Here is a 226984-nt window from a genome sequence, read left to right as displayed (position 1 = left end):
GGGGCCAGTTGTCCGGGGCCCGCGCAGGTGGTGTGCGTGTAGTTCAGGAAGTGCCCCATCTCGTGGTTGATGATCAGCGCCCGGTAGTCGTGGATCGGGCCGTCGAACGTCGGCGAGCCCTCGACCCAGCGCTTGAGGTTCACCACGACCCCGCCGGGGACCTCGCAGTTGTACTCGCCCTGGGTGTCCTGCTTGATGCCCGTCCAGCACAGGGCGTCCGCCGTGCCCGGCGTCGCGATCCGCACCGTGAGGTCGTGGGGTTGTCCCGCGCTCACCAGCTGGAACGCGAAGGCGGGGTTGTGGGTCCAGCCCCGGGGGGCGGCGAGGATGTCGGCTATCTCGTTGGCCGCCTGGTCCGGTGAGATGTCGAGGCCGGTCTCGACCTTCACCACGTAGCGGAGCGGACGGGGACCGCGACCGACCTTCTCGCCGCCGGCCTGCGCGGTGACGAAGGTGCCGCTGCCCGTCGCGGGGACGTCGATCTCGGTGGGGGTCGGCGTCGGCGTCGGGGTGGGGGTGGGGGTCGGTGTGGGCGTCGGAGTGGGCGTGGGGGTGACGTGCACCACGCTCCGCGGGCGTGGGGCGCCGCTCGACGCGTCACTTCGCCCGTCGTCCAGGAAGAACGCGACGGAGCCGAGCAGCCCTGCGACCACCAGCGTGGCGACCAGATAGCCCCGGCCCCGGCGGCGCGGACGGCGCCTGCGACGGGAGGACCGGTGGCGTCCGGCTCGGTGGGATGAATGCATGGCAGCTCAAACTGGTCATTTCAGATGATCGCCATGAGCTCACGCCATCACGAAACGATAACGCGCGGCCTCCCGGTGACCCACCGGCCGGCCTCACACCCCACGTATGACCCTTCTGTAACAGCTCCCGGGCGGGCCCCTTCCGCCGCCCGGCCACCGATCGCGATCTGCTTACACTGTCGGCGTGCCACGAGTCCTTATCGTCGAAGACGACCCGGATGTCCGGAAGGCCGTCCAGCTGGGGCTGCGCCACCAGGGACACGAGGTCTTCGCCGCCGGAACGGGTGAAGAGGGATTGGAACAGCTCCGCCCCTTCCACCCGGACGTCGTCGTGCTCGACCTCATGCTGCCCGGGATGTCCGGTCTCGACGTGTGCCGCCGCATACGCGACCGCGACCAGGTGCCGATCATCATGGTCACCGCCAAGGGCGACGACATCGACGTGGTCGTGGGGCTCGAGGCCGGCGCGGACGACTACGTCGTCAAGCCCGTGCAGGCCCGGGTGCTCGACGCGCGCATACGGGCCGTGCTGCGCCGGCACGACGCGTCGGTCTCCGACGCCGTCCGCCCCAGGGCGGAGTCCCACGGCGAGCTGGCCATCGACCGGGCCGGACTCGTGGTGACGCACCGAGGTGAACCCGTCGCGCTCGCCCCCTCGGAGCTCCGGCTGCTGCTGACCCTGTCGGCCTCGCCCGGGCAGGTCTTCAGCCGCCAGCAACTGCTGGAAGCGGTCTGGGAGCACAGCTACTACGGCGACATACGCCTCGTGGACGCCTGCGTGAAACGACTGCGCGGCAAGCTCGGCGAGCTCGGCGGCGCTCCCCGGTACATCCAGACCGTACGCGGCTTCGGTTACCGCTTCGGTACCGCGTGAGCCGCCGGGGATCGGCACGGCCGCGCAAGGCCGTGCGGCAGCGCGAAGCCGCGGCGACCGGCCAGGGCCCCCGATGGACGCGCTTCCACCGCGCGGCACTGGCGAAGCTCCCGCTCCCGCTGCGGGGCCTGCGCTCCCGGCTCGTCGTGGCCTTCGTCCTGGTGACCATGGCCGGAGCGCTGAGCACCGGAGCCGTCACCTTCCGGGAGGCGCGCACCGGCGTGCTGCAGCAGAGCCAGGACGCCGTCATCCAGCAGTTCCGGGCCAGCGTCGACGCCGTGGCCGAATACACCCCCACGAACCCGGACCAGTCGGACCTGCAGACGGCGGTGAACCAGGTGTTCCGCGCCAACCAGTCCCAGGGCTGGCGGGTCATGGCCACGTACGGCGACCTCCGCGCCTGGGTGGTGGGCGCCGAGTTCGACATGCTCAGCCCGGAACTGCGCCGGAGCGTGGCGACCAAACGCGCCGCGGTGTTCCAGCGGGTGACCACCGACGGGCGTCCCTGGCTCGTCGTCGGGTTGCCGGTCACGTACACCAGCGGCGAGGACAAGGAGCCCCAACTGTCGGGGTTCGTGATGTACCTGGTGGTGCCGCAGGACACCGAGCAGGCCTACGTCAGCGCGATGGTCAGCGCCATCGAGCACGCCTCCCTGGTCGCGCTGGGCCTCGCCGTCGTCCTGGCGCTGCTGGCCGCGCGAGGTGTCCTCCGTCCGGTACGGGCGTTGCGCGGGGCGACGCGCCGGATGGCCGAAGGCCACCTCGACGTCCGCCTGGCCGTCAACGGCTCCGACGAACTGGCCGACCTCTCGGAGTCCTTCAACCACACGGCGGCCGAACTGGAGCGTTCGGTGGCGGAGTTGCGCCGCCTGGAGGCCCAGGCGCGCCGCTTCGTCGCGGACGTCTCCCACGAACTGCGGACGCCGCTGGCGGCGATGACGGCGGTCACCGACGTGCTCGACGAGAACGCCCTGCGGCTGGACCTGGAGACCGGCGAGGCACTGCGGCTGATCAGCGAGGGGACCAGCCGGCTGAGCGGGCTGGTGAACGACCTGATGGAGATCTCCCGCTTCGACGCGGGCGCGGCCGAACTCAACGTGGACGAGATCGATCTGGCCGACTTCGTGCACCACTCCCTCGCCGCCCGCGGCTGGCAGGGCCAGGTGGAGACCCATCTGCCCCCGCCCGGTGTGCTCCGGACCCGCGTGGATCCGCGCCGGCTCGACGTGGTGCTGGCCAACCTGGTCGGCAACGCGCTGCGGCACGGGGCGCCGCCGGTACGGGTGACCATGAGCGTGCGGGAGGAACGGCCGGACGTGGCGTGGGCCGTCATCGAGGTGACCGACAACGGGAAGGGCATCGCCGAGGACGCCATGCCGCACATCTTCGAACGCTTCTACAAGGCGAACAGCACACGGACCAGGAGCGAGAGCAGCGGTCTGGGCCTCGCCATCACGGCGGAGAACGTGCACCTGCACGGAGGGCGCATCACCGCGGCCAACCTGCCCTGGGGGGGCGCGGCGTTCACCGTCGAACTCCCCCTGCACCGCGACTCGGCGGGCGACGGCGACGGCACCGACGACGTGATCGAGGGTGCCCGGTGAAGGGCGCGCGCGTCGCGGCGCTGACGGCTGGACTCGCCGCCGTGCTCACGCTGGCGGGCTGCGGAGTCCCGCCGTCCGATGTCATCGAGGCCGGCGCGCCGGCGAGCGGCATGTTCTCCGTCGCCCCCGAGCCCGCGGCGGCGGCCCCCGTGTCCCTGTATTTCCTGCTCAACGGCGATCCGACGCCCGTCGGCCGCAAGCTCGCCGACCCTTCGGACGTGGCGGCCGCCGTGCGCCTGCTGTTCGCCGGACCGGCCGGGAGCGAGGCCGCCAAGGTCACCACGGAGCTGCCGCACCTCGCGGACGCACCGGAGGTGACGGTCGGCAAGACCGGCCTCGTCTCCGTCCGGCTCCCCGAGGGCATCCCTCCCCTCAGCCACCCGGCCATGCTGCAGCTGGCGTGCACCGTGTCCCACGTGGATGGGTCCTCCGCCGCGCTGTCCTCGGTCTCGGGCGGAGGCGGCGGCACTGCGCCTCCTTCCGTCGCCGTGCGGGACTCCCCGTCGTACAAGGGCGTCGATGTGCGCGGGGACGGATGGACGATGACGCAGTCGGCCGACGCCTGCCCCGACGCCGGCCGCTCGTAGGCAAGGCCTGCGCTCCCCCGTCCGGGTCAGACCTGGACGGTGCCGCCGTCGACGAACAGCTCCGTACCCGTGACGAAGCGGCTCTGGTCGGACGCGAGGAAGAGGACCACGTCGGCGACGTCGTCCGGAACGCCGATGCGGCCGAGCGGGATCCGGGAGACCAGGAACTCCTTCATGCGTCGCCCCTCCTCCGTGCCCGCCCCGAGCGCCTGGTCGAGCTGGGGCGTGTCGATCGTGCCCGGGCTGATGGCGTTGACGCGGATGGCCCGGTCCTTGAGCTCGTTGGCCCAGGTGCGCGCGAAGGACCGGATCGCCGCCTTCGTGGCCGAGTAGACGCCGAAGCCCTCGGGGCCCTCGACCGTCCAGATCGAGGCCGTGAGGATGACGGACGCACCGTCGTTCAGCAGCGGCAGGACCTTCTGCACGGTGAAGACCGTGCCCTTCACGTTCACACCGAGGAGGAGGTCGAGGTGCTCCTCGGTGACCTCCGCGAGCGGAGCCCGCTCCCCCACCCCGGCGTTCGCGTGCAGCACGTCGACCCGGCGGCCGTCCGCGGCGATGCGCTCGCAGAGGCGGTCGAGGTCGGCGGGGACGGCGACGTCGCCACGGACGCCGGTCGCCGCGGGCCCGATGCGCGCCACGGCGTCGTCCAGCTCCACCTGCCGCCGGCCCATGACGTAGACGTGGGCCCCCTCCTCGGCGAAGCGACGGGCGCTTGCGAGGCCGATCCCCGTCGAGGCGCCGGTCACCACGGCCGTCTTCCCCTCGAGTCGTCCCATCAGGTCCTCCTCAGCCGGCCCGAGGTGTCACCGCTCCTCGCGGCCCGCGTTCAGACGCCGTAGATCCGTTCGGGCCGCACCAGCACGGCCGCCCGGCCTTCGGCGGCCATGACCTCGTCGTAGGCGTCCCAGTCGTCATGGGTGCCGCCCGCTGCGGTGAAGATCTCCCGCAGCAGCAGGCGCCTGCCGTCCGCGTCGACCGCCGGATGCGGGTCGTCGGGACCGATGATCTCGGCGTCGCCTTCCACCGTCAGCCAGTGCCATCCGGAGCGCACGCACGCGGCGAGCCGGGGACGCCCCCTGAGGTTGGCGAGCTTGACCTTGCCGTAGGTCACGAACGCCACCGCCTCCAGGCCGGACACCGGATGCCTCATGACCCCGAGGTTGACCACGGAGGACTGGATGCTCCGGTCGGCGCGCAGCGTCGACACCACACCGAGGCCCTGCTCGGCGCGGGCCAGCTCCGCGAAGTCGTTCAACGTCGCCACTGTCGTCCCCTGCCTGTTGCGGTGCGCTCCGGAACAACGATGACACGCGATCGCGACGCGGACCTGCCGGCCTCCATGCCGCCCCGGGCCGGGCCCGACCCTGAGTTGCGGAGCAACAGAGCGCCACATAGCGTCTCGTTTCATCGCACTACCCTCATATCGGATACCGGCCCGGCCCTCCTGCCCCGCACCCCGTGGCGATCGCGCATTCCGTGCGGCATCTCCCGCCGTATCCGACGAGGTACGTGCACGCCCACGACGCTTCCCTCGGGGGGAACGGACGACCGGAGACCTGCCATGCCCGACATTGCCCGTCTGCTTTCCCGGCGAAAGCTCCTGCTCACCTCCGCCGGCGCGATGGCCGCGGCGACCACGGGGGCCGTCGGCATGGCCTCACGGACGCCGGACGCGGTGCACGAGCGGGCGGCGGAGGGGACGGGCATCCGGCCCTTCCACGTCGACATCCCGGAGGCGGCTCTCGCCGAGCTCCGCCGACGGGTGAACGGGACGCGGTGGCCCGACCGCGAGACCGTCCCCGACCAGTCGCAGGGCGTCCAGTTGGCGACGATGCGCGACCTCACGCACTACTGGGGAAGCGACTACGACTGGCGGAAGATCGAGGCGAAGCTCAATTCCCTGCCGCAGTTCAAGACCAGGATCGACGGGCTCGACATCCACTTCATCCACGTCCGGTCCCGCCACCAGGACGCGCTCCCGATGATCCTGACCCACGGCTGGCCGGGCTCGGTCCTGGAGTTCCTCAAGGTCATCGACCCCCTGACCAACCCCACCGCCCACGGCGGCCGCGCGCAGGACGCGTTCCACGTCGTCATCCCCTCGATGCCCGGGTACGGCTTCTCCGAGCGGCCCACCACCACCGGCTGGAACCCCAGCCGCATCGCCCGCGCCTGGGCCGTGCTGATGCAGCGTCTGGGGTACACGCGCTACGTCTCCCAGGGCGGCGACTGGGGCGCGGTGGTGTCGGACAAGATGGCGGCGCAGAAGCCCCCCGGGCTGATCGGCATCCACGTCAACATGCCGGCCACCGTGCCGCCGGCCATCGCGAAGAAGCTCGCCTGCGGCGACCCGGCCCCGTCCGGCCTGTCCGCCGACGAGAAGGCCGCCTACGACAAGCTCAACGCCTTCTACAAGACCGGCTCGGGCTACTCCGCGATGATGGTCACCCGCCCGCAGACCGAGGGGTACGGACTGACGGACTCCCCCGCCGGACTGGCCGCCTGGATGTACGACAAGATCGCCGCCTGGACCGACAGCGACGGCGACCCGCAGCGGGTGCTCACCAAGGACGAGATCCTCAACGACATCAGCCTGTACTGGCTCACCAACACCGCGGTCTCCTCCTCCCGCCTCTACTGGGAGAACAACGCCAACAACTTCAACGCCGTGTCGATCTCGATCCCCGCCGCCATCACCGTGTTCCCCGGCGAGATCTACCAGGCACCGCTCAGCTGGGCGGAAGACGCGTACCACGACCTCATCTACTACAACAAGGCTCCGCGGGGCGGCCACTTCGCGGCCTGGGAGGTCCCGGACATCTTCACCAGCGAACTCCGCGCCGCGTTCTCGGCACTGCGCAACCCCGGAACGCCGGGCAAGTAGCCGTCACGGCCTCGCGGTGGCTCATCACCGCGAGGCCGCATCCCCATGTTCCGAGCAAGGGGGTCCCCACCCGCAATGCTTGCTCGGTCAAATAATTGAACAGCACGGCATAAATACGTTCAAGTAGCTTGACCCGCCATCAACTCGCGCGGCTCACGCCGGCGGCTCTGCCTCCAGGAAGGCGCGCAGCCCGTCACCCCTCCCAACCATGACCGCAGGCTACGGGCATCCGGTCCAGTGACGCCGTGGGGGGCGTCGGCTGCCCCGACCGAACGGCGCGGCAAGCCGGCGGGTCAGCGGTGCCGCACCCACACGTTCGGCTCCACCAGCGTGCCTCGATCAGCGCCGTGATCGATCACCAGTGGCGCGAGGGCCCCGGGGACGACATAGCTGCCGGACGCGGGGAGGGGGAATCCCACCCACTCCTCCCACTGTGCGACGGAGCCCTCCATCGTCATGGAATGCTCCGCGGCAGCCAGCACCCGCGCGCCCGAACGATGGTGCGTCCTCAGCCACGGGTCCAAGGGAGCACCGTCCGCCCGCGCCCAGGTCATGAACTCACCCATCGGGGTGAGCGGATAGCGCGCCTTCAGCGGCGGCCGCACCGGGGCGATCACGCGCGCCAGACCGGCGCGCTCCGCCGCCGACGCGAGTCGCGCCAGCACCTCCGCTGCCAGACCACGCCCCTGCAGATGCCGGCGGACCTGTGCGGCCGCGATCACCAGCGTGTCAGCCCTGCCACCCGTCTCGTACAGCGCGACGGCCCGCACCAGCGAGCCGTCGTAGCCGGTGGGCAGGTCGTCGCGCGACCCGTCCCACCGCACCGGCACGCCCCACCCGCCTGCCACGATCCGGTCGTCGCCGTCGACGAGGAGGAGGTTCAGTTCGCCGAACCACCGCCGCACCCGGTCCATGTGCTGATCCGCGACCGGGTCGTGGAAGATGAACTCCGGCCACTCCTCGCCGAAGATCCCCTCCGCCTGCCCGTGCAGATCGGGACGGTCATCGAAGAGATACGTCTGCAGATCCACAGCGCTGGAGCGTACGCCGCACCGAACGCCGGGTGCCGGGATTTTCGGCGTCGCCCTGTGGCGCCGGTGGTGGCCGGTACCGCACGAGGGGTGTGCGGAGCGCGGGGCGGTTAGCATCGCGAAGACCACTTCCGGACGAACGGAGTTCACCCGTGGGCCACCTGCGCATCGGGGTTGCCGTCCTCACCATGGGCGACCGGCCCGCCGAACTCGATGCGTTGCTGGCCTCGGTCCGCGCGCAGGATCTGCCGCCGGCGCGGGTCGTCGTGGTGGGCAACGGGTCCCCGCTGCCGGCGCTGCCGGACGGGGTGACCGGGGTGGTCCTCCCGGAGAACCTGGGGGTGGCGGGTGGTCGCAACGTGGCCCTGCAACGGCTGCGGCAGTTCGGGGATGTCGACGTGGTGGTCGACCTGGACGACGACGGGCTGCTGATCACGGCCGATGTCTTCCGCCGTTTGGCGGAGCTGTACCGCCGGGACGCACGGCTGGGCATCGTGTCGTTCCGGATCGCGGACGAACTCGGCCGCACCCAACGGCGGCACGTGCCGCGGCTACGGGCGTCGGACCCCATGCGCGGTGGCCTGGTGACGACGTTCCTCGGCGGAGGGCACGCGTTGTCGATGCGGATGCTGGAGGAGGTCGGCGGCTGGCCGGACGCGTTCTTCTACGCCCATGAGGAGACGGACCTGGCGTGGCGGGCGCTGGATGCGGGCTGGCGGATCCGGTACGCGCCGGAGCTGGTGCTGCAGCACCCATGGACGTCACCGACACGGCATGCCGTGTTCTACCGGATGGTGGCCCGGAACCGGGTGTGGCTGGCCAGGCGGCGTCTCCCGACCCCCTTGGTGCCGGCGTACCTGGGGGTGTGGGCGGTGCTCACGGTGCTCAAGCGGCCGTCACCGGAGGGGCTTCGGGCCTGGTGGGGCGGCTTCATGGAGGGTGTTCGCACGCCGTGCGGGGCGCGGAGGCCCATGCGGTGGCGCACCGTCGCGCGGATGACCGCCCTGGGCCGCCCCCCGGTGGTGTGATGTGATCACCCAGGGCCCGGCGACGGGCTCCGGTGACAAGCACGACAGGAAAGGTGCCGCCATGAACGACCAGGTCAGCCCCGCCCGCCGCCCCGGCGCGGTGAGCGTCCTCGGAGGGCCCACCACGGTGATCGACATCGGCGGGCTCCGCCTGGTGTCGGACCCCACCTTCGACGACCCGGGCGACCACGGGTACCTCACCAAGACGGCGGGGCCCGCCGTCGGCGAGGACGCCCTGGGGCCGGTGGACGCGGTCCTCGTCAGCCACGACCTCCACCCCGACAACCTGGACACCCGCGGCCGGGCCTTCGCCCTGGGCGCGCCGCTGGTGCTGACCGGGCCCGCCGCCGCGCGGCGGCTGGGCGCCCCGGCCCAGGGGCTGTCGGCCTGGGACCGCGTGGAGCTCCCCCGCCCGTCCGGAGGCACCGTCACCGTGCACGCCGTCCCCGCCCAGCACGGTCCCGACGACGGCGAACGCGACGAGCAGGGTCATGTGAACTGCGAGGTCACCGGCTTCGTCCTGACGGGTGACGAGCTGCCCACCGTCTACGTCAGCGGCGACAACGCCTCGCTCGCGGTGGTGGCCGAGATCGCCCGCCGCATGCCGCCCGTCGACGTGGCCGTCCTCTTCGTGGGTGCGGCGCGCGTCCCGTCGAAGATGCGCGGCCGGCCTCTGACGCTGACCGCGCAGCGGGCCGGCGCCGCCGCCTCCGTACTGGGGTCCCCGATCGTCGTCGCCGCCCACTGCGACGGATGGGCGCACTTCAGTGAGACCCGCGCCGACATCGAGCGGGCCTTCGACGACGCCGGGCTCGTCGCGCGGCTGCGCACCGCGGGCAACGGCGAGTGGATCGACCTGGGTCAGGCGGTCGCCCAGCGCTGACCGGTCGGCACTCGCACCGCCCATGACGACCTGGCTTTAATTTGTGCATTTAGCCGTGGTAGCTTCTGGTACGGCAGGGGGACGGGTCGACCGATTGAGACGACCGGTCACTTTCATCCTGGGTGACCGTGTTTTCAGCCGCTACGGGCAACGCGGCGGTCGGCGGCCCGTTCCGCTGTCGACGGGCCCCGGAGAAATCTCGGGCGGTGATGTCGAGAACCCGTGGCCGGCTCCGTCCCCGGGGTGAAGGCGGCCACAATGGGTCGCACCGGCACCAGGGAGAACCACGATGGCCAAGTACCTGCTCCTCAAGCACTACCGCGGCGCACCGGCCGCGGTGAACGACGCGTGCATGGACCAGTGGACGCCCCAGGAGATCTCCGACCACGTCCAGTACATGCAGGACTTCGCCGCCCGCCTGGAGAAGACCGGCGAGTTCGTCGACGGCCAGGCCCTCGCCCCCGAAGGCACCTGGGTCCGCTACGACGGCGAAGGCCGCCCGCCCGTCACCGACGGCCCCTTCGCCGAGACCAAGGACCTCATCGCCGGCTGGATGATCATCGACGTCGACACCTACGACCGCGCCGTCGAACTCGCCGGAGAACTCTCCGCCGCACCCGGCGCCGGCGGCAGGCCCATCCACGAATGGCTCGAACTCCGCCCCTTCCACGCCGCCCCGCCGGCCCCCTAGGCCCGGTCGTCACATGCCCTCCCCCAACCTTCGGCCGGGGGTGCCCCACGCCGCGTTGTCGAATCGTCCGAGTAGCCCACTACCAGGACGGCTCTCCGCCTTGCGATGCACCGCACCAGGGGGCACCCCCAGCGAAGCTGGGGGAGCTCATGTGACGACACGACCCAGCCCGACGACCCACGCCAGGGCAGGCCCGCCGAGGGGATCCGCTTCACACGCCGGGCACGTGCCGCACGTCGAACTGCGCGTCCGCGACGATCCACAGGAGCGCACCGGCATCGAAGGCGATGAGGAACGAACCGTCGGCGACCACCTCGACGTCCGTGACGGACTGACCGAACAGGTCGAGCACCGGGGCGAGGGCGGAGCCCGTTCCGGGGTGCATGTCGTGGTACTGGCCGTCGTCGTCCCGCAGGCGGAACCCCGTTTCCAGGACCAGCTCCGTGGTGACGCCTGACGTCTCACCTCCGTCCGCAGGGGCGAGACGCAGGCGCACCCGGTCGTCGCACGACGTGTCCTGCACCCAACTGCCGACCAGCGCTTTGAGGCTCTTCACCGCATGACTTCCACATCGCTCTGATGGCCCGGCAGGTGCTCCTGTCGAGCAGGGCACCCCCGCGGTATGCCGCTCGGACAGGCCGCCGGGCTCGGGGAACCGCCACAGATCCGGGGCTGGTGCCGCCACCCAGGGCTGACAACGTTGTCCACCCTACCTCGAACCCTCAGCCGGCTCGTAGATGATAACGATCATCCAGCCGTCCTCTCAAGCTCACGCTCCGTGGCCGTCCGGCCGCACCACCGGACGCCCCTCGAGGATGGCGCGTCAGTGGTGGTGGCCGTGCCGGCCGAGGGTCTCCACGGGGGTCGCGCCCGGGCGGGTCCACTGCGGCACGGGGCGGCTGGTCGGGCCCCAGGTGGCGTTCCCGTCCGCGTCCGAACGCCAGGACCAGCAGGCGTCGCCGCCCTTCGGCCAACCCTCGGGCTTGTCCTCCCATGCCTCGCCGCGACCGTAGGGCGTCATGTCGAGCAGGCCCATGGACCCGTTGACCGCTTCGTTGCCGCGCCCCGTCGTGGAGTAGGTGAGGAACACCCGGTCGCCGTCGCGCAGGAAGCAGGTGAGGTACCCCATGCTGCCGCCGGCCGGCCCGTCCACGTCGCGCACCGAGTACCAGGGCTGGGTGTAGCCCATGAACTCGACGTACGGGGCCACCTCCTCCCACCTGCCCGTGGTCAGGACGGCGAACGAGACGCCGCGGGCGTTGAGGTAGACGGCGTCCCTCAGGTGCCAGGCCGTGGTCGTGCAGCCCTCGCACTGCCCCTGGTGCGGCGCGCCGTCGTGCCACATGTGCTTGTAGACCACGAGCTCGTCGCGGCCATGGAACAGGTCCAGGAACGGGACCGGGCCGTCGGGTCCGACGACCTCGACCGTCCCGTCGAACTCCACCATCGGCAGCCGGCGGCGCGCCGCGGCGAGGGCGTCGCCCTCGCGGGTGTGCGCCTTCTCGCGGAGCAGGAGCTCGTCACGGGCGGCCTGCCAGGTGGCCAGGTCCACGACCGGCGGGCGGCCGGGCAGCGCGGTGGTCGGGTCGTCCGGTGCGGTCGTCATGGTGTCCTCCGTGGTGTCTGGTGCCGGGCAGCGTCGTACGGCCGTCGAACGGCGTCCTGCGACGGTCACCGGAACAGACTCCCGCCGCGGCCGGAACTCATCGCGCCGGGCGCGAACACGGCGGCTCCCGGCATCCGCGTGATCCAGCCCACGACGATTCGGGACACGCGGCAGGCACTTCGGGCCGCCGGGCTCCCGAGCGCCTGTTCGTGCGGATCGGAACCGTAACTTCGATATCAGCAGTCGCGCGCTCCCGAGCTGGGGGCGTTTCCGTGGACAGGACCGCGGACCTCCGGCTGCAGTCAGGGTCCGTGAGGTGGACGACAGGAACCTCACCGCCCGCCACCGTCACCTTTGGAGGAGTTCCGCCGATGAAGACCGTCACCCACTGGATCGGTGGCAAGCCCTACGGGGACGCCGCAGGCGCCTCCGGCACCTGGGGACCCGTGACCGACCCCGCGACCGGAGCGGTCACCACCCAGGTCGCGATGGCCGGCGCCGACGAGGTCGACGCCGCGGTCGCGGCGGCGAAGGAGGCCTACGCCACCTGGCGCACGTCCCCGCTCGCGCGGCGGATCGCGATCCTCTTCCGCTACCGCGAACTGCTGGACGCGCGCCGCGACGACCTGGCCGCGCTGATCACCGCCGAGCAGGGCAAGGTCCACGCGGACGCGCTGGGCGAGGTGGCCCGGGGCCTGGAGATCGTCGAGCTGGCCTGCGGGCTGGGCACGGCGCTCAAGGGCGACACGTCCACCGAGGTGTCGGGCGACGTCGACGTGGCGTCGATACGGCAGCCGCTCGGCGTGGTCGCGGGCATCTCGCCGTTCAACTTCCCCGCGATGATCGGCATGTGGATGTTCCCCATGGCGATCGCCTGCGGGAACACCTTCGTCCACAAGCCCAGCAGCAGGGCCCCGTCCGCGTCCATGCTCCTCGCGGAGCTCGCGGCCGAGGCAGGCGTGCCCGACGGGGTGCTCAACATCGTGCACGGCGACGAGGTCGCGGTGAACGCGCTGCTCGACCACCCGGACGTGGCGGCCGTGTCGTTCGTGGGCTCCACGCCCGTCGCCCGCCACGTCTACCGCAGGGCCTCCGCGAGCGGCAAGCGCGTCCAGGCCCTCGGCGGCGCGAAGAACCACATGCTGGTCCTGCCGGACGCCGACCTCGACGCGGCCGCCGACGCAGCCGTGAACGCCGCCTACGGCTCCGCGGGCCAGCGCTGCATGGCGGTCTCCGTGGTGGTCGCGGTCGGCTCGGCGGGCGACGCGCTGGTGCCGCGGATCGCCGAGCGTGCCACGAAGGTCAAGATCGGCCCGGGCGACGACCCGACGTCCGAGATGGGCCCGCTCGTCACCAAGGCGCACCGTGACGAGGTCGCGGCGTACGTCGCGGGCGCGGCCGCCCAGGGCGCCGATGTGGTGCTCGACGGCAGGGACTTCACCGTCGAGAGCCGCGAGAACGGGCACTGGATGGGCATCTCGCTCCTCGACGACGTCAGCACCGACTCGGACGTCTACCGGAACGAGATCTTCGGCCCCGTCCTGTGCGTGCTCCGCGCGGAGACCTACGAGGAGGCCATGCACATCATCAACGGCTCCCCGTTCGGCAACGCCAGCTCGGTCTTCACCCGCGACGGCGGTGCGGCCCGCCGGTTCCAGTTGGAGGTCGAGACCGGCATGGTCGGCGTGAACGTCCCGATGCCGGTCCCGGTGGGTTACCACTCCTTCGGTGGCTGGAAGGACTCGGCCTTCGGCGACCACCGCATGTACGGCAGCGAGGCCGTGCACTTCTACACGCGCGGCAAGGTCATCACGAGCCGCTGGCCGGACCCCGCCGAGCTGACGGCCGGCTGACGCCCTGAGCTTCCCCTCGTCCCGCTGACCGCCCCCCATACGCGGCCGCACCGGCTCCCCTTCCGTGCCGGTGCGGCCGCCGGCCCTTCCCCGCGGTGACCCGACCGACAAGCCGCCCGGGCACGGCCCGCGTTCGCTCATGCCGCGACACGGACCCGCGGTTCCACCGCGAGTGCGGAACCCGGCAGCGCGCAGCGCCGCACCAGGTCCTCCAGGAGGCTGGTCCCGGCCGCCCACCGCACGATCGCGTACCCCAAGACGCAGCCGAGGGTGTTGACGAGCACGTCGTTGACGTCGGCGCCCCGGTAGTTGTTGAACACGACGCACCCGAGGACCTGCGACACCTCGATCGTGAAGCTGAAGACGGCGCCCGCGACGGCGGCCCGCCGCCACGAGGTGACGCGTCCCGACAGCAGGGGCAGCAGCATGCCCAAAGGGATCGTCATGACCACGTTGGGTACGGCGCTCGGGTCGAGCGAGATCAGGAGCAGCCAGTTGATCTGGTCGTACCAGACGATCTCGTCCGCGTACCTGCCGTACATGATCTGGAACGGGAAGAAGGTCAATCCGAGGACGCCCGCGAGGTACACCGCCGTGACGACCCGGATCGGCACGTACCGCCAGCCCCACCCGGCCCCGCCCTTCCCGCGCAGCGCCCGTACGGCGAGGAGGACGCAGAAGGCGGCGACCAGGGGCACGAAGACCGGCAGCGCCTCGAACCGGAGGTTGACATCACCCATGAACTTTTCTCTCCAGGTACGTGTGAACGGCGGCCGATCCGCCGGGCAGTCGGGGTACCGACGTGGACGACTCTGCGGGAGCCGCACGGGTCGGCGGATCCGGCGAAAGGCAGATCTTGCGCCGTCGGCTCTGTCTTTCGGCCGACTGACGCGATGAGGCGGCGCGCCCGCGACGGCGATCCGGTCCGGCCCCACGAACCACAGGTCAGCGGGGTGCCGGACGTGACGGACCCGACGTGGATCGCCGGACCCGTGGCATGCTCCTGCTGTGATGGACCGCGAAACCCTGCCAAGCGCCGCGCCTGCCCGCGGCGATTCCACCCGCCCCTCCCCGTGGACCTTCGTGCGGCGTGCTCTGTCCTGGGCGGCATGGCTGGTGTGGACGGCGGTCCTCTGTGAGGCGCTGTGGTTCGACTGGGGAGCCGGTCTGTCCGGGACGCGGGGCGTCGAGCTCACCAAGCTGCTCGTCGCGCTGTTCGCCGTGACCGCGGTCGTCCTCTCACCGTGGCTCGGGGCGCGGACGCTCCCCGTGGTCGCCGGTCTGACGGGTGCGGCATCCCTGACGGTGTCGGCGGCCCTGCACGCCGGGGCCGGCGGTACGGCCGATGCGGACGTGGCACTCGGCTTCGCCGAGCCGGCGGCGCTGTTGTGGCTGCTCCTGCTCGTCCCCGTGCGCGCACGGCGGTGGTGGGTGTCATGGGCCGTCCCGCCGTTCCTGTGGGCCGCGATCGTGCTGCGGCCGGTCTCGGTCGATCCGGGGGACACCACCGTCACCGTCGCCCTGTTCTTCGCCGTGGGTGCCACGGCGGTGGCAGGCGCCGGCGCCGCCTGGCGCCTGGTCCGGGCGGACCGGCGAGGCCGCGCGGAGACGCTCCGGGTGGAACAGCGCACCGAGTTCGCCCGCGACCTGCACGACTTCGTCGCCCACCACGTGACCGGCATCGTCGTCCAGGCGCAGGGGGCACTGGCGATAGCCGAGCGGCGACCCGAGCTCGTACGGCCCTCGCTCGAACGGATAGAGCAGGCCGGGGCGGAAGCGCTGGCCTCCATGCGGCACATGGTGGGCATGCTCCGCGACCCCAGCGGGGACGAGCGGGACCCGGCCCTGGCGCCGCTGGCGGGCATCGCGGAACTGCCCGCGCTCGTCGAGGGGTTCGCGGCGGTGGGCGGCGCGCGGGCCCGGCTCGCGATGGAGGGCACGTTCGACGACCTGCCCGTGGAGGTCGGCACCACCGCGCACCGCGTGGTGATGGAGGCACTGACCAACGTGCGCAAGCACGCCCACCGGTGCACCGAGGTGCGCGTCGAGGCGGTACGGACGGCGGACAGCGGCGTCGCCGTCCGGGTCGTCGACGACGGAAGGGTACGCGGCGGCCGCCACCACGCCGGCGGCGGCTTCGGGCTGAAGGGCCTGACCGAACGGGTCACCCTGATCGGCGGACGGGTCCACGCGGGCCCGGCCCCCGGGGGCGGCTGGAGCGTCGAGGCCACCCTGCCGCCGGTCCCTGTCACGGCGGGAGCTGCCCGATGACGATCCGTGTGCTGATCGCCGACGACCAGGTCATGGTGCGGGCGGGGTTCGCGATGCTGCTGTCCGCCGAGGACGACATCGAGGTCGTCGCCGAGGCCTCGGACGGACTGGAGGCGCTGGAACTCGCCGCGCGGCACCGCCCCGACGTCGTGCTGATGGACATCCGCATGCCGCGCCTCGACGGGCTCGAGGCGCTGGCTCGCCTGACCCGCCCCGGCGTGGTCGATCCACCGAAGGTCGTCGTCGCCACGACGTTCGACGACGACGAGTACGTCCATCGCGCCCTGCACGGCGGCGCCTGCGGGTTCCTCCTCAAGGACTCCGGACCTGCCCTGCTGGTGGAGGCGATCCGTGCGGCGGCCTCGGGCGAGGCACTGGTCAGCCCCTCCGTCACCGTACGTCTGCTGGAGAAGCTGAGGAACACCGCGACCACCCGGCGCACCGCGCAGAGCGCGCTGTCCGGCCGCGAAGGGGAACTCGTCCGCCTGGTCGCCCGGGGACTGACCAACGCCGAGATCGCCGCGGCGCTGTCCATCTCGGTCGGCACGGTGAAGACGCACCTCGCCAACGTGCAGACCAAGCTGGCCGCCCGCAATCGCGTGGAGATCGCCGCCTGGGCGTGGGAGTCCGGTCTCCTCGAACGGCGTTGACGAGCCGGGACCGGGACGGCCTGGTCAGGCGGTCAGTTCCGGCTGGGCCGCCGTTGCGGTGAAGGGGGCGTGGCGGATGTACCACTCGGTGGCGAGCAGTCGCTCCCGGGCATGTGGTGGAAGGCCTGCGATCACCCCCGGCACGGCTCCGCGTTCGACCTCGGAGCGGTGCGCCAGCACCGCCGCGACCTTCTGCGTCATCCAGGGACGGACATCGACGGTCGCGGTGACCTGTTCGTCCGGGACGCTGTACATCGCCTTGCGCGCACCGAACAGATCGTGCAGCGCCGGTACAGCCGAGCGCGGGTGGGTGGCCAGGTACAGGGCACGCGGCTGCCAGGGGGCACCGGCATCCGGGTAGAGCTGCCCGAGCCCGGCCGGGACAACGCCGTGGCGGAGATCGATGACGGGACGGCTCTTGGCCCGTCACAGGCTTCCGGGCTCACGCGTCAGCCCCTCGATGAAGGACCGGAAGTCAGGGGCAAGGTGCAACTCCGCTTGGAGTTCCGCGTCGAACCAGGTCACGGAAGGCTCTTCGTGGCGGCCGCAGGCCCGGTAGTCCAGCCCGATCCAGCAGGGGCCGTCGCCCGAGACCAGCACCACCGCGGTGGGGAGCCCCCATTCCCGGACCAGGTAAGGGCTGTCGAGCATGGAGAGTGCCGCCGAGCGGTGCCCGATGCCCATGAGGACGTCGACCGGGACGTGATCGGCACTCCACGAGGTCGGCTCGCTCGTGGGGAAGGCGTTCCGGTCGGCCGTCACCGCGCCTCCGTTCTGCCGGCGCAGCAGATCGAGCAGGGACCCGGGGAGCGTGACGCCCAGCGAACGCTCGGCCTCCACGATCAACGGGTCGGTCAGGGGCTCCTGAATTCCGTACTGGCCCTCGGTGTCCCACAGGGAGCGGCGAAGGTCCTCGAAGCGTGCCATGGCCGGCATCGTAGGAGCTCTGATCCTGATGCGGTGTTTCGTCGCATGGCGGCCCGGGACGGGCGGCCCGGTCGCCGTGGGAACACGGGCTCCGAGCACCCAATAGAATCCTGGCATGCTGCTTTTCCACTTCACGCGGCCGGAGCTGTGGCCGCTGATCCTGGCAGACGCAGAGATCAAAGCGACCTGGCCGGCGGCTCAGGAGGACGGGCAGGAGCTGGCGGGGACCGTGCACCTCACGTCCGATCCCAGCCCCGCCTCGCTCCCCGGCCCCTTCCGGGACTGCACGGTGCGGTTCACCGTGGAAGTGCCGGCCCCGGAGGCACAACGGTGGCACGCGTGGGCGGGCACCCGGCTGCCGGCCCAGACTGTCCACGTGCTGACGGCGACGCACTTCGGGGAGCGCCCCGACGAGTGGTTCGTCGTGGAGCGGGCCATCCCGTCGGCGGAGTGGGTGTCGGTCGTGGACCTGCAGGTGCAGAAACCCCTGTGGCCCCGGCCGTAGACGTCCACAGCCCGAACAGGGCGGGGCGGGACTCGGTCTCGCCCCGCCCTGTTCAGGTGTTCCCGGCCGTGCCCGTCAGCGCAGCGTGTACGCGGTGGGGATGGTCTGCCTGACGGTGTTGCCCTTGCTGTCGGTCGCGCTGATCCGCAGTCCGACGCCCTTGGCGGCCCGGTCCCGCCGAGGGTTCTTGATCGTCGTGGTGAAGGTGTTCTTTCCGGTGGCCCGGGCGGCCGCCGGGTGCCAGGTCTTGCCCCCGTCGAAGGTGGTCTCCGCCTTCAGGGACGTCACCTTGGGCAGGGTGGTGAGGCTTTCCTGGTAGTAGCCGACGACGGTGATCTCGTGGTTCTCCCCGGCCTTGACGGTGTTGTCCAGGGCCAGGTCGAAGTCGTAGCGCAGGAAGATCAGCGGCTCCGGGCGGCAGGCCGCCTGGTTGCTGCCGACCACCTCGCCGATGCACGGGCTGAGCTTCGGGGCGTCGTCCTTGGTCGCCTTGGCGGAGGTGTACTGCCACACCGTCTTGACGTCGTTGGTCTCCGCCTCGAACGTGTACCGGGCCGACTTCGCCGGAAGGTCGTAGGAGACGAGGTCACCGCCCTTGCAGCCGGAGAGCGCCAGCATCGCCGCGGCTGCGAGCACCATGAGGGCTGCCCCTCTGCGACGCCGTGCCGATGGCACAGGGGTGTTCATCGTGTCGGTCTCCTTAGCGGTGTCGAGTGCCATCACAGGGTCGCCCAGGTCTCGTCCGGGAGGTGCTGCGTGTGACGCTCGATCTCGTCACCGGACGCGTTCAGCAGCTTGAAGTCGCAGGTGGAGTCGAGGTTCGGAACGGTGGGCGAGGGAACCGTCCCGCAGGAGGGGATCTCGAGGAACTCGTGCTGGAGCAGCTCGTCGCCGACGATGCCGATCAGGGCCTGGCGGCCGCCGCCGCTGCCCGTCAGGTAGACGGTGGGGTAGAAGGTGTCGCCCTGCCGGCAGCCCGAGCACGGTCCGGCCTCGACCGAGAAGCCGGACTCGGTCCGCACCTGCGGCACGGCTCCCGGTACGGCAGGCCCCGCGTTCCAGTGGATCTCGTCCCTGCCGGTGAGGACCACGTCGTTCATCTCGGTGCGGTTGCGCGCCAGGAAGGAGTCCGCTCCGACCTCGGCCCATGAGGCGGTGAACCGGCTGATGGCGTTGTCCTCCCGCTTGACGAAGGTGGTCATGGTCTGCCGCGTGGACGGGTGCGGCAGGGACACCTGCGACGTGACGGGGGTGGCCTGCAGGGACTGCTTCCAGCTCAGCTGGTGCACCTCACCGGGCCGTGACGCGTGGAAGGAGAGGTCGACCCGGTCCAGATCGCCCTTCCCGACCTTGTAGGCGTTCGACCGGATCTGTCCCTCGTCGTGGTACCTGGCGGCGTACGCCCTCGGCACGACGCTGCCGCCGAGGCTGATCTCGACGTGCTTCCGGTCGGCCTTGATCCGCTTGATCAGGCCTTCGGCCTCGGCGTAGGGCACGCTCACGATGGGCAGTGCGGCGTACGGCTGGATCGCCGGGCAGCTCTGCGGCCCGTCCACGCACTGGTCCAACTCCGAGGGACGGCCCAGCGAGGTGAGGCCCGGTGCGGCGACCAGCACGCCGACGGCGCCGGCTTCGGCGGCGGCCGCCACCCGCTCGTCCCGGAGCTTCGCGTAGTCGCAGGTGCCCTGACAGATGTCGGTCGGTGTCAGCAGTACGAGCTTGCCCCGGGCGTCGACGTCCGCGAGTTCGGCGGCGGTCCCGCTGCCGGCGTGGACCACCGGCAGGTGTCCCTTGACCGGCAGGCGGGGAACGTGGATCGCGGCTTCGCGGGTGCTCGGGTCCCCGTTGTCGCGCAGCCACGCCTGCGTCTCGGTCAGCCCGCCGTCCGGGGTCACGTAGCGTGCGGACAGGCCGGCGGGGGCACCGCCGCCTGTGGCACGCAGGGTGACAACGGGAGTCGTCCGCGAGCTGTAGAAGTCGTGGGTGAAGGTACCCTCGCTCACCTTGCCGGTGGGCAGCACCCACCAGTTCGGCTCCCCGGCCTTGTAGTCGTACGTGAGCGCCGTGCCCGTCGTCCATGCCCCGGTCGCCGAGACCCGGTTGACGATGTCGGTCGCGTTGTAGGTCTCGGTGGACTCCGGGTACTGCACGCTCAGCGGCTTGGCCTTGCGCAGGTCCAGCGTGACCGTGCTCGCCTTGGTGAGGCTCACCTCCGGTGCGATCGGCTGGGCCTGCTGCCACTCGCCGGTCGCGTCCCGCCAGGTGACCGGCATCTGCACCGCGTAGGTGCCGCGGAAGAGCTGCTCGGTCACGGTGTCCGCGCCGACTTCGAAGACCTGGCCCGCGTGCAGGTGGACCTGGTCGTCGACCGGCATGAAGGTGGCGGTGCCGTAGCGGACGTCGGTGGCACCCGCCGGGGGCACGACGTTCAGGGTCAGCGGGAACTTCTGGGCTTCGACGAAGGTGTGGATGCCCGAGCTCAGCCGTATCGCGCCGGAGTCGTCACGGGCGCTCAGCACTCCGTTGTAGCCGCCGTGGGCCCCGGCGGTGCCCAGCACGCTGCCGTCGAGCGTCACCGACACCTCGGCGGACCCGCCTGCGGGAACGACCACCGTGTCCGAGCCGAGGGTGAACAGGCCTGCCGCGGCCGGCTTGCCGTCGGCGAAGGAGACCGGCATCGTCAGATGCAGCGTGGTCGCCTTGTCGCCGCGGTTGGTGTACGTGATCTTCTTCGTCACCGCCGACTGCGGGTAGGCCAGGCGGCCGAAGTTCAGGTTCCCCTTCGGGACGATCTGCGGGTTGGTCGCGGTCGCCAGGTCCACCAGGCCCCTGCCCTGGGCGTACATGTCGTGCCCCAGGTCGCTTGCGGTGTCCATCAGCAGCGCCTTGATCTGCTGACCGGTCAGCTCCGGGTGCTGCTGGGCGACGATGGCCGCGGCGCCGGCCACGTGCGGTGTGGCCATCGAGGTCCCGTCGGCCGATGTGTAGTACTCGTCCACCACGGTGCCCATGGCCGTGCCGGCGGCGCGTGCCGCGACGATGTCGACGCCCGGAGCCGCGATGTCCGGCTTGGCGGCGCCGTCCCCGATCCGCGGTCCGCGGTTGGAGAAGGTGGCCATCTCGCCGCTCTTGTCGACGGCCGCCACGGTCAGGGCGTCGTCGGCGGAGCCCGGGGCGACGACCTTCTGGGCGACGAAGCCGGAGTTTCCGGCCGCGACCACGAACAGGGTCCCGGTGGCGCGGCTGAGTTCGTTGAGCGCCTGGCTCATCGGGTCGGTGCCGTCGGTGGGTTCACCGCCGAGGCTCATGTTGACGACCTTGGCCCCCGAGTGGGCGGCCCAGTCCATGGCCGCGATGATCCCGTCGTCGGGGCACTGCCCGTTGTCGTCGCATACCTTGCCGACCAGCAGCTTGGCGCCGGGGGCGACGCCCTTGCGCAGCCCCTTGGACGCGGCGCCGCTGCCGAGGACCGTGGACGCCACGTGGGTGCCGTGTCCGTGCCCGTCCTTGGTGCCCGTGGGACTGCCGGTGAAGTCGACCTGCCCGGCGATGCTCCCGGACACGTCCGGGTGGGTGGCGTCGATGCCGGTGTCCAGTACCGCCACGGTCACGCCGGTGCCGTCGTAGCCGCGTTCCCAGGCGACGGGCGCGCCGATCTGCGGCACCGACTGCTCGAGGTCGACATGCGACATGCCGTTGAGCCAGACCTTCTTGACCCCGGCCAGGGAACCGGCGGACCGGGCGGCGGCGGACGTGGAGGCGGTCTTGCCCCCTACCCCCTGCCACCACCTTCCGCCGTCGGCGATCTTCATCGACCGGCCGTTGATGCTCGGGAGCGCCCTGCCGCCCGACGCCCCGGCGACCTTCCGGGTCTTGTCGGCGCCGGCCGTTCCGGTGTAGGTGACGAGCACCGGCACCGCGTCGCCCTTGCCCGCCGCGACGAGCGTCACCAGCTGGGACAGGTCGAAGAGCCCCCAGTCGAGCAGTCCCTTGCCGACCAGCGCGAGGGCGTCGTCCGGCACGACGTACACCTTGCCCTGGCGGGTGATCGTGTGGAACACGACCGGGGGTCCATCGGGCCGATCCGCGCTGTCGATGTCGCGGACGACGGGCTTGCCGTCGTCGTCGACGCCGACGTGCACCTTGTCGCCGGTGATCAGCGTCACCGGGACGGACCCGCCGGACGCGGAGACGATCCGCGCCAGGTCGTCGTTCGCGATCATCGTCGGGCTGTTCGTCCGTACGACCCCGGGAAGCGGCGACTTCCGGGTCGGCTCGGCAGCCTGGGTCGCCGTGGTCGACACGACCATGCCGAAGACGGTCAGACCGACGGTCACCGCGCCCAGGCGTCTGCCGAGACGCTTCCTTGAGCTTCGCCTCATCTATGGGTCTCCTGTGAGATGAATGACGGGGGATATCGGGGGAGGTTCGGCGTGGGGACGTGCGGGGCGTCGGCGATCGGACTCCCGGTGCGCGAGGACCCGCACCCCACCAGGTGGACTGGCTCGGGTGACGCCTCGCGCCACGGGCGATCACGGTCCGCCCCTGGGCCTCCGCGCTAGAGCGGTTCGTACTCGCCGGCAACGGCGGCATCACCCGCGTCCTCGGTGGTCGGGGCGTCTGCCGGGTCGGCCTGCGGTCCTGCCGGTACCGGTCCGTCCTTCGCACGGCGTGCCGAAACGGCCGGGTCATCTGCCGGTTCGGGTGTCAGCGGTTCTGCGGGCAACATGGGGACGAGTGTGCAACCGGGCCCGACTCCGCCTCGATTGGTCAGATGCGGGATTTAACTCGTCGTTCGCCCGCAGGCCCTTTTTTTCGTCCCGGGCGACGACGGTGAATTCACTCGTCGCCCGGCGGTGTTTGCCCCTGCTCGCCCACGAGTCCCAACTCCACGACCCTGAGGGCGAGTCCGGTCCGCGACGTTACCTGCAGTTTGCGCATGGCCGACTTCACCTGGCTGGCCACGGTCTGCGTCGACACCACCAGCACGTCGGCGATCTGCCGGTTCGTCCGGCCGTCGAGCAGCAGGCGGGCGACTTCCAGCTCGCGCGGGGAGAGGTGGTTGCCGTAGCTGGGCCGTCCCCGGCCGCGCGTCTCTCGGGTGTCCCCACCCCGCTCGTTCAGGGTCCGTGCCACCCGGTCGGCGTCGTGGTGGGCGCCGAGCTCCGACAATGCCCGCCGGACGTCGGCCAGCACCGGCAGAGCGGCCTCGTCCCGGCCGTCGGCGAGCAGGCAGCGGGCGTGGCGCTCCCGTGCGAGCAGGGCGTCGTAGGGGCGCGGCAATGCCTGCCAGGCGTCGGCCGCCCGGGCGAACAGCGAGGCGGCGTCGGTGAGCCGGCCCTCGGCTTCGGCCAGGATGGCGCGGCACAGCACCACGGACGCCCGCGGCGCCGGGGCGTCCCTGTCCCCCAGGGCCCCCTCGAAGGTGTCGGCCAGGTCGGCGGCGCGGCCGACCTGACCGGCGGCCACCAGGGCCGCGACCCGTGCCGGGGCGAACTCGACGGCCCGGGACCAGATGCCCCCGCTGACGGCGATCTCGGCCGGCTGGTCGGTGAGGCGGAGCGCCTCCTCGACCTCGCCGTCGCGCAGGCACAGCTGCGCCAGCGCGGCCGCGGCCTCGATGCGTTGCTGGTCGTCACGTCCGGCGAAGCGCAGGCGTGCCTCCGCGGCCTGCCGGTCCCCGGCGGCGGCCTCGATCAGGCCCGCCACGAGCGCGGCCTCGCAGCGGTCCTTCAGCCGTACGCCGCCGTCGTCGTCGACCAGCCGCGCCGTCCGCTCGGCGAGTCCCGGCCAGGCGCCGGTGAACCAGTCCAGGTGGGCCCGGGAGGAGGCGATGCTGTCGAGGTAGTCCAGGAGCTGGTGGCGCTCGGCAAGTGCCTGGGCCGTGGCCAGCCGTGCCCTGGCCTCGTCGTACCGGCCCCACCGCGTCGCCTCCTCGCCGACGTTCGTGTGGCCTATCGCGACGATGGCCGCCGCCCGGGGATCGGAGACGTCGTCCGGGATCTGCCGGGCCGCGTCCCAGCCGGCCTCCTCGCCGAGCATGAGCAGCGCGAAGGCGCGTTCCACGAACAGGCGCAGCCGGTCGTGGGAGGCCATCGCCTGGGCCAGCGGAGGTGCTTCCTGCAGCCACCGCAGGTGCTCCGCGACCGGGCGTGCGTTCCCCAGGGGCAGGGCGAGCAGGATGCGGGCGCGCGGCGCCTCCGGCGAGTCCGGCGCGAGATGGGGCACCGCTCGCAGGATCTCGAGGCGGCCCGCCTCGATCTCTCCCGCCACCATGAGGACCCGGCCGACCTGGAAGCGGACCAGAGCCTGCTGCCGCGGCGTCAGGACCTGGCTGCCGAGGGCGGCTCGCAGCGCGTCGATGGTCTTCGAGTACGGGTCGGAGCCGGGCAGCGCCTGGAACTGGATCTTCGTCACCAGCCGTACCAGCGGTTCCGCCGGGAGGGCCACGGTGGTCACCAGGCTGTGCAGCAGCAGCGCCGAGGTGGCCACGTCTCCGGACTGGACGCAGAGGTCGGCCGCCTGCTCGGTGTACCGGCACGCGGCGTCGACCTCGCCGGCCAGCCGGAAGTGCCGGGCCAACTGCGCCACCGGCGGCATCGGCCATCGCTCCAGTGCCCGGCCCGCGCGCAGGTGCATGGCGCGCCGCTCCTCGGCCGGGATGGCGTCGTACACGGCGTGGCACGCCAGCGAGTGGCGGAACGACCACTGTCCGGGCCTGTCCTCACGCAGCAGGCCGCAGCCGAGCGCTTCGGCCGCTTGCGCGGCGAACCGGTCCTCGGGCAGGCCGGTCACCGCCCTCAGGGTCGCGTGGTCGGCCGGGCCGGAGAGCACCGACACCGCGTACAGGACGGTCCGGTCACCGGGCCGGAGCCGCTGGACGCGTTCGAGCATGGCGTCGCGGATCGTGGGCGGCACGTCGATGCGGTCCAGCCGGCGCCGTGCCCACCCGCCGTCCTGGCTGATCAGGTCGGCCCGGTCGTGCATCAGCCGCACCGACTCCTCCACCGCCAGCGGCACACCCTCCGTGCGTGCGTGCAGGAAGGTCGCGAACTCGGTCGAGACGTGGCCGTCGGCCAGCATCGACGAGACGAACGACGCGGTCTCGGGGATGTCCAGCGGCTGCAGTGTCAGCCTGACCAGGTGCGCGTCGGCGGGCGGCCGGGAGGACAGCCGCAACAGCAGCGAGTCGGCGGGCACTTCCTCGCGCCGGTAGGTCAGCACCACGCTCAGCGTCTGCGGTCGGCGGGAGACCAGGAACAGCAGGAACTCCAGCGTCGCCTCGTCCGCCCAGTGCACGTCCTCGATCGCCAGCACCGCGACGTCGAGCCGTCCGAGGACCTCGACGAACGCGCGGAACAGCCGGTGCCGGGCGGCGCTCGCGTCCTCCAGTGGCTCCGGCGCGGGAGGCAGGTCGTCGGCCCACTCGGGGAACAGGGGCCGCAGCGCACCGCCCAGCCCGCTCAACCCCAGGGTGACAACGTTGTCAACGCCGTCGCGCACCGCGTCGACGACCGCCCCGAGCGTGTACGGCACCCGCAGCTCCGGGCAGGCCCCGACGAGGGCACGACGTCCCTGCTCGGCCTGCGACCCCAGGAACTCGCGCAACAGCCGGGTCTTGCCGATGCCCGCCTCACCGTCGAGCAGGACGACCGCGGGGGTCGGCCCGAGCGCCCCGCCCAGGGCGGCGAGCTCCCGCTCCCGGCCCACGAACCGCGGCCCGGAGAGCGCCGGATGCCGACCGGCTTCGGTCTGGGTCCGTCCAGCCACCGTCCGCTCCCTTGATCGATCAGCGCCACGCCGGTGCTGACTTTATCCGGGAGAGATCATTTGGGTGGCGGTATCGGCTCGGACAGCTGAACGACGGGCGATCCCGCGGGCTCCTCGCACGGGGTCACCATCGCCGTCGGGCATGTTCCCGGCGCCGACGCGGTGCCTGCCGGTCGCCGGGCACGCCGACACGCGCAGGAGGGCCTCCTCACGTCACCCGGATGGGCTAATCGCACGGCGCCCGCGGACGTCTCGTGCTGGCCTGGAGGGGGGTGTACGAGCGAGGCGACACCATGTGCGACCTGCGGCAACAGTACGTCGGCCCCACCCCATCGCCGACCGGCGCAGCATCCGAAATCGCCGCGTGTCGCCCGCACAGACCACAACCACGGGAGTAACCCATGGCTGACCCCACGAAGAGCAGCGGCGGCGGCATGATGGACGAGCTGCAGGCACTGCTCGAGGGTGCGACGAAGCTCCTGAGCGACAGCGGCCTGAAGGGCGTCGTCGACTCATGGCTCGGCAACGGTCCCAACGAACCGGTCACGACGAGGCAGATCGAGGACGCGTTCGGCGCCGACAAGGTGGCCGAGGCCAGCAAGCAGGCCGGCGTGAAGCCCGACGCCCTCGCCGCCGAACTGCCCGAGGTCATCGACAAGGCATCTCCCGACGGCAAGATCGACATACGCAGTAGCAGCATCGAGCCGTCCTCCATCGACGCCCGCAAGGAGTCGGTCATCGACGTGCTGGGCCACACGATCGAGCGCCGCGGGTGACCACCCGCGACGACCGTCGCAGGGCCGGCGCTCACCCGTAGCGCCGGCCCTGTCCGTTCCGGATCACGGAGCCGGAGCAGCCCTTTCCGCACCCGCGGCAACTCGTACGCGTTGAAGGCGGTAGAAGAGGTGGTCGTCGTGGAGTGAGGGGGCGGGAAGACGTGGACGTGTACGAAGCCGTGGACAGTCGCCGGGCGGTGCGGGCGTTCAGCGACGCGCCGGTGTCCAAGGAGACGCTGGAGAGAGTGCTGGCCGCGGCGACGCGGGCTCCGTCGAGCGGCAACCTCCAGCCCTGGCATGTGTATGTCGTGACCGGCGAGCCCTTGGCCGAGCTGAAGCGGCGCGCGACGGCCAGGGCACTGGCGGGAGACCCGGGTGACGATCGGGAGTACCCCATGTACCCGGCCGAACTGACCTTTCCCTATCTGGACCGCTTCTCCGCCGCGGCCGCCCAGCGGTACGAAGCACTGGGGATCGAGCGCGACGACCCCGACAGGCCCAGGAAGATCGCGGCCTTGAACTCGGAGGCGTTCGGGGCGCCGGTCGTCCTGTTCTGCTACCTCGACCGGACGATGGGGCTCGGACAGTGGGCCGACGCGGGGATGTACCTGCAGACGGTCATGCTGTTGCTGAGGGCGGAAGGCCTGCACAGTTGCCCCCAGGTGATGTGGACCATGTACCGCAGGACCGTCAGCCAGGCCGTCGGGGCGGGCGACGGCCTCGTGCTGTTCTGCGGCGTCGCGGTGGGCTTCGAGAGGGTGGGCGTGCCTCGACTGCGCACGGGCCGTGCGGACATCACGGAGACGGTGAGCTTCGTCGGGGCGCCGTCCAACGGTCCTCGCCCGTGAGTCCGAGCAACCGTATGCGGCGCTGCAGCCCGACCGACGCGCCCGACTCACGGAGCCGGGCTGCACCGTGACCGAGGAGCCAGGCGACGTCGAGTCGGCGACGTGCGGGATGGTCGGCGAGATGCATGATGTGCCCGGCCTTCGAGGGACTCCGCGCGGCTTCCGCTGGGCGAAGATCACTACGTTGGTCGATCGGGCTCCTTGCACACGAACGGGGCGGCGTACTCCGACAGCTGTCGGTGTACGCCGCCCTGGGGTGTGGCACGTTGCGGGAGACGGCCCGCGTCGCCATGGCGGTTGCTTCGCGTCCTGGTTGGAAGTGACTACAGGCTGCGGGCGGTGATGTCGCCGTACGAGGTGGTCGCCTGGATGTCCAGGTCGGCGGCGTCACCGTCGGTGTTCTTGAGGGCGTTGTGGATCCGGCCGTAGGCGGTGCCGGCGTCCAGGGAGGCGGAGGCTCCGCGTGCGGCGCCCACCGAGATCCCGCCGTGCTCGGTCCGCAGTGTGACGGTGCCGCGTACGGCTTCGGCGATGAGGAGGTCGCCCTTCTGGGTGCTGATCTCGGCGGGGCCGCCCAGGCGTCCGACGGCGATGTCGCCGGCGAGGACGGAGATGCGGGCGCTCTCGGCCTCGTCGAGCTTGACCGTGGCCTGCTGGCCCTCGAAGACGACGTCGCCGAGCCGTCCCACGCCGCGGAGTTCGGCAGCGGCCGCCTTCGCCTCGATGCGGGAGCCGGTGGGCAGTTGGACCGTCACGTCGACGGAGCCGGATGCGCCGAGGACCCGGTTCTTCGCCGCCGGGAGCTCGATCCGCAGCACGCCGTCGCGGTAGGCGACCTCGGCCTGCTCCGCCGCCTTCACGTCGCGGCTCTTCGAGGCGTCCGCGGGCAGGACCTCGACGGTGGCGTCGGCCCGGTCGGCGGCGATGAACCGGATGCGACCGGCGGGGACGTCGAGGACGGCCAGGATCGGGGCGGGGGTGTCGAACTTGTGCATCGTGCTCTCCTTCGTCTCCATCGGGCGCCGATGCGTCCCGGTGTTTCTGACAACGGAAACGCTACGTTGCGTTCGCTGATGCGGCAACAGACTTGTTGCACAACTAGCGCATCATCGCAGGTCATTGGGGAGAATTCATTGCAATGGTTGTGGACGCAATGCAACGCCTTACCCTCAGGGCATTGCAATGGATGAAGGGTGAACGCTACAGAGAAGACCCTGCGGGCCGCGAAGTAGGCCGCGATGGCCGGGAGGCCGACCCGCCACCCGGGAGCCGGCCGCGCCGCGGAGCAGGCCTACGACAGCTGCTACGCGGCGCAGCCCGCGACACTTTCGGGCGGCACCTGAGAGCCAGGCCCACATCCCCGATGAACGGCGGGCCTCGATCGGCACACGGCCCACCGGTCGCTACGACCTCAGCCCGTCGCGGCCCGGCGCCAGGCGGAGGCGAGGGCGATGCGCTGGAGTTGCCGCGTGGTCAGGACGGGTTCGGCCCGGGACGCGGGCAGTTGGTAGGCGGGCGGGTTGACCGCGGTGATCACCACGCGCAGGCCGTCGGTGCGCAGCGTGTCGACGGTCCATTCGACGGCGCCTGCTCCACCGTGTGACGACGGAACCGTGTGGATGCCGACGCGAGTGCCGTCCGGGAGCGTGCGGGCGGAGCGGAACAGCTCGCCGAGGGCGGGGCTCCCGGGCTTCCACTGCTGGACGTTGACGGCGATGAGGCTCTTGCCCCGGCCGTCGTCGGCTGTGAGGTGGCCGAAGCCGAGGGACCCGTCCTGCTGTGCGATGCGCAGCGCCGGGGGCAGCAGGTCGGCAATGGTGTCGGTGATCTGACGGCCGGTCATCCTGGGGACGAGCGACGTTCCGGGTGGAGCGGTCCATGGGACGGGCGTGGCGGACAGGACGGGCTTCCAGGCGGGGGAACCGGCGATGGCCGCGAGGTCCTTCGCCGTCAGGGGAGGCGGGGACTCCCCGGTCGTCGGGCTCCCGGTGGCACCAGGGGCCTGTGAGACGAACACCTGGGTGCCGTCCTTGTGGGTGAGCAGCGTGGTCAGCACTGCCGCCCCCGATGGTCGCTTCTCGTCCGCCGGGGACCGGTCCTGCGCGAGCAGGGCTCCGTCGGACAGCCGGGCCTGCGTGCAGTGGCTGTACGGGTGGTAGGCCGAGTCGGGGCACGTCGAGAACTGCTCGGGTACCGGAAGCGAGTACCGGTTCACGGTGACCGTCAGCCGTGCCGCCCGTCCGCCCCTGGTGAAGACCACCTGGGCGGAGGGCGGCCGGCCGGTCTTGCCGTCCGGTTCCTGACCGTGCTGCTCCGAGAGGGTGCCCTCGGGCAGCACGGTCCTCAGGATGTTCAGCATCTGCCGAGCCGACCCCTGGGTGGGCGCGGAAGCGTCGGGCTGCTTTCCCGTGTGCGGGGAGCCGCATCCGGCGAGCGCGAGGACTGCCAGGCCGGCTGCGAGGAGCGTCCTCGCGGCCGGCCCGCGCGTTCCCCTTGCCGGGGTGCCGGCCGCCGGCGGCAGGTCGTGCCTGCGGGGCGGCGGCCCTTGACCGTCCGAGTCGCCCTTTCGTGACGGGGAGCCGGACGGTCGCACGGTGGGACGTTCGCGCTTCATGGGGTCGGTCGACATCGCTTCAGGTCAGATTCCGGGGTGGGAGATCGAGCTGATGGCGTCGCTGTACGGGTAGCTCAGGTTGCTCCACTTCGAGTTGGGGGCCCAGTAGCCGTAGGTGCCCTGGAAGTTGTAGTCGTTCCAGGTCTCCATGGCCTGCGTGCCCGTCCGCAGCGACTGGATGTTGTCGTTGAGGTCGATGCTGATGGTGGTGATCTTGGCCAGGCGGGGTACGTCCTTGTAGCCCCGGCTCGCGCCGTTGGTGCAGTTCGCGAAGCCGGGATCCCTGCACAGGCTCCAGTTGCCTTCTCCGGCGGCCGGTGCGGCGGCGGCGGAGCCGGCGGCGGCACCGAGGACGCCGACGGTCAGTGCGAGTCCGGCAGTGGCCCCGAGCAGGCCCTTCATGAGGCTTTGCATGAAACGTTCCTTGTCAACGGTCATCGCGTGGGCTCGCTACAGGGCGGCCCACGTCGTGAATTACTTGCAGCGACAAGCATATGGGGAGTTGTTGCTGCGTCAAGTTCTTTGTGCGGGCGGCCACTTCGGGGGCAGCTCGTCGGTGCCGCGCATCGGGGGCGGGGCCTGGCGATGTCGCCCCGCGTCGGCGCGTCCGGCTCAGATCTTTCCCGTGAGCACGCGGATGCGGTGACCCATCACCCGTCCGAAGGCTGCCGTGAAGCGAGGGTGGAGGGGCGGCCGGTCGTCGAACCGGAAGCCCAGGTGGGCGAAGGCGAAGTAGCGTCGCCGACCTCGAGGGGTCCATCGCGTTCTACTCCACACTGCTGAACGTCGCCGCTCCGCGGGCTTTTGCCCGTGTCGTGGCGCCATGTACGCGACCCGCGACGGCCGTACGGGGGCAGGCGTTTGACCATACGATTGTCCTGGTGATCCTCATCGCGAACGGCGGGTGGACGGAAGAGGGATGTGATGGCGTCACCCGGATTCCCAAGGCTGCGGGAACGCGTCAGGGAGTTGTCGGACGAGCAGCGGTACGCGGACGCGTACCGCCTCGTCACCGACGAGGGGCCGCAGTTCACCGAGAACGAATCGGACGTCTACTACCTGCGGTCGTGCGCGGCCGCACGGATGGGTGATGCCGAGCTCGCCGTGGCGCTCTTGCGAGAGGCCCTGGCGCGGGGCCACTGGTACGGCGAAGTGCTACTGCGTCAGTCGCCGTCCTGGGAGTTCTTGCAGGGCACGGCCCACTTCGAGGAGGCTGCGCGTGAAAGCACGGCTCGCCAGCGAGCCGCCTCCGGCCCGTCGCGCTCCCTCGCCATGGGCCACGAGGCCGGGGCGGAGCCGTACCGCGCTGTCGTCGCCCTGCATGGCAACGGCGGGAACGCCCACGAATCGATGAGCGGCTGGCGAGGGGTGGTGGGCGAAGGCCGACTGCTCGTGGCCTTCCAGTCCTCGCAGTGGATCGCACGCAATCGCGCTGTCTGGGACGACGAGGCCGTGGCCCTGCGGGACGTCCGCGAACAGTACGCGGCGCTGACGGCGGATCGCCGGTTGGACCCGGATCACCTGGTCGTCGCGGGCTTCTCCATGGGCGCCGAGACCGCCTTGCGCACGGCGCTCGAAGGGAGTGTCCCGGCGCGTGGCTTCGTCCTGCTGGGGATGGCCGGGCCGCGTACTGCCCACCCTGCGTCCTGGATGCCGTTCATCGAGAGGCGGCACCGGAGCGGCCTTCCGTTGCGCGGCTTCTTCTTGGTGGGCGCGGACGACGACGGCGGCGTGCGGTACGAGAAGCTGTCCGCACTCGCCGGTTTTCTCACCTCGCAGGGAGTCCCCTGCGATGTGGAGGTGCTGCCGGGACTCGGGCACGAGTATCCGGGCGACCTTCTCCCCCACATCAGGCGGGCACTCGCCTTCATCGACCCGGACGACCGGGGACACGCCGTCGCCGACGGTCCTTCGTCTGCTTCGTAGGGCGCAGCGGGACGCCCAGGGGTGCCAGGCGTCACGGCCGGCCGGGCGCTGTTCCCCCACGCGGCGCGCCCGGCCTGCCCTTGCGGGGCGTGCGCCCGCACTCAGCCTTCCGTGACCCGGATGATCGACTTGCCGGGGGTACGGCGCCCCTTGTGGGTGAAGGCTGCGGGTGCCTCGGACAGGGGCAGCACATCCCCGACGATCGGCTTGAGCCGGCCGTCCCGGACCCGCTGGACGAGGTCCGCGAGACGTGCCCGGTCTGCCTCGACGACGAAGAAGACGGCCCGCCCGTCGTCGGGCTGGACGGTTGGTGGCTCCGCGATGGTGACGAGCGTGCCGCCGGCGCGGACCAGCGCCGTCGAGCGTTCGAGGATGTCACCGCCGAACACATCGAGTACCAGGTCGACCTTGCCGACGTCTTCGAGCCGGTCGTTCTGCAGGTCCACGAACGCGTCCGCGCCGAGATCGAGCGCGGTGCTCCTGCCCGCGGCCCGGCCGGTGCCGATCACCCTGGCGCCCGCCTCGCGTGCCAGCTGCACGGCGATCGACCCGACCCCGCCCGTGGCACCGTGGATCAAGACGGTCCGGCCCGTGGTGAGGTGCCCGTGGTCGAAGAGGCCCTGCCATGCGGTCAGCCCGGAGATCGGCAGCGCGGCGGCCACCGTGTGGTCGACGTCCGCCGGGAGCGGAGCGAGATTGCGGGCCTCCACCGCGACGTACTCGGCCAGTGAGCCGTTCCGGGTCCAGTCGGCCAGTCCGAACACCCGCTGGCCCACGGTCAGGCCCGTGGTTCCGTAGCCCAGTTCGGTCACGACGCCCGACAGTTCGTGCCCGGGTACGCTCGGCGTCCGGTCACGGCCGGCCCGGTCGGACCAGGTTCCCGGCCACTCGAGCTCCCCCGGCGTGAAGCCCGCGGCGTGCACCCGTACGATGACGTCGTTCTCGGCGGCGTGCGGGTGGGGCATGTCGGTGAGCGAGAGCCCATCGGCTCCGGCGTTCCGGTCCCGAGCGGTGACGGCTTGCATGACAAGTCCTCTCTTAAGCAAATTTACCCATCAGAATTTCGCCGACGCGGAAAGACCATTCACTGTTCGGCGCGCACGAGAATCCATGACCACACCAAGATATCCGCACCATCGCAGAGAATCGTTCTGCGCTTTGTCATGAATTCCCTCTGCCATCAACAAGCGCTCGGTGAGCGATCCCTTCGCTATGAGGTCGGCTCCGACCCTCGGTCGGCGAGTCCGCGCGCATCCTGCCCCCGAGAGGCCCGTGAGCACGTGACCGGCCGGCGTGGAGGGCGGCACCCATGGAGAGCACCCCGACGAACCCGACGTACAGGTAGCCCGTGGTCTCCAGTCCCCAGACGGGAGCCGCGAACCCCGCCGCGAGGGCGGGGAGGCTCAGCGCCGCGTAGCTGATCGCGTAGACGGCGGAGAAGACCTCCGACCGCGACTTCGCGCTCGTGACCTCACTGATCACGCGGAGGCTGCCGTTGAAGGTCAGGCCGACCCCCAGCCCCGCGACGACCGCTCCGCCCGCAGAGACGAGCGGTGACGCGAGAGCCATGGCGACCGCCAGTCCGGCCGCGCCCACGGCCAGGAGCGCCGCTCCCAGCAGGGTGGCGAGTCGAGCCGTGTGCCGCACGGACCACACGCCGCCCACGCTGTTGGCCAGGAACAGCACTGCGATGCCGAGTCCGCCCGCGGCGCCGGACCGCACGTGCAGGACGTCTCTCACCAGCGATGGGGTGAGCGCGAGGAACAGCCCCGTGACGGACCACCCCGCGACGAGGGCGGGGACGGACGCGAGAAACGCCGGCCGGGCATCCCGGGGGACCCGGACCCTGGGGCGCAGCAACGCCAGTCCACCGGCGCGTGGGGCGCGCGTCTCGGGCATCGCGAGGACGACCGCGGCCAGAACCACGAACGTGCAGGTGAGGACGGCAAAGACGTACGCGTCGGGACGCGGGGTGAACAGGACCAGCAACCCCACGGTCCCTGCGCCGGCGGCCATGCCGAAACTCGTGCCCACCGCCGTCATCGTCGGCCCCAGATGCGGACGCCCATCGGGCGAGAGCTCGACCAGACCGGCGCCGAGACCGCCCGTGGCCGCCCCGGTGGCGATGCCCTGCACCACCCGCGCGACCAGGAGGGACACGACTCCCTCGGCCGTCCAGAAGATCGCCGTGCTGGCCGCCGCCACGAGGAGGGAGGCGGCCAGCACCGGGCGGCGACCCACGTGGTCGCTCAGCGATCCGACCGTGAGCAGGGCACCGAGCAGACCCACGACGTACACCGCGAAGACCACCGTCAGCATCGTGACCGACAATCCCCAACGCGCCCGGTACAAGGGGTAGATCGGTGAGGGTGCGCTCGCCGTGGCCATCATCACCACGTTCGCGGAGACGAGCACGGTGAAGGCGGCGCCTCGTCCGAGACGAACGCCGGCGCGACGCCGGTTCACGTGTTTCATCACGTCGTCCACTACGGCTGTCCGATCAGCTCGGCCAGGGCGCGCCCATGATGCGCTCGACCGTGGTCGTACGACGGAACCCGGGGATGAAGTGCTCCAGCACGTCCGCGTTCACGGTCCCGTTCGTGGTCTCCGGGCGGTGCTGGAGTCCGTCGACGAAGGCCTGCAGGAACTCGTTCTTGAAGTCGCCCCGCGGATGGAGGGCGATCACCTCTTCCACCTGGGCACGATCCAGCTCGTCCAGGCCCAGGCCGAGCACGTCGGTCAGGACGCCGAGATTCGTGATGGCGATCTCCGGGCCCATCCGGTCGGGAATTCCCGGTGTCGTGTGCAGCGCGATGGCCGTCCAGACGACGTCGGCGGCCGTGGCCGGGAAACCGCGCTCCAGCATGAACTTGCGCGCGTGGTCGGCTCCGTCGACCTCGAACCGCTGCTCCACGTCGGAAAAGGGTGTCATGAGGCCGGTGTCGTGGAACATGGAGGCCAGATAGAGCAGCTCCGGGTCGGGGTCGAGGCCGAGCCTGCGGGCATGAATGGCGCCGAAGACGAAAACGCGCCGGGAGTGATGGTAGATGAGGGGGCTGGTCGTCTCCTGAATGAGTCGGGTGGCTTCGGCGACCGCGGCTGTTTCGGGAATCTCTACACCGGCGATGATCTCGGTCATGACCTCTGCGCTTTCTTATTTCGGTGTGTTATGAAGGAACGGTGCCTCCGACTTCCACACTGCCGACCACCGGGCGCTCGGCGCCACCGCAGTCCCGCCACGAGTCACCCGAATCCGGACGGGCGGAGAATGGCGGTGTGAACCCTGCTGCGCATCAGGTCGTGATCCTCGTCTACGACGGGGTCACGCTGCTGGACGTCGCCGGCCCCGCGGAGGTGTTCGCGGAAGCGAACCGGTTCGGGGCCGACTACCAGGTCGTGCTGGTCTCACCGACCGGGGACGACGTCGCCTCGTCCATCGGGGTCCGGATCGCCGTCTCCGGCGCCGCCACGGAGCTCGCCCCCCGTACGTTCCTGGTGGCCGGCTCGGACCTGTACCCGCGCAACGCCGTCGCCCGTGACCTGCTCGAAGCGGCGCAGACGCTGGCCGTCAAGGCCGACCGGGTCGCGTCGATCTGCACCGGGGCATTCGTCCTCGGCGCCGCCGGTCTCCTGGACGGCAAGCGCGCGACCACGCACTGGAAGGTCACGGACCAACTCGCGGCACGGCATCGGGCCAGCCGCGTCGAGCCCGACGCGATCTACGTCCGTGACGGCACCACGTACACCTCGGCGGGCGTGACCGCCGGCATCGACCTCGCGCTGGCACTCGTCGAGGAGGACTACGGCCCTGATCTGACCCGCGACGTCGCCCGTTCCCTGGTGGTGTATCTGCAGCGTTCGGGCGGCCAGTCGCAGTTCTCCGCCCCGCTGCAGGGACCACCGCCCCGCTCCCCGGCCATCCGCAGGATCACCGACCTGGTGACGGCCGATCCCGCGGGCAACTACTCGGTCGGCGAGCTCGCCAGGCACCTCAATTTGAGCCCCCGGCACCTCACCCGGCTCTTCCGCGACGAACTTTCCACCACGCCGGCCCGGTACGTGGAGTCGGTCCGGTTCGACATGGCGAAAGCCCTGCTCGACCAAGGGCACACCGCGACCCAGGTGGCGTCCCTCGCCGGATTCCCGAGTTACGAGAGCATGCGGAGGGTTTTCGTGAGGAGAATGGCGATAAGCCCCGCCGCGTATCAGCGCCGCTTCAGGACCGCGCACCGTGCCGGAACAGGGCAGCAGTGAGCATGCATCGCATTCGCTGAACTTAATATGTCGGACCGCGCACAAGGGGCACGGCATGAACGTCCAGGTCATCGCCGACGCGTCCGGCACCCGCGGCATCATCGAAGCGCCGACCGAAGCGGCAAACTCCGTTGCAGCACCACCCGCATCGCCGACATCATCAAGGCCGTTCTGGCCTTGCACCTCGCCCCGTCAGCCTGAGGACGGTGCGGCCTGGGGCCTCGGCTGGGCCAGCGCCGCCAGCGAACGACAGCAAGGGAGCCCGCTCACCGTGGCAGACGTCAGAGTGACCTACGACAAAACCGCGAACGCAGCGTACGTGTACCTCACCGAACCGCAGGCCCGCGTGAAGTCCGCGCGCGTGTATCCCTGCAATCCGGTGGACGTTGACGGCATGATCAACCTCGACTTCGACGAGCAGGGCCGCCTCATCGGCATCGAGGTGCTGGCGGCCAGTTCAAAACTGCCCGCGTACCTGCTCCAGTCCGCGGAGCGGCTGGACACCGAAGGCTCCTGAACCGGAGGCCTCACCCATGGCCCGCCGATGCCAACGGTCCCGTCGACCGTTCTGCCCGATCCCCCGAGCTGGTGCGGCTCGGAATCACAGGGCCTGCGGAGGTCGATGTCGTCGCGTCAACCCTCACCGCCTGCACCGCGATGAGCGACGACGAAGCGACCTTGCCGCTCCATGGATGAGCACGGTCCCAGCAATTGCCGTACAGCAGCGACCCACGGGGCGGAGCAGGGGGCGATCGGCCGCCTCGCATTCGCCGGTCCCGTCCGGGTCATGGGGGCGGGGATCATCGAGGGGCCCGACGAGCTCGGCCATGACGTCCGGTACGAAGTCGCGGGGCGCGGCCCACAGCAGCCGCCCTCGATCAGTGGTGCTCCCACGAAACCGTGGAGCGGCCGGCATGGGGAAGTGTCGGTTCTGAAGGCAGGCGTTCGTCGTAGGGTGAGGGGCGGCCGAAGGAGGCCAACGGCCAAGGGAGCCATGGATGACGCGGTACCTGATCTCGTTCGATGACGGCGCGATGACCTTCCCCGAGGAGGAGTTGCCCGAGGTGGCCGAGGCCTCGCACGAGGTGGTGCGCAAAGCTCAGGACGCCGGTGTGTGGGTCTTCGGCGGTGGACTGGAAAGGCAGCAGGCGAGCGTCGTGGCCACCGACGGGTCCGTCACCGATGGCCCGTACCCGGAGACCAAGGCGGTGCTCGGCGGGTTCTCGATCATCGATGTGCCCTCACGTGAGGACGCGCTGGAGTGGGCTGCCAAGATCGCTGCCGCATGCCGCTGTGCGCAGGAGGTCCGGGAGATCATGCCCGACTCGACCGTCTGATCGAAGACGACCCGCGGCGGCTGGGGCCTGGTTCGGAAGTGCCTTGTGACCTGTGGGCGCGATCGGCATGCCAGCCCTGCAGAACGCTCTGTGCAACGACCGGACAGTACCGGCGTTGCCGTGCCGTCGGTCAGGTAGTCGGCGGCCCGGAAGCGTCGCTGCGCCGGCCGCCGGCGCCACGCGGGGTCTCGTCGGCTTCGGCCACTGCCTTTTGCCATGGCCACCGCCCGGTGATCTCGAGCTCGAGAGAAAAGCTGAGGAAGGTCCGGATCCCCACGATCACGGCCAGCACTCCGACGCTTGCGTACGTCGGTGCGACGGCGACCGTGCGGATGATGTCGCCGGCTACGAGGAACTCCAGCCCCAGCAGGATCGACCGCCCGACGCGACGGCGGTAGTCGCGGTACACGCCTGCCTGTCGGCGACCGAGCCGCACGGCCGCGAGGACGGTCGCCAAGAGCGTCCCCACGACGATGACGGCTACGCCCGCGGCGTCAACGGCTCGACCGGCAAGCTCCACGACGTGTTGGAGCTCCACAGAATCCCCTCTCGCACCGACCCGGGTCCGCTCGTCCATGGTCCGCAAGCTCTGTATCGGGCGGACGCGAGCGCCATTCCCCCGCTGCGAGCTCCTCAGCGCATTCCGTCGAGTACTTCGTCAGTCGACAGCAAGGCATGGGCGAAGAAGCGGTAGTTGATGATCGCCGCCTGATAGCCGTCGCCCCATTCCGGGTGCCGGGGTCCGGCTGTCGCATCCCTGACCACGGCTACCTCGAATCCCTCCTCGATGAGGTGACGCATGTGGGACTCGACGCACATGTTCGCCAGCATCCCGCCGAGAACAATCCTTTGCATTCCCCGCTTGCGCAGTTGCAGCACCAAGTCGTTGGATTCCGGACCGAATACCTTGTGCGGGCTGGCGACCACCGTTCTGCCGTCTTCGATATAGGGCTTGAAGCGGTCCAGCCAGTCTGCCCCGGAGTTTCGGAACCCGGTCAGATCGAGCTGTCCCGCCCGTGCGAACGTGTGGGTCTCCAGCTCGCTCGTCTCGAGCGGCCCGTTCATTCGCCATCCGTTGTCGGTCGGGTAGAAGTAATGGGGCGAGATGAAGACCTCATATCCGCCCGCCTTGGCCGCCTCGAAGATTCTCTCCATGTTCTCGACGGTTCTGTTCTCCGTCACGCTCGCCCCCACCGCGTCCCAGTTCGCTCCGCTCTCGCTCAGCACGTCGTTCTGTGGGTCAATGAACACGACCGCCGTGTCGGTATTCCTGATTTCCACCTGGTGCTCCTCACGCGACAACGAACCACTGGCGTGATAATTATCGGTACAGCGGATGTCCTTCCGAAGCACATTCCGATCCGGAGACGCGAGGCCCCTTCCTGCGGAGGCGCAGTCCCGGTCATTCGGCCCTCCGTTCCACTTTGCCCCATCGCGGGGCGTTCTGCATCGGTGTATTGCTGCACCTCGGTCGTCGTCCCTGCCCTCCCCGGCCAAGCGCGGGCGGCCGTGGATCCCGACATCACTTGATCAGCGGCTGGTCACATGTGGCGACCGCCGGTCACCTCGATGACCGTCCCCGTGAGGTACGACGCGAGGTCCGACGCGAGGAAGAGCGCCACCGAGGCCACCTCCGGCGCCTCGCCGGCGCGTCGCATCGGGATCTCGGCGAGTTTCGCGTCCCAGATGTGGGCCGGCATCGCCTCGGTCATCGGCGAGCGGATCAGACCCGGGGCGATGGCGTTCACCCGCACGCCGTGGTGGGCCGTCTCCTTGGCCGCGGCCTTGGTGAGCCCGACGATGCCGGCCTTGGCCGCCGAGTAGTTGGTCTGGCCGACGAACCCGACCTTGCCGGAGATGGAGGAGAGGTTCACGATCGCGCCGGAGCGCTGTTCGCGCATGACGGCGGCGGCCAGTCGGGTGCCGTTCCAGCAGCCCTTGAGGTGTACGGCGACGACCTGCTCGAACTGCTCCTCGGTCATCGTCCGCATGGTCGCGTCACGGGTGATGCCCGCGTTGTTGACCATCACATCAGCCTGCCGAACGTCGAGACGCACAGGTCCACGGCGCTCCGGACGTCCGCCGCGGCGGTGACGTCGCACGCCGCCGTCACGACCCGGTCGCCCGCGTCGAGGCGTTCCGCGGCACTGCGGGCGACGTCGGCGTCGCGGTCGGCGATGACGACCCGCGCGCCTTCGCGCAGGAACGTCTCGACCGTCGCGAGCCCGCGATCGGCGTGCGCCCGTACGTGGCCGGGTCGAGCCGGCCGAGCGCGTCGGAAAGGTGGGAGTCGGAGTGGTTGACGAGTGGTGCGACGAGCAGCAGATGGGCGAGGTGGTCGACGTCGAACCGCAGTGACGCGAGGTCGGGTTCGGTCAGTTCGTGGGCGCCGGAGCGGCGGTGGGCCGCTCGCGATCTGGCGCCGTACGACGGTTGCAGGGCCTGCCCCGGGGCGGCCGTGAGCAAGGTGGTGCCGCGGCACTCCGCGTCGGCGACGAACGCCCTGTCGCGGGTGCGGGCGTATGCGAGGGCACGCCCGAGGACGGCCGGTTCGAGGAAGGGAAGGTCTGCGGGGAGTGAGGCCACGGTGCATCGGGGGTGGATCGCCCGGGCCGTCTGCTCGCCCTGCCGGAGGGCCTCGTTGAGGCCGGGGCCGTCGGTCAGGTCGGGGCGCACGTCGAGGTCGTCGACGGCGTCGAAGTCCTGGAGGCGGTCGAGTACGACGATGACCTCGCCGACCCCGGGTGCCGCCCGTGCGGCCGTCACGGTGTCGCGGAGCAGGGCGCGGGCGACGCTCCGACGGTCCCGCGGGCCCAGTTCGAGGCGGCTCTTGGCCAGTCGCAGGTCCTTCTGCGGGATGACGATCACCCAGTCCGACCGTCTCATCGCAGGAACCCGACGCTCAGCGGCAGGGCGCGGTGCACCTCGGTGTCGAACCCGAGCGCGGCCCGCGCGCGCTCGGCGGTGACGTCGTCGTAGGTGGTGGTGCGCTGCCGGGTGGTCCTGCCCACCGCGGTCGCCAGGTCCTTGATACCGGCGATCGTCCGCATCGACCCGTTGGTCGATGCGGCCATGCGGCTGATGGTCTCCTCCATCAGCGTGCCGCCGAGGTCGCTGGCTCCGCCGCGCAGCATGTCGACGCAACTCTCCGGATCGAGCTTCACCCAGGAGCAGGCGATGTTGTCGATGTGGCCGTGCATGAGGAGCCGTGCCAGTGCGTGGACGGCACGGTTGTCGCGGCGCGACGGGCCCGGACGGGCGATGCCGGCCAGGTAGATGGGCGAGCTCTGGTGCACGAAGGGCAGCGGCACGAACTCGGTGAATCCGCCGGTCTCCTGCTGCAGCCGGACCAACGTCCGCATGTGGTCGACCCAGTGGCGCGGCTCGTCGACATGGCCGTAACCCGGCGGGTACGTCGGCTCGTCGTTCCCGCCCGACGACGAACCCCCGCCCTTCCGGCTGGGAAGGACGGGGGTTCGTCGTCGGGAGGTCACGTGCGCGGGTCGCGCGTGCTCCACGTGCCGCGTCACGGGCCGGTGGTGCCAGGCGTTCTCACGCCCGGCCCGGGGCACTTCATGCGCCCGCGGCGTCCTCGGCCTCCCAGCGCAGCAGGTCGCCCGGCTGGCACTCCAGCACCTCGCAGAGCGCCGCGAGCGTCGCGAAGCGCACCGCCTTGGCCCGGCCGTTCTTGAGCACGGCGAGGTTGGCGGGCGTGATCCCCACGCGGTCCGCGAGCTCGCCCACGGACATCTTCCGCCTGGCCAGCATCACGTCGATGTCGACGGAGATCGGCATCAGATCACCTCGTCCAACTCGGCCCGCATCTGCGTCGCCTCGACGTCGCGCGCGACGGCCTGGGCGAGCAGCATCCGCAGCACGAGCACCATCAGCGCGACCCCCAGGATGGCCACGCCGACCCCGCCCATGATGACGGTGACGCCCGGGTCCTCCCGCTGGCCCGGCGCATTGATGGCCGTGACCGCGAACCACACGAGGGCGGCCGCCACGATCGCGCCGATCATGACGTCCACGTACCGGAAGGCGGCGTGGGAGAACACGGTTCCGCGTTGCACCATCCCCACAAGCCGCCAGACGCAGACCAGGGCGACCTGGGCCGACAGCATCCCCAGGATCGTGATCAGGCGCAGCGGGGTCAGCGGGAGCGACCCGTCCTCCGGGTCGTTGCCCGACACCAACGCCCACACCATCCCCGCCTGCACGAACACGGTGCCGGCAAACACCACCACCAGCACGGCGCGCAGCGCACGCACGGTCAGCTTTCCCATGACCCACCCTTCCATCGAGTTACGATGGAAACCTATCGAATCTCGATAGGTGAAGCAAGGGCGGGGACGGAGGGTGGGCGGGGCCTTCGCACCGTGGCGGAGCGCTGGCGGCGGTTCCCCGAACCCCCGGAAGAACCGGCCGAGTGCCTACGCATGTGTGTCACGCCGGTAGGTGTAGAGGATGAAGCCCTCGTGGAACCTGCCCACCTTGTCGTACAGCGCGCGAGCCGGGGCGTCTTCCAGGGTGTTCCAGTAGAGGCCCGGGGCGCCGTGTTCCTCCGCGTCGCGTGCGACCCATTCGATCAGCGCGGTCGCGACACCCTGCCGCCGGACCTCCGCGTCCACGAACAGGTCCGCCAGGTAGCACTTCCCTGCGTACCAGACGCTGGCGTGGAACAGGTAGTGCGCGATGCCGACCATCCTGCCGTCCAGCCGGGCGGCGATCCCGCGTATCCGCTCGTCGTCGAGCAGGCGTCGCCAGGTCCGTTCGTAACTGTCGTCGTGGCGTTCGACGTCGAAGTACGTGTCCTTGCCGCGGGCCAGCACTTCCCAGCAGGCGCGGTCGGACTCGGTCAGGAAGCTGATCTCCACCATGGTGCCCATCCTGCCGCGCCGCCGGATCGGCGGTGGGCGTCCGGCGGCAAGCCGGCGTCCGGCCGTCACCGGGGCGGGACGTGCCCCGGGGGGTGACGCCGGGTGCGGCGTCGGCTGATCGCTTGCCGCTGTCCGGGGACGGTGAGAGCATCTGGCGCGCACGCCGAAAGCGGGGTGCTGTGATGGGGGGACGACGTCAATGGCCTGCACGGCGACGGTCCGGGTCCGGACCGCCGGGTATCTGCTCCTGTGCGCCGCCCTGCTCACCGCAGGCGATGCCGTCCCCATGAGGGCGGCTGAAGGCCGGGTTTCCCCCAACGCCGCGTCAAACGGCATGTCCCCGCAGGCCCGGGCCTATGTCGATCACGCGCTGGGCCTGTTGGAGGAGTACTCCATCGCCCGCGAGCACACCGACTGGGCCGATCTGCGGCAATGGACCTATTCCCTCGCCCGGGGCGCGCAGACCACCGGCGAGACCCATCGTGCCATCGACGACGCGGCGCGGTACCTCAACAAACACAGCAAGCTGGATCCTCCGGAGACGGTGAGCGCGAAACAGGCGGTCCCGCCCGCCGAGATACCCGTTCCAACCGGCCGCGTCGTATCGCGCCGGCTGGGACTGCTCACCCTGCCCGAGAGGTTTCTCGGAACGTCCACGGCGGACCGGCGGTACGTCGAGGCCGGTCGGGCCGCGGTGCGCAGGCTGGACCGCACCGGCGTGTGCGGGTGGATCGTCGACCTGCGCGGAAACAACGGCGGCAGCATGGACCCCATGATCGCCGCCCTGGCACCGCTGTTCGGTGACGGGCGGCTGGGTCAATTCCGGCCCGAACGGCGACGTCCGCACCTCCTGGGGCATCCGCGGCGGGCAGTATCGCGACGAGTTGCCCGAGGGCGGCCGAACGGAGACCTTCGGTACCTCGCCGTACCGACTGGACCGCGCGGACCCACCCGTGGCCGTAGTCACCGACGACGGGACGGCGAGCGCGGCGGAGGCCACCGCGATCTCCTTCCGCGGACGCCCGCACACCCGGTCCTTCGGCTCCCCCACCGCCGGAGTGCCCTCGGGCAACATCACGTTCCCGCTGAGCGACGGCGCCCAACTGGTGATCACCAGCGTCGCCGAGGCCGACCGCACCGGTCACCGCTACAACCCCGACTCCCCGCTGGCACCGGACCAACCGACCCGGCCCGGCCGGGCCGAAGCCGCGGCAAGAACATGGCTTCAACAGCAGCCCGGGTGTGTACCGGAGGGCTGAGCCAGGGCCGCCGGAGGCCTTGAGCCCCCCGTCGCATCCACCCCCCGCCGGCGTCGGGAAAACAACGCGACAGCCTCCGGCCGGAGTCCGTACCGTCGCCCCCATGAACGCAGAATCCACCACCCTGACGTGGCGACCGCTCACCACAGGCGACGCGAAGACGTCGGCCGACCTCCTCAACGCCATGGAGGCCGAGGACAAGATCGGCGAGAACTACGAGGAGGCGGACACCCTCCAGGAACTGGTGGATCCTTACGCGGACTTGGAGCGCGCGAGCCTCGCCGCCTTCGACGGCGACGTGATGGTCGGCTACATGAAGGCCACCTACAAGCCGACCGCCGAGGACGTGCACCGGATCATGGTCGACGGCGGCGTGCACCCGCACTACCGTCGCCAGGGTGTGGGCACCGTGCTGCTGAAGGCCGGGATAGCGGGCGCGAAGGCGTTGCACGCACTGCACCAGCCGACACTGAGGCTCGAGGTCCAGGTCCAGAACTGCGAGCGCATCGCCGGTGCGGCCGAGCTCTTCCGCTCCCAGGGTTTCGCACCCGCCCGCTACTACCACTTCATGGAGCATCCCCTCGGTGACGCGATCCCGGACGCGGCGATCCCCGACGGGCTGCGGATCGAGCCGTGGTCGGAGCAGAACGACGAGGAGTTCCGGATGATCCGGAACAAGGCGTTCAAGGACCACTGGGGTACCGTGCCGGTGCCCGTGGACGCCTGGAAGAACAAGATCACCAATCACACCTTCCGGCCCGAGGTCAGCTTCCTGCTCCGGGACGCCGCGAACGGGGCCCCGGCGGGCATGCTGGTGACCATGTCGTGGGAGGCCGACACGGTGGCCACCGGCGTGCGCGAGGCACACTTCATGCTCATCGGGACGCTCCGCGACTACCGCAAGCGCGGCGTCGCCGGCGGCCTGATCCGGCACGCGCTGCGCAGCGCCGCCGACCAGGGCTACGGGAAGGCCAGCCTGAGCGTGGACTCGACCAATCCCAGCGGGGCGTTCGGGATCTACGAGAAGGCCGGGTTCGCGCCCAAGGAGCGGTACGTCCGCTGGGCGCTCGATGTCTGACGGTTTCGGTCCCCGGGGACTCGGTTCGGGTGAGTGCCTTGAGCCGGCAGGGCGTCGACCACTCCGAAAACCGATGGACACGCTCCAGGGCGCTCCGCGATCATCCAGCGCTGTGACAGATGAACCCGCCCGCCCTTCCCCGGCCCCGAGCGTCCTGAGGTCAGTGAGATTCGTCGATCTCACGAGCACGGCCATGACCGCCTTGCTGGACGACGACCTCGCCCGGGCCAGTGCCGAAGCAGGGGTCGAGTTCACGGACTACTTCCTCACCGACCAGGCGAAGTGGGTTTGGCGGTACCGGGTCAACCAGCTGGCCTCGGACGCGGGCAGCGCGGGGTGGCTCACCCGAGCCGTGGTGGCCGAGCCCGAAGGCGTCGTCGTGGGGTACGCCGGGTTCCACGGACCGCCCGACGGGACGGGCATGGTGGAGATCGGCTATTCGGTGGCCCCCGGCCACCGTCGCCAGGGGTACGCCAGGACGATGTTGACCGAGTTGCTGCGTCGCGCCGCCGCCGAATCCGGAGTCAAGACCGCGCGGGTGACGATCAGTCCCGAGAACACCGCATCCCTGGCCACGATTTCCGGCTTCGGCTTCGTGGAGGTTGGAGAGCAGTGGGACGAGGTGGACGGCATCGAGCTCGTCTTCGAAGTCCCGGTCTGAACAGGCTCATGCCAGAAGGCGGCTCTCCGTCCCGAAGAGCCCTACGCGCCAACCCGGTTGGCGTCTCCGGTCACCACACCGGTGTGCTCTCCTCAGCGTCGAGCTGGTGGTCCGCCCAGACGTAGCTTTCGGGAAGCAGGCCGGTGACGGGCACCGTCCGGAGACCGTCGTTCGTCCCGACGATCACCTTGAGCGCCGGGAAGTAGTCAAGAAGGACCTGGCGGCAACGGCCGCATGGGGGCACGACGCCTCGGTCGCGGTCACCCACGGCAACGATGGTCTCCAGGTCGTAAGCGCCCTGGGCGGCAGCAGCGCCGATGAGCACCAGCTCCGCGCAGGGGCCTCCGGTGAAGTGATAGGCGTTCACCGCGGTGACGATCCGGCCGTCCCGGTCGCGGGCCGCAGCCGCCATGGTGTGGTTGTCGCCCCGGCAGCGTGTGGCCGCGACGTACGCCGCCGCCCGGATCAGTTCGTGGTCGACACCGTCGGTCTGTGGGGTCATCTTCTATGCCTTCTCGCATGGTCAGGCGACGTTGACTGGTCGACGACGGCACGCAGGCGCCGGTCGTCGGCATGGCGGTTTCGCCAGATGATGTAGCGACGGAACATGCTGCCGTCCTCGTGGCCGGCGTGGGCGGTGCCATCGAGGGTGAAGCACTCGTCACACTGACCGGTGTTGGGCCCGGGTCTGCAGACTACCGAGCCTGGCACCCCGTTCATCGGGAGCATGACCTGCACGCTGGCGTTCCAGCAGGGTGACCGTGACGCCGGGCGCGACATGGCGCTCACCGACAGGTGTGAATCCGCGCCGACGGTAGAGCGCGAGCGCAGGCAGGTTGGCGGTCGCCGTGGAGACGACGGTCAGCTCCGCGGGCTCGACCGAATCCAGTGCGCCGAGTAGTGCCGTTGCGACGCCGAGGCGATGCGCGTCGGGGTGGACCACGAGGCGGCAGATGTCCAGAGCACCGTTCGGCAAGCGGGTCCAGGCGACCGCTCCGACGAGCCTCGACCCGTCGCGGACCCCGAGGAAGGACTCGTCGCACGTGCGCAGTCGGTCAAGGGACTCGTGCAGGGGCGGGATGCCGTCGAACCCGATGAGACGGGCTTCCACGGTGTAGGAGATCCGCTGAAGGTCCCACAGCTGACGCAGGGTGCCGGGATCGGCGAGGTCGAGCCGGACCGGTGCCGCGAATGCCCGGTGGAATGCGGTGGCGGGGTGGGGGTTGCCGGTCATGCTGCGATCCTCTCAGAATGCCCGGTCCGGGACTCCGCTCTCGCACCGCGTGGAGGCCCCAAAGAGGCACCGCCGAATTGGTCCGCCGACACATCCGCGAAATGGATCCGGCTCCGGTACCACTCACCGCCTAGCGTTGCAGGTACGACCAGGGACCGTCCGCCCCGATGGGACGGTTCCGCCTGATCACAGGAGAGTGGACCATGCATGTCTTCGTTGCCGGTGCCACCGGCGCTGTCGGCCGTCAGCTCGTTCCGCTGCTGCTGGCCGAGGGCCACCACGTCACGGGAATCTCGCGTGGCTCGGCGGGTGTCGAGCGCATTCGGCAGCAGGGGGCGACAGCCGTCCAGGCGGACGTCTTCGACCGGGAGGCGCTGCACCGGGTCCTGGCGAGCGCCGCGCCGGACGCGGTGATCCATCAGCTCACCGACCTGTCGGACGCGGACGGGGAGGCGACCAACCGGCTGCGGCGCGAGGGGACGGGCAACCTGGTGGACGCGGCGGTGTCCGCCGGCGTGACCAGGATCGTCGCCCAGTCGATCTCCTGGGCGTACGCGCCCGGGGAGGGGCCGGCCGACGAGAGCACACCGCTGGACGTCGGGGCGGCACCGCCGCGCGGGGGGATGGTGGAGGGCGTCCGGGCGCTGGAGGAGAAGGCCGCCGAAGTGGAGACGGCGGTGCAGCTGCGGTACGGCATCCTGTACGGCCCGGGCACCTGGTACGCACCCGGAGGGCCCGTCGCCGCGGCGCTGGCCGGGGATCCGTCCGCCCGGTTCCTCGGGAGCACCGAGGCGGACCTTTCGGTGATGTCGTTCCTCCACGTCGCCGACGCCGCCCGGGCCGCCGTCGCCGCGCTCGCCTGGCCCTCGGGTCCCGTCAACATCGTCGACGACGAACCCGCGCAGGCCCGCGAGTGGCTGCCGGCGCTGGCCCGCGCCTTGGGCGTTCCGGCCCCCGGGCCCGTACCCGGTCGCCTGGACTGGGCGCGGGGTGCGTCCAACGGGCTGGCCCGGTCGCGCGGGTGGCGACCCGGGCATCCCTCGTGGCGCTCCGGCTTCGCGGCGCAGATGGCCTGACGCGGGCCGGCGGGCCGCCACAGGTCGCGGCCCGCCACGGGTCGCGGGCCGCCACGGGTCGCGGGCCGCGGAATTGGTCCGGTGTTCCGCGCGGGCAATGGTCCGCGTGTGAGGGTGCAGGCCCCCGTACGTTCGGGCCATGACCGCTGCAGCGCCCGCGCCCATGAAGATCTGTGTCTTCCTCTCCGCCGCCGACCTCGATGAGCGCTACACGCGGCCGGCCCGCGCATTCGGGGAGCTCGTCGGCGCAGGGGGCCACACCCTGGTGTGGGGCGGGTCGGACACCGGGCTGATGAAGGTCGTCGCCGACGCCGTACGGGAGTCGGGCGGGCGGCTCGCCGGGGTCTCGGTCGGCTTCCTACGGGAGTGGGCCAGGCAGGACGCCGACGCGATGGTCTTCGCCGAGGACCTCGCCTCGCGGAAGGCCCAGCTGCTCGCCACGTCCGACGCGGTCGTGGTGATGGCCGGCGGCTTGGGAACCCTGGACGAGGCGACCGAGGTCCTGGAACTGAGGAAGCACGGTCTGCACGCCAAGCCCGTCGTGCTGCTGAACACGGCGGGCTTCTACGACGGGTTGGTCCTCCAGCTCCGGCGCATGGACGAGGAGGGGTTCCTGCCGGTGCCCCTGGCGGAACTGCTCCTCGTCGCCGACACCGGTGCCGCCGCGTTCGCGGAGCTGGAGGCCTCCCTCGGGGCCGCCCGGCAGGTCCCCCTCGCGGAGCGCCCCCTCAACTGAGGACCTGGGGCAGCACGCCGCACAGGGTGTCGAGTGCGCCCTTCCACGCGCTGTCCGAGGGGGCCGCGTAGTTGACCACCAGGGCGTCACGCTCGGGCAGCTGCCAGCAGGAGTCCTGCGCTTCGTGGCCGAATTCCCGGAGCCCGCTCACCGCGAGACCCTCCCGGGCCGCCGCCTGGACGACCGAGTTCTCCGTCCCCGCGGGGAGTTCGAGGACGACCTGAAGCCCCGCCTCCATGCCGGCCGCCCGGACGCCGGGCGCCCGCTCCGCCAGGGCTGCGACCAGTTGGTCACGTCGGCGCCGGTAGCGCTGTCGCATCGACCGCACATGCCGGTCGTAGGCGCCCGAGGTGATGAACTCGGCCAGCGTGAGCTGCTCCAGGGTGCTGGACATGTAGTCGCCGTACCCCTTGGCCTCCACGACCTCGGGGACCAGCTCGTCCGGGAGCACCATCCAGCCGAGCCGTACCCCCGGGGCGAGTGACTTGCTCGCCGAGCCGAAGTACACCACGCGCTGGGGGTCGAGGCCCTGCAGGGCGCCCACGGGCTGGCGGTCGTACCGGAACTCCCCGTCGTAGTCGTCCTCCAGGATCAGGCCGCCCGTGTCCCGCGCCCAGGCGACGGCCGCGGTGCGCCGCTCCGGGCACAGGGCGACTCCCGTCGGGTACTGGTGCGCCGGGGTCATCAGTACCGCTCCCACTCCCCGCAGGCGGGCCAGGTCGTCGGTGCGTGCGCCGTGCTCATCGACGTACAGGGGCGGGGTCCGCAGGCCGGCGTTGGTCAGCAGGTCGCGGTAGAGGTCCAGGCCGTACGCCTCGACGGCGACCGCTCGCGCCTTGCGGACCCTGAGGACCTGGGCCATCAGTGCCAGTCCGTGGTGGAAGCCGGAGCAGACGACGATCCGCTCCGGCTCGGCGTACACCCCGCGGGCCCGTGCCAGGTAGTCCGCGAGCGCGGCGCGCAGCTCCGGACGGCCGCGGGGGTCGCCGTAGCCCAGGGCGTCGTTCGGCGCGGCGGTCAGGGCGCGGCGTGCCGCGGCGAGCCACTGGGTGCGGGGGAACCTCGCGAGGTCCGGCGAACCCGGCTGCATGGCGTACCTGGGGCGGGTCCGGACGGGCCTGGTGCGGGGCGCTCCGGTCGGAGGGCTGTGCGGCTCGGCCCTGGGGGCCACCCGGGTCCCGGAGCCCTGCTGGGCGGTGAGCCAGCCCTCGGCGACCAGCTCCGCGTACGCCTCGACGACGGTGTTGCGGGAGACGCCCAGGTCCGCGGCGAGCGAGCGGGACGGCGGCAGCCGGGTACCGGGCGCGAGGCGCCCCGTGCGCACGGCTTCCCGCAGCGCGTCGGTGAGCCCGGTGCGCAGCTTGGTCCCGCGCAGTTCCAGATGCAGGTCGGCGCCGATCGCGGACGCAGGCGGTTCGACGGCGGAATTGGTCCGGGAATCCTTCATGTAATTGGACCATACTCCAGTACCACCCGATCCGTAGCGTTGCCGGTATGACGATGAACGAAGCACATGAGCACACCATCCGACTTCCGGAGCACGCGGCACGCATGGACTGGGCGAAGCTCGCCCCCGAGGCCTTCAAGGCGCTGGTCCGACTGGACTCGGCCGCGGGCCGCGGTGTCGACGCCGGCCTGCTGCACCTGGTGAAGGTCCGCGCGTCGCAGATCAACCACTGCGCCTTCTGCCTGGACATGCACAGCAAGGACGCCATGGCCGCCGGCGAGTCCGCGGAGCGCGTGATCCAGCTCGGCGCCTGGACGGAGGCGAGGCACTTCTACACGGCACGGGAGATCGCGGCCATCGAGCTCACCGAGGCGATCACCGTCGTGACGGACGGATTCGTCCCGGACGAGGTGTACGCCAGAGCCGCCGCGCAGTTCGACGAGACCGAACTGGCCCACCTCATCGCCGCGATCGTGGCGATCAACGCCTTCAACCGCATCGGCGTCTCGACCCGCATGGTCCCCGGCCACTACACACCGAACGCCTGACACGCCCGTCCGGCCGGGTCCCCGCCCGGCCGGGCAGGCCCGGCGGCCGACGCGTCCCCCGCTCGCGTCCCACCGGCCGCTTCCCCCGCTCGTGGCTCCTCCCCCGGCAGCAGACGTCAGGGGTGCCCCGCCCGGCGACCACCCCGACCAGGAGATCCACGTGGGTACCGCTTCCCCTCCGCCACGCCGGCCGGCCCTGGCCCGTGCGGCCGACGAGTTCGTCCTCACGACCGTCCTGCTGTTCCTCGCGGTGACGGTCGTGCGATGGCTGCGTGACCCGCAATCGTCCCTCTACATCGCCGACCTGCGCATCGCCCTCGTCGTGATCGGCGCCGTCAGCGGGGCCATCCTCACGGGCCTGATCCTCAGCCCTCCCGGACGGCGCAGCGGCGGCCACACCAACCCCGCCGTCACCGTGGGCCTGTGGCTGATGGGCGCCTTCCCCGGACGGCACGTCCTGCCGTACGTGCTGGCCCAGCTCGCCGGTTCCGCCGCCGGTACGGGCCTGGCACGCCTCGCCTGGGGTCCGGCGGTGGCGCTCCCGTCGGTCTCGCACGCCGCGATCCGGCCCGCCCCGACCTGGCAGCCCGTGCCGGTTCTCCTCGGGGAGGTCGGGGGAATGCTGGCACTGACCCTCGTCGTCGCGTTCTTCGTCGCCCGCCCCCGGTTCATCCGCGGTCTGGCGCCCGTCATCGGGCTGTCCGTGGGGGTGGTGATCGCCACCCTCGGCCCGCTCAGCGGGGGCTCGGTCAACCCGGCCCGCCAGTTCGGTCCTGCGGTCTTCTCCGAGCAGACCACCGACCTCGCGATCTACCTGGTCGGGCCCATCATCGGGGCGGCACTCGGTGCCGGGCTCTACCGGTTGCGGGTCCGGGCGCGCCGCACCCGCGTCACCGCGGCGGACACCGCCGCACCCGCCGCGCCCGGCCCGCGGCGTGTCCAACTGCTGGTCGGCGGCGCGTTGTTCGTGTCGGCGTTCAGCCTCAGGCCCGCGATCACCAGCCTCGGCCCCCTGCTGGAGGAGGTCCGTGCCTCCCTCGGCATGAGCGGCACGGTGGCGGGCCTGCTCATCTCCCTGCCGGCCCTGTCGTTCGCCGTGTTCGGCGCCACGGCGCCCCGGCTGTCCCGCCGGTACGGTCCGGCGGCCGTGATCTGCGCGGGCATGGCACTGGTCGCGACCGGCCTTTTCCTGCGCCCCTTCACCGGGCACACCGTGCCGTTCCTCGCCGCCGGCGCGCTCGCCCTGAGCGGCATAGCCGTCGGCAACGTCCTGATGCCCGTCGTCGTCAAACGCTGGTTCCCGCGCCGCGTCGGCACCATGACCGGCCTGTACGCGATGGCCCTCTCCTGCGGTACGGCCCTGGCCGCCGCGCTCAGCGTCCCGGTGACCGGCGCCCTGGGCGGCGACTGGAGGCTCGGCCTGGCCGCCTGGGGCGCGGTCGGCGCCGTCGCCGTGCTGCCCTGGCTGCCCCTGGTACGGGACCGGTCCCGGCACGCCGCGGCCGCCGCCGGTGCGTTCGCCGGGACTCCGGCCACGTCGACGGGCCGCATCACGGGCAGTCCGACGGCCTGGGCGCTCACCGTCTACTTCGGCCTCCAGTCGGCCGCCGCCTTCGTCGCCATGGGCTGGCTGCCGCAGATCCTCCGCGACGCGGGTGTGCCGGCCTCCGCCGCCGGCCTGATGCTCGGGGTGTCGATGGCGGTGGGCGTACCCATGTCCTTCGTCCTGCCCGCGATCGGCGGACGGCTGCCCGGTCAGGGACCTCTCGTCGTCGTCCTGGGCCTGTTCGGGGTCGTCGGCTACACGGGGCTGTGGGCGGCGCCCGGTGCCGCGCCGTGGGTGTGGACCGTGCTCATCGGGGTCTCCAACTGCGCCTTCTCACTGGCCCTCACCATGATCAGGATGCGCGCACGCACCGGCCCCGGCGTCGTACGGCTCTCCGCCTTCGTGCAGTGCACCGGTTACCTGCTCTCCGTCCCCGCGCCGATCCTCATCGGAGCCCTCTACCAGCACACCGGCGGGTGGGACCTGCCCGTCGCCGCGATGCTCCTGCTGCTCGTGCCGCAGATCGCCGCGGGCGTGCTGGCCGGCCGGGACCGGACGGTGGAGGACGAACTCCGGCACGGCGCGAAGGCCCCCACCCCTGCGCAACCGGTGCGCGGTCCCCAAGGCGCCCGGCTCAGGGCCCGCGACGAGTAGCCGCGCCCCCAGAGCGACGAACCGAGGGGCTGACCATGCGCCGTCTGCCCGTCGAGGTCTCGCTCGGCCCGGGACCCGGCAGGGGCCGGACCGTCGTCGACCGCCGCCTGCGCGTCGGCGAGTCCGAGATTCACGAGGGGCCCCGCGAGCGTCCGCTGGTGGACGTGGCGCTCGGGGCCGACGTCGCCCGGTTCGTGGAGCTGTACCTGGAGGCCATGGAGCGTGAGGGGCGGGGCCCGTCCGGTCATGCGCCGCAAGGACCGGTGAGGGAAATAGTGGGATAGTTTCCCATACCGTGAAAAATCGACCGATTCCCCTGAACTTCTTCGGCATGCCCTTCGGTCTCGTCGGCCTGGCGGACGCCTGGCTGACCGCCGCCGGGGCCGGTCGCGTGCCACGGGGCGTCGGGGACGCGTTGCTGGTCCTGGCGGCCGCCGTGTGGTTGCTGGTGACGGCCGTCTATCTCCACCACGCGGTGCGGGCACGGTCCCTGGCGCGGGACCTGACCGACGCCGCGGCCGGACCCTTCGCATCGCTGTGCGTCATCGTCCCCATGGTGATCGCCGCGAACGGCCTCTACGGCCGGGCGCCCACGGCCGGGCGGGTGCTGGTGGACGTGTTCCTCGTCCTCACCGTGCTGCTCGGCGCCTGGTTCACCGGTCAGTGGATCTACGGGCGGATCGACGTCGACCGCTTTCATCCCGGCTACTTCCTGCCCACGGTCGCCGGTGGTCTGCTGGCCGCGGCGTCGGCCGGGGCAGTTGGGCAGCAGCGGCTGGGGCAGGTGATGTTCGGTCTCGGCGTGGTCTGCTGGATGATCCTCGGCTCGGTGATCATGGGACGGTTGTTCTTCCGCCCCCTGCCGCCCCCGCCGCTGCTGCCGACCCTGGCGATCGAGGTCGCCCCCGCGGCCGTGGCCAGCACCGCCTACTTCGCGCTGTTCACCGAGTCCATCGACGGGGTCGCGGCCTTCCTCGGCGGTTACGGACTGCTGATGGTGCTGGCCCAGCTGCGGTTGCTCCCCGCCTACCTGAAGCTCCCCTTCATGCCCAGCACATGGGCGTTCACCTTCAGCTGGGCCGCGGTCGCCGCCGTCGCGATCCACTGGGTGGAGCGCCAGCGTCCGCCCGGGGCCGGGACGTACACCCACGTGTTCCTCGCCGCCATCACCGTTTTCATCGGCGGCATCGCCCTGCGGACCCTGGTCGCACTGGCGCGTCGCGAACTGCTGCCCCGCGCACCGGCTCCGCAGCCGGCCGAGCAGCAGAGCGGCGGCGCCTGAGGTGCCGTGGGCACCGTCACGGTTGCCGCGAGGACCGCCGTTCACGGCGGAACCTACTTCTGCAGGAAGGACTGCAGCAGGTTCGTCACTTCCTGGGGCTTCTCCTCGGTCACCCAGTGACCCGACCCCTTGATGACCCGGCCCTCGACGTTCACGGCGTAGTCACGCCACTGGTCGGCGATCTTGCCGCCGAACGACGCCTGGCCGCCGATCGCCAGGACCGGCATCCGCAGCTTGCCTTCCGCCAGGAACTTCTTGTTCTGGTCCACGTCCCCGCGGAGCTCGCGGTACATCTTCATCCAGGCCACCGTGCGGCCCGGCTCCTTCAGGTAATGGGCGTAGAAGTCGTAGTCGTCCCTCGAGAACGCCGATTTGTCGGCCAGGAGCTCCTCGATGAAGCCCTGGACGAAGACGCGCTCGTGACCGGAGATGAGCTGCTCGGCGAGCGGCAGCTGGAACAGGCCGAAGTGCCACATCGAGGGGGTCTTCGGGTTGGCCTCCAGCGCCGGGAAGCGGTACAGGCTGTCGTCCGGGATGGGAGCCTCCATGACGGCCAGGCGGCGCACCTCCTTCGGCCACTGGGCCGCGTAGGCGTAGCTGACCCACAGACCGACGTCGTGCCCGACCACCTGCACACCGTTGTTCAGCTTCAACTGCTTCAGCAGCTCATGCACGTCCTTGGCCATCTGCGCCTTCGCGTAACCGCCCCTGGTGACCTCGGAGTTGCCGGCGCCGCGAAGGTCGACCGCGATCACGGTGTGGTTCTTGGACAGCGGGCCCATCTGGTCCCGCCACTCGGCCCACGACTGGGGGAAGCCGTGGATCAGCACGACCGGTGAACCCTTGCCGCCTCGCAGGTAGTGCATGCGGAAGCCGTTCACTTCCGCGTACTTGGACGTGAAACCGGGGGGAGGTTTCGCCTGCGGGAAGGACGACGGGGAGGGAGACTCTCCCACCGCCGTGTCCTGCCCGCGGCTGTCGCCCCACGCTCCGGCGCTCGCGCTCGGGCAGACCAGCAGGACGGCAGCGAGCACTGCGATGAGCGCGATGAACCTGCCGGTTTTCCTGGTTGGTGTATCCACGATTCACCCACCTGAAGTGATTCGTACGAGGGAAGTCGAGGTGTTGCCGCAGGCCACCCGTGCGCGTGACCAGGGCGAGACGACAGCAGTGGACGCTGTCGCACCGGCGACGCCGCGCACGACCCAGGGGCCGTGGGTTCTCCCGCAGCGGTGAGCGTGCGGGCAAAGGGCAGATGGCCTGCCCTCCAGGCTGTACACGCCGGCGGGGGCAGAGCTGAACGTCGGGCCCTACGCGACCATCATGAGCACAGCACGCGGGGATACGCCATTGGGGGGACGGCCGCCCACCACTGACAGCCCGGTCGCCGACGTCACGCGGGGCGCTGCCCTCCGGCGGAGGTCAGCGCACCCGGATGCCGGCGCGGAAGACGGCCCGCACGTCGAGGAGCGCTGCGGGGTCCTTGACGGGATCGCCGTCGACGGCCAGCAGGTCGGCGTCGGCACCGGCGGTGATCCGTCCCTTGCGGCCCTCCACACGGCACAGCCGGGCGGCCAGGCTGGTCACGGAGATCAGGGCGTCGGCGGGGGCCACGCCCAGGCGGACGAGGGCGCCGACGCCGTGCGGGAGGACGTCGTGGGGCTTGTCGGGCCCGATGCCCGCGTCCGAGCCGATGACCACGTCGGCGCCCGCGGCGTGCAGGTTGCCGAAGGTGTTCAGGATGGTCCGGACGTGCGCGGCCAGGGCCGGGGGCGGGTTGAACGCCGCGCCGGGGGCCATGCCCAGGGTGAGGCTGGCGAACGTGCCGCTGTCCACGATGGCCGCGGCGAGGTCGGGGTCGTACGTGGCGCCGTCGGCGCCGAGGAAGGTGACGTGCTCCAGGCTGTCGACGCCCGCGTCGAGGGCGTCCCTGATGGCCTGGACGCCGTGTGCGTGGGCGGCCACCGGCAGGCCGAGACGGTGTGCCTCGTCCACGACCGCGCGCAGGTCCTCCGGGCCGTACTGGGAGACGTGCGGGGGCACGGAACCGGGCGTCATGTTGCCGCCACTGGCCATGATCTTGATGACGGCGCAGCCGCGGGCGTGGCGCTCGCGCACCGCGGCGCGCAGTGCCTCGGTGCCCTCGGTCTCGCCGCCGAAGAAGTGGCAGTGCCCGCCGGGCGTGGTGAGCGGGGGGCCCGCGGCGAGGATCTCCGGCCCGTGCTCCGGGGCCCGGGCGAACTCCTCGACGAGGGTCAGCGAGAGGTAGTCGCGGTCACCGAGGTCGCGGACGGTGGTGATGCCGGCCCGGAGCGCCGCCTGGGCCGCGGCCCGCATCTGCGCCAGCAGGTCCGGGTCGCCGTTCGCGGTCAGGGAGGTCACCGGGTCGGGGCTCGCGTCGAACGCGAGGTGGGTGTGGGTGTCGATGAGGCCGGGCAGCAGGCATGTCCGCGGGCCGAGGTCGACGACCGGGGTGCCGTCGGTCGGCAGCGCGCCGGTGCGGTCCACGCGGAGGATGCGGTCACCTCTGACATGGACCGTGGCAGGTCCTGAGCGGGTGAACCCGTCGAACATCGAACCGGCGTGTATGGCAGTGGTGTTGAGCAAGGTGGTTCCCCTTGAAGAGCAGTGCCGGCCCGCGGGACGGCATGCGTCGTCACGGAGACGGCGAGGATCGGGCGGCGGCCCGGGGCCGGCCGGGATCAGGCCAGCGTGCCCATCCGGCGGACGGCTTCGGTGAGGATCTCCGGCGACGTGGCGAAGTTGAGGCGTACGTGCCCCGCGCCGCCCGAGCCGAACTCCAGGCCCGGGGAGAGGGCGACCCGGCCGCGTTCCAGGAAGGCGGCCGCGGGATCGTCGCCGAGGCCGAGGGCGCGGCAGTCCAGCCACGCCAGGTACGTCCCCTCGGGCCGGTGGTACCGGACGCCGGGAAGGTGCCGCTCGAGCAGTTCGCCGAGGAGGCGGCGGTTGTCGTCGAGGCCGGCGAGCAGCGCGTCCAGCCAGCCACCGCCGAGCCGCAGGGCGGCGGTCTGGGCGATGACGCCGATGCCGCTCAGCTCATGGGCGACGCTCAGGGGGATGCGTCGCAGGACGTCGTCCGCCTCCTGCGCCCAGGCGAGCATTCCGGCGCGGAAGCCCGACAGGTGCCACCCCTTGGAGGCGGAGTAGACGGCGACGGCGTCCTCGGTGCCGGGGACCGAGAGGTACGGCACATGGTGCGCGCCGGACGGGACGAGCGGCGCGTGGATCTCGTTGGAGACGACCCGCACCCCGGACTGCCGCGCCAGTCCCGCCACCGCGGCCAGTTCCTGCGCCGTATGGACCGTCCCGGTCGGGTTGTGGGGGCTGCACAGCAGGAAGACCGTGGGGCGGCCGCCGTCGGCCGTCCGGCCGAACGCGGCCCGCAGCGCCTCGAGGTCGATGCGGTGGTCGGGTCCCAGCGGGGCCTCCACGACGCGGCGGCCCAGTCCCTCCGCGATGTGCCGGTGGAGCCCGTACCCCGGGGAGTTGACGACGACCACGTCCCCGGGCTCCGTCGTCACCTTGAGCGTCTCGGCGATGCCCGTCAGGGCGGAGGGGACGACCATCGTCCGCTCCGTCGCCATGCGCCATCCCCAGCGCTTGGCGGCGAATTGGTCCCAGGCCTCCGCCATCGTCGCGTCGAAGGGCGGGTAGCCGGTGTCCCCGCGTTCGAAGGCCAGGGACACCGCGTCCACGACCGCGGGGGCCGGGGTCGCGTCCATGTCGGCGATCCACAGCGGCAGGACGTCCGCCGGATGGTGACGCCACTTGATGCCCTTGCGGCGCCGCAGTTCGTCGATCGTGAGCCGGCGCAGCGGATTGCCCGCCCGCCGTGCCGTGTCGTCGGCCGTCTCGAATCCTGCGGGTGCCATGACCTTCCTCCGGTGGACGTACGACGCGGTCACGCGCCGGGTCCGCCGGGACGGACCATCGCCGGAGAGCGTGAGCGCGCCTTCCGGACTGCCGTCCTCACCCTAACAGAGTGCTTGACGCGTCAAGCACGCGGCGGTCGCACCATGCCTGGCCGTACGGCACCCCGGAACGCCGCTCCCCGGCCCGGTGCGGCCTGCCACCGTCGCGGTCGCGGCGGAAGAGTCGCTTCCACCGGCCGCCACCCGCGAGCGACGGCCCCGCGTGGCGGGGGCACGGCGACCTGCCCGGACGTTCCCGAACACGAAAGATGCGATGATCGGCCTTCTCACCCCCCAGCGGCGCTCGCCGGGGACCGTGGCGGCGTCCGGCTTCTCCACCGGTGACGCGCCGGAGAACATCACCGTCGACCCGGACGGGTCGCTGACCCTCTCGATGCGGGGAAGCTTCGCCGGCAAGCCCCCCGGAACTGGTGCGCCTCGGCGCCTCCGGCAGGCACCGGACGGTGCTGGTGACCGGCGTCCTGGGCGACACCTTCACCGGCAACACCCGCGGCGCCCACGGGACGGTCCACCACACCCTCTGGTCGAGCGACCCCGCGCGCGCCGGCGTCCGGAAGCTCGCCCCGGGCAGCCGCACCGTCCGCCGCATCGCCGCACTGCCGGCCGACGGCCTGCCCAACGCACTGGCCGTCGACCCCGGCGCGCGCACCCTCTACGTCGCGGACAGCCGCAAGGGCACCATCCGGGCCGTACCCACGGCAGGCGGGAAGGCGCTCCACCGGCTCACCGACCAGGCCCTCGCGCCGCTCCCGGCACCCTCCACCAGGTGGCCGGGGGCACGGCCGGCATGGACGACTTCAGCTTCCTCGGCGACCGGTCCGACCGGTCCGACGTGGTGCTGTCCGCGGTCAACGCCGCGAACCGCGTCGACGTGATCTACCCGGACGGCACCCGGGCGACGGTGCTCACGGCGGCGGACGGGCTCGCCTCGCCCACGGCCACCGCGGTGCGCGGCACCGTCCTCCACGTCACCGAGGCCGGCGTGCAGGAACCCCATCACGCGCAGGTGCAGCGTGCGAGGATCCACCCCCGCGCCCCGCGTCCCACCACGGGCTGAGGCGACCCACGGAGGTGTTCACGTCCGGGCTTCCCTGCGGACGCCCCGCGGGGCGACGTGGCCGGCGGCGTGGTGCAGCGAGCGCCAGGCCACCACCGCCCAGGCCGCCACGAGCAGGACGTAGAGCACGACGGCGGTCCACACGAAGGGCTGTGATCCGGTGCGGGTGGCGAGGGCACCCGTGCCGGTGACGCAGGCACCGAGCGGGAAGATGAAGGACCACCAGCTGGGCGCGAAGGGGAGTCCCGCGCGCAGCTGCCGTACGGTTAGCGCCGCGGCGAGCACCAGCCACAGCATCGCGAAGCCCCACAGCCCGATTCCGCCCAGCAGCGCGAACGCCGCCGCGGCCCGGGCGTACGGAGCGGGCAGCGCGGTGGGCGCCGCCGTGGCCAGCGAGCCCATCGCCGTGACCGCCTGGTCGACGGCGCCCAGGCCGATCCACACCGTGGGCACCACCGCTCCCGTGGGTGCGTCGTGGTGGACCAGCCGGCTGAAGACCATCGCCAGTACCAGCAGGACCGCCACCAGGCCGAGCCCGAGCATCGCGTAGCAGCCGAGCAGCAGGGCCAGCCGCGGCTGCCCTGCCGGTGTGTGCGGGACCAGCAGGGCGCCCGTCGCCGCGGAGACCAGCGGCGGCACCACCGGCATCAGCCAGCCGCCGAACGCCGCGTCCGGAGCGAAGCGGTGCCGGGTGACCATCACGTACGGCACCGCGCAGGCCGCCGCCAGGCCGAGTACGGTGCCCAGTGACCACAGCGCCCAGTCCACGTTCAGGGCCGTACGCGCTCCGAGCACCTGCCGGCCGAGCAGTTGCGCGCCCGCCCCCACCGTGAGCAGTGCCATCGGAGGGGCCCCGAGGAACGGCGCCAGCATCGGATCGCCGGCGTGCACCCGCAGCGTCCGCTGCCTGAGGTAGCCGGCCGCGAGGACGACCAGGAGCAGTGCGGCGCCCGCCCAGACCACCGTGGCCGCGTCGCGCAGCCAGGCGGAGCTCCGCGGCAGGGTGACCGCCGCGTTGGCGACGATGCCGGTGCCCATGACCGCCGCGAACCAGCTGGGGCCCAGGTGCGGACGTCGCGTCCCGGTCAAGGCCGGCAGCCGGGGACGTGCATGGGTGGCGTGCCGGGGCCCCGCGTCGCTCCGGGGCGGGAGGGACCGGGTATCGCTGGGGTCGGATGTCACGGCGGAGAACGCTTCTTTCCTCGCATCGGGAATCGCCGTCGGCAATCGGCACACCGGCCCCCAGGCCCAACAGCTCACGGGCCGGGGCCGCAGCCGTCGGCTCGTTGGCCCTACGACGTTACGGTGACGTTCGGCTCCCTCCGTATCACTGCGCGTGCCATGACACCCTCACATGAGGACGTCCGGCCCGCGGAACCCAGCGGGCGCCGGACGCACCGGCCCGGCACGGCGCGGGGGAACGTCCTGATGTGACGCCTCCCCGGCACCTTCGGCCCTCGGCGTCGGCCCGGCACCGTCCTAAGGTCGGTGGTGCCACACGGTCAGCGATGCGCGCACCCCGCCGGCACGGGACGGGGCCGCTCCCCCACCGGGAGCCATGCGCGGTTGACGGGGCCCTTGCGATTGCGCCCGCCATCGGCTGTCCCGAATGAGGAAAGAAGGCGATCCACCCAGTGGCGTCGACATCCAGCGCCGAAGAACCGGCACTCCACGGACCGGAATTCGGCCTCAACGAATGGCTCGTGGACGAACTGTACGAGCGCTACCTGCGCGATCCCGGATCGGTCGACGAGCAGTGGAGGGACTTCTTCGTCTCCCCCGCCGCCACCGCCGGACGTCAGGAGCGTGCCGGCACGCCGTCCGCGCACGAGGACGCGCGAGAAGCGGCGGCCAAGGCCGTGCGCGTCGCCGCGCTCATCCACGCCTACCGCGTACGCGGACACCTGGTGGCCGACGCCAATCCCCTGGCGGCCGGTCGGGTGACCACGCACCCGGAGCTCGACATCGCGGCCTTCGGGCTGCGCGACGAGGACCTGGAGGCGGAGTTCGTCGTCGACGGCTTCGCCGGGCGCGACACCATGACGTTGCGCGGCGTGCTGGACGTCCTGCGCAGGTCCTACTGCGGGACGGTGGGCGCCGAGTACATGCACATCCAGGCCTTCGAGGAGCGCCGCTGGGTGCAGGAGCGGATCGAGGCGCCTTCGCCCCGGCCGGACCGTGCCGACCAGTTGCAGGTCCTCTACCGGCTCGGTGCCGCGGAGGCCTTCGAGACCTTCCTGCAGACCAAGTACGTCGGCCAGAAGCGGTACTCGCTCGAAGGCGGCGAGTCGGCGATCGTGCTGCTCGACGCCCTGCTGCTCCGCAGCATCCGGCACGGGATGCGGGAGGCGGTCATCGGGATGGCCCACCGGGGCCGGCTCAACGTCCTGGCCAACATCATCGGCAAGTCGTACGGGAACATCTTCCACGAGTTCGAGGACGCGGTGGACATCCTGTCGGCCCAGGGGACCGGCGACGTGAAGTACCACCTCGGCGCGGAAGGGACCTACCACGCCCTGGACGGGGGCGCGATCGCCGTCTCCGTCGTGGCGAACCCCTCCCACCTGGAGATCGTCGGGCCGGTGGCCGAGGGGGTCGTGCGCGCCAAGCAGGACCTGGCCGACGGCGACGGCGCGGCGTTCCCCGTCCTGCCGGTCGTCGTCCACGGCGATGCCGCGTTCGCCGGGCAGGGCGTGGTCTCCGAGACGCTGAACATGTCGCAGCTGCCCGGCTACCGCACCGGCGGGACGGTGCACGTCGTCATCAACAACCAGCTCGGTTTCACGACCTCGCCCGCCAGCGGCCGCTCCAGCACCTACGCCACCGCCGTCGCGCGCACGGTCGAGGCCCCGATCTTCCACGTCAACGCGGACGACCCCGAGGCCGTCGTGCGGATCGCACGCCTGGCCTTCGACTACCGCCAGGCGTTCCACAAGGACGTCGTGATCGACCTGATCTGCTACCGGCGCCACGGGCACAGCGAGGTCGACGACCCGTCCATCACCCAGCCGGCCATGTACGACCGCATCGACGCCACGCCTTCGGTGCGCAAGCTGTACGCCCAGGCCCTGGTCGACCGGGGGGCCATCGACGAGCGGCAGGCCGAAGGCGCCCTGCGGGACTACCGGGAGCGCCTGGAGCAGGCCTTCGCCGAGACGCGGGCCCTGACGGCGGCCGGTTCCCCGAAGCCCGCCACCCCCGCGGACCACCGGGACGACACCGCGGTGCCGGTGCCGACCGCGATCACGGAGGCGGCCGCCCGGCATGTGATCGCCTCCCAGACCGGGCAGCCCGCCGACTTCACCGTGCACCCGCGCGTCCTGCCGCAGCTCCACCGGCGCGCCACGATGCTGGACGCCGGCACGATCGACTGGGCCACCGCCGAGACCCTGGCGATCGGCTCCCTGCTCATGGAGGGGGTGCCGGTGCGGCTGTCAGGACAGGACTCCCGCCGCGGCACGTTCGGCCAGCGTCACGCGGTGCTCACCGACCGGCGCACCGGCGCGGAGCACACCCCGCTGAACGGCCTCGGCGCGGACAGCGCGGGCTTCTCCCCCTACGACTCGATGCTGTCCGAGATGGCGGCCCTGGCCTTCGAATACGGCTACTCGCTGGAGCGACCCGACGCGCTGGTGCTGTGGGAAGCCCAGTTCGGCGACTTCGCCAACGGCGCGCAGAGCGTCGTCGACGAGTACATAGCGTCGTCGGAACAGAAGTGGGGCGAACGCTCCGGGGTGACGCTGCTGCTGCCCCATGGACTGGAGGGACAGGGTCCTGACCACTCCTCCGGCAGGATCGAGCGGTTCCTCCAGCTGTGCGCGCAGGGGAACATGACCGTCGCCGTCCCGACGCTGCCCGCGAACTACTTCCACCTGCTCAGGCAGCAGGCGCTCGGTGAGCGCAGGAGGCCCCTGGTGGTGTTCACCCCCAAGTCGATGCTGCGGCTGAAGGAGGCCACCTCGGGGCTGGCGGACTTCACCACGGGCTCCTTCCGACCGGTCGTACCGGACCGGGACGTCGACGGCGCACAGGCCCGGCGCGTGCTGCTGTGCTCGGGGAAGGTCTTCTACGACCTGGACGCGTACCGGCGGAACGCCGGCCTGCGGGACACCGCGATCATCCGGCTGGAGCGTCCCTACCCCTTCCCGGACGAGGAACTCGGCGCGGAGCTCGCCCGCTTGCCCCGTGACGCCGAGGTGCGGTGGGTGCAGGAGGAGCCGGAGAACCAAGGGGCCTGGTCCTTCGTCAGGCCGCACGTGGAACGGCTGGCGGGCCGCCCCCTCGGATGCGTCAGCCGGCCGTCCGCCTCGGCCCCCGCGGTGGGCTCCGCCCGGCGGCATGCCGCGCAGCAGAAGGAGCTCGTGGAGTCGGCCTTCCGCTGACCACTCCCGCGACGGCGTACGACACCCCTGGGACCGTCCTCCCGGGGGTGTCCGTCGTAGGGGGCCGCTGCGACGGCGTGCCGGCCGCGGGCCGTACGATCCGGCGCATGATCCGGATCTCCTGGGCTCTGGTGGCCCAGCACGTGGACGAGTGGTCGGGAACCGACCTGGACGAGGGCGCCGCGGTCCTCGAGGACAGGGTGCGCGCGGCGGTCGCCACGATCGGCCTGAAGCCCGAGGCCGTAGAGCATTGGTGGGCGGACTTCCTCACGCCCGTGGTCGATTCACTCCGTACGGAGGGCACTGCCGCTCTCGCCCGGGGCGAGTCGTGGAGCAAGGCGGCCGGACCGTTCCTCGCCTGCGCCTCCCGGGTCGGCTGACCGGACGGAGCCGCGGCGCGAAGGTCTCTAAGCGGCGAACAGGTCCGCCCAGTGCGTGAATCCGGCGTAGTCGGAACGGACGCCGTGCCGGGCCGACAGGGCCCTGACGATGCCGAGGCCCCGGCCGTGCTCGTCCGGGTCGGTGGCGCCCGCCGCCGCGCGGAGCCCTTCCGACGGACCCGAGTCGGTGACCTCGACGCGCAGCGCGCTGCGCCCGTCGACCTCGGTCCACGACAGACGCAGGCCCGCGGGGCCGTCGGTGTGCACGATGGCGTTGGTGGCCAGCTCCGATATGACCAGCAGCACGTCCTCGGCGACCGGCGGGGCCATCTCCCACTCGGCCAGGATCTTCCGCACCCTTCGCCGCATGAGGGACAGGGCGCTGTGGAAGTGCGGCAGCGTGCAGGCGTGTTCATCGTCGTTCAGGGGTGTCGGCTCCGGATGCACCGCCTCGGTGTCCTCCACCGCGCTCCGTGCCCGCGGCACCTCTGCTTCGGGGCAGGCCGGCGCACGTCGCCCGCGCCGACCGGGTTCGGGAGTCGGACCGATGGAAGTCATGGTGATCGCCTTCTGCTCGCTCCGGGCCGCCGACGTCCGCCTGCGACTCCTACCCGAGAAGGAGGCTTCACAACGGCCGAGGGCCGCTGTTTCCCAAGCGTTCAACTCCCGGAAGCCTGTTGCCCGTGGCCTCGCTCACGGCCGGCCATGACGCACATCGCCGTGTGCTACGCGCCCGCCCTCGGGCTCAGGTCCCCGGCGCCCAGGCCGGTCGTCCGGAAACTGGCCCGGAACGCCGCCGGCGTCACGCCCAAGTGTCGTACGAACGCCCGGCGCAGGGACTCGGGCGAGCCGAATCCCGTGCGCCGCGCCACGACGGCCATGGGGTCGTCACCGGTCTCCAGCATCGCCTGGGCGGCCTCCAGCCTGACCTGCTCCACGTACCGTCCCGGACTGGTGCCCACCTCGTCGTAGAACAGCCGCGTGACGTGCCGGACGCTGACGCCGGCCCTGCGGGCCATGGCCGTCAGGGAGTGGTTGTCCCCGGGGTTCTCCGCTACCGAGTCCAGGACCTCGCGGAGCATCTCCTGGCGCGGGTGCGGCAGCCGGGAGCGCGCGCTGAACTGGGACTGGCCGCCCGGTCGCTGCATGAAGACGACCATGTCCTTGGCGACCGCCCGGGCGACCTCCGCCCCGTAGTGCTCCTCGACGAGAGCCAAGGACAGGTCGATGCCGGCGCTGACGCCGGCCGAGGTCATCATCTTCCCGTCGCGGACGAAGATGGCGTCCGGCTCGACCTCCACGGACGGGTAGCGCAGCCCCAGTTCCCGGGTCTGCCTCCAGTGCGTCGCCGCCCGCCGGCCGTCCAGCAGCCCGGCCGCGGCCAGCAGGAAGGCCCCGGTGCACACCGATGCCGTGCAGCGAGCCTTCCCGCTCAGTCCCCGTACGGCGTCCAGCAGGGCGTCGTCCTTGATCACGGTTTCCCATTCCGGGCCGCCCGGGACCACCAGGACGTCGCACGTCTCGTGCACGTCGGCGACGGACAGGTCGGCACTGAGACGCGTCCCGGCGGCGGTGACCACCTCCGCCCCGTCCTCGGACACGACCTGCACCCGGTACGGTCCGCCCCATTCGTTCGCCGAGGCGAAGACTTCGATGGGGCCCGTCACGTCGAGCAGCCGCACCCCCGGGAAGACGAACACCAGCACCGTGAGCGGACCCGCTCCAGGCTGCTTGTGAAACATGGGACACCTCCCGGTCATGCGCCGCGCGGACCGCGGTCGCCGCGGTTCCCCGAGGACCCCAGGACGACGACGGCGGAACCGCCGTTCCCCGGCTTTCCACCTGCCATCGTGCGCGCGCGACCCGCGCCGACGCCACGACCTGTTTGCTCCCTCCTGAGAGGCACAACCTCCCAGGCCGCACACCGGCACCACGCCGTCTCATGCGGCGGGCGCCCGAGGGCTGCGGGCACCCAGCAGCGCAAGGCAGTTGACCCACAGCGGGCCGAGCTGCGCCGTGCTGTTGTAGAGCTTGGCGAACAGGACCCGGCCCTCGAGCTGTGCCACCACGGAACGGGCGGCCGCCCGCGTGTCCGGGACCGTCACCTCGCCCCGCCGCAAGGCCTCGACGACGACCGACTCCACCATGCCGACCTGCGCTTCGAAGATCTCCCGCAGGCGTTCGCGGACGACTTCCGTCAGTTCGCCCGACTCGACCGCGAAGTTGGCGAACATGCAGCCCGCGACGATGCCGCAGTCCCGTTGTCCCGCACCTTGCTGGGCGCTGGTGGCCTCGAAGAGCGTCCGCAACCGCGACAGGGGTTCCGCGTCGGGATCGAGGAGGCGGAGCCAGGCGCGTCGTTGCGCGTTCCAGTGCTCGTCGATGACGCTGAGCGCGAGTGCCTCCTTGGAGGCGAAGAAGTAGTGGAAACTGCCCCTGGGCACTCCGGCCGCCCTGCAGATCTCCGCCAGCCCCAGCGCCGCGTAGCCGCGTTGGTCGAACAGCGTGTGAGCGGCGCTCAGAATCTTCACTCTGGAGCCACTGGTGCTTCCCATACGAGAACTATACGACCGGTCACCTATTGGACCCGCCCCGCTCCGCGGTACGTCCGGATGTGAGGGCCCGATGGCATGTCCTTCCGCTACGGCCCTCTCCCCCCGCCGTGTTGCACCTCGTGGCACGGGACGAGGACGGACCGCGCGAGAGCTCGCGTCCGTCGCGTCCGAGCGCAGACGGACCCGGAAGGAACCTGCATGACTCCGACGCAGTACACCGACGGCTTCCGACCGGAGCTGGTCGTCATCCCTTGCGGCTCCCGCAAGTTGGACCACCGGGCCAGGGCGGCCGACATGTACATCGGCAGCTACCACCGCGCGTGCCGGAAGGCCGCCGAGGCGCTCCAACCGGACCGGCTCGTGATCCTCTCCGCCCGGTACGGCCTGCTGGACCTCGACGACGAGATCGACCCGTACGACACCCCGCACGGGCACGCCGACGCGGTCACCGACGCAGTTCTCCGCGCCCAGGCGGAAGACCTCCGGATCGCCACCGTCGACCCCGTCGTCATCCTCGGCGGCGCCCGTCACGTCGCGCTCGCCAAGGCCGTGTGGCCGCACGGCCTCACCCCGCTGAGCGGAACCAGGGGCATGGGTGAGCAATTCGCGCGCCTCGCTGCGATGGCACGCGCAGAAGCCACGCGACCCCCCGCCACGGCGAAGACACGCGATGCCCGGCGGACCGTGGCACTGCGCCGCCTCAACAGCTGATCGGGCGACCACGCCGGCGGGCCGGCCCGGGCTCCCGGCGCTCCGGCCCCCGCGGGCCGTCAGCCGTCAGCCGGAGACCGTGCGACGGCCCACGCTCATGTACGTGAAGCCCAGCCCTGCCATGCCGGCCGGGTCCAGCACGTTCCTGCCGTCGAACACCAGCGGCCGGCGCATGACGTCCCTGGCCTGCTCCCAGGGCACTTCGGCCAGTTGGGGCCACTCGGTGACGATCAGCGCCGCGTCGGCCCCGGTCATCGCCTCCAGAGGGGTGGCGTGGCGGGTCGTCGACGACCACGGTTCGACGTCGCCGGGCTGCGCGAGGGGGTCCCAGGTCCGGACCGTGGCGCCCTCGGCCAGCAGCCGGGACGCGATGACCGTACTGGGCGCCTCGCGCATGTCGTCCGTACCGGCCTTGAAGGCCATGCCGAGCAGGGCGACCGTCGTGCCGCCCAGGCCGCCCAGCTCCGCCTTCAGCCGCTGGATCGCCCGCCGCGGCTGCAGGTCGTGGACCTCGATGACGGCGGTCAGCAGCTGGAAGGCGTAGCCGGCGTTGCTGGCCATCGCCCGCAGCGCCCTGGAGTCCTTGGGGAAGCAACTGCCGCCGTAGCCGAGGCCCGCCTGCATGAAGTACGGGCCCAGCCGGTGGTCCAGGCCGATCGCGCGGGTCACGTGCTCGATGTCGGCTCCGGTCGCCTCGCACATCGTCGCGATCTCGTTCGTGAACGTGATCTTCGTGGCGAGCAGGGCGTTCGCGGCGAGCTTGACCATCTCGGCGGACGCGGTGTCCATCACCTCCACGGGGCCGTCGATGCCGTGGTGCAGGCTCCTGACCAGGTCGGCGGTGGCCGGGTCGTCCACGCCGATGACGATCCGGTCCGGGTGCAGGAAGTCGCCGACCGCCTTGCCCTCGGCGGTGAACTCCGGGTTCGAGGCGTAGCCGACGTGCGTCAGGCCGGCAGCGTCCAGGGCGGCGCGCACCCGCACCGCGGTGCCCACCGGCACCGTGCTCTTGACCACGACCGCCGCCAGGTGCGACGCGGTCTTCAGCGCGTCGATCACCGACCACACCCGGGACAGGTCCGCGTCCCCCGACGCCGTGGGCGGGGTGTCCACGCAGACGTAGGCGACCTCGGCGTCCCTGACGGCTACCTCTGCGTCCAGGGTGAACGTCAGCCGTTCCTTGTTGCGGGCGATCAGGTCTCCGAGGCCGGGCTCGTAGATCGGCACGTCACCCGCCTCGAGGAGACGGATCCTCTCCGGCTGGACGTCACGGACCACGACGTCGTGACCCAGTTCGGCGAAGCAGGCCCCGGTCACCAGGCCGATGTAGCCGGCGCCGAAGATGGCGATACGACGTTGGGACGGCTGAGGCATGCGCGGTGTTCCGTTCGTTCTCGAGGCGAGCCCCGCGCCCGGGTGGGGCACTCGCTCCCGCTGGGACCGTGGCCGGGGCCGGGGCCGGCGCCCTGGATCCCGTCCGCTCTCTGGCTGGTGCGGGGCAGCATAGCCCCTTTCGGACGCCTGCCTGACGGGCCGTGAGACCGGGCATGAGCGTGGGGCGACCCGCTCGGGCCGCCCCACGGACATGAGCTCGGTGCCGGTCGTCAGTGCCGGCCGATGTCCTTGATCTTCTCCTTGGCCTGGCGCGCGTCGCCCTTGGCCTGCTCCATGCGGCCCTCGGCGGTCAGCCGCTCGTTGCCCACGGCCTCTCCAGCGGCCTCCTTGGCCTTGCCGACGGCCTGCTCGGTCTTCGCCTTGGCCTTCTCATTGGCGGCCATGCTGCTCACCTTCCCAGGTATCGAGGTCATGTTCTGTGGTTCGCCTGACCGCTGGGCGGCGTCGCAAACACCACTCACTCGTGACTCACTCGTGCGCGGGAACCCGTGGACTGCCGGGCTTGGGCGGGGGTAGGCGGGTGACGCACCGAGGGTGCAGGCTGGAACATACCGACGAGGAGGGTTGCCGAGATGCAGATCGCAGTGGCCGGTGGCAGTGTCGCGGCGACGCAGGAGCACGGCGCTGCGGACGCGCTTCCCGAGGTGCCGGGCAATATGACGCCGCCCGAGATCCGGCAGGTCTCCAAGGTGATGTTCGCCCGGCTGCAGGCCTTGGAGGAGGGCACAGCCGAGTACCAGTACGTGCGCAACACGCTCATCGAGATGAACACCTCGCTGGTGCACTTCGCGGCCCGCCGGTTCTCCCAGCGCGCCGATCAGATGGAGGACATCGTGCAGGTGGGCACGATCGGCCTCATCAAGGCGGTCGACCGGTTCGATCCCGCCTACGGCGTGGAGTTCGTGACCTTCGCGGTGCCGACCATCGTGGGCGAGATGAAGCGGTTCTTCCGCGACACCAGCTGGTCGGTCCACGTGCCCCGGCGCCTGCAGGAACTCCGCATCGAGGTGGCCAAGGCCACCGACGCCCTGGAAGCCGAACTGGACCGGGCCCCGACGACGGCCGAACTGGCGTCCCGCCTGGAGATCACCGAGGAGCAGGTGCTGGAGGCCCTGACCGCCGCCAACGCCTACTCGGCCGCCTCGCTCGACGCGCCGGCGACCGAGGACGACGACGGCAGCACTGCCTGGGCGGAGCGCCTGGGCTACGACGACGCCGCCTACGGCAAGGTCGACGACATCGAGGCGGTCAAGCCCCTCATCCGGCAGCTGTCCGAGCGGGATCGGCTGATCCTCTCCCTCCACTTCGGGCACGACATGACCCAGGCCGAGATCGGCGCCCACCTGGGCGTCTCGCAGATGCAGGTCTCCCGGCTCCTGTCGCGGATCCTCACCCGCCTGCGCGCCCAGGCTCTGACTCGTTGAGCCGACGGAACCCGGCTTCCCCCGGCCGCCCCGGACCCCGTGGTGTCAGAGGGGCTGGAGCCTGCGGCGCAGGAGGCAGAATTCGTTGCCTTCCGGGTCGGCCAGCACGTGCCAGCTCTCGGTGCCGGTCTGGCCGACGTCGGCGGGCCTCGCGCCCAGCGCGAGCAAGCGCTCCAGCTCGGCGTCCTGGTCGCGGTCGACCGGGTTGACGTCGATGTGCAGCGGGAGCCTCCCGGTCCGTGGATTGCTGCTCGGGCTGAGGATGAGGGTGGGCTGCGGGCCGCCGAAGCCGACGCCGGGCGGCCCGATCTCGATGCTTCCGTCGTCCTCCCGGCCGAGTTCGACGTAGCCGAGGACCTCGCTCCAGAACGCGGCGAGCCTCTCGGCGTCGGCGGCGTGGATGACCAGCTCGCTGATGCGGCATGACATGCCCGGGAGTGTAGGCAGTCACGGCGCACCGCGCGATCGCCTTCTGCTCGGCGGCCGCCGTGGATGCGAGCCGCATCACGGCGAAAAAGCGTTCGCTTACTTCTCGAAGCAAGTAATCTTGAGTCATGTCTGACGTCATGCCGCAGCAGGAAGCGGCCCCGGAGGGAATCACGCCCCTCAGCCCTGATGAAGAGGCGGTCATCCGGTCGCTGCACCGCGTCATCTACGCCCTGCCCCGCGCCATGGACGCCGATCTGGTCCGCGAGCAGCGGCTTCCACTGACCGAGTACATGGCCCTGATGCACCTGTCCGAGGCACCGGAGCGGCAGATGCGGATGACCGATCTCGCCGTCGCCTGCGAGCGGTCGCTCAGCGGGATGACGCGGGCCGTGTACCGGCTGCAGAGCGACGGGCTCGTCCAGCGCGTCAAGGACACCCAGGACGCCCGCGGCTGGAACGCGGTCCTCACCGACGCCGGCCTCGCCCGGCTGCGGGAGGCGTGGCCGACCAATCTGGCCTCCGTACGGCGTCGCTTCCTCGACCACCTCGACGGCCTGGACCTCAAGGCGCTCGCCGCGGCCCTGGCGAGGATCGCCTCCTGACGCGACCGCCCCGGCTGTCAGGCCCGCCCGGACCGGCCGGTGACGGGCCCGTGGTCCGAGGGCGGAAGCAGTCCGTGCAGGACAAGCGCGGAGAGCGCGTCGGCCATGGTGTTCCTGTCGCGCTCCACCGTCGGGAGTTCGTCGGGGTTGAGCCGGTCGGCGATCGGGTCTTGCGCCAGGGCCAGCGCGGGGCCCGTGACGGCGAAGTACAGGACGTGCGGGGGGACGCGCGGCATGCGGCCCGCCGTCATGAGGCCGTCGACCGTCGGCTCGATGCTGTCCCAGAACGGCTTGATGAACCGCTGGTGGAGATAGTCCAGGCGACCGGAGTCCCGGGTCGACTCGTCGGTGAGCAACCGGTTCATGGCGGAGTCGTTCGCGGCGAGGCGGTACAGGTGGACGACGACGGCCCGTAGGCGTTCGCCGTCGTCGTGGCACTCGGCCAGGAGCCGGTCGAGCGCGGGCTGGGCGTCCCGCAGCGCGAAGTCCACCACCGCGCGCCAGAAGTCGCCCTTCGACCCGTACCGTTCGTGGACGAAGTTGTGGCTCACGCCGAGCCGTCGGGCCAACTCCCGCATGGTGGTGGCGGCGTAGCCGAGCTCGGCGAAGGTGTCCAGGCCCCGCCGGAGGATCTCGCTCTCGCGCAGCCGGACGGGGGCGTACTTCCCGCGCGCCGTCGCCGCCGGCGCCTGATCCGGTGTTCCGTCGGTCACTCTGGCATCGCTCCGTTCGGCGTCGGCCGGCTGACGTCGATCGCACTCCCCCTCGGTCACCGCGCCGGTGATGCCCCCGGTACTGGCGCATCGCGCCTGGTGGGCGGCGCGCGCGTCCGAAATCCCCGGCGGGATGGCGAGGCGATCGCCGGTGATCCAAGTCTTCCATGCCGGTCACCGGCCGGGTGACCGCGGGAGGGCCCCCACCGGAAATCGCTTGACGCTTGTCAAGCTCGAGAGGGATGCTTGACGCGTCAATCACTTCGGTGCTCTCGGGCACCGATGATCAGCTGAGGAGTGCCCCGTGATCTTCCACAAGACCCGTGAGGCCGCATCCGCCCCCGTCACTCCCACGTCCATGGGACGCAAGAAGGTGCCGGCCGCCATGACCGGCCTCGCCGTCGCCGCCGCCCTGACCGCCGTGGCCGTGCCGGCCGCGGCCCAGAGCCCGGCACCGAACGCCGCCTCGTCCGGCCACGCGGCCCACCACCACTACCTCTCGCCGCTGCAGGTCACCTCGGCGTACTACGCCAGCTACAACGGCGACCTGGCCGCCGGATTCGACCGCTACATCTCCAAGGACCTGGTGCTCCACGGCTTCAACGGCCCCGAGAACCGGGACGACTGGATCACGGGCGACCTCAACATCAAGGCCGGGCTCACCGGCTTCAAGATGACCGTCCTGGACCAGATCGTGGAGGGCGACAAGGTCGTCACCCGCTGGAGCTTCGCGGGGCGTCACACCGGCACGGTCTTCGGCATCCCCGCCTCCGGCCGCGACGTCCAGCTCAGCGGCATCTCCATCGACCGCGTCATCCACGGCCAGTCCGTCGAGCACTGGTCGGAGGGCAACTTCGGGGTGTTCCTGGACGAGCTCCGCGGTGGGACGCCTCCCGGCACCGTTCCCCCCACCACGAAGTAGCGCTCGCACGGCCCGCCTCACCAGGCCGTGGCACGCACCCCGGGCGCCCGCCCGCAGCGAGCGCCCGGGGGGGGCCACGGCATCGCACACCCGCACGCGCACACCCGCACACCCGCACAGACCAGGAGCACTCCCATGACACCTCTTCTTGACGGCAAGATCGTGCTGATCACCGGCACCGGCGGAGGCATGGGCCGCGTCGCGGCCCAGGTGTTCGCCGGAGAAGGCGCCAAGGTCGTCGGAGCCGACATCAACCCCGACGCCAACGAGGAGACGACCGAACTCGTCCGCCGCGCGGGCGGCGAGATGACCGGCATCGCTCCGGTCGACCTCACCGACCCCGAGCAAGTGCGGCGCCTCGTCGAAGGTGCCGCGGCCGCCTACGGCGGGCTCGACGTCGTCTACAACAACGCCGCCTCGTTGCGTTTCGGCCCGCTGCCCGACTTCTCCGTCGAGGACTGGCACGCCACCATCACCGGCGAACTCGACATCCCCTTCTTCGTCTCGGAATTCGCCTGGCCCCACCTGGTGCGCCGCGGGGGCGGCGTCATCATCAACGTCGCCTCCATGGCCGGCATGATCGCCGGGGAGAACCCCCCGATGGTCGGGCACACCGCTGCCAACGCCGGCGTCATCGGCATGACCCGGCAACTCGCGCTCGAAGGCGCCCCGCACGGGATCCGCGCGGTGGCCATCAGCCCCGGCCCCGTCCTGACCCCTGCCAGCGACCGCGACCTCGGCGACAACCAGACCGCCCGCGACGCGATCACCGGCAAGACCCTCCTCAAGCGCTTCGCCCGACCCGAGGAGATCGTCGACCTCGCCGCCTTCCTCGCCTCCGACCGAGCCTCCTACATCACCGGGGCGAACTACGCCGTCGACGGCGGCGCCAGCGCCTGGTGACGCGGCACGCCCGGCCCCACCCCTGAAGCTCCGGGGTGGGGCGGAACACGCACATGCCCGGCCCGCGGCCCCAGTGGGCGCTCCGCGGACGGCCCGTACGGACTCAGGCGGTGTGCCAGCGGACCCCGGTCAGCTGCTGCGAGCGCTCCCACAGCCGGCGTCCGAGCTCCGGGTCCTGGGCCGCCGCCGACAGTTGCACGGGGACGGGATGCCCGGATCGTCCGCCCTTGCCGTCAGGTCCGATGTAGGAGCCCGCGGCGAGATCGGGCTCGGTCGCCGCGTAGAGCTGGGGCAGGGCTCCCCTCTCCGGACTCTGCGCGAAGAGCCTGCCGGACACGCGCATGGCGATCCCCACGGGCCCGGTGCCCTTGCTCTGCATCGGCGTGTTGCTGTAGCCGGGGTGCGCGAGAACGCTGGTGATCGGCGACGAAGACGACCGCTCGCGCCGGGCGAGCTCCACGCCGAAGACCGCGTTGGCCAGCTTCGATGCCGAGTAGGCGGCGAGGGGCGTGTACTTCCGCGACCACGCGGCGTCGTCCAGGTCGAGTTCGCCCTTCTCGTGCATGTACGACGTCACGGTGACCACCCGCGGCGCCGGCGACCGGCGCAGCACCGGTTCCAGCAGCGCCGTGAGGGCGAAGTGGCCGAGGTGGTTCGCGGCGAGGTGGCGCTCGGCGCCCTGCGCGGTCACGGAGTGCCCGACCATGGAGATGCCCGCGTTGTTGACCAGTACGTCGACGGACTCCTCCTCGCCGATCTCCTCCGCCGCCCGGCGGATCGAGTCCACGTCCAGCAGATCGACCCGGCGCACCGCGACCTCGGCGCCGGGATACGCCCCGCGCAGCGAGGACGCGACCGCTTCCCCCCGTGCGGTGTCACGGACGGCGAGCAGTACCCGGCCGCCGTGCGCGGCGAGCTCGCGCGCCGTCACCAGACCGAGACCGCTGGTCGCGCCCGTCACGACGAAGGTGCGGCCCTCCTGTGGGGCCATTCGGTCAGCGGTCCATCCCTTGCTGGAGCCTGTCGGCATCGTTGATCTCGCAATCTTCTCGGCACGGTCCCGGTCACCCCGCGCCGGCAGCTCCGGGGCCGTGCAAGAAGCTAAACCTTTCCATTAGTGTGAAGGTCAAGCGGCGACGCCGGTCGCCCGCGGTGCGGCGGCGAGGCGCACCGTCCGTACGGATGCCCAGCCAAGGAGGGCGATGTGAAGATCGGGGACCTGGCCGAGAAGACGGGTGTCGCGCCGCGGCTGCTCCGCTACTACGAGGAGGTCGGCATCCTCCACCCCTTCCGGAGCGCCAACGGGTACCGCAGCTACGGCGAGCCCGCCATCGACCGCGTCCTGCAGATCCGCGAACTCCTCGAAGCCGGCCTGACGACGGAGATGATCCGCGAGGTCCTGCCCTGCCTCGATGCCGCGAAGGAGGGGACGGAGGTCCGGTCCTGCCCGGCGGCGAAGGACCTTGACGGACTGCGACGTCAGCTCAGCAGCATCGAGCGACGCATCGAGGTGCTGCAGCGCAACCGGCACGCGATCAAGGCGTACCTGCGCGCCTGGGAGGACGCCGGTGCCGCGACGCCCGCCGCCTCCGACGAGGTTCCGGGCGCGGTCGCGGGGTGACCGGCGGCGACATGCCGCGAACCGCCGCCGACGATGTCTCCAGGGCCTCCGTGTCAGTGGGCGCGCCTAGGGTGCCGGACATGATCACCGGCAGAGCGCCGGGCTGTTCGGATCCTCGTGGGGGCTGGGATGTTCTGGCGGAACAAGAAGCCCGAAGAGCGTGCGCAGTGGGAGCTCGATCCGCTGGTGGGTGTGGGTCCGCTGCGGTTCGGGATGAGTCCCGACCAGGTCAAGGCAGCGCTGGACGGGGCGGACGTCCACGTGTCACGAAGCAGGGAATGCACCTTGTCCTGGCAGCGGTACGGGGACCTGGGGGTGACCGCGATCTACGGGCCGGGGACGCGGCTGGCCGCTGTCGCGATCCTGGCGCACGACGGTCCGCGGGTGCGGCTGCGGGACGTGGAACTGATCGCCCGGCCCCCGTCCGAGGTGCGCGCGGGCATCCACGATCTCGCCCGTGGCGAGGGGGTGGAGGTCCGGGTGAACTGGAGCGGTGATCCCGAGGTCGCCGCGTGGGGCGTCTCCATGGGCACCGCACTGGAGTGGGGGGAGGATCCGCAGGGGTACGCGGTGCGGAGGGACGCGGTGATCACCAGCGCCCTGTTCGTCGGCCCGGAGCTGGCCGGGGACCCGTACGGGGCCGATCCGGTCATCCAATGGCGGGACGTCCGCGAACGGGAGACGAACCCGGGGGCATGGCCGGTGAGGGCCGGGCAGGACAGACCGCACTGGGGCTTCACTCCGCTGGAGAGCATCGGTCCGCTCCGCTTCGGGATGCTCCCGCAGCAGGTCGTGGCCGCCTTGGGCGGCGAGGTACCGGCCGAACGGCAGGGCCACTATCCGTGGCCGGTCCACGGGAAGGCCGGGCATTGGTACCTGGACGAGGACCGGTTTCACGACGCCGGGGTGACCGCCCACTACTGGCACCTAGAGGGGTTCCCCACCTTGGCGGCCGTGACCGTGCACGGACGGACCGGCCCCCAGGTCACCTTCGCCGGAATGGAGTTGATCGGCAGGACGCTGTCCGCAGTCGACACGGACCTGACCCGGTACATCGAGAAGCAGCGGATCGACCTGCTCATCGGCTGCGGCGGCGACCTGGGACCGGACGGGGCCCATATGTACGTGCGGGCCGCCAGAGCCGGGGACACCGTGGTCAGCGAAGCCCGGTTCTTCGTGGAGGACTGGGACGACCACTGATGCCGCACGAGCCGCCCTCGGCCGTGGGACGCCATGACGCGACGAGTCGGATGTGACGGCGGTGCTGTTGCGGCATCAAGCGGTCGAAGACGATTCCGTCCCGCGCGGCGGCGAAGGAGCCGGACGGGGATCCGCACCGCTTGCCGGGGAGGCACTTCGTCGCTGCGTCGGCGGTTCGAACCGCCGACGCCGTGACGGAATGCCGACCGGGCGCATGCACCGCCGGCGTCAGTCGCCGCGCCCGACGCCGCGATCGGGTGCGCTCATGTCCCCCGTGCCGGGCGTGCCGTCGGCGAGCCCGTAGCGCAGGTACACGGTGCCCGTCGGGCTGGCGGCGGGCGGTTCGAGGAGCCTGACGTTCGTGGGGACCGCGCCGCCGTCGAACACCTTCTTCCCCACGCCGAGCACGATCGGGTGCATCCAGAGGTCGAGACGGTCGAAGAGCTTCTCACGCAGGAGGGTCTGCACCAGGTTCAGGCTCCCGACGACCTTCACGTGCTCGTGCCGGTCTCGGATCTCGCGCACCGCGCCGGCCAGGTCCGGGCCGAGCTGAGTGGACCCCGCCCACGAGAGGTCGGGCCTGCCGCGGGAGGCCACGTACTTCGGGACGCTGTTGAAGAGCGTGGCGATCTCGCCGTCCTCGCCGCCCTTCTGGTGCGGCCAGTAGGCGGCGAAGATGTCGTACGTCCGCCGGCCGAGAAGCAGGGCGTCCGTGCCCTCGTACGCGGCACCGACCTGCGCCCCGGAGACCTCGTCCAGCAGGGGCGCCTGCCAGCCGCCGAACGGGAACCCCTCCGGGTCCTCGTCGGGGCCGCCGGGCGCCTGCCCGACGAGGTCGAGGGTCGCGAACATTTCGATGTGGATCAGGCCCATGTCTGACTTCCGATGCGTTGGTCGTCTCGGTCGGGAGGTAGACCGGTGGGCGCCTGGGAACTCATCGCTGCGACGGCATCCGGCTTCGTACGCCTGCGGGCGGCAGCCAGGCGTGGTCCGGCCAGGCGTCGGCACGGGCACGACGAGGCCCCCAGGTCGGGCTGCGCCCGACCCGGGGCTCGGGAAGCCGGAGTGCTCGTACAGGCACACCGCTCCCCAGGAGCAGCTGCGGTCGACCGCGTTCGCCGGAGCGGCCCGGGACCCCTCGGACCGCGTTGGAACGGGATGCACGACCTGCTGCCGGTCAGGTGCGCGGCCGGTCGCCCCGAGCTCGCCTCTTCCGCCCGCGTCACACCGTCTCGGCGTACCGCTCCCCCGCGTACGCGCGCAGCACCGGGACGACCGCCTCCGCGCCTCCGGGCAGGCGGTCCAGCCGGTCCAGCACGTAGGCCCGGTGGCCGTCGGAGAGGTGGCTGGGGTGTTCGCCCGCGTGCGTGCCTGGCAGCGGCCACACGGTGAGGCACGGCCGGGGGTCGGGGCCGTACGCCCGCCGCCCGATCGTGACGGTGGCCATCTGCGGCCACCGGAAGTACCCCTCCTCGCCGGACACTTCGCGCATACCGATGCCGTCGGCCCCGATCCGCAGCCGCAGCGGCCCGCGCCAGCGGACGTAGGGGAAGCACGCCTGGATCCAGAGGACGAGCGCCGCGAGCGCCGACAGTGGGACGGGATGCCGGTTCCGGCTTCCCGCCCTGTCGCGCCGCGGTGGGCACGTCCGCCGGGTCCCCTCGCGCCGGTGCACGTCCGCCGGGTCCCCTCGCGCCGGTCGGCGCGGACGGATGCGACACGCGACGGCCGCCGTCGTTCACGCCTCCCCGGCGCCCTCGCCGATGAGGTCCGCCGGCGAGGCGGCGATCTCGTGCCAGAAGCCGATCATCAGGCGCTCGAACCGCAACCCCACCTCCACCGTCGCCCGCTGGGGCGAGCCCGCGCGCAGCAGTCCGGAGGTGACGAGCTGCCGGTACTCCGCGAGTTGGCCCTCGTGGGCCTGGATCTGCTCCGCGGCGAGCCGGCTGATCGCGTCCACCGTGTCCGCGTCGCCGGGACCGCCGGCGTCACAGGCCTGCGGCTGGAAGTACAGCCGCAGCAGCCCCTCGTCGTGGATCTCGGTGATCGCCCGGGTCGGGGCGGCGAGCCACCGGCACAGCTCGCGTCGCCCCTCGTCGGTGAGTGACAGGGTGCGGCGATGGCGGCCGCCCTCTTCCTGGTGCTCGACGACCAGTCCGCGCCGCACCAGCCGTCCGGCCTCCGCGTACAACTGCGAGCGGGGGAAGACCCAGAAGTACCCGATGCTCTGGCGGATCCTCTGGTCGAGTTGGTAGGGGGTCGCGCCGTCCTGCTTGCTCAGCAGGCCGAGCACGACGTAGGCACTGATCGGCAGCACGGTCGGCATCGCTGTCCCCGATTCGGACCATCTGGATCTCGATATTCCGGACATAACCGTCCATACCCTACCGTGGAATGTGACGGTTGAGAGGGACCGACACGACCGGCGCAAGCCAGCAAGCCGCACCGGCGGACGCCTCACCGGGCGCGATGACGTCCGGGTGTTCGCCCGGTACCCACTCCCCCATCCAGTAGGAGGCAGTTGCGTGAGCACCACCTTGTTCGAGCCCATGACCCTCCGGTCACTGACCGTTCCGAACCGGATCTGGATGGCCGCCACGTGCCAGTCCACCGCCCCACCGGACGGCGAGCAGGCGGGCGTGCCGAACGACGGGCACTTCGCCCACCTGGCGGCGCGCGTCACCGGCGGCACCGGGCTCATCCTCAACGAACCCACCGCGGTCAGCCCCGAGGGTCGGACCGGTCCGTACGACCTCGGCATCTGGAACGACACCCAGGTCGAGGCCTTCCGCCGGATCACCACATTCCTCAAGTCCCAGGGCACCGTGCCCGGCATCCAGCTCGCCGCCGGGCATCGGGACGCCACCGAGGGGACCTGGGTCGACCGAAGGTTCCCCGGCGCCCCTGGCAGGCAGTACGGCTGGGCGCCCGGCGGTCCCACCGCCGTCCCGTTCGGCACCGGCTCCACCACGCCGGAACAGCTCAGCACCGAGCAGATCGGCCGGATCGTGGCGGACTTCGCCGACGCCGCCCGGCGCGCCCTGGACGCCGGTTTCCAGGTCGCCGAGATCCACGGCGTCCACGGATACCTCATCAACCAGTTCCTCTCCCCGCACACCAACCGCCGCACCGACGGCTACGGCGGAGACTTCGCCGGCCGCACCCGCTTCGCCCTGGAGGTCGTCGACGCCGTCCGCGCCGTGTGGCCGCAGGACCTGCCGGTCTTCTTCCGCACGTCCGACCACGACTGGCCGGAGGAGATCACCGACGACACCCTGCGCCTCGCCAAGGAGTTGCAGGCCCGGGGCGTGGACCTGATGGACGTCCCCACCGACGGCGACCTCCTCCGCCACCAGACCGGCATGCCCGTCGCCGCCGTCGGCCCCCTCACCGGGCCGGCCCAGGCGCAGGCCGTCGTCCGCTCCGGCCAGGCCGACGCCGTCCTCCTCGGCCAGGAGTTGCGCCGCGACCCGTACTGGGCACTCCGCGCGGCCACGTCGCTGGGCGGGAGGGTCAACACCCGCCGGTACCAGGCGGCGTAAGTCACGGCTCGGCGGCCGGGAGGCAGATCCGACGCCCGCGCCGTCCGGCGACCGCCACGTACCCGGCGTCACACCTCCGGGCCCCACAACCGCCTGGCCTGCACCTTCACCGCTCCTCAGCCCCATCCCCATTTCCCGGAGAGCAAACCATGCACGACAGCCCCCTGTTCGCCCCCGTCCGGCTCGGCGCCCTGTCCCTGTCCAACCGCTTCGTCATGCCGCCGATGACGCGAAGCCGCTCCTTGCCGGACGGCAGCCCCGGCCCCTCCGCGGCGCTCTACTACACCCAGCGCGCCTCGGCCGGACTGATCATCACGGAGGGCACCGTCGTCTCCGCCGAAGGTGTCGGCGGCCCCGGCATCCCGGGCCTGTGGAGCGACCCCCAGGTCCAGGGGTGGAAGCACGTCACCGACGCGGTGCACGCCGCGGGGAGCACCATCGTCACGCAGCTGTGGCACACCGGCCGCGCCTCGCACCCCGTCTTCCAGCCCGACGGCAAGACCCCGGTCGGCCCCTCCCCCATCGCGATCGACGGCCTGGTCTTCACCGACGAGGGCCGCGTGCCCTTCGTGACGCCGCGACCGCTGGAGATCGACGAGATCCAGGCCGTCGTCGCCCAGTTCGCCCAGGCCGGCACGAACGCGCTGGCGGCCGGCTTCGACGGCGTGGAGGTCCACGCGGCCAACGGCTACCTGATCGACCAGTTCCTCCAGGACAGCGCCAACCGGCGCACGGACCGCTACGGCGGGAGCGTCGAGAACCGCGCGCGGCTGCTGCTGGAGGTGGTCGACGCCTTGATCGAGACGGTGGGGGCGGACCGCATCGGCGTCCGCATATCCCCGAGCAGCGTCTTCCAGAACATGGCCGACTCCGACCCGGAGGCCCTGTTCGGCTACGTCGTGGACGCGCTCGCCGCTCGCGACCTGGCGTACCTGCACCTGGTGGAGCCGGGCATCGTCGGCAACGACGACTCCACGGCCGAGCGCCGGCCGGCCGACTCCATCGACAGTGCCTGGGCCCGCGAGCGCTACCCGGGCCGTCTGATCGCGACCGGCGGCTACGCACGCGAGGAGGCCCTGCGCGCCGTGGAGAACGGCACCGTCGACGCCGTCGGCTTCGGGCGCGACTTCATCGCCAACCCCGACCTGCCCGAGCGCCTGGCCCGCAACGCGGAGCTGCGCGAGGCGCTGCGGGCCACCTTCTTCGGTGGTGACGACCGCGGCTACCTCGACTACCCCTCCCTCGATGCCGAGCGCCTCCTGGCCGAACTGCGCGGGGGACGTCTCGAGCCGGTGCCCGGCCTGGAGCTGAACTCCGGGACGCCGCTGGACACATGGCACCTGGCCTGGGCCCAGCAGCAGCTCAGCGCCGCCCCAAACTGACCCGGACGGATACCGCACCCGGGCGCCGGCACCGGGTCCGTCAGCCCGACGACGCCTGGCTCAGCTTCTTGAGCTGGGCGTCGATGACCCGCCGGGGGACCTCGGTGGGTTTGCCGTTCACGCCGAAGAGGTTCGAGGCGAACGTCGTGACGGTCGTTCCGCTCCGGACCACCACGTAGGTGAAGACGACGGAGTGCGCGGGGCCCATGTCGTCCGCGGGCATGTCGAGCGTCATGCGGTAGGAGAGCGCGTCGTCCCCCAGCGAAGGAACCGGCAGCTTGCGGATCTGCGAGTACGTCCAGCCGGTGACCGAGGACCCGGGTGGCGCGAACTTCGTGCAGGTGTCCACCGCACCGCGCAGTTCCGTCATCACCTTGACCGATTCCTGCTGCCGGTAGGAGTTGAGCGCCACCGTCGTGGACGACGTGTCGCCCTCATCGGACGTGCGACTGACGATCTTGGCGACCTGCCACACGGGCTGGTACCTGCCGACGAACGCGGTCATGTCGTTGAGCGGCTTGCACCGCGCGGGGGCGGGAGCGACCGGGCCCACCACCGGCTGACCGGCCCCCACGTCGCCCACCACGGGGCCGACGCTGAATCCGTCGACGTCCCCCGACCCGAGAGCGGTCCGCTCCAGTTCCCGGTGACCGAGGACTTTCGCGGGTGCCGCGGCCTGCCTCCCGGGGTGCGAGGCCCCCGCACCGTCCAGACCCCCGTCCCCGCCCCCGCGCTCGCATCCGCATCCGACAACGGCCACGGTCAGCACGCACACCGCCGCGGCTGCCCGCGCCACCCCTCTGCCCACGTTCCCCACCCGGTTCCGACGACGCACCGGCACGGAGCGGCAGTCCCGCGGTACCGGCGATGAACAGCGCATGCTCCCACGCGAGTGGCGCCACAGCAACGAGATCCACACCCGGAAGTAGAAAGACCGTTCTATGCTGTAGCCATGTCGAACGTTACGCACGCATCCGCGCCGGTCCGCCCCTCCGAGGCCCGCGAACGGTTGCTGGGCACGGCGAGCCGGCTCTTCTACGGCGAGGGCATCCGGGCCGTGGGGGTGGACCGCGTCATGGCGGAGGCCGACGTCGCCCGCGGCACCTTCTACCGGCATTTCGCCGGCAAGGACGACCTGGTGCGTGCCTACCTCGAGGCGACGGATCAGGAGATCCGGGACCGGATCACCGCGGCGCAGACAGGCATCGGTTCGCCTTCCGACTTCCTCGCCGCCGTGGCGCACGGCATAGGTGAGGAAGTGTGCGGCGCCGGGTTCCGGGGCTGTCCGTTCATCAATGCCACGGCTGAGTACCCGGACCCCGAAAGCCCCGCCCACCAGGCGGTGCTGCGACACCGCGCCTGGTTCCTCCAGGTGCTGCAGGACGCCTTCCAGCGGCTCGGTGCAGCCGATCCCGCACGTTCGGCCGACGCCATGATGGCCATGCGGGACGGTGCGATGGTGGCCGGCTACCTCGGCGACGCCCGGGCCGCGGGCGCCGTCCTGGAGCACGGGGTCGCCGTGCTCATGGCCGCGGCCTGAGTCCGGCTCCTGCGCACGGGCCCCCGGCCCCCTCCCGTAGGTGCCGGGAGGAGGCCGGGGGCGGGGGTGGGTCAGCGCGCGGTCGCGGCCTTCTCGACGAGACGCGTCACGGCCTTGGGATCGGTCAGGTGGATCGCGTGCGGGCCGTCGACCTCGATGGTGCGGGCGTGCGCGCGCGACGCCATGAAGCGCTCGGCGGCGGGGGGTATCGTCCGGTCGCCGCGGGCGACGAGGTACCAGGAGGGGATGGTCCTCCAGGCCGGAGTCACGGCCGAGGGCTCGCCGACGGCCTGCGCGGTGACGGGGCGCTGCGTCGCGGCGAGCGCGGCGGCCTTGCTCTTGCTGACGCGGTTGCTGAGGAAGACGTCGCGGAACTTGTCGGGTTTGATGTAGAGGTCGACGCCGGTGCCGCCGTCGGCCTGGGTGAAGGGGACCGCGTTCAGCGCCGTGGGCAGGGGGGCGTCGGGGTCGTCGCTGAGGTGGCTTCCGGGGAACCTGCCCACCAGGTCCGTGATGCTCTCACCCTTGTCGGGGGCGAAGGCGGCGACGTAGACGAGTGCCTTGACGTTGGGGTTGCCGGTGGCGGCATCGGTGATGACCGCGCCGCCGTAGGAGTGGCCCACCAGGACGACCGGGCCGTTGATCGTCTTGAGGTAGTCCGCCAGATAGGCGGCGTCGCTGCCCAGACCGCGCAGCGGCGTGGCGGGGGCGGTGACCGGGTAGCCGTCGGCCTGCAGGCGCTTGGCGACGCCGCTCCAGCCGGCGGAGTCCGCCCAGGCACCGTGGACGAGGACGACGGTCGGCTTGGGCTTCGGCTTGCCTGCCGGCTCGGCGTGATGGTCCGAGGTCGCCGAGGCGGTCGTGGCCAGTCCGGCGGCCAGGGCGAGACCGACCGCGCCGACGACGGCGAGACGGACGGGGCGAACGGGGCGACGGTGGGACATCGCTACTCCTTCGGTGGTGCGGGCGACGGACGCAAGTAGATAGAACGTTCTATCCACACAATCTAATGTGCGACTTCCGCCGCGGGCAATCAGGAGACGAGAGTGGTGGGTCACATCACGGAGCGTGCGCGGGCCGCTCGAGAGGCCGAGAACGCCGCGACTGCCGAACCGACCCTGAACACGGAGCAGTTCGCCACCCTCGATGCCCTCACCGTCACAGGGGAACGGGAGGCGGCCTCCGGGATGGCCGCGACCAACTGGTTCGGCGTCAAGCCGCCGGCGCGGCACTGACCCTCCCGGCATCACAGGGCTACTCGACGTCGACGCGTCCGTCATGCCCCTCATAGCTCGGACCAGGAACCGAACTGTTGCGGGCCGACGTCCCCCGCACCATGACTTCTGACGAGCAGCAAGGGCACGCGAGCCACGACGGGCGCACCTCGCCGTCGGCCGTGACGGTGGATCCGCCGAAGGTCAACGACTACACCAGCTTCGCCGAGGCGTACACGAGTGAGAACGAGACCAACCTGATCAATGCCTACTACGAGCGTCCCGCGATGCTGGCCCTCGCCGGGCAGGTGGCCGGCCGGCGGATCCTCGACGCCGGTTGCGGCGCCGGGGCCCTGTCCGCGGCGCTGCGTGACCGTGGCGCCCTCGTGAGCGGCTTCGATGCGAGTTCCGGGATGCTGGAGCTGGCCCGGCGCCGGCTCGGCGAGGCGGCGGATCTGCAGGTGGCCGACCTTGGCAGCCCCCTTCCCTACGCCGACGACACGTTCGACGATGTCGTCGCGTCCCTGGTGCTGCACTACCTGGAGGACTGGGGGCCGGCGCTGGCCGAACTGCGCCGCGTACTCAAGCCCGGCGGCCGGCTGATCGCGTCCGTCGACCATCCCTTCGCCATCGCCACCATGCACCGCGAGGCCGGCCGCGCAGCCGAGCACGGCTATTTCGACACCACCGCCTGGACCGACGAGTGGACCTTGGGCGGCCGGACCGCCCTGATGAGGCTTTGGCACAGGCCGCTGCATGCGATGACCGATGCGTTCACCGCGGCAGGCTTCCGGATCGCGGCCATCAGCGAGCCGGATCCCGACCCCGCCGCCCGTGAACTGTTCCCCGAGGCCATCGCGGCCCAACCGCGCTTCCTCTGCTTCCTGTTCTTCGTCCTGCAAGCGGACTAGGCGTTTCCCTCGGATTGTCTGATCGTTGGTGGATGTCTGTCGTTGACTGATGCCAGTTGGGGCAGATCGAGCCGCTGCCGCCGGACCGGACATCGAGGCGGGAGGGTGGTGACGTGATCACTGGCAGGTGATCGACGCGATCGCGTCCAAGCACCACCGGACATGATCCTGGCCGACAAGGCGTATTCGTCTCGGGCGACCCGCAGTCACCACCGACGGTGTGGGATGCGGTCGCTGATCCCGCGGCCGGCCGACCAGGCCGCGAACCGCAAGCGGCGCGCGGCAAGGGAGATGGTGGCGGTCTTGTCGTAGCGGGTGGCCAGGTCCCGAAGATTCACGGCCCGACGTCACAGGGCGGCCGGCTGTCCGGTCTCACCGTATGCAGGCCGACCCGGGGCCGGAAGTCCGTGCCGGCGCCCGGGCCGCCTGCACCCCACCACGGGGAACCCGCGCTCCGGGCTCCGCGCGAGGCAGAGGCCACGAGCCCGGCAGAACGGCCGGACGCCCGCCCCACGGCGGTGGGGCGGGCGTCCGGTCCTGGGGTCCGCGCGGGGGACCGTCGACCACCGGCGCACGCTCGGTCGGCCCGGTCGGTCGAATCCTGACGCCGGATCTTCGCACGTCAGCGCCACGCCGTCACTTCTCCGCACACTGGTGGCCGGACCGAACGGCACGGGACCCCGGGGAACGCCCCCGGGGTCCCGCTGCGTACGGCGGCCCGTCAGAGATCAGGCAGGCGTGAGGCCCGGGTTGCCGGCCTCGGTGACGAAGGAGGCGGCCGTGGTGATGGGGGCGCCGGGCGTGGTCACCGCGGACACGGTCTTGAAGTCGGCGCGCGCCGCGTCCTTGCCGAGGGTGACCACGGCGTAGCCGCGGCGGCCGTTGTAGAACTTCAGGTGCGGGTTGGCCTGCAGGTAGGTGGCCCAGTTGGACGGCTTGTCGGAGCCGTCCTTGCCGCTGGTGATCGAGCTGGTGACGATCTCGGTGCCGAGGGTCTTCGAGGCCGGGTCGTCGAAGTCCTTCTTGATGTCGAAGCCGTAGTGGACGTGGACGTCACCGGTGAGGACGACGAGGTTGTCCCGGCCGGCGGACTCCCAGCCGTCGAGGAGGCGCTGCCGGGAGGCGGGGTAGCCGTCCCAGGAGTCCATGGAGACCTTGAAGTCCGGTGTCGTGCGGTCCTTGCGCTGGGCGAAGGTGACCTGCTGGGGGACGACGTTCCAGGTCGCCTTCGAGGTGCGCCAGCCGTCGACGAGCCAGCGCTCCTGGGTGGTGCCGGTCATCGTGCGGGCCGGGTCCTGCGACTCCGGTCCCGGGACCTGCCAGCCGTCGCCGTACGCCTGGTCGGAGCGGTACTGGCGGGTGTCGAGGATGTCGAACTGGGCGAGCCGCCCGAACTGCAGGCGCCGGTAGAGCTGGGCGTCGGGGCCGTGCGGGAGCTGCCGGCGCCGCAGCGGCTGGTTCTCCCAGTACGCGCGGTAGGCGGAGGCCCGCCGCAGCAGGAACTCCTCCGGGGGCACGTCGTTCTCGGGGGTGCCGTCCGCGTAGTTGTTCTCGGTCTCGTGGTCGTCCCAGGTGACGACGAAGGCGTGGGCCGCGTGGGCCGCCATCAGGTCGGGGTCGGACTTGTAGAGGGCGTACCGGAGCCGGTAGTCGTCCAGCGTGAGGGTCTCGCGGTTGAAGACCTCGGGCAGGACGCGGTCGGAGTAGGCACGGGCGCCCCCGGTCGCGGTGACCGCGTACTCGTAGAGGTAGTCGCCGAGGTGGAAGACCGCGTCGAGGTCCTCGTCGGCCAGGTGGCGGTAGGCGGTGAAGTAGCCGTCGTGGTACGCCTGGCAGGACACCGCAGCGAGGCGCAGCTCGGTGAGCCGGGCGCCCTTCGACGGGGCGGTGCGGGTTCGGCCCACCGGGCTGACCCACTGGCCCACGCGGAACCGGTAGTAGAGGACGCGGTCGGCGTCCAGGCCGCCCACCTCGACGTGCACGGCGTGGTTGTACTCCGGGTGCGCGTCGACGGTGCCGCGCTTGGTGACGCGGGTGAAGCGCTCGTCGTGGGCGAGTTCCCAGCGGACCTTGAAGCGCTTCTGGGGCAGGCCGCTGCCGGTCTCGTAGGGGCGGGGGGCGAGCCGGGTCCACAGCAGCACCGAATCGGGCATCGGGTCGCCCGAGGCCACGCCCAGCGTGAAGGGGTTCTCGGTGATCTGCACGGCGCTCGCCTCGGCTGCCGCGGCGGTGCCGCCGAGCGGGATGTTCGCGGCGAAGGCCAGCGTCGCCGCCGCTCCGGTGACGGTCAGGAAGCGGCGTCTGTCCAAGCGGCGTACGGCGTCACGCAGTTCGGCGGAGTGTCCGGACGGAGAAGGTGATGCGGAAGGCTGCATGTGGGTGCGCAATCCCTGGCGTGCGGAGTTCGGCCGTGAGGCCCGGTTGGTGGTGCCAGGGCATTGCAGTTGTGCAGGACGGCGTGCAGTTGCCGGATGGTTGGCGCGTACATGGCCGGAGGGTGACCGTTGGTCCTCCCCATCACCCCGGAGCCCGCCCTTCACGGTTCCCGCACGGAACGGCCATTCCCGGAGGGTTGCCCGACGCGGCGCACCCCCGGACCCCCGGGGTCGGGGCGGCGTCGGAGCCCTCAGGGGTGGCCGCGTTCAACGGGAGCCTTCGTCCACCGGGAACGTCACAACGGCGGGACGCGGGGGGGGCGCGGGCCAGCCACTTGGCGGGGGAAATCCCGACACCCGCCGGATGGCGTGCGACCGGTGGCCTCACAAGTCTGGGGCGCATGACCCACCCAGCACTCGTCGCGGCCGAGGACTCGCCGCCGCTCGACAAGAAGGTCCCGGCGGCCCCCTCCCCGTTCCGCCCCGCGGGGGCCGGGCGGTTGATCGGCGTCGACCTCGCGCGAGGTCTGGCCATCCTGGGGATGTTCGCCGCGCACGTGGGTCCGGACCCCTCGGTGGGCGGCCCGCTCGGCTGGGCGATGGAGCTGGCCCGGGGCCGGTCCTCGGCGCTGTTCGCCCTCCTCGCCGGGTTCGCCCTGGTCCTGCTCACGGGCCGGCCGGAGCCGCGTACCGGCCGCGCGGGACGGCAGGCCATCGGCCGCGTGCTGATCCGGGCCGGCCTGCTGATCGTCCTCGGGTACCTGCTGACGGACCTGGGCACGTCCATCGACGTGATCGTGTCCTACTACGGGCTCGCCTTCCTCCTCGTGCTGCCCCTGTACCGGTTGCGGGCCCGCACGCTGGCGCTGATCGCGGCGGCCACCGCGCTCGTACTGCCACAGGTCCTGTACGTACTGCGGGTCGCCATCGACAACGGCGGCTGGAGCGACACGGTGATCGCACACGATCCGCTGGCCCGGCTGACCGGCTCGGACGGATTCCTGGAACTGCTGGTCACCGGCGACTACCCGGTGCTGACGTGGGTGTCCTTCCTCATCGCCGGGATGGCCGTGGCCCGGCTCGACCTGCGGCGGCCCGGCGTGCACGCGAAGGTCGCCGTGTGCGGGGCGGCACTGGCCGTGCTCGGCTACGGCGGCTCCTGGCTGGCCCTGCACCTGGCTCCGGGCGCGCGGGCCGCGATCGGCGCGGCCACGGACGGCGCTCCCACGGCCTCGGCCTGGTGGTCGGACGCGCTGTCCCAGGCGTACGGGGACCAGGTCGTCGACACGCCGTCCTGGTTGCTGGTGGCCGCGCCGCACAGCCAGACGACGTTCTCGATCCTCGGCAACACCGGGGTCGCGCTCCTGGTGCTGGCCACCTGCCTGGCGGTGGTCGAACGGTCGGCACGCGTGCGGTGGGCGGCCACGCCCGTGATCGCCGTGGGTTCGATCTCGCTGACCGCGTACGTCGGCCACATCGTCGCCATCAAGGCCCTGGGCGTCGACGACCTGCCGGACTCCGCCGCCCTACCGGTCCTGCTCTCCTTCGCCGCGGCCGCGATGGTCCTGGCCCTGGCCTGGACCCGGATCTTCCGGCGAGGGCCTCTGGAGGTCCTCGTGCACGCGGCCACCACCCCGGCCCGGCTGATCACCTGAGCGTCAGCGAGGCCACGACGGGTGTGCGGGGACGGTCCGGCGCCGTCCCCGCACACCGCCGCCGGGGTCAGGGGGTGCCGAGCGTCTGCCGCGGGCGGGCGACCTCGCCACGCTGAGCGGCGACGGCGGCGAGCGTGTCCCGGTTGCCCGGCCCCGCCTCAGGGCCGCCTGACGGCGGGGTGCGCCGGGCACCCGGCAGCTGGTGGACGGCGGTGGCCTTCCGGGCGGGGTTACCGCCCCACTCCTCACGGGAGGGGACTTCCTCGCCCTTCATGAGGAAGGAGTCGGCGGCCAGCACGGCCCCGTCGCCCACGGTGGTGCCGTAGTGGACGAATGCCCCGACCCCGAGGGTCACACCGGCGCCCAGCCTGGCGTGGTCGGACTTGAAGGCGCCGTCCTCCTGGGAGTGGCACTGGATGACCGTGCCGGTGTTGAGGGTGCAGTCGTCGCCGATGGTGACCAGGCCCCGTTCGATCAGGGAGCAGCCGTCGTCGAAGACCCTCCGGCCGATCCTGACGCCGAGGAGCCGCCAGACGAGGTTCTTGAACGGGGTGCCGTTGAAGAGCTGCATGTACCGGTGGGTGGTCAGCTTCCAGAAGCGCTCGTGGCGCCAGAAGGACGGCTCGTAGATCGAGCAGTACAGGGGCTTCAGCGGCCGTACGCGGGTGACGACCCGCTCGACCAGCGCGTAGTAGGCGACGGTGAACATCACGGTGATCAGGCCGGCCAGGGCGACCGGCGCCACGCCGTGGACGTGGTACAGGTCGACGGCGGTCATCGCCACCAGGGCGACGACGTGGAAGTGGAACCACTGCATCAGCACGTACAGGAGCGCGGTGAGGGCATTGTGCCTGTTCTTGCCTGCCAGGCGGCGCCGCCGCTCCTCACCGGTGGCGAGGTGGTCGAGCCGCTGGTCACGTTGCACGGTGCGCGGGATCTCGAAGCTCGGCGAGCCGAGCAGGCCGACGCCTTCCCGCGTGGGGCCGTCGATGGGGACCATGACCTTCGTGGCGAGCAGGCAGTTGTCACCGGCGCGCCCGTGCGCGGGGTAGACGATGTTGTTGCCGAGGAAGCTGCCCGCGCCGATCGCCGCCGGGGAGAGGCGGAAGGACGTGCTGGAGAAGTCGGCGTTGATGACGGACAGGCCGTCCGCGACCATCGTGCCGTTGCCCACCTCGCACAGGTAGGGCGTGTCGTGCTTGACCAGCGAGCCGAAGTTCGAACCCGTCTGCTCGACCCGGCGCAGGCCGTACCCGAGGCAGCGCAGGTAGTGGACGATGGCGGAGCTGTCACCGAAGAGCAGCACGAAGAACCTGATGTTGGTCGTCCGCGCGAGGGCCCGCTGGACACCGTGGTGGAAGCCGTACAGGGGGTAGGTCCTGCCCGGTTCGATCGTCCGGTGGAGCAGGCGAGGCAGGGCGTTCACCGCCACCAGGGAAGCCAGGAGACCGCCGAAGAAGGCCACGAGCGAGGCGGTCAGTGCGTCGATGTGGAACGCGGGACTGGAGAAGGCGTGCTCAGGGGCCGACACCACGTCCAGCTGCGGCAGGGCGGCGAACAGCGGGGCGAGACCGCCCACCGCCACCGGCAGGTACACCCCGAGCAACAGCGCCAATTGTGCGGCTGTGTAGAGGGCCTTGCGCAGAGTGCCGCACGCGAGCGGCTGGACGACCCGGAAATCGGTGCCGCTCGGCTGGGCGGGGGAACCGTGCCAGGAAGCGCCGGTCGGAACGGCCTGGCCGCTGTGGAGCGCGGAGGCGTGGGCGAGCCGGGCACCGTCGCCCATCGAGGTGTCGATGTCCAGGACGGCCTGCTCGCCGACCGTCACGTTCCGGCCGAGCGTCACCGGACCGGTCTCGATCATTCCGGCACGGGCGCGGTAGCAGGAGAAGAGCGCGTCCTTGCGGATGACGGTCCCCTGCCCGACGGTGAGCAGGTCCGTGCACACCGGCACATGGTGCGAGAGGACCACGCTGTCGCGTCCGACACGCGCTCCCAGCGCCCTCAGGTAGAGCACGTACAGCGGGGTGCCGGCGAACAGGCGCACGGGGCTGGTGCGGATCAGGGCCTTCACGCACCAGAACCGCAGGTAGGTGAGGCTCCACACCGGGAAGCGCCGTGGCCGGAAGCGCCCCATCAGGATCCACTTGGCGGCGACGGGCAGGGCGCAGAGACCGGCGAACCCCGCGCCGGCGGACAGCGCGGACCGCAGGTACACACCGGCGAATCCCGAGCCGTCCCGGATCCACTCGTACCCGCGGGTGACCGCGAGGGCGGCCACGAAGGACATGCCGAGGAACACGAGCAGCTGGAGCGCCCCGCAGAGCACGTACCGCGCGGTGCCCGTCGCGGCGGGTGCTGCCGCCGCACCGGGTACGCCGGCGCCTGGTCCGGCCGGAGGCTCTTCGGGCCTTTCCACCCGCGGCTCCAGGGCGGCGGCGAGGCCGCGGATGGTGGGATTCCGGTAGACGTCCTTCATCGAGACGGTGGGTAGGTCGTCGCGCTTGCGTACGCGGGCGCAGAAATGAGCCATCAGCAAAGAATCCGCACCCAGGTCGGTGAAGAAATGACCGTCTGCCGGTACCTGCCCGGTTCGCAGGACACCCGCGAGAACTTCGGCAAGAAGTGTCTCGACGCGATTCTCCGCCCCGGATCCCGAAGCGCCGGCCACGCCCTGCGAGCCGGCCGAAGCCGCAGTGGACTGCTCAAAGCCGTTGCAGGTCACGGTCGTTCCTCCTGCCCGTCGGGACAAGAGGAGCTCGCGGATCGTGGCTCGTCATTCCAGTGCATGGTCGTTCACCCACAGTCGGTGCCGCGATATCGGGTCGATGGCAGAGGCGGTGGCGGAAGTCACCCCTTTTGCCTTCCGGAACGCCTCGCATTCCATTCGGCCCTACCGTTCGGATTCCGTCACGTCACTCCAGTTCGGGGCTTGACATGAAAAGAGGAACTGGATATGCAAACGCACCGGTCGGCGGAGCGCCGCGAGCGCCACACCCGTCGTCGCGGAGACGGCCCGGTCAGTTCGCCTGGTCGATGACGTCGCGGAGGTACTGCACGGCGAGCTTCTCGGCGTGAGGGTGACGTTCGATCGCCACTCCGGCCTCCTCGAGCCACCGTGCGTAGAGCGTGACGCCGGCGAGGAGGGCCCGGCCGGCGTCGTGCCGGTCGTAACCGCACAGAGTCGCCCGGAGGTCACGCGCCTCGTCCGGCGCGATGGATTCGAGGTGGCGCACACCGCGGGGGGCTGCACCCACCCGGAGGGCCGCCAGGGGGCCCAGTACGGCCTCGCGCAGGTAGCCGAGGAGGCCGATGACCTCGAACAGTTCACCGCGGCCGAGTTTCGTCGCGCCGTAGTGCACCCAGGTCCAGAACCGGTCCTCGATCCACTGGAGGTCGAACGACGGGGTGGCCGGCGGATGCTCCGCGAGTGAGGTGGCAAGGCGGCCGTCGCGGTCCCACAGGATGTCCGGGTCCTCGGTCCGGTCGGCGAAGTCGGAGCCCCGCACGAACTTGAAGTCGACGTGGAGGAGGGGCGGCCCGACGAGCGTGATGATCAGGCGGGGTTCGCCGACGTGCTCCCCGGTGAATCCGGCCACGAGGGCGGCCCAGCAACCGATCAGCGTGAGACGCTCCGCCATGACCGAGTCGAACGCCTCGTCGTCGATGACCACGATCAGGTCGACATCGGAGTAGATGTCGGGGTGTCGACCGGCGATCGACCCCGCGATGGCAACACCACTGACGCGGTCGTCCTGTTGGATCCGCGGAAGCACGTCGTCGAGGAACCGGCCGTGCAGGGAGGGGACGTCCATGACAGTCCTTCCGATCGGGGCAAAGTCTTGCAACGTAGCAGGCTGTTGGACCGGATCTCCACGGGAATAACGGCACGGACACCCCGGTGGCGGATCTCCACTCGCCCACGCGGCACGAACACGCGGACACACTGTCACCACTGTTTCCGCCATCGCCCTCCCCCGCGGCAGGCGAGGGGTACGGCGCGCGTTCACCCCGGCTGCCACCTGCATCATCCCTGGCCCGGAGGCCACTTCCCCCGAATAAGGTGCAGACGGATACGCTGAGCACCTACCGCGCGGAACGCATCGTTGCCCCGAGTTTCACAAGGTGGAGGCACCACTCTTCACAGTGAATTCATACGTGCATATGATCACGTCGCCCAGGTGACGCCAACCCGCTGCGGTGTGACGCCCCTGGACGGCTGGGGGCGATCGTCCCCTGCCCGGACCCCAACCAGGGAAACCCTTGAAGCGACACCACAGACGCTGGAGCGTGCCGGTCATCGCCGGCGCTTCGGTACTCGCCCTCACGAGCCCGATCACGGCTCAGGCAGCCGCCCCTTCCGACGCTCCCACTCCATCACCCGCGTCCGCATCCGCATCCGCCGCGGACCATGTGCCCGCGGGCGACCACACCGTCACACTGATCACCGGCGACGTCGTGACCACCGGTCAGGCCGCCCGGGGCGGCGGTCAGTCCGGGGGCACCGTCACCGTCCGCGGGGCCGACGGACTGCCGGCGCGGACCCGCATCATGACGTCGGGCGACGACCTCTACGTCTACCCCGAGTCCGCCCTGCCCTTCCTGGCCCAGGGCACCCTGGACCGGCAGCTGTTCAACGTCACGGACCTGATCGCGGACGGATACGACGACGCGCACCGCGCCCGGCTGCCGCTGATCGTCTCCTACACGCAGCCCGGCGCCGCACGCCGCTCGTCCGCCGTCCCCGAGGGCGCGGCCCGGGTGCGGAACCTGGACAGCATCCAGGGCGCCGCGCTGACCGCGGACCGCTCCCGCGCGGACGACTTCTGGAAGTCCGTGGCCGGGGCGGCGGCGAACGACGGCGCCCGGGCCCAGAACGCCCAGCCGTCCTTCGGCGGCGGCATCTCGCACATCTGGCTCGACGCCCCCATCCACGCCGACCTCGCCGACAGCACCACGCAGATCGGCGCCCCGCAGGTCTGGCAGGGCGGTGACACCGGGCAGGGCGTGGACGTCGCCGTCCTCGACACCGGCGTCGACGCCGGCCACCCGGACCTGGCGGACCGCATCGCGACCCGCCAGAGCTTCGTACCGGACGAGAACACCGACGACCACGCCGGACACGGCACCCACGTCGCGTCCATCATCGCCGGAACCGGTGCGGCCTCCGGCGGCAAGGAGAAGGGCGTCGCCCCGGGCGCCCGCCTGAGCATCGGCAAGGTGCTGGACAACCACGGCAGCGGACAGATCTCCTACGCCCTGGCCGGCATGGAGTGGGCGGCCGTCGACCGGCATGCCAAGATCATCAACATGAGCCTCGGCACCAGCCAGGTGTCCGACGGAACCGACCCGATGAGCCAGGCCATCGACCGGCTCAGCGCCCAGACCGGCGCGCTGTTCGTGGTCGCCGCGGGCAACTTCGGTGAGGATCCGAACACCATCGTCGCACCGGGGGCGGCCACCTCGGCGCTGACCGTGGGCGCGGTCGACTCCACCGACTCGCTCGCCTCGTTCTCCAGCAGAGGCCCCCGTGTCGACGGCGCGCTGAAGCCGGAGATCACCGCCCCCGGCGTCGACATCCTGGCGGCCAACTCCCAGTTCGACGGGAACGACCAGGGCTCCTACCAGTCCATGAGCGGCACGTCGATGGCCACACCGCACGTCGCGGGCGCCGCCGCCCTGCTGGCCGCGGCCCATCCGGACCTCACCGGGAGCCAGTTGAAGGACCTGCTGGCCAGCAGTTCCCGGCAGACCCCGGCGTACGACGCCTTCGAGGCCGGCAGCGGCCGGCTGGACGTCGCCGCGGCGGCGCGGGCCGGGGTCTTCGCCTCGGCGACCGCCTTCGCGGCCCAGTACAAGGGCGGCGCCCTCCAGCGCCCGGTGACGTACACCAACGTCACCGACGCGCCGGTCGCGCTCTCGCTGTCCGTCGACGCGGCGCACGCCCCGTCCGGGATGTTCCGCCTGTCGGCCTCCCAGGTGGTCGTCCCCGCGCACGGCTCCACCCAGGTCACGGTGACGATCGACGGCTCGGCGGGCACCGCCAAGGAGCACTACTCGGGCCAGGTGCTCGCGACGGACACCGCCGGCAGGGCCGTGGCGCACACCGCCGTCTCCCTCGGCTTCGCGACGATGCACAAGCTGACGCTGACGTTCAAGGACTCCGAGGGCAATCCCACGTCCGGCGACGTCATGCTGATCAAGGCAGGGAGCAAGGACCCCGTCCCGGTGGGTGTCGGCCCCTCGGGCACCGTGGAGATCTTCGTGCCCGACGACGTGTACTCGGCCCTGTCCTACCAGGAGGTCCAGGGCGTCCACGGTCCCCACTCCAGGGGCCTGGCGCTGCTCGGCGACCCCGACGTGCTGGTGGACCGGGACACCACCGTCACCTTCGACGCCTCCAAGGTCAAGCGCATCGACATGACCACCCCGCAGCGCAGCGACGTGACGTTCCAGAAGCTGGGCTACAACCGCGTCATGAACGGCGTGAGGTCGGGTCTGTCGGCCGAGAGCGTCTACTACGACAGCATCTGGGCGCAGCCGACCACCCACCAGGTCACCCACGGGGACTTCCAGCTGACCGCCCGTTGGCGCGCCGAGAAGCCGGCGCTGGCGGTCTCCACCCGCACGACCGAGTTCATGGGCATCCTGCGCCAGGAGGGCATCACGCCGCTGGCCAGGGGCACGTACAAGCTGCCGCTGGTCTTCGCCGGCCAGGGATCGAGCGAGGACTACGCCCACCTCGACGCGCGCGGCAAGGCCGTGGTGGTCCGCCACAGCGACGACGTCAGCGACCTCGACCAGGCGGCCAACGCGATCGCCGCGGGCGCCGAGCTCATGCTGGTCGTGGAGAACGGCTACGGCCGCCCGGTGCGCTCCTACGCACCGCTCGGTCAGCGGCCCGTAGCCCTCGACGTCGGCCTGCTCGGCACCGAGGAGGGCGAGAAGCTCATCTGGCAGGCCAAGGACGGCGGGGCCAGGATCACCGTCGACTCCGAGACCGCGAGCCCGTACGTCTACGACCTCGCGCACGCCTGGCAGAACGAGATCCCGTCGAAGATGACGGTCAAGGGCGACACGAAGAACCTCGCCCGGATCGACGTCACCTTCGCGAGCCCGAAGCCGGAGGTTCCCGGCGCCGAGTTCCGCTTCGAGTGGCTGGACGGCGTCGACTGGTCCTCCGGCCCCATCATGCCGGAGCCCGCGAACGGCCAGCGGACCGACTGGGTGTCCACCGACGGTGTCCGCTGGCACCAGGAGGCGTTCGCCGAGTCCATCGGGTTCGAGGAGGGAGCGAAGACCGCCTACCGGGCCGGCAGCAGGCAGTCCGAGGAGTGGTTCAAGCCGATCCAGCGCCCCTTCCTGAACGACGCCTTCTTCAACAACCTGCCGCCCACCCGCAACGGCAGCCTCCTGTACATCGACATCCCGGCCTGGGGCAGCGGCAACCACGTCGGGTGGAGCCAGGACCCGGCCGTGACCCAGCAGCAGACGCTATACCAGGGCAACACCCAGCTGGGCCAGGGGAACTTCACGAACGTCTGGGGAGACGCCCCCAGCCGCGGCAAGCTGCCGTACAAGCTGGTCGTCACCGGTGAGCGGGACGTGACCTACACCCCGTACTCCTCCCGTACGCGCACCGAGTGGGACTTCACGTCGGCGCAGCCGACCGATGCCGCCACCGTGGTGCTGCCGCTGGTGCAGCTCGACTACCGGATCGGCACCGACGCGGCAGGCCGCGCCGGGCGGCACGGCACCCTGTCCGTCACCGCCGCCCACCTGCCGGGCGCCAGCCTCGCCGGCAAGCTCGGCGCGGTCGGCGTGGAGCTGTCCTACGACGACGGCCGGACCTGGCACAAGGCCGCCTGCGGCAGCGACGGGCGGTTCTGCCTGGACGCCCCGAACAAGGCGTCCTTCGTGTCGCTGCGGGCGAGCGCGAAGGACTCGGCGGGCAACTCGGTGCATCAGACGGTGATCCGGGCCTTCGGCCTGCGCTGAGGCGCGGCCGTTCACCGCACCCGCCACGGGTGCGGCCGGTCCGTCCGCGGTGGTTCGACCACCGCGGACGGACCGCGCACACGCTCGCGGACGACACGACCTAGCGGACCGCCGCGGGTGGCTCGCCCGACAGCAGGGCCGTGCCGAGCGGGGTGAGGCTGTGGAGGACGGCGATGCCGATCCGGGTCGTGCGCACCAGCCCTGCGTCGCGCAGGACGCCGGCGTGCTGGCTGGCAGTCGCGAGCGAGACCCCGAGCCGCTCGGCGAGCGCGGTGGTCGTCGCCGGATCGCGCAGGGCCTGGAGAACGGCTGCCCGGGTCCGCCCCAGCAGCGGTCCGAGGGCGGCCCCGGGCGGGGCGCCCGGGTCGGTGGGGGGCTCCTGCAGGTGCATCGGGTAGGCCAGCACGGTCGGTTCGCCGGGCTGGTACCTGATCATGGGGCCGGTCGCGAACCAGGACGGCATGAGCAACAGGCCCCGGCCGCAGAGCGGGATGTCATACGTGTTCCGGGACGGCAGGTGGAGCACCGGCGGTTGCCAGCGCCAGGTGGGGCCGAGCGTGGTCAGCAGGGCGTCGACGCCGCCGCGTAGCAGCATCTCGGCCCGCAGGGCGCGGTCCGCCGCGCCGTCGGTGCGGACCCGCGGCCACAGCGGGGCGATCGAGGAGGCGAAGTAGCTCCGCAGGTCCGCCGTGAGGACGCGCCGTGCGGCGGCCGATCCGGCGGCGAGTTCGAGCGACCAGCGGCTGGGCGGCTCCTGCGCGCCGCCCCGGCCGCCAGGGTCCCGTGGGAGCCGCAGGTCCTCGGCGATGCGGGCGGCGGGGGTGCGCCCGGCCAGGTCGACGGCCGTGGCGAGGTCCCCCGCGGCGGGCTGGAGCAAGAAGTCGGGCACGTGGCCGTCACGGGGCACCAGGTCGAGCAGGACCCCGGCGCGGTCGGCGAAGCTGCCGTTCACCTGGCGGCGCCACCGCCCGGCGGCAGGGTGCGCCCGGCCCGCTCCGGCGGTCGCGGTGCGCAGGCCGCGCACGCTGAGGACCGCCTCCCACAGGGCGTTGGGCGCCGGGGCGAGCGTGATCCGGCACAGGTCGGCGGCGTCGAAGTGTAAGCGGATCACGCCGACCGATTATCGGCCAGTCGGAGCCTTTCGCCTAGACGTGAAAGGCGATGCGGCCGCCGTACTGCCCCGGGCAGGCTCTCGGACGTCCCCGCGTCGCGGGGGCGTCCACCACGCACCCGGAGGTAGCCACGATGCCCGGCTCCACCCGACTTCCGCGGCTCGGCGCCGCGGCCTTGCTGGCCGGCCTTGCGGCCCTGCCCGCCGCCCCTGCCACCGCGCACGAACTGCCGCGCACCTACGTCGTCTCCGAGGCTCGCGGGGTGCTGCCGGAGGGGATCGCGATCGACCGCGACGGCACGATGTACGTGTCCTCCGACGGCACCGGCGCGCTGTACCGGGGCGACGTACGCGCCGCGCACCTGCGGTCATTCCGCGCTGACGGCCTGGCGAACCGCCCGAGCACGCTGGGGGTGCACACCGACGGCCGGGGGCGGGTGTACTCCGTCGGAGGAGGCGAACTGACCGTCCACGACCGTCGGGGCCGACTGCTCGCCACGCGCACCGCGCAGGGCGGTCCGCTCGGCGCGCCGGACCTGAACGACCTGGTGATCACCGACAACGCCGTCTACGTCACGGACTGGGCCAACCCCGTGGTGTACCGGGCCGCCCTCCGCCATGGCAGGCTCGGGCCCTTGGAACCGTGGCTGGACATCCGCTCCGCCTTCCCGCAGTTCCCCGCGCGGTACTGGCTGCTCAACGGCATCGTCGCGGACCGGTCGGGCAGCACACTGCTGGTGGCGTCCAACGGGACCGAGGCGGTGTGGCGGGTGGACGTCGCCACCGGTGAGGTCGTCCAGCTCGATCTGGGCGGCGTGTCCTTCGGGGCCGATGGGATGCTCCTACGGGGGCGGACGCTCTACGCCGTGCTCAATTACGGCGCCCCGAACGGCGTCTACATCGCCGAACTCGACCAGGGCCTGCACGCAGGCACGGTGACGCACCGCATCACCGGCGAGCCTTTCGACCTGCCCACCACCCTGGCCCGCCACGGCTGCCGGCTCTACGTCGTCAACAGCCAGAACGACGACCCGCCGGGACAGCCCCCGTACACCGTGAGCGCGGTCGACGACCCGGTGTGCGCGGAGGCTGCCCCGTAGCCGCGCCTCGCGGGACGGTGCGGGCCGGGTGCGGTCCTCCCTCAGCGGCGGAGGCTGCCAGTCCACCAAGGGATGGGCCGTCGATCAGATCTGCCGGACGCGTAGAAGAAGGAGTTCACCAGCAGGCCACGGCCTGCGGCGTCTCATGACAAGCCTGTCAGCCCCTGAACTCATCCAGTTGATCACTCGCTGCGGCACAGCCTGATGAGCGGCAGCCTCCCTATACGGAGCGAGCGCTGCGCTCGGCATGAGTCAGGGCCGTGCCGGACGCCCGGCGGTGCGATCGGCGCTGCACTGGGGCAGGCTGAATGCATGCGGTCACCGTCCTGCTCGTCTCCCGGGCCGGGAGCGGGCGGCCACAGCAGGCTCCTCCTGGCACTCACGCAGGCTGTGCCCTTCGTGATAGCGCTGGGCGTGCTGGGGATCGAACTGTCACCTGCGCATTTCCTGATGACCGGCCCCCTCCTCACCGCCGTGCCGGCGCTGGCAGCACTGACGATGGGCCCGAAGGGCACCCTGTCGGCGGCGGCTGCCGCCTTGGTCGTCAACCTGACCACGGCCACCTACAACCATGCGTGGGGGACCCATCTGGTCTTCGGCAACCTCGTAGGTCTGCTGGTGGTGTCGGTGGCCAGTGTGATGCTGAGCAAGGCGGTGCGTGCGCGTCGGCGCAGCGAGCTCGACCAGGTTCGCCGTATCGCCGTGGCGGCACAGGACGTCATCCTGCGGCCTGTGCCGGCGCGGCTGGGTCCGGTACGGACGGCCAGCTTGAGCCTCGCGGCGGGGACGGGCGCGCAGGTCGGCGGTGATCTGTACGAGGCGGTGCTGACACGCTACGGCGTCCGTCTGATCGTGGGCGACGTCCGCGGCAAGGGGCTGGACGCCATGCGGGCGGTCGCGGTGGCGCTGGGTGCCTTCCGGGAGGCCGTGCACTACGAGGACGACCTGGTGAAGGTCATGAACCACTGTGGGGCCGCCCTGCTGAGGGAGGCGGACGTGCCGGGGGCGTTCGGGCAGGAAGTCGCGCTGGAGGGATTCACCACCGCCCTGTTGGCCCAGGTGCCGGACATCCCGGGTGAACATGTGGTGGAGCTGATCAACCGTGGCCACCCGCCCGCGCTGCTGCTGCACCAGGGCAAGGTGCAGGCCCTGACGCCCTCCTGTCCCCTGCCGCCCTTCGGTCTGGAAGACCTCTACACCGGACCTCCACCCAAGGCGGAGAGCCATCCGTTCCTCCCCGGCGACCGGATGCTGCTCTACACCGACGGCGTCATCGAAGCCCGCAACCGCGACGACGAATTCTTCGACCTGCCCGAGGCCATGGAAGCGCTACACACCACCGCCCCGGAGGAGTTCCTGGCACGACTGCACCAGCGGCTGCTCCACCACACCGAGGGCCACTTGAGCGACGACGTGGCAGTGATCCTTGTCGACCTCCCCGGCGGCGACTCCGACGATCCGACCCGCCGGGAAGGAACGAGCTGACCACTGAGGTCCGCCGCGTAAGGTGCCGGCGTTGGACGGCTCGCCGTGCTGCGGGCGATCTCAGGCCGGCCGACTACGCGCTCGGCTTGATGTAGTCGAGCTCGAACGCCGAGCGGTGTTCGGTGACGAACTCCTCGACCGTCGTGAGCGGCTGCCCGTTGATGCGCGGGGCCGTATCAGTGATGCCCGCCAGGCGGCCCTCCTGCTGGTCGAGGGTCACAGCCTCGAAGTGCTTGAGCTTCGCCATGTCCTGCCCGATACCGAGCATCTCCAGGAAGGTGGCCACGGTGACCTGCTCGAACGGAAGGTCCTTGCCCAGCACCCGGCCGACCTCGGCCGCGAGCTCTTCGTGGCTGTATTCCACGGGGCCGGTCAGGGCGTAGACCCGCCCACCGTGCTCTTCGGGCGAGGCGAAGATGTTGGCAGCGGTCAGCGCGATGTCGCGGCCCGCGATCGGGGCGAAGCGGCTCTCCTTGTCGAACGGCATCGCGTAGCGGCCGTAGCGGATCAGCCCGGAGATGTAGAGCAGCCACTGCATGAAGAACGTGACCCTCAGGTGAGTGGTGGGGACTCCCGACCAGTCGAAGATCTGCTCGGAGAGCCAGTGGTTCTGCGTGGCCTTGCTGCGCGCCTGGGGCCGGGACTGGAAGTGCGACATGTTCACGATGAGCTCGAGGTCCTCCTCCTTGGCGGCCTGAGCGAACATCACCGCGGCCTCCACCAATCCTTCACCGAGCGGGTAGTTGAAGTAGGCGCGCTGGACGCCTTCCATGGCCTTACGGACGTCGCGGAGGTCGAGCAGGTCTCCGAATACGACCTCGGCGCCCTTGTCGCGCAGCCGCTGTGCCCGCTCGTCGTCCGTGCGGACCATGGCGCGCACATGGAAGCCCTCCGTGAGCAGGTAGTCGACCATCGGTCGGCCGGTCTCCCCGTTGGCCGTCGTGATCAAAATCGTGGTCATCGATTCTTCACCTCTTCTTCGCCGGTGTTGCCGGTGCGGGCCCGGGATCCCCGCCGGCACGCGGGCAAGGCCGGTGTCCGGAGATCCGTCACATACCGAGGAGGAAACCCCCACGCTGGACAGCACTGCCTGCGGCCGGACCTACAACAATAGATTACATATGGCATCTAAAAGGGGCAAGGCGGCGAGCCGCTCCGCGAAATCACGCACCCCGCCGTCGGGCCGTGACGCCCTCTACTGCCGGTCGTTGAATCCTGGGAACGAGACACACCCCCAGCACGGGACCCCGGCCGCCATCTGCCGGGGTCCCGTGCCGTGCCGGAACGCGCCGGCGCTACGGAACCGTCACCGCGCGTGTCGTGTCTTCCCTCGAGGCCGTAGGCCGTCCGAGGGTTTCTTCCGCCCCTTGGGATGCCCGTTAACATGACCATCCAGTGGGGCCAGGCCGTGCCGCACACGAGCGGGCAGCCGCCCTTGCACATGAGGTGACCCGATGACGTCAGTGCCGGTCTACGCGATGTACGTAATCGTCGCGGCGTTGTACGTCCATGCCCTGGTCGACTGCATCAGGACCCCTGCCGCACGGATTCGAACCCTGCCCAAGGTGGGCTGGCTGGTCATCATGGTCCTGTTCCCCATCGTGGGCGCCATTGCCTGGCGAAACCTGGGCAAGCGGCCCGCTCCTGTCGAGGTCCGGCCCTCCACCGCCTGAGTCGACTGCTCGCGCTGATCACAGCCGTTCGCTGCCGGGGGGGGGATCAGCCTTCGAACTCGGAGGCGTCCAAGAGGTGCGGCCCGTTGTTCCGGACGCTGTTGACCTTCAGTGACACGGGCCTGACCGACAGGTGGCCATCGGCGGGCGCGGTCAGCAGGGCGCGGAGCTCGTCGGGGTCCTGGTGCTCGGGGTCGAGCCAGGCGTCGTAGTCGGCGGCCGCGATGGTCAACGGCATCCGAGGGTGGACCCGGCCGGCGGCGTCGGTCGCCTCCGTGGTGATGATCGTGCACGTTGCCAGCCACGCGCCCGGGTCGTCGTCACCGACGACCGCCTTGTTCCGCCACCACTCGTAAAGGCCCGCGAAGGCCATGCCCTGGTCACTGCCCTCCGGGCTGACGAAGTAGGGCTGCTTGTGCGCCTTCTTGTCCTCGGTGGACGGGACGGGCACCCACTCGTAGTAGCCGTCGGCCGGCAGCAGGCAGCGGCGCTTGGTGAAGGCACGACGGTAGGCGGGCTTCTCGTGGACCGTCTCCATCCGCGCGTTGATCATCTTGGAACCGATCGCCGGGTCCTTCGCCCAGGACGGGACCAGACCCCACCGCAGCGGCCGCAGCTGCCGCTCCAACGCCCCGGTCTCCCGGTCGACGCCCTCGAAGACGCTCCACACCTGGTTGGTCGGGGCGACGTTCCAGTTGGGCGCCACGAGGGCTTCGGGGTTCCATTCGGTGACCCGGAACTGCTTCACCAGGTCCTCGGGGCGTCGGGTGGAGACATAGCGGCCGCACATGCCGACCAGCCTGCCACGTTTCCCTGGGATACCTGCGCGAACCCTGGATGTCGGGGCCCGGTTCAGGGGTGGCGGCTCCTGCACTGCCCGCCGCTTGGTCCGGTTGCGACGCCGGGACGGCGCGTGGAGGTCAGGAGACCTACGGGTGCGGGCTGTCCGTCGGCCTGTCGGGTGCCGTGCCGGCGGAATCGGTGCGTGAGAGTGCGGCAAGCAGCTGCAGTTTCTCGTCGCTGTCGCCGCCCTTGTCGGGGTAGTAGACGACGAGGATGACATCGCCGATCGCGAGTTTGTCGCGGTGGAGGCGTAGTTCACCGACGACGGGGTGGTTCACCGTGGTCGTGCCACCGTCCAGAGTGCGGACGTCGTGCCGGGCCCAGAGGGTGCGGAAGCGCTGGCTGGACAGTGCGAGCTCGCCGACGAGCTCGACGAACCGGGGGTCGTCGGTGTCGTCCCCGATGGTGGTGCGAAGGGCGGCGACGAAATCGGCGGTGGCTTTCGTCCAGTCCTGCTGGAAGGCTCGCTCCTCGGGATCGAGGAGAAGCGAACGAAGCCGGTTCTGGCCGGGCTGCAGGCGGGGGGAGAGCGCGACGGCCATGGGGTTGGAGGCCAGGACATCGAACGCGCGTCCTTCGACGAACGCGGGGATCTGCAGGTGGGCGAGCAGCTCGTGCACCCGCTCCGGCACGTGCTCGGGCCGGCTGCGGCGCGGCGCCCTGGGGCGTGCCGCCGCGAGGCCGAGCAGATACGTCCGCTCGATGTCGTCGAGCTGCAGGACGCGTGCCAGTGATGCGAGGACCTGCGGCGAAGGGTTCCTGTCGCGGCCCCGTTCCAGGCGCAGGTAGTAGTCCGGGCTGATTCCGGCGAGCAGGGCGACTTCCTCACGGCGCAGGCCCGGGACGCGGCGGTTGCCGCCGGGCGGGAGCCCCGCTTGTGCCGGGGAGACCAGCTCGCGCCGGGCACGAAGGTAGCTGCCGAGCCGGTTGCCGGATTCCTCGTCCTTCATATCGACACCGTAATGCGGTGGGCGTGCCTCAGAGGGGGCCCTGGCAGGACCAGGGAAGAAGGGGGCCCTGCCTCACCCAGCGGATGCCGTCGAGACTTCGGTTGCGCTGCTTCGAAAGAGACAGCGGACATCACTGTCTGCGCCGCGGCCTTGAGCGCCGTTGGAGCCCTGCACCGAAGGGAAGATCCCGTGGATCTCTCCAATCGCACCGTTCTCGTCGTCGGCGGGACCTCGGGAATCGGCCGAGAGCTGGCCCGCCGGTTTGCGGCGGCGGGCAGCACGGTGGCCGTCGGCGGGCGCAGCCCGCAGGCGCTCTCCGACCTCGCCGCCCAAGGCTTCGCCACGTTCGACATCGACGTCACCGACAGTTTCTCCGTAACGGCTGCCCGTGACGCCGTGCTGGCCCGGTACCCCGAGCTGGACACCGTGGTGACGATGTCGGGCGTCATGCTCCTGGAGGATCTGCGCGACCCCGCGCACTTCGAGGCGACGGAGACGACGATCGACACCAACCTGCTCGGCACCATCCGAGTCATCGACGCCTTCACCCCGCACCTGGTCCGGCGGGGCGCCGGCACCTTCATCACGGTCACGTCCGGCATCGCCTTCCTGCCGTTCCCGCCCATGCCCAGCTACGCCGCGTCGAAGGCCGCGGTGCACGCCTACTCCGAGGCACTGCGCGCGCAGCTCGCCGGCACAGGTGTCGGCGTCGTGGAGCTCGTTCCCCCGGCCGTCGCCACCGCGGGCCAGGAGAGGGTGAACCCGCACGCGCTGCCGCTCGACGACTTCGCCACCGAGGTCATGCAGCTGCTCTCCGAGGACCCCACCCCCCACGAAGTCCTCGTGAAGGGCGTCCTCATGCACCGCTGGGCCGAGCGCGACGGCACCTACGACGGCCTCGTCGCACAGCGCTCCAAGGCCCTGACCATGCTCCCCGGCCGCGAAGACTGACGCCCGCCCTTCCTGTGAGCAGGCCCAGATCGTTCATGGGTGGCCGTTGCGGGCCGGCGATCACCTCTGCATGCGGATGCGCGGTCGCGGCGGGAGCCGAGGATGACGGCCCGGGGCCGGAGGGCGATCGGAGCGGGGCTCCGAAAGCATCGGGGTTCCCGGAACGCGTGCCCTCAGCGCTCGGGACGGCGCTCCTAGCCGCCGAGGGTCTTGACCAAGGCGTCCAGGCCGTCACGGTAGATGCCCGTGAAGAGGTCGACGACCTCCTCGTCCGTGGCTCCGCTCGGAACGAAGCGGCCGGACCACTGGACTTCGGCGGCGTTCTCGTTGCCGCTGATCCCGTAGACCCGCAGGGTCGACAGGTAGTCGACGACGGGGAAGGGCGCCTGCAGGATGTGGTAGCTGTAGAACCGGTGCTCCTCGTCGAACGCCATCAGCCGCTCCACGATGGGGTCACCCTCGGGGTTCTTCAGGTGCCGCACTCGACCACCTTCCGAGAAGGTGCTTTCGGGGATGTACGGCAGCCAGTCGGGCAGCGATCCGAACCCGCCGATCACTTCCCAAACGCGTGCGGGAGAGGCCGGGACGACCCTGCTCACCGATGTGGATGCCATGTCGCTCCTCCAGGACTCGTTGGACGGCTGTTGACGGCGATGCGACCTACGCCCCGCCCGGCAGGGGCGCCATGGGGCTGACCAGGCCGGAGGCACGCAGATCGGTCCAGAACGCGGCGGGCACCTTCTCGTTGAGCGCGACATGGTCTTCAACGGTGTGGGCGGGATGGGTCGCGCCCGGGATCACTGCGTCGGCGACCGGGTGCGCCAGCGAGAAGTGCAGGGCGGCGGCCTTGATGGTCACGCCGTGCCTGTTGGTGAGTTCCTTCAGCCGCTCGACCTTTGCCACGATCTCGGGCGGGGCAGTGACGTACTCGAAGTGGGTGCCGCCGGCGAGGATGCCGGAGCTATAGGGACCTCCTACGACCATGCCGACGCCTTGCTCCTCTGCCATGGGCAGCAGTCGCTGCAAGGCGTGCGCATGGTCGAGCAGGGAGTAGCGACCGGCCAGCAGGAACCCATCCGGTTGTGGCTCTTCGAGCGCGAGAGTGATTTCGATGGGCTCGGTGCGGTTGACCCCGAGTCCCCAAGCCTTGATGACACCCTCGTCGCGCAATTTGGTGAGAACGCGGAAGGCGCCCGTGCGGGCCTCTTCGATTTTCTGCAGCCATACGTCGCCATGGAAATCCTGGGCGATGTCGTGCACCCATACGATGTCCAGGCGGTCGGTTTGCAGGCGCTTGAGGCTGTCTTCGATCGAGCGCTTCGTGGCGTCGGCCGTCCACACGTGAAGCATCTTGTTCGGACGCCCGTAGGCAAAGAGGTTGCCCTTCTCGCCAAGATCACGCGCGGAAGGGTCTTCCTCCTCGTCCAGGATGACACGGCCGACCTTTGTGCTGAGCACATAATTGTCACGTGGGCGACCGAAAAGTGCTTTCCCAAGACGTATCTCCGACAGTCCGGAACCATAGAAGGGCGCGGTGTCGAAGTATCGTGTTCCCTGTTCCCAGGCAGCGTCGACAGTTGCCATGGCCTCTTCCTCGGGAACGGATCGGAACATGTTTCCGAGCGGCGCACTACCAAACCCTATGTGCGCCGGGAGGATCTGGTCGAGTTTCACAGCATATCCTTCCTGGAGGAAGCCTGAATGTGCCCCTGGTATGCGATCGGCGCGCCAAGGAGAATCTGAGGACGGGAGGATTTTCTTCCCATCCCGTCGTAGCGCATGCCCCCTGTCGAAACCCACACCATTAGACCTGTCCCAATTCAGCCGGGAAGGTCAGGGGAAGATCGTGGGCGCGAAACCGCCGCCCACGCTTGGCGCCGCACCAGCTGTAGCCGAAGCCTGATCGGACACGACGTGCGCGACAAGGCCCACTGTCCCCGCGGGGCGTATCAGGCGTTTGAGTAGGAAGGTTGAGGCCCGCCCGACGGATGAGCTGCTCATTCCGATCCGGACTGCCTTCGCGCCAGCGATCCAAGAGCTCCCGACTATCCGCCGCACACTGCGCTTGACTTATCGATCGTAGGTAGGGATGCACCAGAAGTGCATCTTGGCTGGACTTGTTGGGCCCCACCTTCTGTGTCCGACCGGGAGCCGGCAGCAGACGGCGGCCGTCCAGGGTGCGAAGGCGCCTTGTCCCTTCCACGGCTACCTCCGGCACCGCGTCGAACATGCCGCAACCCTCGGCACCGACGTGCGGACCGTCCGCCGCGACCACGGCTTCTTGGCTGCACCGCTCCATCCGACCGTGGTTCTCCGCGCGAAAGTGGCGGGTGCTCCGCCGGCGCACGCACCACCCCCGCGGGAAGCACGGCTTCCTCGGCGGACTTCGTCCCGGATCATCGTGAAAGCCCGGCTTTCGTATTGCTGCAGGACCTTGTTCATGACAGAGCTCGGGAACGCTTGTTCCGCTTCCCGGCGGGGGCTCAAGGTCGCTCCGTGGCACCGCCCCGCGTACCGCTTCCGGTTCAGCACGCGCCCCCCGTAAGACACCCGCCGGGCACACCACGACCTCCGCCGGATCCCGGCGCACACGCGCCCCGCGCTCGCAAACCCGAGCGCGGGGCGCACCCGCACTCCAGCCCGGCGGGAACCCCCGCGGCCAGGCGCGGCGTCAGACGTTGGCGTAGCCGGGGATGCCGGCTTTGATGCGTTCGAGTTCGCGTACGTCGGAGATGCCCTGGAGGTCGTGGCGGGGGGTGTAGGGGGCTTCCAGGCGGCGGGCTTCCTCGTCGGTGATGTCGAGGTCGAGGGACGCGACGGCGTCGTCGATCTGCCGGATGGTGCGGGCGCCGACGACGGGGGCCGCGACGACGGGGTTGCGGCGCAGCCAGGCGAGGGCGATCTGTGCGCGGGTGCGGCCTCGGGCGGCGGCGATGGCGCCGACCTCGTCGATGATCTGCCGGTCGCTTTCGGTGTTGCCGTAGAGCGCGTCGGCGTAGGCGCCGTCGGTCGCGGCGCGCTCGCCGGTGGTGGCCTGGTCGAAGGGGCGGGCGAGGCGGCCGCGGGCCAGGGGGCTCCAGATCATGGTGGCGACGCCCTCGTCGGCACAGAGCGGGAGCATTTCGCGTTCCTCCTCGCGGGCGAGCAGGTTGTAGTGGTCCTGCAGGGTGACGAACCGGGCCCAGCCGTGACGTTCCTGGAGGTGGAGTGCCTTGGCGAACTGCCAGGCGTGCATGGAGGACGCGCCGAGGTAGCGGGCCTTGCCGGACTTCACGACGTCGTGCAGCGCTTCCAGCGTCTCCTCCAGCGGCGTGTCGCTGTCGAGGCGGTGGATCATGAAGACGTCGACGTGGTCGGTGCCCAGGCGACGGAGGCTGTGCTCGACCTCGCTCATGATCGCCTTGCGGGACAGCCCGCCGCCGTTGGGGCTGCCGGGGCGCATGACGTGGCGGACCTTGGTGGTGATGACGACGTCGTCGCGGTTCGCGTAGTCCTTCAGCGCGCGGCCGAGGATCTCCTCGCTGGAGCCGTAGGAGTACAGGTTGGCGGTGTCGAAGAAGTTGACGCCCGCTTCCAGGGCGTGCTTGATCAGGGGCCGGCTGGCCTCTTCGTCCAGGGACCAGACGGGGTGGCCGCGGTCGGGTTCGCCGTAGGTCATGGCGCCGATGGCCACCGGGGAGACGTCCAGGCCGGTGCGGCCGAGTTTGATGTAGCGCACGAGGGGGCTCCTACAATGGAGGACGACATTAAGCGGAGATCTCTCCGCTTGACCTCGGCCACGTTAGCGGAGAGCTCTCCGTTTCGCAACGGACGGCCGTCCGCACGCCTGGAGGACCCATGCCCGACGCCGCACGGCAGCGCTCCGACGCGCTGAAGAACCGGGAAGCCATCCTCCAGGTCGCCCACGACGCGCTCGCCGAATCCCCGGACGCCTCGCTCAACTCGATCGCCAAACGCGCGGGCGTCGGCCCCGGCACGCTCTACCGGCACTTCCCCACCCGGGAGGCGCTGATCCTGGAGGTCTACCGTCGCGACGTCGACCGCCTGGTGGACTCGGTGCCGGGCATTCTCGCCGCCCACGCCCCACTGGACGCGCTGAAGCGCTGGTTCACCACCCTCGCCGCCTACGTACGCATCAAGCACGGCCTCGGAGAAGCACTGCACTCCGCCGCCGCGCAAGAGGTCGTCAGCGCCTCGTGGCCCCCGGTCACCGCGGCCGTGGGCCGACTCCTCGACGCATGCGAACGCGCAGGCGAGGTACGCCCCGGCATCGACCCCGTCGACGTCATCATGCTCATGAGCTGCCTGTGGCGTACCCCCGACAACCCCGAAGGCGCCGCCCAGGCCACCCGCCTGCTGGAACTGGCGATCGACGGCTTCCGGCCGTAGAGCGGTTCCGTTCACCAAGGGACTCGGTGGCGGGCGGGAGGCAAGGCGACCCCCGGAACCGCCCGCGACCGGTCCTTCAGGCGTGTCCCGGCTTCATGCCTGCATGCCGCCGTCGACCGGGAGCACGGTCCCGGTGATGTAGGAGGCACGGTCGCTCAGGAGCCAGGCGGCGGCCTGGGCGATCTCGTCGGGGTCGGCCGCACGGCGCAGCGGGGTGCGCGCGTTCAGCTGGTCGACGACGCCGGGTGCGCGGTCGTTCCACTCACGGATCATCTCGGTCAGTGTGGTGCCGGGGGCGATGGCGTTGACGCGGATGCCCTCCGGGCCGTAGGTGACGGCTGCCGACTCGGTGAGGCTGTTGACCGCGCGCTTCATCGCACCGTAGGCAGGCAGTGTGGGGTTGCCCCTCAGGCTGCCGACGGACGAGTTGTTGACGATCGCCCCCGTGCCGGCGGTGGCCCGGATGGCGGCGACCTCGGCGGACATGGCCAGCCACGGACCCTTGAGGTTCACGGCGTAGACGTGGTCGAGATCCGCCTCGGGCACGTGGTCCAGCGGGGCCGGCGGCACGCTGGTCGCCGCGTTGTTGAAGGCGACGTCGAGCCGGCCGTACAGGCCCACGGCGCGGTCGACGGCGGCACGGACACTGGCCCCGTCGGCCAGGTCGCACACCGCGTACCCGGCGGTGCCGCCCGCCGCCCGGATTTCCTCGGTCACCGTCTTGAGCTGGTCCTCCGTGCGGGCCGCGAGCAGCACCCGGGCGCCCTCCCGGGCGAACAGCCGCGCTGCGGCGGCGCCGATACCGCGACCGGCACCGGTGATGAAGGCGACTTTGCCGGCCAGCAGGCCCATGGCGGCGGGGGCGGAGGTGTCGGTGGTCTGTGCGTTGTCCATGGCATCGAGCCTGCGTCCGGCCGCGCAGCCCATCCAGGCACCGGCGGTACCTGGATCGGCTGTGGGGCACCGCGCACACTGGACGGCGTGGACAGACGGGAACTCGCAGGCTTCCTGCGCAGCAGGCGTGAGGGCATCACCCCCGCCGACGTGGGTCTGCCCGCCGGGCCGCGCCGCCGCACCCCGGGGCTGCGCCGCGAGGAGGTGGCGCAACTGGCGTTCATCTCGACCGAGTACTACACCCGGCTGGAGCAGGCCCGCGGCCCGCGCCCGTCGCGCGAGGTGCTCGCCGGTCTGGCCCGGGCCCTGCGCCTGTCGGACGCCGAACGCGACCACCTGCACCACCTCGCCGGAGCACCGCCCGGCCCGCCCGCCGGGCCCCCGCGTGAAGTGCGGCAGAGCATCCTCGACCTGCTGCGGCGGCTGCCGCACGCCGCGGCGATCGTGCTGTCCGCGACATACGAGGTGATCGCCTGGAACGACCTGGCGGCAGCCCTGTTGGAGGACTTCTCGGCTCTGTCCCGGCCCGAGCGCAACCTCGTCCGCCGTGCCTTTCTCGCACCGCGATCGCGGGAGCGGCTGGTGCACGACCCGTCCGAGGCGGCGGCGTTCGCCCACGCCGCGGCCCGGCACCTGCGTGCCTCCGCCGCCCGCTACCCCGACGACCCCGAGGTGGCCGCCCTGGTGGAGGACCTCCTCGCCGGCAGCGCGGAGTTCGCCCGGCTGTGGGCCGCCCACGACGTGCACGCCGAGCCCACCCTGCGCAAGACCGTCCACCACCCACTGATCGGCCGCATCACCGTGAACTGCGACGTCCTCGACATCACCGACCGCGACCAGCAGGTCGTGATCTACACCGCGGACCCCGGCTCGCCCGCGGAGGAGGCGCTGCGGCTCCTGTCGGTGATCGGCACGCAGCGCATGGACGTGTCCGGCTGAGCCGGACCACGGTGACAGTCCGGTCACGGGCGGCACTCGCCATCACGACGCGTCCGATCCCACCGACCCGGCCGTCCTCCTCCCCCTTCGCAACAGCGGCTCGTGGTAGAGATCCGCCACCCCGGCGCACTCTGGGGCCAAGGTCCCGGCCGCCACCTCACGGGCTGTCTCGGCCATCCAGGCACGCGAGTTGTCAGAAGGTCTGCTCGCCATGAGCCAGGCGGTACGCCCGGACACTGACAGTCCTCGTCCGCACGCCTTCCAAGTCTGTTGGTTTTGGTCGGCGGCCCGAACGTGGCCGTCCATCTGCGTCCAAGCGTGTTCGGCGGCGCTGCCTGTCAGCCCCGCTGCCAACGCTGAAACTCGGCAGCCGGTCGGGCTTCGTTCACGAGAGCGGGCTTCCACGTCGACGACCGCGACTCCTACGTGGCAGCGCGAGCGCTGGTCAGATATTCGAGCTTGGGGTCCGGCGCGCCGCAGCGCAGGATCCTGTCCACCGCCTGCCACCTGTCGACGGGTACGGGGTAGCAAAAGATCATCCAGGGGTCGTCCGGATCCGGGTCGATCACTGGGCGAAGTCGGATCACCTGCTCGCGGCTGATGGGGGGATTCGCTGACGAAAGAACGGGTCTGCTCGGCCCATCGGTGGCGCACCGTACCATGCGGGCGTTGGTGCGATCTCGGGCCGGTGGCCTGCCTGGGCCGGGGTCGGGCATGGCCAGGGGGCGGATGCCGGCCGTGAACCGGGCCGGCACCTGCCTGCCCGCACCACAGGGGCCGACCCTGTTGACCCTCTTGATGCGAACCATGGGCGCGGGGCACGGCGCACCGCAAAGAGGGGAACGACCTTGGCGATGATCTGGTCAGCCGTCCGGCGGCCCGTGCGCGCAACCGGGTGCCCTGCAACGCGACCCGGTCGTCGAACAGTCCTAGCTGAGGGCGATACCACCGTTGACCTTGATGCGTTCACCCGTGATGAAGCCGGCGTCCGGTGTTGCGAGGAAGGCCACGGCGGCGGCGACGTCTTCCGGTCGGCCCATGCGTCCCAGTGGCACTTCGGCGGCATATGCGGCCAGGGAGTCGGGATCCGCTCCCGCGTGCCGTTCGACCGGGATCCAGCCTGGGGCGACGGTGTTCACGGTGATCCCGAACGGGCCGAGTGCTTGGGCCCAGGACTTGGTCAGGCTGTGCTGGGCGGCCTTGGCGGCGACGTAGGCCGACATCTCGGGCACCGCGCGCTCCAGCACGTCCGAGCCGATCTGGATGATCCGGCCGCCACCGTGCTCGCGCATGGTCGGCAGTACCGCCTGCATCAGCAGTGTGGGGCTCTTGACGAAGAACACGAGCTGGGCGAGATGGTCTTGCCAGGTCACCGTTGCCGGATCCACGTCGGGCTGCGGGCCGGTTGCGTTGACGACGAGAGTGGCAACCGGGCCGAGGCGGGCCGTCACGTCCGCCACGAGGCTGGTGACGGCGGCCTCGTCGGTCACGTCTGCGGCGAAGGCCTCGGCGGTGCCGCCCGCGGCGCGTACCTCCGTCACCACCCGGCGAGCGGCTTCGGCCGCCGACCGGTACACAACGGCGACCGGGTGCCCGTCGGCCGCGAGACGTCGGGCGATCACTGCGCCGAGGCCACGCGAGGCCCCGGTGACCAGCGCGGTACCGGTGATGGCCGCACCTTCAGACATGAATGCAGCGTACATGGAGACATGAACGTGACTGGCTCGCGCGGGCACGATGTGACGCGGCAGGCAGTAAGCATCACAACAGTGTCATCAAGGCGCCACTCAAGAGAGCAGCCCTCCCCCGAGATAACGCCAACAGCACGCCCAGATAGTCGTCTACCTGGCGCTTCGCCTACCCTTCCGCACGCAAACACGCCGTCCACCTTGATGATCAGACAGTGTGATACGTTCATCCAGCATTGAGTTCAGGGGGCGGTCCGACCTGGATCCCGCGGCAAGCAGGACCACACCCCTCAGCGCGCGTCCCACTGGGCCTGCCACGAGCCGTGGTGATGCGAAATTGGAGGCCACCCATGCGTGCGGGTGATGACGCAGACTCCCTTGAGCAGGCGACGAGGAACTTCATGGCGGCGCGTCCCCGGCTCTTCGGTATCACCTACCGCGTGCTGGGCAGTGCCGCGGAGGCCGAGGACATCGTCCAGGAGACGTGGCTGCGGTGGCAGACCGTCGACCGTGGCGACGTCCAGGATCCGGCGGCGTTCCTTGCGACGATCACCAGCCGTCTCGCGATCAATTGCGCCAAGTCGGCCAGGATGCGGCGCGAGTCGTACGTCGGGCCCTGGCTTCCGGAGCCGGTGTACACCGGCGTGGATCCGCACTTGGGAGCGGAACGGGCCGAGGCACTCGACATGGCGGTTCTCTTCCTGCTGGAGAAGCTGAACCCAGTGGAGCGGGCCGCCTACGTGCTGAGGGAGGCTTTCGACTATCCGTACAAGCAGGTCGCGGACATCCTGGAGACGAGCGAGGCCAATACGCGCCAGTTGGTGAGCCGTGCCCGGAAGCATCTGGCGGCGGAACGCAGGGAGCCGGTCAGTTCCACCGCGCACCGGCGCCTGCTGAAGGCGTTCGTCGCGGCGGCGCGAACCGGCGATCTGGCGGCACTTGAGGAACTTCTCGCCGCCGACGTCGTCAGTTACGCCGACAGCGCGGGCACGCGCGGAGCGTCCAGGATCCCGATCGTCGGCCGGGCAGACGTCTCCAGGACTCTTGTCGCCTACTCCCCGCGCTTCTGGCCCGAGACGGAGATCCGCTGGGTGGAGGCCAACGGCCGGCCGGCTGCCCTCGTCTCGACCCGTGGTGACGCGGTGGCGCTCGTGACTGCCGATGTGTCGGAGCGGGGCATCGAGCGCATCATGTGGGTGGTGAGCCCCGCCAAACTGGCCCCCTACGTGGCATCACTGGCCCCCGGCCACCCGTAGCGGGCATGGTGTTCACCGTCTCCATGCCGCACTGCGCGAACGCGGGAGGGGCGTTCCGGTTCCGCAGCAGGCCGCGCGGTTCTGCCTGGATTGGCCCCTCCGCACCTTCGTGTCCCTCTTCCCGGCCGGCCGCGTCCGGCCGGGAAGAGGGCCGGCGCGACGCGGGAGGACGCGCTCGGGATCAGCCCATCATCTTGCGGATCTCCGTCATGAGCGCGACCAGCGCGGCCCGTTCGGGCAGCGTGGTGTCCGGGTGCCAGAGGTCCACGAGGAGACACGTCCGGGTCCGCGTTCCGTGGTTCCACGCCTCGATGGCCAGGTGCAGGTTGATGCTGAAGTTCCACAGGTCGCAGTGGGGTGCGATGGAGGCGCCGGCGAGCAGCGTCGAGAAGTGCGACTCCAGAAGTGGGCAGTGCGCTCGCCCTCGACGCTTTCTGCCGCGCCGCGGTGGTCCGGTACAGCCTCGACGACCGCGATCGTGTGCTGCAGTTCGCCTCCCTGAGCTTCGACGCCAGCATCGAGGAGATCTTCCCCGCGCTCGTCAGCGGCGCCGCGATCGTGCTGCGCGACGAGGACATGATCAGCCGACCGGACCTGTTCCTGAGCCGCTGTGCGGACCTCGCGGTCACGGTCCTCGACCTGCCGACCGCCCACCGCTGATGTCCTTCGGAACACCCTTTCCATCCCCGGGAGTTGGTTCAGCCCCTGGTTCACCAACGGCAACAACCTGCACATCGAGCACCACGCGGCGACGAGCGTCCCGATCAACCAGCTACCCACCCGCCACGCGGAAACCGTCCGGTATGCCGTGCACGTGGAACGGACCTACCCCGACTTCTACCGCGCCCTGTGGCAGACGGTGCGGCGCTGAACCGGAGGCAGCCACCGCGTTCAGTGCGGTGGCGGTTCCGGGTCCAGGGCGTTGCCGACGGTGCAGCCGCCCTCTCCGGGCATCCGCTGGATCCGGGGCGGCACCCACACCTCGGTGGCCCCGGGGCCCACGCGGGCAAGAAGGCAGTCCTGCGCGTCGAAGCCGTTGCCCTTCACCGACAGGAGAACGCCGACCAGGCCGCCGTCCGCCTTCACTTCGGTACGGATCGCCGGATCCAGGTCCAGGGCGGCGAGCGTACGGCGCACCTCGGCCTCGTCCACCCGGCCGCCCTCCGGCACCCGGGGGAGTTCCGCGCGGAGCTCCTCGTACGGCAACCAGGGCGGTTCGGGTGGTGGGGCGAAGGTCAGCGGAGGCCCATCCGGGCACTCCACGTCACGCGGCTCCTCACGCCACTCCGACCTGGGCGACACCCGCACCGCAAAACAGCGCCGCACGACGACCTCCTCGGCGTCGAGCCATCCGTCGTACGCCGAACCGGACGTGCGGACGACCACATTGACACCGTCCCCGTCGTGTGTCGAGGTACCCGTCACCCGCAGTACCTCCACGCCGTCGATGCCGGAAGCGGCGCGCCCGACCTCCTCCGCCGTGCGCGGACGCTGGCCGTAGAGCCGCTCACCCGCGTTCCTGGCCACCTCCCGCGCGGCGTCCGTCGCCTCGTCCTCGGAGGACTGCACCACCCCGCAGCCGACGGTGAACAGCAGCAGTGGGGTGAGCAGCAGCAGTAGTCGGCGCATGCGTCCACCCTTCCGGCGCCGCAGGCGGCGGGTAACCGTTCGCGTACTCAGACCGGCGTGGGTGATCGTACTCAGCCGGTGCGGCGATCAGAGACGGGCGCACCCCGTGAGGTTCCGGCGGCGGGCGTGAGGATGCTCAGTCGATACAGAATTCGTTGCCCTCGATGTCCAGCATGGGGATGCACGACTCGTTTTCCTCATCGGCGTACAGCGTTTGCACATGGGTGGCGCCGAGCGCGACGAGTCGTGCGCACTCGGCTTCGAGCGTGGCGAGGCGCTCGTCCCCCACGAGCCCGGTGCCGACCCGGACGTCGAGATGCACGCGGTTCTTGACGCTCTTGCCTTCGGGGACGCGCTGGAAGTACAGGCGCGGGCCCACGCCTGAGGGATCACTGCACGCGAACCATGAACCCCGCTCCGCAGGAGGCAGGGTGCCGTTGAAGTCCTCCCAGGTGGCGAACCCCTCCGGGGGCGGCGGTACGACGTACCCCAACACCTCGCACCAGAAACGAGCGAGGCGCTCAGGTTCTGCGCAGTCAAAGGTGACTTGGAACTTCTTGATCGCTGACATCGGCGCACCATAGCAGGCGGACCAGGGTGGGATGCCCGCACCCGGACCGCCGATCGGCGGCCACAGCCCGTACTTGCTCCGGGATCGATGCAACCGCGGTGCAACCGCGCTGCAAGTGACGCGGTGGAGAGTCCCTCTGCGGATGTACCTGCCGCGGGCCCCTGCGTTGGGGGCGGAACGTGAGCGTGCCGGTCCGGCAGGAAAGTCGGGCCGGCTTCTACAAGGAGGACTCGTGAGACGGAGCATCACCAGCCTTGTCGTAGCGCTGCTGGCCCTCGGCGGCGCGGCCGTGAGCACCACCCCCGCGGCGGCGGCCCCACCCACGTGCAACGCGGTCAAGGCGGTGCCGGGATACAACGGGATCTACTTGAAGGCGCTCGTGTACTCGGGGACGGGATCCACCACGTGTGCCCTTCAGCAGGGCAACTCGGGCGCGGCGGTCAAGGAGCTGCAGATCGCCCTCAACAAGTGCTTCTACCTGGCATACGACAGAACCGCGCCGTACTGGCCGCTGCAGGAGGACGGCGCCTTCGGCCCCAACACCAAGAAGGCGCTGACCGAGGCGCAGGACTACTTCACGAATGTGCCTGCCGACATCGACGGGGTGTACGGGCCGATCACCCGGGACCTGCTGCTGTGGAGGCTGAACAGCGGCAACGGCTGCTGGTTCTTCTAGATGACGGCTGCCGAGGGTTGGCGATCGTAGCCGTTCAGAAGGGGTAGGACGGTGCGGCGGGCGGGGCCGGCGGTGCGTGGACCGGCCCGCGGCCGTGCGCGGCAGGGGCAGGTGCGGGTCGGTCCGTGGCGCCGGGGTCGGCATCACCGAGGGCCGGCGCCCAACGGCAGGCGGCCTGCCCGAGCAAGGCCCCGCCCGCTCCACCCGGCGCACCGGACTGCCCGGTTCGCACGGTTGTCCGCAGGCCGCTTCCCGTCCCCCTTCTCGTGGGTCCACGCCGTCACAGAAGGCGGAACGCGGCGCGTGGTGAGCCGTGGGGCAGAGTAGGGGCATGTCTACGTACGAGACGATGTCGTTCCACCTTGAGACCGAGCGGCTGATACTGCGGCCGTGGGCCGAGTCGGACGCCGCTGAATTCAGCGCCCTCCTCTCCGAACGCGGCAACGGCACGCCCACGGTCGAGCGCATCCGGACGGCCATCGCGGAACTGCTCGCCGCAACGGAGAGCACGGGGATCGCCCTGCTGCCCATCCAGCGTCGGGATGAAGGTGACTTCATCGGCTATTGCGGGTTGATCATCGGCCGCTCCACCCTGGACGAACCCGAAATCGCGTATGAGTTGTTCCAGCGCGCGCATGGGCATGGTTACGCCACCGAGGCGGCCCGTGCGGTGCTCGACGCCGCAATTGCGACCGGGCGGAAACGGCTCTGGTCGACCGTCGGCACGTGGAACACACCGTCGCTCCGTGTCCTGGAGAAGCTCGGGTTCGAGCGGGATCACGTTTCCACGGAGGACAACGGCGAAGTGGTCTGGCTGACGCGCTCGTTGCCGTAACCCGAGGTGGTAGTGGCCGGCCCCGAGGCGCCACCCAGGTCCGCGCCGGCCTTCACCGGCAAGATCATGATCTGCAGCCGACACACTAGGGCGGGCATCGAAAGTTGATCTTCGGCGTGAACGGAGTCCGTTGCGGGGGTGGCGCCCGGCGGCCGCCTTGCCAACACTGGTGACGTACAGGCGACGGGGGGCACGGACATGGGGACGCGCACAGAACCGGCGCAGGCACCGCTACCGGAGCGGCGGCCGGAGCTGGACGCGATCCGGATGCTGGTCGTGATCGGGCTGGTCTTCTTCCACTCGGCGCTCGTGTTCGCTGCCGACGACGACTTCTACGTCAAGAACTCCGAGACCACCGAAGCCATCATGATCATCGCCGGGTTCGGGGTCGTCTGGGCCATGCCGCTGCTGTTCCTCATCTCCGGCCTGGGTGCCTGGCACTCGCTTCAGCGCCGCGGCGCGGGAGGCTTCGCCGGCGAGCGGCTGCTGCGGCTCGGCGTTCCGCTGGTCTTCGCGACCCTCGTGCTGAACCCGCTGCCGCAGTGGCTGCGGCTGCGCTCGGCCGACGCCGACTACCACGAGTCGTACCTCGGCTTCCTGCCCCGCTTCTTCGACGTGCACCTGGAGCCCGGGGAGTTCCCCTTCCTCGTCCAGGGCGAGCACTTCGAGACCGGCCATCTTTGGTTCGTCGTGCTCCTCCTGGCGTTCTCCCTCATGCTGGTGCCGTTCCACCGGTGGTTGCCGCACGAGCACGTCCGCCGCATCGGCGACCGGGTGGCGGAGGCGACCCTGCGCCGGCGGGGCGTCGTGTTCCTGCCGGCCCTCGCCTTCGCGGCGATCTGTGCCTTCGCACGGCTGGAGGAGGACTACGCGGGCTGGCACCGCTGGTCGTACCTGCTGTTCTTCGTCGCCGGCTTCGCGCTCGCCACCGACGACCGCTTCCGCACCGTGATGCGGCGCGACGCCGGGACCGCAGCCTGGCTAGGCGCCCTGCTGTTCGCGGCAGCCGGCCCCGGCTTTGCCCTGGCCGACGAGCCCTTCACGGAGATGACCGCCCTGGCCACCGTCTCACGGGCGCTGTTCGGTGCGGCCGGATGGTGCCTGGTGGTGGCCATCCCGGGCCTCCTCGACCGTCGGCGGCCGGAGCAACCGCGTGCGGCGCCGAACCCGACCCCGACGACGCGTCGGCGCCTCTACGGCTATCTCGCCGCAGCCGTGCTGCCGCTGTACGTCCTGCACCAGCCGATCGTGGTCGCCGTCGCATACTTCGTGGTCGGCTGGTCCGCGCCGATCCTGGTTGAGTACGCCGTGCTCGTGGTGATCGCCCTCACCCTCACTCTCACCGCCTACGAGCTGCTGGTCCGCCGCACACGGGCGACCCGCTTCCTGTTCGGGATGCGACCCTAGGGGCGTCTCGAATGTGCTGGCCGCAGCCACTCGTTGACAGCCCCTACGAGGACGGTCGCCTCGTGGCGGACCATGAGTTCCCTGTAGTCCTCCGGGTCGAACTTCGACGGACGGCCGCCGTGGGAGCCGCGTTTCCTTCGGTTGCGGGCCTGGTCGGCCTTGTCCGGGATGGTGCAGCGAATGCCACGTCTGCGCAGGTAAGCGGGGTGCTTGCGGGAGGCGTACGCCTTGGCGGCGCGCACCCGCCGCGGCCGGGTGGCAGCCCCTTCGGGGGAGTTCTCGGTCCACCACGCACCCGAGGGGTGCTGACGCACGGGGGCGGAAGCAAATCCTTCATCGATCAGGGTCTGCCCGGCGTCCCCGACCAGGCGGCCACCCCGGTCGTGCACTCGAAGGATGGGTGTGAACCTGGAATCGGGTACGGCTGCCGCGCAGTGGCACGGGCGGCGGATGGTGATCCACGGAGGTGCAGCACCATGTCGGACGAGACATCAGTGGACAAGACCGATGAGCAGCCCCGCTCGGAGCTGTGGAAGTCGCAGCTGAAGACGCTGCAAGAAGTCAAGCCGCCTTTCGTCCCGGAAGGCGCCACGTCGATGACCATCATCGTCTGGCGGGAACCCGGCGACCCCGGCGCTCCTCCGCACCGGCACTCGGGGCCGGCCTTCGGCTACGTCACCGAGGGCGCGGTGCGTTTTGAGCTCGAGGGCGAGCCGGAGCGCGTGATCAAGGCCGGTGAGACGTTCTGGGAGCCGGGCGGGGACGTGATCCACTACCAGGACGGCAACGCCCTGGATGACCAGCGAACCGAATTCGTCGTGACCATGCTCTGCGCACCGGGCCAGCCGATGCTCACCGTGGTCGAAGAGGATGAGCTGGCCCAGCGCGCCCATCTGCGTGCTCCGCGCCCCGCCACGGGCTGACACGCGTCGCCCGGGGTGATCCCTCCGTGGCGCCGCCTGAACATCCGGCGGGTAGGGCCGGGCCGTCACCGTGTGGACCACCATGCCGACCGGCGAGCCCGGCGCTCAGCCATGGGTCACATGGGGGCTCCACGTCTCTGCCCATCACCGCTTGCCAGCATTTCTGCAGGTCAGAGCTGTATCGGAACTGAGCCTTCGCCCTCCTTGCGTCCGGCTTGTCACAAAATGGTGACTTGGTTGGTCTTTCAACTACACGCGGGAAATCTCCAACCACTCCCCCACGCCACACACAAGGACGGCAGTGCGATGACCACGAAGAGCTTTGACCGCCTGGCACTCGGTAACCAGCCGAGCAGGCTCGACATACCCGACGCGGCCATCGCCATGCTGGACGAGCAGGGGGCCGTCGCCGCATGGACACAGGCCGCCGAACGCCTGGTCGGGTACGCAGCCTCGGACGTGGTGGGCCGGTCGGCCGCTCTGGTGCTGCCGCTCTTCGGCGAGGGGCAGACCACGCCGGACTTCGTCAAGCACTGCCAGGCCCGGAACGGCTGGTCGGGCACCACAGCCGTACGCCATCGAGACGGACGGGTGATCGAGGTGTGCCTGCGGATCACGATGGTGCGCGGGCGGGCCGGAGCGGCGCAGTGGCTCGTCTCGGTGACCGAGACCGGCACGTGGACCGGGAAAGCCATGAGTGGTCTGCTGCGGGGATCGCTCCTGGCTCGCACGCCCATCGGGGTCGCGGTGCGTGACCCGCAGCTACACTGCGCGTTCGTCAACGACGTGATCGCGGAGCACGACGGGATTCCCTGTGACGAGCGGCTCGGACGCAGGCTCACGGAGGTGTTGCCCGGTCCCAAGGCCGAAGCGCTCGAGGAATTGACCCGGCAGATCCTGCACAGCCGCAGCACCAAGCTGCACGAGTACCGGACGTGGCTGACGATACGCAGGGGCGGGGAGCACCCGTTCGCGGCGTCGTTCCACTGCCTCCAGGGCGCCGACGGCGAGCCGCTGGGGGTGTGCGTCATCAGCGCCGACGTCGCCGAGAGCCGGCAGGTCCACGAACGTCTGGCCGTCGTCGGTGAGGCCGGCGCACGCCTGGGCGGAAGCCTGGACGTGATGGAGGCCAGTCAGGAACTGGCCGATCTCGCGGTGCCGCTGCTGGCCGACGTCGTCGCCGTGGATCTGGAGCAGTCGACGCTGTCCGGTGAGGGCTGGCCGATCCGTGTGGGTTCGGTCGGCGAGCGCCGCCCCACGCTGCGCCGTACGGGCCTGGCCTCGATCCATGAAGGGGCACCGGAATCGCCATGGGCACGTGGCAGGTCGGTGGCCGTACCGCCGGCCTCGCCGCTCGGTAGCGTCCTGAGCACGGGCAGGTCCCATCTGGAGCCGATCCTGGACAGCGCACCGGGGGTGTGGATCGACCAGGTTCCGACGCTCCGGGAGCGGATCCGCACGAACGGGATGCACTCGCTGATGGTCGTCCCCATCCGTGCGCGGCGTGCTCTGCTGGGTACGGTGCTGTTCGTCCGCAGTCAGGACCCCACGCCGTTCCAGGAAGCCGACCTGCTGCTGGCCGAGGAGGTCGTCTCGCGCGCCGCGCAGGCGCTGGACAACGCGCGCCGGTTCGCCCGTGAGCAGACCGCGGCCCTGACGCTGCAGCGCAACCTGCTCCCGCACCGGCTGCGGGGCGGAACCGCGGTCGAGGCGGCTTCGCGCTATCTGCCGGCCGACCTGGACCACGGGGTCGGTGGCGACTGGTTCGACGTGATCCCGCTGTCCGGTGCCCGGGTGGCCCTCGTCGTCGGTGACGTCGTCGGGCACGGCCTGAACGCCGCGGCGACCATGGGCACGCTGCGCGCGGCCGTCCGCACGCTGGCCGACATGGAACTGCCGCCGGCCGAACTGCTGGCCCGTCTGGACGACACGCTCCAGCGCCTGGGCGAGGAGGACGCCGACGCCGTGGGCGGCACGGCAGCCGTGATGGTGGCCACGTGTCTGTACGCCGTGTACGACCCGGCCACACGCGTGTGCACGATGGCCCGGGCCGGGCATCCCCCGCCCGCGATCATCGACCCGCACGGCCGGGTCAGCTTCCCCGACCTCCCCACCGGATCCCCGCTCGGCGTCGGTCTCGGGGATCCCTTCGAGGCGGTGGAGCTGGAACTTCCCGAGGGAAGCCTGGTGGCCCTGTACACCGACGGCCTTGTCGAGTCCCGGGACCATGACATCGAGGAGGGGATGAAGCACCTGGGCACCGCCCTCGCCGAGCCGGACCGGGCTCTGGAAGACCTCTGTGACCGCGCGACGGAGTCCTTCATGGGTCAGGCGTCGTGCGACGACGTCACCCTGCTCCTGGTCAGGACCTACTCACTCGACACGAGCCGGTCGGCTTCCTGGACACTGCCCGCCCACGAAGGCGCCTCCCGCCGCGCACGGCAGTTGGTGGGCAGTCAGCTGGCCGCGTGGGGCCTCGACGAGCTCGCGGACTCCACGAAGCTGATCGTCAGCGAACTGGTCACCAACGCCGTCCGCTACGGCTCCGGCCCGATCAGCCTGCGCCTGAAACGACACCAGGGCCTCACCACCGAGGTTTCCGACGCCGAGGTTTGTGCTCCGCACGTACGCAGTGCACGAACCACGGACGAGAACGGCCGCGGCCTCTTCCTCGTCACCCAGCTCTCCCGCCGCTGGGGCGCCCGCCCGGCACCGCACGGCAAGGTCGTCTGGGCGGAACAGGACCTGCCCGGCGCAGCCGGCGCCGGAGCACGTCCCCTGCAAGTCGGCTAGAGCCTCCTTTCCGATCTTGGTAGGGGCGTGACACCCCGCACCAGCCACTACGAGCGAAGCGGTCACCCACCACCCGGACACCGCCACCCGTCACAGCGACGACCGTTGCCGTACTCAGTCGGCACTCTCCCCCCGGATCGGGCAGCAGGGACCGCGCCAGGCTCAGACCACGATCTTGCGCGGGTTGAAGTTGCCGCCCGGGTCCACGGCGTCGAAGAGGCCCGACATGACCGCGACGCCCTGGGCCGAGATGTCCTCCTCCAGCCACGGCGCGTGCTCCAGGCCCACCCCGTGGTGGTGCGAGATCGTGCCGCCCGCGTCGACGAACGCCTGCTGGATCGCGCGCTTGACCGTGTCGTACTCGCCGAGCGGGTCGTCACCGAACACGAAGGCGAAGGTGAAGTAGAGGCAGGCGCCGGAGTGGTACGAGTGCGACATGTGGCACATCGTCCAGCCCTTACGGCCGATCTTCTCGTAGGCGCTGTCGGCCGCCTCGTAGACCGCCGCGTGGATGCCACGGAGCTTCGACCACGGCCCGGCGGTCTCGCTCACATCGCCTGCGGCACCGTGGTCGAGCAGGAAGTCGCGGATGTAGGGCGTGTCGAACTTCTTCTGGTCGTAGAGCGCACCGGGTCCCTTGCCGACGCCGATGCCGTGGTGCTTGCGCACGATCCGGTCGACGATCGACTTCTGACGCTTCGCGTGCGCCGTGCCCCCTTCGAAGCCGATGAACGAGAGGCAGATCTCGTCGAGGTCCCAGCCACGCCGCTTGAGGTACGCCATGAGGCCGGCCTGCGCCTTCTTGGCGACACCCTTCGACTCCTTGGTCGTCGCGAGCGAGAAGCCCGTCTCGTGCGCGTCCGAGATACGGGTGACCGAGGGCGAGGCGTCGCTCCCGGCGATCTCCTGCATCGCGGCGAGGCCGTGGTCGAAGTTCTTGAAGAAGTAGGCGTAGATGCCACGCCTCTCGGGGAGCCGGTGCACCTGCACCGTGACCTCGGTGATGACGCCGAGCCGCCCCTCCGAGCCCACCACCATCTCCCGCACGCTCGGCCCGGTCGACGCGCTCGGAACGGCACGGATCACGAGGACCCCGCCGGCCCGCACGACACGCAGTCCCTTGACGATGTCCGCGATGTCGCCGTACTTGTCCGACTGCATGCCCGACGATCGCGTGGCGACCCACCCGCCGAGCGAGGAGTGGGTGAACGAGTCGGGGAAGTGCCCCATCGTCCAGCCGCGCCGGTTGAGTTGCGCCTCGAGGTCAGGACCCAGCGCGCCGGCCTGGATGCGTGCCAGGCCGGAGTCGGTGTCGATCTCCAGCACGCGGCCCAGGCGACCGAGGTCGAGCGAGACGACCACCCGCGACTCGTCCGCGTGCGGCTCGAGGCTGCCCGCGATGTTGCTGCCGCCCCCGAAGGGGATGATCACGGCGTCCGCCTCGACGACCGCGTCGACGACGCTCCGCACCTCCGCCTCGTCGGCCGGGTAGACGACCACGTCGGGAGTGCGCGCGATCTCGCCGGCTCGGAGTCGGACCAGGTCACGCAGGCTCTTGCCGTACGTGTGGACGACCCGGGACAGGTCGTCGACGACGGCGTTCCCGGGCCCGACGATGCCGCTCAGGACCCTGCCGAACTCCTCCGGCACCGTCGAGGCCGGCACCTTCAACTGTGAGAAGTCGGGCTGTCCGGTGCGCTCGCCCGCGCGGAGGTCGAGACCCACGGCCTTGTGCACGAACGGGGCGAAACCAGGCTTGTCCTCGTGGTGGAAGCCGACGCCTTCCACGCCCCAGCCCCACCACTTCATGTGTTTCACCTGACCGGTGCGCATTGCGTCGGTGCGGGAGGTGGGTTCGGTCACGGACGGTCTCCTTCAGATAGGACGACGTGAGGTGGCGTGGGCGCCGAGGATCCGGTCGGAGTTCTTCTCGGCCAGGCTGACGATCGCGGAGCGGATGCGTTCGCTGAACTCGTCCACCGACTCTCCGGGAAGGGCAGTGAGCGGTTCACCGAAGACCACCCCGACCGGCAGGCGGCCCGGTTTGGGCCAATTCGATCCGCGGGGATGCGCCGCGTACGCCCCGATGACCGCGACGGGGAGCACCGGCACCTCGGCCGACGAGGCGAGCGCCGCCGCCCCGGGCTTGAACGCCCCGAGCGATCCGTCGCGCGAGCGGGTGCCCTCGGGGAAGATCAGGAGCGGCACTCCCCGGTTCAGCAGGGCCCTGGCGCTCACTCTGCGCGCGCTCGCTCCGGTGCGGTCGACCGGGAAGGCGTTGAAGAAGAGGGCCGTGAGGCCGCGCCGCCGCCACACGTCGAAGAAGTAGTCGGCGGCGGCTCCCACCGCGAGGTATCGCGCCAAGCGGCGGGGCAGCGCACCCATGATGAGCGGCGTGTCGAGGTGGGACGTGTGGTTGGCGACGACCACATACGCGTCCTCGACCTTTTCCAGGCACTCGCGCCCGAGTACCGTGACGCTGGTCACACTCCACACGACGGGCTTCAGCAGCCCCCGTTGCGCGACGAATCGCGCCGCAGCGTGAGAGCGTGAGGTGAAACGGTCGCGCATCGTCGCGGGCATCCGCTTCCTTCCCGTGCGGGCTCGCCCGCACCATTTCTTTCAGTGCGTGCGAGAGTCGTTGCGGCTGGACGAGATCCGTCGCGAGATCCACCGCACCGTGTGGCGCGGAAGATGACGCGTGAACCAGATGAGCAGCCGGTACCGGAGGCTCGGCATGGAGATCACCCGACCGCGCCGCACGTCGCGAAGGCTCGTCTCCACGAGTCGATCGGCGTCGAGCCAGAGGAAGTTCGGAATGCTCGACGACCGGATTCCGGCCCGGGTATGGAATTCCGTGCGGACCCAACCGGGACACAGCGCGGTCACGGTGACGCCCGTTCCGTGCAGTTCGTTCGCCAGTCCCTCGGTGAGCGAGGTCACGAAGGCCTTGACGGCCGAATAGCTCCCCATCGTGACGAAGCCGGCCGTGCTCGACACGTTGACGATCGCACCCTGTCCGCGTCCGCGCATGGCCCGCCCGGCGGCACCGGCGAGCACCAGCACCGCGCGTCCCATGACCTCGATCGCCCGGTCGTGGGAAGCGGTGTCGGCCGAGGTGATCGATGCGTGCACGCCGAAACCGGCGTTGTTCACGAGCATGTCCACCGGACGGGCGGGGTCCTCCAGTCGCGCGACGACACCTTCGACGTCGGCGCGATCGGACAGGTCGGCGGGCAGTACCTCGACGGCACGGCCCCGGGAACCGAGCTCGACCGCCATGCGGCCGAGCCGCTCCCTGTCGCGCGCCACCAGGACGAGGTCCCAGCCGCGGTCCGCCAGGGCGCGCGCGAACGCTGCTCCGATACCCGACGTCGCACCGGTGACAAGTGCGACTCCCGTACGGCTCAGCATAGTTTCATATGCCATCTGCTCGGCATCCGGACTCCCCGCTCGTAGCGTTCACATGGGGTGGCGAGCGGGTCCATGCCATCGGGCGCGGCAGCAGCCGATGGCTGACTCCTCGCGCCTGACGCACCCTTCGTTTCCCGGCTCATCACGTACGACCGGGCACGCATCAACCCTGTGACACGAACTTCTGCACGTGCTCATGCGGACGAGACGCAGGGTGAAAGGCCTCGACACCGGCAGAACGCCATCCGTCACGATCGAGCGGGTTTGCCCTCAATCATCCCCTGGCTCGCACCGTCCGCCACGTAGCGGAACCCGGCCGGCTGTCACACATGCGCGGGTTTCCCGGTCGGACGTCATAGCCCCCGACAGCCTTTCGCGCGTTCCGGGGCCGCTCCAGAGTTGCCCCTCCTCCGGCCCCAGAAAGCCCGCGCATGAACTCAAACGACGAGGCGACGACCGCGCCACCCGGGACAGCGGGCTTCGACGTGCGTGAATTCGCCCGCACGGCACACGGCAGCCACCGCGGAAGGCTCGACCTCGGGTCGCTCGCCGAAGAGCCGCTCGACGCCGAATCCGTCCGGCTCGTTCGCGCGCTGCGCGACATGGAACGCGCGACGCTGCACCGCGTACGCGACCTCCTCGTGACGGCGACGCACAAGGACGCCCGGGTCACCGCGTTCCTCACCACGTGGATGTTCGAGCGATTCTGGATCGCCGACGCCCTCGACGCCGTCCTGGATGCCTCCCCGGCCGCCCGCGGCCTGCCTTCGACCGCCGGGCCGGCCCGGCGGCTACTGGCGGAACGGCGCGAGCGCCGTGGCCCGATCCGTCGCTCCCTCATCGCCAACATCACCGGTACGCAGATCGTCGCCGAACACGTGACGACGAGCCTCGTGGACGAATGGATCACACAGGCGGCCTACCGGCGTCTGGCCGACGTGTCCCCCGCCATGGCGTCGATCACCGACCCCATCACGGAGATCAAGCAGCGTCACATCCACTTCCTCGCCGAGGAGGCGGAGCTGCGGCTCCGGCGCTCGGTCCGCGCCCAGCGCATCACCCGTCGCGCCCTCCGGCACTCCGCCTGGCCCCTCGGCTCGGTCGATCGCTCCCGGCACGAGCGCACCTTCTTCGAACGCCATGTCTTCGGCGACCAGAGCGGAAGGGCCGAGGCGGGCCGGATCCGCGCGATGGTCGCCGCGCTCCCCGGCATCGGTCCCGGTGTCGCATCCACCGTGGAATCGAGGCTCCTTCCGTGACGCCGCACACCGCGAAGACCGAACTCGGCAACGCGCACGTCCTGCTCACCGGCGCGACCGGCTTCGTCGGGCAAGCCGTCCTCGAGCGGCTGCTCACCGATCACCCCGCCACCCACATCTCGCTCCTCGTGCGCGGGAAGGGCACACGGACCGGGCAGGACCGGCTCCGGCGACTGCTGCGCAAACCCGTGTTCGGACGCTGGCGGGACGCCGTGGGGGCCGAAGAGGCCGAGCGCGTCGTCCGTGAGCGGATCACCGTGCTCGACGGCAGCATGACCAGCATTCCCGAGCTGCCTTCCGACCTCGACGTCGTGATCCACTCGGCGTCGACCGTCTCGTTCGACCCGCCCATCCACGAGGCGTTCGACACGAACGTCCACGGTGCCGTGAGCCTCTACCAGGCCCTGCTCGCCTCCGGATCGGACCCGCACGTCGTCCACGTGTCGACCTGCTACGTCGGGGGACTCCGCCGCGGTGTGGTGCCCGAGGCCAGGCTCGAGCACGACGTCGACTGGCGCGCCGAGTGGCGCTCCGCGACACAGGCCCACGAGCGCACCGAGCTCACCTCGCGGGAACCGGCGCGGCTCGAACGGTTCATGTCCCGCGCCCGCGGCGACCACGGCAAGGAGGGCCCGATCGCGGCGGCCCGCGCGAGCGAGGACGCGCGGCGTGAGTGGGTGCGTTCCCACCTCGTCGACGCCGGCCGGCGGCGCGCCCAGAGCCTGGGGTGGACCGACGTCTACACACTGACGAAGGCACTCGCGGAACGTGCCGCGGAAGACCTGTGGGGCGAGGCCGGACACCGGCTTTCGGTGGTCCGGCCCGCGATCATCGAGAGCGCCCTGGAGCATCCGTTCCCCGGCTGGATCGACGGCTTCAAGGTCGCCGATCCGCTGATCTTCGCCTACGGCCGCGGCCAGCTGCCGGACTTCCCGGGGCTGCCCGACTCGATCCTCGACGTCATCCCCGTCGACTTCGTCGTCAACGCCATCCTCGCCGCGGCGGCCAACCCGACCCCCGTCGACCAGCCGACGTACTTCCACATCGCCTCGGGCGCATCGAATCCGCTGCCCTTCCACCGCATGTACGAGAACGTACGCGACTACTACATGCAGCACCCGCTGCCCAAGGACGACGGTTTCGTCAAGGTGCCGACCTGGAAGTTCGCGGGCGAGCGGAGGTTCAACCGACGTCTTCTGCTGGCGAAGAAGAAGGCCGACCTCTGGGACGCCGCTCTGCGGCTGATGCCGAACGACGAGCGCAAGCGCGCCCTGGCGGCCGAGAACGCCAAGCTGCGCGCCGGCATCGCCACCCTCGGCAACTTCACCGACCTCTACCGCGCCTATGTACAGACCGAGATCATCTTCGACGACCGCAACGCCCGCGCGCTGAACAACGCCCTTCCGGCCGAGGTGCGCGAGGACCGTGGCTTCGATGTGGAGCGGATCGACTGGGAGGAGTACCTGCAGAAGGTGCACCTCCCCTCCCTGAGCGAGCTGACAGCGGCCCACCGCCGCCGGAAGGCCGCGGGCGCCCGGCCGGCGAACGCCCGCCCGAAACCCGCGCTGCCGGAGCGTACCGACGTGCTCGCCGTCTTCGACCTCGAACGGACCGTCGTCGACTCCAACATCGTCGAGCAGTACCTCTGGGTGCGTACCTCGGGCTTCCGCAAGGCGGCCTGGCCGAAGGAGGCCGCGGACCTGCTCGCCTCGCTGCCCGGCTACCTCCGCGCCGAGAAGCGCGACCGCGGCGAGTTCATCCGGGCGTTCCTGCGCCGCTACCGCGGCCTGCCCGTCGCCCGTCTCGAGGAGGTCGTGCGGCGCGGGTACGCCGACACGATGCTGCGGCACACGAGTGCGGACGCCCTGGCGCGCATCCGCGAGCACCGTGCGGCGGGTCACCGCACCGTCCTGGTCACCGGCTCCATCGGCCTGCTCGCCGCTCCGCTCGCCGGCCTGTTCGACGAGGTCGTCGGCAGCTCCATGCACGCGAAGGACGGTGTGCTCACCGGCTACCTCGCGAAGCCGCCGCTCGTCGACGAGGCGAGGGCCGCGTGGCTCCTGCGGTACGCCGAGGAGGGCGGCTACGACCTCGCGGCGTCCTACGGCTACGGCGACAGCCACTGCGACCTGGCGTGGCTGTCCTTGCTGGGCAAGCCTTCGGCGATCAACCCCGACGCCGAACTGGCGCGCGAGTCGCACAAGAGGAACTGGGACATCCACCGCTGGAAGAGGGGCGGTTCGGGTGCGCGCAGCGAGGTCATCGCTGCACGGGTGACGGATACGGCGCGGACCGAAGAGGAGAGTGCCTGATGGCTTTCGACATAGACAAGTACGCCAAGAACTCCACCGGGGTGCAGTGGTCCGACCTCGACTTCGACGAGTTCGAGCGCAACCCGTTGCCCGAGGGGACGCTGCGCACGCTGCGCTACATGTGCGACATCGAGTACCACACGGTCTGCTACATGCGTGATCTGCTGACGACCCCGTCCCACAACGAGCCCGCGGTGGGCACGTTCATGACGATGTGGAACCGCGAGGAGTTCTGGCACGGCGAAGCGCTCGCGGCCGTGCTCGAGCGCCACGGCGTCCGCCTCGACTTCGACGAGCTCAAGGCGACCCGTCTGAAGCTCGGCTGGAAGGACCGCTTGGGGACGGTGAAGCAGACGGCGATGAGCCGCCTCATCGGACATGACTTCGTCGCGGTGCACATGGCGTGGGGTGCGGCGAACGAGTGGTCGGCGCACGCTGCGTACCACCGGCTCGCGGCGCTGGAGAGCCACCCGGTTCTGGTGCCGCTGCTGAAGCGGATCGCGCAGCAGGAGACGAAGCACGTCGCGTTCTACGCGTCGCAGGCCCGTGACCGGCTCGCGGCGAGCAAGAAGGCCCGTGTGGTCGCCCGGTTCGCGCTCGAGAAGGCCTGGGGCCCGGTCGGCTCCGGCGTCATGCCCGAGAGCGAGGTCACGCACGTCATGACCCACCTCTTCGCAGGCGCCGAGGGCCGCAGGCTCGTCCGCGACGTCGACTCGCACATCGCGAAGCTGCCGGGCTTGGAAGGGCTGCGCATCGTCGAGGACTCCATGGACAAGCGCGGCGTCGCCGCCTGAGTCGGCGGACGCCACGCCCCAGGCGAAGAGCAGGCCCGAATGCAGTGGCCTTGGGGTGGCCGGGTGGGTACACGATGCGCTGCATTAAGACGGCCCGTCCGGGTTCTGACCTGCGGCCGGTCGCGCCACGGACTGCGCAATCTGTACGGGGTTGCCGTCGGGGTCAGCCGTCCAGGCGATCAGCAGCCGATCCAGCCAGGCATGCGGGGGCGCCAGGGCGGGTGCTCCGTCCGCGACAAGAGCGTCGTAGGCCGCGGTCGTATCGTCCGTCCAGAGGACGACGGCCGCGCGCTGGCCGTGGACAAGCGGGTCAAGGCCGTGGTCATCGCGGGTGGAGGCGGCGGAGGCGATGCCGATCTTGTATCCGTCCAGGCTGAGATCGACGTGAATCGGCTCGCCCTCCATGGGCACACGGAACGTCTCGGTGAATCCCAGCCGGACGTAGAAGGCAACGGCCCGCGGGAGATCATCACTGAACAGAATCACTTGAGGCGTCCGGAAGGCCGACATGGGGCCACCGTACCGGCGGCGCCCCGCGGACGCACCAAGGGACGTCGGCGATGCCAGGACGCTCCGTGCGGTTCCATGGGCCCGGCCCGACATCGGCCCAGCCCATGGAACCCGACCGGGGCGCGTCCCGCCCCCGGTCCACGGACGCTCTACGGCGTGATGCGCAGGGCGTCCACCATCCCCACCGAGGTGCTGCGGTTGACGATGCGGATGGTGTGCGTTCCCCGGGTCAGGCCGCTGCGTTGCCAGACGGTCTGCTGCACCTGCCGCGCGCCGGAGACCCGCAGGTCCACGGTCGCCTGGAAGGCGCCGTCGAGGTAGACGTCGACCGGTCCCATGTCGCCGTTGCGTTCGGAGAGGTAGGCGACTCCCGTACCGGTGAAGGTGTACTGGGCCACGGCGTTCACCGTCGTGCTGTGGTGGGTGTCGTCGTTGTAGTCGCCGTAGCCCCGCCCGCTGGTCGCGTACCAGTTGCTGTCGTAGGTCAACTGGGTGTTGTTCACCATGGGGTTGGGGGTCTGGGACATGCCCAGCGTGGAGGTGGTGCCGCTCAGGGCCTTCTCCCCCTGGTTCGCGGATCCGGTGAGCCGTACGGGGGTGTAGGAGGACAGCGGCTTGGCGGTGCGCTCCACCACGTACACCCTTCCGGCGACCGTGGGGAGGTCGAACTCGGCCGCGCTCGTGGTGAGCGCGGTCGTGCCGCCGGAGACGTCACGTACCCTGACCTGCTGGCTCCCCCACGGGTTCACGATGCGCGTGGTGTTGCCGTACAGGCTCTTGATGCCGATGTACTTCACCTCGCCGGCCTCGCGCTCCGAACTGACCGTGAAACCGCCCTTGGCCAGCAGGGTGAAACGCCCCGCGAACGAGGAGTCGCTCGGCACCGCGGGGAAGACCCGGATCTTGTCGTTGTAGGACTGGAGCAGCGACTCGTTGAGGGCGGCGAGGTGCACCCCGAGGTACTCGAAGACGCCGTTGGTGTTGTCGGTCATGCCGTTGGGGTAGGTCTGGTACTTGCGGAGCATCGTCTTCATGCCCTGGTACGCCTGGTCCCCCAGTCCCAGCCGGGCCGCCTGCACGGCGTCGTTGGCCCAGACGTTGCCGTACGGGAAGGGACGTGCGTTGAAGGTGCTCACGGCCTTCTGCTGGTCCGGGAAGCCGATGCCGGTCCGGTCGTAGGGCCAGATGATCTCGGCCGCGACGTTCTCCCCGTTGCGGGTCTGCGCGAGCGGCGGGGTGTGCGGCAGGTAGACGTCCGTGGTGGACGGGTAGGCGATCAGGTTGTCCACGATCCGCTGCCACTGCGGGCGCAGGTCGGCGTCCAGGCCCAGGGACTGGGACGCGCGGATCGCGAGGGGGAACAGGGTGCGCACCGCCGCGAGGTCGGTGATCGCGTTCGGTACGTTCCAGTACGTCTCGTGCGCGTGCGAACTCGCCACGTGGTACTTGCCGGACGTGGAGTCGTAGGAGAGCTTCGCGGCGTAGAACTTCACCACGTCCCGCATGAAGGGGTACGCGGTGTCCCGCAGGTAGGCGGTGTCGTTGGTGTACGCGTACTGGAGGTACATGTTGTACGCGGCCTCGGTGCCCGTCGACCAGATGTTCTTCGTGAAGTCGCTGTTGACGGTGCCCCGGGCGTTGCCGTCCCAGCCCATGGTCTCCGGCACCCACAGCCCGTCGACGTTGTAGCGGGTCCGGGTGTACGCCTTCAGCGCCGCCGAGTTGCGGCTGTAGAGGCGGTTGAAGCCGGCCAGCAGGTCGACGTGGTTGGAGGCGAGGAAGGAGTTGTAGACGTCGCGCTGGTTCCAGAACCAGTAGGCGTTGCTCCACTTGGTCTGGTCACCGGTGGCGCGGAACACGCCGTTGATGAAGTGGAACGGATTGGTGCCGTATCCACCGGCGGCGATCATGTACGTGCTCAGGTAGTAGACGTTCTCCAGGTAGTCCGCGTCCCCGGACAGCCCCGAGTACTGCACGAACGACTTGCCCCAGAAGTCGTACCACCAGGCCTTGAAGTCGCCGAGCGTCGCGCTGTAACCGCGGCTCTTGGCCGATGCCAGCGCGCGCTTCGCCTCGGCCACCGAGTCGTGGGAGGGCGCGTTGAGCCGGGTGCTGGCGGTGAACCAGATGGTGTAGCTGCGCGAGGGGGTGATCGACAGGCGGACGGTCCGTCCGTCGACGACGCGTGTGCTGTAGGCCGCTCCCTCCACCGTGGCCGCGAGGGTGTAGCCGAAGTTCTGCGGGTCGGACTGGCCGCGGCTGATTCCGGCGCCCGTGGAGTCGGCGTACGTCGAGACCGTCTTCCAGGTGTTGAGGTCGGGCACGTCCCCGCTGTTGCCCAGTTGTGAGACGTCCCACAGGCCCAGGTCGAGGTTGATCGCGGAGACCCCGGAACGCGAGTCCTCGACGTGCACGCCCATGACCTCGGAGTTCGGCACGCCCATCACCGTCACCGTGCGATTGGCGTCGTACGTGGTGGTCAGGGTGCCGTCGTAGAGCGACAGGCGTTGCCGGTAGGTGCTGTAGCCGCTCTCGAGCGCCGGGGTCGTGGACAGGTTGAGCAGGCCGGCGCCGAACGCCGTCTGCTGCGAGGTGTCCACACCGGACACCTGCATGGTCAGCCCGTTGTTCTGCCAGGCCATCGCACCCGTACGGCCGTTGCCGACGGTGAGTCCGTGCAGCGGGTTGGTGGTGGGCCGGTTGTAGACGAGGTCGTGCTTGGACAGGTAGGCGGCGCGATCCACGTTCAGGGCTCCGGTGGCGGAGTCGAACGCGGCGTCGGTCGGTGCCGCCGCGGCCGGGGCCGAGAGGCCGACGGCGGTCGCGGTCATGATGCAGACGGCTGCGAGCGCGGCTCGCACGAGTCTGCGCAGTCTCATCGAATGCCCTCCCTGCTGGTCGTGGGGGTGACGGCCGGTGCCGGACAGCGCGGGGCTGGAGCGTGACCGGTCGACATCGAGCTTGATTGATCGGATGACTTGGCCGGACTGCTTCTTCGACGCACTCGCTTCCCCGTGCCGTACGAGGGCATGGAGAAGCGGTGCGCCGATCGGGACATGTAACCGAATGACCAAAGCAAGGCGCACGAGGGCTGTTCGCCCTCGAAGCGCCCACAACAAACGGAGGTACGGCGTGCGGGTACACCACGACATCGGCATGGCCGCGTCAAAGGAAGTGAACATCGGATGTCTTGACCGGTCAACACTCGGCGCAAAACGTCCGGCCGACCAGGTCGGCCGCCCCACGCAGCGCGTCAGGCCGGCCGGTGGCCCAGAGGAGACCGCTGAGGGGCCGGCGACGGCAAGCGGTGCGGATGACCGTCGGGGGCGAGCAGTTGTGTGAGGTCTTCGAGGTCACCGGTGACAGCCGCGGTCTGGAAGGCGGCGACGAGGCGACGGTGCGAGTCGGTGGGGACCGGCCGCTTGCGATCACTCTGCAGGCGGGCCTGCGCGCGGTGGACCAGTTGCCGTGCGTTCGGGGCGTTGGTCCGAAGCACCCCCGCAAGCTCGGCATAGGTGTAGTCGAAGCCCTTGCGCAGCACGTAGGCGGCCAGTGCGTCCGGCGTCAGCTTCGCCATGAGCAGGGCCAAGGCCTCTTTGATCGCCGCGGCTTGCTCGGCACGCAGCAGGGGATCCTGGGCGGCCCGGTCGACGCGGTCGACCAACTGCCACTCGGTCGGGGTTTCGTGTCGGTGTCGCGCGGACTGGATGACGTTGATCGCCAGTCGGGTCGTGGCGGCGGTCAGGAACGCGGCCGGATTCTCGATCTTCGTGCGGTGGGTGCGCTGCCAGCGCACCCATATCTCCTGGACCACGTCCTCGGCTCCGGAGACGTCGCCGAGAACGTGGTAGGCGATGCGGAACAGTCGCGTCCGCTGGGCCAGGAAGATGTCGAGTGCGACGTCCAGGTCGTCCAGGTCGTCCAGGGCCGACCGGGCGACCGGGGGTTCGGTCGGCGTGGTCGTCTCCAGGCCGGGCGCGGACATTGAGGGCTCCTCTTCGTGGACAGCGCCCATCGAGGGCGATGCCTCCACCCTCGGTTCGCGGCACCGCTCACCGCGCCCTGGAAGTCCGTGGTCGAGTCCGTAGGGACCCCGTGGGTCCCGCACCGGATCTCAGCCGGATCGCACCGTGCCCGCGCCCTTGGTGTCCGTGGCGGGGGCCTTCGTGAGGGCACCCGGCAGCGCGCGGCGTGAGTTGATCCCGAGCTTCGTGTACACCTTCCGCAGGTGCCACTCCACGGTGTGCGGGCTGATGAACAGCTCCGCACCGATCTTCGGGTTCGTCATTCCGGCGGCGGCGAGGGTCGCGATCTGCGACTCCTGTGGGGTCAGGGCGCTCTCCGGCTGGGATTCCCGCACCCGGACGTGCTCGCCGGTGGCGAGCAGCTCGCGGCGGGCCCGCTCGGCGAACGCCTTCGCCCCCATTCCGCCGAACATCTCGTGGGCCGTGCGAAGGTGCTCCCGGGCCAGTGAACGGCGGCGGCTCCGGCGCAGCCACTCGCCGTACAGCAGGTGGGTGCGTGCCACCTCCACGGCCACGACCACGCGGTCGCGGCCGAGCTCCTCTATCGCGCTCCGGTACAGCCCATCGGCCTCGTCGCCGTCGGTGAGGAGAGCTCGGCTGCGCGCGGTGACGCCACGGGCCCAGCCGGAATCGGCGGCGCGGGTGAGCTCGACCAGCCGGGCGAGCGAGGCCCGGGCCTGGTCGAGCTCGCCGCACCGGGTCGCGGCCTCGACGTGTTCGACCAGCGACAGGCCGGTGAAGTTGAACCCGTCGTGCTCGATGCCCGAACGAGCCGCCACCAGGGCCTGGTCGTAGCGTGCCAGGCCGTTGAAGAGCACGCCTTGGATGTAGCCCGCGACGCCCAGGAGGGACACCTCGCCACGTTGCGTGGCCCTCTCCTTGGCCTCATCGATGAAGGAGGCCGCAACGCCCTCGTCGCCTCGCCACGCGGCCAGGACGAGCGTCGCGTATTTGTGCGGGGCGTGGCCGGTCGCGGCGGCGATCGCGTCGGCTTCGTCGATCATCCGTTCCGCCTCGGCGAATTCGCCGGTGTGGATGTGCACCCCGCCGGCGTAGATCAGTGCCGGGGGCAGCGCGCCGAGCGCGCCGATGTCGCGTGCCAGGCGCACCGCACGAGTGGAGAGCGTGTCCCACGCACCCAGGTCCCAGGCGTAGTGGATGAACGCCTCCAGCGCGACCGGGGCCAGGAGGAGCCAACGCATCGTCGCCTCGCGGGTGCTGACGTCCTCCTGCGCGAGAGGCTCCAGCGCGCGGCGCAGCGCCCGGCCACCGGCCTGGTGGTCGTCCGCGAGGAGCGTGGCCACACCGTCCAGGAGCAGGTCGGCGGCGCTGGACCCCGAGGGGGGCGCCCCGGACCCGCGGGCCGCGATCGCCGCGGCCTGGGCACCGGCCGGACCGTGGACCCTTCCTGCGAAGATGGTCGCGCTGATCGCCTCGAGGTAGGTCTCCCCCGCCAGAGGCGATCCGGCAGCGGTGAACTGTGCGGCGGCGTCGAGGAGCAGCGGTGCCGCTTCGTCGCTGCGGCTGCGGGCGAAGAGGATCCTGGCACGCAGGCGCGCCAAGCGGGCGCGGTCCAAGGGGCTGAGCGGACTCAATTCGGCCAGCGTCGCCTGCTCGGTGGCGCGGTCAGGGGAAGCGGCCGAGAAGTGCGCCTCGGCGGCCGCGAGAGCACGGCGTCCCCGGGACCAAGGGTCCGGCGTCACCTCGGCCGCGCGCTCCAGCAGCACCGCCTCGGCCGCCATGCCGCCCCGCTGCCGCGCTCGGCCCGCTGCCTGCTCAAGACCTGCGGCGACCTCCTCGTCCGGCCCGTCGACAGCCTGCGCGGCATGCCAGGCGCGCCGGTCGGGATCCAGGACCGGGTCCGTGGCCTCAGCCAGCGCCCGGTGCACCGCGCGGCGTTCTTCGGGGTCGGCCTGGTGGTAGACCGCCGAACGGACCAGCGGGTGCCGGAACCGGACGGACTCGCCGAACGCGATCAGGCCGGCCGCCTTGGCCGGTGCCGCATCGGGAGTGATCTTCAAGGAGGCGGCTGCGCGAACCAGCAGGCGCGCGTCACCGACCGGTTCCGCCGCGGCGATCAGCAGCAGCGTCCGGGTCGGCGCCGGCAGCGAACCGAGCCGGCTGGCGAAGTCCCGTTCGATCCGGCTCGACACCGCACCTGGGACACCCGGGGAACTCGAGTCCAGCCCGTATGCCAGATCGGCGGCGCTACGGCCGCGGGAGAACTCGAGCAGCGCGAGTGGGTTGCCGTGCATCTCGGCCACGAACCGGTCCCGGACCCGCTTCTCCAGCCGCCCACCGACGGCGGCCTCGAGGAGCTCTCCCGCCGCGGCGGCGTCGAGACCGCCGATCCGCATCTCCGGCAGGCCGACCAGTGCGGCCCGCCCCTCGGGGTCCCGTACCGCGAACGTCATCGCGACTGCCTCGGCGAGGAGCCGCCGGGCCACGAACTCCAGTGTCTGCAGGGAGACCTGGTCCAGCCAGTGGGCGTCGTCGACCACGACGAGCACCGGTCGGGTCTCCGAGGCGCGGGTGAGGAGGGTCAGCACGGCGAGGCCGACCAGGAAGCGGTCGGGCGGGTCTCCGGCCGCCATCCCGAATGCCACGCGGAGGGCATCGCGCTGGGGTCCCGGCAACGCTTCGACCTCGGTCAGGAACGGCGCACACAGTTGGTGCAGGCTCGCGTAGGGCAGCTCCATGTCGGCTTCGATGCCTCGCGCGCGGGTCACCGTCACCCGCGACGCCTGGGTGGCCGCGTACTCCAGGAGCACCGACTTTCCGATGCCTGCTTCGCCACGGATCACCCATACTCGGGACTCACCTTTGCGCAGGCCGGCCAGCAGGTCGTCGATTGCCACACACTCGCGATGCCTGCCAACCAGGACGGGAAGCGGGCTGGCGGTCATGCGATGCGACTCCTAGAGGTTCCTGGGACGGCTCCCACGACGGTTGTCGGGACGACCGTCGAAACCATACCTGCGGCGACCGCCATTCTCACACTTTCCGTGTCACACTATTGTGAAGCGTGGGAGACTGGATTGAACGCTCGCGACCAGTAGCAGTACCTGCAGGGGGCGCGCCCGGGGCCGCCGCATCGCATCACGGCGCCGTCATGCCGGGCAAGGGATGGCAAAGCGTGTGACTTACTCCACAGCGAAAAGATTCCCGGGGCTGTCACGGACGGCTCCCCTATCGGGTCAGGCACTGCCTATCGCCCGTCCGCTGTCCCAGGAGGTTCCATGTCATCGCCCGGACACCAGCTCGCGACGTCCGTTCTCGTGGTGGGAACCGGTGGGTCAGGCCTTCGAGCGGCCATCGAGGTCGCCGAGGCCGGTGTCGCGGTCATCGCGGTGGGCAAGCGCGCGGCCGACGACGCCCACACCGTCCTGGCATCCGGTGGCATCAACGCGGCGCTGGCCCCCTCCGGCCCCGCCGGCACGTGGGAGCAGCATGCGGCTGACACGTTGCGGGAGAGCCACTTGCTGGCCGACCCACGCACCGTGCTGCTCGTGACCCGCCACGCCGCGCGGGGGATCCACGACTTGGAGCGCTACGGCATGCGTTTCGACCGCCATGGCGACGGCCGGATCGCTCAGCGCCACGTCGGCGCCCCCGCGTACCGACGCACCTCGCTCGCCGGCCACTCCCCCGGCTCGGAGGTGCAGCGGGTGCTCCGCGAACACGCGAACCGGCTCGCCATCCCCATCCTGTCGAACCTGTACGTCACCCGACTGCTGGTCGACGACGAGACGGTGTTCGGTGCCTACGGATTCGACCTCGTCGACGGCTCGCGCTATGTCGTGCACGCCGACGCCGTGATTCTGGCAACCGGAGGGCACACACGCATCTGGCGGCGTGCGTCGTCGCGTCGCGACGAGAACACCGGTGACTCCCTCCGCCTGGCCGTCGAGGCCGGTGCCCGGCTGCGTGACGCCGAACTGGTGCAGTTCCACCCCTCAGGGCTGATCAATCCGGAGAACGCGGCCGGCACCCTCGTCAGCGATGCTGCGCGCGGCGAGGGCGGCGTCCTGCTCAACAACCTCGGTGAGCGGTTCATGACGCGCTACGACCCCGAGCGGATGGAGCTCTCCAGCAGGGACCGGGTCGCGCTGGCGTCCTACACCGAGATCAAGGAGGGTCGCGGAACCCAGGCCGGCGGTGTGTGGCTCGACCTGTCCCACCTGCCGCGCGAGACGGTCCTGACCCGGCTGCCGCGGGTGCACCGGACCCTGCTGGACCTGCAGATGGACGTCACCCGCGATCCGATCGAGGTCGCACCGACCGCCCACTACTCGATGGGCGGCGTCTGGGTCCGGCCTGAGGACCACGGCACCGATGTCAACGGGCTCTTCGTGATCGGGGAGGCCGCCAGTGGACTGCACGGCGCGAACCGGTTGGAGGGAAACCCGCTGATCGAACTGCTCGTCTACGGCCGGATCGCCGGCCGGGCCGCGGCAGCGTACTCGGCCGGGCTCACCGGCCAGCAACGGTCGCTGGGGGCGATCCGTGCCGCGGAGGCGGAGGTGAACCGGCTTCTGGCCGCTGACGGCGACCAGAACGTCCGCGGGCTGCAACGCTCGGTGCGGCACCTGATGACGAAGCACGCCGGTGTCGTACGGGACGAGGCCGGGCTCGCCGCCGGGCTCGCCGGTCTCGACGAGATCGAAGCGCGGATGGCGGACGTGGGTGTGCACGTCGACATCAGCGGCTTCCAGGACCTCGCGTTCGCCTTCAACCTCCGGTCCACCGTGCTCGCCGCTCGCGCGACACTGGAGTGCGCTTTGGAGCGGCGGGAGACGCGGGGCTGCCACAACCGGTCCGATTACCCCGATCCCGACCCGGACCTGACGGTCAACCTGGTGTGGTCGCCGGTGACCGGGGTGCGCCGGGAAGCCGTCCCGCCCGTCCCCACCGACATCGCAGAGTTGATGCAGGACGTGTCCGCCGACGGCAAGGTGCTCGAGTAGGGGCCCAACCCTGCGGGCGTCACCCGTGCCTGCCGCTTGAGCGGGGTGGTGATCCCCTGTTTTGCGTCGTGTGATCGTCGTGAAGCGGATGCCGTACCTGCTCGGTCCCGACCACCAGAGCATCGGCATCCCCTTGGCCAAGGGACTGCTCAAGGCAGTACCGGGGCTGGAACTACTGCCTTCGATGACGGTGTCCCTCGTCTTCGTACTTGGTCTCGCCGCGCTCGTCCACGCACAAGTGGAGCGACGGGTGGGACTGGACGTCGACCTGCCCGGCCGGACGGCAAGGGCAGCGATCCCGGCCGAGCGGTGACACGACAGAGACCGGCCGGTGCCGGCGATGTCCTGGGGGTGTGGAGTCCCCTGCGACCTACGGAGGGGGGTCGTCGGGCGATGGCCATTGATCAAACTCCGCTGTACCGTGTGCTTCCGAATCAGCGGGGGGTGTTCCTGAATGCTCATCTGCGCAGCCGTGTGGATGTACCCGCACGAGGACGAGATGGACGAAGATCGTCCCGGACCGGTGACGACGAGATCGGTCGATGCGACTGGGCCAAGGGGGCTGTGATGCAGTGGGGTTCGCGTGCCGCTGTCGTAGCGGCGGATGAGGCTGCCTCCCGTCGTAGCGCCGGACGGCAGGTGTATCCGGCCGTCGATACACCACTCCAGCGGACGTGACCGGCGCGACGGCCAGTGGATGGCTCGGTTCGATCACCCTCCGCTTCAGCAGCGACGGCAGGAGATGCCGGGCCTACTGGCTGCTTGACGGGTCTGACGTATGGCTACTGGCGCAGGAGGAGTCGGACGTCGGCTCCTTGAGTGAACGCTGCGGAGCCTCGCGAACCGGCGTGAGCCAGCACTTGGCGAAACTGCGCCTGGCGGGCCTGGTGGAGACGCGCCGCGAGGGCCAGCACGTGTACTACAGCCTCCGCGACGGGCACCTGCGGCGCCTGGTGATGGAAGGCCTCAGCTACGCCGACCACCGGGTGACCGGCAAAGCCGCGCACGACTGACCCGGCAGACGGCAGGGTCCGATCGCGATCCCCCAGGCACGGATCAACCTTCACTGTCCACGAGGGCGGTGTAGGCAGCTTCAGCTCGCCGCCCGTCCGGAGCGCCCTCTGGAGCCTGCTTCAGGAAGCTCTCAGTGGTGCCGGAATGGACGATCGTCCCTTTCGTCAGGACCGTGACGTGACCGGCGTCTTCCGCAAGATCCATAATGTCGTGAGTTGAGATCATGACGGCTACCTCGCCGGTCAATGCCCTGATTTGGTTGTAGAAGACACGCCGTTGCCGCGGGTCCATGCCGGCGGTGGGTTCGTCGAGGAGAAGTACCCGCGCCTCGTGCACGATTGCGGCTGCAACTCCCACGCGACGAAGTTGTCCGCCCGACAGTCGTGTCGTCTTGACCGACGCCCGATCGCTCAACTCGACCTTCTTCAGGGCGGTTGCGGCGCGAAGCCAGGCATCGGAGCGGTTCATTCCCTTGAGCCAACCGCAGTAGGCCACATATTCGCGAGCGGTGAGAGAGGGCATGGCTGTGATGGTTTGCGGCATCCATGCCACATGCCGCCGATAGTCACGCACCGTCGAAGAGATGTCGCCGTACGAGACCTTTCCTGAATCGGGGCGGGTGACGGATGCTGCGAGCCTCAGAAGCGTTGACTTACCTGCGCCATTCGGGCCGAGCAAGATCGTCAGCCCATCGGGGAGGCGATAGTCGAGCCGATCCAAAACGGGTCGCTGCCACCGACGGTAAGCGTATGTGCACGAAGACATGACGAGGCTCAACGATACTCCCGGGGAAACAAAAGGACACTGGTACCCGACACGAACATGGCGGCAGCGGCTGCAGCGGCGTGGGGTGCAGCAGCCTCTTCCGGAAGGATGGACCACAGAGAAGGATTGGGAGGCGGACGGCTGATAAATACGACAAGCATGATCCACGCGACAGGTGCCATTACCGCCAACTGCCCAAAGGGCCTGGCAACCAGCAACAGCCCGACCAGGAAGGCGGTGTTGCGGCCCACTGCTGCAATCGTTTCGGAAGATGCGAGCAGCCCGACTCCGAGAATACCCAAGACGGTTGCAAAAATAAGAGTTCCGTCCAAGAATCTCACTTCGCGAATACCGCTGGCCTCTGCGGAGGCAATACGCGAATCGAGGGACATTGCCAGGGCGGAGACGACAGGAATTGGGGCAAACATGCTAAGAATCGCAGGATAGCCGACGCTGACGAGTGAGGGAAGCTCGACGACAGTTCCACCGAGGGTTAGACCCATCGTCAGTGTCACCAAGAATCCCGCGAATAGAATACTGTGTGCGCGGCGCGCCTTGATCCACCACCACATAGAAGTCACCCCTGGCAAGCACTGAGGACTGTGCGGTTGAACCAGGAAGCTTGCGTCTGACGGGGCAGCTTGTAGATACGCTGCATCTGATGCTCGGTGGGGCCCTTAATGCGAAGTCGCAGTTTTTCCCAGTCGTCCGTCGTCCCCGTGACGTGGGCAGCCCAGGCCATGCTCAAGCGACGAAGGTCCGGGTCTGGCCTGGAGCAAGTAAAGCCGATTGCCCTGAGGGTGATTTCAAAACGCAGATTACCCTGCTCCGCGGCTTCAGTGAGGGGCACGCGCCACGCTTTATCCGTGGAGGGAATACTGAAGCGTCCATCGGCGAGAGTGTCTGTTACGAAGTCGGGATGCCGAGGAACTCCGGCAGCATCAAAATCTTGCAGCACCTTAAGCGTCTCACTTCGGGCGTTGGGCAGCGCGGCCGAGGTAACTGACGGCATACACACCGACAGAGCACTGCCAGAACCGCCGGAGATGCAACGCGTTGAAACTTGTTGCGTATTCAGTTTCGGATTGAAGTCCCAATCCTTGACTGCTGCCCATGCGCTGATGGTCCCGAGCAGCGCGACCGCAGCCGCAACGACAAGAGCAACGGCCCGCCTGCGCATCCACAGCACACAAGCAGCCAGTGCAAGGCTCCCAGTGAAGGCCACGTGGGGCCACAAGGCTGCGAAGGAAAAGGTCTCGCCGAACATCAGTGGTTCCGTCTGCTGCCCGGACAAGTGTCGTGGCCACGGAACATCAACGGCCCGGGAGAACGCCACCAGGATCCACACCGTCACAGCCAACAGCGGAGCGCAAATCGTCCGAGGCACCTTCATTCCGACGCAGAACCCGATTACCGCGTGACCGATGGAGACCATCAGGCCAACTGCCAGCGGGCCCAGGCTTACCGGGCTGGGCCACACGCCTGCATCAATCAGTGCAAGGCCGGCCGGTGTGAGCATCATCAGCCACGCAAGGCCGACAACCGGAGCCAGGGACTCCGCCGCGATTGCAGTACGCGATCTGAAGGGCGCCAGCTCCCAGATGCCGCCCTGTCTGAGTGAGCCGGCCTCCCACGCGCCGAGTGCGGACGCGACTGCGTACGCAAACGAGTAGCAAAACGCCAGCGCATAAGACAGCACCGTGGGAGCATAACCGTATGCATTAAACGGCGGATTTCCTGATCCATCAACGTAGTAGAAAAGTGGAAGGGCGAGCGCAAACGGGGCGACTCGCAAAGCGGATGACGTTCGGAGCCTTGTCGCCAGTCTCACGCTTGCCAATCCTTGCTAACGGGATGCGCGGCCTGGCGAGCACAGCTGGCCGCCAGGCCGTCACACTGCCCTACGTGTTATTAGTCGGCTTCTGTGTTGTCGACCAGCACCGTCTCGACGTCCAACCAGTTGCTGCCGCCGATAGCGCTGACTTCGAACTGATATGTCGCGGACGGAAGATCGTACCACTCGCCGTCGCTGTGGTGCATGTATCCGCCGAAGCAGGCGGTGTAACGCTTGGCGCCCCGACTCTCGTCCGGCCAGTTATTGATACCGCGGAACAGTTCGACATCTGTATACGTCTTCGCAGAGGAGCTGCAGTTGACGTACATGATCTCAGTGAACTTTGAGTCGTCCCACCACCGAGATCGCATGCCGACCGAAGCGTCGTACCAGCGACTCGTCCAGAGGTAGTCGTACGTCCCGTGAGCCTGAGCCACAGTCGTCCCCCCGACCAGAGCCGCAACGGCGACAGTAAGGGTGAGTAGCACCTTGCGCTTTATTCCTATGGAGCGCATCGGTCCATCCTTCCTGTAGGAATACCCCGTGCGCTGTCGCGAGAGTCGAGCGCAACCGGGCCTGGCAACGCGATTGTCAATCAGGCGCGGTGTGGTACCCACAGGGCTTCGCAATGAATGTTGAATTCTGTTGCGAACGGCTCGCTGCTCCTCATGGAACGCAGCACAAAGCTCCCCCCTAGCGCGGGCGAGCGAACCCAGCGCCTCTTTGACGACCCGGATCCTGTCAGACCGGAGAAGTGTTGGTCAATGGTTAACCTTTAGTTCTTCTTGGTTTACCCTTGACCTTGACTAAAGCAGCCCGTTCTAGTGATAGATGTCCGGAATGGCAGTGCCTAGGGTGCCGGCGTCCGAATGGCCGCCGTGAAACCTCGTGTACCGGAATGAGGTTGGCGGACCTGATGGACATATGAGGCGAAAGGGTGACCATCCATGGCGTATGGGTGGGACGCTTGAGTTCCCCGATCTGGTTGGGTTTGCTCGGCTGGGTTGACTCCATGGCGCGGTGGATGACCCCCGATACTTACTGAAACAGGTCAAACACCCGATTCTTCGCAACGGATCTGGCCTGCGAGACCCGCGGGAGTGTGTTCGGGTAGGGAGACGAAGCGTTCTCGCACTCACCCGCTCCTCTGCATCATGTGAAGCAGGCCCCCACTTCACTTGGCACATGGTGGGGGCCTGCATCACGGCGCGAGGGCTGTACGAACAATGGCGAGCCCTGCTGCACACATAAGCCACCGTGCGCTCGCCGCTATGGCGGCGCATTCCGGGTGGCCCGGGCGGGTGGAGGCGGCGTGGTTCAGACGGGTCGGCAGTCGGGCTCGGACGGACCCTAAGAGCTCGTAACACGATCATGTGGGATGGCGCAGGTCAGCCGTAACCGGTTCGACGATTGAGCCGTTCGTGAGGGCGTGAGCGTCAAGCCGTGGGTCGTAGACGACGAGTTGTGGGCAATGGTCGGGCCGATCCTGCCACCCTGGCCCGAACATTCGCGCGTGCGTGGACACCTCCCATGTACGCGCGAAAAAGGGGGTCCCGCGACGGGCCCGTCGCCCGTCGATCGCCGCAAAACGGGAAGCAAGCACCACCTGATCAGCGACGGCGGCGGCATCCCGCTCAAGGTCATCACCACCGCGGCCAACGTCAACGACGTCACACAGAACCTCGCCCTCGTCGACGGCGTCCCGCCGGTCGCTGGCCGCATGGGTCACCCCCGCAAGCGCCCCGATCCACTACTCGGCGACAAGGGCTACGACAGCAATCCGAACCGCACGGAGCTGCGCCAACGCGGGATCTTGCCGGTCGTCTCCCGCAAAGGCCAACCCGACATCCAAGGCCTGGGCAAGCTCCGCTACGTCGTGGAGCAGACCTTCGCCCTGCTGCACCAGTTCACGCGCCTCGCCGTCCGGTGGGAACGTCGCCCACGGTCCGCGAGCACACCTGGATGCCCATGCCCAGGGTGAGCTCGGCGTGGACGCGGCGGTAGCCGTAGGTGCCGCGCGAGGCGACGTGGACCTCCCGGATCAGCCCGGTCAGCCACTCCCGTCGCAGCTGCCGCGTGTGGTCGGGGTGCGCTTGTGTTTGTAGTAGTTCTGCCGGGCGACCCCCAGGATCCGGCAGCATCGGTCGACTGGTGCCCCGGCATCGACGAGACGGTCGATCACCGGGTAGACCCTTTTGGTACCGGCTTGTCCTCGCCGAGGAACCTGGCGGCCTTGCGGACGATCTCGAGCTCGGTTTCCAGCTCGCGGATTCGTCGCCGCGCTGCTCGCAGCTCTGCAGACTCCTCCGAGACCCTGCCAGGGCGCCGGCCGCTATCGATGTCGTCCTGGCGCAACCACTTCGACAACGTGACCGGATGGATGCCGAGGTCAACGGCGGTCTGCTTCTGTTCTTTTCCTGCCCGCACCAACGCGACGGCGCGGGCGCGGAACTCAGCGGGATAGGCGCGGGGCATGTCCGGCAGCCTTTCGTGAAGGCCGTCAGTTAGCCAGCAGAACTGGAACCTGAGAGGTGGGGCAGGTCAAACCTGTCACCCAAACCTGCAGCAGACCCATAGGAGCGAACACTACAAATTCCTGTTCCGTGGTGGTGAGACCTGCGCACATGCTGCGCCACCGTCAGGGCTCAGGCTTTGACCAAAGCCCTGACGGTGGGTGGTCTCGCCGACGGCTCACCCGTTGGTCACCACGTCGCCTTGATGGTCTAGGCGTTCGGCGGCCTCCCACGGGGCCGCCGGCACCGTACCTCTACCAGCTGTGACACCGCCGCTGCGGTCAGCCTCGAACGTCGTCGACGAGGTCGAACCGGACCCGGAGTGCTCCGGCCTACGCGACCCGGCGCTGCGGCGTCGATGGCACGTACGCCCTCGCGGACCGGGTCGAGCGGGATCAGGTGCCGATGGAGCTCGCGGACACGGACGTCGAGGTCGAGATGGATCCGTGTCCGGCGGGCGAAGCGGATTTCGGCGATCGTGCGCGGATGCAGCGTCAGACGCTGGGCGAGCAACGTGGCGGGCCACCCGGCGCGTTCCAGATCGGCCAGCAAGCGTCAGCGGTCGCACCTCTCCCACCCGTGCGACAGCGTTCCCGTCAGTCGCGCCACTCTTCCTTGACCACCGCGCTGAGCACTTCTTCCAAGCCGCTCAGACGAACGCGGTCTGCCCGTGCTCACCGGTGAAACCCCCGTCGGCGGTATCACCACCGAGATCGAGTCGTTCAGCCGCTAGAGGTTCTGTCTCGTCGGGGCAGGACTCCGTTGAGGATGAGGTCGACGGTTCCGATCATCTCCGCGGTGAGGTCGAAGGGCGCCGGCTCTTCGGCGGCCCATGCGGTGAGGATGACGTAGTACGACGAGGACAGGAGCAGGCCCACCCGGTCCGCGTTGACGGCCGGGTCGATCTCGCCTTTCTGCTGTGCCCCGCTGATGATGCCGGCGAACTCGACGGCGAGCGGCGAGCGCTGCCAGATGTTCGTCGAGTGCACCGACCCGAGGATCACGGCCACGCTCTCCGGCCGGGACGCGTCGCTGAGCTGGCCCATCTCGGTGAAGTACCGCACCAGGATCTCCCGGGCGGACGAGTCCGGGCCCGCGGCGTAGGCGGCTTTGATGGCCTTCTCGCGGCGGCGGACGGCCCATTCCTGCAGGAAGGCGACCTTGCGGGGGAAGTGGTTGAAGACCGTGGTCCGGGCGACGTCTGCCCGCTCGGCGATGTCCTCCATCGTCGTTCCCTCATACGTCTTCTCGACGAACAGTGCTAGGGCGACGTCGTACAACTCGGCGCGGCGCCGCTCCCGCTGACGTGCGCGGCGATCCTGCGGCGGTGACTCGGGGGCTGCTGAAGTTCCGTTCTTCATGATCGAGATCTACTCTCTTCCGACTTGACAAGTGTACTCCAGTCCGTAAGTGTACCCGAGTGCAGACTTGAACCCGGAAGCAATTTTGGACCGGGAGACAATCTTGTATCCGGATTCATCTCAACGCGCCAGGAGACGACCATGATCATGCCCCTCAACCAGCAGACCCACTACCTGACCGTCGACGGCGGTCGCATCGCGTACGAGGTGGCCGGTGACGGTCCGCTGGTGGTGCTCGCCCACGGCATGGGGCAGAGCCGCGCGGCCTACCGGTTCGTCGCGCCGCAGCTGGTCGCGGCCGGATACCGGGTCGCCGCGGCCGACCTGCGCGGCTGCGGCGAGTCGGCCGCGGCGTGGCCGTCGTACTCCCGCACTGACATCGCTAGCGACCTGCTCGCCCTGATCCGTCACCTCGGCGGCCCGGCCGTGCTGATCGGTCACTCCATCGCCGGGGGCGCCGCCACCATAGCTGCCGCTCGGGAGCCCGGCCTGATCACCGGAGTCGTCGAGATCGCGCCGTTCACCCGTGCCCAGGCGATGAAGCTCGGCGACCTCGGCAACAGGTCGTACCGCCGGGGCGCCTACCGGATGGCCGGCGCGATGCTGGGTAGCGTGACGCAGTGGCTCGGCTACCTCGACCACGCCTACCCGGGCCGCAAGCCCGCCGACTGGACCGAGCGGCAGGCCCGCATCGCGGCCGAACTGCGAGAGCCCGGCCGGATGAAGGCGCTCCAGTCGATGCTCAAGACCTCACCGGCCGACGCCGGGGCGAAGCTCGCCGATGTGCGCTGCCCGGTGCTGATCGTCGAAGGCTCCCTCGACCCCGACTGGACCGACCCGCGGGCCGAGGGCGAGGCCATTGTCGCGGCGCTGCCCGCCGGGATCGGCCGGCTCGCGATGGTCGACGGCGCCGGTCACTACCCGCACGACCAGTTTCCCGAGCAGACCGTGGCTCTGATCGCCTCGTTCCTGCAGGAGAACACCCGTGCCTGAGCTCACTGACGTCCCGGCCGCAACCACCGTGGACAACCCGCACGGGCCGCACGCCGATGACCGGGACTTCCAAGGCGTGGTCACCGGCCGGCCCGCGGTCTGGCTGCGCGTCGAAGGTCTTGCCGTGGCCATCGCCGCACTGGTGCTCTTCGCCACGACCGACGAACCATGGTGGCTGGTTCCCGCGCTGTTCCTCGTCCCGGACCTCTCCTGGTTCGCCTACCTCGCCGGCCCGAAAGTCGGCGCCTGGGTCTACAACCTCATGCACACCGCACCGCTGCCTCTCGCCCTGATCGTCGCGGGCAGCACTTGGGAACACAACTCACTGATCGTGGCCGGCGTCATCGGCCTGTTTCATCTCGGCTTCGACCGCGTCCTCAAGTACGGGGTCAAGTACGACCACAGTTTCATCGTCACCCACCTCGGCATCCACGGCCCCGACAAGCACCGGTAGACCAGGGCCGACCGCGCACCGGCGGCTGACTGATGTCAACGGAGATCCAGAACCGACCCCCCGTGGAACCGCAGGGGGTCAGTTCTGGATCTCCACTCGCGCAGCTCCTCCAGCTCCGCCAGTAGCGCCGGCATCCCTCCCTGCTCGAACCGCTCTCGGACCACCAGGGCAACTTGCTCGAGCGCCTCACAGCAGCCGAAATCATCGGACTCGGGCTCCTCTGACCGCGCGTACCGCAGAGCTTCCGTGTACCTCTCGCCCGTACCGGCCTGGCGACGACGGGCCATCTGCGCATCGGTGGACTGCCTCTTAAGAGCGGGGTGATCTCCAGCCCGTCCGGGGCGAACACGAGCCGCGCCGCGACCACGTCCACCCGGTGGTCGAGCAGCGCGTCCCGCGGCTCGCTCCAGCTCAGGTGCACGGCGCGGACACGGCCTCCGGATCCCGGTGGCGCAGCTCGCGCACGGCCGGGGTGACGATGAGATTCGTGGTGTAGCCCACGGTGAACGGACCGTGGCCCGCGGCGGGCCGGGCGCTCGCCGCGGCCCGCGCGGCGGTCCGCAGCAGTTCCCTGGCCTGCGGCCACTACGTAGGTAGTCATGTCGGCAAGGTGGCTGCACCTCACCGCCCCGCCCGCCTGGTCCCCGGCCCGTGTCGCCGGCTCCCCGCCCGGCCAAGCAGTACCCGGCAACAACGGAGCCATCCGCTCCCACGGCGGCCGGGTGCGGAAGCGGAGGTGCTGCTCCGCTCAGTTAGGCTGGGGTCAGTCGAGGGAGGTCGGACGTGGGCGAGCCGGAAGAGCCCGGACAGTCGGTGCGGCCCCGGCGCAAGGACGCCGCGCGCAACCGGGAGGCACTGATTGCCGCCGGGCGGGAGTTGTTCGACGCGGATGGCCTCAGCCCGACCCTTGACAATGTCGCGCTGCGGGCCGGGGTCGGTGTGGGCACCGCCTACCGGCACTTCGCCAACAAGTACGAACTGGCTGACGCCGTTCTTGCAGAGTCATTCGATGCCATGTTGGCGGAGGCCGAGCGGGCGGCGGCGCATAGGGACGGCCTGGCCGGGCTGGCGGCGTTCTTCGAGGCGGTCTTGCGGCCGCAGGCCGCCAAGCGCGCGCTCCTGGACTTCCTGCGCAGCGCCCCCGAGGGCCCGCTGCTGCCGGATGTCCGTACCCGGGTCGAGGCGTGCATCGAGCAGTTGCTGGAGCGCGGACAGGCCCAGGGCACGATCCGTGCCGAGATCACGTCGACGGACATCGGCGTGCTGATGTCCCTGCTGACAACGCTCATCGATACCTACGGCAGGGCGTCCCCCGACCTCTGGCGCCGGTTCGTCCCCCTCCTGCTCGACGGCCTGCGTTCCGACGCTCCCACTCCCCTGCCCGTCCCGCCCCTGGGTCGCGGAGAGTTCCTCGCCCTGGTCAAGGGCGAAGGGGACTGACCCGTGGGAGCGCACTGCCGACGGGGGGTGTGCAGGCCGTGCAGGGGGCCGCTCACTGGAAGGCCGGTGCCGCGGGCTGGGGCCCGGACGGCTCGGCGGCTACGGTCAGAGATGTCTTCGGCCTGATCAGCGCGGTGCAGAGTACGGCGGTGAACGCGAAGGTAGCGGCGCCCCACCAGAAGCCCGTCGCGTACCCGTGGACGGCAGCGCGGGCGAGCAGCGGCGGGCCGGCCGGACCGTGGGAGTGCAGGTAGCTGCTGTTCGCCGACGCGACAAACGTGCTGATGACAGCTACTCCGAGCGCCGTGCCGATCTGCTGGCCGACATTGTTCATGCTGCCGGCGGTCCCTGCGTCGCGCGGGTCGTCCGGGACGCTGCCGATGGTCACGGCGATGACGAAGTAGACGCCGATACCGACGCCGACCAGCACGAGTCCGGGGAGAACGCGGGACGCGTATGCGGCCTGGACGTCCACCCTTGTGAGCAGTGCGGCCCCGAACGCCGACAGGACCAGTCCTGCGGCAACGATGGTCCGGGCGGTGAGGCGCGGGAGCAGGGCACTTTGGGCGATGGTGGCGCCGACCGCGATCCCGACGGGCAGGGGAAGGAAGGCGAGGCCGGTTCTGATGGGGGTGTAGCCGAGGATTCCCTGGAAGTAGTAGGTCAGGAAGAGGAACAGCGCGAACAGCGCGGCGCTGCCCAGCAGCAGGCTCAGATAGGCCGCGCCGCGGTTCCGGTCGAGCACCACCCGCAGGGGGACGAGCGGATTGACCGCGCGGCGTTCGACGGTGACGAACCCGGCGAGGAGAACGGCGCCGCCGACGAGGGAGCCGATCGTGAGTGCGGAGCCCCAGCCGTCCTTCTCGGCCTGGGCGCTGCCGAACACGAGCAGGAACAGACCGCCCGACGCCAGCAGCACACCGGGAAGATCCAGGCGCGGCCGGTCCGGGTCGGCGGAGTTCGTCATCAAGGTGAGCGCGCCGACAAGGGCGACAGCGGCGAAGGCGATGTTGACGAACATCGTCCACCGCCAGTCCAGGTAGCTGGTGAGCAGCCCTCCCAGCAGCAGGCCGAGGGCACCGGAGCCGCCGCCGACGGCGCCGAACACAGCAAACGCCTTGTTGCGTTCGGCGTGGTCGGTGAAGGTGACGGTGATCAGGGAGACCGCGGTGGGCGCCAGTGCGGCGGCGAACACTCCCTGCAGAGTGCGCGCGATCAGTAGTACGGCCGTGTCAGGGGCGGCGCCGGCGAGTGCGGAAAACACGCCGAAGCCCACGAGGCCCACGATGAAGACCCGTTTGCGTCCTACCAGGTCGGCCAGCCGTCCTCCGAGCGGGAGCAGGCTGCCGAAGGCGAGGACGTAGGCCGTCACCACCCACTGCCGGGCCGCGTCGGAGAAGTGCAGCCCCGCCTGGGCCGAGGGGAGCGCGACGTTGATGACGGTGGCGTCGATCAGGATCATCACCTGGGAGATCAGGACTACCAGCAGGATCAGCCAGCGGTGTGCGTAGTGCGGATCGGCGGTTGCTGCCGGAGTTCCCGCCGGTTCTTCGGATCGGTTCATGTCTGCACCATAGAGATGTGTGCGCTCGCACACAAGTGCACACGCATGTTTGTTAGCATGGTCGTCATGAGACCGCCCTCCACCAGGCACGCGATCATCTCCCAGTCACAGGAGGACGCCTGGTTCGCTCTCCTCTACACGCACGCGGCGCTGACCGCGCGGATCGAGACCGTGCTGATGGAGCGGCACAAGATCTCGTTCAGCGCCTTCGAGATCCTGTGCCGTCTGCAGGATCTGGAACCACAGCCCGTGCGGGCGCTGGCCGGCGAACTCGTCAGCGTGAGCCCCACCCGTGCGTCCCGGCTGGTGCAGGAACTGATCGACAGAGGCCACCTGCGCCGCAGCGCCGACCAGGACGACGGCCGGATCTCCCTGATCGGCTTCACCGACGAGGGCCGCAGGTATGCCGATACGGTGGCCGAGACCTTCGAAGCGGCCGTACAGCAGCACTTCGTGGCGCCGCTCGGCGAGCAGGACATCGCTGCCCTCATCCGCATCTGGCGGAAACTCGAGGCCGCCGAGGGCTGAACCGGCGCGAATCGCCGACCCGGCCGGCTGGGCGACACCCGCCCACCGAAGTAGCGATGGCAAGGACGCCGAGGCATGGCCGACGATTTTGGTCATAGCCCAGGACGACACTGGCTCCTCGTACGCCGCCGCCCTGACTCCACAGGGGGACATCCGCACGACGATCCACGACCCGGCCGCCGCCCCTGCCCACCACGCCGACGACGTCACGGCGGCTAAGACCGTGTCCTATGTGGTGAGGCGGACGAGCCGTTTGTAGCAGCACAGGGCAGCGGCGAGGCCGAGAAAGGCCAGGTAGTTGCGGGGATCGCGTTCGTATCGGTGGTTGAGTCGGCGGTAGCCGGTGAGCCAGGACATGGTGCGTGCGATGACCCATCGTCGGCGGCCGAGTCGTTCGCTGGACTCGATTCCTTTGCGGGCGATCCGCACGCCGATCCGTTGTCCACGTAACCATTTCCGCAGGTGGGGGACGTCGTAGGCTTTGTCGGCGTGCAGGCGCTGGGGCTTGAAGTGACGGCCGCGTTCGGGGTCGTGTCTCGTTTGGTGACCGTTGATCATCGGCTTCAGTGCTTCGCTGTCGTGGGTGCTGGCCGCGGAGACGCCGACGACGAGGGGCAGTCCGTTCGCGTCCGACAGGACGTGCATTTTGGAGTCCGGCTTACCTCGGTCCACGGGGCTTGGGCCTGTAAGTTCGCCCCCTTTTTCGCCCGGACGTGCGCGGAGTCCAGGACGACACGCACGTCGACCAGGCCCGCGTCGTCGAGCCGGTGCAGGACCGCCTCGTGCAGCCGGCCCCACACGCCGGCTCGGGATCAGATCAGGAACCGGCGGTGAGCCGTCGACTTCGATATCCCAAAGCGCGGCGGCAGAGCACGCCACGCGCACCCGCTGACCAGCACGTAGATGATCGCGGCAAACAGCGTCTCATCAGGCGTGTCCTGCGTGCCCCCGCCCTGCGGCCGCACCCTCGACGGCGGGATCAGCGGCTCCGCAAGCTCCCACAGACCGTCCGGAACAATCCAACTCCACGTACCCCGCCCCATGAACAAACCAACGACCGCCTCACCACATAGGACACGGTCTAAGGCGGACGGTCCATCGCGGCATGCCCTCGGTAAAGCCGGAGAAAGCCGGAAGGGGCGGGCCTGGGTTCGTCCGGCCCTGGCTGGCGGCGCGCGGGCTCTGGGTCATCCACCCGGGCATCTATGTGGAGATGCATCTCCGATTCGGAGTACAGTGAAACGGAGACGCATCTCCGATTGTTCTTCCGTCGACCGCGCCGCCTGCCCGGCGTTGTCCCCGTACTGCGCAAAGGAACGACTCGATGGCTACCTCATCACCCCCTGTCTGGCTCGTCACCGGAGCCTCCCGAGGCCTGGGCTTCCACTGGGCCAGGGCCGCCCTTTCCCGCGGCGACCGCGTTGCGGCCACCGCCCGGAACTCCTCGTCACTGGAGCCGCTGGTCCGCGAGTTCGGTGATCAGGTGCTGCCGCTGGCGTTCGACGTGGCGGACTCCGCTGCCGTCCGGCAGGCCGTGGGAGAGACCGAACACCGCTTCGGCGGCATCGACATCCTGGTGAACAACGCCGGCCACGCGCTGCGGGGAGCCGTCGAAGAGGTCTCCGAGGAGCAGGCACGGGCACAGTTCGACGTGAACTTCTTCGGCGCCCTGTGGACCACTCGGGCCGTGCTCCCGGGCATGCGGGCCCGCGGACACGGCAGGATCATCCAAGTCTCGTCCTACGGCGGCCTCGTCGCGTACCCGACGATGGGCCTCTACCACTCCTCCAAGTGGGCGCTGGAGAGCATGAGTCAGGCCCTGGCTGCCGAGGTCGCCCACCAGGGGATCCTGGTCACCCTCGTCGAGCCCCTCACCTTCGCTACCGGCCTCGGCGCCACCGCTCCAGCAGTCGACCCGATGCCGGAGTACGAGCCCGTCCGCGAAGCGCTCATGGCCGGGATGAAGGACGCGCCGTTCGTCACCGGTGACGCAGCGACGACGGCGGACGCGCTGCTCGCGATAGTCGATGCCCCCAACCCGCCGCTGCGCGTGCTCTTCGGCACGGGCGGCATCGAGCCGCTGCAGGAGGAGTACGACCGCAGGATCTCGGAGTTCCGGGCGTGGGACCACATCGCCCGCCTCGCGCAGGGCGTGTCGGCGTGACCCAGCAGCCTGCCTGATCGGGTTCCTGGAGTCCGCCATCTGAGTGACACGCATCACATACAGGACAGCGCCACGCAACGAAACCCCCTCGCCGGCCACTGGCGGCCAGCGAGGGGGCTTTCGACGTGTGGGGGACGCAACGAGCGGCCGGACCGATCGACAGATCCCTTGAGCAACGCGAGAAACGGGCCCCAGCAGCGACTTTCGTCACTCCTGGAGGCCCGTTTCGTCGGTACCTCGTCGCGGGTGTCCGGGCCGATGCCGTAGCGTTCCCGGCCGCCCTTGGCGAAGGCGGGCAGGCTTCGGAACGGTGGCGGCTGCGGTGTGTCCAGGACGTGCTGCTGCCAACCCTGCAGCACTTCGAAGTTGAGTGGGGCGCCGCGCGCCGCGTCGTCCCGCAATTGTTCCAGTGCGGCGAGCAGGCCATCCGCCCTCGCTGCGTCCACAGCGCCGTCGAAGGCGCGGATGTCCTCCGCCGCGCCGTCGCGGGTGGGAACGACCGGGCCGTCGGTGACGCCGTCCGGGGCCTTCTGCCACGCCACCGTCTCGCGCACCTCGAGCCAGCGCTGCAGGTGGTCCGGCGCGGGCCCGGCGGGGCCCACGCCGTCGTTCGGCCGCAGGGACAGCGCAATCCGTTCCGCGATGTCCTCGACGAGCACCATGTCAGGGCCGGTCCAGCTCTTGAACCGACCGCCGATGGCCTGGTCGACCAGCTCCTGCGCGACATCGGGTGCGACTCCCCAGCGGCTGAGGAACCAGATGAGCACTTGCTCACAGTGCCCGTGCCAACCGCTGCCGCACCCGGTGCGGTCGGTCACCTGGAGGATCAGGTTGCGCGCGGCGCGCTCCCACAGGATCCGCTGGTCCTCGACGGCGGCCAGGTCCAACGGGTACGCCTCGAACCACCCTGCGAGGCTCTCCAGCCATCCGCGCCACTCGCACAGCGCCGCGACAACACGGGCGAGCGTCTCGTCCGGAGTGGTGATCGAGTGACGGGGGCAGCACCAGTTCCCGACCGGCCCGCCGTCGAAGTCGCCCTCGTCGTGCGCCCAGCGCCAGCCCACGGCCGAGCGGCCTTAGCGCTCCACGAGGACATGCGACATGGCGTCGGCCCAGAGTTTGCCCTCGCCGCGGCTCCAGGCACTCATTGCCGGGTTGGTCGAAGCAACGTCAGGGCGGCGGGGCACACGCCCGGCCGGCCCGAGCGAACGCACCACCTGCGCTGCCGACGCGCTGTCGAAGGGATGACGGGTGGGGTCCACCTCGTCCCAGCTCAGAAAGCCAGGGGCCAGCACGGGAATCACCGCGCAAGCCTGCACGTCTACTGGCGCCCGTTCAAGGGGATTACCGCACGGCGCTGCCCATCGGCGCCCCTCTCCCCGACGCACTGGCTTGGCAGGGACGCAGATGCCCACCAGCCTGCCACCGCCGGCCTCCAGGAGGGGGAAGGCCGGATGAGCCGGGACGGCAGCCGCTACCCCGGACGTTCAGGGCGGGCCGGACACCACGGAGCGGCGCGATCGGCGTCGGCAGACCCACTTCTCGGTGAATCCGCGCGGGCCCGCGCTACACCCGGGTTCGGGTGACCTCGACCACGACGACCGTCGGCCGGTCGGGGATCACCGCACCCTCACTCGGGTCGTGCGCGGTGTAGACGCCGTCCTGGGACTCGCCGTACTGCAGAACGTCGGTCTGCACATCGAGCACCGCGTTGTATCCCCACGGTCCGGTCAGCCGGACGACGGCACGGATCCTGGCCGGTGCGGAGTGTGTGTTGACGACCCTCACGTCGACCCGGAAGGCGTCGCCTGTCTCCTTCAGCACGGGCTTACGCACCATGACACCGTCCTTGAAGGCGGCGGTCCCCGCGTCGCCTGTTCGGCCGCCCCGCGGCTCGGCTTCGGACCGCGACGGGCTCGGGTGAGCCGTCACCACGACGAGCGGGGCCGGTGACGTCGTGCGAGCCGCGGACGGCTTCTCCTCCGACGGGCCGCATCCGGCCGCGAGAGCGGTCGCGGCCATGACCGCCAGCGCCTGGCCGATGCAACGGCCGGCAGGGCGCAACACTGCAGCGTCGAAGTCCAATATGGTCCCCTCGGTCACGGAAGCCGCCTTCGGCCTCTGGTCACCGGCCGGGTATGCGCGCAGAAGCCGCCCCAGCCGGTGCCATGACGGGGGTGTTGCCCTCGGGTGACGGGAGGCCTGACCCCCTTGATCATGCAGAAAGGGAGGTTACGGGAACGCGTGTTCGTACCGGAAGGGTGTGACTGCATCGACACGGGCATCGGCCGGTTCTCGCTGATCGGTGACCGAAAGGCGGCACACGTGCCTCCGTCCCCTCAGCACCTGGCCGCACAACCCACCGGGACGATGACCCGCTCACCGCAGGTCAACGCCCAAGGTCCCGAAGTCGATTGTCTGGCACCCCGGGTACGTGGGGCGTTCAAATCTGTGCGTGACTCGTCATGTTCGCCGGAACCCCTGTCAGCCGACGCTCGCCGTTGGGTGTGACATTGGCCCGTGTGACCGGCCCCGAACTGGCTACCCTCACCTGCCACGAGAGCCGGTACGATCGGGCACCGGCGAAACTCGGGGGAGGCCGCGTGTCGGGACAAGTCGCTGCACGCCGCAACACGTTGCTGGTGGCCGCCGCGACCGGTGTGGTCGCCGGACTGGGCCTCACCGGCGACATCATCTTCGACGTGTTCAAAGGCCATACCGCGTGGGCTGTCTGCGGCGGCGCGGCCGTGGTCGCGGCCGGCCTGGGCGCGTACGGGACACTCAGAGCCCAGCATGCCGAGGAACCGGTGCCTGCCCAGGAGTCGGCGCCCCAGGCGCTGCCTCCCCGCGAACTTCCCACCAGGGAAACGCTGGCGGGCGACACCACTGCCCTGGACGGATTACTCGCCCACCTGCGAGACGTGCCCGCGCCCGGCAACCGCACGCTCCCCTCAAGCGGCCTCCAGAGCCAGTCGAAGCTCATCGTCGTCCATGGTCAGCCCGGCGTGGGCAAGACGACCCTGGCGCTCAATGCCGCGCACGAGGTGAAGGACGCCTACCCGGACGGCCAGATCTACCTCGACCTCCACGGTGACAGGGCGACTCCGAGGAGCACCGCGGACGCCCTCGCCCACATGCTCCGCAGCCTGCACGTGGCGCGGGAGGACATGCCGGACTCCGCTGACGAGCGAGCGGCGATGTTCCGGACGCTCACCGCCGACCAGAGGCTGCTCGTCCTCCTGGACAACGCGCACGGTACGGATCAGATCGAGCCTCTGCTGCCCACGGGCGCCGGGTGCTCGGTCCTGATCACCTCCAGGCGGGTGCTCTCCCTCAACAGCGCCACCCAGCGGGAGCCCGTCGCGGTACATCTGCCGGACGACCAGAACGCACTTGCCGTGCTCTCCCACTACGCGGGGCAGGAACGCATCGCCGCCGAACTGGCGGCGGCGATGGACATCGTCCGCTTCTGCGGCAACCTCCCTCTGGCCCTGCGGCTGGTCGGCTGCAAGCTGAAGCAGCGTTCCGGCTCCAGTCTCGCCCGCATGCGCATGCTCCTGGAGGACGAGAGGAGCCGCCTGGACCACCTGAAGTTCGAGAACCGCAGCCTGACCGCTTGCCTCATCTTCAGCTTCCAGGGCCTCACGCCGACCACTCGTGCCTCATTCGCCATGCTCGCCTCCCTGCCTGCAGGCCGCTTGACGGACTGGCACTTCGCCCGGATCGAGGCGACCCGCGGGGCCGGCGTCACGGCGGGCGACGAACTGGTCGAGGTCGCGATGATGGAGACACGGGACGGGGAAGGCGGCGGCTCCGAATGCAGCTACCGCATCCACGACCTGATCCGTGTCTTCGCTGCACGCCAGTACGAGGAACTGCCGCCGGAGGAACGGAACGCTTCGGAGGAACGCCTGGTCCGGGCCTACCGGGACGCCGTCGTCCACTGGGCGGCTCAGCGCGCCCCGGAATTGCGTTCCGAGATCGACCCCGATCGCGTGACGGACCTCCGTGACTCTCCGACGACGGCCGCCGAGTGGGTCGCCGGAGAGCAGGACCGTCTGTTCTGGGCGATCGAGCGTGCGCGGAACCTCGGGCTGAACACGGTGGCGGCGGAGATCGGGGAGGGGCTGTCCTACTTCCTCGACGACATCACTTTGGCCCCGAACTCCGCCGACTGGCTCTTCAATGCTCCTGGAGAAACCCGGTCGCGGGTGCTGGCCGGTCTCCGCAGGGCACGCGCAAGGGCCGCCCTGGCCGAGGGCAACCCGGACAGGGTGCTTTCGCTCCTGGGCCCGAACGGCGACGATGCAGCGGAGAGCTCAGCGGACGGGGTCTCAGAGGCACGGGACGCGATACTCGTTGCCCGGGCTCACTCCATGAAGGACGACTACCGCATCGCCCTCGACGGCATGACGATCGCGGTGGACCGGCTCCGCACGGCCGGCGACTCCTGGCACACGCTCGGTTCCCTCGAGTTGCTGGGCGAGCTCCAGCGCTGGCGTGGCAAACCGGAGCTTGCCGAGCAGAGCCAGCGGGAGGCTTTGCGCATCGCGGAAGAGGCGGGCGACCTAAGGGCTCAGGCACGTCTGCGGCGTACCTTGGCCGAGACACTGGGCTATCTGCGCCGCCCGGCGGAGGCCGCCCCGCTGCTCGATTCCGCCAGGGACGACTTCAGGCTCCTCGGTGACCGCCGCTGGGAGGGAGCCACCGAGTACGCCCTCGGCAAGATCTACCGGCTCCTCGGAGAGCGCCAGAAGGCGAGCGACTGCTACAGCAGGGCGGAGGGCATCTTCGGCCCGATGGGCGAGCGGCTGTGGGTGGGCCGGGTGAACAACGCCCGTATCCGCGTCCTCGCCGGCATGGGACAGCCCGATGAGGCCGCCGCCACCGCCCGCGAGGCGATCGCGTTGTTCGAGCAGCTCGGCAACGAGATGTGGGTGGCGCACACCCAACGGGACGTCGGCTGGCTGCACCTGCGTGCCGGACGTCCCCAGGACGCCGAGGCGCCGCTCACTCACGCCGTGGACGCCTGCGCTGCAGCCGGCGATGCCTACGCGGGTGCCATGGCACGTCACCTCCGGGGGGTGGCCTACCGTGAACTCGGCCGGTACCCGGAAGCCCATGGCGACTTCGACGCCGCGCTGGAGGTCTACAGGTCCGGCTCGTACGAGTGGAACGAGGCCGCTGTCGCCCACGACGTGATCCGCACCCTTCGAGCCGAAGGCCGCACTCAGGAAGCCGACATGATGGAGCGGAACTCGTCAGCCGCCAACCCGGTCTTCGACCGGATGCACGGCCGGGACGGGGCGGTCGCGGTGCCGGACGAGGACTGAACCAGCCAGAGATGGACGTGCAGGGCACGCGACGCTTCGCTGCGCGGCAAGTATCAGCCAGCCTCGGAGGTCGACGTCAGCGAGATCATCGTCCGGCCGACTGCCAGCGCTGCCTGAACAGCGCCGCTGGGCGGCCTGCCGCACAAGCAGTGGGTAGTTCGCTGGGCTCACGCCCCAGAGGTCGCGTGGTTCACATCCCGTCCCCGCTACCAACGTCCGTCCCCTGCCTGACTTCTTGTCGGGCAGGGGACGGAGCAGTTTGTACGGCCCGCCGGCCCCTCGACCGGCCGGCGAACAACAGCAACGCGAGCGCCGTCCTGATCTCCACGGCGCTGCCTGACCGGCCGCATCTGCTGCTGCCGGTCCTCGCCTACGGCCTCTTGCAGAAGGCCGCCGCCAACCAGGTCATGCGCAAGGCCGGACAGCGGTAGAGGCGCTGGCCGTCGCTGAACGTGGTGGTCTTGACGGTGTTCTGCTTGCGTTCGCCGGAGACGGAGGCCCGGCGTCCATGACGGGCCTGCGGGCCTGGAACAGCCCGACCGGGACGCTTGCAGCGCCCGCCACGGCCGTACGTACGGCTACTCGGCCTGGATCGCGTCAGCGGGAACCTCGAAGACGAGCTCGCGCCCGTCGCGCTCGTTCCCCCGCTCGCCGACGCACGTGAAACCGAAGCCCGCGATGGTGGCCAGGGAGGCGTGGTTGTCGGATCTGATGGTGGCCCGCACGGTCCTGACACCGGGTTCGGCGGCGGCCCTGACGAGCAGCGCTGCCAGCATGGCGCGGGCATAGCCCTGGCGGCGGTACCCGGGCACGACGGTGTAGCCGACCTCGACCGTCCCGGCCTCGTCCGGCGGCCCGTGGAACCCGGCGTCGCCGACGACGGCCCCGTCGGGCTCGGACACCGCGGCCCGTACGATCCAGGGCGCGGCAGACGGGTCCGCGGCAAGCTGGCCGGCGCGATAGCCGAAGATCCCGCGGGCCCGGTCGGAGACGAAGTACTCGTCGAGGGCGACCCCGGCCTCGGCGCTGCCGCCTGCGAGGTCACCCTCGGCCAGCGCCCGTAGCGCCTTTGCGCTGAGCTCGACGAAGCGGACGCGTTTGGGGGCGGAGTGAGGTTCACTGGTCATCGCGGAGATGCTCGCCCAGCGCCGCAAGGCTGTCCACCGCTTTACGGCTTCAGCCGTCACGTTGACCGTCCGCGACACCGCTCGACCGCGCACAAGCCGCCCGCCCGGCACACCCAAAGCCCCATTTCCCCCGCAGTCGTTGGGCCTGCCGCTCGTCCCCCAGACTCTTGGGCTCATCTCGTTCGAGCCGCAGGGTCGGCTCACCGGGAGCAGGTGATCTCTAAGGCCGGCCTAAGGTCCCCCGAGAGTTTCCTTGAGTTCCTGATGGTCTTCTCGGCCGTGGGCGCCGGCAGCCGCCGGACCACCGCCCTGGGAGTTCGAAGGAGACCAGGTATGAGCAGTAAGGCGCGTTGGATCACCGCGGCGGGTGCGGTCGCCGCGGTGGCCTGCATGACGGCGTCCGCGGTTGCGGCTCCGTCGCCCGGCCCGGCCAAGTCCGAGGCAATCGTGGCCGCGACGGCGAAGGGCAAGCCGGACAAGGGCGGGAAGCCGGGGAAGCCGACGGAGGACCGGGCACGGACCGCGGAGGCCCTGGCGAAGGGCGTCGCCGCTCGGCTGGGGGTGAGCCTGGCGTCCGCGCAGGAGGCGGTCAAGGAACTGTTCGCGCTGTCCGACCGATCCGGCGGCGTCGACCCGGACGGCGCGCAGTTCGCAGCGATCGCGAAGAAGCTCGGGGTCAGTCCTGACCGCCTGGAGAGGGCCCTTGCTGAGACCAAGCGGGCCCTCGGCAAGCAGGTCGTGAACGACAAGCACGCGGGTAAGGGCAAGCCGGGCGACGGCAAGGTCGTCATCAAGCACCGGGGACCGGCCGACGACGCCGATGTGAAGCTCTTCGCGAAGGGCGTCGCTGACCGGCTGGGCGTCGGCACCGTCGCGGCGGAGCGAGCGGTCGGGGAGCTGTTCGCGCTGGCCGACCAGCCGGGCGGCCTCGACCCGCACGGCCCGCAGTTCGCGGCGATCGCGAAGAAGCTCGGGGTCAGCGCCGACCGGTTCGAGGAGGCGCTGTCGGGCACCAAGCAGGACCTGGCGGCCGGTGAGCAGTCCAAGAAGGGCTGAGCCGGCTAGGCCGGGCGGCCGGTCTGGGGCAGTCCGGGCCGGCCGTCCTTATCCGTTGTTGACCTACCGGACAGGACGATGCGGTCATGCGTGTGCTGGTGGTGGACGATGACGACGCGGTGCGCCTCGCGCTGGCCCGGGCTCTGGCCCGGGACGGCCACGAGGTCGCCGAGGCGGCCGACGGAATGGCGGCTTTGGAGGCGCTCGGCGGTAGCCGGCCTGATGCCGTCATCCTCGATGTGCTGATGCCGGAGCCCAACGGCCTGGAGGTGTGCCGCCGGATCCGGGCCCGGGGCGATCGCGTGCCGATCCTGATGCTGACCGCGCGGGACCTGGTGGAGGACCGGGTGGCCGGGCTGGACGCGGGCGCCGACGACTATCTGGTCAAGCCGTTCGCCCTGGACGAGCTCAGGGCCCGGATCCGGGCCCTGCTGCGGCGCAGCGGCGCCGCGCAGGAGGAGGTGATCCGCTTCGCCGATCTGGAGCTGGATGCCGCTGCCTGCCGGGCACGCCGCGGTGGGCGGACGCTGGAACTCACCCGTACCGAGTACGCCCTGCTGGAGCTGTTCTTGCGTAACCCGCGACGAGTGCTGAGCCGTTCGCTGATCTTCGAGGCGGTGTGGGGGTACGACTTCGGTCCCTCGTCCAATGCGCTGTGGGTCTACATCAGTTATCTGCGCGGCAAGTTGGAGGCCGGTGGTGAGCCGCGGCTGCTGCAGACGGTGCGGGGACTGGGTTATGTGCTGCGGGAGGAGCCGTGACCCTGCGCAACCGGGTCGCGCTGGCCGGTGGTGCCGTGGTCTGCGCGGCCCTGGTGCTGGCCTCGCTGATCATCTATCCCTCGCTGAGCGCCGGACTGCACCGGCAGAGTGACGACGTGCTGGTGTCCGCCGCCGACCGGGACGCCTCGCAGTTGCTGAAGGAATTCAAGTTCAAGGTCCAGCAGATGGAACGGGAAGGCACACGTCTGACGGTGCCGACCTCACCGGTCACCGTCGGCTCCACGCAGTTGCAGTTCATGGTCCCGCCGGTCGCCCCCGGCCCGGGTGGCGGCTTCATTCCCGTCACCAAGCACGACGTCCAGGTCGCCCTGGGCAAGGCGCCGGCGTACTTCCAGGACGCGGAGTTCGAGGGGGTGAGCTACCGGGTGTACACCGCGCCGCTCACCGACTGGGACGGCGCGCTGGTCCGGGCCGCCATCCGTCAGTCGGTCGTCGGCTCCACCCTGGACCGGCTCACCGCCCTGCTCGCCGTGATCACCGCCGGCGGGATCCTACTGGCCGCCTTCGGCGCCCGGCTGCTGGCCGGCCGGGTACTGCGCCCGGTACGGCGGCTCACCGAGACGGTCGAGCACGTCACGGCCACGCAGGATCTGACGGCACGCATCGACGTGCGGGGCCGCGACGAGATCGCCCGGCTCGCACGCTCCTTCACCGCGATGATGGCGGCAGTGGAGGAATCGGTGAGGGCCCAGCGACGGCTCGTCGCCGACGCGTCGCACGAACTGCGCACTCCTCTCACGAGCATCACCACCAATCTGGAACTGCTCAGCGAGAGCCCCGGCCTGGCCGACCCGCAGGCCCCCGCCCTGGTCGAACAGGCCCGCACGCAGGTCCAGGAACTCCGGGACCTGCTCAACGACCTGGTGGAGCTCGCCCGTTACGGGCAGCAGGACGCCCACACCGAGGACACCCGCCTCGATCTCCTCACCGAGCGGGTCGTGGCCCGTACGGCCCGGCGCAGCCCCCGGGCGTCGCTGCGCACGGAGCTGACCGAGTGCCTGGTGCATGCCGACCCCGAAGCGTTGGAACGCGCCGTCGGCAACCTCGTCGACAACGCCGTCAAGTGGAGCCCGGACGGCGGCGACGTGCTGATTGAGGTGTCCCGCGACGGCACCGTCACGGTCACCGACCAGGGACCTGGCATCCCGGCGGACGACCTGCCCTTCGTGTTCGACCGGTTCTACCGCTCGCCAACCGCCCGCTCCCTCCCCGGGTCCGGACTCGGGCTCGCCATCGTCAAGCAGGTCGCCGAGACCCACGGCGGCACCATCACCGCCGAGCCACTGGACCACGGCCTCCGCATGCGGCTGTCCCTCCCGCCCCTGGCCTGATCGACCGGGTGGGCATGCAGCCCGATGGCCTGACGCCCATCAGAGGCTCGGGAGCGCTGGAGTGTCACCCCTGAGCGCGGTAAATGGAGATGCCGTCCCCTGACCTGCACATGCAGGATCGCTCCATGTCGACCGATGTCAGCGGAATGATCGAATGCCGGCCCGGGGCCCGTCTGTGGGGCCCCGACGACGAAGACTCCGTGTGGGAGGTCGCCATCGATCTCTTCCTCCTCAACAGGGGCAACGCCTACGACGGGCTGGCTTGCCTCTTTGGAGTCCGGAACTCCTTCGGCTTCCGTCCCCTGGCGGAAGGGCGCGGCTTTCCGGATGACGCCTCGGATGGGCTGCGAGGTGGGTTCGCAGGCTACGGCGGGCCCCGCGACGTGCACGGGACCACGTGGCTGACCTGGGCCGAGCTCAGCACCGTGGACTGGCAGGAGACCGACGCCTCAGGGACCCGAACGCGCGCCTCAGCCGCAGGGAACGACACCGACTGGGGCCGGGTCTGGAGCGTCATGCGCATCCTCAGCGAGGTCCACGGAGCCGAGAACGTACGCCTTGTCGTCTGGTTCCACTGACCCACAGCTGAGCACCTGGTGGGCACTGCCCGGCAGGTCGAACGCTCAGCTCGACGCACCCTCTGGAGAGGTGGCCTCGGTAGTACGGCGGGAGCGGTCAGGTTCGTACGTCGCGGTATTCGATCCATGGGGACGATACGCCAAAAGAGTTTGTCATGAGGTCGGATGTCGACGACGATCACCTCGTGACGACCAGAAAGGGCCATGCCGTCTAGGCGCCCTGCTCCGCTCTCCACCGCTCGCGCGCCGCCGACCGCTGCTCACCGCAGCACCCGATGGCCGTGACCGCCCACCCCACCCAGGAGAGCCCGCCCGTGCAGAAGACCGCCCTCATTCCGTACGCCCACCTCCCCCAAGAGCACCATGACCGCCATGTCCTGACCAGTACCGTCGACGTCTTCGGCGCCGCCCACTGGCTGCTGGCCGAACGCGCTCCGCAGCCCGGCGGCGACGTCCTTCCCTTCGACGCGCTGGTCGTTTCTGTCGATCCCGGCGGCAACGTCGAACTCACCGAGCTGAGCGCCGTGCGAGCCCGCTGGCCGCACCTGGACCGCCGGCCCGAGGGCGGGTTCGTCGTCGCCGCGTCCCGCGCCCGCCGGTACGAGGACGCGAACCAGGTCCAGGTCTTCGACGCGCTCGGCCGCGAGACCTCGTCCTTCTCCGTCGGGGACGCCATCGAGCACCTGCTCGTGGACGAGGCCGACCATATCTGGGTCGGGCACTTCGACGAGAACCCCGCCGGAATCCGCCGCTGGAGCGCCACGGGCCGACCCTCCTGGACGTCAGACGGCGCCCTCATCCCCGGTCTCTTCGACTGCTACGCCCTGAACGTGTCGGGCACCGTCGCCTGGGCGTGCCCATACACGGACTTCCCACTCGTCGAGATCCGCCCCAATCGCACCGACCGACCCGTGAGGGTGTGGGCGAACCGCGTACGGGGCGCCCATGCAGTGGCCGTCCACGGTGGGCGGGTCGCCTTCTACGGCGGCTACGGCGAGGACCGGGACCGACTCGCCCACGGAGAACTCACCGAAACCTCCGTCGAGCCAACGGACGTCGGCCTGCTCACCCTGCCCAGTGGCCTTGCCCCAGGCCGCCGGCGGGTCGTCGGCCGGGGAAGCAGGATCTACGTCCAGGCGGAGCCGTTCACCACGTGGGGCGTGTTCGACCTCAGCAGCTGATATGCAGCACTGGGAAGGCCGTTTCCACCCAGTCGCCGACCACCGGGCGGACGGTCCCGCAAGGAGTCTGCTGCGGCGCATGCCCGCCAGGGTCCAGCGGTCTTCGACCGCTAGGGCGAAATCTTCGACGAGCAGGGGCCCGGCGCTCTTGTGCCGCGCTGACTCTTCACGACGGAGTGGACCCACGGTCGAGACACGGTTGCACCGCCCGACACGAGCGGGCGGGCCGGCTTGCCCGGGCCATGTCTCGCGCTCCGTCACGCCCGGACCGGTTACCAGTGGGACTACCGGACCCCCGTCCCGGACACCGGGAATCAGCTCGCGCGTCGTCCTGTGAACAGGTCCTGGTACGACGTGGACTGGAGCTGCAGGGGTGGAGCCATGTCGCCAAAGGACTTGCCGAAGGCTTGCGGCGACCGCGCCAGTTCCATCAGCACCTGGTCCGCCGCGTCGTCGCCGGCAAGGTTGGGCGCCAGGGCCGCGCAGGCCCGAACGCCCGCATGCGGGTCAGCCAGCCAGGGACGCGTGTCGCCGTCGAGGTGGCCTATGGCGATCACCAACGTCGCCAGGTCGTGCGAGGTATCGGCGGCCCGGACCATCGACGCCAATTGTTCCAGCAGCGCCGGACGTTGTGCGGAGGCTTCGGGATGCCGCGCCAGTGACCCGACAACTGCGGCGGCGCATGTCCTGCGCCTGGCGCGTTCCGACGCGAGGTGCGGCAGTGTTCGCCGCAGGAGCGCGGGAACCAGGTCGAAGCAGGCGAGCGCCGCCTGATCGAGGACGAGTTCGCCCAGTCCCGTACCGTCCCGCCACATCCGGGCCCTGCCATCCGCATCGGTCGACACGTACGCGGCGGTCCAGGCCCGCAGCTCCGGTGCGCGGTCCTCGACCCGAGCACGGATCTCCGCAGCCCGGTCTCCGAGGCCGGCGGCGACGCCGACCTCGTACAGGTAAGCGAGCATGGCATCGGGCAACGAGGGGTCATCCGGCCCCAGCAGCGGATTGTCCAGGAGCTCGGCGACGAGCAGCGCGGGCGCCGTCGCAGGCCAGGCCCTGCCTTCGCGACGAAGCGTCTCCGACCACAGGTGCGAGTACCCGTCGACGAAAGCCTCCGCATCGTCGGCGAGGAGAGCAGCCAGATGCCGCGGCGTGTCGCCGGCGGGGCCCGAGGCATGGAAGAGGCCGGCCCACTCCACGTCATGCGTACGGTCATCCACGACGGGGATGGTGCCACAACAGCTCGACGGGCTCACATTGCCCAGACTCACTCCGGATCGGCGGACACGTGCACCCAGCCCGGCCCCCGACCCCGGACGCGGAGATCGACGTGCGTATCGGCCTCTGAACGCCGATCTACCCTTCGCACCCGTGGCTGGGGGGCCGTGCGGGCCCGTCCAGCAGCCTGCACCGCCCCTGTCGCGGATGCGTCATAGCGGTGCTGACCGTCGGGATGCTCGGCGTGCGGCAGGCCTGCGTCAGCCGATCTGTTCGGCGAGGGCGACGATGATGCCTGCGGGGCCGCGGAGGTTGCAGAGCCGGTAGATGTTCTCGTACTGCGCCACCTCGCCGAGGAGTTCGGCGCCGTGGGTGCGCAGGCGGGCGATGGTGTCGTCGATGTCGTCGACGGCGAACATGACGCGATGCAGGCCCAGCGTGTTGGGCGGAGGGTTCCGCGGCTCGGCGTCGGATACCGCGGGGGTGTGGAATTTGGTCAGCTCCAGTTTGCTGTGGCCGTCCGGTGTCCGCATCATCGCGATGTCGCTCCGGACGCCGTCGAGTCCGACGGTGCGGTCCGCATAAAGGCCCTCGATCTGCGCCTTGCCTTCCAGCTCCATGCCGAGCTCGGTGAAGAAGGCGACGGCCGCGTCCAGATCGTCGACGACGATGGCGACGTTGTCCATCCGCAGAATAGTCATGTCTCCGAGCCTAACGACTCGATGCGCCGTAGCGCGGCGGGCGGCCGGTGCCGGGCCCGATGACCAGCTGGTCTTCGTCGACCGGGTGCTGATCACCCTGCTCCACCTGCCTCTGCAGCCACTGCACGCGGCGCCGGCCGAGCTGTACGGAGCGACCCGGCCCACCGTTACCCGTGCCATCCACGAGATCCGTCCTCTGCCGGCCCGGCGCGGCGGCATGCCACTGCAGCGGGACACCGGACGGCACGAGTCCCCCCGCGACCCACGCCGCCATCGACGGCCTGGTCTCGGACCGCACCCCCCGCAGCCCGACCCGGCACATCACCGGGGCTCTCGACACCGCTTGGCCGGACACGGGGGCCCGGAACTCTCCGAACCGGCGCCCGGCCGCTCACTATTGCTTCTCGACGTCCTTCACCGAGGACGGCCCCAACTGCTTGGCGCTGGCGTACTCCGGCATCGTCATGGGCTTGTCGAACAGGAAGAACGACTGGTTCGTGCCGACCGTGAACTCCATGTACGCGTTCGTCGTCGCGTCGAAGCCGTAGTAGGCGTTGCAGGTCGAACCGGAGGTGTACGTGCCGTCCATGCCTGGCTGCGCGAGGACCGCGACGCCGTTGGAGGTGGACTCCACCCGCTCCGTCGGCGTGAGCATCTTGCAGCGCGGCACCGGCAGGCCCTTCATGATGAAGTACCCGTACTCGCCGTTGGCGTTCTGGATGTAGACGTAGGAGAGTTTGCCCCGCTGCCCCCACGTCTTGACCCACTGGTTGATCGCCTCGCGGGTCGGCGAGTACTCCATGCGGCCCGCCGGCTGCTGGGCCACGAGGCGGTCGTAGTTGTCCTGCTTGGCCTTGTTCTCCTTGTCCTGGCTGGACTCGGTGCAGGAGGTCAGGACGAGACCCACAACGAGCGCGACGAGGGTGGCCAGGGCCATGCGTGCGAACTTCTTCATGCGGTGCTGCCCTCTTCCCGGATTGAGGTGGGGATCAGTTGGTGCACGTCGTGCGCTCGGCGGTGGCATCCAGCCGGTACGGCAGATCCTTGTCACGGAAGGGCGCGCGGTGCTCCTGGGCGGCCTTCGAGTTGTAGGCGTTGACCGACTCGATCCGCGTGGCCTTCAGCGCGGTGATCGACTGGTCGATCTGCGTCGTGCGGATCTCCGAAGCGGCCTTCCGCTCCTCCTGGAGCGCCTGGATCGTCCCTTCGGCGTTCTGCACGGCCGCGCACAGATCGAAGAACTCCTCGTAGGTGGTCTGACGGAACTCGCCCGAAGCGACGGTGTTCTCGCGCTCGTCCGCCTCACCGCGGAACGGGGCGGTGATCCACCCCGCGCCGCCGAAGGCGAACACCCCGATCACGTACAACACCGCCAGGGCGACAACTCCGCCGACGGCCCACGCCCCTAACCGTGCCCCCTCGCGTACCTGCCCCATGGCTGTCCCCCTTCACATGTGACTCCGCGGCGTCGAACCACCTATTGCGAAGGAGGACACGGCACCCGGGTGGAACGGTTCCGCTGGCGCGAGCGTCAGGAACGAGCCACTGCCGGCACACGGTCCGCTCGGCCAGGCGGCCTCGGCACGTCACGCCCGACCGGTAACCGAGTTCCCGCGCGGCAGGGGTTTCCCGGAGATCTCGGTCCGCGGCGCACATGTGCGTGCGACGGGCCGCCGCGTTCCCGCATCCGCGACGTCGAGAACGAGGCCTCCACCCGTGTGATGGCCAAGTTCGGCAGGGCTCACGATCGCACGACGGCCGTGCCCGGTATCGGGCAGCCGATGCGGGTCACCGCGATCACGCCGGAGCGGTCAGCGGCGGCGCGGCGGGAGTTCCAGGCGTCTCGTCAGACCCCGCCCGCCCTTGATGGGTTGGGGGCGGGGCGGCTGCGCATTGACCGGGGAACTGCCATAGGGTTCGGCGCGGACCGGCTCGTTCGGTCAGTTGCGGTACAGGGCAGTTCAGTTCAGTTCAGGTCAGATCAGGTCGCAGTCAGGCAATCGCCCGACAGGCACGTGCAGGGGAGCACCAGCGTGAGTCTCATCAAGAAGGCATTCGAAGTCATCGAGAAGGGCTTTGACGCGGGCGGTGACGCCATCCACGACTTCACCGTCAACCGCCGCACGGCCGAGCTCTTCCTGAAGCTGGGTGTCGCGGTCTACGCCGAGCAGCGCCTCGGCGGCTCGCACGAGCCGGTGGAGCGGATGTTCGAGGCCCTGGAGGGCCACGTCGCCGAGAACGGCGAGGTGGAGCTCGACCACCTCAAGGAGGCCCACGAGGTCCTGGGCGAGGCGTTCGTGGCCAAGCACACCGCGGAGATCGAGGCGGCGGAGGCCGCCGAGGCCAAGGCCGTCGAGGAAGCCAGGGCCGCCGCGGCCGCCGCTGCCGCCGTGACTCCCGCGGCTCCCGTCGCGGCCCCCGCGGTTCCGGCACAGGCCCCCGCCCCTGCCGCTCCCATCGAGGAGGCCGCCGCCCCCGTCGCCCCGGCGGAGGCCCCCGCGCCCGCCCCGGCTCCGGCTCCGGCTCCGGCGGAGCCCACCCCCGCCGGCTGACCCCCGAGCGAGGGCCCGGCGGACGTCGTCTCGGCGGATTCCGGGGAGCGCCGCAACACCTGATCACTGGCGTGTGCGGCTAGGAGTGCAAGCAGCGGCTCGGCTGGGAGTTCCCGGCCGAGCCGCTGCTGCATCGTCGGCGGGCATGCTCCCATAGCCCCGCCCCTCCATGGATGGCGCAAGAACGAAGGCTCATGAACGACCGATCGGACCGGCCGACGGACAAACTGTCCGCGCTCCGCCTCGGCAGGAGGCTGGTTGCGGAAGTCCCGGGATCGCGGCCGGATCGTCGCGCATTCGTGGACATCCGCCCCGGCAGACCGAGGCAGATGCCCAGGCGCGGGACGAGGGATGGGTTCGCAGCGACGTTGACCATGACTTCCGGCTTGACCACTGGGAGTACGACCGAGAGCGCATCGACGGCTACGACTACGACATCGACGCGGTTCTCATCAAGTCCGCCGAGGCGCCGGACGAGTCTGAGCTGATCACCGTGCTCAACACATGGGGCGCCGACCTCTTCGGCCTGGGACAGCGACGATCCCAGGTAGTGGACGTTCAGTTCAGGGGAGCTGTCAGCTCATACAGAGGGGCGGCGGGACGCCGCAGTCGGTGGGGTTCCGGGCCTCCGTGCTCCGCCGTGGAGCGGGCCAAGCGGGGAGGGTAAGTGAGGTGCCGGCGGTCGCCGGAAAGCCCGCACTACCCTGGTCCCAGGGGGCGAAGCGCGCGCGTTGGGGGGCGAAGATGAAGCGCTTGGTCGGAAGATGCGCCGAAGCGGCTTACGTGGTGTTGATCGGAGGCCTGGCCGTAGCGGGAGCCGTCGACGAACGAGCTGCCTTCTACCTGTCCGCCGTCGCGTTGACCCTCCCCTCGGGCGCCGTCGCCCTTCCGGCGATGTACGGGGGTTATGCGGCGATCTCGGCGATCGGCTCGATCTGGGCTCCTGCCGCCGGCCCGGACGGGACGGAGGCCGGCTGGCTGAGCCTCGGCAGTGCAACTCTGAACGTGGCCCTGTTGACCTGCGCCGCGATCGCCAATGTCGTCCTGCTGCGACGAATGTCGCGCCATCGGCGCCCGTCCCACCGCTGAGCAGCCTCCGAGGCCATCAGGGAGACGGCCCTCAACCGCACCTCCTTGGTGGGGTTCCGGGCCGCTGCGCCACGCCTGAAGGGAGGTCCGCTCGTGTGACGACCGGACCGACCCGGACCAGGCCCCGCCCGCGGCCCCCGGCACGGCGGGGCGGCGCGCCATCACGCGCACGGACGCCCGCCGTCCTGCGGCCGGCTCCGGGCGGCTGCGGGACGGTGGGCGCGCCGGACTCAGACCGGCGTGGAGAAGCGGCGGCAGACGTGGACCCGGGCGAACTCGCCCCGCAGTCGCTCTTCGTCGGCGAGCGTGGCGTGCAGGAACAGTGCGATGGGCCGCAGGCCTGCCCGGGCAGCCTCAATCGCGTGGCCGGGTTCACCGGACGAGGTGCAGTGGTTGGCGTAGACGTGCAGGTAGTGGTCGCTCTCGGCGAAGCCCATCGCCCGATACAAGGCCAGGGTGTCCGCGTCGTCGCGTGTCCAGGCGTCCAGCGTGGAAGCCCCGGCGGCCCGGGCCCGCGAGCGGGTCTTCTCCAGCAGTCGGCGGCCGATGCCGCGGTGCTGGTGGTCGGGGTGGACTGCGACGGTGTCGATGGTGGCCAGGTCGCCCTCGACGCTGGTGTCCATGATCCCGACGATGCGGTCGTGCTCGTCGACCGCGACCAGGTCCAGGCCCGGGCCCGACGTGCCGGGCCTGGCCTGCAGGACGTCGTCGAAGTAGGCGGTGGTCAAGAAGGCCAGCACCCGGCAGTGCAGCCAGGCGGTCTCATCGGCGGGCGTGTACTCGCGGACGGTGTAGTTCACGGTCGTGATCCTCTGCAGGCGTGGTGGTGTGCGGACGGTGGCTGCAGAGACGAGAGATCATGCCGCAGATCCTGGCCGACCCCGCGGACGGGCGGCAAGCGAGTTTCGCGCTCCCGCGGACCCGGTGCCGGCCACCTGGGGTCGGCCGCTGGTGCCGGCAGGGCGGCGCGGCTGACCCGGCATGCGAAACTCCCGGTCACCAGGCCCTCCTGGCTCCAACGGCGCCTGGCCACCTCCGCCGCCACGGCAACCGCCGCCACCGCGTCCGCCATCGGTCACCCGGCAGGTGGCGGCGGCACCGGATCATCGGTCAAGGCCACCAGCACTGTCGTGAACAGCGACCGACCGTGTCCGCGGGACGCCCCAGTTCGGCGGCGATCCGGCGGTGCCCCCAGCCGCCGGCGGCTATCTCCAGCCCCGCGCCGACCGCCTCTGCCGCATCCGCCCTGCGCGCCAGCACCGCCTCCGGCCCAAGCACATAGGTCGTCGCGCAGGCAGGGCACCGCGTACGGCGGGGCCTCAACGTCAGCCCCGCACCGAACCGGTCCCGGATCCTACGAGGCCGCGCATGCCCCCAGCCGGCCAACGGCCCGGCGCACCCCGGACAGGCCAACTGGTCCTGGCTCAGCAGGTGTTCCCTCCGAACCGGGTCCATGGCCACGCTGAGCACGCGGCAGCTCCCCGTCCCCGTCCGCCGTGTGCACCATGTCGCGCCCACGCAGCGCAAGAAGGCTGCCCCGACCTCCACCCGGCTCATCTGCACTGTGAATGTCGCGGACCCGCCCCTACGTCGTCATCCGACCTGTCGTCCAACACCCCATGGCGGCTCCGGCCCAAAGTCGCTACGTCGGCTCTGCGTCGGGCTCGCCTGTCCTCAGGGTGGACCACGCACTGATCTCCCACAGGGCATGAGCAGCCGTTCGAGTGGATGGGACCAGGGGGAACCGTAATCAACTGGCGGCGAGGGAAGTCGAGTTGCACGACGTCGGCACCATTCCCCGCAAAACGCAAGGCCTGAATCTGGTTTCAGGCGACCTGGAGAGGTCACATACTACGGTCGGGACCCTGGAATGGGGTCGTCACCTCTCCGTCCCTCATGGGCAGATACTCCATCTCAACGGGCCCCGGGTAGAAGGAGGCACTGTTCGGTCCGGTCATGTCCTCACCGATCAGATAGCGGTATAGCCATTCCGAGAAGCCCATCGCGTGGGAGAAGAACGCGTCGTCACTTCCCACGTACACACAGACACGCCACTCGGCCGCCTCCTTGTCGATCAGGAAGACGTCCTCCCCCTTGTCCGAACCCGCAATGGGAATCAGGCCTCCTGGGACGCCGAAGACCGGATTCCCTTCAGGAAAGTCGGAGGGGCAGATCGTCTAACTCCAATCGATCCTCTTGTACGCCTCCGCCGTATCACCAATCCAATTGCCGAGATTCCAGGATGAAGTCGCAGGGTGATGGAAGTAGAGGTGCTTGTTCAATTGGATCGGAGCGTATGCGTCGATGAACTCTCTGTAATCTTCGGGAAGTTCCGATCCAAGCCGACGTTCCAGCTCATCCCAAACTGCAGGACCGGTAAAGCGCTGCTCGCCCGGCCCGAGCATCATGAGAACCTTGGGCCAAAAGTCACGCTCACGCATCAATTTCACCTCTTGTAGTTCGCCGCTGGGACTCGAGTTCGACTATGCCGTTCGCTGCATTGGTGATCACCAGCATCGGCGAGGTGTTGTAGACCGCGCGCGGGCCGCGGGTTTCATGGCGTGGCAGTTCGGATGCGCTCCTCGACGTGCGAACGATGGTCGCCGACTCGACGAGGTCGACCCCGCGGCCGGGGTGATCTCCATGTCACCATGCTGCCAGTCACGCCCGACGTGCTCGGCTCCGGAGCCTCGCGCTCAGCCGCCGCCAGCGGCAACAGACATGAGCGGCGTCGGGCGGCCAGAAGCGGCGATGCTCCGTGCGGTCACGAGCTCGGGAAGACGCACGCGCTCGAAACTCCCACAGCGGTGATCGGCGAGTGCTGTACAGCAGCGAAGTACAACAGCTACCGCCACCGCAGCCGACCACCAGCAACTCTGCATGGCCGTCTGACCAGACGAGCAGACCCACCATCACTCCCACAAGCACGTCCCCGCCCGCGTTGAGCACGTCTTCGCGCGAATGAAGACCTGGAGGATCCTCCGCGACTGTCGCTTGAAGGGCGGCGGCCAGGCCGAGGAAGGCAAGGAAGTACGAGCCCTTTCGTTCGTATCGGACGGTGAGGCAGCTGTAGCCGAAGAGCCAGGCGATCGACCGTTCGATATTCCAGCGGTGCAGACCGAGGCGTTCGCCGCACTCGATGCCGGACCGCGCGACGCGCGCGACGAGCCCGCGCTCTCGCAGCCAGGCCAGGTGTTCGGCGGAGAAGTACGCCTTGTCCGCGCGGAGTTTGACGGATCGGCGCCGCCGTGGTCCCGGCGGGACCGGAGGGCGGGTATGCCGCTGATGAGCGGCTTGAGGGCGAGGCCGTCGTGCATGTTCGCGCCGGACACGGCGACGGCGAGCGGGATGCCCTGGGCATCGGACGGCACCTACAGCTTGCTGCCCTTCTTGCCGCGATCGACCGGGTTCGGCCCGGTCAGCGATCCCTCCTTTGACGCGAACAGAGGCCGCGTCGACGATCGCCGGGTCCAGTCCACCTCGCCCCGGGCCTCGAGTTCATCCAGTACTGCCCGGTGCAGCCGACGCCACAGGCCGGCCTTGGTCCATACCGTGAAGCGGCGATGCGCGGTGGCGGGCGACGTGCGAATGTCGGGCGGCAGATACTGCCAGGCACAGCCACTGGTCAGCGCGTACACCACGGCCGTGAACACGGCCCGCTCGTCACACGGAGCGGTCCCACCATCTCACGTGACGAGCAGCGAACGACGGCAGCAACGGGGTGGCCGGCTCCGAGAGTTCATCAGGAACCAGACACTTCGATAGCTCAGCACCCACGACCACATCGTGCCGCACGAACGTCGCGTCACATGAGTCAACCTCTAAGCCTAGACTGGTGCGGCCGACCTGGCGGCCCGCTCGATCTTCGCGCAGTGGGCTGCACGGGCTTCCTCGTCGATCTGCTGCTCGTGTTCGGCGCGCAACCCGGTCCGGCCGTCGAGGCCCTCGCGCAGGATATCGGCGTGCCCGGCATGCCGGATGGACTCGCCGAGGACATGGACCATGATGGCGAACAGGTTCGTGTCGGCATAAGGCTCCGGCCACCACGGCACGTGGCCGGGGGCGTCGAGGGGAAGCTCGTTGATCGTCGCGTCCGAGTGTTCCCACGTGCGCCGGTAGAACCCGATGATTTGATCGCGAGTCTCGTCCTCGGTCGCCCACAGATCGCTGCCGTTGGAGTCCTGCCACCGGGGCAGCGGTTCCGGGGAAGGGCGGTCGAAGACCTCGCCGAAGTACCTGGCCTCGACGGTGGCCACGTGTTTGACCAGGCCGAGGAGGTTGGTCCCGGTCGCTGTCAAAGGTCGGCGGGCGTCGTATTCGGACAAGCCGTCGAGTTTCCAGAGCAGCGCCTTGCGGTCCCGCCGCAGTCTCCCGAACAGGTTGTCCTTCGCGAATTCATCGATCATGCGGCATGAGCCTGCCATGGGCTGCTCGTGGTCTCAAGATCCCGTACGTGGTCCGCAACGACTGGCAGAGCCGATACCTTGTGATGGCCGCCGCCCTGACCTGCTACAAGAACCTGCAGGGGCTGGCCTCGTTCGTCCGCACCGAGAATCCGACACCGTTCCAGAAGGACGATCTGCTCCTGGCCCAAGAGGTCGTCAGCCGCGCCGTGGTGGTCGTCGCCAGACTGCTCTCATACGCTTCGGCACCCGGGATCGGGGCCTCCATGAGCACGAGGCGCTCGCCCCCATGCGGATAGAGGTGAGGGGTGCCGGACGGGGCGGCCCGTCGATTCGGACCGCCCCGTCGAACGATGCTCAGCGCCAGCCGAGTTCCGGTGCCACGTGGGTGAGGATGCTGTCCAGCACATGGGCGTTGTAGTCGACCCCGAGCTGGTTCGGGATGGTCAGCAGCAGGGTGTCCGCGGCCTGGATCGCCTCGTCGTCCCGCAGCAGCTTCACCAGTTCCTCCGGCTCCGCGGCGTAGGAACGCCCGAAGACGGCCCGGGTCGTGTCGTCGATCATGCCGACCTGGTCCCGGGAACCGCGGTCGCGGCCGAAGTAGGCCCGGTCGAGGTCGTTGGTCAGGGCGAAGATGCTGCGGCTGACCGACACCCGGGGCTCCCGGGTGTGGCCCGCCTTCCGGTACGCCTCGCGGTACGCCTCGATCTGCTTGCGCTGCTGGACGTGCAGCGGCTCGCCCGTCTCGTCGTTCTTCAGCGTCGAGCTCTGCAGGTTCATCCCCAGCTCGGCGGCCCAGACGGCGGTCGCGTTCGATGCCGAGCCCCACCAGATCCGGTCGCGCAGCCCCTCGGAGTGCGGTTCGATCCGCAGCAGCCCGGGCGGGTTGGGGAACATCGGGCGCGGGTTGGGGGTGGCGAAACCCTCGCCGCCGAGGACCGTGAGGAACGCCTCGGTGTGCCGGCGGGCCATGTCGGCGTCCGACTCGCCCGGCGCGGGGTGGTAGCCGAACAGGCGCCAACCCTCCACCACCTGTTCCGGTGAGCCGCGGCTGATGCCCAGTTGCAGCCGACCGGCCGATATGAGGTCGGCGGCGCCCGCGTCCTCGGCCATGTACAGCGGGTTCTCGTAGCGCATGTCGATCACGCCGGTGCCGATCTCGACCTTCGAGGTCCGCGCGCCGATCGCCGCGAGCAGCGGGAACGGGCTGGCCACCTGCCGGGCGAAGTGGTGCACGCGGAAGTACGCACCGTCCACGCCGAGCTCCTCGGCGGCGACCGCGAGATCGATCGACTGGTGCAGGACATCCGCGGCCGACCGGGCCCGGGAATGCTCGCTGGGCGACCAGTGGCCGAAGGAGAGGAATCCGATTTTCTTCACATCATGTCCAGCGGTTGGAGGTTGTGTTCGATTCCCGCTCCCGTTCATTTCTCCAGGTCGGGGAACGGTACGAGGTCAAACGCGGCCAGTACCTCGGCGACGGCGGGGCGTGCTCTCCTCCGACGTCGGGGGACGGCGGCACGCCACGGTGTGCGTCCCGGCCCGAGGTCATGAACCGCTCGGCTGGCTGGCCGGGTGCAAGGGCGGACACAGTGCGCATCGGATGCCGCCGGTTGGCCATCCCGTACCGGATGCCATGTACGTGGATCAGGTTGCCGGCCCGGACGGTGAAGGGGCGGTCGCCTTCCGGGAACGACCCAGCCGGCAGTACGTAGCAGGTGTCACTGGTGTGGTGTCCGTACCCGTCCTGCGCAGCGTCGACGTGGCCGGACTGATCTCAGCTGGGCTGGGCCGTCGGCATGATGAAGACCTGCGGGAGATTGACCCTCAGCGGCATGGAGGCGATGAAGCCAACCGTCTGCGCGATGTCGTCCGACTGGAGCCAGTCCATGGTCTCCTTCGACCCCTCCAGCCACGCGCTGGCGCCGGGATCAGTGACGTGCTCCTGCAGCTCCGTGCCCACGATCCCGGGCTCGATTGCGGAAACCCGCACGCGCTTCGGGCCCAGCTCCACCCGGAGGTGCTTCGACAGGTGCGAGACGAACGCCTTGGTGCCGGCGTAGACGGCGAAGGTCGGGTAGAGGTTCTGTGCGGCGCTCGACGAGGTGTTGATCAGGTCGGCGACGCCGCGCTCGGTGGCCGCCTCGACCAGCTGCGGCGTGAACGCGCCGATGACGTTCATCAGGCCGGAGATGTTCAGGTCGATCTGGCGCTGCCATTGGTCGGTGCGCAGCTCCTCGACGGGCGCGGGCAGCATGACGCCGGCGTTGTTGAACAGCAGATCCGCGCCACCGAGGTCGTCCTTGACCTGGTCGGCGGCGGCACCCACGGCCTGGGCGTCGGTCACGTCCGTGGCGATCGCCAGTGCGGTGCCGCCGTTCTTTTCGATGCGGGAGATTAGCTCGGCGAGTCGATCCCCGCGCCGGGCCAGCACGCCGACTTTGGCTCCCAGCGATGCCAGGTGTTCAGCGGTCGCTTCGCCGATACCGCTGGAGGCGCCTGTGACGACGGCCACTCGGCCGACGAGCGGAGTAACAGAGGTCTGCGAGGTCATTGAGGGATTACCTTCCGTGGAACCTTCGGGGGGGCGGTCGCTCATCCGGGCCGCTCATCCAGCACACCACCACCACACCCCTGCCAGGACCGCGTACGGCACCCTTCATGCAGGCGCTGCAGAAGCGGCTCCGAGTCCGAGCACGGGCATCTTGAGCTTGTCCTTTTCTGAGAGGATGCGCCGATTTCCATCTGTGTCCTTCTGGAAATTCCGATAAGGCTTGAGGCCACGATCAGGCCGGAGATCCAGTCGGCGCTCTGGCTCTGCGGCCTCGCCCCACGGACTTTCCTGGAGGAGGATCATGGGCGCGGTTGTCGTCTTCGCGAGCATGTTCATCGGGGGCGCAGTGTTGGCGGCGGACTACCGCGATTCAGTCCACAGATTCCTGGACTTCTGGGGCACCCTGCTCCACGGCAGGCCCAACGATGTCCTCCCACGCGGCTTCGCCCGCGCCTTCGGAGCCTTCTGGGCCTTCATGGGCGCCACTGGGATCGTCGCCCTGACGGTGAACGCCGTCACCGGCCACTGAGCCGGCCGCCGCCGACACCGCTTGCCTGGCTTGGCTGTGCGCGTCTGACAGGCGTGCGCAGGGAGGGCCGGGGCCATGCCGGTGGAGTTGAGCGCGGTCGAGCAGCGACATCACGCGGTCATGGAGGCCGTCGCGGGGGGTCGGCCACTCAATTCGGGGCTCCGTATTCGTACGTGCGCACCCAGGAGTGCACCGACTGCCCAGACCGCGGCCCATCGCCTCGTGGTCGACCGGGACGCCGGTCGATGCCCACCGTCGCCGGCGGCGCCCCCGCTGTACGGCGGGCCCGGCTTCCATCCTGATCACGACTGAGCGGCGGCGGCTCAGCGGTGAGGGATGCCGCCCAGCACCGAGGGCGACTCCCTGGGAGCGACTCGGGGCCGGTGGGGCGCGAAACAGACGGAAGCCCATATTTTATGATGTCGGTCACAGCACTCCGCCAACCAACTGGCGCACTTAGTAGATGTGGCGTGGCGGATACCTGAGGGTTTGTCCCTATTTGCCGGAATGCGGATCCCGCCGCACGTCCCGGAATTCCGCCCGGCCGAGCCGCACCCCCGCTGCCCTGCGGTGCAAGGCTTCTGACGTCGCGACAGCTTTCTCTCGCGCCGCCATGTGCGGACTGCAGACCCGCACACTCCCCCCGGCGAGGTCCTGGGACCTACGAGGCGACGTAGTGGCGGGACCCTTTGCGCTCCCTGTCGAGCCGTTCTAACAATGACCCCCCACAGGACGTCGCTGCAGTTCGGAACCGGTGTTCACGCGGAGTCGACCGCGCACCGGGCGCTCGGCGTCACCGAGTGAGAAGGAGCCCTCACATGAAGTCGTCCCGCACCTCCGCGAGGCTCCTCGCCCTCGCTCTCGGCCTGGGTCTGGCCTCCAGCGCGCTGGGCGTGGCGGTGCCGGCGAGCGCCCAGACGGCCGCCGCCCCGTCCGCTTCCGCCCGTACCTCCGTGGCGCGGTACGACGGGTCGGTTGCGGAGGCCACGAACAACACGGCGTTCTTCAAGGCTGTGCTCAAGTCGGTCGCCGAGAAGCGCGCCGCCCAGCCCAACGCGCAGGCGGTGACCGTCTACTACGACGCCTCCAAGGCACCGACCTTCCGTTCGCAGATAGCGAGCGCGGCCTCGATCTGGAACAGCTCCGAGTCCAACGTCAAGCTCCAAGAGGCGTCGAGCGGTGCCGACTTCTCCTACTACGAGGGCAACGACTCACGCGGGTCCTACGCCTCCACCAACGGCCATGGAAGCGGCTACATCTTCCTCGACTACACGCAGAACCAGCAGGACGACTCGATCCGCGTCGTCACCCACGAGACCGGGCACGTGCTGGGCCTGCCGGACAACTACAGCGGGCCGTGCAGTGAGCTGATGTCGGGCGGCGGCCCCGGCCCGTCCTGCACCAACCGCTACCCGGACGCCACCGAGCGCTCGCGTGTCGACCAGCTGTGGGCCGGCGGACTCGCGCAGGCCCCGGGCACGGTGAACCAGCCCGGTGACCACCTGAGCCCCGCACCGCCGGTAGGGACCGTGACGCCGGGCCACGGTCCGGGGCGTCCGCGCAGCAGCACGCCCTGGAACTGATCGTGTTCCCGGGTGGGAAGCGGCTCGCTGTCGCGGATGGCTACAGCCACATGCTCAAGACGGTCGTCTGAGCACCTCTTGCAGGCCGGCCGACAGACGCTGGTGCTTTGTACGGCTGTCCTGGGAGGGCGGAGCCAGGAGGCGAAGCCAACCCGTACGCAGGCGGTACCGAATCGACTGTGCCGGTAACCGCCACCGTGAGAGTTCATCCTGGCCCCTGCGGGGCACCGAGGTCGACCCGGCTCATCCCCCTTCCACCCGCGGCATTCGACGCAGGTCAGCTGTACGCAAGTGAGCGACTAGCCTTCATGACGACGGGACAGGGGGCGGGCCTCGGCGACACGGGAAAGCGTTGATCATGAGCAGCGAAGTACCCGCGGACTTGCTGGAGATTGTCGATGCGCTTCTGCCGGGCGCTCCCCTGGATCGGGTGCGTCTGGCTGCCGATGGCAATGTCCATCATGTCGTGCTGCTGCCGGGCATCGCGGCCGTGCGGATCAGCAAGCGTCCGTCGGCAGCGGAGGCGCTGCCCCGCCGTATGGAACTGCTACGGGCGATCGGCGCCGCCGGTCTGCCCTTCGCCGTACCGGAGCCGCTCACGCCGGTCGCGGTCTTCGACGGCCGTGCCGCCGTTGCCGTGTCCTGGATCGACGGCGTCGCACTGCCTGAGGGCGAAGGGGACCCGGAGCAGATCGGGGAACTCCTGCGGGCCCTGCGGGAAGTCCCCCTCACAGTGGACCTCCGCCAGGCCCTTGCCGCCGCCCAGGACCCAATCCCCACACGGGGCTGGGCCGGCATCCTGGCCGAGGACGTCATCCCCCGCCTGCCCGCGCGGTGGCGCGAGGAAGGCCGGCGCCGCCTCGACGACGCGATCGCCCTGGACCCCGTACCCGACGCGCTCGTCCACGGCGACCTCGCCGGCTCCAACGTCCACTGGAGCCCCGACGGCGAACTCATCGGCGTCCTGGACTGGGACCTCGCCCTGCCCTTCGACCCCGCCATCGACGCCGCCTGCATGGCCTGGCACGGCTGGGACACCATCCGCAACGCCGTCGACCACGCCACCTACCAACGCGCCCGCATCTGGGACCAGACCTTCGGCATCGAGCACCTGATCGCCGTCCTGCCGGGCAAACCTCTGTCCAACGTCGACAGTTACGTCAGCCACATCGTCCCCTGGCTCGAACACCACACCCCCTGACAGTCCCACCGCAGGACTGCGTTCGCTGTGCGGCGAGTTCGGCCGGCGTGGGCTCACGTCGCGCTGCCGGCGCCTGATCGGTGCGCTCTGGTTCGCGTGCCGGCACGGCCCGGCGCATCCAGTGTCCGGATCAGCGTCTCGTGGAGCGGGGCGGACACTCCCGGCGTTGGGGGATCGAGCCGCCTGATGAGGGCCGACCCGCGCCGGGGCAGGGCCAGTGGCTTGCGGTCCAGGCAGGCCACGCTAGAGCTCGTCGTAGATCGCGCCCGCTTCATCGTCATCGAGCGGGCGCGCGCCTTCCCACACCGCCAGGTCGTAACTCACCGCCGCATCCTTGCAGGTCCCCGCGCGGGTCGGTCAGCGGGGCATGGCCCTGACGGGGCCACATCCTCCATGGACCAAGGACGGAGTATGAGGGCAGGAGCGGATGGCCACGCGCCCCGACGGAGTAAGACGGCCTCATTCGCCGGGCGATCATATGCCGCAATGTTCTGCACCGGCACCGGCCAGTCGGGTCGCCGTCCACCGCCGCCGCAAAGCCATCGTCGGGGCGCTGGCCCGTGCAGCGGCCCTGTGTGCAGGTACCGGAACTTCATCCTGTCGGGGCCGGCCCGATGGCCGTGACCGGCCCACGCTGGTCACGGTCATCGGTCTGCTTGCTTGTTACCGACCCAGGCGCCTAGCAGTAGTTGTCGTAGCTGGTGCGGTATGCCAGGTCGTACGCGTCCTTGTAGTCTTCCGTGGCCTTTGCCGGAGCGTACGAGTGCCGGTAGTCGCACTTGAGGGTGAGGGCGTCGCGCTTGCCGTCCTTCGCACCCTTCGCCTTGCCCTCGGAGGCGTCGTTGGCGCCTGCAGGCGTGTTGGGAGCCGCCTCACCACGACAGTAGTTGTCGTAGCTGGAGCGGTATGCCAGGTCGTACGCGTCCTTGTAGTCCTCCGTGGCCTTTGCCGGAGCGTACGAGTGCCGGTAGTCGCACTTGAAGTTGAGGCCGTCGCGCTTGCCGTCCTTCGCACCCTTCGTCTTGCCCTCGGAGGCATCGTCCGCAGGAAGGTGCGCGGCTCGCGAGGTAGTCGTTGCCGAGATGTTTGTGGTGTCGGCCGCAGCCTGCGTCATCAGCGCGGGCGAGAACGCCAGTGCTGCCGCGGCGACGGGGCTCGCCATGATCGCGATGCTTCGCTTCGCGCGCATAGCTATCCTCTTTCTTCGAGACATTACGTGCGCATGGCGCCTGAACCTGGCCAGGACACATCCCGGGAGCGGTATCCACACCGCGATGCGCTGGGCACCATGAGGGCCGGTGGCTTCCGGCTTGCGACGCCAACTTCCTCGCGTGCGTAATTGGATTACCGCTGCAATTGTGGCGCCTGTGTTTCGACCGTATCGAGCGATGCGTGCGGTGTCCACTTATGGCCTAATGGCGCATGATTGATGCCTCAACTGCCGTGAGAACATGGCGATGACCAGCAGAAATCTCTGCGTTCGCATTGGTGCCTGCGGCAATTGTCAAAGCCTCATCCATGCACGCCACGGCACCTCTGCGCACCTTCCGACATCGCGCGGATGGCAGCGTGCCCCTCCCATTCCGGGCGGCCCCCGGGCGCGGTCCCCGGGGCGTTGGCGCGATCTGCATCGCCGCTGGCTCGGCAAGACCAACGAAACACGCCCGCATCCGAGACCACGGCGCACGGGCTCCTGCCCCCCCAACACTCAAGATCGCGTCACGAACTCCACGGGCCGGGACGGTCACCACGAGGGGCACACGAGGGCGCCCCGAGGGCGGGGCCGCGGTCAGCGCTGCCAGAGGAACGCGGCCCGCTCGCAGGGCCGGCAGACGAAGGTGTAACCCAGGCCGCCGCCACCGAAGTTCGCGGAGGTGGTGTGGTCGTGCCCCTCCACCAGTTCCGCCACGAACGCCATGGGCGAGGCGCAGGAAGGGCAGGACGGCGTCTCGTCGTTCTGCAGCCAGTCCGGCTCGCCGCCCAGCCGTCCGAGGACGGGCGCCGTCGTGGCGACGCCGACGGGCTGCGGGCGCAGCGCGGTGACGGCGCCGAGCAGCGTCTCGCCCTCGGCGGGGACGGCGGCCGGACCGAGCGGGCCGGTGAACAGGTAGGCGCGGTTGCCACCCGCGGCGGCGTCCCAGTCGTCGCACATGTCCGGGTCGTTCTGGCAGAAGAAGACGGCGACCGCCCCGCCGTCGACGGGCAGGTGCGCGAGGAACTGCAGCGCCCCGGCGCAGTTCCGGCAGGTCGGCCACACGAAGCCCTCCGGGACGAGCGGGACTCCGCCGGTACGAAGGACGGGCGCGTCGGGGGCGGCTTCCCCGTCGTGGATCAGGAGCACGGCGAGAGCCTAGACGACTGGGTCCGCTGTTCTCAGTGGTCGTGGGCGGTCAGGGATCGTCGGTGCTTGGCGTCGCCACTCCGGTTGTGCCGGATACCGGATGCGCGGCGAGGGGGCGTTGCTCGGTGCGTGCGAAGAATCCGGCCAGGGTTCTGCCACCGTGTTGTCCGGACTGAGCCGACCTTTGAAGGGGTCGAGACGGCCTCGATCCACTGGCGGCACACGGGCGCGTCGTCCATGCCGGCGGACTCGTCCTTGCGGTCGGATAGGACCCGGTGGACGTCGAAACGCTCGGTGAGCATCGCCTCGAACTCCCGGCCCGCGAAGCCCTTGTCGGCGAGGGGCCGCCTGTGCGGTGCGGATGAGACGGTGGTCGCGTTCCAGCACCGCGGCTAGGTTCATCCGCCCAGCGCGACTGGCGCCAGGCCGGAAGGCAGATGGTGCACGGCCAGTGCCACAGCCTCCTTCGCCGTGGTGAAGACGCCGAGGTCCTCGTTGGCGATGCTCCCGCCCGCTCCGTACGTGCCATCGCTTTTCGCGGCCAGGTACGGTCCGACGACGGTCAGGCGCGGGCGGGTTGTGGTCGAGAAGCGCAGCGCCCAGTGGCTGGTGAACGGGTAGAGGGCGCACAGGACCGGCTCGGCGTACGCGGCCTCGATCAGGGCCTGGTACGTCTCGTGCCAGTCGTACTCCATTTCGGCCGCCTCCAGGCGCAGGCTCTGCCACTCGGATTCCGTCAGCCGTGCGGGATCGTGGTCCGGCACCTCAAATCGTCCGGTCACATGCACGAAGGGTGCCGCTCGGCGGATGTCGTTCAGGGACGCCCCGTCGTGCCACGCCAGGGCGGCACTGGCGATTTCTGCCAGGTCGTCTGTCCTACCGTCGATGAGGGCCAGGCTCTGGAACGGTTCCGTGCCCCGGATCGACCAGACTCGTTCGTACGACCAAGCACTGATCTTCAGCGGTTCGCGATGCGGCAAGGTGCTGGGCACAACCGCATGGACCAGGTCCGAGGACCGGACGGGAACGGCGTCGAGGCGACCTTCCGCCGCGGTCCGGAGCGCCGCGGCAAGGCTGCCACAGGCCGCGACGTCGGGGTACAGGACAGCGGGGTCAGGAGGTGTCGGCACGACTCCAATTGTGCCTGAGCCCCTGGTTGCCTGGGGTGGATGCATTGATGCATCTCTGAAGAGACGATCGCTGATCCTGTGCGGCAGGGTTGGTTCGCAGTGTGAAGACGAGTGGTCTGCGGAGGGACCGCGTGGCCAGAGGATGCCAGCGGCGCCGAGCCGGAGTGCGCACGGTGACGCGCTGCTCTAGTGTCGGAAAAAGGGGTGGTCTGCCGAGCCGACCGCTGCGAGGCCCGCTTCCACGGTCGTGCACCGGTCGTGTCCGCGGCTCGGCGCCTTGAGTTCCCGACCGACCCCGGAGAGCAGGTGCCTCCCATGCGCACGTCGATCCGAATCGCCAGTGTCCTCACCGGTCTGACCGTCGCACTCGGCGGCGCGGCTTTCACCGTCCCCGCCGCCCACGCGGACATCCCGTCCTGCACGAACATGGTTCGGCAATCGGGCGTCGAGGTTTCCGACGCCGTCACAACGGCGTGCACCCTGGGGGTACACGGTGACCTGAAGGGCTGTGTGAGCGGCCTGACCGGGGCCGGCGTACCGGGCGGCGCCGCCACCGGGGCCTGCCGGGCAGCGGCCAACCCGCCGTGACGGCGCTTGTCGCCGGGGCCTTCACAGGTGAGACCACCTCACCGGGGCCGACCAAAGGTCGCCGCCTGTGGACAGTTGCCTGGCCCGCTTCGTGGGTTGGGAGATCACCTGCGTGACCTGCCGCACGGGGCCCGCCCCTCATCGGGTGAGCCCACGCACGCGTGACTCCAACTGCACGTACAACCTCGGCGGAATCGAGCGGGCCGCAGGTAGTCACTGCCCGGAGGTCGGTGTGCCCTGCGCGGCGATCGACTTGGGGCCGCATGAAAGTCGGGCGGCTTCTCGTGCGACGGCCAGGTCGGCATCGCTGCCGGGACCGGTCCGGGTGCCGCACTCAAGGGTGCCCGAAGCCTCCGCCGTCCAGCTCTTCGCATGCCCGATGGTCACGGTTTTCGTGCCTGGGCACGTGTACCGGAAGTCCGCCTCGACGACGTGTGTCTCGTTGTACAACACAAATCGGCCTGCCCCAGGCGCCGAGACGGCCCGGCTCAGATTGGGATCGCCCGGTCTTCTGCCGACCTCGGTGAAGGCCATGTCGGCGGAAGTGTCATCCTCCTGGGCCTCGCCTATCAATTGCGCAAGGGAAAACAGCACTTCACGCGACGGCAAGGCTGGACCGCTCGCCAATACGGATGTCTCGGGCCACGAGACCCGGTGCTTGGGTGCCTTCGTGAACGTGCCGCCGCCCTTGCCGAAGGTCTCCACCTCGGAGAGGGCGGAGAGCCGAACAGGCCGCTCGACGTTGAACCACTGGTACGTTCCGTTGACGCAAGCCCTCGGACCCATGGTCCGAGCCGGCACCGACGGCGCTGCCTTGCCTTCGGTGTGCGTGGCGGTTTCGGTACACCCACCAGCGCCCGCGATCGCCACGAGGGCGACACCAGTAGCGATCGTTCGCCTCATGGCGATTCCCCCACGTAGTGCTCGGCGAGCGGCCGGGTCTCACCCCTGGAGCGAGGGGCCGATGCATGATCGCACAGTGGCGCACGGTGTTGCGCGCGGCCGCCGTTGAGCCGCCCTCCCTGGAGATCGTTAACGGCCGAACGGTAGCGGCAGGCGCTGACACCGGGGGCTTCCGACCGAGCTCAGGCCGACTTCCCGTCGACGGGACCGGGGGTCGGCAGGCACCGGCATGGCGAGCGATTCCGTCATCTCCGCGCTGCTCGGCAAGCAGCAGTTCGGCACGCCCGCACTGTCAGACGCTGGACAGCTGGGACTCCGAAGCCCGGTTTGTGTGGTTCTCGACGCCGACCGATCGCATCAAGGTGGGGCACCTGCGCCGTGACCCGGGAGCAGCGCTGCATGTCCGGGGCGGCAACACACGAATAACTTCGCGAATATATGACTATTTAAGCCCGATGAGAAATTGAATTGTATTTCGTGAGAAGCAGTGTTCTGCGGTGTTCTGGTGGCGCCGGAGGGTGAGGATCAGCGCATGCCCGGCCGAACGGTCCGGGCAGTCCCGGGGCCGTCAGCCCCCGTTCGTACGGAAAGGCCTGAACATGATCAACGGGTTGAAGAGGGCCACGGCCCTGGGCGCGGCAACGGTGGCCCTGGCCGCGGGCGCGCTCGTCGGCACGGTCGGCACCGCGTCGGCCGCCCCGCAGGACCACCGGCCGCCGAAAGCGTCGCACCACTGCGCGAAGGTGGCGGGCCACTGGGCACGGCAGTGGCACCCGGGGTTCCGGGACCGGCACCACCGCTGGCACCCCGGCAAGTGGACCCGCGTCTGGCGCCCCGCCCATCACGAGTGCCACCGCTGACCCCGTAGCTGACGCCGGCACCCGCCCGTAGGGGTGGCGGCGACCCGAACCGGAACCGGCCCCGACACGCCGCTAGAAGGCGTGATGGGGCCGGTTCGTCGTGTGCCCCGCACCTGCCGCCAGGTAGACGTCCGCTGGGGAGCACCGGTCGGACGACAACGTCGCTTCGAGCAGAGGCGCCGCGGCGGAGGCCCGGTGCACCGCTGGGGTACAGGGTCGTGGCAGATGCGATGGTGCGGCGTGGATGCGGCCGCGAGCCAGGACCGTGATGCGCGGTCCGCAGGCCGGTGGCCGGCCGGGGCGGTGAGGGCGTGTGGCAACGTCGCACCGAGGTCGACCGACCGCGACAGCGTTCCCGGCAGGGCGTGGTCGCGCATGTGGCGGGCGTCCAATGGTGGGAAGCAGACGGCCGCCCGGCCTCCTCCGGACGCTACCGCGGCCCGTGCCAGGTCGAGGACCTGGCACGGGCCCCGGCCCCGTAGGTGATGACCGTCGAGGCAGGGGATGCCCGGGTGTCCTGCGCAGGCCCGATCGTGATGACTCCGGGGCGCGGAGCGCCACCGGGCTCAGGCGGACGGAGCCCCGAACGCCGCGACTATCAGGGCCAGTTCGGTGGAGGTCATGTCCTCGCCCTTCGCGTCCGTGGCACCGACGTTCATCACCATCGTGCGGGACAGGTCGCGGGTGGCGGCGATGACGCTGGTGTAGCCGTACCGGCTGCCCGTCTTGCCCCACACCTCGCGGCCGCCGAGATTGATCTTGGACAGCCCTGCGCTGTAGGAGGCCGGGGCGCCCGAGCCGTACTCACGCACCGACGCCTCGGGCAGGGTGAACATCTCCTCCAGCTGCGGCCGAGGCACCACACGACCTGTGAACAGCGCCCGTTGGAACCGTTCCAAGTCGGCGGTGGTGGAGATGATGTCGCCCGCCGCGTAGCCCTGCGTCTGGCCCCACACCGTCACGTCGCGGAGCTCGGTCGAGCCGTCGGGGCGCGGAAAGGCCTGGTAGCCGTGGTTGTGGGGTCCCTCGATGCGCGGGTCGGTGCCGGGGTAGAAGGTGTTCTGAAGCCGCAGCGGCCTCAGAATGCGCCGGCCGACCTCCTCTTCGTAGGCACGTCCGGTGATCCTCTCGATCAGCAGACCGAGCACGGTGTAGTTGATGTTGAGGTAGTGCTGCTGGGTGTTGGGCGCGAACTCGGTCGGCTTCGCGGTCGCGTTCTCCACCATGTCCTCGGGCGAGTAGCGATCGAACCGGTGGGCGTAGGCCTCCTCGATGGTGTCGCCCGGCATGTCGGCCGCCGGAATGCCGCTCGTGTGGTTGAGCAACTGCCGCACGGTGACGTCCCAGTACGCATCGGGGATCAGTTCCGGCAGGTAGCGGCGCGCGGGCGCGCTCAGGTCCACCTTCCGCTCGGCGGCGAGCTGCAGGACCACCACCGCCGTGAACACTTTGGTCACCGAGCCGGCCCGGAAACGGCCTTGCGGATCGGCCGGGCGTCCGCTGTCCAGGTCGTGCACGCCCGCGCTGCCGCGCCACGTACCGTCCGTGCCGCCGACGCGTACGAGCGCGGCGGTGGTGTCGGAGTCGGGCAGGGAGCCGAGCGCCGTGCACAACGCCTCGGTGTCGAGCCCGCCCGTGTGCGCGGCGGAAGTACACGAGGACGGCGACGGGGGCGGAGTGGCCACAGCCGCCTGGGCCGCCGGGAAGGCCACGGCAGTCAGGGCGAGGAGAGCGGACAGGGCGGTACGGGTACGGGCGTTCATCTTGTGATCTCCTGACGACGGGAAACGGCGCGAGCCGTTGCCTGCCATCCTGTTGATCACAGCCCCCGAGCGGATCGCCCGGGCGAGCGGTCTTGGTGACGACGTCGAGTCGCCTCCGCGGGGGAGCCGGCGGGCCCGCCTCCTCCGGGAGAGGGATCACGTACCGGGAGACCGGCGCCGGCCGGTCCCCCCGCAGTCACCAGTCCGGTCTCGTACGCGCAGATGACCGCCTGGATGCGGTCCCTGAGTCCAAGCTTCGCCAGCACGTTGCCGACATGGGTCTTCACGGTGTGCTCGCTGACCGTCAGCGCGGCCGCGATCTCGGCGTTGGACAGTCCCCGGGCGAGGTGCAGCAGGGTCTCGCGCTCGCGTGCGGTCAGCGTGTCGAGCCGGTCCGACGCAGGCGCCCAGGCCGGCCGGGGCCGGCTCCTGTACTCCTCGACCAGCCGGCGCGCCACCGTGGGGGCGAGCAGGGAATCACCCTCGGCCACCACCCGCACCGCGTGGACCAGATCGTCGCGCCTGACGTCCTTGAGGAGGAAGCCGCTCGCTCCCGCATGCAGCGCCTCGTACACGTACTCGTCGGAGTCGAAGGTGGTGAGCATGATCGTTCGGCAGTCGGTCGCCGCACTGATGGCGCGACACGCCTCGATCCCGTCCGTGCCCGGCATCCTGACGTCCAGGAGCGCCACGTCCGCGCCGTGGAGCCGCACGGCCGCCGTCGCCTCGGCCCCGTCAGCCGCCTCCGCGACCACCTCGATGCCGGGCTGGGCGTCGAAGATCATGGCGAAGCCGCTGCGTACGAGCTCCTGGTCGTCGGCCGCCACCACCCGAATGGTCACCCGTCCACCTCCATGAAGACATCAGCCAGCGGAAACCGCACTCTCACCCGGAACCCCGTGCCGTCCGGGCCCGGGCCCATCCGGACGGTCCCGCCGTGCGCCGCGGCCCGCTCCCGCAGCCCGATCAGCCCGTGCCCCGTGCCCCCACCCGGCCTGCCGCCGGTGCCGACGGCGGCCCCCCTGCCGTCGTCGGTGACCGTGATCTCCACGGACTCGGCGCCCAGCTCCACGCACACCGTCGCGGATTCCGCGGAGGCATGTCTGACCACGTTGGTCAGCGACTCCTGCACGATCCGGTAGACGGTCGCTTCCGTGGCCGGTGGCAGGGACCCCGGAAGACCCACGGTCACGTACTCCACGGCGAGGCCGCCCGAGGCCACCGGAGGCGAAGAGCCTCAGGCGGCCGGTCGCCATCAGGGTTCTCTGGCGACCAGGCCGGACTGCGCCACCTCCGGGCCCTGTTCGGCGCCGCCTGGCCGGTAGTTCCGGACCCGCGCATCGCGCGCGACGTCCGAAGGAATGCCTTCCGAGCCCTCCTTCCCGCGCGCCTTGCCCTCGGTCACCTCTGCCACTTCTGCTCCCCTGCGCCGTGAATACCAGTCCTGACCTTGTCAGGATCCGGCCCGGTACGTCGACCCTGGCGGGCCGTGATCGCGTCGGGACCACGAACCGGTACAGGCTTCGCTCGATGGGGGCATGGCACCCAACGCGTAGGCGCGCTACCGCCCGTAGGGGTGGGAACCGCATTTCCGGTGGCAGGTTCCCGGTTGCCCTCGCAGTCACGCGGCGAGCCCGCCTGATTGCCTGCTCATGACCGGGAGACGCCGGGATGGCGGCGAGGTTCGTCGTGATCACCCACCACGACGGCTGATCCCGGTCAAATCGGTGTGCGGGTCGCGTGCAGCGAGGACGCTGAAGAAGGTGGCGACGATGGCGAGTACGGCGTATCCGAGGGCGATCTGAGGTAGTGAGAAGGCGTTCGAGAGCTGGCCGGAGATGAGGCTGGGGAAGGCGGCTCCGCTGTAGCAGAGGAGGTAGATGGCGCTGAAGATCGGTGCCCGGTCGGCGAGGGTGCTGCCGTGCAGCAGGCCGCGGGTGGCGGAGCTGATGGCGATGCCTTGACCGGTGCCGGCGATGATGGTTGCGGCGATGAACAACGCCAGTGTGCCTACGGCGATCGCTGTGATGATGCCGATCCATCCGGCCAGGAAGATGAGCATGCCGATTCGCTGGGCCGCCGCGGAGGTGAACCGGCCGCCGATGGGAGCGCCGAGAACGCTGGGGGCCATGTAAAAGGCGAACAACAGGCCGAGGATGAGCGGGCTGTGGGTGTGGAACTGATCTGCGACCAGTGCGGGCACGAAGGCCTGGTAGAAGGCCCCGGTCGCCCAGGTCGCGAGGAACACCGCGGCGGCGACAGGCAGCAGATGCCTGACTCGGACCGGTATGCGGACCCGGGGTAGCAGTGATTGCCAAGCGCCCGGCGTCGGCTTCGCGGTTTCCGGACTGATGACGATGAGTGCGGCAGACAGTACGAGGAATCCGGCGCAGACCAGGTAGATGAGGTGGCGTGGCCAGGGACCGAACTGGACCAGGGCGCCGGAGGCGATGGCGCCGAGGGTGAGGCCGAGCATGGGTCCCTGGCTGGAGGCGACGGAGGCCAACCACTCCGGTCTGGTGGGTGCGGCGTCGACGATGTAGGAGGTGAGGCTGCTACTGGCCACCCCTGTACCCACACCCATCAGGAGCCGACCGGACAGCAGGGTCACGATGTCGTGCACGTTCAGCAGGAGCAGACAGCCCAGCAGGAGCAGGCCGAGACTGGCGATCGCGGTGGGCCGTCGGCCCAGATGACCGGACAGTCGTCCCAGCACCAACAGTCCGGCGATGGTGCCGACGGAGTTGCTGACGACGGCCAGTGAGATGCCGGCGTTGGTGAACCCGTCCTCGGCCCGGTAGGTGTTGAACAAGGGGATCGGTGCGGCCGACGCGGCAAACGAGGCCACCAGGGAGACCACTGCAGAGGAGAAAGCCAGGTGGAGCGATCTGCCCCGGCGGGTCAGGTTGATCACTGGTGCCACGTCCTGCATCGAGCAGTGCCTTTCCATGAGTCGGAGAGTCGGGTCCCGACCCGACCGAAGTCCTCGGGCGCTATTCGTCTGCCTGCGGCCGGGTGTGCGGGAGAGGATGACGGGGTCGTGGACTGTTCGCACGCGGACAGCGTCGGCGTGGCCGACTGCGTTGGCGGCCACACCGGCGCCGATTCCACTGGTGTTGTTCGCAACCTGTGCCGACGTGCGTGAGCGCTGGAGTGAGGTCGCGTCGTCTCGGCCCATTGCCGTCTCGTGACGTGCCTGTGCGCATGGTCCCCACCTGGAGCGCGACCAGCAGCCTCGACCGGGTGGTCGGGTCAGGTGCCCGGGGCGATCGCACAGGCCGAGACGCAGACCCAGCCACCCTCACGCTTCTGGTACGTGTCCGTGTACAGGGCTTCCTGGGTCGCTCCGTCGGCGAGCATGGTGTAGGTGGCGCGGCCGTGGACCAGGGCAACGTCACTGAGGATGCGGACCTTGACGTCGTGCACAGCGAGATCCTTGAAGGGCCGCGGCTCGGCGTCTCAGCGAGCAGGTGTCGGGCCGCGGGATCGTGAGGCGCGCGGGATCCGACGAGTGCACCCAGAGCGCACCCGTAGGCTCCGTCCTGGAGAGAGTTGAGGCGGATGATCGATTCGTTCCAGTGTTCCAGGGCCTGGAAGGAGCTCATCCGTGCCAAGTGCTGTCGGTCGCGATCGAGGATCTGCTGGGCACGCAACTCGATCACGCTGCGTACAAGCTCGTCCTTGTCCGGAAAATGACGGTAGAACTGGGACTTGCTGGTCCCGCTCACCGCTCGCACGTCATCCAGGGTCACCGAGTGGACACCCTTGACGTAAAAGAGGTCTGCAGCGGCCTGGATCATGCGAACACGCGCTATGGCTCCGCTGGTGATCGCCATTCTCTGCCCCTTCTGAGAGATGTGGAATCGATGGCGACGCGTGAGGGCGCAGTCCGGGGCGTACCGCTGGCGCTGGCCATCGAAGCCATTCGGCACCCGGTCCCATCTCCTGCCTTGTCGGCCATGGGTGACTTCCTCACCGACACCGGCTTGCCGGCGGCCTTCCCTCGGCCCACCGCTCGCCGGCGTCACCGCCTGCTCGGCAGCCACGCTTGCGCCGCCGCATCTCGTTCCGCCGCGGGCGGGCACCTCAGTTGCGGGCATCGTCGACGGCCTGCGACCCGGGATCGAGGATCTCGCGGAACTGCGGGTGCTTCTCGATGAAGCGATCCACGACGGGGCACCGGTTGGTGACTGCCGCGTGTTCCCTCACCAGGTCGGACAGCGCCTCGTGGATCAACGCGGTCCCCAGGCCGCGGCCGCGGTAACCCTCCTGGACGTACGTGTGCGTCAGGCTGTACTGACCGCCCTTGCGCTCGTAGGCGAGCAGCCCTGCATAGTTGCCGTTCTCTCGAACCTCGTAGAACCTGTTGTCTTCGTCCTTGAGGACTCGGATCGAGCCGCTCACGTCAGTCCACAGCACCTTGGCCATCGCTGTTCCTGTATCTGTGCTGGCTCCGCCTGGATGACGGGGCCTGTCGATCACCTAATGGACTAGATCGTCCTCTTGGAGGGTTGATGAGCCTTCAGCGGACGCGGATGATGGTCCTTCCACTGACCCGCTCGGTCGGATTGAAGGCCGCGACGGCGTCATCGAGGGTCGCGACGTTGCCGATGACCGTACGCAGCCGTCCGTCCCGCACCCGCTGGACCACCTCACGCAGCTGGAGGCGATCAGACTCGACAACGAAGTCGATGGCCAGGCCGTCCGCAGGTCGAGCCTCCGGCGGGCCGGCGATGGTCACCAGCGTTCCTCCGGCCCGAACCAGGCTCGCGGATCGCTTCCCTACGTCGCCACCGATGACGTCGAAGACCAGATCAACTGCGCCGACGTCTTCCAGCGTGTCGTTGTCCAGGTCGACGAACTCCGTCGCGCCGAAGTCGAGCACCGTCTGACGATCGGCGGCACGTCCGGTGCCGATGACGTAAGCACCCGCCTCGCGCGCTAGTTGCGTGACCATCGATCCGACTCCGCCGGCCGCACCGTGCACGAGGACGCTCTGCCCCGGCTGAAGACGCCCATGCTCGAACAGGCCCTGCCACGCCGTCAGGCCCGAGATCGGCAGGCTCGCGCCCACCGTGAAGTCAACATCGCCGGGCAGCGGCGCGAGGTTACGTGCTTCGACGGCCGCATACTCCGCCAGCGTGCCGTCGCGGGTCCAGTCCGTGAGGCCGAAGACTCGCTGTCCCACGGACAGCCCCGTCGTGCCATGGCCGAGGGCACTGACCACTCCGGCGAGCTCATGACCGGGGATCGATGGTGTGCGGTCGCGGCCCAGGCGGTCCGTCCAGTTCGAAGGCCATGTCAGCTCCCCTGGGGTGAATCCGGACGCATGAACCTCAACAAGCACATCGTTCCCTGCCGTCTCGGGCGTGGGGCGCTCCGCCAGCCTCATTCCGGCCGTCCCCGCGGCCTGATCGGTCGCCACAATCGCCTTCATCGGGTACTCCCTGCATCCCGTCGCCGTCCGCGCGCCACGCACGCCCATCCACAAAGGAAAGTGAACTAAAAGGTCCACAACATTGGTCCGAGCTGAACTCTAACAGCATGCTCAAGTCGATGACTGGTCGAGATGGTCCCGTTTCAAGGAGACCGGGTCAGCCCCTGACGCCTGCAACCCGGGTCTCCGGGACGATGGCGACGAAGGGCAGCCCTGGGGGCCGACCGCCGCCCATACGGACGGTGCCGCTGGCAGCCAGCGGATCGCCTCTACGCGTCACCGGTCTCCGCGGCCGGCCCCAGCGCCGTGCATGGGTGCTGCGCGCATCAGTGATGCTCCTCTTGCAGGTGGTGCCTGCGGGAGTGATCGTGCGCATCGGCTGGCCTCCGAGCGGAGAATGCCGGCGACGGGCTTGCGGCGGCCTTCACGCACCCATCACCAGTGATCACACAGTGCTAGCGTCGACCACGGAACAGAGTCGTTCACTGTTCTGGACGCGCGCTCGTTGGTGCGGAGCAATAGCCGCCGGTTGGACTGCGCGGCCCCTCGACCACTGCAACCAGAGTTGTCACTCCGCCCGGAACGCCACCGATAATCACCGGTTATCAGCTCCATAAGACGTGGAGCCCACCGTCCTCTTCCCTTATGACGCAAGCGAGAGGACCATGTAGTCCATGTAGTGACGTGCCTGCGAATGTCGCCATCGTCGGGGTTCTCACCGCGCTCACGGGAACCTGATGCGTGCCGGCGCGGGCTGCTGCCCAGAAGTCATGACGAGGGGAAGTGAGGCCCACATTCGAGCGTTCCCACGGTTCGCATCCAGTGAGCGGCAGAGGTGGTCCATGTGACAGGCAAGTCACGAAAGTCACGCGCACCTGCGAAGGCCGCACCTCATGCGCTCGACGCCCCGGTGGGCACGCAGCAGCCGACCGGTACCCCCCAGCGTGGGTCGGCAGCACTCTCAGACTCTTCCGCGGACCCGGTGATCGCTCGTAGTAATATCGGGCACATGTCCGTAGATGATGCTCCTAGGCAAGAGCGGCGCCTGACCTCGCGTGGGGCTGTCACCCGTGACCGCATCATTCAGGCCGCTGCCGACCTTTTCTACGTGAGGGGCGTCAACGCGGTCTCACTCGATGACGTACGAGCGACGAGCGGGACGAGCAAATCTCAGCTGTATCGCCACTTCGCGGACAAAGACCAGCTTGTCCACAGCGTCATCGAACTGCGGGCCGGTCAAGTCCTGAACCGTGATCGACAAATGCTGGAGCGGATGAATTCCATTCGCGCGCTGGAGCGATGGAGCGACAAGGTCATCCATCTCAACTCTTTGCAGAACGGTGCGTACGGGTGCGCGTTGGGCTCGCTCGTCAGCGCGCGGGCGGCGCAGGACCCGACGTCGAGGAGCAAGCTTGCCGAGACGTTCGCTGACTGGCAGCAGCTCATCTCGGCAGGCTTGAAGCGCATGCAGGAAAACGGCTCGCTCCGCCAAGAAGCAGACCCGGAGCAGCTCGCCACCGCTGTCATGGCCGCTTTGCAGGGTGGCTATTTGCTGGCCCAGACCGCCCAGGACGTCGAGCCGATGCGCGTCTCCATGCAGATGGCGTTGAGCTACGTCCGCTCCTACCTCGTGGACTGAGCCGGATCCTCGGCTCGATGCTTTGCCACGCAGGCGGGCAGTTGACGGCCGGCCGGCTGGTCAGCCCGATGAAGGCCAGACCCAGGTGCCCGAATGTTTCGCGTCGACCAGGCTGACGTATTCGGGATTCTTGCGTATGAACCCGTCGACGACTGGGCAATAATTTGAAATGGTGTTTCCGTGGATGCGCAAGAAGTCCAGGGTGCTCTTGATGAGAACGTTGGAGAGACCTTGCCCGCGGAATGCGTGATAGATGACAGTGTGCATCAACACGCGTCGATTGCCGATCGATCGATAGCCCATGTGACCGACCGTCTCACCCGCTACGGAGATCTCGTAGCGATACTCCTTCTCGTTGTCGCTCACCACCACAGACGATTCCGCGTCTAAAAAAAGAACGTCAGACATCTCAGCCCTCCAGCCCATCATGAAAGCCCCATAGTGGGAAAGTTGCCAGAAGTCGATCGACGGCTGCCGTGAGGAGGTTCAGACTCTGGACGAGTTGCTGTAGAGACCGCCCACCCTGACTGTCGCGCAGCGCGATTCAGCCTAAGCGAAGTGGACGAAACGGTCCAGTCTGAGTATGAGTCGGCATTCCCGTCGGCGCACGCTGCGACCCACGAAGGACGGCTGCACCCCGAGGAGGGGTCACCCCTCCGGATCCTGCACGGAGCGGCACCGGATGCCCCATCGATGGCACGCAGAGGCCGCTCTACCGAGCCGCCGGCCACTGTCGGCTGGGCTACCGATCGGCTTCGCGCCCGGCTCCCAGCGGACGCGACCTGCCCTGCCGCGACAGATAGGATTATTACGCCTATCGGGGTGATATCACTCGATGATGGTCAGGGAGCGGCAGATGGACGCCTCGGACGAACTCCTGCAGAGGGCCACACCGTCGGCTCTTTTGGCCCTGGACGGTGTCATCCGCCGCCTCAACACCGCAATGGCCTCAGCGCTCGGCAGGCCAGAGGAACAGTGCGTGGGTCGCGGCTTCAGTGACCTGCTGTCCGAAGATCAACGGATCTCGGCCAGGAGCCTGCTGGCGCACGGGGCGACGACGAAGCGGCTCGCAATGCGGGTGCTGGAATTCCCTGGGACGGGCGAAGCGTCTGTGGTCTGCCTGGTCGAGGCGCGGCCGGTGACGGACCCCGCAGATGACAAGCGGCTTGTGTGGGTGCACTCGTTGGACGCGCGACATGACCTGGGCGCCCTGCTGATCCCGTTTGACCTTGCAGCCAAGGCCGCCGGCCTTGGCCTATACATGTGTTCACCCGATGAGCACCAGATCGAGTGGCTGGGTGGCGAGCCCGCCCTGGCAACGCTCTTCCCGCAGGCGTCCATGTCCCTGCCCATGGTGATCCGGCGAGTGCACCCCGATGACCGAAAGGACGTGCAGCGGCTCGTGCGCTCGTCCGTCGCCCAGTCCCCGTGGATCAGGTCGCGGTTCCATACCGAGCATGACGGCTGGCGCATGCTGGCCAGCCAAGCCCGCCGGATCACGCTGGGATACGGCGGTCCCGAACGGGTCTTCGGGGTGATCCGCGACGAGTCCACCGTGGAGACGCACCAAAAAGACATGCTGGCTGCGGTGAGTGCCGAGCGGCGGCGCGCCGATGAGATCGCCGCGTTCTCGTCCGCCCTGTTCACTGCCGCCACCGAGCAGGAGTTGCAGCAGGTGGTCCTGACTCGGCTCGCCGCGGCCTACGGCGGTTTCGGCGCCCTCTTCGCGCTCGTCGACGACGGGCGCCTGCGCATCTCCTCGGATGCCGGGATCCCCACATGGCAGACCGATGCCCTGCTCGGTCTGTCGCTGGATGAGGACCGGCCGTTGCCCTGTGCGATCCGTACCGGTCAGCCGCGATTCATCGCCAGCCGGGAGGAGCTCGCGCGGTGTTGGCTGAGTGATTCAAGTACGGCCCAGGCACCGCCTGGCCCCGATGTCGCCATGTCGATCACCCCCCTCAGCCCACCGGGCGACCGACCACTCGGGGCCTGGGCAGTGACGTACGACAGCAAGCGCCCTCCTTCCCTGGAGAAGCTCGCCTTCATGACCACTCTGGCCGATCTGGCAGGCCAGGCCCTGAGGCGCATCAGGTTGCAGCAGGCCCACGTCGAGCTGTCCACGGCGGTCCAGCAGAGCATGCTCCCCACGCTGCCCGAGCACCTCCCGGGCCTGGAGGTCGCCGTCCGCTATCAGCCCAGCCGGGACGGGCTCGATATCGGCGGAGACTGGTACGACGCGTTCTTCTTGCCCGACGGTGCGGTCGCACTCGAGATCGGCGACGCCCAGGGGCACGACGTCGATGCCGCGGTTTTCATGGGACAGGTGCGCTCGTCCATGCGTGCGATCGCCGCCCACGAGCCCGAGCCAGGAACGGTGCTGACACGCACCAACGAGCTGCTCACCACGATGGACGCACCACGCTTCGCCAGCTGCACCATGCTGCACGTCGATCCGCGTGACGGTCAGGTCATCGGCACCAGCGCAGGCCATGTTCCGCTGCTCCACGCACGCGACGACGGCAGCCACTGCATCCGCACACTTCCCGGAGGACCCGTCCTGGGAGTCCTGCCCGATGTCAACTACCCCGAGGAGACCTTCACCTTGGAAGAAGGCGCCGCGCTGGTCATGGTCACCGACGGCCTGGTCGAAGGGCCGGGACTGACGCTGGAAGCCGGACTGGAGCGAGCGGGAACGCTGGCCGGCCGCGCTCTGCACGACCGGCTCGACATCGAGGCGACGGCAGATCTCATCCTCAACGCCGTGGTCGCCGTAGACCACCTCGACGACGTGGCCGTGCTGGTCATCCGGCGCACCTAGGAGGTGCCAGCTCGGGAAGGATCGCGGCGGTTGGGCCCAGGTGACCTACCGGCGCTAGGCCCTGCGCCAGGAGCAGGGGGCCGGGCGCCCTGCCCTCGCTCTTCGTGAACGCGGTGCAACCGACTGCGATGCCCGGTTTCTGGCGGCGCCGATGTCGTCGCCGTCAGCCGCTCCTGGGCGTGGCAGTGCGGCCCGGTTTGCGTCCCATTTCCAGTGCCAACAGGACTCCCGAGTCCCGCATCGGCTCCGCAGCAGTGCGGCCCGTGGGCGCCGCACTGCCCTGCCCGGGACTCTCCACCAGGAACTGAGTCACGGATGGAACCGCCACCGGCCTTCGGAGACGACATCCACCTTGCCGTCCCTGACGCGAACGGCTGTCTCGTCGTCGATGAAGTAGATCGGAAAGTCCGCCCGCGCAACGATGCGATCAGCCCAGGCGTCATCCCGCTCGGGAAAATCCGGCGAGTACAGGTGGGGCTTGAGATACCAGTCGAAGAGGCCGAACGGCGGCTCCACGTTCGTCGCGCCGAGTACCTGGAGGTCCGCAGTGTCCCCGATGACGTCGGCGGAGTGCCCGGTGAGATGACGACTGAAGATCATTGATCCGGCGCTGACCCCCACATAGACCCGGCTCTCCAGCGCCTCCAGGAAGCCGTCGGCCAGGCCGTTGCCGGTGATGCTGCGCGCAAGGTGGTAGTGGCTGCCGCCCTCGACATAGATGACGTCGGCATGGAGCAGCCGGTCGAGCACCATCTGCCGGGGCAGGCCGTTCAGCTCCAGGACGTTGAACTCCCGCCAGCCGAGGCCGTGCAGCCGGTTCACGTCCTTGACAACCCACCCGTGGTCCCCGGGCTCGGCGACCGAAGCCGTGGGAACGAACACGACGTTCGACGATCCGAACGGCTTTCCCAGCATGTCCCGCAGCGCATCTCGCAGCGTCTCGTTGCGCAGGCCACTTGCCGTCAAGAGAAAGTCCATCCGGTGAGCCAAGCACGACTGGCGGGCGCGCGCAACGAACATCGGATCCACCCCCTCGGCCGACGGGGCCGGACGGCCCAACCATCGTCTCAGGACTCGTCGGCGAGGAAGTGTTCGGCGAGGGGGGTGCCGGCGAACTTCTTGTTCATCTCGCGGGAGAAGAGCAGCAGTGTGTTGCGCGGCCGATGGAGCACCGCGAGTTCCTGGGCCTGGCCGTCGGCGTTGCAGGTGACCGTGACGACGACCTTCATGGGCTCGCCGAGGACCGCGGCGTCGTAGATCTCGAGGAAGCCGTTGTCACCGAAGTCTCCGGTGAAGCTGAAGTCCTGGAACTCGTACAGTTCGCGGGCCTTGACCACGATGGCGCGAACCGCTTCCGCGCCACGCGCGGTGCCGTTCATGGCGGCGCCTTCCAGGGTGACGTCGTCGGCAAGGTTGTCCAGCCACCACGGGTAGTAGCTGAGTCCCTGGCGGTCGGTGTCACTGCTTTCCGCGTTCGCCATGTCGTGCCTCCTTCGAAGATCCGGCCGCGGCGGGCTTGCGTATCGATCGGTTGCCGGGGGCTCCGGCGAGAGATAGGAGCAATGCTTCTATCTGGCCGAGGGCAACCCTGCCGATCCGGCACGCGCGGGGTGAGGCCCGTCAGGGACCTCGACACTGAGAGTATATGCTCCTATTGCTGAGGCCCGGCGAAACCGCTGGCCACATGTCTCTGGACGTTCCGGCACCGGCGCAAGCGCACGCTGCCGCCGAGGCGACATGTGCGCCGAACCCTGGAGCGCGTCCGACAGGTCTGCACGACATGGGCCTCTCCCAACATGTACTCCCCGTGCAGGGAGGTGCCCACCTGAACACCGGGGCGAAGGAGGCCACGTCGATGGACGCGAGGCATGCACCCAGGCCACCTGGGATGCTCGAGGACGAGTGGGAAACCCTCCGGCCCGCCGTCTTCGGAGCGGCGTACCGCTTGCTCGGTAGCGTCGCCGATGCCGAGGACGTGGCCCAGGACGTATGGCTGCGGGCAGCCACAGCCGACCTACGCGACGTCCGTGACCTGCGGGCCTGGCTGGTCACGGTGGCAGCGCGACGGTCGTATGACATCCTCAAGTCCGCCCGCGCCCGTAGGGAAACCTATGTCGGGCCGTGGTTGCCGGCGCCCCTGCTGACAGGGCCGGACGCCTCCGAGCCGGTGTTGGTCGACGAATCCGTCGGATCCGCGATGCTCGTGGTGATGGAAGAGCTGAAGCCGCCCGAGCGTGTGGCCTTCATCCTCCATGATGTGTTCGGTCTCGAGTTCAGCCGCATCGCCGACGTGCTCGGCATCTCCGTGGCGGCCGCCCGACAACTCGCCTCACGAGCACGGCGGAAGGTGGCCGGGGCCAGGCAGCGCACCGTGGACGCCTCCCGGGCGGAGCGCGAGCGCCTCATCGCCGCCTTCCGCAGCGCCTACGAAGCGGGGGACATGGCCGGCCTGGTGCGTCTGCTGCACCCCGATGCCGTATATGTCACCGACGGTGGCGGCAGGGTCGTCGCGGCGCGCAAGCTCATCCGGGGCGGCGCGCGCATCGCCATGGTGATGATGCGGGCGGGGCGCCTGTTGCGCACGGACAGTATTGAGGCCATCGAGGTCGGAGGCGAGCCAGCGCTCCTCCTCCGCAGGGACGGGCGAGCCGTCTCCGTGGACACGGTGGAGATCAAGGACGGCCTGATCACCGCCTACCGCAGGGTCCTCAACCCGGACAAGCTTGCGCATGTGCCCTCCGAGGACACACGGTGCTCCGCTTGACCAGCGTTCTCCGCGAGGCCGGCCGGTCCGGACGCGCCGTGGCACCGGAAAGGAGGCGTGCCCACCAGCGGCGACGCCTCCTGACGCGGGGTGGCCTCAGACTTCGGAGTGCAGGCCGTCGTTGGGTATGTGGACGCGCTGGACCGGCGTGTGGGTGCTGCGGTCGAGCAGCGGTGCGGTGGGTGTGCGGTCGATCTGCAGGCTGAGGAATTCGGGGCGGCTGTAGTGGCCCCGGGCGTCCATCAGGCGCTTGCGCCGGTCGATCATCGTGAGGTCCAGGTCGGCGATCACCTCTCCCTCACCCGAGGTGAGCGGCTCGCCGATGATGCCGCCGTCGGGGTCGACGATGGCGGTGAAGAACCCTTGGGAGAACACCCCGGCCGGGGCACCGGTGTCCGCCGCGAGTTGCGCCCGCTGGTCGGCGTCGAGCCAGGCGGTGGCGTTGACGACGAAAGCGGCTGCCTCCAGCGCGTGCTGACGGATGGCCACCTCCATCTGCGGCGCGAACAGGGGGCCCCCGAACGCGCCGGGGAACATGGCGGCGTGGATCTGCTCACCGTCGGCGATCAGGGCGTAGCGGGCGAGGGGCTGGTAGTGCTCCCAGCAGGCGAGCTGGCCGACGCGGCCGACGGCGCTGTCCACGGCACGCAGCCCGGAGCCGTCGCCCTGCCCCCAGACCATGCGCTCGTGGTACGTCGGCGTGATCTTGCGGCGGCGCTGGAGCAGCGTGCCGTCTGCGTCGAAGAGCAGCTGCGTGTTGTACAGGGAGTCGCCATCACGTTCGTTGACGCCGATCGAGACGACCACGCCGGCTTCGCGGGCCGCCGCGCCGATCGCATCCGTGTCGGCGGACGGCACGGTCACCGCCTCCTCCATCAGCCGCAGGTGCTCCTTGGCCATGGTGTAGGGCGGCTGGACGAAGGAGAAGTAGGGGTAGTACGGGACAACGGTCTCCGGGAAGACCGCGAACCTGACTCCTTTCCGTCCCAGCTCACGGATCTTCTCCACCACCTTCCCGACCGTGCCCGCACGGCTGTAGAGCACGGGGCTGATCTGGACGGCAGCTGCCTTCACAAGGGTCATGACGTGGTTCCTTCTCGCGATGCGGGGTCAGCGATCTCTCGGCGGTTGCGGTGACCGGAGGCGGGGCTCAGCCGGCACTGGAACCGGCCTCTTCAAGGCGCCTGGAGTCGGGGAAGGCGCTGAGCTGCGCGCTGACCACTTCTGCAGGCGGCCGCGCCGGGTCACCATCTCACAAATAAGAGCATATGCTCCTATTTACGGAAGGGCAAGGCGCCAACACACCCTTGCCGGCCTTCGCCCACCGCGGCGGGTCCAAGGTCCTCAGCGCGGAAAGACCTCGCCTGGGGGCGACGGCCCCATGGACAGCCGCGCGACCGCCCAGCACGGCGCAGTCGCAGTGTTCACTCAGCCCAGGGATCGAAGCCGGTGTCGAGGACGGCATCGAGGAAGGCGCGCATCCGGGCCGCGTTCTCGGCACCGAACTTCTTCTCGAATTCCGCCTGCACCCCCTCCCACCGCGGGAGTGCCGCCTTCATCCGGGCCAGGCCGGCGGGCGTGACGGCGACGATGCGTGCCCGGCGGTCGGTCGCCGACGGCTCGACGGTGACGAGCCCCTCGCGAGCGAGGGGCTTGAGGCTGGAGGCCATGGTCGTGCGGTCCATGGCGATCACGTCGGCGAGGGCGGTGATCGTCATCTCTTCGTGGACGCTGAGCTGCTGCAGGATGCTGAATTGCGTCGCCCGAAGGCCGAGCGGGGCCAGCGCCTTGTCGTACGTCGCGCCGAGGTACCGTGACGCCTTCCGCAGCGCCAGGTTGTTGCACAGGTCCGCCTTCGACGTAGCACTTGTCATTGCGTCCTCCACAGGCTTCCCGTGCACTATACGAGCATCTACTCTTAATTGGGAAGGTCCACCACCCGTGCCGGTGCGGGGCCAGGCCCCTCCTCCGGAATGACCCAGAGCACACCGCATCACCCTTCCGAATATAGGAGCATATGCTCTTATATGTTCCTTGTGTGCAGGCGTGCCGCATGCAGGGACGCAAGGCGGCTCGTACCGGCGCAATGTCACGCCATCGGGCACTGCCGGCACCCCCACCCCGTCGCCGGGCGCCTTGCCCCGCCGACGTCGTCTGATCACCACCGCAGAAGGAACCGAGTGTGAACCCCTCTCCCATCGAACCGCCCGGCCCAGTTGGTCCCGGCATGTCGTCATCGCGCCCGGACCAGCCGCCCCGCCAGGTCTCCCGGCGCGCTTTCGTCGGCGGCGCGGCAGCCGTCACTGCCGGTCTCGCGCTCACCGGTGTCTCCGCTCTGCCCGCCACGGCCGCTCCGCGGCAGACCCCGAAGGGCTTCGGATCCGTGTCCGGTGTTCCCGGGCTCCCGGCAGGGTTCCGTCGGACGTTCACCAGCCGGCTCATCCAGGCCGGTGGCATACGTCAGCACGCCGTCGTCGGCGGCGACGGGCCGCCCCTGCTCCTGATACACGGCTGGCCGCAGAACTGGTACGCCTGGCGCCTGGTCATGCCGGTGCTGGCGCGGAACCACACGGTCATCGCCGTGGACCAGCGCGGCATCGGGCTGACCGACAAGCCCCGCGACGGCTACGACACCGCCACCCTCGCGAACGATCTGGCCGCGCTGATGGACACCCTCGGCCACGAACGCTTCGCGGTGGTCGGCCATGACACGGGCATGCCGATCGGCTACGCGCTCGCAGCGGACCACCCTCACCGTGTCGACCGTCTCGCCGTCGCGGAAGCCGTCATTCCCGGTGTGACGCCCTCACCGCCTCTGCTCGGTCCCGCCCAGGCCAACAACATGCTCTGGCACTTCCCCTTCAACCGGCTCGACGACGTCAACGAGCTCCTGGTGGCAGGCCGGGAGGACGTCTACTTCGGCTGGCAGCTCGACACCAAGGCCGCGCGAAAGCTGCCCGACTACGCCATCCGGTACTACATCGAGTCCCTCACCTCGCACCGTCACGCGCTGGGCGGCAGCTTCGGCTGGTACCGCGACCTCGACACCACCTTCGCGCAGAACGCCGACCGCGTGAAGCGACGCCTGACCATCCCCGTCCTCGCCATCGGTGGAGCGCAAAGCGTCGGAGAGGGAGTGACGACCACCATGAAGCTCGCGGCAGACGACGTGCAGTCCCTGGTCATCCCGGGCAGCGGCCACTGGGTTGCCGAGGAGGCCCCGCAGGAACTGCTGGCGGCACTCACCGCTTTCCTGGCCCCCTACCGCGCCACCGCCGCGGCGAGGAACAGCCGGTAGGCGCCGCAAGGGCGACCTGGACCGTCTGTCGCGTGGTCGATGTCCTGCGGGGCCGCATGCGCTTCTGACGGGGTGCGGGTGCCGGGGCTCACATACCCCGGCACCCGCCGCGACGTCACGAGGTACCGGTCAGCGTTGCAGTCCCTGTCACCGTGCGCCGCTGTGCAGGTAGGCCCGGTCGACCGTCTGCCGGACGGAGTCGCCGGCCGCGTCCTTCGCGGTCACGCGCAGCGTCACGTACGCGTCGCCGTGCACCTTGGCCGGCCGCTGCACGGTGGCGGTGAAGCCGCTGCCCTCCCGTCGTCGTAGGAGGTCTCGACCAACAGCCGCACGCCGCGCGGCGCCGCCATTCCGTCCCGCATCCGGACGTTCAGTCCCAGGTCGTGCGTGCGCTGCGAGCCGACCGCGTTGCGGGCGTCGACCGGCACGGCGTAGTCGACCTGGAGCAGCGGACATGGCCACGGGACGGCGCGGAGGCGACACGATCCAGCCGGTCGACGTCTGCGACGGCGGGCCGGCGGACGACTCCCCGGCACCCCGGCCCGAAGGGCCGCATCGCCGGCCACGTTCGCTTCGGCGCCCACGAGTTGGACAGGGCGTGGGGCCCCAGGGACGCTCCGTCTCCTGCCGGGCGCCGCGCTTGGCCGATGGCGCGCAAGCGCTCCTTCGTCAGCAACTCCCGCCGCACCCGTCACATTGGCGGTGGCTGTCTCGTCCACCTGAGGAAGTGGCAGCGGAGCGAGCCTGCGGATCGCGCCGCCCGGCCAACTCCTGACCGTATTCGCTCAGGGGCAACGAAGTTGCCTGGCTGCGCACCGAGCCACCCGTAACGATCACAGGAAGGGCGGAATCATCGTGACCACAGCTACCGGGCATGACAGGGGATCTGCCGGACTGCCTGCGGTAATCACTGCTGCGGCACCGGAGATAACCCCGTGACGGCAGTGCTGGAATACGCGATATACGCGATAATCGCGGTGTTGTACATCTATGCTCTGGTTGACTGCATAAGGACCCCCGAAGCCCGCATTCGCATACTGCCCAAGGCGGGCTGGCTCGTCATCATGGTCCTGACCCCGCTCCTGGGCGCCATAGCCTGGCGGAACCTGGGCAAGCGGTCCCTTCCTGTCGAAGGCCGGCCGTCCACGGACTGAGCTCGGTGGCTCGCCGCTCCCTGTCGGGTCGCAGCGCCGATCACACCCTTCGCTGATGACTGCGACCAGCACGGTTGCTTCGCGGCGGACGGCGGGCTGTCGCGCCTGCGCGGCCCACGCCGCGTCCGCGGAGACGTGACGAAGGTGCCGGGCAGCGCTCCGAGCCATCCGCCTCACAATCACCATGAACCGAAAGGCCGCGAATGGAACTCCGTAAGGTGATTGTTAGGGTCGGTTGGGGCGTTGCCGGGCTCCTGTGCGACTTTGCGATCAGTCACGGGGTCATACCTGCTTCATGGGACGGAACTCGGTGCGAGATTGCTCGTGACGCGTGACCCCATCACGGCCGCCCGCGACCGTTGCGGGAATGCCTTGATCCCGGGGACTCCGGACACGGGGTTTCCCTCCACGATCCAGATGTGATCACTCCGTGCATCCCCCCGCGGAACACGGGCTGTTGGCGGATCGAAGGCGCACTCCCCTCCGCCGAAGCGCCTGACGCTCCGCCTTCCCGGCCGGCGGCATGCCCGGTTTCGCGATGCGTCACAGGCCCGCACGGACGGCTGTGACGCCTTCCATGTCAATCCCAGCCAGACTTCGAGGAACCGATGACCTTTTCCTTGGCCGATCTCGACTCGCACGACCCGCACTGGAACAAGCGCGGCGCGTTCCATGTGCCGTCAGGCAAGGGCCCGACGGTGTGGGCCGCGGGTGACGTCTACACGATCAAGGCCACGGGTGCGCAGACCAACGGCGGGATGGGCTTCATCGAGGCCACGGTTCCGGCCGGCGGCGGACCCGTTCCTCACGCGCACCCCGAGCAGGAGGAGACGTTCTACATCCTCGACGGGGAGTTGGAGTTCCTCGACGGGGACCATCTCTTCACCGCGGTCGCGGGCGACTTCATTCACATCCCCCGGGGGGTCCGTCACCGCTTCAAGAACAAGGGCAGCCACGCCGCAAGGATGATTTTCATCTTCACGCCTCCGGGCCTGGAACAGATTTTCGTCGATCACGCCCTCCCCGCCCGGCCCGGTGAGGGGCCTCCGTCGGTCATCGACGACGACCAGCTCGCCCGGTTCGACATCATGGCCGGGCTGGCGAAGTCGATCATCCTTCCGGAACCCTCCTGACTCCACACCACCGCACGGCCCGACCGCGTTGCGGCAAACGAGGGCCAGGTGCTCGTCATGCAGGGGGCATCCGCCGGCAAGGCCGGCGTTCACCTGGTCATGGCCCGACCTCCGGGCAAGTGACCGCCATCGCACACAGGAGAACCAAGCATGCTCGAAGGATTCGAACACGGCTACGCCGACGTGAACGGCACCCGGCTGCACTACGTCACCGGAGGCGAGGGCGAGCCGCTCGTCCTCATGGACGGCTGGCCGCGCACCGTGCACGCTCTGCGCGAACTCCTCCCCCTACTGGCGCAGCGCTTCCGCGTCATCGCCGTGGACTACCGCGGGCAAGGCGCGTCGGACAAGCCCGCAGGCGGCTACGACAAGAAGAACATGGCGCAGGACGTCCACGAACTGATCCGCGGCCTGGGCCACGAGCAGGTCAACATCGCCGGCGGGGACATCGGGGCGATGGTCGCCTACAGCTTCGCCGCGAACCACCCCCAGGCCACGAAGAAGCTCGCCATCTGGGAGGGCGGACCCTTCTCCCAGATATTCCTCGACGTCATCAGTCCCTTCCCCACCCCGGAACAGCCGAACGCCTGGTGGTATCCGCTGAGCCAGGTCGACGGCCTGCCCGTCAAGCTGCTGGCGGGACGGTTCCGGCACATCATCGACTGGTCGACCGAGCACCTGGCGCTCCACCCGGAGCGGATCAGCGAGGAAAGCCGTGCCGTGTACGCCGCGGCTTACGACGCGCCCGAAGCGGTGGCCGCGGCCTTCGGCGTGTACCGGACGTTCCACCAGGACCTGGCCGACAACAACTCCTACCCGCCGCTGACGATGCCGGTCCTGGGACTGGGTGGCCAGTACGTCGCCGTGGTGCAGGCGATGATGGAGGGCAAGGCCACCGACATCCGCTACGCCACCATTGCCGACAGCGGCCACTACATCGCCGAGGAGCAGCCTGCGGCGCTCGCCGCCGAGCTGGAGAAGTTCTTCGGCTGACGCCCTCCCGCGCTCACGGCGCATTGCCACACCAGTGGGGGCAACGTCGTCTTCTTGACGGGGCGCAGACCTTGCGAGGGCATCGGGCACGGTGGCACCAGCCTCACAGGCAGCAGTCCTCGCCGACCGTGCGTCCCGGGCGGCGAAGCATCGCCTGGTCAAGGAGCGGCCCCCGCACTGCCGAATAGGGGCCGTCGGCGGGGCTTCCGTGCGAACCCCTTCGTCGACCTGGCAGGAGTCGAATCCCGCATGTGCCGAGGCGCCGAGCGACCCACGCCTTCCGATCGGAGAAATACTGTTGAATTCCTTTGCCCTGCATGCCGGTTCGATGTTCGACGGGTACACCCTGTCGGGTCCGGCCACTGTGCATGTTTCGGGGGACCGTATCGTGCGCGTCGACCGAACCGGCGCGCTGCCCGCCGACGGCAGCGAGGTCATCGACTTCGGCGTCTCGGCCTGTCTGCTGCCCGGCCTGATCGACACTCACGTCCATCTCGCCTTCGACGCCGGACCGGACCCGGTGACGTCCCTGGTCTCCGCCTCCGACAGTGACCTGCTCGCACACATGCGGGCGGCCGCCCAGTCCGCCCTACTGGCCGGCATCACCACGATGCGCGACCTCGGCGACCGCGGCTACCTCTCGCTGACTCTCGTGGAGGAAATGACCGAACACCCGGAGCAGGGTCCGGAGATCCTGGCCGCCGGCCCCCCGCTGACCACGCCCGGCGGCCACTGCCACTTCCTCGGCGGTGAGGTCGAGGGCGCCGAAGCGCTCCGTGCCGCCGTCCGCGAGCGTCACACCCGCGGCTGTTCCGTCGTCAAGATCATGGCCAGCGGCGGCCACATGACACCCGGTTCGGTACCGCCGCACGCATCCCAGTACAGCCTGGACGACCTGCGTGCCGTCGTGGACGAAGCACACCGCCTCGGGCTGCCGGTGGCTGCCCACGCCCACGGCATCCAGGCCATCAGTGACGCCGTTGAAGCGGGCGTCGACAGCCTGGAACACGTCTCCTTCCTCAGCGCCGACGGCGTCGCCACCGACCCTGACCTCATCGACACCATCGCGAGGAAGGGCACCTTCGTCAGCCTGACGCTGGGCTTGGCCCCGGGACAAGCCGTGCAGCCGCCCAAGGCCATGACCGCACATGCCATGTCCGCACATGTCAACAGCGTCTTGGACACGTACCGCAACCTGCACAAGCACGGCACGCATGTCGTCATCGGATCGGACGCCGGCATCGGGCCCTGGAAGCCCCACAACGTCCTCCCCCACGGCGTGGCCGACCTCGCCCGGCTGGGCGTCGCGCCGCTGGACGCGCTCAGGTCCATGACCAGCTTGGCGGCCCGCCTGTGCCGCGTCGAGGGCCGCAAGGGCCGCATCTCCGCCGGTGCCGACGCGGACCTTCTCGTCGTGGGCGGCGACCTTGCGCATGATCCCGCAGCCGTCCTCGACGTACAGGCGGTCTTCCGCGCCGGTGCCCGCGTGCGGTGAGCTGACGGTCTTCCGCCGGACCAACCTCTCCAACATCCGGCCGACGCCGCTCGCCGAACGGACAGCAAGCACCGTTCGCCTGCGAGCGGCAACCGGCCACCACCACCCACCAGCCAAGACGACGCGGCACCTTGGCCAACGTTCAAGGACGGGCTGCCGCGCAACCGCGGCGGAAGAGGCCTTCCGGGTCCCCCGTGGCAACGTCGATTCGACAAGCCGAGGTCGTATCCGGTCATGCGACGGCACCGGCACCGGCTGCTCCTCCGCGCTGCTGTGTCACCGCCTGGGAGACGACCTGGTCACCTCCGTCGAAATGGACCCAGCGGTTGCGGGCGCGGCCGCAACCACGCCGGCCGCCCTCGGCCACGCCCCCGGCCTGATCACCGGCGACGGCCTGGCCGGACACAAGGACGGCGCCCCGTACGACCGGGTCATCGCCACCTGCGGCGTCCTCACCATCCCAGAGCGGTGGCTCCCAGACCCGCCCAGGGCGGCCAGATCCCGGCCGCCCTGGGCGGGTGGATGCACTCCTCGGAACTGGCCCGCCTCACCGTCCACGACGACGGCAGTGCGACCGGACGGCTCCTGAACGGGCAGGTTTCCTGCATGCTCGCCCGCACCTGGGCATGCTCCCCGACACCGACGGCGGCACCGTCATCGACGCCAGCATCCTGGACGACTGGGCTGCCCGGTTCGTCGCCGAGACCACAGCACCCGGGGCACAACGGCTCGACCTCGGCACCCAAGGCCAGCTGCTCGTGGACAGCGCAGCCGGGAGCCGGGCCCTGCTCCAGCCCGGTCCGCACGCCTGGCGGGTCCGCCAAGGCGAACGCATTTGGGACCCCGTCGAACACCGCGTCCTACGGTGGCGCCACGACGGATCCCCCGCCCTGAACCGGTTCCGCACGACGCTCATGCGCGCCGAAAGCCATAGCCGCACTGGAGCTGAGCTGCCCCTGACGGCGAGGCGGCACCGAGGAGTCCCGGTGCTGCGTCACACGGGGTTTCGTCGCGGTTTCCGTACGTGACCACGCTTTCGCCGACGGGCGAAGGCGGCCCAGTGATACGTGACCAAGAGAGGACGCTTTCGTCCACTGATTCCAGGGTCTCACCCGCCACAGATAGTGGCTGCCTGCACAGTATCCGGATGCCTCGCCGGGATGAGAGGACTATCTGGTCCGAAAAAGTGGCCGATCTGCGGTACGTTTGGAGAAGGCGGTTCCCTGCGGACAGCCAAGCAGCGTGGCCTCACGAGGATCTCCAGGGCGGTAGGCACCATGCATGCAGGCGTCGACTTCTCAGTGCTCGGCCCAGTCCGGCTGCACAAAGAGGGGGTCGAGGCCGGAGCCGGCCAGCCGAGGCACAGCGGCATCCCCGCTGCCAACTCGGCCGGTACGCCCGGCTGATTGCCGGGACCCCGTCGAGGCTGCGCACACAGCCGGTGAACCCCTCACCGCCCCAGAACGATCACTCGGGAAAGGTTCGATATGCCGGGCTCCGACCTCTACGAGAAATTCATGGCGCTGCACACCCGCGACGGCGGCCTCGTCATGCCGAACGCATGGGACGGCCTGTCGGCGCTGATGCTGGCCGATGCCGGCTTCGAGGCGATCGCGACGTCATCGGCGGCACTCGCCACGACACTCGGCCGGTCCGACGGGCGTCACGAAGTCACCTGTGGTGAGCACCTTGAGCATGCGCGACTGCTCGGCCGTCTCACCGGGCTGCCCGTCAACGGGGACTTCGAGGACGGCTACGGCGACACGCCCGAGGACGTCGCCGCGACCGTGGAAGCCGCCGTCGAGTCCGGCCTGGCCGGTATCGGGATCGAGGACACCTCGGGCAATCCCGATCAACCGATCCGCGACTTCGACGAAGCCGTCGACCGCATACGGAGCGCCGTCGAGGCTGCCAAGGGGCGCATCGTCGTCACCGGCCGCACCGACAACTTCATCCAGGGGCGGCCCGATCTCGACGACACCATCCGGCGTCTGACGGCCTTCGCGGAGGCCGGCGCGGATGTGCTCTACGCCCCCTACCCGCCCGACCTCGACGCGCTCGTCGCGATCGTCACCGCCGTCGCGCCGACGCCGGTGAACGTCCTCATCTCGCCGGCGGACAAGGTGCTGACCGTCGCCGAACTGCAGAAGGCCGGGGTCAAGCGCATCAGCGTGGGTCCAGCGCTCTACACCCACGCAATGGAGGCACTCGACCAGGCCATCACGGCTCTCGTCGCGGGTGACCTCACCACCGCGACGACAGGAACCAGCTTCGACCGCATCGGCGAACTGATCTCCCGCGGATCGAACTAGCCCAGACCCTGCGAATCACCGCTCCTCACCCACTCATCGCAAGAAAAAGGCATATTCCCATGAACCTCGATAAGCTTATGAACAAGCATCTCACCAGGTATTTCGATCCCAGCAAGACCATTCCGGGGGAAACCCTTCAGCAGCTGCTGCGGTTCCTGCGCTCCACGCCGTCATCGGTGAACGTACAGCCCAACCACTTTTACGTCCTCGCCACGCCCGAAGGCAAGGAGCGGCTCGCCGACAACCTGGGCGAACGATTCCGGGACAACGGCGAGAAGATCCTCAACGCGTCGCACACCATCATCCTCACCACCCGGGCAGATCTGCCCGACACCCACCTCGAGGCGGTGTTCGCGAAGGAGAGGGCCGATGGCCGGTTCCCTGATCCATCCAAGCAGGAGCTGTGGGAATCCATGACCCGGGACTTCCTCAACCTTCGCAACTACGGCTACAAGGACCTGAACCACTGGATGGAGAAGCAGACCTACATGGCGGTGGGCCTGACCATGATGGCGGCCGCCGAGCTCGGCGTCGAGGCCACGCCGCTGGAGGGGTTCGACCCGACCAGTGTCGACAAGGCCTTCAAGATCCGCGAGAGGGGACACACCACGACGGTGCTGCTGGCCCTCGGCTACCCCGACCCGGAAAGGGTGTACACCACCCCGATCTCACGCTTCGACCCGGACCAGCTTTTCACCTTCGTCTAAAAGGCCACCCGGAAACCAAAACCCACCACACCTACCAGGAAGAGCCATTTCGATGAAAGCCATTGTGGTCACCGACCCGGCCGCGGGAACGGCCGGAATGACGCTGACGGAGCGGCCTGAGCCGCTCGCGGCGATCAACGACGTCATCGTTCGGATCCATGCGTCGGGCTTCGTCCCCACGGAGATGGAGTGGCCGTCCACCTGGGCCGATCGCGCCGGCCGTGACAAGACACCGTCGATCCCCGGCCACGAGCTGGCCGGAGTGGTCAGCGCTCTCGGCTACGGCACGACGGGGCTCTCGGTCGGGCAGCGGGTGTTCGGCCTCGCCGACTGGCACCGCGACGGCACCCTCGCGGAGTACGTGGCGATCGAAGCACGCAACCTCGCACCGCTGCCGGGCGACGTCGACTTCACGGTAGGCGCGTCCCTGCCGATCTCAGGTCTGACCGCGTGGCAGGGCCTGTTCCAGCACGGCCGCCTCCAGGCCGGTCAGACCGTCCTCGCCCATGGCGCGACCGGGGCAGTCGGGACGATGGTGACCCAGCTCGCGCGTGAAGCCGGCGCCTACGTCATCGGCACCGGACGCTCCGCCGACCGCGACAAGGCCCTCGACTTCGGCGCGCACGAGTTCGTCGACCTCGAGAACGACACGCTGAAGGACGTCGGCTGCGTCGACCTGGTCTTCGATGTCATCGGTGGCGACGTCCAAAAGCAGTCCGCCGCCCTCATCAAGGCCGGAGGAACGCTGGTGTCCATCGTCGGCCCCGTCGAAGCACGGCCCGCCGACGGCCTGGCCGTCGACTTCGTCGTCGAAGCCGATCGCCTCCAACTCGGTGAGATCGTGCAGCGGGTGCGGGACGGACGGCTGCGGACCAACATCGGCGACGTCGCGAGCCTCGACGATGCCATCGGCGCACTCAACCCGACCGCCCGGCGCCTCGGGAAGACCGTCATCCGCGTCCTCCCGTAGGTGGTGGACGGCCACCGTCCGAGCGGCAGGTCATGGTCCCGATCCACGCCACGGCCATCGGCCACCGACCGGCGCAAGGACCCGACCCGACAGAGGAGTCAATCACCTTGGACGGACAGGAACTGCAGAAGATCGCGCGCGACTACACCGCGGAACTACCCGGCACCGACCAGGAGCGTCGTTTCGGCCCCGACTGGGAGCTCCACAAGGTGGGCGGCAAGGTCTTCATGCTCATGACCGATATGCCTGGGCGCCCCGTCCTGATCCTGAAAGCCGATCCTGACGACGCCACAGCCCTGCGTGAGCAATACGCGGGCATCACCCCCGGCTACCACATGGACAAGAGGCACTGGATCACGGTGGAAGGCGGAGACGCCATCGACGACAAGCTGGTGAAGGAACTCGTCACCGACTCCTACCGTCTCGTGGTCGGCGGGCTTCCCAAGTCCAAGCGACCCGTGGATCCACACACTTACGACCGCCACGCCTGACCCCTACCCATCCTGCGACGCAGCGTCGCAGCAGTCATCTGGAGCCTCCCATGCGCGTTTTCGTCACTGGCGCCAGCGGCAGCATCGGCTCCGCTGTCGTTCCCGAACTCATCACCGCTGGTCACGAGGTCCTCGGCCTCGTCCGCTCCGATGCCGCGGCTACGGCCGTCGCCGCCGCCGGCGGGACGCCGCTCCGCGGCGACCTCACCGACCTCGACAGCCTCCGTGCCGGCGCCACGCAGGCCGACGGTGTCATCAACCTGGCCTTCAGCAACGACTGGAGCAACTTGGAACAGGGCATCGACGAGGAAGCGCGTGCCGTGCAGACCCTCGCGGCCGCACTCGAAGGCAGTGGCAAGCCGTTCGTGCATGCCGGCCTCACGCCGATGGTGCCGGGCCACACCTCCACCGAGGAGGACCGCGACACCACCAACGGTCCGGTCGGTGGCCGCGGCCGCACTTCCGACGCGGTGTTGACCCTGGCCGCCCAGGGCGTCCGATCCTCCGTAGTGCGGCTGCCGCGCTCCGTGCACCAACGCGGGTCGACATACGGCTTCTGCTCGGTGCTCATCGCCGCCGCGCAGAAGACGGGCGTGTCAGCGTACGTCGGCGACGGCACACAGCGGTGGCCGGCGGTCAACCTGCTTGACGCGGCCCGGCTGTTCCGCATCGCACTCGAGGACGCTGCGCCGGGCACGGTCCTGCACGCGGTGACCGACGAGGGCGACACCATGAGGTCGCTGGCCGAGGCCATCGGCGGCGTTCTCGCGGTCCCGGTCGAGTCGGCGCCGGCTGAGGGCTTCGGCCCCATCGGTCGCGTGTTCGCCCTTGACATGCCATCGTCCAGCGTACTGACCCGGGAACGGTTCGGCTGGAAGCCCACCCACCCACGCCTGATCGACGACCTCGCTGCCGGCGACTATCCCGCCCTGGGCTGAAATCCTCGGGATGCCGCCGGGACCGGACAGGGTGAGCGACTACTGACCTTCCGCACTCACCAGGCCTCCCTTGCGTCCGTCCGAGTGCCCGGCCAAGGCGCTGACTGGGGCTTCCCCTTGATCGTGGACACCTGGCCGACCTGCGCGGCTGGTCAGCACTGACGGCCTGGGCGGAGTGACGGAACGCACCCTCGCCATCGTGGACGTCGTCAGGGAGGTCGCCGCGGAACCGGGCGTCGGGCTGGCCTGGACCCTGAACAACCCACGGGTGACCTCGCCCATACCAGCGTCTGCGTGTCCCCGCCGCCACCGGAGCTCCCGACGGCTGCTGAAGCGCCCACCTCTGCGTACCCTCCCCGTGGGAGTTACATGACGCTCCAACCGCCGGACAGTACGACTTCGCCCTCACCCTGCAGCCCCCTGGCCGGCCGCCGACGGCCAACGAGGGGGCTCCCTGGCGGGCCGTCGACCGACCCGCGACGTGTTCACTCGCGCAAGGCGCGGGAAACCCTTCGAGCCGCCGCGCGGACGAGGGGACCGAGCGTCTGGGGGGATTGACTGCCCGCCCTGAAGGCGATCGACAGGGCCGCCACGACCGAGCCGCCCGCACCGAGGATCGGCGCTCCGACGCAGTGGACGTCGGGCCCCACCATCCTGTCGCTGCTGGCGTACCCCTCTCTGCGGACGTCAGCCAGCAGGGAGCGGAGCCGGGCGGGAGAGGTGACCGTGTTACTGGTGTAGCGACGCGGTGGGGTGCTCAGATACTCCTCTCGGACGTCGTCAGGCGCGTGGGCGAGCAGGACGAGTCCCGCTCCCGTGGCGAACGCTCCGAAGCGGCCTCCCACCCGGCTGTCGGCCTGCGGGGCGCCCGGCGCGCTCAGACGCTCGAGGAAGACGACGTCCAGGTGGTCCCGCACGGAGAGATGGATGTGCTGCTCCTTGGTCACGTCGTACAGGTCGTACAGGACCGGCAGGGCCGCGTCGCGCAGCGGGAAGCCGCGAGGCGCGAGGGTGGCCACCTCCCACAGCCGCAGGCCCACCCGGTAGCGCCGGTCGGGTCCACGCTCCAGGGCTCCCCAGGCGACGAGTTCGGCAGCGCGACGATGAACCGTCGGCAACGCCAGGCCCGTTCGCCTGGACAACTCGGTGAGGGTGAGCGCGGGGTATTCGTGGGAGAAGGCCCCGAGCAACGCCAGGACCTTGTCGGTCACCGACATGCCGTGCTCATCGGACATGTCCATGCCCCTTCCTTCGTGTGCGGGACGGGCTGCGCGCCGTTCGCCGGACGCGCCGTCCACGCCCCCTCCCCGCACGACGGCCTGGGCCGTCGTGCGGGGCCCGTCGGGCCGCCGGGCGATGCCGGGGCCCGCTTGCTGTCAGTGGACGGTCCCGGCGGCCTTCTCGATGAGGTCGGTGACGATGCCCGGGTTGGTCACCTGCGCGGCGTGCGGGGTGTCGGCCTCGACGGTGTGGGCGTGGGCGCGCTCGGCCATGAAGCGCTCGGTGGCGGGCGGGATCACGTGGTCGTCCTTGGAGACGAGGTACCAGGACTGGATGGTCTTCCAGGCGGGGGCCCCGGAGGCTTCGCCGAGTGCCTCGGGGGCGGCGGGGCTCTGGGTGGCGGCGAGTTCGGCGGCGGCCTTGCTGCTGACGCGGTTGCTGAGGAAGAGGTTGCGGTACTGGTCGGCCTTGGCGTAGAGGTCGACCCCGGTGCTGCCGTCAGCCTTGGGGTAGCCGACAGGGAAGAGGGCGGTGGGGACCTGGGCGTTGGGGTCGTTGCTGATCTGGGAGCCGGGGAACTTCGCGGTCAGGGTCTTGACGTCCTCGCCCTCGGCCGGTGCGAAGGCGGAGATGTAGACGAGCGCCTTGACGTTCTTGTTCCCGGTGGCGGCGTTGGTGATGACCATGCCGCCGTAGGACTGGCCGACCAGGACGACGGGGCCCTTGATGGTGTTGAGGTAGGAGGCCAGGTAGGAGGAGTCGGCGGACACGCCGCGCAGACCCGTGGGCGGCGCGACGACCGGGTAGCCGTCACGCTGCAGGCGGTTGATGACGCCCTTCCAACTGGCGGCGTCGGACCAGGCGCCGTTGGCCAGGACGATGGTCGGCTTGGGGGCGGCCGGGGTGTTGTGGGCGGGCGCGGCCGACGCGAACGCGGTCACGCCGCCGGCGATGGCGACCCCGGTCGCGCCGAGAACGGCTATACGGAAAGCACGACGGCGAAGCATGGTCTTCTCCTGATGTGATGGGGTTGTTGCGGCGGGCACACAGGCCCTCGCGGGTGGGGCACGCGACGATCGCGTCCCGCGGGAGCCCCCGCGAGCGGCGGGGGTGTCGCGCCAGACCGTCCGTGACGGACCGCGCGTTCATGAGGTCAAAAGGGTCGGCAGATCAGGGCCGGCCGGGTCCCGCGGTCACACGTGGGCGGGGAGGTGTTCCTCGGCCCAGTTCAGTGCGTAGTCCGCGACTTCCCGCCAGCCGTCCTGGCCGATGATGAAGTGCGAGCGCCCGGGGAACTCCTGGTACTCGGTCACGGCGGACGACTTCCGGTACAGGCGCCAATTCGCCTTGTTCACCTTGGGCGGGACGATGTGGTCGGCCTCTCCCGCGATGAACAGCAGCGGGGCCCTGCGGCTGTTGCGGAAGTCGACCCGGGTGGCGGCCCGGGGGTTGAAGTTGGCGAACGCCCCCTGGAAGAGGACCCGGGCCGAGCCCGGCACGGCATAGCGCTCGTAGTGGGCGTCGGACTGGCTCTCGCTGAGCGTGTTGGTGATGGCGTAGTGGAACTGTCGCGCGGTCAGGGAGACCGCCTTGTTCTTGTTGGCCGGGTTTCCCAGCACCGGCCACGCCGACTTGAGGGTCGACAGCGGCAGCGGAAGCACGCCCTTGACGGCCGCCGAGTCGATGGCCACCCCGGCACTGCCCAGGCCCCGATCGAGCAGGATCTGCACGATGGTGCCTCCGAACGAGTGGCCCATAAGGATGGGCGGATGAGGCAGGGCGCGGATGATCCGCTCGTAGTGGTCGACCACCTCGAGCAAGCCGACCCCCGCGACGCCCGAGGGGTCACGCCGCAGCTCCTCCACCTCGCGGTCCAGACCCGGCCAGGCAGGAGCCATGACTCTGTACCCCCGCGCCTCGTAGTACTGCTTCCACCCCTCCCAGCTGCGCGGGTTCACCCACAGGCCGTGGATGAGCACGATCGTGCCTGCCTCATTGGCATGGGGCTCACTCATGCGGACCTCCGAAACGTATAGAACGTTCTATTCACTAAAGCTAATCCCACCGATGCCCGCAGGCAAGCGGTGCCGCGAAAGGCACGGGGCGCGCCGTCAGGACATGTCCAGCGCGTACGAGCACGCACCGGGCGCATGCCGAGCCCGCGTCGACCTGCATCGAGCACGAATCCGGACCGCGCCGAGCCGGCAGCGCGCGCCGGCTTCCCGCAGCGCTCCCCAGACTGTCGCCCGAGGCACTGGACTCACATCCGTCGAACGTCTGCCGGAAACCCGGTCACCGAGCCGTGCCGGGCAGTCGTTTCGACAGCGCACCAGGTGTCCGCCCGGTCGCCGGGCAGCAGCGCGGGCGCCACGGATCGCGCAAGGCCCGGATTCCTGAGGCGAAAGGTCCAGGAGTCGCGGCCCGGAGCCCGGGCGACCCGGTTCCGCCGCCGCTTGGACCGGCACCAGCCATGAACCCCAGTCGTCCGCACGGTCAGATGACTTATGCGGGCCGGTCCCACCGGCACCGATACTGAGCAGGTGCCCGTGCGGTCACGTGCCGGTGCCGGATCTGTCGTGGCCCATCGTTGGCCGGGACCACCGCCGCCTCACCGCTCCCACCATGCGCCGAGGAGCATCATGTCGAAGATCATCCTTGTCACCGGGGCGTCCAGCGCCCTCGGGGCGGCGACGGCCCAGGCCCTGGCCGAGGCCGGTCACATCACCTACGCCGGAGTGGGCGCGGCTTCAGGCCATCCACCGATCGCCGCCGAACAGGACCGGGCCGCAGGCCATCTGGGCGCTCGGCCGCGTCCGGTCGCCCTCGACGTCGCCGATCAGCGAGCGGTCAGCGCCACGGTCACCGACATCACGGCGGAAGCCGGCCGGATCGACTGCGTGGTCCACACCATGGGGCCTGTGCCCCGGGGCCCAATCGAGTCCTTCACCCCCTACCAGTTGGCGCAGATCTACGACGCGAACGTGCTGTCCACCCAGCGGGTGAACCGTGCTGTACTGCCGCAGATGCGCGAGCGCCAGGACGGCCTGCTGGTCTGGGTGGCGTCAGGCGGCGGCCCCGCGGACGAGGCCCCCTATCTCGCCCTGCACTCCGAAGGCGTCGCGGTGATCGGCCATCTCGCGGCGAGCTACGCGAAGGAGCTGGCCGGCTTCGGCGTGGAGGCCACGGCCGTCGTGGCCGGCCTGATCGTGCCCGCAACCGGCCGGCGGCTGCGGCTGGTCCGTCCGGACGACCTCGACGCGGCGCAGGCGTACGAGGGCCGGTATCCCGGCCTGGTCGATCGAGTCGACGCGCACCTGGCCGATCAGGCCGTCACCGCGGCGTGCCTCGCCCGCACGGCCCACGCCGTCGCAGCCGTGGTGGACAGCCCGAAGGGCACTCGCCCGCCGCGGGTCACCGCCTGTGTGCCCGGTGACCGGCTGCTGGGGACCGGCGACGGCGGTTAGGCAGACTCGGAAGGGTGCGGTCAGGACGTGGAAGCGGAAACGCCCGCGGCGCGGGCGCGGATCTCACTCCTCCAGGGCCCCGAGCGCGTCGCGGAGCGCTGCCCGGGAGGTGATGCCGAGCTTGGGAAAGATCTGGTAAAGGTGCGCTCCGACCGTCCGGTGCGAGAGATAGAGCCGTTCGGCGATCTGCTTGTTGCTCAGCCCCGATGCCGCCAGGTCCGCGATCTCCCGCTCCTGTGGCGTGAGCACCTTCCCGCCCGCTTCGGTCCTCGGCGCGACCCATCCGGAGGCCCGCAGTTGCTTGGCCGCACGATCCATCCAGGGACCGGCGCGAAGCTCGGCGAACGCGTCATGGGCCAGCGTCAACTGCCTTCTGGCCTCCGCGTTCGCCCTGGCTCGTCGGAGCCGTTCGCCGTGGGCCAGCCGCACCCGGGCCAGATCGAACGGCCATTGCTCGACTTCCGGCAGGGCCAAAGCCTCGTCGAACAGACGCACCGACTCCTCGTCGTCCGTGGCGCACAGAGCGGCCGAAGCGCCGGCGAGGAGCGCGAGCCGCGTCGAGAGCGCGGCAATGTCGTTGTCCCGGATGGCGCGCACATGAGCGGCCGCTTCCGCTGGGCGGTCGGTGCGGACCGCGGCTTCGACGAGATCCAGCATCACCCACAGGGCGTGCGGCACGTGGGAGGCGAAGGTGCCCGCCGGGCTGATCGCCGTCGCGTGCCGATAGGCGCTGGTGAAGTCGCCACGTCCGAGATCGGCCACGGTGCGTACGTGCCGGGCGTAGTGCAGTGCCGTCCCGACGCCCCGCGGTGCGGCCCATTGGGTGATGCGGCCCGTGAGGAGGCCGACCGTCGCGTCCTCCCCGCGGGGGGCGGCGACGACAGCCCGGCAGTACCAGAAGTACCAGGTGAAGAACCGGTATCCGGAGTCCTCGCAGAGCTGGACTCCTTCCTCGGCCAGTTCGACGCACTCGTCCCACCTGCCGGTCAGGTAGTCGTTCAGGCACAGGTGCATCAAGGCGCCGAGGTGCCGGCGCACCGGACCGCCGTCCCGTCCCTGGCGGACGACCTTCCACGAGGGCTCGCGGAGGGCCGGCAACCGGTCGAGGTAGAGCGCCGCGGTGCCGACCCTGACGATGCGGCCGGGGTCGGTCTCTTCTGGAAGTCCCCCGAGGATGCCCTCCAGCTGGTCCAGCGCGGCCGCTCCCGAACGCGCCGGGTCGGAGAAGGTCCTGCCGGCCACGGACAGCAGTGCGGGCGGCTCCGGGCGCAACCGGGAGAGCGCGGCGTAGAAGGGGTCCCACAACTCCGCCCGGCCGCTGAAGAAGCACAGGAGCAGCAGCAGGTGCACGGCGTCGACGACGGCGTTGTCCTTGGCGTCGTACTGGTGGGTGCCGGACTCGATGGCGCCCACCAGCAGGCGGTGAGCCGTGTCGATGTCCCCGTCGCCGTTGATGACCAGATGGACGGCGGCAGCGGCAGAGCGCAGGGACCCGTCCAGGTCCGGATCGGCGCGTCGGGCGTCTTCGAGCAGCTCCGAGACGCCGCGCAGCTCCCCCGTCGCGTCGGCGCCGATGTAGGCGGCCTCGGCCAGGCGGCGAGCCCGGTCCGACCCGCGGGGACTCAAGTCGGCCGCCCGTATCAGGGCCGCAACCGCCCCCAGGGCGTCGCCGCGCGCCATGATGCGGTGGGCGGCCTGCTCCAGCAGGGTGGCGACCTGCTCGTCCGGCTCGACGGACGCTTCTCCGAGATGCCAGGCCCGGCGCTCGGGCTGATGCGCCAGAGCCTGGGCCAGGGCCCGATGCGCCGCGCGGCGCTCGGCGCTGGAGCAGGCGTCGACGACGGCCGAGCGGATCAGGGGGTGGCGGAAGACGAGCCGCCGGGTGCCCTCGTCGACGGTGACCAACTGGTCCTGCTCGGCCGGGGCGAGATCTTCGAGGCCGGGGCCGCAGCCGGTCTGCCGCGCCGCCGCGTGCAGGACCCCGAGATCGCCGGTCCCGTCCATCGTGGCGAGCAGCAGCAGACGGCGGGTGGCAGCCGGAAGGCCGGAGACCCGGGAGACGAACAGCGCCTGGAGCCGCTGGCTCAGCGGCAGGACCGCCGGAAGGTTCTCCAGCGCCATGCGCTGCTGACCGCTCAGCACCGTGGGCAGTTCGAGCAGGGCCAACGGGTTCCCTTCGGCCGCGGACAGCAGCCGACGCCGCACGCGTTCGGCAAGGTTCGGGAATCGCGCATCGAGCAGGGCCCGCGACGACGTCTCGTCCAGCGGCGGCACCTCGTACTCGGGTAGTCCACCACGGTTGAAGAACGTCTCGCTCCCTTGACGCACGGCGCCGAGGAAGCCGACCCGGCTGCCGCCGAGCCTGCGGGCCACGAAGCCGAACACGGCGGCGCTGGCGCGGTCCACCCACTGCAGGTCGTCGATGACGAGCAGCAGGGAGTCGGACGCGGCCACCTGGCGAAGGAGCATGAGGGTCGCGCTGGACACGACGAGCCGGTTCGGCGACGCTCCGCTGCCGAAGCCCAGCGCGACACGCAGGGCCTCCTGATGGGTGCTGTCCAGATCACCGAAGGTCTCGGAGAGGGGGAAGAGGAGTTGGTTCAGGCCGGAGTAGCTCACGTCGGCCTCGAACTCGACGCCGGCCGCACGCAGGACCCGCGTCCCGGTCACGGACGCCGCCTCCGCCACGGCGTTGAGCAGAACCGTCTTGCCCACCCCCGCCTGCCCCGACAGCAGGAGCGCCCCGCCACGGTCGGTGGCGCCGAGGAACGCGCGTATGCGATCCAGTTCCTTGGCACGCCCCACCAGAGCGCCAGCGGCTCCGTCATCAAAGGGGTCGCCGTAGCCCACCCGTCCACACTCCCGTCAGCCGTCCACGTCCGCCCGGATTCCTGTCGGGAGGATTTCAATTCATTGGCAAGTGGAGGTTCATGCTACCGCTCGAACTTCCGGAATCACCTTGCCGAGCCGTATTTCCACTGAACCCTCCGGAGGTCTGGAAAACTCGGGAGAAAAATTCTTTCACTGAGTGAAAGTCGCACCCCGGTGAGCGTCCGCGGGTGGGTAGTGTGCCGTCGGGACGCGGGCTCCGTCAACGGGAACCCCCCTCACCGCGAGGCTCCCCGCCCAGGTGGGCGGCCGTCAGGCGGCAGCGGCGCCCCTGCGGGAAATACCGGAAAGCGTGCGACGCCGGGAGCGGAAAAGGCCTTCGTCGATCCGTGAGCGTCACGTACCCCGTCCGGCGGCCAAGGGCCATTAGTCCCCCACGACCATTTCCCGCCTTCTTGTCGGGGAATAGTCGGTACCGTCGGCCCACGCATTGGCCTCACATCCTTTGCACGCCGGTCCGCGCAACCGCCTGTACCGTCCCGGCGGGACTATCGGACGGCGCCCGGGGAGCATGCGAGCGGCACTTCGGCGGCCGCGTCCCGCTGCCCCAGTGGCGCCACGACATGGGAGCCCGCTTGCGCCTACCCCGGATTATGGAAGGAACGTTCTATATAATGTCTCCATGACCGAGACGAAGAGCGGGCCTGCCACGACCGGCCGCAGGTCGGCGGCGAGGGAGCGGCTGCTGACCACGGCGAGCAGGCTCTTCTACACCGAGGGGATTCGCGCTGTCGGCGTCGACCGGGTGATGGCGGAGGCCGACGTCGCACGCGGCACCTTCTACCGGCACTTCGAGGGCAAGGACGACCTGGTGCGCGGCTACCTGGACGCCACCGATCACGACATCCGGGCCCGGGTGGCCGTGGCGGCCGAGAAGACGGGGGGAGGTACCGCGTTGCTCGGCGTCGTCGCGCACGGCATCGGCGAGGAGATCTGCGGTAAGGGGTTTCGGGGCTGCCCGTTCATCAACGCGGCCGCGGAGTACCCGGATCGGGAGTGTCCGATCCACCAAGCCGTGCTGAGGCACCGCGAGTGGTTCCACCAGGTGCTGGAGGACGCCTTCGCGACGATGGGCGTCGCGGACCCCCGGCAGTCCGCCGACCTGGTGGTCGCCCTACGTGACGGGGCAATGGTCGCGGGCTACCTCGGCGACTCCCGGTCCGCGGCGCGCACCCTGGTCCAGGGTGTCGACCTGGTCGTCGCGTCGGGCTGACGGAAGGGCGGGTGGCGTGAGCCCGCTGTCGTCGGCGACGCCACCCCACACGCCCCCGTCGCGCAGCCCCCCTTTTCGGAGGCCCAGCCGCGTGCTGATGGGCCCGGCAGATGGTGGGGGACCGTCCACTCCACGTCGTCATCCGCGTCGGCCGTGGCCAGGACGGCGGCGAGAATCCGTGCCCCCGTGCCGTCGACGGCCCACCTGATCAGGCGTTTGTGTCCCGCGGCAACCCCTTCTCGTGAAACAGAGCCGCTCGTCGCCGACCGGGGCGTCGGGCCGCCGTCGCCGCTGAACTCAACAGCCGTCCACGCAGACGCTCGGCTGGGAAACCCCAGCCGAGCGTCCGGCCGGAACCGCGGTGGGTGCGAGCCCTGGATCGCTGTTCCGGCCCGCGCGTGGGCTACTTCGTCAGGTAGGCGTCGACGATGGTCTCGTCGACGGTGTTGCCCTGCTTGTCCACGGCCTGGGCCTTGAACGAGACGCTGTCGCCGGCCTTGGGGTTGGTGACCTGGACCCGGCCGTCGCACACGCTCAGCTTCTGCCAGTGGGCTCCCTTGTCGTAGGAGGCCCACACGCTCAGGGACTTGAGGTTCCTGCCCGCGGCGGTGCCGTGGACGGTCACCGGGACCCACACCTTCGCCCGTGCCTTGCCCGTGTTGTCGAGGGACAGGGCGGGGGTGAAGCGCACGACGGAGGTGGGGAGCTTGGTGATCCCCGGAGCGTACTCGGAGGAGAACGTCCAGCTCGCGGTCATGCTCGTGGAGACGTCGGCGACCGTGCCGCGCTTGACCGAGACGGTCAGCCGGTAGTCGGCCCGCTCGTTCTCCGCGATGTAGAAGACGTCCATCGGGTAGATGCTGGAGTTGACGAGCTCACCGTTGCGGTAGAGGGACGTTCGCGCGCTCTCGATCGGCGAGTTGTTGTCGCTGATGTTCCCCTCGCTATCCGAGAACAGCGGAAGCCGTCCGTCGATCGCCTCGTCCGCCCGGAGCAGCCCGATGAGTCCGGCGCCCTCCGGGAGATCCGGCCCGAAGACACCGACGTTGAACACGTGCTGGTAGGAACGTCCGGGCTTGAACGTCCTCGGAAGTGCGTCATAGCTGGACTCGTACGAGTCGTTCGCGTCGACCTGCATGAAGCCCAGCTGCCACGAGGTGTTCCCCGAGAGCAGGTGCAGGGTGCCGGTGTAGGGCAGGGCGTGCACGGTCCCGAGTCCGGCGCCACCCTCGGTGCCCGGCGTGATGAATCCGAACTTGCCCTTGGCGGGTGCGCCGAGCTTCGCCTCGACCTTGGCGAACTCGCTGGACTTGGCGTGGTGGGTGAAGCCGGTGAGGTACCTGTCGCCGGTCGGCTGGTACACCAGGTGGTACTCGTCGTGCCCATTGACGCCGGTGGAGAAGGTGGTCATGAGCTGCTGCGTCAGCCGGTCGCCCGCGGCGGCCTTGGGGCCCAGGTGGCCGGTGCGGTACTGCGCGAGGGAGTTGGTGAAGACCCCGTAGCGGGTGCTGTATCCGTCGGCCAGTTCGATGCCCGCGCTGAAGAAGCCGAGGACCGGCTGGGCGGAGCGGTCGGGGACGGTGATGTCGAGCGGCTTGGCGGTGCGTGCGTCCACCGTCACCGTGGTGTCCTGGGTGACGTCGAGGTTGGGCTGGTTGAACCAGTCACCGCCCTGGTCGTACGAACCCGCCGGGTCGACCCGGACCATGCTGTTGAGGAAGTACCGGCCCTTGGGGACGCGTACCGAGTGCGTGTCGCCGCTCAGCACGGTGTTGGCGCCCTTGGTCGGTCCTTCCAGGCCCTGCAGCTGGGCGTCCCAGGCGGGGGCGGGGGCGGGCTCGCCCTTGCGGTCCAGGGCCTTGACCGTGACGGTGTACATCTCCGATTCGCGGTCCACGGCCAGTGCGGTGCCGACGGTCTGCCCGTCGCCGGTGGCCGTGACGCGTCCGGTGAAGGCACCGGTCGTGTCACCGCCGAGGCGGGTGTCGGCGGTGACCTTCACCGTCGCCTCGCCGTGCGCCGGGACGGTGACCTGGTCGTCCGCGGTGAACATGCCGGCGGGCGCGGGCGCGCCGTCCGGCCCGGTGGCGTCCACGGTCAGCTTCAGGGTGACCGGCGAGTCGCCCGTGTTCCGGTACGTGAGGTTCTTCGTGAGCGGCTGGTCGTCGGTGTGCGGCCACTGCGCGACACCGTACGAGAGCGACGTCTCGCGGGCGACGACGGTCTGCTTGATCGCCTTCCGCAGGTCGACCCGGCCCGAGCCCTGTTCAAAGGGCGTGTAGCCGAGA

Annotated in this window: 205 protein-coding genes and 14 pseudogenes (1 of these 219 cut by a window edge); 102 read left to right on the top strand and 117 right to left on the bottom strand. The window is 70.0% G+C overall.

From position 1 onward, the window contains the following. On the bottom strand, positions 1 to 746 hold the 5' portion of the coding sequence (locus tag ACFYYN_RS19090) for a DUF3152 domain-containing protein (protein WP_500546749.1). Its footprint begins 100 nt before the window's first position; the window shows 746 of its 846 coding nt (coding positions 1-746); the start codon lies at positions 744 to 746; its stop codon lies beyond the left edge, outside the window. Positions 747 to 930: 184 nt separating this feature from the next. On the opposite strand from ACFYYN_RS19090, the gene ACFYYN_RS19085 reads away from it, so the two are divergent. The 3 genes from ACFYYN_RS19085 to ACFYYN_RS19075 are packed head-to-tail and all read left to right on the top strand — an operon-like array spanning position 931 to position 3811. Then, positions 931 to 1620, top strand: a complete 690-nt coding sequence (locus ACFYYN_RS19085; RefSeq protein ID WP_500546748.1) for a response regulator — start codon at positions 931 to 933, stop codon at positions 1618 to 1620. After that, positions 1617 to 3224: a sensor histidine kinase gene (locus tag ACFYYN_RS19080; RefSeq protein WP_500546747.1), complete on the top strand. Its 1608-nt coding sequence runs from the start codon at positions 1617 to 1619 to the stop codon at positions 3222 to 3224. Before ACFYYN_RS19085 ends, ACFYYN_RS19080 begins: the two co-directional genes overlap by 4 nt. Continuing rightward, positions 3221 to 3811, top strand: a complete 591-nt coding sequence (locus ACFYYN_RS19075) for a hypothetical protein (RefSeq protein ID WP_500546746.1) — start codon at positions 3221 to 3223, stop codon at positions 3809 to 3811. The genes ACFYYN_RS19080 and ACFYYN_RS19075 overlap by 4 nt, the downstream gene beginning before the upstream one ends. Positions 3812 to 3837: 26 nt before the next feature. Here the strand turns inward: ACFYYN_RS19075 and ACFYYN_RS19070 are convergent, their stop codons facing one another. Both ACFYYN_RS19070 and ACFYYN_RS19065 read right to left on the bottom strand, forming a co-directional pair. After that, entirely contained in the window at positions 3838 to 4590 is a 753-nt protein-coding gene (locus ACFYYN_RS19070; protein ID WP_500546745.1) for an SDR family NAD(P)-dependent oxidoreductase, read from the bottom strand. Positions 4591 to 4640: 50 nt separating this feature from the next. After that, positions 4641 to 5078: a TIGR03618 family F420-dependent PPOX class oxidoreductase gene (locus tag ACFYYN_RS19065; RefSeq protein ID WP_500546744.1), complete on the bottom strand. Its 438-nt coding sequence runs from the start codon at positions 5076 to 5078 to the stop codon at positions 4641 to 4643. A gap of 297 nt (positions 5079 to 5375) precedes the next feature. On the opposite strand from ACFYYN_RS19065, the gene ACFYYN_RS19060 reads away from it, so the two are divergent. Continuing rightward, positions 5376 to 6698 (top strand): epoxide hydrolase family protein, encoded by a 1323-nt coding sequence (locus tag ACFYYN_RS19060; RefSeq protein WP_500546743.1) that lies wholly within the window; start codon positions 5376 to 5378, stop codon positions 6696 to 6698. Positions 6699 to 6991: 293 nt separating this feature from the next. On the opposite strand, the gene ACFYYN_RS19055 is transcribed toward ACFYYN_RS19060, so the two are convergent. Beyond that, positions 6992 to 7729, bottom strand: coding sequence for a type 1 glutamine amidotransferase family protein (locus tag ACFYYN_RS19055; RefSeq protein ID WP_500546742.1), 738 nt, complete (start codon positions 7727 to 7729; stop codon positions 6992 to 6994). A gap of 152 nt (positions 7730 to 7881) precedes the next feature. On the opposite strand from ACFYYN_RS19055, the gene ACFYYN_RS19050 reads away from it, so the two are divergent. The 3 genes from ACFYYN_RS19050 (at position 7882) to ACFYYN_RS19040 (ending at position 10331) form a co-directional block, all read left to right on the top strand. Next, positions 7882 to 8757 (top strand): glycosyltransferase family 2 protein, encoded by an 876-nt coding sequence (locus ACFYYN_RS19050; RefSeq protein ID WP_500546741.1) that lies wholly within the window; start codon positions 7882 to 7884, stop codon positions 8755 to 8757. Positions 8758 to 8818: 61 nt separating this feature from the next. Continuing rightward, the gene (locus ACFYYN_RS19045) at positions 8819 to 9640 is read left to right on the top strand and encodes an MBL fold metallo-hydrolase (protein WP_500546740.1); all 822 of its coding nucleotides are present in this window, start codon (positions 8819 to 8821) and stop codon (positions 9638 to 9640) included. Positions 9641 to 9929: 289 nt separating this feature from the next. Next, the gene (locus ACFYYN_RS19040; RefSeq protein WP_500546739.1) at positions 9930 to 10331 is read left to right on the top strand and encodes a YciI family protein; all 402 of its coding nucleotides are present in this window, start codon (positions 9930 to 9932) and stop codon (positions 10329 to 10331) included. 211 nt (positions 10332 to 10542) lie between these two features. On the opposite strand, the gene ACFYYN_RS19035 is transcribed toward ACFYYN_RS19040, so the two are convergent. Both ACFYYN_RS19035 and ACFYYN_RS19030 read right to left on the bottom strand, forming a co-directional pair. Next, positions 10543 to 10887, bottom strand: a complete 345-nt coding sequence (locus ACFYYN_RS19035) for a DUF6188 family protein (protein ID WP_500546738.1) — start codon at positions 10885 to 10887, stop codon at positions 10543 to 10545. Between the two features lie 267 nt (positions 10888 to 11154). Next, complete coding sequence (locus tag ACFYYN_RS19030; RefSeq protein ID WP_500546737.1) at positions 11155 to 11937, bottom strand: DUF899 domain-containing protein; 783 nt, start codon at positions 11935 to 11937, stop codon at positions 11155 to 11157. A 371-nt stretch (positions 11938 to 12308) separates the two neighbouring features. On the opposite strand from ACFYYN_RS19030, the gene ACFYYN_RS19025 reads away from it, so the two are divergent. Next, the gene (locus tag ACFYYN_RS19025; protein WP_500546736.1) at positions 12309 to 13790 is read left to right on the top strand and encodes a CoA-acylating methylmalonate-semialdehyde dehydrogenase; all 1482 of its coding nucleotides are present in this window, start codon (positions 12309 to 12311) and stop codon (positions 13788 to 13790) included. A gap of 137 nt (positions 13791 to 13927) precedes the next feature. On the opposite strand, the gene ACFYYN_RS19020 is transcribed toward ACFYYN_RS19025, so the two are convergent. Beyond that, positions 13928 to 14530 carry a VanZ family protein gene (locus ACFYYN_RS19020; protein ID WP_500546735.1) on the bottom strand — a complete coding sequence of 201 codons (603 nt, stop codon included), beginning with the start codon at positions 14528 to 14530 and terminating at the stop codon, positions 13928 to 13930. A gap of 343 nt (positions 14531 to 14873) precedes the next feature. On the opposite strand from ACFYYN_RS19020, the gene ACFYYN_RS19015 reads away from it, so the two are divergent. Both ACFYYN_RS19015 and ACFYYN_RS19010 read left to right on the top strand, forming a co-directional pair. Continuing rightward, the gene (locus ACFYYN_RS19015) at positions 14874 to 16061 is read left to right on the top strand and encodes a sensor histidine kinase (protein WP_500546734.1); all 1188 of its coding nucleotides are present in this window, start codon (positions 14874 to 14876) and stop codon (positions 16059 to 16061) included. Then, the gene (locus ACFYYN_RS19010) at positions 16058 to 16711 is read left to right on the top strand and encodes a response regulator (protein WP_500546733.1); all 654 of its coding nucleotides are present in this window, start codon (positions 16058 to 16060) and stop codon (positions 16709 to 16711) included. The genes ACFYYN_RS19015 and ACFYYN_RS19010 overlap by 4 nt, the downstream gene beginning before the upstream one ends. A gap of 24 nt (positions 16712 to 16735) precedes the next feature. Here the strand turns inward: ACFYYN_RS19010 and ACFYYN_RS19005 are convergent, their stop codons facing one another. Further along, the gene (locus ACFYYN_RS19005; protein ID WP_500546732.1) at positions 16736 to 16966 is read right to left on the bottom strand and encodes a hypothetical protein; all 231 of its coding nucleotides are present in this window, start codon (positions 16964 to 16966) and stop codon (positions 16736 to 16738) included. A 171-nt stretch (positions 16967 to 17137) separates the two neighbouring features. Further along, a complete protein-coding gene (locus ACFYYN_RS19000; RefSeq protein WP_500546731.1) occupies positions 17138 to 17638 on the bottom strand; it encodes an SMI1/KNR4 family protein in 501 nt (166 codons plus the stop codon). Positions 17639 to 17753: 115 nt separating this feature from the next. Here ACFYYN_RS19000 and ACFYYN_RS18995 point away from each other — a divergent pair, with 115 nt between their 5' ends. Then, positions 17754 to 18143, top strand: a complete 390-nt coding sequence (locus ACFYYN_RS18995) for a hypothetical protein (protein WP_500546730.1) — start codon at positions 17754 to 17756, stop codon at positions 18141 to 18143. A gap of 75 nt (positions 18144 to 18218) precedes the next feature. Here the strand turns inward: ACFYYN_RS18995 and ACFYYN_RS18990 are convergent, their stop codons facing one another. The 3 genes from ACFYYN_RS18990 to ACFYYN_RS18980 form a co-directional block, all read right to left on the bottom strand. Further along, positions 18219 to 18782: a hypothetical protein gene (locus tag ACFYYN_RS18990; protein ID WP_500546729.1), complete on the bottom strand. Its 564-nt coding sequence runs from the start codon at positions 18780 to 18782 to the stop codon at positions 18219 to 18221. An 80-nt stretch (positions 18783 to 18862) separates the two neighbouring features. Then, positions 18863 to 22525, bottom strand: coding sequence for a S8 family peptidase (locus ACFYYN_RS18985; protein ID WP_500546728.1), 3663 nt, complete (start codon positions 22523 to 22525; stop codon positions 18863 to 18865). Positions 22526 to 22982: 457 nt separating this feature from the next. Continuing rightward, the gene (locus ACFYYN_RS18980) at positions 22983 to 25913 is read right to left on the bottom strand and encodes a helix-turn-helix transcriptional regulator (RefSeq protein WP_500546727.1); all 2931 of its coding nucleotides are present in this window, start codon (positions 25911 to 25913) and stop codon (positions 22983 to 22985) included. Between the two features lie 401 nt (positions 25914 to 26314). On the opposite strand from ACFYYN_RS18980, the gene ACFYYN_RS18975 reads away from it, so the two are divergent. Beyond that, positions 26315 to 26689, top strand: coding sequence for a YidB family protein (locus ACFYYN_RS18975; RefSeq protein ID WP_499509873.1), 375 nt, complete (start codon positions 26315 to 26317; stop codon positions 26687 to 26689). A 161-nt stretch (positions 26690 to 26850) separates the two neighbouring features. Next, on the top strand, positions 26851 to 27537 hold the full coding sequence (locus tag ACFYYN_RS18970) for a nitroreductase (protein WP_500546726.1): 687 nt from the start codon (positions 26851 to 26853) through the stop codon (positions 27535 to 27537). 323 nt (positions 27538 to 27860) lie between these two features. Here the strand turns inward: ACFYYN_RS18970 and ACFYYN_RS18965 are convergent, their stop codons facing one another. From ACFYYN_RS18965 to ACFYYN_RS18955, 3 genes are all read right to left on the bottom strand, one after another. Beyond that, the gene (locus ACFYYN_RS18965) at positions 27861 to 28532 is read right to left on the bottom strand and encodes a DUF4097 family beta strand repeat-containing protein (protein WP_500546725.1); all 672 of its coding nucleotides are present in this window, start codon (positions 28530 to 28532) and stop codon (positions 27861 to 27863) included. Between the two features lie 416 nt (positions 28533 to 28948). Next, positions 28949 to 29896, bottom strand: coding sequence for a hypothetical protein (locus ACFYYN_RS18960; protein ID WP_500546724.1), 948 nt, complete (start codon positions 29894 to 29896; stop codon positions 28949 to 28951). A 279-nt stretch (positions 29897 to 30175) separates the two neighbouring features. Further along, a complete protein-coding gene (locus tag ACFYYN_RS18955; RefSeq protein WP_500546723.1) occupies positions 30176 to 30565 on the bottom strand; it encodes a hypothetical protein in 390 nt (129 codons plus the stop codon). 555 nt (positions 30566 to 31120) lie between these two features. On the opposite strand from ACFYYN_RS18955, the gene ACFYYN_RS18950 reads away from it, so the two are divergent. Further along, a complete protein-coding gene (locus ACFYYN_RS18950) occupies positions 31121 to 32077 on the top strand; it encodes an alpha/beta hydrolase (protein WP_500546722.1) in 957 nt (318 codons plus the stop codon). 101 nt (positions 32078 to 32178) lie between these two features. Here ACFYYN_RS18950 and ACFYYN_RS18945 read toward each other — a convergent pair whose 3' ends face one another. From ACFYYN_RS18945 to ACFYYN_RS18935, 3 genes are all read right to left on the bottom strand, one after another. Beyond that, positions 32179 to 33102 (bottom strand): NADP-dependent oxidoreductase, encoded by a 924-nt coding sequence (locus ACFYYN_RS18945; RefSeq protein WP_500546721.1) that lies wholly within the window; start codon positions 33100 to 33102, stop codon positions 32179 to 32181. 136 nt (positions 33103 to 33238) lie between these two features. After that, positions 33239 to 34552 (bottom strand): MFS transporter, encoded by a 1314-nt coding sequence (locus tag ACFYYN_RS18940; protein ID WP_500546720.1) that lies wholly within the window; start codon positions 34550 to 34552, stop codon positions 33239 to 33241. A 25-nt stretch (positions 34553 to 34577) separates the two neighbouring features. Continuing rightward, the gene (locus ACFYYN_RS18935; RefSeq protein WP_500546719.1) at positions 34578 to 35216 is read right to left on the bottom strand and encodes an HD domain-containing protein; all 639 of its coding nucleotides are present in this window, start codon (positions 35214 to 35216) and stop codon (positions 34578 to 34580) included. A 137-nt stretch (positions 35217 to 35353) separates the two neighbouring features. On the opposite strand from ACFYYN_RS18935, the gene ACFYYN_RS18930 reads away from it, so the two are divergent. From ACFYYN_RS18930 to ACFYYN_RS18920, 3 genes are all read left to right on the top strand, one after another. Further along, positions 35354 to 36331: a GlxA family transcriptional regulator gene (locus tag ACFYYN_RS18930; protein ID WP_500546718.1), complete on the top strand. Its 978-nt coding sequence runs from the start codon at positions 35354 to 35356 to the stop codon at positions 36329 to 36331. A 271-nt stretch (positions 36332 to 36602) separates the two neighbouring features. After that, positions 36603 to 36848: a DUF2283 domain-containing protein gene (locus ACFYYN_RS18925; RefSeq protein ID WP_500546717.1), complete on the top strand. Its 246-nt coding sequence runs from the start codon at positions 36603 to 36605 to the stop codon at positions 36846 to 36848. A gap of 481 nt (positions 36849 to 37329) precedes the next feature. Next, positions 37330 to 37668 (top strand): YciI family protein, encoded by a 339-nt coding sequence (locus ACFYYN_RS18920; protein WP_500325979.1) that lies wholly within the window; start codon positions 37330 to 37332, stop codon positions 37666 to 37668. Positions 37669 to 37798: 130 nt separating this feature from the next. Here the strand turns inward: ACFYYN_RS18920 and ACFYYN_RS18915 are convergent, their stop codons facing one another. The 8 genes and pseudogenes from ACFYYN_RS18915 to ACFYYN_RS18880 form a co-directional block, all read right to left on the bottom strand. Further along, positions 37799 to 38245: a DUF1622 domain-containing protein gene (locus tag ACFYYN_RS18915; RefSeq protein ID WP_500546716.1), complete on the bottom strand. Its 447-nt coding sequence runs from the start codon at positions 38243 to 38245 to the stop codon at positions 37799 to 37801. 56 nt (positions 38246 to 38301) lie between these two features. Beyond that, the gene (locus ACFYYN_RS18910) at positions 38302 to 38949 is read right to left on the bottom strand and encodes a cysteine hydrolase family protein (protein ID WP_500325985.1); all 648 of its coding nucleotides are present in this window, start codon (positions 38947 to 38949) and stop codon (positions 38302 to 38304) included. A gap of 260 nt (positions 38950 to 39209) precedes the next feature. Continuing rightward, a pseudogene (gene fabG / locus ACFYYN_RS18905) lies at positions 39210 to 39847 on the bottom strand (3-oxoacyl-ACP reductase FabG). Next, complete coding sequence (cofC, locus tag ACFYYN_RS18900) at positions 39778 to 40554, bottom strand: 2-phospho-L-lactate guanylyltransferase (RefSeq protein ID WP_500546715.1); 777 nt, start codon at positions 40552 to 40554, stop codon at positions 39778 to 39780. Before cofC ends, fabG begins: the two are co-directional and overlap by 70 nt. Then, a pseudogene (gene fbiC, locus ACFYYN_RS18895) lies at positions 40551 to 41069 on the bottom strand (7,8-didemethyl-8-hydroxy-5-deazariboflavin synthase); the annotation flags it as partial. The pseudogene fbiC and the gene cofC, both read right to left, overlap by 4 nt. 172 nt (positions 41070 to 41241) lie before the next feature. Beyond that, entirely contained in the window at positions 41242 to 41463 is a 222-nt protein-coding gene (locus ACFYYN_RS18890; RefSeq protein ID WP_499509914.1) for a helix-turn-helix domain-containing protein, read from the bottom strand. Then, on the bottom strand, positions 41463 to 41954 hold the full coding sequence (locus tag ACFYYN_RS18885; RefSeq protein WP_500325991.1) for a DUF2975 domain-containing protein: 492 nt from the start codon (positions 41952 to 41954) through the stop codon (positions 41463 to 41465). Before ACFYYN_RS18885 ends, ACFYYN_RS18890 begins: the two co-directional genes overlap by 1 nt. A gap of 147 nt (positions 41955 to 42101) precedes the next feature. Further along, positions 42102 to 42548 (bottom strand): GNAT family N-acetyltransferase, encoded by a 447-nt coding sequence (locus ACFYYN_RS18880; protein ID WP_500325993.1) that lies wholly within the window; start codon positions 42546 to 42548, stop codon positions 42102 to 42104. 199 nt (positions 42549 to 42747) lie between these two features. Here ACFYYN_RS18880 and ACFYYN_RS18875 point away from each other — a divergent pair. From ACFYYN_RS18875 to ACFYYN_RS18860, 4 genes and pseudogenes are all read left to right on the top strand, one after another. Further along, positions 42748 to 43326: pseudogene (locus ACFYYN_RS18875) on the top strand (hypothetical protein); the annotation flags it as partial. 22 nt (positions 43327 to 43348) lie between these two features. Then, positions 43349 to 43807, top strand: a complete 459-nt coding sequence (locus ACFYYN_RS18870; protein ID WP_500546714.1) for a S41 family peptidase — start codon at positions 43349 to 43351, stop codon at positions 43805 to 43807. A 103-nt stretch (positions 43808 to 43910) separates the two neighbouring features. Further along, positions 43911 to 44885 carry a GNAT family N-acetyltransferase gene (locus ACFYYN_RS18865; protein ID WP_500546713.1) on the top strand — a complete coding sequence of 325 codons (975 nt, stop codon included), beginning with the start codon at positions 43911 to 43913 and terminating at the stop codon, positions 44883 to 44885. A gap of 193 nt (positions 44886 to 45078) precedes the next feature. Then, entirely contained in the window at positions 45079 to 45546 is a 468-nt protein-coding gene (locus tag ACFYYN_RS18860; protein WP_500546712.1) for a GNAT family N-acetyltransferase, read from the top strand. 70 nt (positions 45547 to 45616) lie between these two features. Here ACFYYN_RS18860 and ACFYYN_RS18855 read toward each other — a convergent pair whose 3' ends face one another. Further along, a complete protein-coding gene (locus ACFYYN_RS18855) occupies positions 45617 to 46048 on the bottom strand; it encodes a cytidine/deoxycytidylate deaminase family protein (protein WP_500546711.1) in 432 nt (143 codons plus the stop codon). 159 nt (positions 46049 to 46207) lie between these two features. Further along, positions 46208 to 46780 (bottom strand): GNAT family N-acetyltransferase, encoded by a 573-nt coding sequence (locus ACFYYN_RS18850; protein ID WP_500546710.1) that lies wholly within the window; start codon positions 46778 to 46780, stop codon positions 46208 to 46210. 203 nt (positions 46781 to 46983) lie between these two features. Between ACFYYN_RS18850 and ACFYYN_RS18845 the strand changes: the two genes are divergently transcribed. Both ACFYYN_RS18845 and ACFYYN_RS18840 read left to right on the top strand, forming a co-directional pair. After that, positions 46984 to 47856, top strand: a complete 873-nt coding sequence (locus ACFYYN_RS18845; RefSeq protein ID WP_500546709.1) for an NAD-dependent epimerase/dehydratase family protein — start codon at positions 46984 to 46986, stop codon at positions 47854 to 47856. A 163-nt stretch (positions 47857 to 48019) separates the two neighbouring features. Continuing rightward, positions 48020 to 48592, top strand: coding sequence for an LOG family protein (locus ACFYYN_RS18840; protein WP_500546781.1), 573 nt, complete (start codon positions 48020 to 48022; stop codon positions 48590 to 48592). Here ACFYYN_RS18840 and pdxR read toward each other — a convergent pair. Beyond that, positions 48585 to 50039 carry a MocR-like pyridoxine biosynthesis transcription factor PdxR gene (pdxR, locus tag ACFYYN_RS18835; protein ID WP_500546708.1) on the bottom strand — a complete coding sequence of 485 codons (1455 nt, stop codon included), beginning with the start codon at positions 50037 to 50039 and terminating at the stop codon, positions 48585 to 48587. The two genes, ACFYYN_RS18840 and pdxR, sit on opposite strands and share 8 nt — an antisense overlap. Before the next feature lie 47 nt (positions 50040 to 50086). Here pdxR and ACFYYN_RS18830 point away from each other — a divergent pair, with 47 nt between their 5' ends. The 5 genes and pseudogenes from ACFYYN_RS18830 to ACFYYN_RS18810 all read left to right on the top strand — a co-directional run bounded on the left by ACFYYN_RS18830 (position 50087) and on the right by ACFYYN_RS18810 (position 54069). After that, a complete protein-coding gene (locus tag ACFYYN_RS18830) occupies positions 50087 to 50587 on the top strand; it encodes a carboxymuconolactone decarboxylase family protein (RefSeq protein WP_500546707.1) in 501 nt (166 codons plus the stop codon). A gap of 91 nt (positions 50588 to 50678) precedes the next feature. Then, a pseudogene (locus tag ACFYYN_RS18825) lies at positions 50679 to 51386 on the top strand (MIP/aquaporin family protein); the annotation flags it as partial. Positions 51387 to 51449: 63 nt separating this feature from the next. After that, complete coding sequence (locus ACFYYN_RS18820; RefSeq protein WP_500546780.1) at positions 51450 to 52787, top strand: CynX/NimT family MFS transporter; 1338 nt, start codon at positions 51450 to 51452, stop codon at positions 52785 to 52787. Positions 52788 to 52822: 35 nt separating this feature from the next. Further along, complete coding sequence (locus ACFYYN_RS18815) at positions 52823 to 53071, top strand: hypothetical protein (RefSeq protein ID WP_500546706.1); 249 nt, start codon at positions 52823 to 52825, stop codon at positions 53069 to 53071. A gap of 11 nt (positions 53072 to 53082) precedes the next feature. After that, on the top strand, positions 53083 to 54069 hold the full coding sequence (locus ACFYYN_RS18810) for an SLAC1 family transporter (RefSeq protein WP_500546705.1): 987 nt from the start codon (positions 53083 to 53085) through the stop codon (positions 54067 to 54069). Between the two features lie 53 nt (positions 54070 to 54122). On the opposite strand, the gene ACFYYN_RS18805 is transcribed toward ACFYYN_RS18810, so the two are convergent. The 3 genes from ACFYYN_RS18805 to ACFYYN_RS18795 all read right to left on the bottom strand — a co-directional run bounded on the left by ACFYYN_RS18805 (position 54123) and on the right by ACFYYN_RS18795 (position 57962). Beyond that, a complete protein-coding gene (locus ACFYYN_RS18805; RefSeq protein ID WP_500546704.1) occupies positions 54123 to 55151 on the bottom strand; it encodes an alpha/beta fold hydrolase in 1029 nt (342 codons plus the stop codon). Positions 55152 to 55491: 340 nt separating this feature from the next. Further along, positions 55492 to 56577, bottom strand: coding sequence for a metal-dependent hydrolase family protein (locus ACFYYN_RS18800; RefSeq protein ID WP_500546703.1), 1086 nt, complete (start codon positions 56575 to 56577; stop codon positions 55492 to 55494). Between the two features lie 194 nt (positions 56578 to 56771). After that, on the bottom strand, positions 56772 to 57962 hold the full coding sequence (locus ACFYYN_RS18795) for a MalY/PatB family protein (protein ID WP_500546702.1): 1191 nt from the start codon (positions 57960 to 57962) through the stop codon (positions 56772 to 56774). 826 nt (positions 57963 to 58788) lie between these two features. On the opposite strand from ACFYYN_RS18795, the gene ACFYYN_RS18790 reads away from it, so the two are divergent. Further along, a complete protein-coding gene (locus tag ACFYYN_RS18790) occupies positions 58789 to 59079 on the top strand; it encodes a hypothetical protein (RefSeq protein ID WP_500546701.1) in 291 nt (96 codons plus the stop codon). A gap of 18 nt (positions 59080 to 59097) precedes the next feature. Here the strand turns inward: ACFYYN_RS18790 and ACFYYN_RS18785 are convergent, their stop codons facing one another. Next, complete coding sequence (locus tag ACFYYN_RS18785; RefSeq protein ID WP_500546700.1) at positions 59098 to 60168, bottom strand: TDT family transporter; 1071 nt, start codon at positions 60166 to 60168, stop codon at positions 59098 to 59100. Positions 60169 to 60713: 545 nt separating this feature from the next. On the opposite strand from ACFYYN_RS18785, the gene ACFYYN_RS18780 reads away from it, so the two are divergent. After that, a complete protein-coding gene (locus tag ACFYYN_RS18780; protein ID WP_500546699.1) occupies positions 60714 to 63461 on the top strand; it encodes a multifunctional oxoglutarate decarboxylase/oxoglutarate dehydrogenase thiamine pyrophosphate-binding subunit/dihydrolipoyllysine-residue succinyltransferase subunit in 2748 nt (915 codons plus the stop codon). A 107-nt stretch (positions 63462 to 63568) separates the two neighbouring features. Next, complete coding sequence (locus ACFYYN_RS18775) at positions 63569 to 63841, top strand: hypothetical protein (protein ID WP_500546698.1); 273 nt, start codon at positions 63569 to 63571, stop codon at positions 63839 to 63841. A 27-nt stretch (positions 63842 to 63868) separates the two neighbouring features. Here the strand turns inward: ACFYYN_RS18775 and ACFYYN_RS18770 are convergent, their stop codons facing one another. The 3 genes from ACFYYN_RS18770 to ACFYYN_RS18760 form a co-directional block, all read right to left on the bottom strand. Then, on the bottom strand, positions 63869 to 64306 hold the full coding sequence (locus tag ACFYYN_RS18770) for an ATP-binding protein (protein ID WP_500546697.1): 438 nt from the start codon (positions 64304 to 64306) through the stop codon (positions 63869 to 63871). Positions 64307 to 64566: 260 nt separating this feature from the next. After that, positions 64567 to 65583 (bottom strand): GlxA family transcriptional regulator, encoded by a 1017-nt coding sequence (locus ACFYYN_RS18765; protein WP_500546696.1) that lies wholly within the window; start codon positions 65581 to 65583, stop codon positions 64567 to 64569. Positions 65584 to 65781: 198 nt separating this feature from the next. Continuing rightward, on the bottom strand, positions 65782 to 66396 hold the full coding sequence (locus ACFYYN_RS18760; RefSeq protein ID WP_500546695.1) for a TetR/AcrR family transcriptional regulator: 615 nt from the start codon (positions 66394 to 66396) through the stop codon (positions 65782 to 65784). Between the two features lie 198 nt (positions 66397 to 66594). Here ACFYYN_RS18760 and ACFYYN_RS18755 point away from each other — a divergent pair, with 198 nt between their 5' ends. After that, on the top strand, positions 66595 to 67107 hold the full coding sequence (locus tag ACFYYN_RS18755) for a DUF6884 domain-containing protein (RefSeq protein ID WP_500546694.1): 513 nt from the start codon (positions 66595 to 66597) through the stop codon (positions 67105 to 67107). A 66-nt stretch (positions 67108 to 67173) separates the two neighbouring features. Here the strand turns inward: ACFYYN_RS18755 and ACFYYN_RS18750 are convergent, their stop codons facing one another. After that, on the bottom strand, positions 67174 to 68481 hold the full coding sequence (locus ACFYYN_RS18750; RefSeq protein WP_500546693.1) for a UDP-glucose dehydrogenase family protein: 1308 nt from the start codon (positions 68479 to 68481) through the stop codon (positions 67174 to 67176). 230 nt (positions 68482 to 68711) lie between these two features. Continuing rightward, entirely contained in the window at positions 68712 to 68885 is a 174-nt protein-coding gene (locus ACFYYN_RS18745) for a CsbD family protein (RefSeq protein ID WP_499509936.1), read from the bottom strand. Between the two features lie 189 nt (positions 68886 to 69074). Here ACFYYN_RS18745 and ACFYYN_RS18740 point away from each other — a divergent pair, with 189 nt between their 5' ends. After that, on the top strand, positions 69075 to 69926 hold the full coding sequence (locus ACFYYN_RS18740) for an RNA polymerase sigma factor SigF (protein WP_500546692.1): 852 nt from the start codon (positions 69075 to 69077) through the stop codon (positions 69924 to 69926). Between the two features lie 45 nt (positions 69927 to 69971). Here ACFYYN_RS18740 and ACFYYN_RS18735 read toward each other — a convergent pair whose 3' ends face one another. Next, positions 69972 to 70355 carry a VOC family protein gene (locus ACFYYN_RS18735; protein ID WP_500546691.1) on the bottom strand — a complete coding sequence of 128 codons (384 nt, stop codon included), beginning with the start codon at positions 70353 to 70355 and terminating at the stop codon, positions 69972 to 69974. Between the two features lie 125 nt (positions 70356 to 70480). On the opposite strand from ACFYYN_RS18735, the gene ACFYYN_RS18730 reads away from it, so the two are divergent. Beyond that, on the top strand, positions 70481 to 70957 hold the full coding sequence (locus tag ACFYYN_RS18730) for a MarR family winged helix-turn-helix transcriptional regulator (RefSeq protein WP_500326033.1): 477 nt from the start codon (positions 70481 to 70483) through the stop codon (positions 70955 to 70957). A 17-nt stretch (positions 70958 to 70974) separates the two neighbouring features. Here the strand turns inward: ACFYYN_RS18730 and ACFYYN_RS18725 are convergent, their stop codons facing one another. Then, a complete protein-coding gene (locus tag ACFYYN_RS18725) occupies positions 70975 to 71670 on the bottom strand; it encodes a TetR/AcrR family transcriptional regulator (RefSeq protein ID WP_500546690.1) in 696 nt (231 codons plus the stop codon). 304 nt (positions 71671 to 71974) lie between these two features. Here ACFYYN_RS18725 and ACFYYN_RS18720 point away from each other — a divergent pair, with 304 nt between their 5' ends. Both ACFYYN_RS18720 and ACFYYN_RS18715 read left to right on the top strand, forming a co-directional pair. Beyond that, complete coding sequence (locus tag ACFYYN_RS18720) at positions 71975 to 72592, top strand: ester cyclase (RefSeq protein ID WP_500546689.1); 618 nt, start codon at positions 71975 to 71977, stop codon at positions 72590 to 72592. 135 nt (positions 72593 to 72727) lie between these two features. Continuing rightward, positions 72728 to 73495 carry an SDR family NAD(P)-dependent oxidoreductase gene (locus ACFYYN_RS18715; protein WP_500326039.1) on the top strand — a complete coding sequence of 256 codons (768 nt, stop codon included), beginning with the start codon at positions 72728 to 72730 and terminating at the stop codon, positions 73493 to 73495. Between the two features lie 103 nt (positions 73496 to 73598). On the opposite strand, the gene ACFYYN_RS18710 is transcribed toward ACFYYN_RS18715, so the two are convergent. Continuing rightward, positions 73599 to 74525, bottom strand: a complete 927-nt coding sequence (locus ACFYYN_RS18710; RefSeq protein ID WP_500546688.1) for an oxidoreductase — start codon at positions 74523 to 74525, stop codon at positions 73599 to 73601. Positions 74526 to 74699: 174 nt separating this feature from the next. Between ACFYYN_RS18710 and ACFYYN_RS18705 the strand changes: the two genes are divergently transcribed. Together ACFYYN_RS18705 and ACFYYN_RS18700 are read left to right on the top strand one after the other, a co-directional pair. Beyond that, a complete protein-coding gene (locus ACFYYN_RS18705; RefSeq protein ID WP_500546687.1) occupies positions 74700 to 75116 on the top strand; it encodes a MerR family transcriptional regulator in 417 nt (138 codons plus the stop codon). A 129-nt stretch (positions 75117 to 75245) separates the two neighbouring features. Further along, positions 75246 to 76316 carry a hypothetical protein gene (locus ACFYYN_RS18700; RefSeq protein WP_500546686.1) on the top strand — a complete coding sequence of 357 codons (1071 nt, stop codon included), beginning with the start codon at positions 75246 to 75248 and terminating at the stop codon, positions 76314 to 76316. Between the two features lie 228 nt (positions 76317 to 76544). Here ACFYYN_RS18700 and ACFYYN_RS18695 read toward each other — a convergent pair whose 3' ends face one another. From ACFYYN_RS18695 to ACFYYN_RS18685, 3 genes are all read right to left on the bottom strand, one after another. Then, positions 76545 to 77189: a dihydrofolate reductase family protein gene (locus ACFYYN_RS18695; protein ID WP_500546685.1), complete on the bottom strand. Its 645-nt coding sequence runs from the start codon at positions 77187 to 77189 to the stop codon at positions 76545 to 76547. A 349-nt stretch (positions 77190 to 77538) separates the two neighbouring features. After that, a complete protein-coding gene (locus ACFYYN_RS18690; protein WP_500546684.1) occupies positions 77539 to 77808 on the bottom strand; it encodes a hypothetical protein in 270 nt (89 codons plus the stop codon). Positions 77809 to 78054: 246 nt separating this feature from the next. Next, complete coding sequence (locus tag ACFYYN_RS18685) at positions 78055 to 78642, bottom strand: PadR family transcriptional regulator (protein WP_500546683.1); 588 nt, start codon at positions 78640 to 78642, stop codon at positions 78055 to 78057. A gap of 223 nt (positions 78643 to 78865) precedes the next feature. Here ACFYYN_RS18685 and ACFYYN_RS18680 point away from each other — a divergent pair, with 223 nt between their 5' ends. Together ACFYYN_RS18680 and ACFYYN_RS18675 are read left to right on the top strand one after the other, a co-directional pair. Continuing rightward, on the top strand, positions 78866 to 79858 hold the full coding sequence (locus tag ACFYYN_RS18680) for an oxidoreductase (RefSeq protein ID WP_500546779.1): 993 nt from the start codon (positions 78866 to 78868) through the stop codon (positions 79856 to 79858). A 149-nt stretch (positions 79859 to 80007) separates the two neighbouring features. After that, positions 80008 to 81240: an alkene reductase gene (locus ACFYYN_RS18675; protein WP_500546682.1), complete on the top strand. Its 1233-nt coding sequence runs from the start codon at positions 80008 to 80010 to the stop codon at positions 81238 to 81240. Positions 81241 to 81280: 40 nt separating this feature from the next. Here ACFYYN_RS18675 and ACFYYN_RS18670 read toward each other — a convergent pair whose 3' ends face one another. Next, positions 81281 to 81826 (bottom strand): hypothetical protein, encoded by a 546-nt coding sequence (locus ACFYYN_RS18670; RefSeq protein ID WP_500546681.1) that lies wholly within the window; start codon positions 81824 to 81826, stop codon positions 81281 to 81283. A 366-nt stretch (positions 81827 to 82192) separates the two neighbouring features. On the opposite strand from ACFYYN_RS18670, the gene ACFYYN_RS18665 reads away from it, so the two are divergent. Beyond that, positions 82193 to 82780 carry a TetR/AcrR family transcriptional regulator gene (locus tag ACFYYN_RS18665; RefSeq protein WP_500546680.1) on the top strand — a complete coding sequence of 196 codons (588 nt, stop codon included), beginning with the start codon at positions 82193 to 82195 and terminating at the stop codon, positions 82778 to 82780. 71 nt (positions 82781 to 82851) lie between these two features. Here ACFYYN_RS18665 and ACFYYN_RS18660 read toward each other — a convergent pair whose 3' ends face one another. Further along, on the bottom strand, positions 82852 to 83724 hold the full coding sequence (locus ACFYYN_RS18660) for an alpha/beta fold hydrolase (RefSeq protein ID WP_500546679.1): 873 nt from the start codon (positions 83722 to 83724) through the stop codon (positions 82852 to 82854). A 105-nt stretch (positions 83725 to 83829) separates the two neighbouring features. Here ACFYYN_RS18660 and ACFYYN_RS18655 point away from each other — a divergent pair, with 105 nt between their 5' ends. Together ACFYYN_RS18655 and ACFYYN_RS18650 are read left to right on the top strand one after the other, a co-directional pair. Then, positions 83830 to 84015: a hypothetical protein gene (locus ACFYYN_RS18655; RefSeq protein ID WP_500546678.1), complete on the top strand. Its 186-nt coding sequence runs from the start codon at positions 83830 to 83832 to the stop codon at positions 84013 to 84015. A 101-nt stretch (positions 84016 to 84116) separates the two neighbouring features. After that, complete coding sequence (locus ACFYYN_RS18650) at positions 84117 to 84905, top strand: class I SAM-dependent methyltransferase (RefSeq protein WP_500546677.1); 789 nt, start codon at positions 84117 to 84119, stop codon at positions 84903 to 84905. A gap of 206 nt (positions 84906 to 85111) precedes the next feature. Here the strand turns inward: ACFYYN_RS18650 and ACFYYN_RS18645 are convergent, their stop codons facing one another. Together ACFYYN_RS18645 and ACFYYN_RS18640 are read right to left on the bottom strand one after the other, a co-directional pair. Next, positions 85112 to 85243 (bottom strand): hypothetical protein, encoded by a 132-nt coding sequence (locus tag ACFYYN_RS18645; protein ID WP_500546676.1) that lies wholly within the window; start codon positions 85241 to 85243, stop codon positions 85112 to 85114. A gap of 390 nt (positions 85244 to 85633) precedes the next feature. Continuing rightward, entirely contained in the window at positions 85634 to 87280 is a 1647-nt protein-coding gene (locus ACFYYN_RS18640) for an alkaline phosphatase D family protein (RefSeq protein WP_500546675.1), read from the bottom strand. A gap of 401 nt (positions 87281 to 87681) precedes the next feature. On the opposite strand from ACFYYN_RS18640, the gene ACFYYN_RS18635 reads away from it, so the two are divergent. Continuing rightward, on the top strand, positions 87682 to 88935 hold the full coding sequence (locus ACFYYN_RS18635) for a DUF418 domain-containing protein (RefSeq protein WP_500546674.1): 1254 nt from the start codon (positions 87682 to 87684) through the stop codon (positions 88933 to 88935). Positions 88936 to 89002: 67 nt separating this feature from the next. Here ACFYYN_RS18635 and ACFYYN_RS18630 read toward each other — a convergent pair whose 3' ends face one another. Together ACFYYN_RS18630 and ACFYYN_RS18625 are read right to left on the bottom strand one after the other, a co-directional pair. Continuing rightward, positions 89003 to 91606: a Pls/PosA family non-ribosomal peptide synthetase gene (locus ACFYYN_RS18630; protein ID WP_500546778.1), complete on the bottom strand. Its 2604-nt coding sequence runs from the start codon at positions 91604 to 91606 to the stop codon at positions 89003 to 89005. Positions 91607 to 91955: 349 nt separating this feature from the next. Continuing rightward, positions 91956 to 92750, bottom strand: a complete 795-nt coding sequence (locus ACFYYN_RS18625) for a nucleotidyltransferase domain-containing protein (protein ID WP_500546673.1) — start codon at positions 92748 to 92750, stop codon at positions 91956 to 91958. A 643-nt stretch (positions 92751 to 93393) separates the two neighbouring features. On the opposite strand from ACFYYN_RS18625, the gene ACFYYN_RS18620 reads away from it, so the two are divergent. Next, positions 93394 to 96933, top strand: coding sequence for a S8 family serine peptidase (locus ACFYYN_RS18620; RefSeq protein WP_500546672.1), 3540 nt, complete (start codon positions 93394 to 93396; stop codon positions 96931 to 96933). Positions 96934 to 97033: 100 nt separating this feature from the next. On the opposite strand, the gene ACFYYN_RS18615 is transcribed toward ACFYYN_RS18620, so the two are convergent. Next, positions 97034 to 98044, bottom strand: coding sequence for a winged helix-turn-helix domain-containing protein (locus tag ACFYYN_RS18615; RefSeq protein WP_500546671.1), 1011 nt, complete (start codon positions 98042 to 98044; stop codon positions 97034 to 97036). 134 nt (positions 98045 to 98178) lie between these two features. Here ACFYYN_RS18615 and ACFYYN_RS18610 point away from each other — a divergent pair, with 134 nt between their 5' ends. After that, entirely contained in the window at positions 98179 to 99144 is a 966-nt protein-coding gene (locus tag ACFYYN_RS18610; protein ID WP_500546670.1) for an SMP-30/gluconolactonase/LRE family protein, read from the top strand. A 414-nt stretch (positions 99145 to 99558) separates the two neighbouring features. Beyond that, positions 99559 to 100629 carry a PP2C family protein-serine/threonine phosphatase gene (locus ACFYYN_RS18605; protein WP_500546669.1) on the top strand — a complete coding sequence of 357 codons (1071 nt, stop codon included), beginning with the start codon at positions 99559 to 99561 and terminating at the stop codon, positions 100627 to 100629. Positions 100630 to 100702: 73 nt separating this feature from the next. Here the strand turns inward: ACFYYN_RS18605 and ACFYYN_RS18600 are convergent, their stop codons facing one another. Then, the gene (locus ACFYYN_RS18600; RefSeq protein WP_500546668.1) at positions 100703 to 101590 is read right to left on the bottom strand and encodes an NmrA family NAD(P)-binding protein; all 888 of its coding nucleotides are present in this window, start codon (positions 101588 to 101590) and stop codon (positions 100703 to 100705) included. A 493-nt stretch (positions 101591 to 102083) separates the two neighbouring features. Between ACFYYN_RS18600 and ACFYYN_RS18595 the strand changes: the two genes are divergently transcribed. Beyond that, positions 102084 to 102302 (top strand): PLD nuclease N-terminal domain-containing protein, encoded by a 219-nt coding sequence (locus ACFYYN_RS18595; RefSeq protein ID WP_500326081.1) that lies wholly within the window; start codon positions 102084 to 102086, stop codon positions 102300 to 102302. A gap of 46 nt (positions 102303 to 102348) precedes the next feature. On the opposite strand, the gene ACFYYN_RS18590 is transcribed toward ACFYYN_RS18595, so the two are convergent. Together ACFYYN_RS18590 and ACFYYN_RS18585 are read right to left on the bottom strand one after the other, a co-directional pair. Continuing rightward, complete coding sequence (locus ACFYYN_RS18590; protein ID WP_500326083.1) at positions 102349 to 103092, bottom strand: SOS response-associated peptidase; 744 nt, start codon at positions 103090 to 103092, stop codon at positions 102349 to 102351. Between the two features lie 139 nt (positions 103093 to 103231). Next, entirely contained in the window at positions 103232 to 104095 is an 864-nt protein-coding gene (locus tag ACFYYN_RS18585; RefSeq protein ID WP_500546667.1) for a helix-turn-helix transcriptional regulator, read from the bottom strand. Positions 104096 to 104284: 189 nt separating this feature from the next. Here ACFYYN_RS18585 and ACFYYN_RS18580 point away from each other — a divergent pair, with 189 nt between their 5' ends. After that, complete coding sequence (locus ACFYYN_RS18580) at positions 104285 to 105046, top strand: SDR family oxidoreductase (protein ID WP_500546666.1); 762 nt, start codon at positions 104285 to 104287, stop codon at positions 105044 to 105046. Between the two features lie 194 nt (positions 105047 to 105240). On the opposite strand, the gene ACFYYN_RS18575 is transcribed toward ACFYYN_RS18580, so the two are convergent. The 3 genes from ACFYYN_RS18575 to ACFYYN_RS18565 all read right to left on the bottom strand — a co-directional run bounded on the left by ACFYYN_RS18575 (position 105241) and on the right by ACFYYN_RS18565 (position 108764). Continuing rightward, the gene (locus ACFYYN_RS18575; protein ID WP_500546665.1) at positions 105241 to 105660 is read right to left on the bottom strand and encodes an SRPBCC family protein; all 420 of its coding nucleotides are present in this window, start codon (positions 105658 to 105660) and stop codon (positions 105241 to 105243) included. 46 nt (positions 105661 to 105706) lie between these two features. After that, positions 105707 to 106720, bottom strand: coding sequence for an aldo/keto reductase (locus ACFYYN_RS18570; RefSeq protein ID WP_500546664.1), 1014 nt, complete (start codon positions 106718 to 106720; stop codon positions 105707 to 105709). Between the two features lie 997 nt (positions 106721 to 107717). Then, positions 107718 to 108764 (bottom strand): aldo/keto reductase, encoded by a 1047-nt coding sequence (locus ACFYYN_RS18565; protein WP_500546663.1) that lies wholly within the window; start codon positions 108762 to 108764, stop codon positions 107718 to 107720. 119 nt (positions 108765 to 108883) lie between these two features. Between ACFYYN_RS18565 and ACFYYN_RS18560 the strand changes: the two genes are divergently transcribed. Continuing rightward, positions 108884 to 109435: a TetR/AcrR family transcriptional regulator gene (locus tag ACFYYN_RS18560; RefSeq protein ID WP_500546662.1), complete on the top strand. Its 552-nt coding sequence runs from the start codon at positions 108884 to 108886 to the stop codon at positions 109433 to 109435. A 93-nt stretch (positions 109436 to 109528) separates the two neighbouring features. Here the strand turns inward: ACFYYN_RS18560 and ACFYYN_RS18555 are convergent, their stop codons facing one another. Next, complete coding sequence (locus tag ACFYYN_RS18555; protein WP_500546661.1) at positions 109529 to 110329, bottom strand: SDR family NAD(P)-dependent oxidoreductase; 801 nt, start codon at positions 110327 to 110329, stop codon at positions 109529 to 109531. Positions 110330 to 110416: 87 nt separating this feature from the next. Between ACFYYN_RS18555 and ACFYYN_RS18550 the strand changes: the two genes are divergently transcribed. Beyond that, entirely contained in the window at positions 110417 to 111268 is an 852-nt protein-coding gene (locus tag ACFYYN_RS18550) for a helix-turn-helix transcriptional regulator (protein ID WP_500546660.1), read from the top strand. A gap of 929 nt (positions 111269 to 112197) precedes the next feature. On the opposite strand, the gene ACFYYN_RS18545 is transcribed toward ACFYYN_RS18550, so the two are convergent. Beyond that, positions 112198 to 113004, bottom strand: a complete 807-nt coding sequence (locus tag ACFYYN_RS18545) for an SDR family NAD(P)-dependent oxidoreductase (RefSeq protein ID WP_500546659.1) — start codon at positions 113002 to 113004, stop codon at positions 112198 to 112200. Between the two features lie 302 nt (positions 113005 to 113306). Between ACFYYN_RS18545 and ACFYYN_RS18540 the strand changes: the two genes are divergently transcribed. Continuing rightward, positions 113307 to 114212 carry an RNA polymerase sigma-70 factor gene (locus tag ACFYYN_RS18540; protein WP_500546658.1) on the top strand — a complete coding sequence of 302 codons (906 nt, stop codon included), beginning with the start codon at positions 113307 to 113309 and terminating at the stop codon, positions 114210 to 114212. 181 nt (positions 114213 to 114393) lie between these two features. Here the strand turns inward: ACFYYN_RS18540 and ACFYYN_RS18535 are convergent. Beyond that, a pseudogene (locus tag ACFYYN_RS18535) lies at positions 114394 to 114624 on the bottom strand (aspartyl/asparaginyl beta-hydroxylase domain-containing protein); the annotation flags it as partial. Here ACFYYN_RS18535 and ACFYYN_RS18530 point away from each other — a divergent pair. Both ACFYYN_RS18530 and ACFYYN_RS18525 read left to right on the top strand, forming a co-directional pair. After that, the gene (locus ACFYYN_RS18530; protein WP_500546657.1) at positions 114618 to 114872 is read left to right on the top strand and encodes a hypothetical protein; all 255 of its coding nucleotides are present in this window, start codon (positions 114618 to 114620) and stop codon (positions 114870 to 114872) included. The pseudogene ACFYYN_RS18535 and the gene ACFYYN_RS18530 sit on opposite strands and share 7 nt — an antisense overlap. Next, the gene (locus ACFYYN_RS18525; protein ID WP_500546656.1) at positions 114823 to 115083 is read left to right on the top strand and encodes a fatty acid desaturase; all 261 of its coding nucleotides are present in this window, start codon (positions 114823 to 114825) and stop codon (positions 115081 to 115083) included. The genes ACFYYN_RS18530 and ACFYYN_RS18525 overlap by 50 nt, the downstream gene beginning before the upstream one ends. 20 nt (positions 115084 to 115103) lie before the next feature. Here ACFYYN_RS18525 and ACFYYN_RS18520 read toward each other — a convergent pair whose 3' ends face one another. Further along, positions 115104 to 115841 (bottom strand): translation initiation factor IF-2, encoded by a 738-nt coding sequence (locus ACFYYN_RS18520; RefSeq protein WP_500546655.1) that lies wholly within the window; start codon positions 115839 to 115841, stop codon positions 115104 to 115106. A gap of 136 nt (positions 115842 to 115977) precedes the next feature. After that, positions 115978 to 116412 carry a VOC family protein gene (locus tag ACFYYN_RS18515; protein ID WP_500546654.1) on the bottom strand — a complete coding sequence of 145 codons (435 nt, stop codon included), beginning with the start codon at positions 116410 to 116412 and terminating at the stop codon, positions 115978 to 115980. Positions 116413 to 116644: 232 nt separating this feature from the next. Between ACFYYN_RS18515 and ACFYYN_RS18510 the strand changes: the two genes are divergently transcribed. From ACFYYN_RS18510 to ACFYYN_RS18500, 3 genes are all read left to right on the top strand, one after another. Further along, positions 116645 to 117088 (top strand): peptidoglycan-binding domain-containing protein, encoded by a 444-nt coding sequence (locus tag ACFYYN_RS18510; RefSeq protein WP_500546653.1) that lies wholly within the window; start codon positions 116645 to 116647, stop codon positions 117086 to 117088. Between the two features lie 331 nt (positions 117089 to 117419). Next, the gene (locus ACFYYN_RS18505) at positions 117420 to 117923 is read left to right on the top strand and encodes a GNAT family N-acetyltransferase (RefSeq protein ID WP_500326105.1); all 504 of its coding nucleotides are present in this window, start codon (positions 117420 to 117422) and stop codon (positions 117921 to 117923) included. Positions 117924 to 118121: 198 nt separating this feature from the next. Then, positions 118122 to 119330: an acyltransferase family protein gene (locus ACFYYN_RS18500; RefSeq protein ID WP_500546652.1), complete on the top strand. Its 1209-nt coding sequence runs from the start codon at positions 118122 to 118124 to the stop codon at positions 119328 to 119330. On the opposite strand, the gene ACFYYN_RS18495 is transcribed toward ACFYYN_RS18500, so the two are convergent. Beyond that, complete coding sequence (locus tag ACFYYN_RS18495; RefSeq protein ID WP_500546651.1) at positions 119327 to 119644, bottom strand: hypothetical protein; 318 nt, start codon at positions 119642 to 119644, stop codon at positions 119327 to 119329. The two genes, ACFYYN_RS18500 and ACFYYN_RS18495, sit on opposite strands and share 4 nt — an antisense overlap. Before the next feature lie 162 nt (positions 119645 to 119806). Between ACFYYN_RS18495 and ACFYYN_RS18490 the strand changes: the two genes are divergently transcribed. Both ACFYYN_RS18490 and ACFYYN_RS18485 read left to right on the top strand, forming a co-directional pair. Beyond that, entirely contained in the window at positions 119807 to 120253 is a 447-nt protein-coding gene (locus ACFYYN_RS18490) for a cupin domain-containing protein (RefSeq protein ID WP_500546650.1), read from the top strand. A gap of 306 nt (positions 120254 to 120559) precedes the next feature. After that, positions 120560 to 123046, top strand: coding sequence for a SpoIIE family protein phosphatase (locus ACFYYN_RS18485; protein WP_500546649.1), 2487 nt, complete (start codon positions 120560 to 120562; stop codon positions 123044 to 123046). A 162-nt stretch (positions 123047 to 123208) separates the two neighbouring features. Here ACFYYN_RS18485 and ACFYYN_RS18480 read toward each other — a convergent pair whose 3' ends face one another. From ACFYYN_RS18480 to ACFYYN_RS18470, 3 genes are all read right to left on the bottom strand, one after another. After that, positions 123209 to 124909 (bottom strand): FAD-binding oxidoreductase, encoded by a 1701-nt coding sequence (locus tag ACFYYN_RS18480; RefSeq protein WP_500546648.1) that lies wholly within the window; start codon positions 124907 to 124909, stop codon positions 123209 to 123211. Positions 124910 to 124921: 12 nt separating this feature from the next. Continuing rightward, entirely contained in the window at positions 124922 to 125533 is a 612-nt protein-coding gene (locus ACFYYN_RS18475; RefSeq protein ID WP_500546647.1) for a lysophospholipid acyltransferase family protein, read from the bottom strand. A 135-nt stretch (positions 125534 to 125668) separates the two neighbouring features. Further along, the gene (locus ACFYYN_RS18470; protein WP_500546646.1) at positions 125669 to 126460 is read right to left on the bottom strand and encodes an SDR family NAD(P)-dependent oxidoreductase; all 792 of its coding nucleotides are present in this window, start codon (positions 126458 to 126460) and stop codon (positions 125669 to 125671) included. Between the two features lie 431 nt (positions 126461 to 126891). On the opposite strand from ACFYYN_RS18470, the gene ACFYYN_RS18465 reads away from it, so the two are divergent. Genes ACFYYN_RS18465 through ACFYYN_RS18455 form a run of 3 tightly spaced genes read left to right on the top strand, consistent with a single transcriptional unit; the run spans position 126892 to position 130825 of the window. Next, a complete protein-coding gene (locus ACFYYN_RS18465) occupies positions 126892 to 127719 on the top strand; it encodes a hypothetical protein (RefSeq protein WP_500546645.1) in 828 nt (275 codons plus the stop codon). Next, on the top strand, positions 127716 to 130031 hold the full coding sequence (locus tag ACFYYN_RS18460) for an SDR family oxidoreductase (protein ID WP_500546644.1): 2316 nt from the start codon (positions 127716 to 127718) through the stop codon (positions 130029 to 130031). Before ACFYYN_RS18465 ends, ACFYYN_RS18460 begins: the two co-directional genes overlap by 4 nt. After that, positions 130031 to 130825, top strand: a complete 795-nt coding sequence (locus ACFYYN_RS18455; protein ID WP_500546643.1) for a ferritin-like domain-containing protein — start codon at positions 130031 to 130033, stop codon at positions 130823 to 130825. The genes ACFYYN_RS18460 and ACFYYN_RS18455 overlap by 1 nt, the downstream gene beginning before the upstream one ends. Before the next feature lie 84 nt (positions 130826 to 130909). On the opposite strand, the gene ACFYYN_RS18450 is transcribed toward ACFYYN_RS18455, so the two are convergent. From ACFYYN_RS18450 to ACFYYN_RS18435, 4 genes are all read right to left on the bottom strand, one after another. After that, entirely contained in the window at positions 130910 to 131335 is a 426-nt protein-coding gene (locus tag ACFYYN_RS18450) for a VOC family protein (protein WP_500546642.1), read from the bottom strand. A gap of 149 nt (positions 131336 to 131484) precedes the next feature. Beyond that, complete coding sequence (locus tag ACFYYN_RS18445; RefSeq protein WP_500546641.1) at positions 131485 to 134214, bottom strand: glycosyl hydrolase family 95 catalytic domain-containing protein; 2730 nt, start codon at positions 134212 to 134214, stop codon at positions 131485 to 131487. Between the two features lie 374 nt (positions 134215 to 134588). Then, on the bottom strand, positions 134589 to 135320 hold the full coding sequence (locus ACFYYN_RS18440) for a sigma factor (RefSeq protein WP_500546640.1): 732 nt from the start codon (positions 135318 to 135320) through the stop codon (positions 134589 to 134591). A gap of 129 nt (positions 135321 to 135449) precedes the next feature. Next, the gene (locus ACFYYN_RS18435) at positions 135450 to 138266 is read right to left on the bottom strand and encodes a helix-turn-helix transcriptional regulator (RefSeq protein ID WP_500546639.1); all 2817 of its coding nucleotides are present in this window, start codon (positions 138264 to 138266) and stop codon (positions 135450 to 135452) included. Between the two features lie 333 nt (positions 138267 to 138599). Here ACFYYN_RS18435 and ACFYYN_RS18430 point away from each other — a divergent pair, with 333 nt between their 5' ends. From ACFYYN_RS18430 to ACFYYN_RS18420, 3 genes and pseudogenes are all read left to right on the top strand, one after another. After that, positions 138600 to 140327: an FAD-binding protein gene (locus ACFYYN_RS18430; RefSeq protein WP_500546638.1), complete on the top strand. Its 1728-nt coding sequence runs from the start codon at positions 138600 to 138602 to the stop codon at positions 140325 to 140327. Positions 140328 to 140397: 70 nt separating this feature from the next. Next, the gene (locus tag ACFYYN_RS18425) at positions 140398 to 140640 is read left to right on the top strand and encodes a hypothetical protein (RefSeq protein WP_500546637.1); all 243 of its coding nucleotides are present in this window, start codon (positions 140398 to 140400) and stop codon (positions 140638 to 140640) included. 463 nt (positions 140641 to 141103) lie between these two features. Next, positions 141104 to 141340: pseudogene (locus ACFYYN_RS18420) on the top strand (ArsR/SmtB family transcription factor); the annotation flags it as partial. 43 nt (positions 141341 to 141383) lie between these two features. Here the strand turns inward: ACFYYN_RS18420 and ACFYYN_RS18415 are convergent. The 4 genes from ACFYYN_RS18415 to ACFYYN_RS18400 all read right to left on the bottom strand — a co-directional run bounded on the left by ACFYYN_RS18415 (position 141384) and on the right by ACFYYN_RS18400 (position 144269). Further along, positions 141384 to 142118: an ATP-binding cassette domain-containing protein gene (locus ACFYYN_RS18415; RefSeq protein ID WP_500546636.1), complete on the bottom strand. Its 735-nt coding sequence runs from the start codon at positions 142116 to 142118 to the stop codon at positions 141384 to 141386. Continuing rightward, positions 142115 to 142678, bottom strand: coding sequence for a hypothetical protein (locus ACFYYN_RS18410; protein WP_500546635.1), 564 nt, complete (start codon positions 142676 to 142678; stop codon positions 142115 to 142117). The genes ACFYYN_RS18415 and ACFYYN_RS18410 overlap by 4 nt, the downstream gene beginning before the upstream one ends. A gap of 5 nt (positions 142679 to 142683) precedes the next feature. Next, positions 142684 to 143937, bottom strand: coding sequence for a hypothetical protein (locus ACFYYN_RS18405; RefSeq protein WP_500546634.1), 1254 nt, complete (start codon positions 143935 to 143937; stop codon positions 142684 to 142686). A gap of 80 nt (positions 143938 to 144017) precedes the next feature. Then, on the bottom strand, positions 144018 to 144269 hold the full coding sequence (locus ACFYYN_RS18400) for a hypothetical protein (RefSeq protein WP_500546633.1): 252 nt from the start codon (positions 144267 to 144269) through the stop codon (positions 144018 to 144020). 1142 nt (positions 144270 to 145411) lie between these two features. On the opposite strand from ACFYYN_RS18400, the gene ACFYYN_RS18395 reads away from it, so the two are divergent. Next, on the top strand, positions 145412 to 145921 hold the full coding sequence (locus tag ACFYYN_RS18395) for a transposase (RefSeq protein WP_500546777.1): 510 nt from the start codon (positions 145412 to 145414) through the stop codon (positions 145919 to 145921). Here ACFYYN_RS18395 and ACFYYN_RS18390 read toward each other — a convergent pair. Together ACFYYN_RS18390 and ACFYYN_RS18385 are read right to left on the bottom strand one after the other, a co-directional pair. Continuing rightward, positions 145866 to 146415, bottom strand: a pseudogene (locus ACFYYN_RS18390) (transposase); the annotation flags it as partial. The gene ACFYYN_RS18395 and the pseudogene ACFYYN_RS18390 overlap by 56 nt on opposite strands. Positions 146416 to 147175: 760 nt before the next feature. Further along, a complete protein-coding gene (locus tag ACFYYN_RS18385; RefSeq protein ID WP_500546632.1) occupies positions 147176 to 147814 on the bottom strand; it encodes a TetR/AcrR family transcriptional regulator in 639 nt (212 codons plus the stop codon). 141 nt (positions 147815 to 147955) lie between these two features. Between ACFYYN_RS18385 and ACFYYN_RS18380 the strand changes: the two genes are divergently transcribed. From ACFYYN_RS18380 to ACFYYN_RS18370, 3 genes are all read left to right on the top strand, one after another. After that, on the top strand, positions 147956 to 148807 hold the full coding sequence (locus ACFYYN_RS18380) for an alpha/beta fold hydrolase (protein WP_500546631.1): 852 nt from the start codon (positions 147956 to 147958) through the stop codon (positions 148805 to 148807). Further along, positions 148800 to 149261 carry a DUF4260 domain-containing protein gene (locus ACFYYN_RS18375; RefSeq protein WP_500546630.1) on the top strand — a complete coding sequence of 154 codons (462 nt, stop codon included), beginning with the start codon at positions 148800 to 148802 and terminating at the stop codon, positions 149259 to 149261. Before ACFYYN_RS18380 ends, ACFYYN_RS18375 begins: the two co-directional genes overlap by 8 nt. A 783-nt stretch (positions 149262 to 150044) precedes the next feature. After that, positions 150045 to 150701 carry a TetR/AcrR family transcriptional regulator gene (locus ACFYYN_RS18370; protein ID WP_500546629.1) on the top strand — a complete coding sequence of 219 codons (657 nt, stop codon included), beginning with the start codon at positions 150045 to 150047 and terminating at the stop codon, positions 150699 to 150701. A gap of 52 nt (positions 150702 to 150753) precedes the next feature. Here the strand turns inward: ACFYYN_RS18370 and ACFYYN_RS18365 are convergent, their stop codons facing one another. Beyond that, positions 150754 to 152265 (bottom strand): MFS transporter, encoded by a 1512-nt coding sequence (locus tag ACFYYN_RS18365; protein WP_500546628.1) that lies wholly within the window; start codon positions 152263 to 152265, stop codon positions 150754 to 150756. A 66-nt stretch (positions 152266 to 152331) separates the two neighbouring features. Here ACFYYN_RS18365 and ACFYYN_RS18360 point away from each other — a divergent pair, with 66 nt between their 5' ends. After that, positions 152332 to 152793 carry a MarR family winged helix-turn-helix transcriptional regulator gene (locus ACFYYN_RS18360; RefSeq protein WP_500546627.1) on the top strand — a complete coding sequence of 154 codons (462 nt, stop codon included), beginning with the start codon at positions 152332 to 152334 and terminating at the stop codon, positions 152791 to 152793. A gap of 228 nt (positions 152794 to 153021) precedes the next feature. On the opposite strand, the pseudogene ACFYYN_RS18355 reads toward ACFYYN_RS18360, so the two are convergent. Further along, positions 153022 to 153836: pseudogene (locus ACFYYN_RS18355) on the bottom strand (IS5 family transposase). Positions 153837 to 154117: 281 nt separating this feature from the next. Between ACFYYN_RS18355 and ACFYYN_RS18350 the strand changes: the two are divergent. Then, on the top strand, positions 154118 to 154957 hold the full coding sequence (locus ACFYYN_RS18350; RefSeq protein WP_500546626.1) for an SDR family NAD(P)-dependent oxidoreductase: 840 nt from the start codon (positions 154118 to 154120) through the stop codon (positions 154955 to 154957). Positions 154958 to 155010: 53 nt separating this feature from the next. Here the strand turns inward: ACFYYN_RS18350 and ACFYYN_RS18345 are convergent, their stop codons facing one another. The 3 genes from ACFYYN_RS18345 to ACFYYN_RS18335 form a co-directional block, all read right to left on the bottom strand. Beyond that, positions 155011 to 156021: a hypothetical protein gene (locus ACFYYN_RS18345; protein ID WP_500546625.1), complete on the bottom strand. Its 1011-nt coding sequence runs from the start codon at positions 156019 to 156021 to the stop codon at positions 155011 to 155013. Between the two features lie 12 nt (positions 156022 to 156033). Further along, positions 156034 to 156261, bottom strand: coding sequence for a hypothetical protein (locus ACFYYN_RS18340; RefSeq protein WP_500546624.1), 228 nt, complete (start codon positions 156259 to 156261; stop codon positions 156034 to 156036). Between the two features lie 262 nt (positions 156262 to 156523). After that, positions 156524 to 156796 (bottom strand): hypothetical protein, encoded by a 273-nt coding sequence (locus ACFYYN_RS18335; protein ID WP_500546623.1) that lies wholly within the window; start codon positions 156794 to 156796, stop codon positions 156524 to 156526. A gap of 764 nt (positions 156797 to 157560) precedes the next feature. On the opposite strand from ACFYYN_RS18335, the gene ACFYYN_RS18330 reads away from it, so the two are divergent. Beyond that, complete coding sequence (locus tag ACFYYN_RS18330) at positions 157561 to 160290, top strand: tetratricopeptide repeat protein (RefSeq protein WP_500546622.1); 2730 nt, start codon at positions 157561 to 157563, stop codon at positions 160288 to 160290. Between the two features lie 578 nt (positions 160291 to 160868). Here the strand turns inward: ACFYYN_RS18330 and ACFYYN_RS18325 are convergent. After that, positions 160869 to 161417: a GNAT family N-acetyltransferase gene (locus tag ACFYYN_RS18325; protein ID WP_500546621.1), complete on the bottom strand. Its 549-nt coding sequence runs from the start codon at positions 161415 to 161417 to the stop codon at positions 160869 to 160871. Positions 161418 to 161750: 333 nt separating this feature from the next. Here ACFYYN_RS18325 and ACFYYN_RS18320 point away from each other — a divergent pair, with 333 nt between their 5' ends. The 5 genes from ACFYYN_RS18320 to ACFYYN_RS18300 all read left to right on the top strand — a co-directional run bounded on the left by ACFYYN_RS18320 (position 161751) and on the right by ACFYYN_RS18300 (position 166345). Continuing rightward, positions 161751 to 162473, top strand: a complete 723-nt coding sequence (locus ACFYYN_RS18320) for a hypothetical protein (protein ID WP_500546620.1) — start codon at positions 161751 to 161753, stop codon at positions 162471 to 162473. An 86-nt stretch (positions 162474 to 162559) separates the two neighbouring features. Then, positions 162560 to 163234, top strand: coding sequence for a response regulator transcription factor (locus tag ACFYYN_RS18315; RefSeq protein ID WP_500546619.1), 675 nt, complete (start codon positions 162560 to 162562; stop codon positions 163232 to 163234). Beyond that, a complete protein-coding gene (locus ACFYYN_RS18310) occupies positions 163231 to 164586 on the top strand; it encodes a sensor histidine kinase (protein WP_500546618.1) in 1356 nt (451 codons plus the stop codon). The genes ACFYYN_RS18315 and ACFYYN_RS18310 overlap by 4 nt, the downstream gene beginning before the upstream one ends. 125 nt (positions 164587 to 164711) lie before the next feature. Then, entirely contained in the window at positions 164712 to 165164 is a 453-nt protein-coding gene (locus ACFYYN_RS18305; RefSeq protein WP_500546617.1) for a hypothetical protein, read from the top strand. A gap of 281 nt (positions 165165 to 165445) precedes the next feature. Next, positions 165446 to 166345 carry a hypothetical protein gene (locus ACFYYN_RS18300; RefSeq protein ID WP_500546616.1) on the top strand — a complete coding sequence of 300 codons (900 nt, stop codon included), beginning with the start codon at positions 165446 to 165448 and terminating at the stop codon, positions 166343 to 166345. A 314-nt stretch (positions 166346 to 166659) separates the two neighbouring features. Here the strand turns inward: ACFYYN_RS18300 and ACFYYN_RS18295 are convergent, their stop codons facing one another. From ACFYYN_RS18295 to ACFYYN_RS18280, 4 genes are all read right to left on the bottom strand, one after another. Next, positions 166660 to 167562 (bottom strand): hypothetical protein, encoded by a 903-nt coding sequence (locus ACFYYN_RS18295; RefSeq protein ID WP_500546615.1) that lies wholly within the window; start codon positions 167560 to 167562, stop codon positions 166660 to 166662. Between the two features lie 258 nt (positions 167563 to 167820). Beyond that, the gene (locus tag ACFYYN_RS18290) at positions 167821 to 168261 is read right to left on the bottom strand and encodes a VOC family protein (RefSeq protein WP_499510022.1); all 441 of its coding nucleotides are present in this window, start codon (positions 168259 to 168261) and stop codon (positions 167821 to 167823) included. 394 nt (positions 168262 to 168655) lie between these two features. Beyond that, positions 168656 to 169216: a hypothetical protein gene (locus ACFYYN_RS18285; protein WP_500546614.1), complete on the bottom strand. Its 561-nt coding sequence runs from the start codon at positions 169214 to 169216 to the stop codon at positions 168656 to 168658. A gap of 34 nt (positions 169217 to 169250) precedes the next feature. Beyond that, on the bottom strand, positions 169251 to 169697 hold the full coding sequence (locus tag ACFYYN_RS18280) for a hypothetical protein (RefSeq protein ID WP_500546613.1): 447 nt from the start codon (positions 169695 to 169697) through the stop codon (positions 169251 to 169253). Positions 169698 to 170294: 597 nt separating this feature from the next. Between ACFYYN_RS18280 and ACFYYN_RS18275 the strand changes: the two genes are divergently transcribed. Together ACFYYN_RS18275 and ACFYYN_RS18270 are read left to right on the top strand one after the other, a co-directional pair. Beyond that, the gene (locus tag ACFYYN_RS18275; RefSeq protein WP_500546612.1) at positions 170295 to 170813 is read left to right on the top strand and encodes a hypothetical protein; all 519 of its coding nucleotides are present in this window, start codon (positions 170295 to 170297) and stop codon (positions 170811 to 170813) included. Between the two features lie 744 nt (positions 170814 to 171557). Further along, positions 171558 to 171902, top strand: coding sequence for a hypothetical protein (locus tag ACFYYN_RS18270; protein WP_500546611.1), 345 nt, complete (start codon positions 171558 to 171560; stop codon positions 171900 to 171902). A gap of 230 nt (positions 171903 to 172132) precedes the next feature. Here the strand turns inward: ACFYYN_RS18270 and ACFYYN_RS18265 are convergent, their stop codons facing one another. Then, a complete protein-coding gene (locus tag ACFYYN_RS18265; protein ID WP_500546610.1) occupies positions 172133 to 172702 on the bottom strand; it encodes a GNAT family N-acetyltransferase in 570 nt (189 codons plus the stop codon). A gap of 1377 nt (positions 172703 to 174079) precedes the next feature. After that, positions 174080 to 174343: a hypothetical protein gene (locus ACFYYN_RS18260; protein WP_500546609.1), complete on the bottom strand. Its 264-nt coding sequence runs from the start codon at positions 174341 to 174343 to the stop codon at positions 174080 to 174082. A 466-nt stretch (positions 174344 to 174809) separates the two neighbouring features. Here ACFYYN_RS18260 and ACFYYN_RS18255 point away from each other — a divergent pair. Continuing rightward, positions 174810 to 174911 (top strand): annotated as a pseudogene (locus ACFYYN_RS18255) (IS5/IS1182 family transposase); the annotation flags it as partial. A gap of 362 nt (positions 174912 to 175273) precedes the next feature. On the opposite strand, the pseudogene ACFYYN_RS18250 reads toward ACFYYN_RS18255, so the two are convergent. Together ACFYYN_RS18250 and ACFYYN_RS18245 are read right to left on the bottom strand one after the other, a co-directional pair. Next, positions 175274 to 175573, bottom strand: a pseudogene (locus ACFYYN_RS18250) (transposase); the annotation flags it as partial. A gap of 156 nt (positions 175574 to 175729) precedes the next feature. Continuing rightward, positions 175730 to 176308: a DinB family protein gene (locus ACFYYN_RS18245; protein ID WP_500546608.1), complete on the bottom strand. Its 579-nt coding sequence runs from the start codon at positions 176306 to 176308 to the stop codon at positions 175730 to 175732. Between the two features lie 47 nt (positions 176309 to 176355). Between ACFYYN_RS18245 and ACFYYN_RS18240 the strand changes: the two genes are divergently transcribed. Then, on the top strand, positions 176356 to 176604 hold the full coding sequence (locus tag ACFYYN_RS18240; RefSeq protein ID WP_500546607.1) for a hypothetical protein: 249 nt from the start codon (positions 176356 to 176358) through the stop codon (positions 176602 to 176604). A 58-nt stretch (positions 176605 to 176662) separates the two neighbouring features. Here the strand turns inward: ACFYYN_RS18240 and ACFYYN_RS18235 are convergent, their stop codons facing one another. Then, positions 176663 to 177685: an LLM class flavin-dependent oxidoreductase gene (locus tag ACFYYN_RS18235; RefSeq protein ID WP_500546606.1), complete on the bottom strand. Its 1023-nt coding sequence runs from the start codon at positions 177683 to 177685 to the stop codon at positions 176663 to 176665. A 397-nt stretch (positions 177686 to 178082) separates the two neighbouring features. After that, positions 178083 to 178859, bottom strand: coding sequence for an SDR family oxidoreductase (locus ACFYYN_RS18230; protein WP_500546605.1), 777 nt, complete (start codon positions 178857 to 178859; stop codon positions 178083 to 178085). Between the two features lie 301 nt (positions 178860 to 179160). Here ACFYYN_RS18230 and ACFYYN_RS18225 point away from each other — a divergent pair, with 301 nt between their 5' ends. The 3 genes from ACFYYN_RS18225 (at position 179161) to ACFYYN_RS18215 (ending at position 182172) form a co-directional block, all read left to right on the top strand. Then, positions 179161 to 179388, top strand: coding sequence for a hypothetical protein (locus ACFYYN_RS18225; RefSeq protein WP_500546604.1), 228 nt, complete (start codon positions 179161 to 179163; stop codon positions 179386 to 179388). Positions 179389 to 180206: 818 nt separating this feature from the next. After that, positions 180207 to 180971 carry a snapalysin gene (gene snpA, locus ACFYYN_RS18220; RefSeq protein ID WP_500546603.1) on the top strand — a complete coding sequence of 255 codons (765 nt, stop codon included), beginning with the start codon at positions 180207 to 180209 and terminating at the stop codon, positions 180969 to 180971. Positions 180972 to 181437: 466 nt separating this feature from the next. Continuing rightward, positions 181438 to 182172, top strand: coding sequence for a phosphotransferase family protein (locus ACFYYN_RS18215; protein ID WP_500546602.1), 735 nt, complete (start codon positions 181438 to 181440; stop codon positions 182170 to 182172). 679 nt (positions 182173 to 182851) lie between these two features. Here ACFYYN_RS18215 and ACFYYN_RS18210 read toward each other — a convergent pair. From ACFYYN_RS18210 to ACFYYN_RS18200, 3 genes are all read right to left on the bottom strand, one after another. Further along, positions 182852 to 183361, bottom strand: coding sequence for a hypothetical protein (locus ACFYYN_RS18210; protein ID WP_500546601.1), 510 nt, complete (start codon positions 183359 to 183361; stop codon positions 182852 to 182854). 600 nt (positions 183362 to 183961) lie between these two features. Further along, entirely contained in the window at positions 183962 to 184513 is a 552-nt protein-coding gene (locus tag ACFYYN_RS18205) for a hypothetical protein (protein ID WP_500546600.1), read from the bottom strand. 398 nt (positions 184514 to 184911) lie between these two features. Beyond that, positions 184912 to 185643 carry a DUF6193 family natural product biosynthesis protein gene (locus ACFYYN_RS18200; RefSeq protein WP_500546599.1) on the bottom strand — a complete coding sequence of 244 codons (732 nt, stop codon included), beginning with the start codon at positions 185641 to 185643 and terminating at the stop codon, positions 184912 to 184914. Positions 185644 to 185958: 315 nt separating this feature from the next. Between ACFYYN_RS18200 and ACFYYN_RS18195 the strand changes: the two genes are divergently transcribed. Next, complete coding sequence (locus ACFYYN_RS18195) at positions 185959 to 186231, top strand: hypothetical protein (RefSeq protein WP_500546598.1); 273 nt, start codon at positions 185959 to 185961, stop codon at positions 186229 to 186231. A 213-nt stretch (positions 186232 to 186444) separates the two neighbouring features. Here ACFYYN_RS18195 and ACFYYN_RS18190 read toward each other — a convergent pair whose 3' ends face one another. Then, on the bottom strand, positions 186445 to 187134 hold the full coding sequence (locus ACFYYN_RS18190) for a hypothetical protein (RefSeq protein ID WP_500546597.1): 690 nt from the start codon (positions 187132 to 187134) through the stop codon (positions 186445 to 186447). A 611-nt stretch (positions 187135 to 187745) separates the two neighbouring features. Between ACFYYN_RS18190 and ACFYYN_RS18185 the strand changes: the two genes are divergently transcribed. After that, positions 187746 to 187994, top strand: a complete 249-nt coding sequence (locus tag ACFYYN_RS18185; RefSeq protein WP_500546596.1) for a hypothetical protein — start codon at positions 187746 to 187748, stop codon at positions 187992 to 187994. A gap of 566 nt (positions 187995 to 188560) precedes the next feature. Here ACFYYN_RS18185 and ACFYYN_RS18180 read toward each other — a convergent pair. The 9 genes and pseudogenes from ACFYYN_RS18180 to ACFYYN_RS18140 all read right to left on the bottom strand — a co-directional run bounded on the left by ACFYYN_RS18180 (position 188561) and on the right by ACFYYN_RS18140 (position 195194). Continuing rightward, positions 188561 to 189757, bottom strand: a complete 1197-nt coding sequence (locus tag ACFYYN_RS18180; protein ID WP_500546595.1) for a serine hydrolase domain-containing protein — start codon at positions 189755 to 189757, stop codon at positions 188561 to 188563. Positions 189758 to 189813: 56 nt separating this feature from the next. Further along, entirely contained in the window at positions 189814 to 190599 is a 786-nt protein-coding gene (locus tag ACFYYN_RS18175; protein WP_500546594.1) for a response regulator, read from the bottom strand. Continuing rightward, positions 190596 to 190943: a sensor histidine kinase gene (locus ACFYYN_RS18170; protein WP_500546593.1), complete on the bottom strand. Its 348-nt coding sequence runs from the start codon at positions 190941 to 190943 to the stop codon at positions 190596 to 190598. The genes ACFYYN_RS18175 and ACFYYN_RS18170 overlap by 4 nt, the downstream gene beginning before the upstream one ends. Positions 190944 to 191012: 69 nt before the next feature. After that, positions 191013 to 191171: a hypothetical protein gene (locus ACFYYN_RS18165; RefSeq protein WP_500546592.1), complete on the bottom strand. Its 159-nt coding sequence runs from the start codon at positions 191169 to 191171 to the stop codon at positions 191013 to 191015. A 279-nt stretch (positions 191172 to 191450) separates the two neighbouring features. Next, entirely contained in the window at positions 191451 to 192671 is a 1221-nt protein-coding gene (locus tag ACFYYN_RS18160) for an MFS transporter (RefSeq protein ID WP_500546591.1), read from the bottom strand. A gap of 338 nt (positions 192672 to 193009) precedes the next feature. Continuing rightward, positions 193010 to 193198 (bottom strand): annotated as a pseudogene (locus ACFYYN_RS18155) (nuclear transport factor 2 family protein); the annotation flags it as partial. A 233-nt stretch (positions 193199 to 193431) separates the two neighbouring features. Then, positions 193432 to 193557 (bottom strand): annotated as a pseudogene (locus tag ACFYYN_RS18150) (TetR/AcrR family transcriptional regulator); the annotation flags it as partial. 286 nt (positions 193558 to 193843) lie between these two features. Next, complete coding sequence (locus ACFYYN_RS18145; protein ID WP_500546590.1) at positions 193844 to 194185, bottom strand: GNAT family N-acetyltransferase; 342 nt, start codon at positions 194183 to 194185, stop codon at positions 193844 to 193846. A 94-nt stretch (positions 194186 to 194279) separates the two neighbouring features. After that, positions 194280 to 195194 (bottom strand): NADP-dependent oxidoreductase, encoded by a 915-nt coding sequence (locus ACFYYN_RS18140; RefSeq protein WP_500546589.1) that lies wholly within the window; start codon positions 195192 to 195194, stop codon positions 194280 to 194282. A 1009-nt stretch (positions 195195 to 196203) separates the two neighbouring features. On the opposite strand from ACFYYN_RS18140, the gene ACFYYN_RS18135 reads away from it, so the two are divergent. Then, positions 196204 to 196833 carry a TetR/AcrR family transcriptional regulator gene (locus tag ACFYYN_RS18135; RefSeq protein ID WP_500546588.1) on the top strand — a complete coding sequence of 210 codons (630 nt, stop codon included), beginning with the start codon at positions 196204 to 196206 and terminating at the stop codon, positions 196831 to 196833. 60 nt (positions 196834 to 196893) lie between these two features. Here ACFYYN_RS18135 and ACFYYN_RS18130 read toward each other — a convergent pair whose 3' ends face one another. Further along, positions 196894 to 197199: a GNAT family N-acetyltransferase gene (locus tag ACFYYN_RS18130; protein WP_500546587.1), complete on the bottom strand. Its 306-nt coding sequence runs from the start codon at positions 197197 to 197199 to the stop codon at positions 196894 to 196896. Positions 197200 to 197689: 490 nt separating this feature from the next. Between ACFYYN_RS18130 and ACFYYN_RS18125 the strand changes: the two genes are divergently transcribed. Beyond that, positions 197690 to 199654: a SpoIIE family protein phosphatase gene (locus tag ACFYYN_RS18125; RefSeq protein WP_500546586.1), complete on the top strand. Its 1965-nt coding sequence runs from the start codon at positions 197690 to 197692 to the stop codon at positions 199652 to 199654. Positions 199655 to 199963: 309 nt separating this feature from the next. On the opposite strand, the gene ACFYYN_RS18120 is transcribed toward ACFYYN_RS18125, so the two are convergent. Then, positions 199964 to 200632 carry a Type 1 glutamine amidotransferase-like domain-containing protein gene (locus ACFYYN_RS18120; protein WP_500546585.1) on the bottom strand — a complete coding sequence of 223 codons (669 nt, stop codon included), beginning with the start codon at positions 200630 to 200632 and terminating at the stop codon, positions 199964 to 199966. Between the two features lie 89 nt (positions 200633 to 200721). Continuing rightward, positions 200722 to 201135 (bottom strand): hypothetical protein, encoded by a 414-nt coding sequence (locus ACFYYN_RS18115; RefSeq protein ID WP_500330824.1) that lies wholly within the window; start codon positions 201133 to 201135, stop codon positions 200722 to 200724. A gap of 407 nt (positions 201136 to 201542) precedes the next feature. On the opposite strand from ACFYYN_RS18115, the gene sigJ reads away from it, so the two are divergent. Next, positions 201543 to 202418 (top strand): RNA polymerase sigma factor SigJ, encoded by an 876-nt coding sequence (gene sigJ / locus ACFYYN_RS18110; RefSeq protein ID WP_500546584.1) that lies wholly within the window; start codon positions 201543 to 201545, stop codon positions 202416 to 202418. 96 nt (positions 202419 to 202514) lie between these two features. Here the strand turns inward: sigJ and ACFYYN_RS18105 are convergent, their stop codons facing one another. Together ACFYYN_RS18105 and ACFYYN_RS18100 are read right to left on the bottom strand one after the other, a co-directional pair. Further along, complete coding sequence (locus tag ACFYYN_RS18105) at positions 202515 to 203501, bottom strand: nitrilase-related carbon-nitrogen hydrolase (protein ID WP_500546583.1); 987 nt, start codon at positions 203499 to 203501, stop codon at positions 202515 to 202517. A 341-nt stretch (positions 203502 to 203842) separates the two neighbouring features. After that, positions 203843 to 204292, bottom strand: a complete 450-nt coding sequence (locus tag ACFYYN_RS18100; RefSeq protein WP_500546582.1) for a MarR family winged helix-turn-helix transcriptional regulator — start codon at positions 204290 to 204292, stop codon at positions 203843 to 203845. Between the two features lie 353 nt (positions 204293 to 204645). On the opposite strand from ACFYYN_RS18100, the gene ACFYYN_RS18095 reads away from it, so the two are divergent. Beyond that, positions 204646 to 205716 (top strand): alpha/beta fold hydrolase, encoded by a 1071-nt coding sequence (locus ACFYYN_RS18095; protein WP_500546581.1) that lies wholly within the window; start codon positions 204646 to 204648, stop codon positions 205714 to 205716. 147 nt (positions 205717 to 205863) lie between these two features. Here the strand turns inward: ACFYYN_RS18095 and ACFYYN_RS18090 are convergent, their stop codons facing one another. Then, positions 205864 to 205989 carry a hypothetical protein gene (locus tag ACFYYN_RS18090; RefSeq protein WP_500546580.1) on the bottom strand — a complete coding sequence of 42 codons (126 nt, stop codon included), beginning with the start codon at positions 205987 to 205989 and terminating at the stop codon, positions 205864 to 205866. Between the two features lie 662 nt (positions 205990 to 206651). On the opposite strand from ACFYYN_RS18090, the gene ACFYYN_RS18085 reads away from it, so the two are divergent. From ACFYYN_RS18085 to ACFYYN_RS18040, 10 genes are all read left to right on the top strand, one after another. Next, complete coding sequence (locus ACFYYN_RS18085) at positions 206652 to 206870, top strand: PLD nuclease N-terminal domain-containing protein (protein WP_500546579.1); 219 nt, start codon at positions 206652 to 206654, stop codon at positions 206868 to 206870. 608 nt (positions 206871 to 207478) lie between these two features. Further along, positions 207479 to 208003, top strand: a complete 525-nt coding sequence (locus ACFYYN_RS18080) for a cupin domain-containing protein (RefSeq protein WP_500546578.1) — start codon at positions 207479 to 207481, stop codon at positions 208001 to 208003. Between the two features lie 150 nt (positions 208004 to 208153). After that, entirely contained in the window at positions 208154 to 208996 is an 843-nt protein-coding gene (locus tag ACFYYN_RS18075; protein WP_500546577.1) for an alpha/beta fold hydrolase, read from the top strand. 388 nt (positions 208997 to 209384) lie between these two features. Beyond that, positions 209385 to 210491 (top strand): metal-dependent hydrolase family protein, encoded by a 1107-nt coding sequence (locus ACFYYN_RS18070; RefSeq protein WP_500546576.1) that lies wholly within the window; start codon positions 209385 to 209387, stop codon positions 210489 to 210491. Continuing rightward, on the top strand, positions 210430 to 211080 hold the full coding sequence (locus ACFYYN_RS18065; RefSeq protein ID WP_500546575.1) for a hypothetical protein: 651 nt from the start codon (positions 210430 to 210432) through the stop codon (positions 211078 to 211080). The genes ACFYYN_RS18070 and ACFYYN_RS18065 overlap by 62 nt, the downstream gene beginning before the upstream one ends. A gap of 898 nt (positions 211081 to 211978) precedes the next feature. Further along, the gene (locus tag ACFYYN_RS18060) at positions 211979 to 212803 is read left to right on the top strand and encodes an isocitrate lyase/PEP mutase family protein (RefSeq protein WP_500546574.1); all 825 of its coding nucleotides are present in this window, start codon (positions 211979 to 211981) and stop codon (positions 212801 to 212803) included. A 59-nt stretch (positions 212804 to 212862) separates the two neighbouring features. Then, positions 212863 to 213510, top strand: a complete 648-nt coding sequence (locus ACFYYN_RS18055; RefSeq protein ID WP_500546573.1) for a nitroreductase family protein — start codon at positions 212863 to 212865, stop codon at positions 213508 to 213510. 52 nt (positions 213511 to 213562) lie between these two features. Further along, positions 213563 to 214480 (top strand): NADP-dependent oxidoreductase, encoded by a 918-nt coding sequence (locus ACFYYN_RS18050; protein WP_500546572.1) that lies wholly within the window; start codon positions 213563 to 213565, stop codon positions 214478 to 214480. Between the two features lie 107 nt (positions 214481 to 214587). Then, positions 214588 to 214971: an MmcQ/YjbR family DNA-binding protein gene (locus ACFYYN_RS18045; protein ID WP_500331972.1), complete on the top strand. Its 384-nt coding sequence runs from the start codon at positions 214588 to 214590 to the stop codon at positions 214969 to 214971. A gap of 50 nt (positions 214972 to 215021) precedes the next feature. Next, on the top strand, positions 215022 to 215909 hold the full coding sequence (locus ACFYYN_RS18040; protein ID WP_500546571.1) for an SDR family oxidoreductase: 888 nt from the start codon (positions 215022 to 215024) through the stop codon (positions 215907 to 215909). A gap of 485 nt (positions 215910 to 216394) precedes the next feature. Here the strand turns inward: ACFYYN_RS18040 and ACFYYN_RS18035 are convergent, their stop codons facing one another. The 3 genes from ACFYYN_RS18035 to ACFYYN_RS18025 all read right to left on the bottom strand — a co-directional run bounded on the left by ACFYYN_RS18035 (position 216395) and on the right by ACFYYN_RS18025 (position 219145). After that, the gene (locus ACFYYN_RS18035; RefSeq protein ID WP_500546570.1) at positions 216395 to 217150 is read right to left on the bottom strand and encodes an IclR family transcriptional regulator; all 756 of its coding nucleotides are present in this window, start codon (positions 217148 to 217150) and stop codon (positions 216395 to 216397) included. A 135-nt stretch (positions 217151 to 217285) separates the two neighbouring features. Next, complete coding sequence (locus ACFYYN_RS18030; protein ID WP_500546569.1) at positions 217286 to 218137, bottom strand: alpha/beta fold hydrolase; 852 nt, start codon at positions 218135 to 218137, stop codon at positions 217286 to 217288. A gap of 186 nt (positions 218138 to 218323) precedes the next feature. Further along, complete coding sequence (locus ACFYYN_RS18025; protein WP_500546568.1) at positions 218324 to 219145, bottom strand: alpha/beta hydrolase; 822 nt, start codon at positions 219143 to 219145, stop codon at positions 218324 to 218326. 624 nt (positions 219146 to 219769) lie between these two features. Here ACFYYN_RS18025 and ACFYYN_RS18020 point away from each other — a divergent pair. Next, positions 219770 to 220594 carry an SDR family NAD(P)-dependent oxidoreductase gene (locus tag ACFYYN_RS18020; RefSeq protein ID WP_500546567.1) on the top strand — a complete coding sequence of 275 codons (825 nt, stop codon included), beginning with the start codon at positions 219770 to 219772 and terminating at the stop codon, positions 220592 to 220594. Between the two features lie 63 nt (positions 220595 to 220657). On the opposite strand, the gene ACFYYN_RS18015 is transcribed toward ACFYYN_RS18020, so the two are convergent. After that, positions 220658 to 223399 carry a helix-turn-helix transcriptional regulator gene (locus ACFYYN_RS18015; protein WP_500546566.1) on the bottom strand — a complete coding sequence of 914 codons (2742 nt, stop codon included), beginning with the start codon at positions 223397 to 223399 and terminating at the stop codon, positions 220658 to 220660. A gap of 706 nt (positions 223400 to 224105) precedes the next feature. Between ACFYYN_RS18015 and ACFYYN_RS18010 the strand changes: the two genes are divergently transcribed. Next, positions 224106 to 224696 (top strand): TetR/AcrR family transcriptional regulator, encoded by a 591-nt coding sequence (locus ACFYYN_RS18010; RefSeq protein ID WP_500546565.1) that lies wholly within the window; start codon positions 224106 to 224108, stop codon positions 224694 to 224696. A gap of 64 nt (positions 224697 to 224760) precedes the next feature. Here ACFYYN_RS18010 and ACFYYN_RS18005 read toward each other — a convergent pair. Together ACFYYN_RS18005 and ACFYYN_RS18000 are read right to left on the bottom strand one after the other, a co-directional pair. Next, positions 224761 to 224917, bottom strand: a pseudogene (locus ACFYYN_RS18005) (IS5/IS1182 family transposase); the annotation flags it as partial. Positions 224918 to 225099: 182 nt separating this feature from the next. Beyond that, positions 225100 to 226984: pseudogene (locus ACFYYN_RS18000) on the bottom strand (peptidase S8); the annotation flags it as partial.

The sequence above is a fragment of the Streptomyces sp. NPDC001902 genome (genome assembly GCF_042891295.1).
Classification (GTDB): Bacteria; Actinomycetota; Actinomycetes; order Streptomycetales; family Streptomycetaceae; genus Actinacidiphila.
The sequence above is the reverse complement of the archived record's forward strand: the minus strand, read 5'-3'. Positions and strand labels throughout refer to the sequence as shown.

Bases quoted from the DNA above. Each gene is read 5' to 3' on its own strand.
- ACFYYN_RS18060 (WP_500546574.1), top strand. From the start codon at position 211,979: ATGCCGGGCTCCGACCTCTACGAGAAATTCATGGCGCTGCACACCCGC.
- ACFYYN_RS18145 (WP_500546590.1), bottom strand. From the start codon at position 194,185: ATGGCCAAGGTGCTGTGGACTGACGTGAGCGGCTCGATCCGAGTCCTC.
- ACFYYN_RS18700 (WP_500546686.1), top strand. From the start codon at position 75,246: ATGTTCTGGCGGAACAAGAAGCCCGAAGAGCGTGCGCAGTGGGAGCTC.
- ACFYYN_RS18490 (WP_500546650.1), top strand. From the start codon at position 119,807: ATGTCGGACGAGACATCAGTGGACAAGACCGATGAGCAGCCCCGCTCG.
- ACFYYN_RS18055 (WP_500546573.1), top strand. From the start codon at position 212,863: ATGAACCTCGATAAGCTTATGAACAAGCATCTCACCAGGTATTTCGAT.
- ACFYYN_RS19045 (WP_500546740.1), top strand. From the start codon at position 8,819: ATGAACGACCAGGTCAGCCCCGCCCGCCGCCCCGGCGCGGTGAGCGTC.
- ACFYYN_RS18890 (WP_499509914.1), bottom strand. From the start codon at position 41,463: ATGCCGATCTCCGTCGACATCGACGTGATGCTGGCCAGGCGGAAGATG.
- ACFYYN_RS18410 (WP_500546635.1), bottom strand. From the start codon at position 142,678: ATGTGGTGGTGGATCAAGGCGCGCCGCGCACACAGTATTCTATTCGCG.
- ACFYYN_RS18515 (WP_500546654.1), bottom strand. From the start codon at position 116,412: ATGTCAGCGATCAAGAAGTTCCAAGTCACCTTTGACTGCGCAGAACCT.
- ACFYYN_RS18335 (WP_500546623.1), bottom strand. From the start codon at position 156,796: ATGGTGCGTAAGCCCGTGCTGAAGGAGACAGGCGACGCCTTCCGGGTC.
- ACFYYN_RS18445 (WP_500546641.1), bottom strand. From the start codon at position 134,214: ATGAGACTGCGCAGACTCGTGCGAGCCGCGCTCGCAGCCGTCTGCATC.
- ACFYYN_RS18635 (WP_500546674.1), top strand. From the start codon at position 87,682: ATGACCCACCCAGCACTCGTCGCGGCCGAGGACTCGCCGCCGCTCGAC.
- ACFYYN_RS19020 (WP_500546735.1), bottom strand. From the start codon at position 14,530: ATGGGTGATGTCAACCTCCGGTTCGAGGCGCTGCCGGTCTTCGTGCCC.
- ACFYYN_RS18020 (WP_500546567.1), top strand. From the start codon at position 219,770: ATGTCGAAGATCATCCTTGTCACCGGGGCGTCCAGCGCCCTCGGGGCG.
- ACFYYN_RS18135 (WP_500546588.1), top strand. From the start codon at position 196,204: ATGTCCGTAGATGATGCTCCTAGGCAAGAGCGGCGCCTGACCTCGCGT.
- ACFYYN_RS18520 (WP_500546655.1), bottom strand. From the start codon at position 115,841: ATGCGCCGACTACTGCTGCTGCTCACCCCACTGCTGCTGTTCACCGTC.
- ACFYYN_RS18640 (WP_500546675.1), bottom strand. From the start codon at position 87,280: ATGCAGCCTTCCGCATCACCTTCTCCGTCCGGACACTCCGCCGAACTG.
- snpA (WP_500546603.1), top strand. From the start codon at position 180,207: ATGAAGTCGTCCCGCACCTCCGCGAGGCTCCTCGCCCTCGCTCTCGGC.
- ACFYYN_RS18750 (WP_500546693.1), bottom strand. From the start codon at position 68,481: ATGCCTCAGCCGTCCCAACGTCGTATCGCCATCTTCGGCGCCGGCTAC.
- ACFYYN_RS18400 (WP_500546633.1), bottom strand. From the start codon at position 144,269: ATGTACGTCAACTGCAGCTCCTCTGCGAAGACGTATACAGATGTCGAA.
- ACFYYN_RS18440 (WP_500546640.1), bottom strand. From the start codon at position 135,320: ATGTCCGCGCCCGGCCTGGAGACGACCACGCCGACCGAACCCCCGGTC.
- ACFYYN_RS18350 (WP_500546626.1), top strand. From the start codon at position 154,118: ATGGCTACCTCATCACCCCCTGTCTGGCTCGTCACCGGAGCCTCCCGA.
- cofC (WP_500546715.1), bottom strand. From the start codon at position 40,554: ATGAGACGGTCGGACTGGGTGATCGTCATCCCGCAGAAGGACCTGCGA.
- ACFYYN_RS19030 (WP_500546737.1), bottom strand. From the start codon at position 11,937: ATGACGACCGCACCGGACGACCCGACCACCGCGCTGCCCGGCCGCCCG.
- ACFYYN_RS18625 (WP_500546673.1), bottom strand. From the start codon at position 92,750: ATGGACGTCCCCTCCCTGCACGGCCGGTTCCTCGACGACGTGCTTCCG.
- ACFYYN_RS18755 (WP_500546694.1), top strand. From the start codon at position 66,595: ATGACTCCGACGCAGTACACCGACGGCTTCCGACCGGAGCTGGTCGTC.
- ACFYYN_RS18435 (WP_500546639.1), bottom strand. From the start codon at position 138,266: ATGACCGCCAGCCCGCTTCCCGTCCTGGTTGGCAGGCATCGCGAGTGT.
- ACFYYN_RS18955 (WP_500546723.1), bottom strand. From the start codon at position 30,565: ATGCAAAGCCTCATGAAGGGCCTGCTCGGGGCCACTGCCGGACTCGCA.
- ACFYYN_RS18885 (WP_500325991.1), bottom strand. From the start codon at position 41,954: ATGGGAAAGCTGACCGTGCGTGCGCTGCGCGCCGTGCTGGTGGTGGTG.
- ACFYYN_RS19010 (WP_500546733.1), top strand. From the start codon at position 16,058: ATGACGATCCGTGTGCTGATCGCCGACGACCAGGTCATGGTGCGGGCG.
- ACFYYN_RS18360 (WP_500546627.1), top strand. From the start codon at position 152,332: ATGAGACCGCCCTCCACCAGGCACGCGATCATCTCCCAGTCACAGGAG.
- ACFYYN_RS18290 (WP_499510022.1), bottom strand. From the start codon at position 168,261: ATGACTATTCTGCGGATGGACAACGTCGCCATCGTCGTCGACGATCTG.
- ACFYYN_RS18775 (WP_500546698.1), top strand. From the start codon at position 63,569: ATGATCCGGATCTCCTGGGCTCTGGTGGCCCAGCACGTGGACGAGTGG.
- ACFYYN_RS18815 (WP_500546706.1), top strand. From the start codon at position 52,823: ATGCGCCGTCTGCCCGTCGAGGTCTCGCTCGGCCCGGGACCCGGCAGG.
- ACFYYN_RS18845 (WP_500546709.1), top strand. From the start codon at position 46,984: ATGCATGTCTTCGTTGCCGGTGCCACCGGCGCTGTCGGCCGTCAGCTC.
- ACFYYN_RS18140 (WP_500546589.1), bottom strand. From the start codon at position 195,194: ATGAAGGCGATTGTGGCGACCGATCAGGCCGCGGGGACGGCCGGAATG.
- ACFYYN_RS18245 (WP_500546608.1), bottom strand. From the start codon at position 176,308: ATGATCGATGAATTCGCGAAGGACAACCTGTTCGGGAGACTGCGGCGG.
- ACFYYN_RS18880 (WP_500325993.1), bottom strand. From the start codon at position 42,548: ATGGTGGAGATCAGCTTCCTGACCGAGTCCGACCGCGCCTGCTGGGAA.
- ACFYYN_RS18095 (WP_500546581.1), top strand. From the start codon at position 204,646: ATGTCGTCATCGCGCCCGGACCAGCCGCCCCGCCAGGTCTCCCGGCGC.
- ACFYYN_RS18260 (WP_500546609.1), bottom strand. From the start codon at position 174,343: ATGCGTGAGCGTGACTTTTGGCCCAAGGTTCTCATGATGCTCGGGCCG.
- ACFYYN_RS18830 (WP_500546707.1), top strand. From the start codon at position 50,087: ATGACGATGAACGAAGCACATGAGCACACCATCCGACTTCCGGAGCAC.
- ACFYYN_RS18075 (WP_500546577.1), top strand. From the start codon at position 208,154: ATGCTCGAAGGATTCGAACACGGCTACGCCGACGTGAACGGCACCCGG.
- ACFYYN_RS18690 (WP_500546684.1), bottom strand. From the start codon at position 77,808: ATGCGCGAAGTGTCCGGCGAGGAGGGGTACTTCCGGTGGCCGCAGATG.
- ACFYYN_RS18935 (WP_500546719.1), bottom strand. From the start codon at position 35,216: ATGACCGAGATCATCGCCGGTGTAGAGATTCCCGAAACAGCCGCGGTC.
- ACFYYN_RS18455 (WP_500546643.1), top strand. From the start codon at position 130,031: ATGGCTTTCGACATAGACAAGTACGCCAAGAACTCCACCGGGGTGCAG.
- ACFYYN_RS18660 (WP_500546679.1), bottom strand. From the start codon at position 83,724: ATGTCCCACCGTCGCCCCGTTCGCCCCGTCCGTCTCGCCGTCGTCGGC.
- ACFYYN_RS18860 (WP_500546712.1), top strand. From the start codon at position 45,079: ATGACCGCCTTGCTGGACGACGACCTCGCCCGGGCCAGTGCCGAAGCA.
- ACFYYN_RS19070 (WP_500546745.1), bottom strand. From the start codon at position 4,590: ATGGGACGACTCGAGGGGAAGACGGCCGTGGTGACCGGCGCCTCGACG.
- ACFYYN_RS18710 (WP_500546688.1), bottom strand. From the start codon at position 74,525: ATGCCGACAGGCTCCAGCAAGGGATGGACCGCTGACCGAATGGCCCCA.
- ACFYYN_RS18985 (WP_500546728.1), bottom strand. From the start codon at position 22,525: ATGAGGCGAAGCTCAAGGAAGCGTCTCGGCAGACGCCTGGGCGCGGTG.
- ACFYYN_RS18040 (WP_500546571.1), top strand. From the start codon at position 215,022: ATGCGCGTTTTCGTCACTGGCGCCAGCGGCAGCATCGGCTCCGCTGTC.
- ACFYYN_RS18940 (WP_500546720.1), bottom strand. From the start codon at position 34,552: ATGAAACACGTGAACCGGCGTCGCGCCGGCGTTCGTCTCGGACGAGGC.
- ACFYYN_RS18285 (WP_500546614.1), bottom strand. From the start codon at position 169,216: ATGAAGAAGTTCGCACGCATGGCCCTGGCCACCCTCGTCGCGCTCGTT.
- ACFYYN_RS18915 (WP_500546716.1), bottom strand. From the start codon at position 38,245: ATGGACGAGCGGACCCGGGTCGGTGCGAGAGGGGATTCTGTGGAGCTC.
- ACFYYN_RS18225 (WP_500546604.1), top strand. From the start codon at position 179,161: ATGGGCGCGGTTGTCGTCTTCGCGAGCATGTTCATCGGGGGCGCAGTG.
- ACFYYN_RS18430 (WP_500546638.1), top strand. From the start codon at position 138,600: ATGTCATCGCCCGGACACCAGCTCGCGACGTCCGTTCTCGTGGTGGGA.
- ACFYYN_RS18025 (WP_500546568.1), bottom strand. From the start codon at position 219,145: ATGAGTGAGCCCCATGCCAATGAGGCAGGCACGATCGTGCTCATCCAC.
- ACFYYN_RS18745 (WP_499509936.1), bottom strand. From the start codon at position 68,885: ATGGCCGCCAATGAGAAGGCCAAGGCGAAGACCGAGCAGGCCGTCGGC.
- ACFYYN_RS18180 (WP_500546595.1), bottom strand. From the start codon at position 189,757: ATGAACGCCCGTACCCGTACCGCCCTGTCCGCTCTCCTCGCCCTGACT.
- ACFYYN_RS19025 (WP_500546736.1), top strand. From the start codon at position 12,309: ATGAAGACCGTCACCCACTGGATCGGTGGCAAGCCCTACGGGGACGCC.
- ACFYYN_RS18680 (WP_500546779.1), top strand. From the start codon at position 78,866: ATGACCCTCCGGTCACTGACCGTTCCGAACCGGATCTGGATGGCCGCC.
- sigJ (WP_500546584.1), top strand. From the start codon at position 201,543: ATGCTCGAGGACGAGTGGGAAACCCTCCGGCCCGCCGTCTTCGGAGCG.
- ACFYYN_RS18500 (WP_500546652.1), top strand. From the start codon at position 118,122: ATGGGGACGCGCACAGAACCGGCGCAGGCACCGCTACCGGAGCGGCGG.
- ACFYYN_RS18450 (WP_500546642.1), bottom strand. From the start codon at position 131,335: ATGTCGGCCTTCCGGACGCCTCAAGTGATTCTGTTCAGTGATGATCTC.
- ACFYYN_RS18540 (WP_500546658.1), top strand. From the start codon at position 113,307: ATGCGTGCGGGTGATGACGCAGACTCCCTTGAGCAGGCGACGAGGAAC.
- ACFYYN_RS18730 (WP_500326033.1), top strand. From the start codon at position 70,481: ATGTCTGACGTCATGCCGCAGCAGGAAGCGGCCCCGGAGGGAATCACG.
- ACFYYN_RS18975 (WP_499509873.1), top strand. From the start codon at position 26,315: ATGGCTGACCCCACGAAGAGCAGCGGCGGCGGCATGATGGACGAGCTG.
- ACFYYN_RS18695 (WP_500546685.1), bottom strand. From the start codon at position 77,189: ATGGGCCTGATCCACATCGAAATGTTCGCGACCCTCGACCTCGTCGGG.
- ACFYYN_RS18555 (WP_500546661.1), bottom strand. From the start codon at position 110,329: ATGGACAACGCACAGACCACCGACACCTCCGCCCCCGCCGCCATGGGC.
- ACFYYN_RS18120 (WP_500546585.1), bottom strand. From the start codon at position 200,632: ATGGACTTTCTCTTGACGGCAAGTGGCCTGCGCAACGAGACGCTGCGA.
- ACFYYN_RS18465 (WP_500546645.1), top strand. From the start codon at position 126,892: ATGAACTCAAACGACGAGGCGACGACCGCGCCACCCGGGACAGCGGGC.
- ACFYYN_RS18675 (WP_500546682.1), top strand. From the start codon at position 80,008: ATGCACGACAGCCCCCTGTTCGCCCCCGTCCGGCTCGGCGCCCTGTCC.
- ACFYYN_RS19060 (WP_500546743.1), top strand. From the start codon at position 5,376: ATGCCCGACATTGCCCGTCTGCTTTCCCGGCGAAAGCTCCTGCTCACC.
- ACFYYN_RS18575 (WP_500546665.1), bottom strand. From the start codon at position 105,660: ATGGCATCCACATCGGTGAGCAGGGTCGTCCCGGCCTCTCCCGCACGC.
- ACFYYN_RS18065 (WP_500546575.1), top strand. From the start codon at position 210,430: ATGATCCCGCAGCCGTCCTCGACGTACAGGCGGTCTTCCGCGCCGGTG.
- ACFYYN_RS18595 (WP_500326081.1), top strand. From the start codon at position 102,084: ATGACGTCAGTGCCGGTCTACGCGATGTACGTAATCGTCGCGGCGTTG.
- ACFYYN_RS18850 (WP_500546710.1), bottom strand. From the start codon at position 46,780: ATGACCGGCAACCCCCACCCCGCCACCGCATTCCACCGGGCATTCGCG.
- ACFYYN_RS18105 (WP_500546583.1), bottom strand. From the start codon at position 203,501: ATGACCCTTGTGAAGGCAGCTGCCGTCCAGATCAGCCCCGTGCTCTAC.
- ACFYYN_RS18125 (WP_500546586.1), top strand. From the start codon at position 197,690: ATGGACGCCTCGGACGAACTCCTGCAGAGGGCCACACCGTCGGCTCTT.
- ACFYYN_RS18610 (WP_500546670.1), top strand. From the start codon at position 98,179: ATGCCCGGCTCCACCCGACTTCCGCGGCTCGGCGCCGCGGCCTTGCTG.
- ACFYYN_RS19000 (WP_500546731.1), bottom strand. From the start codon at position 17,638: ATGGCACGCTTCGAGGACCTTCGCCGCTCCCTGTGGGACACCGAGGGC.
- ACFYYN_RS18590 (WP_500326083.1), bottom strand. From the start codon at position 103,092: ATGTGCGGCCGCTATGTCTCCACCCGACGCCCCGAGGACCTGGTGAAG.
- ACFYYN_RS19005 (WP_500546732.1), bottom strand. From the start codon at position 16,966: ATGTACAGCGTCCCGGACGAACAGGTCACCGCGACCGTCGATGTCCGT.
- ACFYYN_RS18325 (WP_500546621.1), bottom strand. From the start codon at position 161,417: ATGACCAGTGAACCTCACTCCGCCCCCAAACGCGTCCGCTTCGTCGAG.
- ACFYYN_RS18945 (WP_500546721.1), bottom strand. From the start codon at position 33,102: ATGCAAGCCGTCACCGCTCGGGACCGGAACGCCGGAGCCGATGGGCTC.
- ACFYYN_RS18320 (WP_500546620.1), top strand. From the start codon at position 161,751: ATGAGCAGTAAGGCGCGTTGGATCACCGCGGCGGGTGCGGTCGCCGCG.
- ACFYYN_RS18840 (WP_500546781.1), top strand. From the start codon at position 48,020: ATGAAGATCTGTGTCTTCCTCTCCGCCGCCGACCTCGATGAGCGCTAC.
- ACFYYN_RS18365 (WP_500546628.1), bottom strand. From the start codon at position 152,265: ATGAACCGATCCGAAGAACCGGCGGGAACTCCGGCAGCAACCGCCGAT.
- ACFYYN_RS18650 (WP_500546677.1), top strand. From the start codon at position 84,117: ATGACTTCTGACGAGCAGCAAGGGCACGCGAGCCACGACGGGCGCACC.
- ACFYYN_RS18735 (WP_500546691.1), bottom strand. From the start codon at position 70,355: ATGTCATGCCGCATCAGCGAGCTGGTCATCCACGCCGCCGACGCCGAG.
- ACFYYN_RS18280 (WP_500546613.1), bottom strand. From the start codon at position 169,697: ATGGGGCAGGTACGCGAGGGGGCACGGTTAGGGGCGTGGGCCGTCGGC.
- ACFYYN_RS18990 (WP_500546729.1), bottom strand. From the start codon at position 18,782: ATGGTGCTCGCAGCCGCGGCGATGCTGGCGCTCTCCGGCTGCAAGGGC.
- ACFYYN_RS18485 (WP_500546649.1), top strand. From the start codon at position 120,560: ATGACCACGAAGAGCTTTGACCGCCTGGCACTCGGTAACCAGCCGAGC.
- ACFYYN_RS18385 (WP_500546632.1), bottom strand. From the start codon at position 147,814: ATGAAGAACGGAACTTCAGCAGCCCCCGAGTCACCGCCGCAGGATCGC.
- ACFYYN_RS18960 (WP_500546724.1), bottom strand. From the start codon at position 29,896: ATGCTGAACATCCTGAGGACCGTGCTGCCCGAGGGCACCCTCTCGGAG.
- ACFYYN_RS18855 (WP_500546711.1), bottom strand. From the start codon at position 46,048: ATGACCCCACAGACCGACGGTGTCGACCACGAACTGATCCGGGCGGCG.
- ACFYYN_RS18395 (WP_500546777.1), top strand. From the start codon at position 145,412: ATGGTCGGGCCGATCCTGCCACCCTGGCCCGAACATTCGCGCGTGCGT.
- ACFYYN_RS18190 (WP_500546597.1), bottom strand. From the start codon at position 187,134: ATGAGGCGAACGATCGCTACTGGTGTCGCCCTCGTGGCGATCGCGGGC.
- ACFYYN_RS18470 (WP_500546646.1), bottom strand. From the start codon at position 126,460: ATGCTGAGCCGTACGGGAGTCGCACTTGTCACCGGTGCGACGTCGGGT.
- ACFYYN_RS18305 (WP_500546617.1), top strand. From the start codon at position 164,712: ATGTCGACCGATGTCAGCGGAATGATCGAATGCCGGCCCGGGGCCCGT.
- ACFYYN_RS18760 (WP_500546695.1), bottom strand. From the start codon at position 66,396: ATGGGAAGCACCAGTGGCTCCAGAGTGAAGATTCTGAGCGCCGCTCAC.
- ACFYYN_RS18965 (WP_500546725.1), bottom strand. From the start codon at position 28,532: ATGCACAAGTTCGACACCCCCGCCCCGATCCTGGCCGTCCTCGACGTC.
- ACFYYN_RS18195 (WP_500546598.1), top strand. From the start codon at position 185,959: ATGCGCACGTCGATCCGAATCGCCAGTGTCCTCACCGGTCTGACCGTC.
- ACFYYN_RS18230 (WP_500546605.1), bottom strand. From the start codon at position 178,859: ATGACCTCGCAGACCTCTGTTACTCCGCTCGTCGGCCGAGTGGCCGTC.
- ACFYYN_RS18740 (WP_500546692.1), top strand. From the start codon at position 69,075: ATGCAGATCGCAGTGGCCGGTGGCAGTGTCGCGGCGACGCAGGAGCAC.
- ACFYYN_RS18210 (WP_500546601.1), bottom strand. From the start codon at position 183,361: ATGCGCGCGAAGCGAAGCATCGCGATCATGGCGAGCCCCGTCGCCGCG.
- ACFYYN_RS18685 (WP_500546683.1), bottom strand. From the start codon at position 78,642: ATGCCGACCGTGCTGCCGATCAGTGCCTACGTCGTGCTCGGCCTGCTG.
- ACFYYN_RS19040 (WP_500546739.1), top strand. From the start codon at position 9,930: ATGGCCAAGTACCTGCTCCTCAAGCACTACCGCGGCGCACCGGCCGCG.
- ACFYYN_RS18080 (WP_500546578.1), top strand. From the start codon at position 207,479: ATGACCTTTTCCTTGGCCGATCTCGACTCGCACGACCCGCACTGGAAC.
- ACFYYN_RS18665 (WP_500546680.1), top strand. From the start codon at position 82,193: ATGTCGAACGTTACGCACGCATCCGCGCCGGTCCGCCCCTCCGAGGCC.
- ACFYYN_RS18115 (WP_500330824.1), bottom strand. From the start codon at position 201,135: ATGGCGAACGCGGAAAGCAGTGACACCGACCGCCAGGGACTCAGCTAC.
- ACFYYN_RS18505 (WP_500326105.1), top strand. From the start codon at position 117,420: ATGTCTACGTACGAGACGATGTCGTTCCACCTTGAGACCGAGCGGCTG.
- ACFYYN_RS18795 (WP_500546702.1), bottom strand. From the start codon at position 57,962: ATGGCACCCGCAGGATTCGAGACGGCCGACGACACGGCACGGCGGGCG.
- ACFYYN_RS18100 (WP_500546582.1), bottom strand. From the start codon at position 204,292: ATGACAAGTGCTACGTCGAAGGCGGACCTGTGCAACAACCTGGCGCTG.
- ACFYYN_RS18560 (WP_500546662.1), top strand. From the start codon at position 108,884: ATGCCCGACGCCGCACGGCAGCGCTCCGACGCGCTGAAGAACCGGGAA.
- pdxR (WP_500546708.1), bottom strand. From the start codon at position 50,039: ATGAAGGATTCCCGGACCAATTCCGCCGTCGAACCGCCTGCGTCCGCG.
- ACFYYN_RS18600 (WP_500546668.1), bottom strand. From the start codon at position 101,590: ATGACCACGATTTTGATCACGACGGCCAACGGGGAGACCGGCCGACCG.
- ACFYYN_RS18995 (WP_500546730.1), top strand. From the start codon at position 17,754: ATGCTGCTTTTCCACTTCACGCGGCCGGAGCTGTGGCCGCTGATCCTG.
- ACFYYN_RS18050 (WP_500546572.1), top strand. From the start codon at position 213,563: ATGAAAGCCATTGTGGTCACCGACCCGGCCGCGGGAACGGCCGGAATG.
- ACFYYN_RS18380 (WP_500546631.1), top strand. From the start codon at position 147,956: ATGATCATGCCCCTCAACCAGCAGACCCACTACCTGACCGTCGACGGC.
- ACFYYN_RS18010 (WP_500546565.1), top strand. From the start codon at position 224,106: ATGACCGAGACGAAGAGCGGGCCTGCCACGACCGGCCGCAGGTCGGCG.
- ACFYYN_RS18035 (WP_500546570.1), bottom strand. From the start codon at position 217,150: ATGGACATGTCCGATGAGCACGGCATGTCGGTGACCGACAAGGTCCTG.
- ACFYYN_RS18585 (WP_500546667.1), bottom strand. From the start codon at position 104,095: ATGAAGGACGAGGAATCCGGCAACCGGCTCGGCAGCTACCTTCGTGCC.
- ACFYYN_RS18765 (WP_500546696.1), bottom strand. From the start codon at position 65,583: ATGTTTCACAAGCAGCCTGGAGCGGGTCCGCTCACGGTGCTGGTGTTC.
- ACFYYN_RS18030 (WP_500546569.1), bottom strand. From the start codon at position 218,137: ATGCTTCGCCGTCGTGCTTTCCGTATAGCCGTTCTCGGCGCGACCGGG.
- ACFYYN_RS18715 (WP_500326039.1), top strand. From the start codon at position 72,728: ATGACACCTCTTCTTGACGGCAAGATCGTGCTGATCACCGGCACCGGC.
- ACFYYN_RS18865 (WP_500546713.1), top strand. From the start codon at position 43,911: ATGAACGCAGAATCCACCACCCTGACGTGGCGACCGCTCACCACAGGC.
- ACFYYN_RS18920 (WP_500325979.1), top strand. From the start codon at position 37,330: ATGACGCGGTACCTGATCTCGTTCGATGACGGCGCGATGACCTTCCCC.
- ACFYYN_RS18270 (WP_500546611.1), top strand. From the start codon at position 171,558: ATGAAGCGCTTGGTCGGAAGATGCGCCGAAGCGGCTTACGTGGTGTTG.
- ACFYYN_RS18315 (WP_500546619.1), top strand. From the start codon at position 162,560: ATGCGTGTGCTGGTGGTGGACGATGACGACGCGGTGCGCCTCGCGCTG.